Raw genomic sequence first — 228,477 nt, 5'->3', positions numbered from 1 at the left:
TGGATCACCGTCAAGACCGGACTCTTCGGCACCAAGGAAAGCTTCGTCCCGCTCTCCGGTGCCCACACCGACAAGGACGGCGTGCACGTGCGGGTCGACAAGGACGCCGTCTCCGATGCGCCGCGCATCGATGCCGACGGGCACCTCTCGCCCGAGGAAAGCGCTCAGCTCTACCAGCACTACGGCCTGCCCGTGCCGCGGACCTCGCCCGATGGCCGGATGGACGCCGGGAAGGGCGGCCGGCCCGGGGACCGCACGCAGCGGCGGGATCCCGCCATGGGGGGCACCGGGCGGGGCAAGTCCGAAATGGACGGCAAGTCCATGACCCGCTCCGAAGAACGGCTCGACGTCGGCACCGAGCAGGTCGAGAGCGGGCACGTCCGCCTGCGCAAGTACGTCGTCACCGAAGAGCAGCAGGTCACCGTACCCGTGCGGCACGAAGAAGTCCGCGTCGAGACCGAACCCATCACCCGCGGCGACGGCAAGGCCGAGATCGGCGAGGCCGAACAGGACGTCGTCCTGCACGCCGAGAAGCCCGTGGTGCGCAAGGAAACCGTGCCCGTCGAGCGGGCCCGGCTGCGGACCGAGACCGTCACCGACGAGCAGACCGTCTCCGGCAAGGTGCGCAAGGAGAAGTTCGAGGTCACCGACGACGAAGGCAAGCACCGCAAGTGAAAGCCACGGGGGTGGCCGGTTCCCCGACGCCGGCCACCCCCGTCTTTTCAGGCCACCGCGGCCTGGACGCGCGGCAAGCCCGCGATCAGCTTCAGGCCCTTCTTCCGCAACGACGGCGGGAACGGCGGCATCGACAGAGTCATCGCCTGGTCCCAGCCGTGGACGCAGAGCTCAGCACCGCGGTCGCGATGCTGAGCGCGAAGTGCTCGCCCAGAACCTTCCGCAGCGACCCCACCTTGGCCATGGCGACCACTTCGGGCGTTTCGCCCGGTTGCATCATCGGTGCGGCGGTTTCGAGCAAGCGTCTTTCGCGGCGTGCGCCCATCGCGGGTCCTTCGGGGAGTTCGGAGAAGCGGGACGCGCAAGGATAAGCGACCCCGCCCGATCCCCTACCGCAGCATCGGTGCCGCCAGGAACTGCTCCGGGATCGCGAACGCGTCCACCAGCGCCCGCGCGTGCGGGCGCAGCTGCGCGCACAGGCCGTTCACCGCCGCGGTGACGGCCTTCCCGCGCGACGCCGTCAAGCGCCCGTGGCCCAGGAACCACGCCAAGTCCTCTTCGATCGCCGACAACGCGTACAAGTCGCAGACGCGCTCGAGCAGCGTGCGGGCGTCCGGGTCCGCGCACCGCTCGATCGCCGCCGTGAACGCCGTCAGCACCAAGCGCTCCACGTGCACCCGGCCCGCGCGCAGCACGTGGTCCTGCGCCGCGTTGAACACCCCGAACGGGTCCGCCGCCGCCTTGCGCAGGCGCTTCGCCACGCCCTCGACCACGTGCTCTTCGCGATCCTCGAACAGGCGGAGCTGCCACTCGCGGCGGAAGAACACCTCCGCGTCGGAACCCTCGGTGAGCGCCTCGACGGCCTTGCGCGCCGACGTGCGTTCCAGGACCGCGCTGACCACCTGCTCGGCGAAGAACCGCGCTGTCGCCAGCGGGGAAAGGTCCTGGAAGTCCTGTTTGTAGCTGGTCAGGAGCCCCTTCGCGACCAGCTGCAGCAGCACCGTGTTGTCGCCCTCGAACGTGGTGAACACGTCCGTGTCGGCCTTCAGCCCGGGCAGGATGTTCTCCGCCAGGTACCCCGAGCCGCCGCAGGCCTCGCGCGCCGCCTGGATCGTCGCCGTCGCGTGCCACGTGTTCACCGCCTTCAGCCCGGCCGCGCGCGATTCCAGCTCGCGCTGCTCCTCTTCGGGCGCCGAGTCGTCGATGTCGTGCAGCTTCGACACCAGCTCCTCCTGCGCGAAGTGCAGCGCGTACGTCTTCGCCAGCGCCGGGAGCAGCTTCCGCTGGTGGGCCAGGTAGTCGAGGATGACGACCTCGTCGCCGTCCGGGGTCTGGAACTGCCTACGGTGCTCGCCGTAGCGGATCGCCAGTGCCAGTGCGCGTTTCGTCGCGCTGCCCGCGCTGCCGCCGACGCTCACCCGGCCGCGGATCAGCGTGCCGAGCATCGTGAAGAAGCGGCGGCCGTCGCTCTCGATCGGGCTCGAATACGTCCCGTCCTCGGCGACGTCGCCGAAGCGGTTCAGCAACGCCTCGCGCGGCACCCGGACGTTGTCGAAGCTCAACCGTCCATTGTCGACGCCGTTGAGGCCCGCCTTCGGCCCACAGTCCTCGATGGACACTCCGGGCATCGGCGCACCCGACTCGTCGCGGATCGGCACCATGAACGCGTGCACGCCACGGGATTCGCCGCCCGTCACCAGCTGGGCGAAGACCACCGCCATCCGGCCGTCGCGGGCCGCGTTGCCGATGTACTCCTTCTGCGCCATGTGATCCGGCGTGCTGACCACGAACCCGCCGTCCACATAGGTCGCTGTCGTGCGCAGGTGCTGGACGTCGGAGCCGTGGCCGTGCTCGGTCATCGCGAAGCAGCCCAGCAGGTCCAGGTTCATGATCGCGCGCAGGTAGCGCTCGTGGTGGCGCTCGGTCCCCAGCAGCTGGACGGCGCCGCCGAACAGTCCCCATTGGACACCGGCCTTCACCATCAGCGACAGGTCGCCGTAGCCCAGCATCTCGAACGACGTCACCGAGCCGCCGACGTCACCACCGCCACCGTACGCCGGGTCGAAACCCAGTCCGGGGCGGTCGGTTTCGGCGAGCGCGCGCAGCTGGTCGAGCACCTGGGCCCGGTGCGCCTCGGTGCCGAGGTCGATCGGGTCCCGGAACTCGGCGTCGGCCATCTGCGCCCGCACCCCGCGGCGCAGCTCGGCCCAACGACCGTCGAGGACGGCGGTGAGCGCGTCCGGGTCCACCTTCGACGGCACTTCGGGGACGTCCACGGCTACCTCCGGAAAAGACTGACCTACTCGTTGGTAGTAAGCCTGCCGCAGGGCGGGCGATCCCGCAGGGTCAGCTCGGGTGACCGTTGCGCGATCGCGGACCGGCTGTCATGATCGGGCCATGTCGATCCGAAAGGGCGTGCGCGCCCTCGCGCGTTGAGCGCCTCGCGGCGGCCGGACCGCCGTTCTCCCGATATTTCCCGGTGGCTGAGCCACGCCTTCCGCACGGACCCCGCTGACCGCGTCGCGGCCGAAGACGCCATCACCCGGCTCTACGCGTTGCTGGGCGAGCCGCCACCCACGTTCGTCTGGGTGCCCTCGCCGAACGCCGCCGTCGAGGTTTTGCTGCCCCCGCAAGCACTTTCGACGGGCGGGCCGCTCCCGGTGGAGGCGCGGATCGCGACCCGCGTGGCCGCGTTGCGGCAGCGCGGACCGCGGCTCCCGGCCGAACTGCGGCAGACCGTCAAGGAATCCGTCGCGGGCCTGGTGCGGGCGCGGATTCCCCAGCCGCTCGGCCTGCACTGGTACGGCCAGCAGGACGCCTACTGGGTCGCGCCGGACACCGGTGACCCCGAACTCGAGCTGTGGGCGACGCTCGTGCGTTCCTGCGGCTGGTGGTGGCCGCGCGACGGCGTCTGCGTCGTCGCCGAGCGACCGCTGGTGCTGCGAACCGAGCAGCACGGAAACGCCCACGAGCACCGGCTCCACAGCGCGACCGGGCCCGCGGTGGCCTATCCCGACGGCTGGACCGTGCACGCCTGGCACGGGACGCGCGTGCCGTCCTGGGTGATCGACGACCCCACCGCCGAGCGGATCAACACCGAGCTCAACGTCGAGGTGCGCCGCTGCGCGATCGAGCACCTCGGCTGGTCCGCCTATATCGACCAAGCCGGGCTGGACCTGCTGAGCCGGGCCCCCGATCCCGGCAACCCGGGCTGTGAGCTGCGGCTTTACACCCTGCCGCCGATGAAGTGGCAAGCACCGGCCCGGCTGCTGCTGGCCGTCAACGGCTCGCTGGAGCGCGACGGCACCCGCCGCCGCTACGGCCTGCGCGTGCCCGCCGGATTCGACCACCCGCTCGACGCCGCGGGCTGGTCGTACGGGCTCACCGGAGCCCAGTACGCCCAGCTGCGGCGCCGGACCTGAACCCCCTTGAGGTGATTCCCTTGTACCTGAACGAACTGCTCGACAAGACCGGACTCGACGTCCTGGACCACCTGGACCGCCAGGTCACCGTGCCGGTGGTCGACGGCCTGCAGGCCCAAGGCGACCTGCTCGTCCTGCCGCTGGCCCTGCTCGACTGGACGTCGGGGCGCGGCGACTGGTGGCCATTGCCCGCCGAAGGCCGCGAACTCGTCCGCGGCGAGGCGGGCAACAACCCGCACACGCTCGTCGCCGATCCCGGTACCTGCCGGTTCACCCTCTGGGTGCGCGATCCCGAGCGGCTGGCGGTCGCCGCCTTCGAGAACATCACGCCCGCGTACCTCGTCCACCCCGAGCACGGCGCCACCGGCATCGCGCCCGGAGCGTGGTTCGTGCGCCGTCAGCGCGAGCTGGGCGCCGGGTTCCGCAAGCCGGTGCTGATCGCGGACTGAACGTCTTGAATGACTCATTCAGGTCTTCGGAGGTCCTGAATGAGTCATTCCGGACGCCGTCAGGCGAGGTCGGGACCCTTCGAGCGCAGGTCGTCGACCTTGCTCATGGCCTCCCGCAGCTCGCCGAGCCAGCTGTCGGCGTGCTGGCCGACCAGGCGCACCGCCCAGGCCAGCGCGTCCGACCGCGACCGCGCGACCCCGGCGTCGACCAGCGTGTCGAGCACCAGCCGCTCCGGCTGGCGCAGGCGGGTCATCACCGGCGCCGAATGCGTCGTGAACAGCGCCTTCGTCCCGCCGAGCTTCGCGCCCCACGCGACTTTGCGCTGGTAGCGGTGCTCGGCCTGGCGCGCGATCTCGATGCGCTCGTCGCGCGTCTCCTCGCGGTACCGGCTGATCCGGCCCTCCTCGGCGGCGGCGCGGGCCGCGTCGTCGGCGTACTCCTCGGTGAGCGGCGGAGCTCGCCGACGACGATGATCTCCTCGCGGTCGACCGTGACCTCCGGCGCGCCGGTGAACCAGCCGTCGGGCAGCCGCCCGCCGAACCAGGCCGCCGCGTCGTCCGCCGGCGGCACCTCGGCCTGCTGCCAGCCGCGGCCGCCCTTCCAGCCTCGTCCCATGTCGCACCTCCGCGATTACATGATTACATCGCTACTCACGCTACGCGCGAAGCATGGAGATCGGGGACGGCGTTCACCCAGGGCGATCAGAGCTGGGCGGTCAGCTCCTCGGCCGAGGTGACCGGGCGGTCGCAGACGTAGCCGCGGCAGACGTAAGCCGTCGGGCCGCCGTCGACCAGGGGACGGTCCGCCAGCAGCGGCACACCGGGAGCGTCCGGCTCGCCCGCGAGCACGATGCCGCCGCCGTGGATCCCGCGAGCCGCGGCCAGCCGCAACGCCGGGTCCGCGCCGACGACCGCCACCTGCACCGGCCCGGCCTGCAGCGCTTCGGCGACCGACAGCCAATGCCCGGCGAACCGCGGCACCCGCCCGGCCAGCACCCCGGCACGGCGAAGCGCCTGCTCAGCGGCCTCGCGGTAGCGCGCGGCACGCTCGTACCCCGCCAGCGCGGACGCCGTGAGCAGTGCCCCGGCCAGCGCGGACGCCCCGGCCGGGCTCGCGTTGTCGCCCGGGTCGGCCGGGCGCTGGACCAGCGTCTCGGCGTCGTCCGCGGTGTCGAAGTACGCGCCCGGGACGTCGGGGGACGCGAAATGCGCGAGCGCGAGGTCGAGCAGCCGGGTCGCTTCGGTGAGCCACTTCGCCTCGCCCGTGGCCTGGTGCAGGGCCAGGAACCCGTCGGCGACGCAGGCGTAGTCCTCCAGCACCCCGGCCGACTCGCCGACGACGCCGTCGCGCGAACTGCGTCGCAGCCGCCCGTCGACGACGTGCAGGCGCAGCAGCAGCACGGCCGCCTCACGGGCCCATTCGATCCACTGTGGACGATCGAGGGCGACGCCCGCCTCGGCGAGAGCCGTGATCGCCAGGCCGTTCCAGGACGCGATCACCTTGTCGTCCCGGCCCGGCTGAGGCCGCTTCGCGCGCTCTTCCAGCAGCTTGACGCGCATCTCCTCCGGCAGGTCGCCGAACAGGCGCAGGGTCGACGTGCCGTGCTCGAACGTGCCTTCTTCGGTGACCCCGAACAGCTCGGCCGCGGAGTCGTCGCCGACCACCTCACGCAGCTGCGATGGCGTCCACACGTACGTCAGGCCCTCGACGCCTTCGGTGTCCGCGTCCAGCGAGGACGCGAAGCCGCCTTCGGGGGTCCGCAGATCGTCGGCGAGGAACTGCGCGGTGCCGGTCGCGACCCGCAATGCCGTCGCCGAGCCGGTGCGCCGCCAGAGGTGGGCGTAGAAGCGCAGAAGCAAAGCGTTGTCGTACAGCATCTTCTCGAAGTGCGGCACGATCCACTCGGCGTCGACGGAGTAGCGCGCGAAGCCGCCGCCGAGCTGGTCGTACAGGCCGCCGCGGGCCATCGCCTCCGCGGTCTTGTCCACAAGGGACAGCGCCACTTCGGAGCCGGTGCGTTCGTGGTGGCGCAGCAGGAACTCCAGCACCATCGACGGCGGGAACTTCGGCGCACGGCCGAACCCGCCGTTGACCGGGTCGGCTTCCTGCTGCAGCTGCCCGACCGCACCGGCGAGCACGGCTTCGTCCACAACGGACTCCTTGAGCGGCCCGGTCTGCTCGGCGATGTGCGCGACGAGCCGCTTCGCGCCGTCGAGGAGTTCGTCCGGCCGCTCCTGCCACGCTTCGGCGACGGCGGCGAGCAGCTGCCGGAAGGACGGCATGCCCGGCCGCGGCGACGGCGGGTAGTAGGTGCCGCAGTGGAACGGCTCGCCGTCGGGGGTGAGGAAGCAGGTCATCGGCCAGCCGCCCTGCCCGGTCATCGCCTGGGTGGCGGCCATGTAGACGGCGTCGATGTCCGGCCGTTCCTCGCGGTCGACCTTGATGTTGACGAAGTGCGCGTTCATCACGGCGGCGGTTTCGGCGTCCTCGAAGGACTCGTGCGCCATGACGTGGCACCAGTGGCAGGCGGCGTACCCGACGGAGAGCAGGATGGGCACGTTCCGCCGCCGCGCCTCGGCGAGCGCATCGGCGCCCCACTGCCACCACTCGACGGGGTTGTCGGCGTGCTGGAGCAGGTACGGGCTGGTCGCGCTGGCGAGGCGGTTCATGCCTCCAGGGTGGCACCCGGGAAAACCGGGCGCGCGGTCACCGGTCGCTCCGCCACACTGAGCCGGTGTTGCTGACGATCACGACGACCCGCACCCCCGCCACCGACCTGGGCTTTCTCCTGCACAAGCATCCGGAGAAGGCGCAGTCGGTCGCGCTCTCGGCCGGGACCGCGCACGTCTTCTACCCCGAAGCCGCGCCGGGGCGGTGCACCGCCGCGCTGTTCGTCGAGATCGATCCCGTCGGGCTCGTCCGCGGTGGTGGGACCTCGCTGACCCAGTACGTCAACGACCGGCCCTACGCCGGGGGCTCGTACCTCGCCGTCGCGTTGCGGGCCGCCTTCACGACCGCTCTCGCCGGGCGCTGCTCCGCGCGTCCCGAGCTCGTCGACGAGCCCTTCGACCTGGAGATCCACCTTCCCTCGCTGTCCGCGCGCGGGGGTGCCGAGGTCGTGCACAAGCTCTTCGCGCCGCTCGGCTGGCAGGTCAGCGCGACGCCGATCCCGCTCGACCCGCAGTTCCCGCAGTGGGGCGACAGCCGGTACGTCGACCTGCGGCTGACCGGCACCCAGCGCGTCGCCGACGCGCTGCGCCACCTCTACGTCCTGCTGCCCGCGCTCGACGGTGACAAGCACTACTGGGTCGGCCAGGACGAGGCCGACAAGCTGCTGCGCGCCGGCGACGGCTGGCTCGCCGCGCACCCCGAGCGGACGCTCATCACCAACCGGTACCTCGAGCGGCGCCGCCCGGTCGTGAACTACGCGCTTTCGCGGCTCGCCGAGGCCGACGACGTCCCGGCGGAGGCCGAGGCCGTCGTCACCGAGCTGCCCGACAAGCCGGAGAGCCTCGCCTCGCAGCGCCACGGCAGCGTGCTCGCCGTGCTGCGGGCCGCGGGTGCCCGGCGTGTCCTCGACCTCGGCTGCGGCAGCGGTGCGCTGCTGCGCGTCCTCGAGAAGGAGCGGTCCTTCACCGAGATCGTCGGCGTCGACGTCTCCAGCAGCGCGCTGAACGTCGCGGAGAAGCGGCTCAAGGACAACAGCCGCGTCACGCTGCGGCACTCCGCGCTGACCTACGCCGACCCGGCGCTGGCCGGCTACGACGCCGCCGTGCTGATGGAGGTCGTCGAACACGTCGACGAGGAGCGGCTGCCCGCGCTGGAGCACGCCGTCTTCGAGGTCGCCGCGCCGCGGACCGTCGTCGTCACGACGCCCAACGCGGAGTACAACCGGCTGTTCGAATTCCTGCCGATGGGGCATTTCCGGCACGCCGACCACCGGTTCGAATGGACCCGAGCCGAGTTCCGCGCCTGGGCGGACGGCGTCGCGACCCGGCGCGGCTACGACGTCCGGTACCTGCCGATCGGACCGGAGGACCAGGAATCGGGACCGCCGACCCAGCTGGCGGTCTTCACGACCAGCAAGGAGGTGGCCGCGTGAAGCTGACCGTCCCCGACATGTCGCTCGTCGTGCTCGTCGGCGCTTCCGGTTCCGGCAAGTCGACGTTCGCGCGCACGCACTTCGCGCCGACGCAGGTGCTCTCCAGCGACTTCTTCCGCGGCCTCGTCGCCGACGACGAGAACGACCAGTCCGCCTCCGCCGACGCCTTCGACGCCCTGCACTACGTCGCCGGGAAGCGGCTCGCGGCCGGCCGGATGACCGTCATCGACGCGACGAACGTCCAGCGCGCTTCGCGGGCGAGCCTGGTGAAGCTCGCGAAGGAGCACGACGTCCTGCCGACGGCGATCGTGCTCGACTTGCCGATCGCGGTCTGCGCGGCGCGCAACGCGGCCCGCCCGGACCGCGACTTCGGCGACCACGTCATCCGGCGGCAGCGCGGTGAGCTGCAGCGGTCGCTGAAGTCGTTGGAGCGCGAGGGTTTCCGGCGTGTGCACGTGCTGCGCGGCGAGGCCGAGGTGGCCGAGGCGGAGATCGTCGTCGAGCCGCTGCGCAACGACAAGCGCGAGCTGACCGGGCCGTTCGACGTCATCGGCGACGTCCACGGCTGCGCGGCCGAGCTCGAGGAGCTGCTGGCCGAGCTGGGCTACGTCGACGGCGTGCACCCGGCCGGGCGGACCGCGGTGTTCGTCGGCGACCTCGTCGACCGCGGGCCGGACACCCCGGGTGTGCTGCGGCGCGTGATGGGGATGGCCGCGGCCGGGAACGCGCTGGTCGTCTGCGGGAACCACGAGCAGAAGCTGGTGCGCGCGCTGCACGGCCGGAAGGTGAACGTCGCGCACGGGCTCGCCGAGTCGCTCGAGCAGCTCGGCGCGGAGAGCGAGGAGTTCCGGCGGCAGGTGCACGAGTTCTGCGACGGGCTCATCGCGCACTACGTCCTCGACGGCGGCAACCTCGTCGTCGCGCACGCCGGGCTGCCCGAGCGCTACCACGGGCGCGCGTCCGGGCGCGTGCGCAGCATGGCCCTCTACGGCGACACGACCGGCGAGACCGACGAGTACGGCCTGCCGGTGCGGCTGCCGTGGGCCCGCGACTACCGCGGGTCCGCGATGGTCCTCTACGGGCACACGCCGACGCTGGAGCCGGAGTGGGTCAACAACACCATGTGCCTCGACACGGGCGCGGTGTTCGGCGGCAAGCTGACCGCGTTGCGCTACCCCGAGCGCGAAGTCGTCTCGGTGAAGGCGCACCGCGTCTGGTACGAGCCGACCAAGCCGCTCGACGCGTCGCGGCCGTTGGGTGGGCGCGAGCCCGCGGTGCTGGAGCTGGCGGACGTCACCGGCAAGCGGATCGTGCAGACCGCGCACCACGGCCGGGTCGGCGTCTCGGCGGAGCAGTCGGCGGCGGCACTGGAGGTGATGAGCCGGTTCGCGGTCGACCCGCGGTGGCTGCTCTACCTGCCGCCGACGATGGCGCCGTGCTCGACGTCTTCGCGGGAGGACTACCTGGAGCACCCGGAGGAGGCGTTCGCCGAGTTCCGCGCGGCCGGCGTCCAGTCGGTCGTCTGCGAAGAGAAGCACATGGGCTCGCGGGCCGTCGTGCTGGTGTGCCGGGACGACGAAACCGGCTACCGGCGGTTCGGCATCCGCGGCGGCGGCGCGGTGTACACGCGCACCGGGCGGCCGTTCTTCTCGGCCGCGCAGAACCTCGAGCTGCTGGCGGACGTGCGGTCGGCGGCCGCCGACCTGTTCGACGAGCTGGACACGGGCTGGCTGCTGCTCGACGCCGAGCTGCTGCCGTGGAGCGCCAAGGCGGGGTCGCTGATCTCTTCGCAGTACGCGTCGGTGGGCGCGGCGGCCGAAGCCGTCCTGCCCGCCGCGGTCTCGGCGCTGTCGACGACGGCCGCACGCGGCATCGACGTCTCGGACCTGCTGGCGCGGACGGCCACCCGGTCGTCCACAGTGGACTCCTACCGGGCGGCGTACCGGCGCTACTGCTGGCCGACGTCGGGGCTCGACGGGGTGCGGCTGGCGCCGTTCCAGCTGCTGGCGTCCGAGGGTCGGGCGTACCACGACCGGCCGCACTCGTGGCACCTCGCGCGGCTGGAGAGCCTCGCGGGTCCGCGCTTCCAGCGGACCCGGACGCTGGCGGTCGACACGCTGGACGAGTCGTCGGTCGCCGCGGGCATCGCGTGGTGGGAGGAGCTGACCGCGTCCGGCGGCGAGGGCATGGTCGTCAAGCCCTCGGCGAACCTGACGCGGGGCGCGCGCGGGCTGGCGCAGCCCGGGGTGAAGGTGCGCGGGCGCGAGTACCTGCGGATCATCTACGGGCCCGACTACACGCTGCCGTCGAACCTGGAGCGGCTGCGCAAGCGCGGGCTCAACCGGAAGCGGATGCTCGCGCTGCGCGAGTACGCGCTCGGCCTCGAGGCGCTCGAGCGCGTGGCACGGGGCGAGCCGCTCTGGCGGGTCCACGAATGCGTGTTCGCGGTCCTCGCGCTGGAGTCGGACCCGGTCGACCCGCGGTTGTAGCTAGTCGGTCTTCGACGCGGCCGAGGAGTCCTTCGCGGGCTTCTCGGCCGCTTCGTCCTGCTTCTTCTCTTCGGCCTTCTCCGGCTCCGGCGCGGCCTCTTCGGCGGGCGGGTCGTCGAAGCTCGCCGGGACGCGCTTCAGGTGCTTCGTCATCGAGCGGACCAGGAAGGCCACCGCGATGAGGAACAGGATCAGCACCAGGAAGCCGACCGGGGACGACTTGCCGAAGTCCTCCCCCTGCCCGCCGTTGTCGCCGTTGCCCGGTTGCTGCGCCCACACCAGGGCCGACGCGGTCACCGGAAGCGCCACGCCGGCCGGCAGCGTCAGACTCATGTGTTCACCTTCTCCTTGATGCCGGCGAACAGGTCGTCCTCCGGCAAGGTGCTGTCCACCAGGGACTTGACCAGCTCGTACTCCTCGGTCGGCCAGACCTCGCGCTGCATCTCCAGTGGAACGGCGAACCAGCGGCTGGTCGGGTCGATCTGCGTGGCGTGCGCCTTCAGCGCCTCGTCCCGCAAGTCGAAGTATTCACCGCACTCGACGCGGGTCGTCACCCGCTCCATCACATCGGCCCGGTCCGGGTCCCAGTTGGCCAGCCACTCGGTGTACGGCGACTCGAGCCCGGCCTCCTTCAGCGCCCGGTCGAACAGCTCCATCCGGGCCCGCGAGAAGCCGTGCATGTAGTACAGCTTCAGCGGCTGCCACGGCTCGCCGGCGTCGGGGAAGCGGTCCGGGTCCGGCGCCGCGTCCCACGCCGCCATCGACACCTCGTGCGTGCGGATGTGGTCGGGGTGCGGGTAGCCGCCGTTCTCGTCGTACGTCGTGATCACGTGCGGGCGGAACTCGCGGATCACGCGCACCAGCGCCTCGGTCGACTCCTCCAGCGGCACCACGGCGAACGAGCCCTCCGGCACCGGCGGCAGCGGGTCGCCCTCCGGCAGGCCGGAGTCGACGAAGCCCAGCCAGCGGTGGCTCACGCCGAGGATCTTGGCCGCGCGAGCCATCTCCTCGCGGCGGATCTCGGCCATGTTCGCCAACACCTCGGGCCGGTCCATCGCCGGGTTCAGGATGCTGCCGGCTTCACCCCCGGTGCAGGTGACGACGAGCACCTCGTGACCTTCGGCGGCGTAGCGCGCCATCGTGGCGGCGCCCTTGCTCGATTCGTCGTCCGGGTGTGCGTGCACGGCCATCATGCGCAAGCGCGGCTTCGTCTGCTGGTCCACCATGCTGCGAACGACTCCTTCTCTACCCGTATTCCGCGACCCACCTGCGGGCCGCCCACCCAGCGGGCGGATACTCGAAGCCGTACCCGCACCCCCATTGTCCCCGCGGGTACGACAAGAACGAGCAGGAGGCCCCGCGTTGGCAGGCGGACCGGCGGAAACGGCAGCCCCCGTGCTGCCCGAAGGCCGGTACGGCACCAGCCGCGCCAAAGCGCCCCGGAAGTGGCGCCGGTGGGTCTTCCTGGCCGTCGCCCTGCTGGTCAGCGGCGTGATCGCGTGGATCGCGTACGTCAACCTCGGTTCCGCGCCGATCGACGCCGAGCGCATCGCGTTCAAGGCGAAACCGGGCAACGCGATGGAAATCACCATCAACGTGACCAGGGACGACGACAGCAGGCCGGGCGTGTGCGTCGTCCGCGTCCGCGACAAGACCGGCGCCGAGAGCGGCCGCAAAGAGCTCCTGGTCCCCGCCGGCGCGAAGTACAGCAGGATGAGCACGACGATCAAGAGCATCGGGGAACCGGTGACCGCCGACGTGTACGGCTGCTCGTACGACATACCACGCTATCTGTCAACCCCATAGCGGCCAACGGGGTGAACCGCGCGCCCAACGCCCGGGGCGTGCGGAATTAACGGGCGTCGACCAGTCGCGCCGTGATAGTCTGACCCCTCAGCACGGCCCACGACGGGCCGTGTTTTTCCTTTATCTCAGCCACGCGGGCAACTGCGCCCGCGTGGGCCGGCTTGAACACGCAAGCCTGGCAGGCCCGACGAGGAGATGGTGACCGTGAGCGACACCAAGGTGACCTGGCTCACCCAGGATGCCTACGACCGGCTCAAGCAGGAGCTCGACGAAATGATCGAGAACCGGCCGGTCATCGCCGCGCGCATCAACGACAGCCGCGAAGAAGGCGACCTCAAGGAGAACGGCGGCTACCACGCCGCCCGCGAAGAGCAGGGCCAGGCCGAAGCGCGCATCCGGCACCTCCAGGAGCTGCTGCGCTCGGCCAAGGTCGGCGAGGCTCCCGCGAACGACGGCACCGCCGGCCCCGGCAAGGTCCTCACCGTCCGGTACGAGGGCGACGACGAGGACGAGAAGTTCCTGCTCGCCACCCGCGAAGAGGGCGCCGAGGGCGAGCTCGACGTGTACTCCCCGGAGTCGCCGCTGGGCAAGGCCCTGCTCGGCGCCAAGGAGGGCGAGTCGCGCGAGTACGAGCTGCCCAACGGCAAGACCCAGAAGGTCACCCTCGTCAAGGCGGTTCCGTACACCGACGCCAAGTAGCCGCGGCTAGCGTGTCCTCCCAGGATCCACATTCTGGGAGGACATCGCCGTGACCACGTACCCGATCTGCCAGGCCTGCGGCATGCAGTACGCCGAGGCCCGCGACGACTGCCCGGTCTGCGAGGACGAACGCCAGTACGTCCCGCTGTCCGGGCAGCGCTGGACGAACCTGACCGCGCTCCGGGACAGCGGTGACTACACGCCGCGCGTCGAAGAGCAGGGGCCGGGCATCATCGGCGTCGGCTCGACGCCGGGGTTCGCGATCGGCGAACGCGCGCTGCTGGTCCAGGCGCGGTCGGGGAACTTCCTCTGGGACTGCGCGGCCTACCTCGACGACGCGCTGGTGAAGCAGGTCCGCGACCTCGGCGGCATCACCGGGATCGCGATCAGCCACCCGCACTACTACACGACGATGGTCGAGTGGGCGCACGCGTTCGACGTGCCGATCTACCTGCACGAAGGCGACCAGCAGTGGATCGGCAGGCCGGACCCGGCGGTCAAGCTGTGGTCGGGCACGACCCTGGACGTCGCCGACGACCTGCGGCTGATCAACCTGGGCGTGCACTTCACGGGCGGGACGGTCCTGCACTGGCCGGACGGCGAAAACGGGCAGGGCGCGCTGCTGTCCGGCGACATCGTGCAGGTCATCCCGGACCGGACGCACGTGGGCTTCATGTACAGCTACCCGAACCTGATCCCCGAGCGCCCGCGGGTCGTGCGCCGCGCGGCGGAGCTGCTGGCCGGGTACCGCTTCGAGGCGATCTACGGAGCTTGGTGGGACGCGATCGTCCGCACCGACGGCTTCGAGGTCGTCCAGCGCTCGGCCAAGCGCTACCTGGCCCACGTCGTCGACGAAGGCTGAGCGAGCAGTCTGCCGCGGCTTGTCGTGAGTGTTCAGGGCGGTTAGAACCGCCCTGAACACTCACGACCGGGCCGTGCGCTCCAGCAGGGGGCGGACCCGCGGGGGCACCGGGGTCGACAACGCGATCGACGTCGACGTCCGCAGCACGTCCGGCACGCCGACCACCTCGTCGATCACCCGCTGCAGGTCGTCGTTCCCCCGCGCCACCATCCGGACGAACAGGTCGCCCTGGCCCGTCGTCGCGTGGACTTCGCACACCTCGTCGATCGCCGAAAGCGCTTCCGCCACCTCCGCGCGGCGGCCCTGCGCGATCTCGAGCACCGCGAACGCCGTCAGGCCGTAGCCCATCGCCGCCAGGTCCAGCTCCGGCGGGAAGCCGCCGAGGATGCCGCGCTCGGTCAGGCGGTCCAGGCGCGCCTGGACCGTTCCGCGCGCGACGCCGAGCCGGCGCGCGCACTCCAGCACCCCCAGGCGCGGGGAGTCCGTGAGCAACAGCAGCAGTCGCGCGTCCAGCGCATCCAGGTTCTCCGGCATGCACAGATTGTCCACGATGACGACCGATACCGAGCAGTCACCGGTCAGATTGTCCAGTGAAAACTGAGACGATTGCGCATCTTGCCCCGAAGGGATGATCCTTCGGGGTATGACCCAGACTGCCGAACCCCAGGGTGCGCTCGACGACGTCAGCTACGACCAGCTGCGTCAGCTCGTCGGGCTCGTGGACCACGACGCCTCGACCGACCCGTTCCCGGTCAAGGCCATGGACGCGGTGGTGTTCATCGCCGGCAACGCCACCCAGACCGCCTGGTACTACCAGATCGCGTTCGGGATGCAGCTCGTCGCGTACTCCGGCCCCGAGACCGGGAACTTCGAGCGCAAGTCCTACGTGCTGAAGTCCGGCTCGGCCCGGTTCGTCATCACCGGCGGGGTGAAGCCGGACTCGCCGCTGCTGGACCACCACCGCAAGCACGGCGACGGCGTCATCGACCTGGCGCTGGAGACCACCGACGTCGACAAGTGCATCGAGCACGCCCGCGCGCAGGGCGCGACCATCCTCGAGGAGCCGCACGACGTCTCCGACGAGCACGGCACGGTCCGCGTGGCGGCCATCGCGACCTACGGCGAAACCCGCCACTCGCTGGTCGACCGCTCGCGCTACACCGGCGTCTACCTGCCCGGCTACGAGCCGCGCGAGAGCACGATCAAGCGGCCCGAAGGCGCACCGAAGCGGCTGTTCCAGGCCATCGACCACTGCGTCGGCAACGTCGAGCTCGGCAAGATGGACTACTGGGTCGACTGGTACCACCGCGTCATGGGCTTCGTGAACATGGCGGAGTTCGTCGGCGACGACATCGCGACCGAGTACTCGGCGCTGATGAGCAAGGTCGTCTCGAACGGCAACCACCGCGTCAAGTTCCCGCTGAACGAGCCCGCCGTCGCGAAGAAGAAGTCGCAGATCGACGAGTACCTCGAGTTCTACGACGGTGCCGGCTGCCAACACATCGCGCTGGCCACCAACGACATCATCGCCACGGTGACGGCGATGCGCGCCGCCGGCGTCGAGTTCCTCGACACGCCGGACTCCTACTACGACGACCCGGAGCTGCGCGCCCGGATCGGCAACGTCCGCGTGCCGATCGAGACGCTCAAGGAGCACAGCATCCTGGTCGACCGCGACGAGGACGGCTACCTGCTGCAGATCTTCACGAAGCCGATCGGCGACCGCCCGACCGTCTTCTACGAGCTGATCGAGCGCCACGGCTCGCTGGGCTTCGGCAAGGGCAACTTCAAGGCCCTGTTCGAGGCGATCGAGCGTGAGCAGGAGCGCCGCGGCAACCTGTAGCCCAACTGGCGTGAAGGCCACCATGAGGGAGTTGAACTCCCCTATGGTGGCCTTCACGGCGTTTGGAGGGGAACCGCGGGCGGCCCCCATCCGTCAGTGTGGAGACGCAGAGAGAAGGGGCCGGGATGCCGGACAGCATCGACGCCAGCGACGCGATGATCGACAACTGGACCAAGCGGCTCGAGGAGAACGCCGCCCGGTACCAGGCGCTGGCCGATCGCATGCAGGAACAGTCGGTCACCGAGCGGTCGAAGGACGGCACGGTCCAGGTGACCGTCGATTCGCGCGGGCTGCTGAAGAACCTCGTCATCTCGGAGTCCGCGGCAGGCAAGCGGATGGCCGAGGTGTCGGCGCAGGTGATGCAGCTGGTCCAGCGCGCCCAGGCGCGAATCCCGGAACTGCTGCAGCAGGCGATGACCGAGACCACCGGCACCGGCGACCAGGCCGCGGCGGAGATCGTCCGCGAGGCGCAGAGCACGTTCCCGGAGCCGCCGCCGGAGCCCGAGCCCGCGTTCCCGGAACCCGACCGCGTCCGGCGGTTCCTGCCGGAGGACACCGACGAGCAGCCGCCGTCGCCGCCGCGCACCCCGCCCGGCCCACCTGCCCCACCTGCCCCGCCGCAGCCGCCGCGCCGCCGTCGTCCGGTCGACAACGACGATGACGACGACTTCGGCGGACCGATCCTTTCCTGAGGGGGAAACCGATGACGGACGTGGAACTCAGCACAGACCTCACGGCGCACGCGAAGCAGCTCGACGCCATCGGGGACGGGCTGCAGCAGGCCGTCGACGCGGCGAACCAGGTCAGCATGCCGACCGACGCGTACGGCATTCTGTGCCAGCCGTTCCGGATGATGCTCGATCCGGTGGAGCAGTACGGGATCGACGCGCTGAAGGACGCCGTGCAGGCGATGACCGCGGTGTCCGGCAAGGTCCGTGAGGCGGCGTTGGCCTACCACCAGTACGAGTCCGGCGTCGCCGGTGATCTCAACAAGTCCGCGGGCGGTGCGTGATGCCGGAGGGGAACCCGCTCGTCGCGGAGTCGAAGCAGGACCCGGACGGGCCGGGCGCGTTCACCGCGGGCAACGGCGACTACGGCTGGGCGGGCGGCATCGGCATCGCCGAGTCGTCGATGGACGCGTTCAACGGCATCAAGGACGGCGACTGGGTTTCCGGCGGGCTGGGCATGCTCAGCCTGGCGGGCGAGATCGCCGGTGCGGCGGTCGACCCGTTCGGGTACCTGATGTCGTCGGTGGCGTCGTTCCTGATGGAGCACGTGCAGCCGCTGAAGGACATGCTGGATTCGGTGGCGGGCAACCCGCCGGTGATCCAGTCCTATGCGGACACTTGGGGCAACGTCTCCAAGGCGCTGGGCGAGCGCAAGACGGACTTCGACAACGCGGTCAAGAACGGAACGGCGGGCTGGCAAGGCCAGGGCGCGGACGCGTACCGCAAGTTCGCGGCCGAGCACAGTGAGGCATTGTCGGGCGCGGCGACGGTGGCCGGCGCGATCAGCACGGTCACGATGATCATGGGCCAGGTCGTGTCGTTCGTGCGCGAGACGGTGCGCCAGCTGATCGCGGACCTGGTCGGCAAGCTGATCGCGTGGGTGATGGAGGAGGTCTTCTCCCTCGGCTTCGGCACCCCGGTGGTCGTGGCCCAGGCGTCGGCGGCGATCGCCAAGTGGGGCAAGAAGATCGGGGAGCTGCTCAAGAAGCTCACGGACACCATCCGCAAGGTTTCGCCGCTGCTGTCCAAGCTGGTCGACGTCTTCGAGAAGATCGCCAAGGTGTTCGGCAAGGTGCTGGGCAAGGTCAGCGGCCTCGACGGCCTGAAGATCAAGGAAGGCGGCTTCGTCCGGAAGATCCCGAAGGGTGAAGGGGGCGGGGTTCACGCGCGAGCGCACGGCGGCGACGGCGACAGCTCCCCGGACGGGGACAGCTCCCACGGCGAGGGCGACGGCTCCCGCGGCGACCCGGGCGATTCCGGTGGCAGCCATGGGGATTCCGACTCGCCCAGCTCGGACCCGATGAACACGGACTCCGATCCGGGATCGCGGCGGAGTTCCGGCCGCGATGGCTCGGGTTCGCCGGATGGGGACTCCTCGCCTTCGGCTCGTGGGGAGGACGGTGCGCCGTCGCACGCCGGGGACGGCAGCTCCTCGGCGGACGGCAGCACTCCGCACGCCGGGGATTCCAGCCCGTCGGCGAGTCGCTCGCACGCGGGCGACTCCAGCCCCTCGCCCACGCGCGGGACCGACAGCACGCCAGCCCACGCCGGTGACTCCACACCCACCCACGCGGGCGACGGCACGCCATCCCACGCGGGCGACAGCAGCCCGTCGCCCACGCGCGGCAGCGACAGCACGCCGTCGCACGCTGGCGACTCGAGCCCCTCACCCACCCGTGGAACGGACGGCACGCCAACCCACGCAGGTGACTCCAGCCCGTCACCCACCCGCGGGACCGACAGCACGCCAACTCACGCAGGCGACTCCAGCCCGTCCCCCACCCGCGGCAGCGACAGCACCCCGTCCCATGCCGGGGACTCCAGCCCGTCGCCCACCCGTGGAACGGACGGCACGCCAACCCACGCAGGCGACTCCAGCCCCTCACCCACCCGCGGGACCGACAGCACACCAACCCACGCAGGCGACTCCAGCCCCTCACCCACCCGCGGCACCGACAGCCCCGCACCCACGCACTCCGGCTCCTCGCCCGCCGCGCGGTCGGATGCCCCCAGTTCGCACGCGGGCGGCGATACCCCGAGCAACGCCACCTCACCGCGGGCCGACGGCACCACCTCCGCCAGCGGCACCGCGCCGACCGCTCCGCGCACCGGTGACCCCGGCACCCAGCTCCCGTCGCCGCGCGGCGGGGACGGTGCCGCCTCCGGCATCCCGCCGCAGGGCGGTGCCCCGATGACGGGCGGCATGCCTCCCGGTGGCGCGCCCGGCGGCGGTGGTCTCAGTGGCGGTTCGCCGCGCACCGGCGGTCCCGGTGGCCCCGGCTGGACCGGCACCCCGGGCACCCCCGGCGCGCACGTCGACGCCCCCGGCCGCCCCCGCACCGGCGGCGACCTGCCCGATGGACGCCCGCGCGGCGACCTCCCCGAAGGACGCCCGCGCCCCAGCGGCGACACCCCGCGGCCACGCACGCCGGAACCGGCCGCCCGCGGCTTCGGGCCCGGCACGCACGGCCCGGACCCGCGGACCGGCGGGACGCACGGTCCCGACGGCGGCACCCACGGCCCGCACGAAAACGGCCCCAACCCTCACGAGAACGGCCCGCACGAAAACGGCCCCGACGGCGGCACCCCGCACCACGACGAGCCGCTCACCCCGGACGAGGTCAACGCGCGGCACTCCGAAAGCACCCCGTCCGGCAGCTCCTACCACGCCGGCGACCCGGACATGGGCGACCTGCCGCACCGCGTGCAGCCCGACCCGGACGGCCGCTACACCGTCGACGTCCACGTCACCCCGGACGGCCACGCCCGCATCGGCGACCGGCTCTACACCCCCGAGGAGTTCGCGGACATCCTGCGCCGCAACGGTGACTACGACGGCCGCCCGATCCGGCTGATCGGCTGCGACGCCAGCTCCAACGACTTCGCGCACCGGCTCTCGCGCGAGCTCGACACCGAGGTCATGGCCCCGACCAAGCCGGCCTGGACCGACTCGCACGGCCGCGTCTTCTCCTCCGACTACGAAATCGGCCCCGACGGGCGGATGCGGCCGCGCATCCCGCCGGACGGCGAATGGAACACCCACCACCCGGACGGCTCGACGCACCGGGCGGGCGAAGACGGCTTCGCGCCGGACAGCCACCACGGCGACGCGCACGACGTCGACGCCGACAGCGCGCTCGCCCGGGGCAAGGACCACCCGGACATGCACGACCTCGACAGTGGCTGGGAGGAGCCGGAGTTCAAGCACCACAAGCCGCTCACCCTCCAGCCGGGCGAACGGTTCTACGACCCGGCCAACCCGCGGCACCTCGAACCGAACACCCGCTACGAGGTCTCCGACTCCAACGGCCGGTTCACCCGCGTCTACACCAACGGGGACGAGCCGCCGCGGATCACGCACGTCGACGCCGACGTGCCGAACACCCGCGTCGGGAACGGGCCCGTCGAGGTCGGCAACCCGGACACCACCCACCTGCTCGGCGACGTCGACTACCGGGTGAACACCGGGGAAGGCCACTTCGAGTTCCACACCGACGCCGACGGCCGTCCCCAGCTGGACATCGACCACTTCGACCCGCCGATGACCCCGCCGCCCGTCGAACGCCGGATCACCGGCTACGACCCCAGCCACAACGGGGACGGCCCCTTCGGCGCCACGCCGCCGAAGAAGCTCGAGCCGAACAGCCGGTACGAGGTCTACACCACCGCGCCCGACGGCACCGAACAGTGGCACGGCACCTTCTACACCAGCGGCGACAAGCCGCCGGAGTTCACGCACATCAAGACGTGGCACGACAACGAGCGCGGCATGATCAACCCGGAGACGGGTGACAAGCACACGATGCACGACCAGCACGCGACCCGTCCCGAGGGCGTGCCGGTGCGCGGCGCCAAGTACGAGATCGGCGCCGAAAACATGCACTACCACGCCGACGCGCACGGGAACGCCGCGGTGTCCTGGGAGCCGGACTACTCCAGCCCGGCGACGAAGCGGGTCAACACCGACGTCCAGGACCGGGTCGGCAAGATCGGCCAGGCCGACGACAGCACCAGCACCGTCAACCGCGGCGGGCACACCGCCGACCACCGCTCCGGTGGCCTGCAGGGGCGGCTGGGCATGGTGCCGCAGGACTACTACCAGAACCACAGTGTGGGCAACCCGGACAACTGGCGGCAGATGGAGATCGACCGCCAGACCTTCGAACGCAACCACGGGGACAACGGCCTGGTGCGCGTCTACGCCGACGCCCCCTCGGTCGGGGAGACCCCGGACCGGCTGCACGTGATGTCCGAGAGAATCCACCCCGACGGCACTCGCACCTACAACTACAGGAGCTTCCCGAATGTCGCGAACCCAGCCCCCGTGGTACCCCCCACCCGGACCTGATCTCCGGGAGGCGGACGAGGACCAGGTGGTCCGCTGGATCGGTGGACAGCTGATGGCCGCCGCTCCCGAAGGGTGGCGGCGGATCGACATGACCGTCCGGCTGACCGCGGCCGTCGAGGAGATCGCGCTGGCCGTCGTGATGCCGGACGGCGCGGCCGCGCGCATGGAGCCGCCGCCCGACGTCAGCCCGCTGCTGTTCGAGCTGCGGAACAAGAAGTACATGCGCGACCGCGGCACCTGGCTGTCGCTGCGCCTGGTCATCGAGCCGGACGGCGACTACCGCGTCTCCTACAACTTCGACCTGGACCCGCTGTGGGACCCGCCGGTCGAGACGGCCGTGTACGACCAGGACTTCGAGGCGTTCCCCCGCGACGACGAGTGGATCCCCGCCTGGTACCGCGAGGGCGTCAAGGGCGAGACCGGCGGGAAGCGGACCGCCGACGAGCCCAACGCGCTGCTGAAGAACATCGCCGACTACCTGAAGTTCACCCTCCCCGCGGGCTGGGACTACCTGCAGCTGCAGTACCGGGCGGTCGGCGACCACGAGGAGTCCGGCGCGATCGTCCACTCGATCACCGGCACGGTGTACCCGTGGACGCCGCCGGCGCAGGTGCTCGACCTGCTGCGCCGCCACCGCGCGGCCTCGCTGTCCGACGGCCGGGGCACCTGGGTGAGCCTGAAGTACGAAATGAAGTTCCCCGACTCCGTCAAGGCGCGGTTCAACGCGACCGAGGACCCGGGCTTCCAGGAGCAGCCGCCCGCCGAGGCGTACGCCGAAGAGCTGCGCCGCTACCCGCGCTCGGAGCAGCGCACGCCGGACTGGCTGCGCCAAGGCGCCGAAGGGGCCTGACCATGACGCAACCGCCGGGGCCGCTGCGCCCGGACCAGCAGCAGGAGATCGTCCGCCAGCTCGGCGCCGTGCTGACGTCGCAGGTGCCGCCGGGGTGGCGGCAGCTGCGCGTCGAGTACCGCGCCGCCGGGCGGCACGTCGAAGCCGACCTGCTGGTGACCGGTCCGGACGGCGTGCCCCGGCCCGGCCAGCCCCACCCGGAGGCGCTGCGGCTGCTCGGCGTGCTGCGCTCGGGCATGTACCAGCCCGGGTTCGGGACCTGGCTCGGCGCGATCTTCGTGTTCGAGCCGGGGCAGGCGCCGGACGTCGACTTCGTGCGGCCGGACCTCGAGCCGCCGTTCCGGCAGCAGCCGCCGCCGATCGGCTTCCAGGACGAGCTGCGGTTCTTCCCGCGGGCCGAGGAGAACATCCCGGCGTGGCTGCGCAACCGCGCCGGGTTGCCCCCGGTGCCTGACGGCGAAGTGCGCACCCCGCGGATCTACGACGGCCTCGACGCGTCCGGCAAGCCGCTCGTCCGGCGCCAGCCGCTCATCCCGGCGGAGGCCGAACGGGTGCTGGCGTACCTCGACGCGGCGCCGGTCATCCTCGCCTCGCGCAGCAACGGCCCGGACGCGTTCGCCCCGGACCGCACGGACGCCGTGCCGATGAACTTCCGCACGGACGGCGCCTGGGCCTGGCCAGGCGCGGTCGCCTACTACCTGCGGGAACACGGCGTGCCGCCGGACCCGGACCTGGTCGCCCACATCCGGTCCCGGCGCTTCACCGCCCCGGCCGAGGTGCCCGAGCCCGCGAAGGACCTGGCACTGGCCGCGATCACCGGCGAACGCCCTCAGACGACAGTGTAACCCGCGTTCGCCAGCGCGATCTCGACCTCTTTGCAGTGCTCGGGGCCGCGCGTCTCCAGGGCCAGCTCGACGTCGGCCTCGCCGAGGTCGAGGGTGCCGGAGATCCGGCTGTGCTCGACGTCGAGGACGTTCGCGCCCAGCTCGCTGACGCACGACAGCACGCCGACCAGCGAGCCGGGACGGTCCGGGACGCGCAGCCGGAGCCGCAGGTACCGGCCGCCCGCCGTCATGCCGTGCTGGATGATCTGCAGCAGGAGCACCGGGTCGACGTTGCCACCGGACAGGATCGCCACCACCGGCGGCTCGAACGCGCCGGGGTGCTGCAGGAGCGCCGCGACCGTCGCCGCGCCCGCGGGTTCGACCACCAGCTTGCGCCGCTCCAGGCAGAGCAGCACCGCGCGGGACAGGGACTGCTCGGTCACCGTCACGACGTCGTCGACCAGGGACTCGACGTGCGCGAAGCTGACCAGGCCCGGCTCGCCGACCGCGATCCCGTCGGCCATCGTCGACGTCGAACCCAGCCGGACCGGCGCGCCCGCGGCCAGCGACGGCGGGTACGCCGCGGCTTCCTCGGCCTGCACGCCGACGACGCGGACGTCCGGGCGCAGCGCCTTCACCGCCGACGCGACCCCGCCGACCAGCCCGCCGCCGCCGGTGGCGACCAGGATCGTCTTGACGCCGGGCACCTGCTCGAGGATCTCGAGGCCGACGGTGCCTTGCCCGGCGATGACGTCCGGGTGGTCGAAGGGGTGGATGAAGACCGCGCCGGTCCGCTCGCCGAACTCGATCGCGGCTTTCAGGGTCTCTTCGAGCAGGGCGCCGTGGAGGTGGACGTCGGCGCCGTAACCGCGCGTGGCGGCCAGCTTCGGCAGCGGCGCGCGCAGCGGCATGAAGACGGTCGACTTGGCACCCAGCAGCGACGACGCCAGCGCGACGCCCTGCGCGTGGTTGCCGGCACTGGCCGCGACGACGCCGCGCTCGCGCTCGGCGGCGGTCAGACCGTGGATGCGCGTGTAGGCGCCGCGGATCTTGAACGACCCCGTCCGCTGCAGGTTTTCGCACTTCAGGTGCACCGGACCGCCGTGGAGCTTGCGCAGGTCGCGCGCGTGCTCCATCGGCGTCACCCGGGTCACTCCTTTTAGGAGCTCCCGGGCGGCCTGGATCCGCTCGAGGGTGACGAGTTCCATGGCCCGGACTATGCCACTCAGGAGATCCACAGGTTGACCGGACCGGGAGCCGGGTACCCTGGGACGCGTCAACACGCGGTAAACAGGGAGCAACGCATGGCACGGGGGAACGACGCTCGGCGGGCTCGCGCCACCCGGTCCGCCGGGCTGGTGCCGCTCGTGATCGGCTTGGCGTCGGCGGCCGCGCTCACCGGAGCCGCGTACATCACCGTGGACAGCGCCTCGTGCGGCTCCCCTGCCCAGTACATCCGCCACGACAGCCACGTCGAGCTGGTCGGCGGCTGCGTGGACGGCTCGACCCTGCCGGCCACGGGCACCCAGAAGGCCGGCGGCGCCGTCGTGCACGGCAACTACAACCCCTGACCTGCTGGGTTACCCCGCTGTGCCAGTGGCACAGGAAAGTGCCTTCTTCCGCGGGATCCGCGCGTCCCCGATGATCATCGGGTGACCACCGTTTACGAACCCGGCCGCGGCCCGGGCCCCGCCAAGCCCACCGAAGACGCGCTGATCGAGCTGCTCGGTTCGCGAAGCCTGGGCACGCTGGCGACCGTCAACCGCGCGGGCTTCCCGCACCTGTCGACCGTCGCCTACGCCTGGGACCCGGTCGAGCGCGTCGTGCGGATCGGGTCGACGCAGGGGCGCGCGAAGGTCCGCCAGCTCGCCCGCGACCCGCACGCGTCGCTCTACGTCAGCGGCGACGACCACCTGTCGTTCGCGGTGGCGGAGGGCGTGGCCGAGGTGTCGCCGGTGAGCGCGGTGCCGGGCGACGAGACCGGGCGGGCGCTGCTCGCGATGCAGGCGCCGTTCGCCGATCCCGCCGACGAAGCCGTGTTCCTGCGGAACATGGTCGAAGACCGCCGCGTGGTGATCACGCTCCGGGTGGAGCGCCTCTACGGCGGCGGCCTCGACGTCGGCGCGAACTGACCAATGCGCCCCAATGGGGTTGTTTCATCGTGAACGTGGCTGGTCAGGCCGTCGAGCTCCTGGTGTTTGCCTGTGACGGTAAGAAGTGGTGCCCGGACCAGCGCGGCGAGCCTGGACATAGGTGAAGCCCTCGGCAAGATCGAGATGTGAGTCAATCACCCGCCGAGGGCTTCGGTCCTCTTTCCTACCAGGTCACCCTTCCGCTCTCGCGGCAAACCCTGCAACTGGTCGCCGGGCTCATCCGCACCCGCCGATCCCGGCTGCGGTCACGATGGCGCAAAGCCACCCCCGCTGAGCAGGCACTAGCGGTACTGGCGGTGCTGCGCCACGACCCGCGCCTGGCCCACATCGGCGGCGGCCTGAGCGTATCCGCGTCCACGGTGCGCCGCTGGGTGCTGGAAGTCATCGGCCTGCTCGCCGCCCGCGCCACGCGACTGGACCGCGTCCTGCGGCGGCTGGTCGCGCGAGGCGGGTCGGTAGTGCTGGTGGACGGCACCCTGATCCGGACCCGGCGCCGCACCGGACGCGCCAACCGGGCCAACTACAGCGGCAAACACAAACAGCACGGCCTGGTCACGCTCGGGCTGACCGACGAGCAGGGCCGGCTGCTATGGGTCTCGGCAGCGCTGCCGGGCAGGACCGCCGACATCACCGCCGCCCGCCGGCTTCGCATCCGCCAGCACCTGCACGCCCACGGCCTGACCCCGGCCGGGGACAAAGGGTTCCACGGCTGGCACAAAGACGTCCGCGCCACCCGCGACTGCCCGGTCTGCGCAGGTCCCTGCGAGCAGGTCGTGCTCACCCCTTACAAAGCCGAAGCCCGCCGACCGCTGACCAAGGCCCAGAAACAGGCCAACGCCGCGTTCGCGGCGATGCGGTGCGCGGTGGAAGGCGGATTCGCCGCCCTCAAACACTGGCACATCCTCGACAAACTCCGTCTCGACACCCGCCACGCCACCACCCTGCTACGCGCTCTGCTCGTGCTCACCCAGCACGAGCAGAGCGTCCGAGACCCGCAGCCCTGAGCTGATACCACACCCGGTCCCCCCGCCGTGACCAGCCCAAACCACGATGAAACAACCCCAATGTGGCGTTGGTTGCGTCCAACGCACCCAATGTGGCGTTCGGTGCGTCCAACGCACCGAACGCCACATTGGGGCGCTTGAGACTCAGCCCAAGGCGGCCAGCAGGTCGGCCACCAGGTCGCGGCCGTCCTCGATGCCGACCGACAGGCGCAGCAGGTCCGCCGGGACCTGCAGCGTCGACCCCGCCGTGCTCGCGTGGGTCATCTTGCCCGGGTGCTCGATCAGCGACTCGATGCCGCCCAGCGACTCGGCCAGGATGAACAGCTTCGTGCGGGAGGCCACCTCCAGCGCCGCCTGCTCGCCGTCCGCGTGGCTGAACGACACCATCCCGCCGAACCGGCGCATCTGCTTCGCCGCCGTCTCGTGGCCGGGGTGCTCCGGCAGGCCCGGGTAGTAGACCTTCGCCACCTTCGGGTGCTTCACCAGCGCCTGGACGATCAGCTCGGCGTTGTCGCTGTGCCGCTCCATGCGCAGGGCGAGGGTCTTGATGCCGCGCAGGGTCAGCCACGCGTCGAACGGGCCGGGCACCGCGCCCGCCGCGTTGCGCAGGTAGAAGAACTGCTCGCGCAGCTCGTCCTCGTTCGTGACGATCGCGCCGCCGACGACGTCGGAGTGGCCGCCGAGGTACTTCGTCGTCGAGTGCAGGACGATGTCCGCGCCGAGCGACAGCGGGTTCTGCAAGTACGGCGTCGCGAAGGTGTTGTCGACGACCAAGCGGGCGCCGGCGTCGTGCGCGACCCCGGCCAGCGCCGCGATGTCGGCGACGCCGAGCATCGGGTTGGTCGGCGACTCGCACCAGATCAGCTTCGTCTCGGGCCGGATCGCGGCGCGCACCTCGTCGAGGTTCGCGAGGTCGGCGACGGTGTGCTCGACGCCCCACAGGCTGAGCACCTTGTCGATCAGGCGGAACGTGCCGCCATACGCGTCGTTGCCGAGCACGAGGTGGTCGCCGGGGCGCAGAGTGCTGCGCAGCACCACGTCGGAGGCCGCCATGCCGGAGGCGAAGGCCAGCGCGTGCCGGCCGCCTTCCAGGGAGGCCAGGGCCTCCTCCAGCGCCGAGCGGGTCGGGTTCGCGGTGCGCGAGTACTCGTAGTCGCCCTCGCGGGTCCCGCCCACGCCGTCCTGGGCGTAGGTCGAGGTCTGGTAGATCGGCACGATCACGGCGCCGGTGCGGGGGTCGGGCTTCTGACCGGCGTGGATCGCGCGGGTCTCGAATCCCAGTTCGGAGTAGTCGTCCACCATTGGTCAAGCGTACGGCCCGGCCCCGGCATTCCCGTCAGGTGGGATGGATCTCAGCCTCGCACCACCGCGCGACGGGCCCGGACACGGCGAGTACCAGCGTGACCACGGCCGGTGGCAGCACGACGCCCAGCGCGGCCAGCCCACCGGCGGCCAAATCGCCGGGACCGCCGAGGTCGACGAAGGCGAGCCCGGTGGCCGAGAGGACGAGCGAGGTCAGCGTGGCGAGGAGCGCGGTCGAGCTTCCGGCGATGCAGCCGATGCGGCCGATCGGGTGCCGCCGCAGCAGCAGGGTGCCGCCGGGGAGCAGGGCGGAGACGAGTACGGCGTTGACGACGGCGTGCACGAGCGCGCGGCCCGCATCGGCGGGGAAGCGCACGAGCGTGACGACGTCCAGGACGAGCCCGGCGAGGTAGAGCAGCCCGCCGAGCAGGGCGAGCACCGCGGCGGCGAGTGCGGTCCGGCCTTCGGTGGAGGTGGTCAAGCGGTCACCGGCCCGTGGTCGGCCGCCCTGCTGGCGGGGCGGGTACGGCTGCCGAGGATAGGGGCACGGGGTGGGCGCGGCGGGCCGGGCTCACCGGCGCGGCGGGAACGCCAGCACGTGCACGGCACCCACGGCCGGGCCCTGCGGTCGCCGCCCCGGTGGCGGGGTACGGCTCCCGCGCCGGGGCGGGCTCACCAGCGGCGCGGGGGCGGGGCAGCGGCGGTGCCCCTCCGGGCCGGTCTTACCGACGCGAGCGGGCGAATAGCGGCACAACGCCAGCACCCGCCCGAAGTCACCAGCTCCGTGGCGAATACGCGCCCTGGCTCGAGAAAACGGGCATCGTCGGCGTGCGATAACGCAGGTAGCGGAACGTCGGCGGCAGGAACGCCAGCACCAGCACCAACACCGACAACCCGGCCAGCGCGACGCGGTCCACCATCGCGAACCCGCCGTGGGTGAACATCGCGTCGGTGAACCGGGCGACCGGCACGCCCACCGACAGCGGCTCGGTCAGCAGAGCGCCGATGGCCAGCAATGCACCTAGGCCGAGCAGGACCGCGCCCGCCGTCGCGCGGAACAGCGTCGCCAGGGAACCGAGCAGCAGCACCAGTCCGGCGACCAGGTAGCCGGCCAAGTCGGCCAGCACCCAGCCCGGCAGGGCGCCGAGGCTGAATTCGGCCGGCATGTCGAGGAAGATGCGGACCGGTACGTATCCCGCGGCGGCCGCGGCCGGGAACCCGAGCAAACCGGCGAGTATCGCCGTTGCTCCGGATGGTCTAACCGGTGACGACGAATGCGAATACGTTACCGGGTATCCGGGCACAGCTCCCCCATCGGCGGTTAGCGCGAGACGACGGCGCTCACCATAGACCGGAATTGGCGGGGTGGTCCGAAAACGAGACGGAATTCGGCCGGACGGCGGAACCCAAGATCATTATTGTGCGGTAGCGGCAGAAATCCCGTCACAGATCGCCGCGGCACTCTTTGTCCTATTCGGACAATTGCGAATTCGGCTATAAATGCAGCGTGCCCCGGAACCGAATCGGCTCCGGGGCACGCTGATGTGTACTAGTTCACCACTGTTGCTGCTGCGGCGGCTGGCCGGGCTGGCCGAACCCGCCGCTCGGCGGGCCCTGCTGACCCGGCGGCTGGCCGTAGCCGTGCGGCGGCTGCTGCGGGTAGCCCTGCGGCGGCTGGCCCGGCTGCCCGAACCCGCCCTGCTGCGGCGGCTGACCCGGCTGCGGGAAGCCCCCGCTCGACGGCTGCGGGAACCCGCCGCTGGACGGGTTGGGGCCGCCCGGCTGGCCGTAGCCCGGCGGCGGGCCGTACCCCTGCTGCGGCTGGCCGAAGCCCTGCTGCGGCTGGCCGTACTGGCCCGGCTGCTGCTGCTGCGGACCACCGAAACCCTGCGGGCCGCCGAAGCCCTGCGGACCACCGAAGCCCTGCGGACCGGCCGGTGCCGCGCCGCCGCCACCGAGGCCGACGAACTGCTGCGTCGCCGGGATGAGCCCGAGCACGCCGATGATCAGGATCAGGATGCCGAAGATCATCGGCGGGATGCCGATGCCCGTGGCGTTCTCGATGTCCGCGCCGAGGCCCTTGAGCTGCTGCAGGAAGGCGTCGTTCGGGGTGGTCCCGACGACCAGCAGGATCGAGAACAGCGTGACCAGCGCGCCACCCGCGGCGACGGCGATCGGCACGATCTTCTTCAGCGACGCCGGCAGCTTCCCGGCGAGCGCCAGTCCGACGCCGGCCGCCAGCGCCACCAGGCTGAAGATCAGGAGCATGATCACGTAGAACCACAGCGTGCCCGACCCGGCCGTGCCCGCCTGCTCCAGGAACTTGTCGAGCGCTTCCTGGCTCGGCGCGCCCTCGAGCTCCTTCGAGTAGTCACTGACGTCGCCGATGTAGACGAACGTGTAGATCAACGCCACGAGCGCGAAGACCGCCGCGAGCCCACCGGCGATGTAGCCGAACAGGCCGTTGTTGCCGCCACCCTGCGCGGGCGCGCCGAACTGCGGCGGCTGACCGCCGAAGCCGGGCTGCTGGGGGCCGCCGAAGCCCTGCGGACCCCCGAAGCCCTGCTGCTGACCGGGCTGACCCGGCTGGCCAGGCTGACCCGGCTGGCCGAAGCCACCGGGCTGCTGGCCGAAACCACCCTGCTGGCCCGGCTGCTGGCCGAAGCCGCCCGGCTGCTGGCCGAACGCCGCGGCCGGGTTGTCGGCCGCGCTCGGCGGCGGGGTGTACGGGATCGCCGGCGGCTGGGAGCCCGGCGGGACCAGCTGCGTGGAGTCCGCGACCGGGGCGTCGCCGCCGCCGACCGGGTTCACCATCTGGGTCGCGTTCGCGTCGACCGGCGGGACCACCTGGGTCGCGCCCGCCCCGCCGTCACCCGGCTGGGCCGGCTGGACGACCTGGGTCGGCTCCGGCGTGTCCCCGAACGGGGACCCGCCCTGCTGCGGCTGGGCCGGCTGCACGACCTGCGTCGGTTCCGGGCTGCCGAACGGGTTGTCCTGCTGCGGCTGGGGGCCACTCGGCGGACCCTGAGGTGGCTGGCCGCCACCCCACGGCTGGTTCGGTGGCTGCGGTGCACTCATGTGGGTCTTGAACCCCCTTGACGATGACGCGAAAGTGTTCTACTCGCGCCCACGCTATCGGATCACCCGGCAGGGCGCTCGTAACGCCCCTGCCGGGTCCACCGATTAAGCCTCTTCTCAGGCCTTGTTCACCGGCCGGCCAGGAAGCCGAGCAGGTCGTGCCGGGTGACGACGCCGGCGGGCTTGCCGTCGACCAGCACGAGCGCGCCGTCGGCGCTCTCCAGCGCGGTCATCGCCGAGCTCACCTGCTCGCCGCCGCCGATGGTCGGCAGCGGCGGCGACATGTGCCGGTCGAGCCGGTCGGCCAGCTGCGCCTTGCCGGTGAACAGGGCGTCGAGCAGGTCGCGCTCGTTGACCGCGCCGACGACCTCGGCGGCCATCACCGGCGGCTCCGCGCTGACCACGGGCATCTGGCTGACGCCGAACTCGGAGAGGATCGCGATGGCCTCGGCGACCGTCTCGTTCGGGTGCGAGTGCACCAGGTTCGGCAGCGAGCCGCTCTTCTTGGTGAGCACGTCGGCGACCGTCGCGCCCGAGGAGTCGGGCGGCAGGAAGCCGTAGGAGGACATCCAGGTGTCGTTGAAGACCTTCGTCAGGTAGCCGCGGCCGCCGTCGGGCAGCAGCACGACCACGACGTCGTCCTCGGTGAGCCGCTCGGCGAGCTTCAGCGCGGCGGCGACGGCCATCCCGCAGGAGCCGCCGACCAGCAGGCCCTCCTCGAGCGCGAGCCGCCGGGTGATCTGGAACGAGTCGGCGTCGGAGATCGGGATGATCTCGTCGGCGATGTTCCGGTCGTAGGTGTCCGGCCAGAAGTCCTCGCCGACGCCTTCGACCAGGTACGGCCGCCCGCTGCCGCCGGAGTAGACCGAGCCCTCCGGATCCGCGCCGACGACCAGGACGCGGCCGTCGCTGACCTCCTTGAGGTACTTGCCGGTGCCGGAGATCGTGCCGCCGGTGCCGACGCCCGCGACGAAGTGGGTGATCTTCCCGTCGGTCTGCTTCCACAGCTCGGGGCCGGTCGAGTGGTAGTGGCTCTCCGGGTTCTGCGGGTTGGCGTACTGGTTGGGCTTCCAGGCGCCGTCGATCTCGCGGACCAGGCGGTCGGAGACGTTGTAGTAGGAGTCCGGGTGCTCCGGCGGCACCGCGGTCGGGCAGACCACGACGCGGGCGCCGTACGCCTTGAGCACGTTGCGCTTGTCCTCGCTGACCTTGTCCGGGCAGACGAACACGCACTGGTAGCCCTTGCGCTGGGCGACCATGGCCAGCCCGACGCCGGTGTTGCCGGACGTCGGCTCGACGATCGTGCCGCCCGGGCGCAGCTCGCCGGAGGCCTCGGCGGCCTCGATCATGCGCAGCGCGATGCGGTCCTTGACCGAGCCACCCGGGTTCAGGTACTCGACCTTGGCCAGCACGAGCGGCTTCAGCCCCTTGGTCAACGAGTTCAGCTTGACCAGCGGGGTGTTGCCCACGAGGTCTGCGATGTGCTCTGCGTACTCCACGACCACCAGCCTAAACGGCCGACCGGTGGCGTTGTCCACTCCGCTCGCGACCGGGCCCGGGCGGGCCCCCCGGGTGCGCGTCGGGCATGGCGGGCGGCGACCGCGAGGTCGGACCGCCCGGCGCGGACCGTCAGGCGGCCACCAAGCCGCGCGTCCGCACCGGTTGCGGCCCGAGGGCCGCGGCACGCTGAGCCGTCATCCCGTCCCGGAGGTTCCACCCGGCGCCGGTCGAGTTCCGGCACCCCGTCCGCAGGAGCAGGGACGCCCGGCAGGCGGCCCATCCGAATACCATCGCCAGTTCACCTCCCGATTCGTGGAATGGCGACTTGCCTTGATGGGACGATCCTAACGGCCTTCCGGTTGCCCCGGATCGTCCTTTCGTGTCAATTGCACGCGGTCCGTCCCGTCGTTCATCGGCTGTTCTTCCCAGCCGGGCGGCCAGGTCCGCGGTGATCCCGGCTTCGCCGTCGCCCCGGCGAGCCGGGCCGCCGACTTCCGGCCGAAATCCGCCGCGTCCGCGAAGAAGGCGCCGTTGAAGCTGTCGCGGTCGCCGCCGAAAACGGTGCCGCGGAAATCGACGCGACCTTCGAATCGGGCCCGGTTGAAGTCCGCTTTGGTGCGGAATTCGGTGCCGCGGAAGGACGCCAGTTCCTGGAACCGCGTGTTGTAGCAGACGATCGAGCGGATGACGCAGTGCGTGAGGTTCAGCCCGACCAGCGTCGCCTCGGAGAAGTCCAGGTCGGTGTCCACCCAGAAGTCGCCGCTCGGCGTCTCCGCGGAGCCGGGCCGCAGGTGCAGCATGAGGATGCGCTGCGCGGCCTTGCGGACCTGCAGTTCTTCTTCGTCCTTCTTGGGGTTGAAGGGCATCCGCAGGTACGCGCAGAAGACGTTGACGATGGTCTGCCGGTGTTCCGGGTGCCCGGCGGCGAGCCGTTCCAGCGCGTACAGCCCGGCGAGCCGCACCGGCGCCTTGTCGCTGCCGAGCTGGTCGGCGGCCTTGCCGTACATCTCGGTGATCCGGCGCTCGGTGGCGTCGTGGTCCTTCTGCGCGAGGTCCAGCTCGGCCGAACGCTGCCGCCGCGCGGCGAGCAGCAGCGCGGCGGCCCCGCCGGTCCCGACGACGATGCTGGCGGCGGTCCGCAGGGCGTCGAGCCGCGCGGAGTCCTCGGGACGGCCGCCGCCGAGCAGGCTCAGCAGCAGCGTCGCGGCGAGCGCGGCCACGACGAGGAGCCCGGCTCCCCACAGCAGGATCGTCCTGGTCCGCAGCACCCGCGCCGGCTCGTTCCCCACCCGGGTGATCCTGCCACGGGGCGTCCGTCACATGAGCTTGATCGCCAATTCGCCGGTCAGGTCGAAGGAGGAGTCCTCCCAGAACTGCCGGTTCGACTCGTACGGGCCGAGCCACAGCTCGTAGTTCGCGTGACGGAGGTAGTGGTCGGCGAGGTTGTAGGCGCGGATCGCCGTGTGGTAGAGCGAGCCCGCGCCGGGCGCGGCGCCGACCGACGGCACGAGTTCGAACGTGGCGTCTTCGGCGAACTGCCGGTCCCCGTCGGTGTACTTGTCCAGCTTCAGGCGGAAGTCCTGGTGCCGCAGGTAGAAGCCGGTGAAGTCGTAGCCGCTCCAGGTGACCGGCGTGAACGAGACCAGCCTGGTGTCGGCGAGGCCGGGGACCACCTTGAAGCTGGCGTCCTTCGCGGGCAGGCCCTCGCCCGACGAAACCTCGTCGAGGTAGACCAGGAAGTCGCGGTGGCGGACGTACCTCTTCGGGAAATTGGCCGACCGGATGGAAACGTTCCAGGTCATCGTGTTTTCCGGCATCGGACTCCCCTTTCCTCGACGTTCCGTTCACCCGGATTCTCTGGCGGCTGGGTCACCGGGAGAAGCGCTCGTCTCGCTCAACGAACCGCTCGGACACGGGCAGCCGCCGGGTGATCCGGCGGGACGCCCGCAGGACGAGCTCGCCGAGCCCGGCCGGGGCTGTCGGGGTGGCCACGACCGCGCTGATCGAACCGGCGAACGCGCCGTCCGCGTGCCAGACGGGGGCCGCGAGGCACCGCACGCCGTCCGGGTGCCGCCGGGCGAGCCACGGGCCGCCGACGCGGGCCACGACCTCGTCGTGCGTCCCCCGGGTGCCGGCGAGCAGCACCCGCCCAGCCGCCGTCGCCGCCGGGACGACGTCCTCCATGCGCATCCGCGGGAGGCCGGTGCCGCCGGACCGGGAGCCCGCCACCACCCGGACGCGGTCGTCGTGCAGGACGGTCACGGCGACCGTCGTGCGGGTGAGCGTCGCCAGTTCGCGCGCCGGCTCGAGCGCCGCCTGCCGCAGCCCCGGATCCGGCTGCCAGGCCCGGCCCAGCCGGGCGAGCGACGGCCCGACGTAGTACCGCTGGTCGTGGCGTTGCGCCGCGCCGAGCGCCACGAGCTGTTCGAGCAGCCGGTAGGCGGTGGGTTTCGGCAGGCCGGTCGCCCTGGCCACCTCGGACAGCCCGCTGCCGCCCGGCGCCCGCGAGAGCGCGTCGAGCAGGCGGAACGCCCCTTCCAGCACGCCGCGGCCGCGGTGTTCTCCGTCGTCCATCGGACTCCCCTCCCGGGGTACCGATGCGGCCGGGTGCGGTTTGCGTACCTCCCCGCCCGGGTGAACCTCACACCGGCTTCGGCTTTCTCCTCGCCGCCGGAAGCGGCAGTATGGTGAGCAACCGCTTAGCTCGCGATACGAGGATGTGTCACGCCATGCCTGAAGCTGTCATCGTCTCCACAGCTCGCTCGCCGATCGGCCGCGCCGGGAAGGGCTCGCTGGTCGGCATGCGGCCCGACGACCTCACCGTGCAGATGGTCCAGGCGGCCTTGGCCAAGGTGCCGCAGCTCGACCCCGCCGACATCGACGACCTGATGCTGGGCTGCGGCCTGCCCGGCGGCGAGTCCGGGTTCAACATGGGCCGCGCGGTGGCCGTCGAGCTCGGCTACGACCACCTGCCCGGCTGCACCATCACGCGCTACTGCTCGTCCAGCTTGCAGACGACCCGGATGGCGTTCCACGCGATCAAGGCCGGTGAGGGCGACGTCTTCATCTCGGCGGGCGTCGAGACGGTGTCGCGGTTCGCGAAGGGCAGCTCGGACTCCTGGCCCGACACGCACAACCCGCTGTTCGCCGAGGCGGAGAAGCGCACGGCGGCGACGGCCGAGTCGGGCACGGACACGTGGACCGACCCGCGCGAGTCCGGCGAGGTGCCGGACGTGTACATCGCGATGGGCCAGACGGCGGAGAACCTGGCGCGGCTCAAGGGCGTCACGCGCGAGGAGATGGACGAGTTCGGCGTCCGGTCGCAGAACCTGGCCGAGAAGGCCATCGCGGACGGCTTCTGGGCCAAGGACATCACGCCGGTGACGTTGCCGGACGGCACGGTCGTCTCGAAGGACGACGGCCCCCGGGCGGGCGTGACGATGGAGGGCGTCGCGGGGCTGAAGCCGGTGTTCCGCCCGGACGGCCGGGTGACGGCGGGCAACTGCTGCGCCCTGAACGACGGCGCGGCGGCACTGGTCGTCATGTCCGACACGAAGGCGCGCGAGCTGGGCCTGACGCCGCTGGCGCGGATCGTCTCGACGGGCGTGACGGGCCTTTCGCCGGAGATCATGGGTTACGGCCCGGTCGAGGCGTCCAAGCAGGCGCTGTCGCGGGCGGGCCTGTCGATCGGCGACATCGACCTGGTCGAGATCAACGAGGCGTTCGCGGCCCAGGTGATCCCGTCGTACCAGGACCTGGGCATCGACCTGGACCGCCTGAACGTCAACGGCGGCGCGATCGCGGTGGGCCACCCGTTCGGCATGACGGGCGCGCGCATCACGTCGACGCTGATCAACTCGCTGCAGCACCACGACAAGCAGTTCGGCCTGGAGACGATGTGCGTGGGCGGCGGCCAGGGCATGGCGATGATCCTGGAGCGCCTGTCCTGACGGGATGAGGTTTCGAAGGCCGCCGCCGGGTTCCGGTGGCGGCCTTCGTGCGTCGCGGGCGGCTTGGCGCAGACCTGCCGCGGCGAGCATTGGCCCGCGGCCAGGCTCGGCGCGGGTCGCGCGGCTCGATTCACGCGCGGCGAGGCAGGCTCCACGCCGGACCCGCACCCCGGCGCGGTCTCCGCGCGGCCTCGGTTGGAGCACCACGCGCGGGGCCCGGCTCGCCACCGCACCACGCCACTCGGCCGGGGCGCGGCCAGGCGAACCAGAGCTCACCTAGTGGACCATCACCGGCGGGGTCACCTCGTCGCCATCCTCGGAGGTGACCGCCGGCGCGGGTGGGCGGTTCTTCGGCAAGAACAACGCCGGGATCACGCACAACGCCACCAGCACCAGGCTCCACACGAACGTCGTCGAGAACGCGTCCGCCGCCAGGCCCGTCGCCGCGTCGTGGGAGGCCGGGTTCAAGATCGCCGCCGTCGCCGCCAGCTGGCCCTGGGCCGTCGGGACGCCGAACTTGCCCGCCAGCAGGGCCGCCAGGATCGTCGCCATCACCGCCGAACCGATCGCGCCCGCCGTCTGCTGGACTATGTTCGTCGCCGTCGAGGCTCGGGCCATGTCCTTCGGCTGCAGCGTCTGCAAGGCCGATGTCGTGATCGGCATCATCGTGCAGCCCATGCCGAGCCCCATCACGAACAGCGCTGCCAGCAGCACCGGGTACGGCGTCGTCGCCGAGACCTGCGTCAGCACCGCCATCGACCCGACCAGCAGCACCATGCCCGGCAGCACGATCCGGCGCGCGCCCACCTTGTCGGCCAGCCTGCCCGCGATCGGCATCGTCACCATCGCGCCCAAGCCCTGCGGGGCCAGCAACAGCCCCGCGTGCAACGTCGATTCTCCGCGCACCAGCAGGAAATACGTCGGCAGGAGCATCATCCCGCCGAGGAACGCCACGAAGAACAGCGACATCGTCACCATCGCCACAGTGAACGCGCGGTTCTTGAACAACCGCAGGTCCACCAGCGGGTTCGCCACCTTCAGCGCGCGCACCACGAACGCCACCAGCAGCGCCAGCCCGGCCAGCGCCGGCAGCCACACCTCGACGGCGCCGATCCCGCCCGCGGACGGGATCTTCGACACGCCGAAGATCAGCGCCGCCAGCCCCGGCGACACCATCAGCATGCCCGGGAAGTCGAACTTCTCGGCGGCCTCCGGCGCGTCCTCGGGCAGCAGCCGCCACGCCAGCAGCAGGGTGATCGCGCCGATCGGCACGTTGATGAAGAAGATCCAGCGCCAGCTCACGGCGTCGACCAGCCAGCCGCCGAGGATCGGGCCGCCGATCGGGCCCAGCAGCATCGGCACGCCGAGCACCGCCATCACCCGGCCGAGCCGCTGGGGGCCCGCCGTGCGGGTCAGGATCGTCATGCCGCAGGGCATCAGCATGCCGCCGCCGAAGCCCTGCAAAACCCGGAAGATGATCAGCGTCTCGATGTTCCACGCCGCGCCCGCCAGCATCGAGCCGGCCAGGAACAGCACGATCGCGACCATGTAGAGCCGCTTGGTGCCGAACCGGTCCGACGCCCAGCCGGTGATCGGGATGACCGTGGCGAGCGCGAGCAGGTACCCGGTGGCGACCCACTGGATGACGTCGAACGACGTCGAGAACTCGATCGTCAGCTTCTGCAGGGCGACGTTGACGACGGTGGTGTCGAGGATCGCCATGATGGCACCCAGGACGACCACCGAAGCCACTTTGAGCACCCCGGCGTCGAGCGCGTCACCGTTCGGCGCCGAGCCGGTTCTTTCCGTAGTCATAAGGAGATTCCCCCCGGTTTTCCGATTCGTCCGCGAGGCTACCGGGGGCCACCGACAAAAACGCCTCGGCAGGTGCTGTCCGCCGGCACCGGGTGAGGCGAAGCCGAGCGAGACGAAGGCCCCCTCGCACGGGGCGAGAGGGCCTTCGACGGGGTTCGCTGCCTACTTCTTGGCCTTGAAGCACATCGTCTGCGCGGGCTCCGGGTACGCGACGGCGATGACGTCTTCCTCGGTCCCGCAGGCGTTCTTGTCCGCCTGGCCGGCGACGACCTTGACCACCTCGGCCTCGCCGCTCGGGTCGGTGCACGGCACCTTCTTGTAGCCCTGCGTCTTCGAGGTCAGGTTCGCCAGGCAGTCGCCCTGCTTGGCGTTGACCATCAGGCACAGCTTGTACGAGCTGCGGCCGGTGACCGAGTACGTGTCGTACGGGGATTCCGCCCCGCCGGGGCACTCGTCGCTCGCGCTGTCGAGCTTGGCGCCGATCTTCACGTTCGCGTTGACGTCCGCGCAGTCGGCCTTCACCGGGTCGTCGCCACCGGTGGTGAACTCGGTGATGGTGAGGCAGTCACCGGCGCTGGAGCTGGCCGGCGACTTGGCGAACGACACGATCCCCACGATCACGGCGGCGATCACGACGACGCCGATGACCGCGAACTTGACGATGGTGCCGGTCTTGGACTTCTTCGGCACCGGCGGCACGGGCGCGTAGCCGGGCTGGCCGGGCGGCGGGAACTGGCCGGGCGGCGGGCCGTACTGGCCGGGCTGCCCGTACTGCTGCTGCGGCTGACCACCGGGCGGCGGTCCGTAGGGATCGGGCTGACCCACCGGCTGCTGGCCCCCGGGGGCCGGAGGGGGAACGCTCACTGTGAACCTCACACATGTGAAATGAAGAACCGACCGGCACATCCAACACGCAGGGTGAGCACAGCCCGCAGCGGGGTCCCCGAAAGGGTCATTAACCCACAGAAAAGGCGCCCCGTTGGTTACGGAGCGCCTTCACTGCGGGACGGTGAGCCAGGTTACTCGCGGAGGTACGACAGCAGCCGCAGGATCTCCAGGTACAGCCAGACGAGCGTCGTCATCAGGCCGAACGCCGCGTACCACGCCCACTTCGACGGCATGCCCTCGCGGATCATCCGGTCGGCCTGGTCGAAGTCGAGCAGGAAGCTGAACGCCGCGATGCCGATGCAGACGAGGCTGAACACGATCGCCAGCGGTCCGCCGTCGCGCAGCGGGTTGAAGCCGAAGATCAGCGCGCTGACCAGGTTGACCAGCATCAGGATCACGACACCGAAGATCGCGCCGACGATCCACTTGGTCAGCTTGGGCGTCACCTTGACCGCGCCGGTCTTGTAGACGACCAGCATGCCGATGAACACACCCGCGGTGCCGATGATCGCCTGCAGGGCGATGCCCGGGTAGACGACCTCGAAGACACCGCTCAGCGCGCCGAGGAAGACACCTTCGGCGGCCGAGTACGTCAGCGTCAGGGCGCCGCTGGGCTTCTGGCGGAAAATCATCACCAGCGAGATGACGAGCCCGACGACGAGGCCGCCGAGCATCGCGCCGAGGAGCGCGCCGGACAGCCTGCCGGTCTCCGCCAGCTGGGTCTGGGCCCAGATGGCCGTGATCACCCCGAGGAGCAGCGCGGTGCCGAGGGACAGACCCGTCTTGATGACGACGTCGTCGACGGTCATCGGCCGGTCGCCCTCACCGGAGGTGACCTGGCCCGGGCCGTACCCGGGCACGCCGCCCTGGGTCTGGTTGAAGCCCACCGGGGGCCCGTACTGCCCGTAGGTCGCGGTTCCGCCGTGGGGCAGGTTGCGGAACGCCGGGTTGCTACTGGAACGCACCTGATCCTCCTGGATCTGCTGCTTTGTGGATCGACGCTGCATCGGGTCAACGACCGCCGGGGGCGCGCGGTTCCCGTCGAGTAAAGACGACTTTACTCGACTGCGGGCCCCTGGCCACGGCGGACACGGTATGCGACGGAGATCACGACCGTTCGGCGACCGCCACCCGAAGGGCGGTAGACAGCCGAACCCCCTCCGAGTGACGCTCACCTGGCGTGTCCGGTCGTGCACCGTACGCGCGTCGGGGAGTTGATCAATCGCGTGACCTGCGGCGACGCACCGGCGTCGACGCACGTCCCGACGAAGGAGCCTGGACACCATGGGGTGGTCGACACACCCGCGCGCGGGACTTCGCGCGCTCACCGGCCTGCTCGCGACGGCGTTGCTCGGCACGCTCTCCGTGACGATCGGCGCGCCCGCCGCGTCGGCCGCGAGCCAGGAGGGCATCGGTTACGCCGTCACGCCGGGCCAGGACATGAGCCCGCGGCCGAGCCGCAACTGGCTCGGCTCCTACCTCGTCGGCGGGCAGCAGGTGTTCTGCGTGAGCTTCCAGCTCAAGGCCCCCGATACCGACGAGACTTACCAGCCCGGCGACGAACTGCTGACGAAGTGGGGCACGAAGCTGCCCGCCGACCAGGCGGCGAACATCTCCTACCTGCTCCTGCGCTACGGCGACACGAAGCAGCCCGCCGAAGCCGCCGCGCTCGCCCACCTGCTGCACTCCTGGACGGCGGCCCCGCGCACCCCCGCGGACCTCGACCCGGCCCTGAAGGCGGACAAGATCGGCTACGACGCCGCCTACCACCTCGACCGGCTGCCCGCGGACGCCAAGGCGGCCGTCGAACGCCTGCGGACCGAGGCCGCGGCCAACCGCGGGCCGTGGACCGCGTCGGTCACCACGCCCGAAGGCGACCAGCACCCCGGCGAGACCGCGGGCTGGACGGTCACCGTGAAGAACGCCAAGGGCAAGGGCGTCCCCGGAGTCCCGGTGAAGCTGACGGCCACCGACGCGACCCTCGGCGGGGAACCGGCGGCCGGGAACTCGAGCCCGCAGGGCGCGGCGAAGGACGTCACGCTCGAGACCGGCGCCGACGGCACCGTGCACGTGGAGCTGACGCCGACCGGCGACCGGCCGCAGCTCGCGGCCGCGCTGTCCGCCCCCGCCGACCGGCCGTACGTGCGGGTGCCGGTGAACACCGGCGTCCAGCGCGTCGTCTCCACCGGCGGTGAGAAGGAACTGACCGCGCACGGCGTCCTCGCGCTCGCGAAGCCCGGCAAGGTGCAGGTGACGAAGACCGACGCGAACACCGGCAAGGGCGTCGGCGGCGCCGTCCTGCGGATCACCGGCAAGGACAAGACGTCGGCCGCGCTCGGCCAGGACGGCAAGCCGCTCACCGGCGCCGACGGCAAGCCCGCCGTCGTCACCACCGACGGCGCGACCGGCGGGGTCGCGGTCGAGAACCTCCGCGCGCCGCAGGAGATCTGCGTCGTCGAGGCCAGCCCGCCGCCCGGCTACACGAACGCGTTCGACCCGCAGAATCCGCCGTCGGCCTGCGGCACGGTGAAGCCGGGCGAGACCCTCGCGCTGACCGTGACGAACAAGCCGAACGAAGTGCCGCGCGCGATCCCGGCCGGGGACCAGCCGGTCGCGCAGGCCCGCGGTGTCGTCGAGACGACCTACTCCGCGCCGGGCCTGGCCGGGCTCGGCCTGCTCGTGCTGCTCGGCGCCGGGCTCGTCGGGTTCGCCGCGCGGCGGGCCGCCCGGAGGTAACGGCGTGGCACGCAACGGACGGCTGCTCGCCGGGTTCGTCTTCGGCGCGGCGACGGTGCTCGCGGTGCAGTTCGGCACGGGCGTGGTCACCGCGCCGCCGGTCGCCGTCGTCGGCACCGCGCTGCCCGTCGCGGCCGTCGTTCCGCCGGCACCGGTCGCACCCGCGCCCGCGCCCACGCCCGCTCCCGCGAGCACGACGCCCGCGGCTCCGGCGGCGCAGACCACGGCCGCGCCGCCACCGCAGCCGCGGGGCACCGTCCGGCTGCCCGGCGGCGGCACGGCGGCGCTCGTGCGCAAGGACCTCGGCCCGAGCGGCGAGCTGCCGATCCCGGCGGACCTCGGCCAGGCGACGTGGTGGGGTGCCGCGCTGGACGCGGCGAGCGGGGCGAGCGTGTTCGCCGGCCACGTGAACTGGCGCGGGGCCACGGGCCCGTTCGCCGAGCTGTGGACCGACCGGATCGGCGCCGAGGTGACCATTGTGGACAGTGCCGGGAAGACGTGGCGCTACCGCGTCTCCCAGCTGGTCACCGTGCACAAGGACGACCTGCCCGCGCGGGCCGACGACCTGTTCGGCCAGTCCGGCCCGCACCGCGTGGTGCTGGTGACCTGCGGCGGCCGGTGGGTCGGCGGCTCGGACGGCTACGAGGAGAACCGCGTCGTCATCGCGGACCCGACATAAGTTACCCGTGAGTAACTTCACGTCCCGCCACGGTGGTCAGTGACGGCCATATGCAGCAGAATGCCCAGGGTCAGGGATGCGGGCGAGAGGTGTGAAGACGATGGCGACGTTCTTGGTGACCGGGGCGACCGGACTGATCGGGCGCCAGTTCACCCGGCTGCTGCTCTCCCGCCCCGACGACGACCGCGTCGCGCTGCTGGTCCGCGCGCCGAGCAAGGCCAAGCTGGCCGCGCTCGTCGACCAGTGGCCGCACTCCGACCGCGTCACGCTCGTCACCGGCGACCTCGGCGAGCCGCTGCTCGGCGTGTCCGAGGCGGACCGCGACAAGCTGCGCGGCCACGTCGACCACGTCGTCCACCTCGCCGCGCTCTACGACCTCACCGCCGACGACGAAGCCAGCATCAAGGCCAATGTGGACGGCACCCGCGCCGTCGTCGACCTCGCCGCCGACCTGCGCGCCGGCTGCCTGCACCACGTCTCCTCGGTGGCCGTCGCGGGCGACCACGAAGGCGTGTTCACCGAGGAGATGTTCGACGCCGGCCAGCGGCTGGTCACGCCGTACCACCGGACGAAGTTCGAGGCCGAGAAGATCGTCCGCGAGCAGGACCAGGTGCCGTGGCGGGTCTACCGGCCCGCCGTCGTCGTCGGGCACTCCGAGACCGGCGAGATGGACAAGATCGACGGCCCGTACTACCTCTTCCCCGCGATCAACCGGCTCGCCGGACTGCCGGACGTGCTGCCGATCGTCGGCCCGGACCTCGGCGACACCAACATCGTGCCGGTCGACTACGTCGCCAAGGCGCTGCTGGAGCTGGTGGTCAAGCCGGGGCTCGACGGCCACGCGTTCCACCTGGTCAACCCCGAGCCGCAGCCGGTCGTGTCGGTGTACAACGCGTTCGCGCGGGCCGCGGGCGCGCCGACGATCACCGCGCAGCTCGGCGAAGGTATCTCGAAGCGGATCGTCGGGCTGGTCAAGCTGACCGAGCACATCCCCGGCGTCACCATCGCGCGCGACGCCGTGATGGAGCGGTTCGGCATCCCGCCGGTGCTGCTGGAGACGATGGCGTTCCCGTCGGTGTTCTCCTCGGCCGAGACGCGCAAGGCGCTCGCGGGCACGGTCGACGTGCCGCGGCTGGAGGAGTACGCGCCGACGCTGTGGCGCTACTGGCGCGAGCACCTCGACCCGTTCCGCGCGCGCAAGCACGGCCCGCGCGGCGAGCTGGACGGCCGTCGCGTGATCATCACCGGCGCGTCGTCGGGCATCGGGCGCGCGACGGCGTTGAAGGTGGCGGCCGCGGGCGGGGTGCCCCTGCTCGTCGCGCGCCGCCAGCACGAGCTGGAAGAGGTCCGCGACGAGATCGTCGCCGCCGGCGGCACGGCGTCGGTGTACCCGGCCGACCTCACCGACGAGGACTCGGTGCACAAGGCCGTCGACGCGATGCTCGCCGAGCACGGCCGGATCGACATGCTGGTCAACAACGCCGGCCGGTCGATCCGCCGGTCGATCAAGCTGTCCTACGACCGGATGCACGACTACGAGCGCGCGATGGCGATCAACTACTTCGGCGCGGTCCGGCTGATCCTCGCGGTGCTGCCGCACATGTCGGAGCGGAAGTTCGGGCACATCGTGAACGTGTCGTCGATCGGCGTCCAGGGCATCGCGCCGCGCTTCTCGGCGTACGCGGCGTCGAAGGCGGCGCTGGACTACTTCTCGCGCATCGCGGCGACCGAAACGCACGGCGACGGGATCACGTTCACCACGATCCACATGCCGCTGGTGCGGACGCCGATGATCCGCCCGACGAAGATCTACGACGCGTTCCCGACGAAGTCGCCGGAGCAGGCCGCGGACATGGTGATGAAGGCGCTGGTCGAGCGGCCGAAGCACATCGGGACCCCGGCGGGGCAGGCGATCGGGCTGGCCTACACGCTCACGCCGGGCCTGACCGACGCGATCGCGTACCAGGGATTCCGGATCTTCCCGGACTCGACCGCCGCGGGTGGCTCGGGTGAGCTGAAGATCGGCCGTGGCGAGAAACACCTGTCGCGCGCGGCGATGGCGCTCGCTCGCCTTTCGCGCGGCTTCCACTGGTGACGCTGCGTTTCGGCGGTGCGGCCGTTCCGGCGACGCGCCGCCGGAAACGCGACACGTGTTGGTGATTTGTTAAGCCGACCGGCGTAAGCGGTGGGTGCCCGGGTACGGTCGGGCGCATGGTTCCTGAGCGCGACCCCGCCGCAACCGCCCTCAACGGCCTCCTCCCCCTTCGTCGTGAATACACCCAGGCCTGGCACGGCTTCGACCGCAACGAGGTGCGCCAGTACCTCGACCACGTCGAAGCCCAGCTGCGCCGGGTGCTCAGCGAGCGCGACACCGCCGTGGCGCAGGCCGCGACGGCGACGCGGGAACTGGAATCGGTCCGGCAGCAGGTGGCGTCGCTCGAGGCGCGCGTCGAGGAGCTGAAGAAGCCGCCGGAGCGGCTCGAGGACCTCGACGAGCGGATGCAGCGCACGGTGACGCTCGCGCAGGCCCGCGCGGACGAGATCATCAAGCGCGCCGAGGTGGCCGCGGAGAAGACGTGGGCGTCGTCGACCGAGGCGTCGAAGAAGCTGCGTGAGCGGTACACGAAGCTCGTCGCGGAGCTGGACAAGCAGGCCGACCTGCTGCACTCCGAGCACGAGGCCGCGCTGGCGGACACGCGCGCCGAGGTGCAGCGGCTGACCGTCGAGGCGGCCCAGCGGCGCGAGCTGCTCGACAACGAGGCGGAGCGCAAGCGGCGGAAGCTCGAGCGCGAGTTCGAGGCGTCCCAGTCGGCCCAGAAGGCGGCGCTGGAGAAGCACATCGCCGACCAGCGCACGGCGAGCAAGAACCAGGCGGAGCGCCGCATCGCGGAGGCGACGGCCGAGGCGAAGCGGCGCCTGGACGAGGCCACGGCGGAGGCCAAGCGCCGTCTCGACGAGGCGACGACCCAGGCGGCCCAGCGCACGACGGCGGCGAACCGCAAGGTCGAGCGGCTGGCGGAGATCCGCGAGCAGGCCCGCAAGAGCCTGGCGATGGCGGAGGACATCCTCAACCGCAGCGAGACGCAGCTGGCCCCGCTCCCGGAGGAAGCGGTGATCCCCCAGGCGTCCAAGCTGGTGGGCGGCGACACGCCGGAGTCCCCGACGACCCCGGCCGCACCGGTGGTCCCGGTGGTCCAGCCCCCGATCCCGGCGTCGGCGAAGCCCGCGGTGAAGGCGGCGGCGACGCCCGCCCCGAAGCCGGTCGCCAAGCCGGGCAACGCCCCGGCGAAGCCGAACGGCCCGGCGACGAAGCCCGCGAACAGCAACGGCAACGGCAACGGCGCCAAGCCGCTCTCCCCGACGGCCGGTAAGCCCAACTCCTGACCCAAGCGCCCCAATGTGGCCTTCGGTGCGTCAGACGCACCGAAGGCCACATTGGGTGCGTCAGACGCAACCAATGCCACATTGGGGTTGTTTCATCGTGGTTTGGGCTGGTCACGGCGGGGGGACCGGGTGTGGTATCAGCTCAGGGCTGCGGGTCTCGGACGCTCTGCTCGTGCTGGGTGAGCACGAGCAGAGCGCGTAGCAGGGTGGTGGCGTGGCGGGTGTCGAGACGGAGTTTGTCGAGGATGTGCCAGTGTTTGAGGGCGGCGAATCCGCCTTCCACCGCGCACCGCATCGCCGCGAACGCGGCGTTGGCCTGTTTCTGGGCCTTGGTCAGCGGTCGGCGGGCTTCGGCTTTGTAAGGGGTGAGCACGACCTGCTCGCAGGGACCTGCGCAGACCGGGCAGTCGCGGGTGGCGCGGACGTCTTTGTGCCAGCCGTGGAACCCTTTGTCCCCGGCCGGGGTCAGGCCGTGGGCGTGCAGGTGCTGGCGGATGCGAAGCCGGCGGGCGGCGGTGATGTCGGCGGTCCTGCCCGGCAGCGCTGCCGAGACCCATAGCAGCCGGCCCTGCTCGTCGGTCAGCCCGAGCGTGACCAGGCCGTGCTGTTTGTGTTTGCCGCTGTAGTTGGCCCGGTTGGCGCGTCCGGTGCGGCGCCGGGTCCGGATCAGGGTGCCGTCCACCAGCACTACCGACCCGCCTCGCGCGACCAGCCGCCGCAGGACGCGGTCCAGTCGCGTGGCGCGGGCGGCGAGCAGGCCGATGACTTCCAGCACCCAGCGGCGCACCGTGGACGCGGATACGCTCAGGCCGCCGCCGATGTGGGCCAGGCGCGGGTCGTGGCGCAGCACCGCCAGTACCGCTAGTGCCTGCTCAGCGGGGGTGGCTTTGCGCCATCGTGACCGCAGCCGGGATCGGCGGGTGCGGATGAGCCCGGCGACCAGTTGCAGGGTTTGCCGCGAGAGCGGAAGGGTGACCTGGTAGGAAAGAGGACCGAAGCCCTCGGCGGGTGATTGACTCACATCTCGATCTTGCCGAGGGCTTCACCTATGTCCAGGCTCGCCGCGCTGGTCCGGGCACCACTTCTTACCGTCACAGGCAAACACCAGGAGCTCGACGGCCTGACCAGCCACGTTCACGATGAAACAACCCCATTGGGGCGCTTACTTGCGGGCCGTGCGGGGCCAGGGGTTGGCCGACTCCAGCTGGGCCGCCAGCCCCAGCAGCAGCGACTCGCCGCCCGGCTTCGTGATCAGCTGCACCGACGTCGGCAACCCCGACACGGCCGACCGGCCCACCGGGACCGTGATCGCCGGGTAGCCCGCCAGGTTCCACTGGCCCGTGAAGCCCGCCAGGCGCGTCGACGGCAGCACGTTCGTCAGCCACCTGCGCTCGTGCCACCGGCCCGCGCGGACCGGCCAGTGCGACAGCGTCGGCGTCATCAGGACGTCGTGTTCCGCGAAGAACTCCTCCGCCCGTGACACCCAGCGGTCGCGCGTCCGGTCGCGGATCAGCCCGGCACGCTGGATGAGCCGTCCCGCGCGGACGTGCGCGCGGGTCCGGCGCTGGAACCGCGTGAAGTCGAAGTCCGCGGCCTGGACCGCCGGGCCCGCGCACCAGCGGGCCGTCATGCCCAGCACCATCGTCTTCGGGTAGCGCGGGGCCGCCGATGTCGTCGTGTGCCCGGCCGCCGTCAGGAGGTCCGCGGCCTTCGCGACCGCCGCCACCAGCTCGCGGGGCACCGGCGTGTGCAGCAGCGGCACCGTTGTCGACATGGCGATCCGGGACGGCGCGGGAGTGGGCACCGAGGCCAGGCTGGGCTTCGCGGCCAGCACCGAGAGCAGCGCCGCCGTGTCGGCGACCGTCGTCGCCATCGGGCCGTGGACCGACATGCCGAACCAGCCGCCCTCGGCCAGCAGGTCCGCGCCCGGCTTCAACCCCACCAGCCCGCACATCGCCGCCGGGAGGCGGATCGAGCCGAGGCCGTCCGAGCCGTGGGCCAGCGGGACCAAGCCCGCCGCCACCGCCGCCGCGCTGCCGCCCGACGAGCCGCCCGAGGCGTACGTCGGGTCCCACGGGTTGCGGGCGATGCCGTCCGGGGTGTCGCTCATCGGCCAGACGCACAGCTCCGGCACCCGGGTCAGGCCGACGAGCACCGCGCCCGCCGCCCGCAGCCGCGTCGCGATCACGCCGTCCGCCTCGGCGCGCGAAGTCGGCCCCGCCAGCGAACCGTGCGACGCGTACTCGCCCGCGATCTCCGTGACGTCCTTGACCGCGACGGGCACCCCGGCCAGCGGCAGCGACGCCAGGTCGGGCCGCGCGGCGACCTCCGCCGCCTCCTTCAACGCCTCTTCGGCACGCACCCGGCGGAACGCGCCGACGACGCCGTCCGCCGCGGCGATGCGGTCGAGGGCTTCCTTGGTCACCTGCACCGGATCGAGGTCGCCCGCGCGCACCGCGGCCGCGATCTCCACTGCGGTCAACACCATGATCGCGACCCTAGTCCCGCGAAAACGGCTCAGATAGCCCCGGCGCGCAGCGCGTAGGCGACGGCGTGGGCGCGGTTGTTGAGCCCGCAGCGCGTCATCAGCCCGTAGAGGACGTTCTTCACGGTCCGCTCGGAGTAGCACAGCTTCGCCGCGATCTCCTCGGTCCCGAAGCCCTCGGCGACCAGCCGCAGCACGTCGCACTCGCGGGCGGCGAGCCCGGACAACGTCAGCCCGTTCGGCTCCAGGACGTCCTTGCGCATCCGCTGGACCTGCGCGAGCAGCGCGCCCTGCAGCCGCGGCGGCAGGTTCGCCGTGCCGTCGCCCGCGGCGAGGACCGCCGTCACCAGCTCGGCGCCGCCCGTCTCGCGGCGCGGCAGGATCGCCACGACGCCGCTCTCCAGCACCGCCATCAGGTCGCTCTCGCGGAAGTGCTCGACGACCAGCACGACGTGCGACGCCTTGGCCGCGCGGATCTCGCCCAGCACGGCCTCGGTGACGTGCTCCTCCATCACCAGCAGCACGTCGGGCACGAGGTCGGTGACCCGGACGTCCGGGTGCGCCTCCAGCAGGCTCACCGCGCCGGCGTGCGTGATCGGGTCCGAGGCGAGGACGGCCACTTCGACGGGCTTCATGGCAGCAGTGTGGACGGCGCGTCTTCACGCCTTCCCTATTCCGTCTTCACGCGCGTGAAGACGTCACCAGCTCCCCGAACGCGGCCCGCGCCCGCTCCAGGCAATCGGGCATCCGCTCGGCCGCCCGGCCCCAGTCACGCTTGGCGCGCAGGTACTCCTCCCGCGCGTCGCCGGTCCACCCGGCCAGCTCCGGCTCGACGTCGGCTTCCAGCTCGGCGAGCAGTTCGCCCAGCTCCCCGGTGATGGCGCCCAGCCGGTCGAGCACGAGGTCGGCGAACCCGAAGTCGAGGGTCACGGCACCCGCCCGCCGGTCGTCTCGAGCAGCCCGGCCAGCCGCGACAGGATGACGTCGAACTCCTGCTCCCAGTCGCTCATCGCCTGGCCGAAGCGCACCGAAGCCTCGCCGCGCCACGACGCCTGGACCATCGCCATCTCGCTGTTGACGTCGCGCAGGTGCGACCGCGCCACCTCGACGGCGTGGGCGAACCGGGCCGCGGCCCGCTGCATGTCCTCGGTCGGCGCGGCTGTCGCCATGCGGAACTCCTCTCGCGCCTCCCGAGCGTGGCCCACCCCCTCGGCGGCGCGGAAGACCGCCGGAACGCCGTTGCCCGAATGTCCGCCATCCTTGCCTGCCGGTTCACGGCGGCCGCGTATGCTCACGGCAGGCATCCGGCGCGTGACAGTTCGTCGCGCACGAAGGGAGACCGATGTCGGTGGCGGGCGGCTCCGCACTGCATCGTTCTGGGGCCGAGCCCCAGACCCCAGCCGGGGGGCGAGCCCCCCTGGACCCCCCAAACGCGTCCGTGAGACTCCAACTGCTCGGCCCGGTGAAAGCCTGGCGTGGCGAAACGGAGCTCGATCTCGGCTCCGCGCACCGTCGGACGGTTCTCGCGGCACTGGCGATGAACCCGAACCGCACGGTCTCGCGCGAGGAGCTGATCGACGCCGTCTGGGGCGAGGCGCCGCCGCAGAGCGCCCAAGGTTCCATCTACACCTACATTTCCGGCTTGCGCCGCGCGCTGGAGCCCGGCCGCGCCAGGGGCGAGGGCCCGCAGCTGCTCGCGTCCATCGGGTCCGGGTATTCGCTGCGGCTGGACGACGCCGCGATCGACGTCCACCACTTCGAAGCCCTGCGCGAGCAGGCCCAGCGCCGTCAGGCCGACGGGGATCCCCGCGGCGCGCGCGACTGCCTCGACCAAGCGCTCGGCCTCTGGCACGGCGCTCCGCTGTCCGGCTTGCCCGGACCGTTCGCCGCCGCCCAGCGGGCCCGGCTCGAGGAGGTCCGGCTCGCGACGGTCGAGCGACGCGCGGAACTCGTGCTGGAGCTGGGCGGGCACGCCGAACTCGTCGCCGAGCTGACCGCGCTGACCCGCGAGCACCCGTTCCGCGAGACGCTGCGCGGGCTGCTCATGCGCGCACTGGCCCAAGCCGACCGGCGGACCGAGGCGCTCGCGGTTTACGCCGACGTCCGCGACCGGCTCGTCGAGGCGTCGGGCACCGAACCGGGGCCCGCGCTGCGGCGGCTTTACGACCAGCTGCGGGAAAAACCGGCTCCCCAGCCGTCGCCGCCGGTGCGCATCACGCGGGCACCCGTCGCGGCGATGCCGGAATGCGCCGACGTCTTCGTCGGGCGGGAAGCCGAGCTGGCGCGGCTGCGCGAGGCCGTCGCCGATCTCCGGGGCGGCGCCGGGCGTTCGCTGTGGCTGGACGGTGAGCCGGGCAGCGGCCGCACCGCCGTGCTGGCGGAGCTGCTCGCCGAGGCCGAGGACCTGCGCCCCGCCTTCGCTGTCGCGGACGCGCTGGACCAGCGGTTCGCCCTGCGCCCCCTGCTCGACGCGCTCGGCGTGCACCCGCGGGCGGCCGACGAGCGCCGCGCGGGCCTGGCCGTCCGGCTCGCCGAACAGCCCGGCGAGGACCCGGTCGACGGCGTGCTCGCGCTGGTCCGCGAGCTGTGCGCGGAGGCGCCGCTGCTGCTGGCCGTCGACGACCTGCAGTGGGCCGACGACACCACGCTGCGGGTCTGGCGGTACCTGAGCCGGGAGACGCGGCAGCTGCCGCTGCTGCTCGTCGGCGCCTGCCGCCCGGTCCCGCGCCCGGCCGCGCTCGACGACCTGCTTGACAACGATGACATCGACGTCGTGACCCTGCCGCCCCTGTCCGAAAGCGCCGCACTCGAGCTGGCCACCGAGCTGGTCGGCGCGCCACCCGGGCCCGGCCTGCGGCTGCTCGTCTCCTACGCGGCCGGAAACCCGCGCTACGTCCGGGAAATCGTCGAGACACTGCTGTCCCAGTCGATGATCGTGCTCGACGGCGTCCACGCGGACCTGGACGGGAACTCCTGCGAGAGCATCCCGGCGCCGCTCGGGTCGCGGATCACGCTGTACCTGAGCTTCCTCTCCAGCGGCGCGCGCGACACGTTGCGCTGGGCCGCGATGCTGGGCCGCGAGTTCTCGCCGTCGGACGTCGCCGTCGCCACCGAGCGGCCGCCCACGGCGCTGGTCGGCACGATCGACAAGGCGATCGCCTCCGGCGTGCTCGTCGAGTCGGGCGACCGGCTCGCGTTCCGGCACCCGCTGCTGCGGCGCGTGCTCTACGAGAAGACGCCCGCCGCGATGCGCGTCGCGCTGCACCGGCAGCTGGCCGAGGCGTTCGCCGCGGCGGGGGCGCCCGCGGTCCGCGTCGCCGAGCAGCTCGCCGCCGCGCCCGCGCAGGTCGACCCGTGGGTCACCGGGTGGCTGCTGGAGCACATCGGGACGGTCGCCGCCGAGACCCCGCGGACCGCCGTCGACCTGCTCCGCCACGCCGTCACCCAGGGCACGCTGCCGCCGGACGCGCGGGAGACGTTGACGACGACGTTGGCACGGCTGCTGTTCTGGCTCGGCCGCGAGCCCGAGGCCGAGGCGCGCTCGGTCGTCGCGCGGACGTCCGACAGCAAGCGCGCGGCCGAGATGCGCTGGATCCTCGCCTACATCTACTACCGGCGTGGCGACTTCGCCGAGGCGACGGCCGAGCTGAAGCGGACCCTCGACGACACCGAGGTCCCGGAGATGTGGCGCGGACGGCACGAGTCGCTGCTGTCCACTTTGGAGCGGCTCGGCGAAGAGACAGCGCTGGCGCCCGCCGGGCTGCACCCGCTGGACGACGCCGCGCTGTCCGTGCCGAACCTCGACAGCCTCGACGAAGCCGCGGAGCCGCTCGACGCCGCCCGCCGGATCGCCGCGACCCGCGCGGTGCCGGGCGAGATGCACCTGGCCGGCGCCGTGCACTACTACTGGCTGGGCCGCTGGAAGGCGGCGCTGGACGAGCTGGACGCGGTGATCCGCGACGGCGCCGAGACGGCGTCCTACGTGTTGCGCAGCCCGGGTTCGGCGTTGCTCGTGCACGGCGTCGGCGCGCTGATCGCCGGGCACCGCGGTGAGCCGCAGCGGGCCAGGACGCACCTCGACGCGGCCGACCGGCAGCAGTGGCCGCCGGGTCTCGAGCCCGACGGCGGCGACTTCCTGCTCGCGGCCCAGGCGTTGCTCGCCGAGCAGGAGGGCCGTCCCGAAGCGGCGTTGACGGCGCTCCTGCCGCTGCTGGAGGAGCACTACCCGCCCGCGGCGCGCCATTCGTGGCTGCCCGACCTGGTCCGGCTGGCCCTCCGGCTCGGCGACGGCGGGCGGGCCCGGGAGGCCCTGCGCCTGCTGGACGTCGAGGGGCCACCGGCGCACGCGGCGGCGGCCGCGCACTGCCGGGGACTGGTCACCGGCGACCCCGAGCCGGTGCTGACGGCGGCCGGGCACTACCGAACGGCGGGCCGTCTGCTCAAGCAGGCCAAGGCGACCGAGGACGCGGCGATCCTGCTGGCCGAGGCGGGCGAGCTGACGCGGGCGCGCACGGCGTTCCGGGGCGCGTTGACCGCGTACACGGGCATGGGCGCGGTCTGGGACGTCCGGCGCGCGGAGGAACGGATGCGGCCGTTCGGCATCCGGCGGGCCAACGCGGTGCGCACCCGAGCCGTCGCCGGGGAGTAGTTCCGTAGGTGGTCGTGAGTGTTTAGGGCGGTTAGAACCGCCCTAAACACTCACGACCCCTACGGGACTGGAGTTGAGCGCGCAACCTCGGGTGGGGTTGCCACGTCGGTAAGGTCATCGGGACAGTCCCTGGGGGATGGGGTCTGGGGCGCGGCCCCAGAGGGGACGGCAGCGACATGCGCGGCGATGCGGACAGCGGTCTGCGGGTGGGCGTGCTCGGCCCGCTGCGGGCCTGGCGCGGGACGGCCGAAATCGGCCTCGGTCCCGCGCGTCAGCGCGCGATCTTCGCCGTGCTCGCGGTCAACGCCGGGCGTCCGGTCCCCCGCGCCGAGCTGATCGCCGGGGTCTGGGGCGACTCCGCGCCCGCGAGCGTCGAGGGCAGTGTCCACACCTACGTCTCCGGCCTGCGCCGGGCGCTCGAGCCGGACCGTTCGCGCTGGTCGGCGGCCAGTCTCCTGGTGTCGGACCCGGCGGGCTACTCCCTGCTGCTCGGCGAAGACGCGCTCGACGCGGCCGTGTTCGAGCGGCACCGCGAACGCGCTCAGCGGCACCTCGACGAAGGCGACCCGCGGGCCGCCGTCACCGAGCTGGACGCCGCCCTCGCGCTCTGGCAGGGCGAAGCGCTTTCCGGTGTGCCGGGCGGGTTCGCCGAGCGGCACCGTGAACACCTCGCCGAGCTGCGGCTGAGCACGCTCGAACGGCGCGCCGAGGCCCTGCTCGCGCTCGGCGGGCACCTCGATCTCGCGCCGGAGCTGGCCGTGCTGGCCGGGGAACATCCGCTGCGGGAGCCGTTGCGCGAGGCGCTCATGCTCGCCCTCTACCGCAGCGGGCGGCACGCCGAGGCCCTCGACGTCTTCCGCGACGCCCGCGCCACCCTGGTCGAAGAGCTCGGCGTCGAGCCCGGCCCGAAGCTGCAACGGCTCCAGCAGCAGATCCTCGCCCAGGACCCGGCGCTCGACGCGCCCGCCGCCCCGGTCGTCGTCACCGGGCACCGGCTCTTCGGGCGGGAAGCCGAGACGAAACGGCTCGCCGAGCTGGTCGCCGACGTCCGGGCCGGGCGCGGGCGGGCCGTGTGGATCGAAGGCGAGGCCGGGATCGGCAAGTCCGAGCTGCTGGCCCGGTCGCTGCCGGACGGCCCGGGCTTCCAGCGGCTCCGGGCGGCGGCCGATGAGCTGAGCACCCGGTTCCCGTTGCAGGTGATGCTGGAGTGCCTGGCGATCGACGCGCATTCGCCCGACCCGCGGCGCGCGCGGCTGGCGAAGGAGCTCGCGGGCGAAGACCCGGTCCGCCGCGGCTGGGGCCCGGCCGACCCGGTGCTCGGCGCCGTCGACCGGCTGCTGGCCCTGGTCGACGACCTGTGCGCGCACTCGCCGCTCGTGCTGGTGCTCGACGACCTGCAGTGGGCGGACGAGGCGTCCGTGCTGGTCTGGCACCGGCTGTGCGCGGCGACCCGGCAGCTGCCGCTGCTGCTGGTGGCCGCGACCCGCCCGGCCCCCGATCGCGCCGAGCTGGCTCAGCTGCGGCGCGGCGTCCAGGCGCGGGACGGGGTGATCCTCGACCTCGCGCCGTTGACCGGCGACGACGTCGGCAGGCTGATCGAGGACCAGATCGGGGCGCGGCCCGGGCCGGGACTGCGCGAGCTGGCCGCCCGTGGCGCGGGAAACCCGTTGTACGTCAAGGAGATGGTCGACGTCCTGCTCCGCGACGGCGCCGTCGAGGTGGCGGGCGGCGAGGCCGACGTCGACGACCCCGCGGAGTTCGAGGCGCCGCGGTCGCTGGTCGCCGCGGTCGACCGGCGGCTGGACTTCCTGCCCGCGCGGACGCAGGAGGTGCTGCGCTGGGGTGCCCTGCTGGGCATGGAGTTCGCGGTGGGCGACATCGCCGCAGTGCTCGGCACCCGGCCGTCTGACCTGCTGGAGCCGCTGGAAGAAGCCGTCGCGGCGAACGTGCTCATCGACACCGGCATGCAGCTCGCGTTCCGTCATCCTCTGTTGCGGCAAGCACTTTACGACCGGTTGCTCGCCGGGACGCGGGCGGCCCTGCACCGGCAGGCGGCCGAGGCGCTCGACCGGATCGGCGCGCCCGTGAAGCGCGTCGCCGAGCAGCTGGTGGCCGCACCGGCCACTGTGGACGAATGGGTGCTGGACTGGCTGGCCGGGCACCACGCGGCCGTGTCCAACCGGGCGCCGCTGATCGCCGTCGAACTGCTGGAGCGGGCGCTGGCCGCGGGCGCGGGCCCGCGTCGCGAAGTGCTGCTCGTGGCCCTCGTCAAGGTGCTGTTCCGGCTGGAGCGCAACCCGGAAAGCCTGGCGCGGCAAGCGCTCGAGGTCGCCACCGACCCGGACGCCGTCGAAGAGATGCGGCACGTGCTCGCGGCCCTGCAGCACCGGCGGGGCGACACCGAAGCCGCGGTGGCGACGCTCGGCGCGTCGGCCGACGACCCGGCCGTGCCGGAGCTCTGGCGGGTCAAGCACCGGCAGCTCCTGGCGAACTTCCGCCGCGGCGATCTGTCCGATTTGGACGCCGCGGAGAAGGCGGCGCGCGAGACGAAGGAGCAGGCGGGCGGCGACCGGTACCTGACCGCGCACGCGCTGCAGTCGTTGTGGCTGGTCGATTCCGTGCGCCGCGAGCACGACTCCGCGCTCGCGCACATCGACGCGGCAATCGAGGCCGTCGGCGACGAGCACGAGCTGGCCGACCTGCACCTCGACCTGCTCGACAACCGCGTGTTCACGCTCCAGAACCTCGACCGGCTCGCCGAGGCGGACGCGGCCCTGCGCACCGCGGGCGAGGTCGCGGCGCGGCACGCGATGCCGGTCGGGCTGCAGGTGTCGGTCGCGGTGCACCGGTACTGGGAGGGCCGCTGGGACGAGGCACTGGTCGAGCTGGACACGGTCACCGAGGACGGCCCGGCGATCACGTTCTACGGCCTGCGCGAGCCCGGCCCGGCCGCGTTGCTGCTGCACGGCGTCGCGGCGTTGATCGCGGGCCGCCGCGACGACCGGGCGCAGGCCGCGGCCCACCTCGACGCGGCGGAGGAGTACGCCCCGGCGACCGGGTCCGAGCGGGAGAGCTTCGACTTCCTGCTGGTCGCCGACGCCCTCGCGGCGGAACAGCGCGGCGACCGGGTCCGCGCGCTGGCCGTGCTCGAGCCGATCCTGAACCCGACGTACGCGCAGATGATGCTGCGGCACCAGTGGCTGCCGACGTTCGTGCGGCTGGCGATGGAGCAGGACGACGTCGTCCGCGCGCGCCGGGCGTTGGCCGTCTGCGAAGAGGAAGCGGCGAAGGAACGGCGTCCGGCGCGGGCGCACGCGGCGGTGTCGTGGTGCCGCGGGCTGATCGAGGACGACCCCCGCGCGGTGCTGGCGACGGCCGAGCACTTCCGCGCGGTCGGCCGCCGCCCGGAGCTGGCGACGGCGCTGGAGGACGCGGCGGAGCTGCTGGCCAGGGCAGGACGGCTGGACGCGGCGCAGGCGGCGTTCGAGGAGGCGGCGGAGCTGTACACGGCGCTGGGCGCGCGCTGGGACCTGCGCCGGGCGGAGACCCGCCTGCGCAGGCTGGGCGTCCGCCGCGGCGCGCTGTTCTCACCGATCCGCCCGGGCCACGGCTGGGAGTCGTTGACGCCGATCGAGGTGCGGATCGCGAGCCTGGTCGCGGAAGGACGGTCCAATCCGGACATCGCTGCCGAGCTGTCCCTGCCCCGGCGCACGGTCCAGGCCCACGTGGCCCGCCTGCTCGGCAAGCTGGAGACGCCGTCACGCTCCGGCGTCGCCGAGGCCTTCCGGCGACGCCCCTAGCGCGTTGGCCTTCGCGACCCGGCCCAGGAACCGGCCGGAGTCCTTCACGGTCCGCGTCTGCGTCTCGAAGTCCACGTGCACCAGGCCGAACCGCTGCGTGTACCCCATCGCCCACTCGAAGTTGTCCAACAGGGACCAGGCGAAGTACCCGCGGACGTCGACGCCGTCGCCGATCGCGGCGTGGACCGCGCGCAGGTGCTCGTCGAAGTACCGGACGCGATCCACGTCGGCCACCCGGCCGTCGACCACCTCGTCCACAAAGGATGCTCCGTTCTCGGCCACCACCAGCGGCAACCCGCCGGAGCGCGCGGAGATCCAGCGCAGCAGGTCGGCCAGCGTGCCGGGCGCCTGCTCCCAGCCGAACGCCGTCACCGGCGGCGGTGCGGGCAGGACGTCGAGGCCGCGCAGGCCGGGCAGTGGGCAGTTGCCCGGCGCCAGCGGGTCCGCCAACGGCGTCACGCGCGCCGGGGCATAGTAGTTCACGCCCAGCCAGTCGATCGCCGCCGCGATGACGTCCGTGTCGCCGTCGCGCACCGACGCGGCGAAGCGGCCGCCGTGGTGCTCGACGTCCGCGACGACGTCCGGTGGGTATCCCTTGCCCAGCACCGGGTCCAGGAAGAACCGGTTGTGGATGCCGTCGAACTTCCGCGCCGCCTCGCGGTGCGCCGGGGTCGAGCCGTCGGCGATCGCCGGGGCGAAGTTGAGCGCCAGGGAGAATTCGTGGCCCGGCCGCGCCTGTTCGGTCAGCGCGCGGGTCGCCAAGCCGTGCCCGAGCAGGAGGTGGTGCGCCGCGACCAGCGCCGTGTCGTAGTCCTGGACGCCCGGCGCGTGCACCCCGCTGCCGTAGCCGAGGAAGGCCGCGCAGAACGGCTCGTTCACCGTCGTCCATTGGGCGACGCGGTCGCCGAGCGCGTCGTGCACCACCGCCGCGTACTCGGCGAACCGGTACGCCGTGTCGCGCGACGGCCAGCCGCCCGCGTCCTCCAGTGCCTGCGGCAGGTCCCAGTGGTAGAGCGTGAGCACCGGCGTGACGTCGCGGCGCAGCAGCTCGTCGACCAGCCGGTCGTAGAACGCGAGCCCGGCCGCGGACGGGGTCCGTCCGTCCGGCATGACCCGCGGCCACGCCACCGAAAAGCGGTACGCGCCGAGGCCGAGGTCCGCCAGCAGGCCGACGTCCTCGGGGTACCGGTGGTAGTGGTCGCAGGCGACCTCGCCGGTCGCGCCGCCGAGCACCGTCCCTTCGCGGGCCGCGAAGGTGTCCCAGATGGACGGTCCGCGACCGCCTTCCAGCACCGCGCCTTCGACCTGGTAGGACGCGGTCGCCGCGCCCCAGAGGAACCCGGACGGGAAGGTCATACTGGTGCCCCTTTCAGGATCCCCCGGACGAGGTGACGGCCCAGCAGCAGGAACAGCGCGACGACGGGCAGCACGCCCACGGTCGCGCCGGTCAGCATGAGCGCGTAGTCGGTGTAGTAGCCGCTGGCCAGCTGCGACAGCGCGACCTGCACGGTCGGCGTCTCGTTCGGGTCGAGGACGACCAGCGGCCAGAAGTAGTCGTTCCAGGTGGCCAGGAAGGTGAGCATCGCGAGCACCGCGGCCGCCGGGCGGAGCGCGGGCACGGCCACGTGCCAGTAGGTGCGCAGGATCGAGCAGCCGTCGACGGTCGCGGCGTCGACCAGGTCGGCGCTGATCGTGTTCTCGCAGGCCTGGCGCATCCAGAACACGCTGAACGCGCTCAGCAGCCCAGGCACGATCACCGCTTCGAGCCGCCCGTACCAGCCGAGGTCGCCGACCACCAGGTAGAGCGGGATGACGCCGAGCTGCGCCGGCACCATCGCCGAGCCGACGACCAGCAGGAACAGCGTGTCGCGGCCGGGGAACCGCAGCCGCGCGAAGGCGAACCCGGCGAGGCTCGCCAGCACGACGTTGGACACTGTCACGGTGCTCGCGACGATCAGCGAGTTGCCGATGGCGAGCCAGAAGTCGACGGTGTCGAAGACGCGCCGCACGTTCTCGACGAGGTGCCCGCCCGGCAGCAACAGCGGCGACGTCTCGCCGATCGCCGAGTTGTCCCTTGTGGACACCACGAACGACCAGTACAGCGGGAAGATCGACGCGCCGAGCACGCCGATCAACACCACGTAGACCCAGCCGCCGGGGCGTTTCACGCCGACCTCACGAACCGGCGCACGAGCCGGTAGTTGACCAGCGCGAAGCCCGCGCAGAGCACGAACATCACCCAGGTCAAGGCGGCCGCGTACCCGGCGTCGAAGTGCGTGAAGCCCTTCTCGTACAAGTACATGACGAGGGTCTGGAACTGGCGGTCGTTGCCGCCGGTCCCGCCGGAACCGCCGTCGAGCAGCTGCGGCTCGGCGAACAGCTGCAGGCCGTTGACGGTCCCGGCGATCGCGGTGAACGCCAGCGCGGGCCGGATGCCCGGCACGGTGACGGACCAGAACGTCCGCCACCGCGAGGCGCCGTCGAGCGCGGCGGCCTCGTACAACTGACCCGGCACGGCCTGCATGGCGGCCAGGTAGATCAGCGCGTTGTAGCCGGTCCAGCGCCAGAGCACCATCGACGCCACGGCGACGTGCGACGCCCAGGTCGTCGCCCGCCAGTTGACCGGCGCGATCCCGAACCAGCCGAGGACTTGGTTGACGACGCCGTAGTCGCGGCTGAACAGCTGCCCGAACACGAGCCCGACCGCGACGACGGACACGACGTTCGGCAGCAGCACCCCGGTGCGCCACCAGGTCGCGGCGCGCAGCGGCCGGTCGAGCAGTGCCGCGATGCCCAGCGCCAGCAGGAACTCCGGGACCGCGGCGAGCACGAAGATGCCGACCGTGTTGGCCAGCGCGTTGTAGAAGTGCGGGTCCGCGAGCAGAGCGCCGTAGTTGGCGAGCCCGAAGTGGCCCTGGTCGCCTTCCAGGAGGTTCCAGTCGTGCAGCGAAACCCACGCCGTGTACAGCAGCGGGAAGGCGCCGAAGACGACGAACAGCGCGAAAAAGGGCGCGACGAGCAGCAGCGGCGTGACTCTGCGATCGAAGTGCACTACTTCAGCAGGGCTCGGGCCTGCTGGACGGCTTCCGCCCAGGCCTGGTCGACGGTTTCGGTCTTGTCCTCGATACGCCCGAGCGCGCGGCCGAACTCCGGCCGGACGTCGGCGTCGCGCAGGCCGCGGTAGTTCGGGCGCAGCTTGTCCGCCGACGCGGCGAAGATCCGCCCGATCGGGGCGTCGCCGAAGTACGGGTCGGTGTGCGCGACGACCTGCGGGTCCGCGTACACCGACGGCTCGCTGGGCAGGATGCCGTCGGAGAGGAAGAGCTTCTTCTGCTGCTCCGGCGCGGTCAGCCAGCGCGCGAGCTCGTACGCCTCCTTCGGGTGCTCGCTCTGCTTCGGCACGGTCAGGAAGGACCCGCCCTGGTTGCCGCTGCTGCCGGGCACGGTCGTGACGTCCCACTTGCCCTTGTTCGCGTCGCCGCCCGCTTCCTTGATCTGGCTGAGCATCCAGGCCGGACACGCGACGGTGGCGAAGGAACCCTGCTTGATCGCGACGTTCCAGTCCTGCGTGAAGGTGGTCGCGGCCGCGGTCTGCCCCTTCGCGGCGATGCCGCCGGAGAGGTAGAAAGCCGTGCGGACGCTGGGGTTGCGGTCGGCGATGAAGGAGTCGTCGGCCGCGGCGAAGTAGTTTTCCGGCGACTGGTTGAGCATCGCGGTGTAGACGGTGCCCGCGGAGTCCGCGAACTTGACGCCGGGAGTCTTGCGGGTGAACGCTTCCGCCGTCGCGGCGTAGGAGTCCCAGTCGGGCATCAGCTTCGCGACGGCGTCACGGTCGGTCGGCAGGCCCGCGGCCGCGAACAGGTCGCGCCGGTAGCAGAGCGCGAGGCTGCCCATGTCGGTGCCGAGGCCGAGGACGAACGAGCCGTCGGTGCCCTGCGCCCACTTCCACGGCGCCCACTGCTTTTCGAGGTCACGGGCGCCGTACGCGGCGAGGTCGACGAACTTGTCCTTCGCCTTCCGGTACCGCGGGATGTACTGCTCTTCGATCGCGACGACGTCGGCGGCGCCGTGGCCGGTGGCGAGCTGCGTCGCGAGGCCCTTGTGGTGGGTGTCGAAGTCGGCGACGCGGTTCTGCACCGTGATGTCCGGGTGCAGCTTCTCGTACTCGGCGATCAGGGGCGCGTAGCCGAACTCGCCGAAGGTCGCGATGGTGAGCTTCGTCTTGTCACCGGCGTCGCTCGGACCGCACGCGGCGAGCGGGAGCAGAGCGGCGACCACGACGGCGGTCCGGCGGACGATCGTGCGCACGAGCTTCCTTCTAGATAACACCGGCCCGCACGGCGTAGGCGACCGCGTGCGGCCGGTTGCGCAGGTTGAGCCGGTTGGTCATGGCGTAGATGACGTTCTTCACGGTCCGCTCCGAGTAGCAGAGCTTGCCCGCGATCTCGGCAGTGTCCCAGCCCTCGGCCATCAGGCGAAGCACATCCACCTCGCGCGGCGTCAGCGCCGCGCCGTCCCCTTCGTTCGCCAGGGCCTCGACCTGGTCGCGCAGGGAGGTCGTGCGGCCCCGTGCGGCGGCGAGCACGCTGTCGGTGAGCCGGTCGAGCGCGGTCCGCGGCAGCACCGCGGAGACGTGGCAGTCGGCGAGCAGGCTCAGGTGCGCGGGGTCGACGTGCCCGGCGACCAGCACGATCGCGGCGGGCGACTCGGCGGCCGCGGCCCGCAGCGCGGCGACGGCGTCGCGGTCGACCTGCCCGACGGCGAACACGAGCACGGCCGCCTCCCCGCGGCGGGCCCGCGGCACGACCATCAGCTCCGGGCGCGCCTTGAGGTGGTTGATCAGCCCGGTGAGCGCGATCGGGTCCGACGCCCACGCCGCCACTCGCACCTGGTCCATCACGTACTCCCGCCCCTGTCCACTTCCGGTCCCGGCCAGTCTGCTGAGGGCGGCTTCACGAATTCTCTAACGGCGGGTGGACCATTCTTCACGCCGTGAAGTCGGGCGTCGACTACGGTGGACCCGCCGACGAGTGAAGGGACCGATGAACCGCCGACGTCTGGCCGCCCTCGGGGCGGCGTTGTGCATCTTGGCCGTCTGCCTGCTGGTCGTGGGCCTGAACCCGCGCACCGTGTCCGGGCTGGCGCTGCCCCGGCCTTCGGCTCAGCCCCCGTCATCGACCCCCGCACCGCCCACGTCGAAGCTGGCGCGGCCCGGCGACTGCGCGTCGCTGGTCGACGGGCTCGACGTCCGCGCGCAGGTCGCCCAGCTGGTCATCGTCGGGGTGTCCGGCGACAACCCGGCCACGACCGTGTCGCTGGTGCGCGACCACCAGGTCGGCGGCATCTTCATCGGCGGTAACGCAACAGCGTTGTTGAAAGATCACGCCCTCGACGCGGTCCAGGCCGCGGCCCGGCTGCCGGTGGCCGTGTCGGTCGACGAGGAAGGCGGGCGCGTCCAGCGCATCGACGACCTCGACGGCGACATCCCGTCGGCCAGGGTGCTGGCCGCGACGAAGTCGCCGGAGCAGGTCCGCGCGCTGGCCGCCGAACGAGGCCGCCAGCTGCGCGCCCGCGGCGTCACGGTCGACTTCGCCCCGGACACCGACGTCACCGACGCCCCGGACGACGACGTGATCGGCGACCGGTCCTTCAGCCCCGACCCGGCCCGCGTGAAGACGTACGCGACGGCGTTCGCGGCGGGCCTGCGCGACGCCGGTGTCCAGCCGGTGCTCAAGCACTTCCCCGGCCATGGCCACGGCTCGGGCGACTCCCACAAGGGCACGGTGGTGACACCGCCGCTCGCGCAGCTGCGGGCCGTCGACCTGGTGCCGTACCAGAACCTCGCCGGCTACGGCCCGGTCGCGGTGATGGTCGGCCACCTCGACGTCCCCGGCCTGACCGACGGCGTCCCGGCGACGCTCTCGCCCGCCGCGTACCGGTTGCTGCGGGGCGAGTTCCGCTTCACCGGCCCGGTGCTGACCGACGACCTCGGCGCGATGAAGGCGATCACGGCCCAGTACTCGCTTCCCGACGCCGTGCTGAAGGCCCTGCAGGCCGGGGCGGACGAGGCGCTGTGGTCGTCCGGCGGCCGCGTCGACGAGGTGCTGGACCGGCTGGAAAAGGCCGTCGCATCGGGCGAACTGCCCAAGGCGAAGGTTCAGGAGTCCGTCACGCGGGTACTGCGCGCGAAGGGCGCCTGCGGCTGAGCCCGACTGGGCTCGGCCGGGGAACGGAACTCGACCAAGGAGCGGAATGGCGAACCTCGGCGGCACCTTCAGCCTCGGCGGCGAACTCCCCGTGCACCGCGTGGGCTACGGCGCGATGCAGCTCGCCGGGCCCGGCGTGTGGGGCCCGCCGCGCGACCACGACACCGCCGTGGCCGTGCTGCGCGAAGCCGTCGAAAGCGGGGTCGACCACCTCGACACGAGCGACTACTACGGCCCCCACACGGTGAACGCGCTGATCAAGGAGGCCCTGCACCCGTACCCGGAGGCGCTCACGATCGTCACGAAGGTCGGCGCGCGCCGGACGCCCGACAAGGCGTGGCCGCCCGCGCTGTCGGCCGAGGACCTGACCCAGGCCGTGCACGACAACCTGCGCAACCTCGACGTCGACGCGCTCGACGTCGTCAACCTGCGGCTCAGCAACGCCGCCGGCGACTACCCCGTGCCCATGTCGCTCGCCGAGCCCTTCGGCGTGCTCGCCGACCTGCGGCAGCAGGGGCTGATCCGGCACCTCGGCGTCAGTCACGTCACCGCCGAGCAGCTCGACGAAGCGAAGGCGATCGCGCCCGTCGTGTGCGTCCAGAACCAGTACAACCTCGCGCACCGCGAGAACGACGACCTCGTCGACAAGTGCGCCGCCGAAGGCATCGCGTTCGTGCCGTACTTCCCGCTCGGCGGGTTCAGCCCGCTGCAGTCCGGACTGCTCGACGACTGCGCGGCCCGCCTCGGCGCGACGCCGATGCAGGTGGCGCTGGCCTGGCTGCTGCAGCGGTCGCCGTCGATGCTGCTCATCCCGGGCACGTCGTCCTTGGCGCACCTGCGCGAGAACCTGGCCGCCGCCTCCCTGGAGCTGCCCGCCGACGTCCTCGCCGACCTGGACCGGATCGGCACGGCCTGATCGCTACGCTGGGCGCTCGATCCGGTCCGAGAGCGGAGGAAGCGTGGCGGAGTGGGGCGACCTGGTCGCTTACATCAGGCAGGAGTACCGGGTGGTGCGCGATGACCCGGACGAGATCCGCATCCGGCTGATCTTCGGCGACGAGCCCGACACCGAGCAGCGGGCGCAGATCATGGTGATCGCCCGCGAGATCCTCGACCAGCGCGAGGACTGGGTGCAGATCGCGACGCCGTTCGCCCGCCACGACGAGGTCGACCTCCTCGACGTGCTGACCGAGGTCGGCCACTCGACGGTCGTCGGCGGGCTCGCGGTGATGGGTGACCACCTGGTGCTGCGGCACTCGCTGCCGTTGATCAACCTGGACATCAACGAGTTCATCGACCCCCTGGAACTGGTGGCGGGCGCGGCCGAGCTGCTGGAGCAGCAGTTCACCGGCCGCGACGACTACTGAGCCGGGCTGAAGGGGACTTTCCTGGCATGTGTGACGCGAGGAAAGTCCCCTTCAGCGCATCAGATGAGACGAACGTCCCCTTCAGCGCGCCCGGGCCCGGGCTCAGGCCGGTTTGCGTGCCAGCACCCTCCCCTGCGGCACCCGCGCCGCCGGGTCGCGGAGCACCTGGGTCAGCACCTCGAACCCCGCATCGGCCACCAGGCCGCCGACGCGCTCCACCGGCAGCCAGTAGACGTCCAGCGAGAGCCCCTCGTGCCCGTAGCCCTTGGTCGCGCGGTGCCGCCGGTCGCCGACGTGGAACGCGAGCTGCAGGTGACCGCCCGGGCGCACGACCCGGAAGAGCTCCGCGTACACCTTCGGCATCAGCTCCGGTGGCGTGTGGATGATCGAGTACCACGCCACCGCCCCGGCCAGCTCACCGTCGGGCAGATCGAGCTGCAGCAGGGAACTCTGCGAAAACCGCAGTTCCGGGTGCTCGCGACGGGCGATCTCGAGCATTTCCGGCGAAAGGTCGACGCCGGAGACGTCGAGGCCGGTGGTGGCCAGGAAGCTCGTCACGCGGCCCGTGCCGCAGCCGAGGTCGGCGACCGGGCCGCCGCCGTCGGCGTGGACGAGGTCCGCGAACGCCGTGAGCATCGCGCGGTCCTGCGGGTCTTCGGTCACGGGCGGGACGTACCGGTCGTAGTTCTCGGCGACGATCGCGTAAGTGGTCAGGAAGTCGGTCACGCGGGGGACCGTATCGGCGGGCACCGACAAAAACCGCGTGAGTCCTATGTGGACTCGGCTTTGCCCAGGTGGTCGAGCATCGTCCGGACGGTCTCGAACTCGCGGACCTCCCGGCGGCAGTCCGGGCACGCGGCGAGGTGCCGCTCCACCCGCGCCGCCTCGGCGGCGTCGAGCAGCCCGAGGCTGTAGGCACCGAGGTCGGTCCGGTCGTACCGGCCCATGGATCGCTTCTCCGTTTCCGCGTCCCGCAAGGGAACGCCCGCACTACCGGACGTCTCCAGAGTCCTGGCCGGTACGCGCGACCGGCACCCTTCCCCCGTTTTCCACCCGATCGGCCGACAACTTCGGGCGCGCTCGGCCCCATGTGAGTGACACGGCATGGTCACGGAATCCACCTGACCGGACACGGAAAGCGTTCCCCAGACGAATTTCCCCGATTCGGCGTCATGGGCGCGGGGCCGGCCCGTCGGACCTGCATCGGGACAGAAGACGATCCGAAAGAGGAGACCGATGACCGTACGGAGCCACCGGGCGGACGACATCGTCGACGAGGTCGGGGTGTGGCTGGCCGGGGAGTTCGCGGGACGGCTCCCCGCGACGGAGATCGACCGCGTAGTCCGGCTGACGCGCCTCGACCTCGAGGGGAGCATCGCACCGGAGGAGCTCGGGGAAATGCTCCACCGCCTGGGCCGCGCCCGCCTGCAGCGGCTCCTGCAGGTGACCCCGGTGCGCATCCCGCAGGCCCGCTGAGCCGAGGTCGAGCCGGGGCGACGCGGACAGCGCACCCCGGCTCGACCCTGCGACTCGCCCTGGCGCCAATCGCCGCGCTCGCCATCGCACTCCGCCGCGCGCCCCGCAGCGCCCTCACCGCCCCGCACGGCCACCTCGCCGCGCCGCGACATGCGCGGCGCCAACGCCCGCAGCAATCTGAGCCAGCCATCCGAGCAGACCCCACCCCCGAACCGATACGCAGCCGCCTCAGCGGTCCTGGCACCGGGTCAAGGCACGCTTTCCCGCCTTGACGCGGTGCCAGGACCGTTGAACAATCCGGCGTTCGGCTCGGGGAAACCGCCGACTCCCATGGCCGTTCGTGCACGACGCATGCCCAGAACGCCCGATTCCTTGACTGGACTAGACCAATCTGCTCTAGTGACCGGTGTCACCCTCGTCTCGGCCGGATGAGCACTCATCGTCGACACCGGGCGCCTGCCGCGTCCGGGTTCTGTCGTGGCCGAAGGAGCGATCTTGAGAAGACGTCTTGTCGCGGTTCTCGCAGCGTTCGCCGCCGCCGCCGGGCTGGTGCTCGGTGTCCCCGCCGTAAGTGGTTCCGCTCCGCAGGCGGCCGCCGCCGCGTGCAGTGCGCCGAACTGGGTTGCCGGTCAGTGGTACGACGTCGGGGCCGTCGTGCGCTACACCAACGGTGGCTACTACCGCGCCAAGAACGCGAACCCGGGCTACGACCCGGTGATCAGCACCTGGTACTGGGAACCGTACAGCTGTGACGGCGGGGGCGGTTCCACCTGCACGGCACCGAACTGGGTCGCGGGCCAGTGGTACGACGTCGGGGCCGTCGTGCGCTACACCAACGGGAGCTACTACCGCGCCAAGAACGCGAATCCGGGCTACGACCCGGTGATCAGCACCTGGTACTGGGAGCCCTACGACTGCGGCGGCGGCACCAACCCGGGCAACCCGGGCGCGTTCGTGGTCAGCGAAGCGCAGTTCAACCAGATGTTCCCGGGCCGGAACTCCTTCTACACCTACAGCGGCCTGACCGCCGCCCTGTCCGCGTACCCCGGCTTCGCGAACACCGGCAGCGACACGGTGAAGAAGCAGGAAGCCGCCGCGTTCCTCGCGAACGTCAGCCACGAAACCGGCGGCCTCGTCTACATCGTCGAGCAGAACACGGCCAACTACCCGCACTACTGCGACTGGAACCAGCCCTACGGCTGCCCGGCGGGCCAGGCCGCGTACTACGGCCGCGGCCCGATCCAGCTGAGCTGGAACTTCAACTACAAGGCAGCCGGCGACGCGCTGGGCATCGACCTGCTCGGCAACCCCTGGCAGGTCGAGCAGAACTCGGCGATCGCGTGGAAGACCGGCCTCTGGTACTGGAACACCCAGAGCGGTCCCGGCACGATGACCCCGCACAACGCGATGGTCAACAGCCGCGGATTCGGCGAGACCATCCGGAGCATCAACGGCTCCATCGAATGCAACGGCGGCAACCCCGCCCAGGTCGAGAGCCGCGTCTCGAAGTACCGCCAGTTCAGCTCGATCCTCGGCGTCGACCCCGGCGCCAACCTCTACTGCTGAGCTGACGCGGGCGGGGGCGCGCCGGGCCGCGGCGCACCCCCGCCCGCTTGCTCAGCGGGCGAACCGCGCCAGCCGGTCGCCGATCAGCGCGGTCACCGCCGCCGCGTGGTCGTTGAGGTAGAAGTGCCCGCCCGGGAACGCCGTCAGCTCGAAGCCGCCGGACGTGCGGTCCGCCCACCCGCGCGCCTCCACTTCGGTGACTTTCGGGTCGCGGTCGCCGATCAGCGCGACCACCGGGCAGCTCACGTCGGGACCGGGGCGGTAGTGGTAGAGCCTCCGCGGCCTTGTAGTCGCTGCGCAGCGAGGGCAGCACCATGCGGAGGAGCTCGTCGTCTTCGAGCAGCTGCGAGTCCGTGCCGCTGAGCCGCTTGACCTCGGCGAGCAGTCCTTCGTCGTCTTTCTCGTGGACGCGGTCGCCGTGCGGCGACGTCGGCGCGCGACGTCCCGAGACGAACAGCGCGCTCAGCCGCGTCCCCCGCTTCTCGAGCCGTCGCGCGACCTCGAAGGCGAGGCTCGCGCCCATGCTGTGGCCGAAGAACGCCACCGGCTCGGCGAGCTGGCCCTCGAGAATGTCGGCCAGCTTGTCGGCGAGCACGAAGAGGTCGTCCACCAGGGGTTCGGCACGCCGGTCCTGCCGTCCGGGGTACTGCACGGCCAGCACCTCGACCGCGGGCGACAGCGCCGCGGAAACCGGGTGGTAGTAGCTCGCCGATCCCCCGGCGTGCGGGAAGCACACGAGCCGCGTCGCGGCGGACGGCGCCGGGTGGAAGCGCCGGATCCACGCCGAGGCTTCGACGGAAACAGTCATACCCGCGAATGTGGCAGGCCCGCACCGCCCGCGTCGACCCCTATCGTGCGGAACTGGGGGGCGGGCCCCGGAGGTGCGGCTCCGGAGCCCGCCTTGATCACCCCGCTCGCCAGAGCGCGGGGACGGCCGGGGGTTCCCAGCCCGGCTGGGCGGTGTGCCCCTGCAAGCACACGTACCCCTGGCCGCCGTAGGTGACCCGGGCACCCGCCGCGTAAACGGTGCCCACCGCCCAGGTCGTGTCCCCGGGCGGCGTCGTGGGCGACGTCGACGGGGTCGACGTCGGCGTCTGCGGCACGTTGAGCACGAAGTCGAAGGCGGCTTCCTTCGCGGAGCCGTTGTCCCGCACGGTCATCAGCAGGCGCGCGTCGAAGATCGTGTCGGTGTTGTTGCGCGGCTCGTTCGGGAAGTAGAGCTGGGTGGTCAGGATCGGCCGTCCCGGCGCCTGCACCTTGACGTGGATGTGCCGGGTGCGGCCCGGGTAGAGGCCGGGCACGATCGTGGACAGCGTGAACGCGCCCTGGGCGTTGGTGTACTGGTGGCCGCGGAAGGTGTAGCCGACGTTGTCGTAGGCGCCGTTGACGTCGGCCTGCCAGAAGTCCAGCAGCGCGCGGTTCACCGGCTGGCACGCGAGCCCGAAGACGTATCCGGTCACGGTCAGCCGGGTGCCCTGGGTGCCGGGCGTGACGAGGTTGGTCCGCTCGGGCGAGTTCGGTTTGAAGTAGGGGCCTTCGGTCTGCTCGATCGTCGGCTCGTCGCCGTCGTGGCACTCCGGGGTCAGCTCCGGGACCGCGCCGGCGGCGACGCTGGTGCGCGCGAGCGCCGGGCCGCCGAACAGCGCGACCGGCGCGGCGACGCCGGCCGCGAGCGCGGCCTTCAGCACCGTTTTGCGGCTGAGCTGGGTTTCTTCGTCCATGCCTGCTCCTCGTGGGGGCGTCGGGGATCCCTTCGAACGTAGGCACGGCACGGGGTGCGCGACGATGGACTGGACCGGTCAGTCGTGGTGAATCTCCCCGCCGCGGCGGAAGTCGCCGGGGCTCAGCCCGGTTTCGCGGCGGAAGAACCGGCAGAAGTAGGCCGGGTCGGCGAACCCGACGCGGCTCGCGACCTGCCGCACGGTCAGGTCCGTCCGGAGCAGGAACCGCTGCGCCTCCCGGGTCCGCGCCTCACGCAGCAGCTGCGCGGCGGTGCGCCCGGTCGCGGCCTTCACCGCCTCGGTGAGGTAGCCGGGGGTGACGCCGATGCGGTCGGCGTGCGCGCGCACCGACCACAGCCCGAGGTCCGGGCGACCGGTGAGCCGGGCGAACTCGGCGGCCACGGCCCCGGCGGGCGCGGGCGGCGCTTCCGGCGTCCCGGGCAGCCGTCCGGCGCGCACGACGAGGACGTGCACCAGGGCCCGCAGCACGGAATCGGCGCCTTCGTCGCCGCGGCGGTACTCGTCGGTCAACTCGGCGATCAGCCGCGAGACGGCGTCGTCGGCACGGGCGTCCAGGGCGAGCCACGGGCGTTCGCTGAGCCGCCGCAGCCGCTCGCGGTCGGCCGGGTAGTCGAGCAGGAAGTCGTCGGTGAACAGCACGACGTGCCCGGTGAGGCCCCGCACGTCCGCCCACTGGTGCACCTGGCCCGGCGCGATGACGCCGAGGTGCGGCGGCCGCAGCGGCCAGCGCGCGGTGTCGACGACGTGCGCGCCGGTGCCGCCGGTGACGTGCAGCAGCTCGTGGAAGGTGTGCCGGTGCGGGAACTCCGCGCGCGACAGCGGCCCGATCTCGTCGAACGTGCCGATGGCGAAGGGCGGCGCCGGCGGTTCTGCCACTTCCAGCCGGTGCATGGGCAGCTCGCCCGCCCGCGGCGGCGGGCAGGGTGTCCCCGGCGGAACGGTCGTACCGCGCATGACCCAAAAGTCTAGACCAATGACCTAGGGTTCAACGCACGAAAACGGGGCCGGTCCACAGTGGACCGGCCCCGTCCGGGAGTGTTACGCGCGGCTGCGACGACGGTTCAGCAGCAGCACCAGCGCGCCGCCGCCGAGCAGCAGGCCGCCGATGGTGAACGGAACCGCGGCGTCGACACCGGTGTTGGCCAGGTCGCCACCGCCGGACTCGGCCCCACCCGGGGTGCTCGGCGCGGTGCTCGGCACGGCACCGGCCTCGGTCCAGCTCGCGGCCGCCTTCGCGGTGACCTGGGTCTTCTCCGAGTCGGCGACGATCAGCGACTGCGCCGGCTTCTGCGCGTAGTTCTCGGCGACGAACAGGCGCCCGGTGTCCAGGTGCCCGCTGACCTTCAGCGAGAACGTGCCCTTGCCCGGCTTGGCGTCGGCGGGGACGTCGACGTAGAGCTTGCTGCCGTCCTTGACCTCGGACGACTTGAGCTCCTTGCCGTCGGCGTCGGTGACCTTGACGCCCTCGGGCAGGTCGGTGGTGAGCGAGGTGATGTCACCGGTGGTGGCGACGTCGAACGGGCCGATCTTGGTGCCGGCGGCGCCCTCGGTCTTCTGCGCGGCGATGTTCAGCGTCGGCTTCGGCTGCGCGCCGATGCCCTTGTTGGCGTCCCCGGTGAGGTAGCCGTACAGGGCGGCGACGTCGGCGTTGTCCTCGGCCGAGGCGTCGTTGTCGGCCAGCGGCTTGTCGAGCTTGAGGTCCACGCCGTCGCTGAAGTGCCACACGGCGGCCTGCGTGGCGGAGATCGCCTCGCGCTCGGAGATGCCGTCGTGCGCCTTGGTGCCGGCCTTGTCGAGGGTCTTGCCGAGCGCGTCCAGCCCGGCGCCCGGGAAGCCGTTGTGCAGCACCCAGTTGATCTTGGCGCTGTTCTTCTCGAACGGCGACTTCTCGTCCGGGTACTTGTTCCAGGGCCGCTCGACCATGTCGACGTCGGTGCGCATGCCGACCTCGATCTGGACGCAGTACAGCTTGAGCGAGCTGCCGTCGGACAGCTTGAAGCCGAACAGCTTGGTGATCGCGCCACCGCCGCCGTCGAGGTTGATCTTGTAGCCGAGGGTGCCGGCGTTCTCGCTGACCCGGCCGCGCGCGGCGCCGTCGTCCGCGAGTGCCGAGGGGGCACCGACCATGACCGCGGCGGCCGCGGCGAGCACCGCGATCCCGCCACGCACAAGAGCTGACCTGACCTGCATAAATCTCCTATCCGAGCCCGAACCGCGACGTTAGGGCCGCGTGAGATCCCGAATCCCCGATCACGACGGCCACTGATTCGGGTGAGTGATCACCCGGTCAAGCGAGACCGAAGCTTACACAGACTCCACAAGTGCTACTGAGGGTGCCCCCCTAAACACGAATGGGGGCAAAAACGCCGAAGAATGCGGCCCGGAACTAGCACACCGGTGACAATTTGTCCGGGGTTCGCGCGCACGTTCGGCAGAAGTTCAGGAGACGCGCGGACCCAGCCCCGAAGCCATCCGGCCGATGACCGCCGCGTACTCCGCCTTCAGCCGCGGTTTGTCCACATCGGACGCTTCGGCGAGCGCCATGCCCGCGGTGCCGAGCATGCCGAACACCAGGCGTGTCGTGGTTTCCAGCGGCTGCGGCTCGATGTCACCACCGTCCATCATTGCCTTGATCAGCTGCTCGACCAGGCCGTACGCGAACTGCTCCTCGGCCGCCTGCCAGCGCAGCCAGCCCAAAGCGATCGGCGCTTCCTGCCAGACGATCCGGCCGTAAACGGGGTCGCAGCACCGGTCGAGGAACACGTCGAGCGCGGCGATCGCGGCGGGCCAGGGGGCTTCGGCCCGCGCCGCCGCGGCCGCGGACAGTTCCATCGCCTCGGTTTCGAGCTGCTGGAACACGGCTTCGAACAACGCGCTCTTGCCGGCGAAGTGGTGGTAGATCGCCCCGCGCGTGGCCTGGATGTCGGCGGCGATGTCTTCCAGCGCGGCGCCGGCGAAACCGTGCTCGGCGAACCGGCGGGTGGCCGCGGCCAGCAGGGCGGCGCGCGTGGCCTCGGAGTACTGCTCCCGCCGGCTCTTGACGGTCGACATGCGCCAAGCATAGGACATACACTGCGTATGTCACCAACGCGGTGCATGTCTGGGGGTAGGCCATGACCAACGTCGAAGAGCGGCTGTTCAACCCGTTCACGCCCGGGTTCTTCGAAGACCCGTACCCGCACTACAAGATGCTGCGCGACGAGGACCCGGTGCAGGAGCACCCGCTGGGGTTCTGGTTCGTGTCCCGGTTCGAGGACGTCTCGAAGGTGCTGAAGGCGGGGTTGTCGGTCGAGGTGGGCAACCTGGCACCGGGGCCGTTCAGCCAGCAGGTCGAGTACTTCGGCGAGGAGGGCAACGCGGGGGCGTTGAACTTGTCGATGCTCGACCGCGACCCGCCCGACCACACGCGCCTGCGGTCATTGGTGACGAAGGTGTTCACGCGCCGCGCGGTGGCGGCGCTGGAGCCGAAGATCGTCCGGCTGGTGGACGAGGCACTGGACCGGATGGCGGACAAGGGGCCGTCGGACCTGGTGGAGGAGCTGGCGTTCCCGCTGCCGTTCGCGGTGATCTCGGAGATGCTGGGCATGCCCCCGACCGACCACACGCGAATCCGCGAGCTGAGCGGAACCCTGGTGAGGTCACTGGAGATCGTGGCGGACGAGGAAACGGCCCGAGCGATCATGGCGGCGGACGCGGAGCTGACGTCGATCACCCGCGAGGTGATCGAGTGGAAGCGCAAGAACCCGGCCGAGGACCTGCTGACGGCCCTGATCGAGGCAGAGCACGAGGGCCAAGTCCTGGACGGCGACGAGCTGGTGGCCCAGGTGGTGTTGTTGTACGTGGCCGGCCACGAGACGACGGTGAACCTGATCGCCAACGGGGTGAACGCGTTGTTGCGCAACCCCTCGCAGTGGCAGCTGCTGCGCGCGCAGCCGGACCTGGCGGCGAACGCGGTGGAGGAGTTCTTGAGGTACGACTCCCCGGTCCAGCAGACCCGCCGGATCACGACGTCGCCGTATGAGCTGGCGGGCAAGGAGATCCCCGCGGGGACGTTCGTGCTGGCGTGTTTGGCGTCGGCCAACCGTGATGAGAGGTTCTTCGGCCCGGACGCGGATGCGTTGCGCTTGGACCGCCCGGAGGCGCGGAGCCAGGTGTCGTTCGGGGCGGGGCCGCACCATTGTCTGGGGGCGGCTTTGGCGCGGCTGGAGGGTCAGGTCGCGGTGAGCCGGTTGGTCCAGCGGTTCCCGAAGCTGGGTTTTGCGGGAGATCTGGAGTGGAACGGCCGGATCAACCTGCGGGGCCCGTCGAAGTTCCCGGTGACGGTCCACGGCTAGCGAGCCGCGAACTCGTGGCGGGTGCGCGCACCCGCCACGAGTTCGCCGGTTGTCACGCCGGAATCGAGATGAGCCGGTACGCGCGGGCCGCCGTGCTCGCGACCTCGCCGGAGACGACGCCCAGCGAGGTCGCGCACTGGGTGTCGGAGAACAGTTCGAGGACCTTGCTGTCGCCGTAGCCGCGTGCCGCCGACCGCGCCACGGCGAAGCCGAGGCCCGTCACCGGCGCGCACCCCGAACCGGACGGCACGGCGACCTTCGTTCCGGTGAAGCTCGTACCCGAGAACAGGCAATAGCCATCCTGCTGGCAGTGAGAACCGACGTCGGCCGACGCCGGTGCCACCGTCAGCGCGATCGCGGAAGTCGACGTCGCGGCGAGCACCATGAACTTGAACATGACAACCCTCCAGTGGCACGAATTCGAGATACGGATCAGCCCGGCGCCCCAGCCGGGCTGGCTTCCCGGCTGCGGGTGCCCAGCGGCGCGATCGCGAGGGCCGCGACCAGGAACACCGCCGCCAGCACGCCCCACCCGACCATGCTCCGGTCGGCGACCAGCCCTGCGAACAGGGCGGGTCCGAGCATCATGCTGAGGTCGAAGCCGGTGTTGAAGAACCCCTGGTACTGCCCCAGGGACTCCTCGGGCGCGATTTCGTAGACGAGTCCCCACGACCCCGCCGTGTAGAACACCTCGCCCGCCACCACGGCGAGGGCCAGGAGCACGACCGCCCCCAACGCCAGCGGCAGCCCGGAAGGCAACGCCGCCAACGGGAACATCAAGGCCGCGGCGGCGAAGAGGAGCCCACCGCGACGACCGGCGCGGACCGACGTCCGCACGTCCTTCACCCCGCGCGAGGCGGGCACCTGCAGGACCACGATGCCGACGGTGTACACGACCATCGCGACCGACACGAGCCAGAGCGGCGCGTGCATGCGCGCGGAGACCCACAACGGCAAGGCGATGGTGAGCATCGACTCGGACAGGGTCAGGACGCCGTTCACCACGGTCAGCGCCGCGAACCTGCCGTCCTTGAGCACCTCGAACCGGGACCGGCGGACCGGTTCATCCCGCTTTTCCCGACCGGGCACAGCGGTTCCCCGGGGAATCGCCAGCCAGACGAGCGCCCCCGCCACGACGAACGTCAACGCTTCGGCGGCGAACCCGAACCGGAACGCCTCCCTCGATCCCTGGGCCAGCACGAGCGCACCGAGCCCCAGGCCGAGCAGCATCGTCGAGTTGCTCAACGACTTGACCACGGCCCGGTAGCCGATCCGCCGGTCCTTGGGCACCGTGCGCCCGATCAACGCCCCGATCACGGCGGCACTCCCGCGTCCGCAGACCGTCAGCACGCTCAACAGGACCAGCGCCAACCAGCCGGGCGCGACGATGATCGCCGCGGTGGCCACGCACATGATCCACACGAGGAGGGCGTACAGCCGATGCCCGTCGTACCGGTCCGCCAGCGAACCCATCACGGGCCCGGACGCGATCCCGAGCACCGCGGCGACGCTCATCCCGGCCCCGTACGCCACGGGACTCAGGCCGAGGTGCCGGATGCAGTACAGGGCGAGCAGCGAGTACGAAATCCCCGTCCCGAGGTAGAGCACCGCCATCGCCGTCGCCAGAAATTTCTCCGACCGCCCGTGCAGCGCACCGCGCAGGCGACTCCTCACCCCTTCAGAGAACCCCAAGAGCTTCCGCCATCCTTTCTCGTGCGCTGGGCGCGTTCGGGTCACGGACGTCTTGCGAAACGAAACCCGTGAGCGTGCACCGCAGCGCGTCACCCGCGGTCTCGTCGACGCGGTGGATCTGGTGGACCGTCTCCGCCTTCACCAAGACCAGCCGGTTCGGCTTCGGCGCGATCGCGACCGGGCTGACCGGGCAGGCGTCGAGGAACGCCTCCATCCGCGCCACCGGCGTCCCGCTCCCGGCTTCGACACCGGTCAGTTCCTCCGGGTCGACGTCGAGCAGCATCAGCTCGCCACCCCACGACGGACGCCAGGACTCGTGCAGAAACAGGATGAACTCGCCGCGCCTGCCGAGGCCGGCGTCGTTGTGCCAGCCGAGGCGGCTGCCTGCCGGGTACTTCCAGCAGGTGAACGCGATCCGGTTCCAGTCGGCCCTCCACTCGCCGTAGAACTCGCGCTCGCGGTGCACGATCCGCACCAGCTCCTCGTAGTGTCCGGGCCGTCCCCCCACCCCGGCGGCGCTGCAGCTCGTCCCGGAACTGGATGCCTTTCGCCCGGAAGGCGACGCCGTCCTCCTCCGGCGAAATGACGCTCTCCACCTCGGCGAAGCCGGGGCGGGCGAGCATGTCCCGCGCCGCGGCCAGCTTGGCCTCGTCGAGGAAGTCGTCGATGACGACGAACCGCTTGCCACGCTGGGAGACTCTCATTCCGACCTCCTGGGTTCACTGTCGACGAGCGTGGTCGGGAGCACCGAAGCCAGCGCCGCGGCCCACCCGCTCACGCTCCGGTGTTCCGGTTCGAGCAGGACGTGGTCCGGCAGCTCCGCACCGGTCGCCGCCTCGACCTTCACGGCGATGGCGAGCCAGTCCAGGGAGCCCAGCCCGAACTGCGCGTAGTCCTGGTGGCACCAATCGCGGTTGCGGACGATCTCTTCGGCCGTGCCGGCCGGGATTCCCCGCTCCGCCAAGGTTTCCGCGAGCTGCGTCGCGACGAGGAGTTCATGGTCGGGCAACGGCGTCGTCCTTCCTCACCAGTTCGATCATCGCCTCCCGGTCCGGTTTGCCGATCGCGGTCGAGGGCAGCCGGTCGCACCGGATCAGCCGGGGGACGGGTACTCCGGCCGCGACGAGCTCCACGCGGTCCGCCAGGTCCGCTCCGGCGGCACCGGGCCCGGCGACCACGACGAAGAAGTCCTCGCTCTCGGGGGCCGACCGCCGGGGCACCGCGAGAAAATGGACGTCGTCGACGCCCGGCTGCGCACGCAGGTCCGCGTCCATCGCCGAGACGTCGACGAACCGGCCGTTGAGGCGCAGCGGTCCGCGGATCCGCTCGACGAACCGCACGATGCCGCCGGGTTCACGCCGGACGACGTCGCCCGTCCACCACTCGTGCGTCGGGGGTTCCCCGCTGTCCAGGTAACCCTGCACCGGCGCCGCCAGGCGCAGGACGAGCTCACCGGTCTCCCCGGCCTGGGGCCGGAGCACCTCGACCCCCGGCAGCGCCCGCCCGATCCCCTCCGTCCCGCAGAACGTGCCGCCCGTCTCGGACGACCCGTACCCGCGCAGCGGGGAGACACCGAACCGCGTGCGGAACGCGTCGGCGAGTTCGCCGGAAACCGGGCCCGCGCCGACCACGGCGGTGCGCAACCCGCCGTCGCCCCGCCGCTGGGTCGCGACGAGAAGCCGGGCCAGGGGCGGGGTCATCGCCACCACGGAGACAGCACCCGAGTCGATCCGCCGCGCCACCGAACCGGCACCGGCCAACGGCGTCACCTCGACGCCGCTGCCGTTGACGAGCGCGCTCATCGCGACGCCCCAGCCCAAGGAGTGGACCAGGGGAATCGGGACCGCCACGCGGTCCTCGGGGGTCAGCGCCAGTCCGACGCGGTACCCCTCGGCCTCGACGACCAGGCTGCCCACTTCGCGTCTGACCACCTTGGGCCGTCCGGCACTGCCCGAGGCTCAGGTGGAGCACCGCCGTGCCGGACAGGTCGGGGACCGGTGCGCCCGCCTGCTTCGGCGCGACCGCCAGGTCCGCCCCCACCCGGCAGGCGCCTTCCAACGCGGCCGGTGCGCCCGAGGTCGTCGGCACCGGCGCCGGGACCGCGTCCAGCCGCCACGCCGCGACGGCCGCCAGCAGCAGGTCGCGGCCCCGCAAGCCCGCGAGCACGACCGGATCGCCGGGCCGGACACCCGCCCCGGCCAGCCCGCGGCCGACCGCCTCGAGGCGGGATTCGCCCTCCACGAGCGGCACGCCGTCGATCCCCGCACCCTGCGCGAGGAGCAACGCCGCCAGCTCTTGGCGTTCACCGGTCATCGCGACACCACCGGTGCCTCCTCGTCCAGGAACACCGACCCGCGGACACGCAGGTCCGCCGCGCGGACGAGTTCCTCGACGTGCCGCATCTTCACCACGAACCGGTCCTTGCCGTAGATCAGGTAGCGGTGCCGGTCGGAGTCGCCGGTGAAGTTCACCGTCATGACGTTGGCGCCGGCCGCGAGCCCGCGTGACTGCCCGCCCGCGCTGGTCTTCTCGAGTGCGCTCACCGAAGGGATGAGCAGTCCGGGGTAGCTGATCCGCAGGCAGGCCAGCACGTTGAGCGCCAGGTCGACGGAGCCCGGCGCCCCGAGCTGCAGCGGGGTGTCCGGGGCGGGCACGAACGGGCTCACGCTGCACATGTGGACGCCGATCTCGCCCGCCAGCTCGATGTCGTCCACCACGCTCTCGAGGCTCTGCCCGGGAAGGTCGGAGATGAGCCCGGTCCCGACCTTGTAGCCGAGGTCGAGGAGGTCGCGCATGCACCGCAGCCGCTCTTCGAGGCTTTCGTGCCGCAGCTTCCGGTGCAGCGCGGGATCGCTCGTCTCGTGCTTGAGGATGTAGCTGGTCGCCCCGGTCTCGCGCAGCCGCGCGTACTGCGCTTTCCGCATGTTGCCCAGGTTCAGCAGGATCTCGACGCGGTCGTCGAAGAGCTCCCTGATCCGCGGGATGGCTTCTTCGACCGCCGACAGCTCCCGCGGTGTCTCCCCGCCTTGCAGGAGGATGACGTCGATGCCCGCGTCCTTGATCCGCGTGGCTCGGCTCACGATCTCCTCGGCGCTCATGAAGTACCGGTCGTTGCCGCGCGTGTTGTCCCGGCGCATCGGGCAGTAGTCGCAGTTCACGCGGCACACGTTCGTGACCTCGACGACGCCGCGGAGCACGACCGTGGACCCGAAGCACTCTTCACGGGCCTGCCGTGCCCGCGCGAAGATCTCCTCCTGTTCGGTGCCCCTGGCGAGCAGCATCTCGCGGATCTCGGATCGGGTGAGCGGCATCGTCCCTCGTTTCTGTGTCGGGTGGCACCTCGAAGGAGGCCACCTGCTCGGCCGTCGAATCCGGGTCCGCCGTTTCGCGGAACGAGGCGACGGTGGTCTCGAGATCCGGCTCGAACCGGACCGCCGACGTCTCGCCGTTGACGGAAACCCGCAAGGTCTCGCCCGGGGAAACCCACGCGCTGCTCAGGTGCAGCGTCACGCTCGTGGCGTGCTCGACGTCAATGACGACGTGGCCGGGCCCCTTCCGATGGGCCCGGACCTCCGCGGCCGCCCGCGGGCTGATCCCGCTCGCCTGGACCCAGTGCGCCCGGCCGTGGCGGTCCTCGTCCGCCCGGTGCCGGATCGCGACTGGGCAGGTGGCACGCCGTCGCGCCGCCAGCCACTGCGCCAGCCGCCGGTGCAGCGGGGTGCCGGGGCCCATCCCCAGCGTCTCCAGGCCGTGCTGGCCGTCGGCGACCTCGACGTACTCGACGTCGTGGTGGCCCAGTTCGCGAAGCGTGGCCACGGACTGGCGGTCGAACCGCGCCGGGATCTGCTCGTCCTCGCTCCCGTGGACGGCGAACACGGGCAGCGCGCGCAGGTTGGGCAGCAGCGTGCGGCTGCGCCGGTCGGTCCCGAACACCTCCCACATCGACAGGGCGCCGTTCAGCGGAACCGCGCCGGCGAACCGCGGCCAGAACCGCATGCCGAGGTTCCACGTCGCCAAGCCGCCCATCGACACGCCGGCGACGAAGCAGCGATCGGGATCGACGTCCAGGACGGACCGGGCCCAGCGCAACGCGGCCAGCGGCAGGTCTCCGCCGCGGAGGTCCCAGCTCGGCCGGGCGAACCGCTTGCCGAAGGGGCCTGCCAGGTCCAGGCCGTTCGCGGGGCGCGGTGGCACCTGGGCCGTCGGGCAGATCACGGCAGCTCCGACGCGGTCCCCGAGCGCCGTGAAGTGTGGCAGCACCTGGGGACCGGAGCCGCCGGCGCCGTGCAGGACCACCAGGGCTCCGAGGCGTCCGCGCGGCACCCCGGCCGGGACGTGGACCGCCGCCTCACTGGTCCGGCCGTGCTCGTCGACCAGTTCGGCCACGGTCGGCCGTGGCCCTTCGCCGTCGTCTTCGCGCTGGGCCAAGAGCTTCCTCAGCGCCCCGGCGTCGATGTGTTCCCGGCGGAGGACGCGCAAGGTCGATTCGACATCGGTGCCGGAGCACAGCGCCCGGGCTTCGCGGGGACTCAACACGGGACCGGCCTCCTCACCGGGAAATCGCACCGGCCGAGCCGGATCGGCGTCCGGCTCAGCCGCCGGGCCCCGGTCCCCGTCAGCACCAGCGCGGCCGCCAGATCACCGGCGGGCAAGGGGAACTCCACGGCGTCGACGTCCCCTACCTGGTCCCGCACGGCGGAAACCACCCGGTCGAGCAGGCCGACCGTCCATACAGGACACCCGCTCAACACGGCACGCCGTCCGTCGATCACCCAGTGGGCCACGATCCCGCCCGCCCCGTCGGTGCGGAGCAGGTCGCCCACCAGAGGCGCGCCCGGAGCGGCCCCCACGGCCTGCCGGGTGAGCACGCCGGAGTTCCGCGGGGATCCGGCACCGGCACCACGTCCGCCGTCGTCGGCGAACCGGACCTCGAACCGGTGCAGCAGCGAGCCCTCCGCGCGCAACCGCAGCACGCGCGCCAACGCGGCCTCCGGTTTGGACGGTTCGATCCACGCGGCGATCCCGGCGCACCCCGCGTCGCGAGCCAGCTCGCGCAAGGCGAAGGCCAGTCGCAACACGGCGCCAGACCCGCGGACGGACTTCTCGACGAACACCCCCTTCAGCATCAGGTGGCTGCCCCACCGCAGGCTCCGGTGGACACCGCGCAACCGTCCGGCCGGGTCGACCAGACCCACCCAGTGGTAGTCGTCGCCGGCGGCGAGTTCCGCCGCCAGCCGCGCCGCGCTCAAGCCGTCGAACGTGATGAGCTCGTAGATCTCGTCGGTGTCGTCCGGGGTCAGCCGGCGCACCGTGCAACCGTCGTCCGCGTTCACCCCGCGACCTGACCGATCCGCTCGGCGCCGGGGCGCGACCGGGTCAACGCGAGGTACGGGAAGTTCGCGGCCACGGCGTCCGGTGCCTGCGCGTGCAGCGGAACCTTCGTCATCCGGCGGCTCGAGCCCGCGCGGCCATGAGGTTGAGCAGCACGCGAGTGCTCATGAACCGGGTGTCGAGCTCCTCGATGACCCAGGAGAACAAATCCGGGTCGAACGGGTAGAACGTCGGGTCGAGCAGGTCGTCGTCCGCCAGCGAAAGCTGCCGGGCGAGCGCGGTCTCGGGCAGCACCCGGTAGCCCAGGTTCATCACGAGCTCTTCGGTGGCCAGGTTCGCGTTCACGTACCGGGCCGTGGCGCGCACGCTCTCCCGGCTCTCGCCCGGCCCGCCGAACACGATATTCATGCGGATGCCCAGCTCGTGCCGCTGGCACCGCTCGATGAACCGGGTCACGTGCCGCGTGTCGAAGCTCTTGCCGAGTACCTTCATCATTCGGTCGTCCAGGCTGTCCGGGGAGACCACGACGAATTCGACGTCGCTCCGGCGCAGCAGTGCGGCGAACTCGTCGTCGAACGGTTTCGGCGTGAAATAGGCGGACCAGGTGAGCCCGGGGAGGTCCTGGCCGATGATCGTCCGGACGACTTCCTTGGCGTACTTGAGTTCGCTGTTGAAGATGCCGTCGGTGAAGAAGACCCGGCGGATGCCCGACCGGTGGATGGTGTGCAACTCGGCGGCGATGAGGTCGACCGGCTTGAGGTCGCCCTGGTTCTGACCGCTGATGTAGGCGTACGGGCAGTAGACGCAGCCCTGGTAGCAGGTCTTGCGACGCGTTTCGACGCCGATCATGGTGCCTTCGACCTGGCCTTGGCGGTCGACGTAGGCCGACATCAGCGAGCGCGGGTGCGTCAGCACGTTGCCGAGGAAGTCCGGGTAGCGCTTTCCGTCGACGTTGCGGCCGGAGCCGCGGTGCGCGTCCGGGTCCGCGACGATTTCGAGCATCGACTGCTCGCCGGGGCCGACGACGCCGACGTCGAACCCGAGCCGGCGCAGCAGCGCGTCCGCGAAGAGGCTGTAGCCCGGCCCGCCGCCCACCAGCAGCGGCGCGGCCGCGCCGACGGTGTGCCTGATCCGGTCGAGGAACGCCTGGTAGTGCTCGACGTGCCCGTCGCAGGCGAGGTCGAGCGGGTCGATGTTGCGGATCGTGAAACCGATGACGTCCCAGCCTTCGGCCGCCCACGAAAGGTCGTCCAGCGCCGCGGGACTCTCGACGAAGTCGACGAGGCGGGTCTGGTGCCCGGCCCGGTCCAGGGCGTCCTGCACGCAGCGCAAGCCAATCGGGAAGATCGGGTCGTTGCCGGGCATGGGGAGGCTGGCCAGGTTGACCAGCGCGACGCGAGCCATCTGCATCCCCCGCCTACGACCGGGCCATCTCGGCGGACCAGAAACTGCGGGCCAGCAGCTTGCGCCACACGCCCATCATGTGCGCGAGCGCTCGCACCTCCACGTCGGTCAGATCCGGGTGCCACAGGTCGAACAGCAGCACGGCCCGCCCCGACTCGGCGTCGTTCCAGGCTTCGTGCTCGAAGGAATCGTCGAAGACGAAAGCCTTGCCCTGTTCCCACTCCCGGACTTCGCCCCCGACCCGGAGCCGGCACTCGCCGGGGACCACGAGCCCGAGGTGGCACCGCAGGTGCGCGTTGGTGTAGCCCGTGTGCGCCGAAACGTGCGTCCGGGGCTCCATGATCGAGAAGTAGCACATGCCGCCGTCGGCCGCGGTGACGCCGGGAACGGCGCCGAGCGCCCGCGTCGTCGCCGGGCACAGGTCAAGGTTGCGGGAGTAGGCCTTCCCGATGCAGTACAGGTACAGCGCCGTCCACCGGCCCTGATCGGTGAGCTCACTCGGCTGGGAGACCACCCCGCCGCCCCCGAAGCCGCCCGCGGCGAGGAATTCGCGGGTGATGTCGGCGGTCGAGGCTTCCAGCTCCGCGAGCCACGGGAACCGCCCGCTGTCCCACCACGCCGACGCGGTCAGGCCCGGGATGAAGATCTCGGGTTCCTGACCGTCCGGCAGGGCCGGGACCTCGCGCCGTGCGCTGACGTCGACGCCTTCGACGACCCGGGCCACTTCGCGTCGATCGACGCCGTTCCGCTCGATCCACTGCCGGAGGTATTCCGAACTCTTTTCGATCAACGGCTGCATCACGCACCACTCCCCAAAGCCTGCAGTTCGAACACCGACGGGCGGGCTCCCCGTCGGGAAGCCGGAGAGCCCGCCTCGTCGTTTCCATCGGTTGTTCACCCGCCACCGCGGTGGGTGGCCGCCACTCGTCAGGCCACGTCGTACTGGTGCTCGGGCACCAGGTTCGGGTTGCACGACGGCATCACGAGCTTGTGCAGGAAGTCCGAGTCGACGAGGTCGAACAGCGCCTCGCAGGACCGGTCGAAGCGCTCGGGGTCGGTCGCCATGAGGACCTCGACGGCTTCCTTCTCCATGCGCAGGCCAGCGTTGGCGAGGGCTTCACCCGGGTTGTTCGCCAGTGCCGCCGCGAAGTCCTTGTCGTAGGTCAGGCGCCCGACGACCGCGTCCATGATCTGGGCGACCTTGGCGGCCTCCGCGAGCTGCGCCGCGGTGTATTCACGGGTGGAATTGGACATGATTTCTCCCTTTTCCCCTTGCCGAATGATTTCCTGGACAACTCCCGCCCAGGACTTCGACACTGCCAGGAGCGATCACCGTCGTCAACCATTCGAGTGTCGCCCGATTTTCTATTCGTCACGAAGCCGCACCGCGATCGGACCGGCTTTCGAGGCGATCGGCGAAACCGAGCCACGCCGACGCGCATTCCCGGGCCAACTGCACGACCGTTTCCCGCTGGTGCACGGGCACCCCGTGCAGCATTTCCTCCCATTGCTCGTCACCGACCGCGGCACAGCCGATGAACCGGAGCAGAACGCGGCCGGATTCGCTGAACCGCAACGACGGATCGCGGGCGAGGGACGCGACGAACCCGGCGGCCGTGTCCCGCACCGGCGGTGGGGCATCGTCCCGTTTCCGCTGCCGGGGTGTCACCGGCGATTCGCCCCTCGAGAGCCGGGCCCGCACGTCCTTGGCGGTCGACGGCGAGATCCGCACGGCTTTCGCGACCTCGCGCAGCGAGGCCGACGGGTTGGCCGTCATCAGCTCGGCGGCGCGCATGCGTGCCTCGGTGCCGTCGACCGGCCGCACCCGGCCGTCCTTGCCGACCCGGACGTTCGACTGCCTGATCCGTTCGCTCGAACACCTCCGGACCGTCGCGACGGTGCTGGCCGCCAGGCCGGTGACCGCCGAGATCCGGCGGTCCGACCACGTCGGGTGCGAATCGACGATGCGAGCGGCCGCGACCTTGCGGTCGGCGGTCGAGAGCGGCAGGCCATGCGCGTGGTTGAGCTCGACGGCGAGCACGAAGGCGTCCGCGTCCGCACCGGTGAAGAACAGCACGTCGAGGGCTTCTTCGCCGCGCAGCACGGCCGCCCGGAGGCGGTGCATCCCGTCGATGACCTTCATCGTCGACCGGTGGACGACGATCGGCGGCAGTGGCGTGTCCATCGCGGCGAGCGCCTTGACATGGTCGGCGTGCTCGCCGTGCAGGCGCGGGGAATCCGCGGCCACCAGCCGGGCGATCGGGACCTTCTCCGGCACCGCCGACAGTCCGGTTCGTTCGGCGACCTGGCCCTTCACCCTGTGTCCCTCCCTCTGCCCTGGTCAGGGGCCGGGCAGGACAGCCTCCGGTCCCGGCCGCAGCCGGGTCGACCGCGCGGCGGCCGTCCTCCTTCCCCTCGGACACCGCGAGCCTCGCGGACGCCTCAGACGTTTCGCAGACGCCGGATTTCTGCGCAGGTCAGAGGCGTCTCAGGGAATGGCGACGGTCATCGGGCTTTCGAAGACCTCGAAGCCGTGCCGCTCGTAGAGGCGGCGCGCCGGGTTGCCGTCCGTGACGACCAGGCCGACCACGCCGAGACCCACCGCGGCCGCGCGGGCCAGGGTCCAGCGGAGCAGGAGCGTCCCCGCCTGCGGGTACGCCGGGTGCCGGAACAGGTCGGTGATCAGGAATCCGCCCCAGGGCACCTCACCGGGGAACTCGTTGAGCAGCAGCCCGGCCACCACCACGCCGTCGTGGCTGACGACCCCACTGAGCGGCGACAGCGGCCCGAACGACGTTCCGGCGGCCAGTGCCTCGAAGCGATCCCGCACCGCGACGACGTCCTCGTATTCGGGCCGGTAGTCCGGGTGACCGGGCGCGTACGCGGCCCGCCAGGCCGGGATCAGGTCGTCGACCGGCCGATCGAACGGTTCACACCGCAGCGGCGGCGCCGTGGCGTTCTCCCAGGCACCCGGTGGCCGTCGCACGGACAGGTCGAGGGTCATGCGGTGGGTCGCCCGGAGCTCCCGCGCGCCGCGGGCGACCAGTTCTCCGGCGAAGGACCTCGGAGCCGTCGCCGCCCAGCCGGACATTTCGCGAAGGGCGACTTCCGCGGCGCCGTCGCCGAGGACTTCGACCCGGTCGGCCCACGGCCGTCCCGCGTTCTCCCGCCGAAGATAGGAAAGCACCGGAACACCGTCGGCGTCGACACGAATCTCCCGCACCCTTGCTCCCTGCCTCAGCCCCCGATCCGGAGGTTAACATGGTCACGATGGCAGAAATCGGCTCCAGCGACACGAACACCGCGGAACGGGAGATCGTCGATTCGCTGCTGGCGAAACTCGGCCTCGGCGCACTCGGCTCGGTGCGGACATATCGCGGTCGACACCGGAATTGGGCCGGCACCACCGTTTCCGGAACCGAAGTCTTCGTCAAGCGAATCGCACCCGGCTCCCCGGGTGGCGCCCGCACGCTCGGCAGACTGATCGCGCTGGAGTCGTCGGACTGGGCGCCGGTGCCGAGGCCGCGGTGCCTCGGCTGGGACGCGGATACCGGGGTACTGGCCTACGAACTGGTCGCTCCCGTGCGCGACGGACGGCGACTCGCCGACGACGGCGATTTCGACGAGGCGACGGCCGGCAGGCTGGGGCGGCTCGTGGCGAGGCTGCACGACGCGCCCTGCCCACCGTGGCTCGACTCGTCGTGCCCGCCGCTTCCCCCGCTGGAGGAGCTCGAGTCGCTGCCGGTGGAGGTCTACCGCAACGCGTGCGCCGCCGAACTCGAGCTGTGGCGGCTGCTGCAGGGGGACGAGGCGCTGACCGCGGCGATCCGGCCGTTGTGCACCCCGCCGGAGGCCGCGCTCACCCCGGTGCACGGCGACCTCCGGCTCGACCAGTTCGTGATCGGCGGGAGCGAAGTCCGGCTGACCGACTGGGACGAGCTCAGGCGCGGTGACCCGGCGCGGGACGTCGGCGCCTTCGTCGGTGAATGGCTGTTCCGCAGCACGCTGGGCATCGCCGCCGCCGGGGGCACGCCCGGCCACGAGGAGACCGTCGCCCGCGGCGCGGCCCGGTTCGGGCAAGTGCGCCCGCTGATCGCCGCGTTCTGGCGCGCCTACCGGAAAGAGCGCCGGGAGCCGGACGCCGATCTCGTCCGGCGTTCGGCCGCTTTCGCCGGGTGGCACCAGTTCGACCGCCTGCTCGCCGGAGCCGAGAAGCAGTCCCGGCTGCTCCCGGTCGAACGCGCGGCCGCCGGGATCGGCCGGGCCGTGCTGCTGGCTCCCGACCGGTTCGCCACCACCTTGGGACTGGCGGCATGACGCGGCTCTTTCCCGCCGCGAGCGGATCGATCAGGACGGTGCTCGACACTCTGCGCACCGTTGAAGTCGACCACCGGGAGAACCGCGCGGTCGTCGGCGGCCGGCTCCTGCGGGCCGCCGACCCGGCCGCACTGCGAGCCCGGCTGGCGACCGCCCTGTACGACCACCTCCACGCCGGGGAAAGCGAGAGCGAAGCGGAACTCCCCGGTTTCCGCGACCGGCTCGCCGCCGCGGTGCCGCACCGGCTGACCCGCATGCGCGGCCGCGTGCGCTCGGCCGACGTCGTCGAGGTCGACGGTGTCCGGGTCCGCGTACCGGCCGGCGCCGCGGCGGTCGGTGCCCGCACGACGTTCGACATCGACTGCCGCCGCCCGCACCTCGCGCCGGGCTTCTTCCTCGTCGACGGCTCTCCGGGGCACGGCCTGACGTCCGGCGACCACACTCTGCGCCTCTACCTGCACCTCGTCGCGCCTGACACGGCGACGGCCGCGTGGCACGAGGTCCTCGTCCTGCTCGAAGACCTCGGCGTCCCCTACCGGGCCAAGGTCGGCCTCCACCTTCCGCGCCGGGACGCGCTGGTCCTCTACCTGGGCCGCGACGCGTGGCCCGCCGCGCCCGAGATCGTGAAGGGGCTGTCCGGGATCCGAGGCTTGGGCGCGGCGGTGTCGGCCTACGCGCACCGCGTCGCGGACGGCGTGGCGGCGGCGTGGGATCCCGCCGACTCCCGGCCGGGGCACCGCGGCCTCAGCTTCGGGGAGCACCGCTCCCGGGTGATCGCCGACGCGTTGCTGGCGCCGGGAGTGCGAGAAGACGAGCTGGCGCGCTCGTTCGCGGCGGGGAACGTCGACGCGGCGAGGATCTTCCGGAACACCACCTCGCCCAATTTGTGAACTACACCACACTCGTCGATCGCTTGCCACGACGTCCGGCCGCATGCAGGGTGAAGATCGCCAACAGGCAACCGACCTTCTTCGAAAGGTATCCCCATGCACTCCGAAGAACTGTTCGCGGCATACGCCGAATTCACCACGCCGGCCGACCTCGCCGCGCCGTCGGCGGACGCCCACCTCGTCTCGCGCAACACCACGACCCCCGGCTTCCTGTCCTACGCCGAACCCCGTCAGGAGCCGGCGGGCGAGTAGTCGCGGGACGGGAGGAGAGGTGACCACGTTCCGGGAAGTCTTCGCCGATTCCGAATTCCGGGCCATCTTCTGCGGGTTCGGCCTGTCGACGGCGGGCGACTTCCTGGCCAGGGGTGCGGTGACGATCGGCGTGTACGCGTCGAGCCAGTCCCCCGTGCTCGCGGCGGTCACCTACGCCCTGACCTTCCTGCCCGACCTCGCCGGCGGCGCGCTGCTGTCCGGCCTCGCGGACCGGTTCAGCCGCAAGACCGTGATGATCACGGCCGACCTCGTCCGGGCCGGGCTGGTCGCCGTGATGGCGACATCCGGGCTGCCGCTGGCGGTGGTGTGGTTGCTGCTGCTCGCGGTGCGGTTGCTGGATTCGCCGTTCCGCAGCGCGCAAACGGCGACGTTGTCGCTGGTGCTCACCGGCGACCGCTACGTGGTCGGCACGTCGGCCAACACCATGCTGGCCAACCTCGCGGTCGGCGTGGGGTTCGCCGGCGCGGGCGCCGTCGCCCAGCAACTCGGCATGAGCACGGCCCTCTACATCAACGCGGGCACCTTCGCGAGTTCCGCGCTGCTGATCTGGACCGGTGTCCGGTCCCGGCCGGTGACGGGGCCGGGCACCGCGACGACCGGTCGCTGGTGGGGCTCCCTGTCGGCGAGCTCGCGGCTGGTCCGCACCGACCGGCGGCTCCGCACGTTGATGGCGTTCGCCGTCATCCCCGGCATCTGCATGGTCGCGACGGCATTGGCGGCACCCTACGCGGTGGAGTCGGGCAACGGTGAAGCCGCCGCCGGAGCGTTGATGGGCATCGGCTCGGCGGGCATGGTCGTCGGCGTGTGGGCAGTGGCCAGATGGCTGCGGCCGGAAACCCGGATGCGCCTGCTCGGCGTGCTGGCGGCGGCGTCGGCCGCCCCGTTCGTGGTGTGCGCGTGGCAGCCGGGCTTCATCGCCGACGCGGTCATCTGGTTCGTGAACGGCGCCGCGACGTGCTTCTGGGTCCCAGTCACCACCGGTGTGGTGCAGTCCACCCCGGAGGCCATGCGCGGGCAGATGAGCGGGCTGGTTTTCGCCCTGCTGCGGCTCGTCCAGGGGATCGCGATCCTCGGCTACGGGCTCCTCGCCGAGGTCTTCGCGCCTTCGACGGTCATCGCGGCGGCCGGGTCGCTCGGCGTGGTGGTCTCCGTCGTGATCGGGCTCGCCTGGCGGCGCGTGGACGGCCCGGTGCGCTCACCCGCCGCAAGCGTCGGCCAATGACCGGCGCAGCCCGGCGGTGGCGGGCAGCCCGGCCCCGCTGAGGCATTCGAGGGCGAGCCGGCAGTACTTGTCCGCGACGGCCGGGTCCCCGACGGCTCGCCGCGCCAACGCCAGCACTCGCAACGCCCTTGCCTGTTCGAGCTGCGCCCCGAACCGCTGTGCCTCGGCGTAGGACGACTCGGCGAGCACGGCCGCGGTGTGCACGTCGCCGTCGTCGAGTTCCGCCTGTGCCAGCACGATTTTCGCCCGCATGCCCAGGATGTGCAGCCCGGCTTCCGCGCACAGCGCGACCGCTTTCCGGGCGCGGGAAACGGCCGTCGGGATGTTCCCGGTCAGCCGGCTGACCTCGGCGTACCCGGCGAGGGCGGAGATTTCCCCGCGGCGGTACCCGATCTGCTGGCACACGCCCAGTGCCGAGCGGTAAAGCCGGCGGGCTTCATCCAAGTCACCACTGAGCTCGTGCACTCCGGCGAGCGCGGTCAGGGCCTCCGCCTCGTCTTCCCTGGCGGCGCTGCCACGCGCGATCCGCAGGGCCAGCCGGGCGTTCCGCCCAGCCGCCTCCAGATCTCCGACCTCGAGGTGAGCCCGGGCGAGGTGGCCGAGCACATCGGCCTCGAAGTGGCCGACCGAGCCTCGGCGGAGCAGGTCCAAGGACCGGGTGAACTGCTCGACAGCGTCGTGACAGCGACCGCGCAGCAACAGGATCTCGCCGAGAATGCCGCGCGCGTTGCCTTCGGTGGCCCGCTCGCCCGAGCTGTCGCAGAGGGCGATCACCTGCCGCGCGGCGTTTTCGGCTTCGTCGAGCTCCCCGCGCAGCAGTTCGGCATAGCTCAGCCCGAGCCAGCCGAAGCGTTCCAGGAGCCGGTTCGCCGATGCCGCGGCCAAGGCCAGCCCCTCGCGGATCCGCGCCGCGGCGTCGTCGACCCGTCCGACGTCCCGGTCCAGGTTGCCCAGCGCGATCAGCGCGCGGGCTTGCCCCTCCCGGTGGCCCGCCTCCCGGTAGGCAGCGAGCTCTTCCGCGAAGTGGTGTGCGGCGGCCTGGTTGTCCCCGTGGCGGAAGGTGAGCGAGCCCAGGCACGAATGGATCGACGCGATGGCGGGAAGGTCGCCGCGGGCCACGGCCGCGCGCAATGCCGCGGTGAAGGCGCCTATTCCTTCTTCGCGGTAGCGGCCGCTCGCCACCAGGTACGGGCGCACGGCTTCGACCAGGAGCCAGACCAGCCGTTCGTGCGTCCCCTCCGCGGCGCGGACCACGGCTGCCAGTACGTTGAGGCACTCGGTGTCCATCCACGTCGTCGCCTCGCCGGGGTCGGCGAAGAAACCCGGCTCCGGTGGTGCCAGCCCGTCCGGCCACGGGAGCCGCACATACGTCGGGTACAACAGGCTCCCCGCGGACTCCGTGTGCCGCAGGTAGAACTCGAGAAGGCCGGCCACGGCCGAATCCAGAGCCTGCTCGGGGTCGTCCTCCAGGCACCGTTCCGCGGCGAAGACGCGCAGCAGGTCGTGCAGCTGGTGCCTCGAGCCGTTCTTCCGCACGACGAGGTTCGCCACGGTCAGCTGGTCGAGCCGCGCCCGGACGGCGTCGCCGGGCAAGCTCGTCAACGCGGCGACGGCCTCGGTCGAGAAGTCCGGCCCGGCCACGAGCCCGAGCAGCCGGAACACCCGTGCGGTCATCGGGTCCAGCGCCACGTAGGACAGCCGGAACGCAGTTCGGACCGTGGCTTCCTCGTCACCTTCGATCTCCAGTGACGTCAGCCGGTTGCCGCGTCGCAGCTGTTCGACGTACTCGGCCAGCGAACCGCTCGGCCCGCTGACCACGTTCGCCGCGGCGATCCGCAGGGCCAGCGGAAGAAACCCGCAGAGACTCGCCAGTTCCCGCGCGGCGGCCGGTTCGGCCGCGATCCGCTCGGCGCCGATCATGGTGGTCAGCAACGCTCCCGCGTGCTCCTCGGACAGCACGTCGACCGGGAACAGAGCGGCCCCTTGCAGTGCGACCAGCCCCCGCAGGTCGTTCCGGCTGGTGATCACCACGCCGCAGCCCGGCGCACTCGGCAGCAACGGCCGGACCTGGCTCGGGCTGACCGCGTTGTCGAGCACGAACAGGATCTTCCGGCCGCGCAGCAGAGTGCGGTAGAGCGCGACGAGCTCTTCCCGACCGGACGGCAGGCGGGTCGTCGTCGCGCCCAGCGCGATGACGAAACGGGCCAGCACCTCGGTCGGGGTCAACGCCGGAGTCGCGGCGTGCCCGCGCAGATCTACGTACAACCGGCCGTCGGGGAAACGGTTCTGCAGACCGTGGGCAACTTTCACGGCCAACGCCGTCTTCCCGGCACCCGGCAGCCCGGTGACCACCACGACCGGAACTCCCGCCGACGACGTCAAGGCGTGCTCGATGCGGCCGACGAGGTCATCGCGGCCGACGAAGTCCGGCACGTCCGCGGGCAGTTCGTGCGGCACCAGCTCGCCGGGCACCGCCTCCCCGTGGCTCGCGAGAGGCGGCGCCGAAACCGGGTCTCGCGTCAGGATGTGCTCGTAGACCTGCCGAAGTTCGACATCGGGATCGACGCCGAGCTCGGTGGCGAGGGCTTCCTTGATCCGGTTGTACACCGCGAAGGCTTCGGCCTGCTGGCCGGACCGGGACAAGGCCAGCATGAGCTGGGCGTGCAGCTTTTCCCGCAGTGGTGCGGCATCGGCGGCCGCCTGCAGTTCACCGACCAGCTCGCGGTGCCGTCCCAGCCGCAACCCGGCGTCGAACAAGGCCTCTTGCGCGGCGATCCGCTCGCGCTCGAGCCGGGGCGCGTGGACCGTGCGCAGCAAATCCGACGGCGTGTCGGCGAGCGCTCCACCGCGCCAGCAGTTCAGAGCCTCACGCAGGATCTCACTGCGTTCCGCGAGGTCGCCGACCTGCAGGGCGCGGTCGACGGCCTCCCGGAACCGCTGGAGGTCGAGTTCGCCCGGTTCGACCCGCATCCGGTACCCGCCGGTCATCGCGGTGATCCGGTCGGCCTCGCCGATCACCCGGCGCAGGCGTTGCACGTAGGTTTGCAGCGTCGCACGAGCCCCTCGCGGCGGGTCCTGGTCCCACAGCTGGTCGACCAGGTCGTCGGCGGTGACCATGCTGTTGGCGGACAACAGCAACATCGCCAGCAGGATGCGCTGCTTGGTCGCGTTGACCGGGACGACGTTGCCGTCGACGACCACTTCGAGCGGTCCCAGCACGCGAAATCGCACATCGTTCCGCACCGCGCCCCCTCCCTGGCGCCGACAGCTGCGAACGACGATCATACTCCGTTTCGTGGGTGATTTTCCGGCTCGCCCGCCACCGGCCGAAGTGGTTCCGGCAACCGCCGTCCGCCCGATGTGGACGTTCGGCGCCGCGACGTCACGGAGGTGGTGCGAACAACCGAGCGGTGTCACAGGGACGTCCGTCGCGTTCACCCGATCGCGCCCGACGACCCCCGTTTCGAAGGGCGAGAGAGGTGGCGTTGAGCTCCGCCTTGGAGCGTTCGCGCGACGATGCCGCGCTCCTCGTAGTAACGCAGCATCCGCTCGGAGGCCCCTGTCAGCCGCACCATCCGCGCGGTCCGGAACCGGGCCTCCGTGTGCTGCTCACCCGCGGCTGCCATGCCCCCGATCGGATGGCCCACCACGGCGGCACAACTGAGGAATCTCCTCGCACGACGCTCGAGGGGAACGGCCAGCTCGTCCCCCGGGAATGGCTACCGGATTCGGCGGGCTTGTCCAGCTGCTGAAAGGAACTCCACCGTCCACGTGCCAAGTGGTCTCCTCGATGCCGCGGTCGAGCCGGCGAACACGGGTGTCACACGACGTGCGGCAACGACTCACCACAGGGCTGTCCTCCCTCAGCGCGGCTAGCTCCTTCCCTCGATGGCGACGGCAAGCCTCGTCCGGACCTCGCCCGGGTCGAGGTCATCCGCGAACCCGACGACCTCGTCCATCGAGGCGACCTGGATCGAAGGCATCTTCACGCCGGCGAACCTCCACCTGCCGGCGGGGGCGAACTCCGGCGCGATTTCGCCCGTGCGGCCATGGCCGTCCCGGTCCCGCAGGATCGCTTCCCACGCCTCGTCCATCTTGTGCAGGCCGTTCGCCTGCAGCCGGCTCACCGCGGTGCGCAGCGCGTACGTGGCTTCGGTGTGCGCGGTGATCTTCGCGGTCGCCGACTCGATCGCCTGCCGCTCGCGGGCCGCGACTGTTGCCAGCGTCGCTTCGGCCAGTTTCTTGGTCTCCGCGTACGGGTTGTACTGCAGGACCTTCAAGCCGACGCACGTCAGGTTGAAGACCAGGAGCAGCAGTGTGAAGGCCAGCCTGACCGGAGGATCGACATGGCTGAAGTCCCGCGCCCGGATCAGTGCCCAGATGGCGACCGTGATCAGCAGCAACGCCAGGAACACCAGCGGTGGTCGCCAGTCCGGCCACGGCAGGTCGTCCGCGCTCCGGCGTCGATCCGGGTCCTTGCGCTGGTACTGCGTTTTGCGTTCCCACTGGGCGCGAGATCGCGCGAACGCCTGCGCGACTCCGTGACCGCAGAGCAGCAGACCGGCGGCGATGAGCGGGCCGGGCAGCAGCGCCGCGTAGCTCACGGGGTCGGACCACGACCACGGACGATCGATCATCTTCAGGAACATCTTCAGGAAGAAGGCCGTGTCGTAACAGGCAGCGGCGATCGTCGCGGCCCACGTCACCACGCTCACCCATCGTCGCTTGACCAGCCGGCTTTCCGCGCCGTCCCAGCGATGGCGATCCTGAACCGAGTTCACCCGTGCTTGGGCGACCTCGGCTTCGGCCACGACACGCTCGACGTCCCGGACCGCCGTGTGCGCCTCGATCTCGGTCCGGCGGGCCAGCGCGACCGCGTCGGCCAGCTCGCCTGCTCCTCGTTCGATGTCGTCTTCGGCCACGCGGACCGCCGCGGTCAGCAACCGGGCCTCGTCGTTGTTCAGCTGATGCGCTTCGTACGGCGCGCGCTCGCGAGGCTCGGCCGGCGCACCGCACGACACGGATGCCGCGCAGCGGCCGGACTCGTGGAACGGCACGGTGTGCAGGTGCAGCGTCCGCGACGCGCCGTTTTCCGTCATGGGCTCGGGTCCTTTTCAGACTGTTCACGAGTACGACTCATCCGTCGGCGACCTTGATGTCCACCCGGCGGTTGCACTGCCGGGCCTGGTCGTCGGCGCCGCCCGGGCAGTGCGGGGCGGTGGTGGCGAAGCCCACCGCCGTGACGTCCTTGGCGCCGAGTGCGATCAGCGCCTGCCGCACCGCGTCGGCGCGCTGCTGAGCCAGGTGCTGGTTGTAGGCCGCGGTGGACTGGGCCTCCGTGTAGCCGTCGACCTCGATCTTCGCGTTCAGGTGTCCGCCTAGCCCGGCCTTCAGCATCGCCCGACCGGTGTCCGAGATCGCCCAGGAGTTGTTCGTGAACAACACGTCGGCGGATACGTGCAGCACCTCCGAGCCCCGGGCCAGACCGTCCTCCGGTGGGAAGGTGACGGTGGGGTCCGCCGCACCGGGCGCCACGACGCGCGTACCCGCGGCGCGCGTGGTCACCGGCGCGGTCGAGACGCGGCAGGAATCGGCGCGCATCCGGCCGCACAACGTGCTCCACAACGAGTTCAGCCAGGCGAGTGAGCCGGATCCGGGCAGCGGTTGTCCCGCAGCGGGGTGCCCGACGCCGAGCAGGGTCAGGGTGTAACCACGCAGGTCGGGCTCCCGCGCCGCGCACCCGGCCGTCACGCGGTCGACCTCGCTGTCCTTGCCGATGGCCAGGTTGCGCAGGTCCGCGCAGCCGACCGTGGCCAAGCCGTCGGTCACCAGCACGATGTTCTTCTTCCCCGACTGCTGCGCGAAGGCTCCTTTCGCGGCTTCGACGGCACCGAGGACATCCGACCCCGGTTGTCCCGGCGGTCCCTCGGCGACTCCGCGGACCGCGTCGGCCAGGCACTGCTTCGCGGAATCGCGGTCCTCCTTCTGGTTGTCCGGGTTCTGCGCTCCGCTGTCTGTCGTCAGTGTCTGCCGCACCTGCACGGAGGCGCTCGTGCCGTCGAACGTGCCGAGCCGCACCGAGTCGCCGTTGTCCACGGCATTCGCGAGCACGTCCTTGAGCACGGCGTCCTCGTCGACGACCTGATCCGCGGCGCTTCCAGCCCGCGTGGAGTTCGACTGGTCGAACAGGACGAGCGTGCCGTTCTTACTGACGTTCTGGGATGCCCGCATCCAGGCACAGCTGTCCTCGCCGCCGGAACCGTCGCCGGTCACCAACGTGTCGAACCCGCACGAGCCCAGGACCGCAAGGGCGCCGGCGGCCGCGACGACCGCCAGCAGGTACCGGGCCTCACGCAGTCGTTTCAACTTCTTCTCCGTCCAGGTTCGTGCCCAGCGCGAACTTCTCCAAGCCGGCCTGCCGTTCGAAGGACCGCAACGCCTTGTCGTAGGCGTTGGCGAACTCGAAGAGCCCGACGTGCCGGTGCGCGTGGGCCGCGCCGCCAAGGACGCCGACGAGGTGTTCGGCGGTCGTCCGGCGCTGCTGGGAGAGGCTCGCGAGAACCTTCGCCAGGTCCTCATCGACCAACCGAGCCGCCTGCACCGCGGCCGGGTCGCCGTCGAACCGGTCCAGCAGGTCACGCCATCGGGGCAGTAGATCGCCCACGATGTCCAGCCGTAGCAGGGAAACCTTGTGTTCGGCGTCCATCTCGGCCATGCGCTGCCACGCGGGCAGCCACCGCTCGACGATCCGCGGATCGCACCGCACGAACACCTGCGCCCGGCAGGAGACCGTGTTGCCCTGGCCATAACACCAGTTCGGTGCCAGTTCCCGCAGTGCCTCGTTCATCGTTCGCTCGGCCTCGTCGGGCCGGAACGGCGACTTCCGGCGCCCCACCGGCCAGATCGCGGTCCGGAGCTTGTGTTCGGCACTGTCCGCGAACTCGTCCACCATCGAGGTCAGCTTGGCCTGTGTCGGCACGCTCGCCGACCAGATCAGCTCGTAGTCGACGGAGAACTCGAACAACCCCCCTTCCGCCGGTGCCACCAGCGACGTGGTGGAGTACCGGCGCTCGAGCAAGGTCGGGTACTCGACCGGCACGGTCGGCGCCGCGGTCTCGGGAATCGGCTTGTCCTTCTTCTGCCCGAAGAAGAACCGCCAGACCTTCCGGAAGGCTCCCGGCCGCTCCGCGGCCTCCTGCTCACTCATGCGCCGGCCTTTCCGAGGCACCGCCGCAAGGCAGCGAGGATTTCCTCATCGTCGTCTTCCTTCCACTGTCGAAAGTAGAAAAGCGCGCGCGGACGCAACGGCCGCACGTCGAGCACCTCACCGAAGAACTCCACCGTCCACGGCCGCAGCACGTCGTCGGACGTGACCGCGGACAACCAGGCCCGCGACGCGGGCCACGCCTGCCGGGCGACCAGTGGGTTCGACAGGGCGTGCCGCCACAAGGTGACCAGCCGCCCGCGGATCACGTCGTCCTTGTGGGCCTGGCACAACAGCGCGGGCAGCGCCGGCCGCACGTCATCGGCCAGCCGGGTGAGCAGCAACGCTGTGCGCGCCGCCTGCACTTCGACGCTGCGCCGGCCCTGGGAACTCCAGTCCACCAGGGTCTCCAGCACCATCCCGCTGTCGTCGGCCTGCTCCGCGATCCTGGCCATCGCCAGGGGCACCGCGAAACTGGCCGTGTGCTCGGTGCGATCCGCGAGCCGACGCAGGTCGGCGATCGCGGATTCGGCCGGGATGTCCCAGGAAGCCGCCGCGTACGCGCGTGCCGCGGTGTCGTTCATGCACGGGTTCGAGCTTCGGGTCCAGTCGCCGATCTGGTTGCGGACCCGGACCGGCTCGAACTCCGCGAGCAGGTCCATGGCGTAGGCGGCGGTCCAGCGCGCGCGGGTCCGTTCGTTCACTGCCCACGGCCGGATGAGCTCGCGATAGACCTCGAGCAGGTCGTATCGGGCGAAGTGCACGGCCGCGGTCGCCGCGCACCGGCGGGCTTCCTCGGCCGGATGCCCGCCAAGGAACAGCACCCAGTTGATCATCGGCTCACGAGTTTGGTCGAAGTCGTTCCAGAGCACGTCGAGCATGGCCTGCCCCAGCCGCGGCTCGGCCAGTTCGGCCCGGCGGTCCAGGTCGGCCACCATCGAGCCGGGTTGATCGGCCTTGCCGTGGGTCATACCCTCGCCGAGCAGGGCACCGATGTTCCCGTCGAGCACCGCACCTGTCAGGGGCGTGCGGTGCGGTGCGCCCGCCAGCGACAGCGCCTGGAACAACGGCTTCGTTACGTCGAAGACCGTGCTCAGCTGATAGCCGTTGAACAGCGAGTAGGCGATGCGGAATGCGGATTCGTGCAGCAGTCGGCGCGACCTGGTTTCCGAGCGGCGCTCGGTCTCCTTCTCCTTCGGCGCGATCAGCTCGACCGCCAGGTCGCGGAGTCGGCCGTAGAGGCGTCCCAGCGCGTCCGCCGGCGGCCTGCCCTCCCGGCGCGTTTCGAGCAACCGTCCGGCGAGATCGGCCACCTCGCCCGGCGGTGGGTCCGACGCGAGGTACGCCGCGATTTTCGGATCGTCCTGGACGGCGGTGACGAACTCGGCGCGACACGACCTGTCGCACGACTCGCAGTGGCCGACGCAGACCTCGCCCTCCGCCAGCAGTTCGAAGAGCGTGTTCCTGAGCACGCCGTCCGCCGGCGGATTTACGTGCCACAGAGCGTACGGTTCGAGGGAGACGTCGATCTTCGACGCGGGCGGGCCGATGACCACGACGTACGCCTGCCGTTCCCGGGCGGCGGCGGCCAGCCGACCGAGACCGACCCGGGTCACCACCGTGTCCCCACCGACTTCGAGGACGTGGCCACAGCTCGGCCGGAGGACGTCGTCCGCACTCGCCTGCGCGAGTTCGGCGCCTGGAGCGAGGTCGATCTCGCGGATGTTCCCGGCGCCGCACAACTTCGCGAGGACCGCGTACGCGGTTGTCGGCAGGCCACCCTGGCGCGGCCCGCACAGGAGGACCACCGACTCCGTCGCCAGGACGTTCTCCATGGGACCTTGGCTCGGCGACGGCGCGTAGGTGTTGATCCGCCGGTCGACGACGCTCTGGGACAGCTCCGCTCCGTACGCCGCCCGCGCCGGCCGTCCGTTCTGGACCGTCACGGACATGATGCTGCTGAGGTTGCCATCGCCCGTGGCGCGGATCGATGACCGAGTTTCCCCGCCGGGGTTCAGCCCCGTCCGGCTGAAGTCATCGGCTTTGCGCTTGCGCCGGTCCGCGACCGTACGGCGGCCGTAGCCGTTCGCGTCGAGATCCCCGTCTTCGCCGTCGTCCTCCTCGGCCTCGCGCTCGTCGTCGGGCTCTTCGGTGGATTCGGTCTCGCCGCTCGGCTCGGCGAGTTCGGCCTCCGGCACGTCGGACGCGCCGACGACCGGGTCCCCGGGTGGTTCCTGCTCGGCTGCTTCCATCTGATTCCCCGGTCAGTACTGGATGTTGAGGTTGTTGATCACGTTCTTGTTGCGGTTGCCCTTGCTCTTGATCCGATTCGACTGTGCAGGCCTTGCGGCGGGCTCGGCCGGAGGCCGTTTCGCACCGGCGGACGGAACCTGAGCGGCACCGTCCACGAGGTGAACCCACGCCTTGCCTCGGAACAACTTCACCTCGACGTCGACCTCGGTGAACTCCGCGGGCTTGAGGCCCCGCTCGCCTTCAACGACGACGTCGCGGTAGAAGCCCTCGGACACGATCAGGCCCAGTTGCACGCCGGGATTCGCGCGCATGGCCTCGCGCAGGGCGTCGCAGTCGCACAGGCGCGCCGCAGTGGTGACCGGACGTCCGCCGAGATGCTGCCCGTCCTGCTCGACTTCACCGTGGTCAATGGCCGCGCGCAGCCGCAGCTGGCTGTCCGCGCCGGCGTGGCGGTTGTACCGGCTCAGCGCGATGCTCAGGTTGCGCACCAGATCGGCGCCGATCCACGCCCTGGGCACGGTCGGCGGGATCACCCAGGTGGAGCTATCGCCGTCGAACCGGCGGTGCCAGGATTCGGGGTCGAACTGGACGCACGCCGCCGCGGTCTCGTCGAGCACCTGCTTCAGGGCCCGGTCGAGGTGGATCTGCCGAGTCCGTAGGCCGCTACTTGTGTCGCAGGCATCGGTTCTGACAACGGTACGTGACAGGGCGAGCGGCACTGAACACCTCACTTGGCTTGTCGGATTGCTCTGTTCGGAAGATCGGATACTCACCCTTGGTGGTCATGGCGATGTCCACCACATCCCGAGATGGCTTGCTCGTTCTTTCGTGTTGCTGACGCCGCGACCTCGGCGCTCAGGCAGGGCAGACACGGAACGACCTGTCGGCCATAGCCCGTCACGACCAGGCCGCACCTGCGCAGCGAGCGGAAGCAGCGCTGCACGGAGACCTCCGTGACACTGAGGAGTTCCGCGACGTCCTTCTGGGTCAGCGGGATGGCCACCGGGTTCCCGTTCCCCGGGCCGCCGAAGAACACCGCCACGTCGTAAACGGCACGCACGAGCGCCGGGTAGACGTTCCGGCGCGGGCCATGCAGCCGGCGGTGGTTCACCCGGTACAACCGCGCCCGCAGGATGTCGACGAAGTGCAACGCCAGGTCGGGCCGCTCCCGGAGGAACGCCACCATACGGGCGCGCGGGATCCTGCTCACGCAAGCTCGGTTCAGCGCAACCACCGTTGCCGTCTCCTTCGGGTCGGCCTCGGTGGTGAGTTCGCCGACGAGGTCGCCGGGCCCGTAGATGCCGAGGAGATGATCACGTCCTTGCTGGTCACCGGCCCGGACCTTGACATGTCCCTGATGCATGAAGAGAACCGAGTGGGTCGGCTCGCCTTCACGCATCAGGACCGTCCCGGCGCCGACGTAAGACGCCCGACCGAGCGCCACCAGCGCGGCGAATTCCAGCGAATCGAGCCTGCCGCCGAAGCTGGCCGACGGCCACCATTCCCTGGGCGGCCGAGGAGCCCGGCCGGCGTGCTCGTTCATTCCACGAATCCCAACGTCGACTCGAAACGCGATCTTTTCGGCAGTGCCGCGCGCCGGAAACGGCGCTGATCGTCCCGGCGTCACCTCTCCAGCACATTGCGCCGGGAGTGTGGTTTTCTGCATCGACCGGCCACCCGGTCCGTGATCTTCTGGCGCGATGAGGATGAGAAAAAACCGGGCGCACCACTTGTCCCCGATCGATGATCTGCACCTCGCCGTCCACTTGATCGGCGAACTGAACCGGGCGATCGTCGCCGCCGACACAAAAGCCGGGCTGATGCTCGGCACGACCGGCTTCGTGCTCGCCGGCCTCGTCGCGGTCAGCCGCACCACCGGCCAGCACTCCGGGCTGGCAACCCTCGGCGCGGTGCCCGTGCTGCTGGCTCTGCTGGTGTGCGCGGGTTTTCTCCTCGCCACGTTGCGGCCGAGGTTGCCGGGTGCCGGGAGAGCGAACTGGTTCTCGTTCCCCGACTTCCCGCGCGGCACGTCGTGCCGTCCCGACCTGCGGGAACTCGCCGATCAAGCGTGGCAGCAGGTGGCCCTGCTCACGGCGATCGCCCGGCGCAAGCACCGCACGTTCAGGGTCGCGCTCGGCTGGGGTGGCGCCTGCCTCGCCACGTTCGTGTTCTGGTTCGGCGTCGTGTTGCTGATCCCGGCGCCGTGAACCGTACTGCCGGTCGCCGTCGCCGCTCGTCCATCGGCTCCTCCGAAGTTCGTGTTGGAGCGACTGTCTACTCCGCCGGCGGCTGCCCGTCTGCGTCCGAATACACACTCGGCGAACCGTCGGCGATCCGGGCGAGGAGATCCGGGCGCAGGACGACGATCTGCTTGCGGGCGGTGCTGATAGCGCCGAGTTCCCGGAGCCGGCGCAGCGCCTTGGCGACTGCCTCGCGGGACGCACCGGCCGCCTCAGCGAGCTCACTCTGCGTCAGCGGCAGCATGATCACCGTGCCGCGCTGCCCCTGCGCGGCCCGCCCATAGGTCGTCGCGTACTCCGTCAGCAATCGCGCGACCCGCAGGTGGACCGGGTAGGCCCCGTACTCCAGCCGCTGGAGATCGGCCTCGCGAAGGCGCCCGACGACGATCTCGAGCAACCGGAACGCGGCCGCGCCGTCGGCGATCAGCAGGGAACGGAACCTCGCGCCGTCCAGGGTGATCGCGGTGACCGCAGACAGGGCGGTGACCTGCGCCGAACGTGGGCGGCCGTCGATGACGGACAGCTCACCGAGCAGGTCACCCGGGCCGCGCACTGCCAGAACGACCTGCTTCCCCGTCGGCGCCGAAGACGAAACCTTGACCTGTCCAGATTTGACCAGAATAACCTGATCAGTGCGGTCGCCGTACCGGACCAAGATCTGCCCGGCCGCCCACTTCCGCGTCTTTCCGGCGGAATCGAACGCGGTTCTCGCCAAACCGAAGAACTTGTCGGTCAAGAACTTTTCCGTGTTCAGGTCGTCCCTCCTCAGCCTCCCGAATTTGCCTCCTTAATAGGACCTCACCCGGCAGTTGTTACGCCGGTCATCCTTTTGGACCAGCAAGGAAGCCTCCTTGACGAACTCGTTGGCGCGATCAGATCGACCCGGACGGCGCCGCGGCTCGCTGCCCACCTGCGTCGGCGCGAGCTCACGGATTCCCGGCTATTCGTCTTCGAGCTCGGCGAGCACCTCAGCCGAGGTCCGGCCGCCCCCGGCGGCGAGGCGGCGCAGCTCGTCGTGATCTTCTCGCTCGGTAGCGAGCTCGACGAGCAGGTCGACGGCGTCGGAGTGCCCCGCGGCCGCACACTTCCGCAGTTCCCCGGTGTCCCCACACTCGGCGGCCGGTTCGATGGCTTCCTCGGGATTGGTCACGGCGACTCCTCCGCGCTGAAGCGGTACCCGACGCCGGATTCGGTACCACGGCGGGACGGGGCCGACCCTACGTGGCCTTTGCCGGAACCGTGACGGCGACTTCCTGCATCGCGCGGCGCGGCGTAGGCGGGTCGGTCTCGGCGGAATACCCCAGGCGCAGCAAGGCTTGAGGGAACCCGGCCAGGCCGAGGTCCGCGCACAGGGCGCCCGGACCGGCTCCCGGTGCAGCGGCTGGGTCAGCATCGCCGCCACCAGCCCGAGGTCCACTGCCGCCAGCCAAGCGCGCCAGCGCATAGCCCGCGCCGACGGGGTCAGGGCGGGCGTCTTCCACCGTGATGAAGACCAGCACCGTCTCATTCGCCAACCGCGCCGCCAGCTCGGCCGGCTCTGCGATTTCGGTGGCTCGCCGGACCAAACCCGCCCACGGCACCGAGCCCGCCGGGCCCCGGCTGGCCGGCAGGCCGACGCCGTGCCGGTGGGCGCGCTCGTCCCGGATCGTCCACAGCGACAGCTCCCGCTGGTATCCCCCGTCCTGCCGGACGTCCTCCGCGGCGTACCGCAGCAGCCAGGAAGCGACGACGATGTCCCGGCCAGAACGCAGCGGCCGCGCCTCGACGCCCGAAATGGCCACCGCGGCGGTGATCGCGTGGACCACCCGACGGTACCGCCAATCCTCGAACGGCGCCCGGTGGCTGATCCGGTGTTCGACCGCGCCGAACAGCCTCCGTTCCGCCTCCCCGGGGCCGCCCGAGTACCAACGGCGACCCTGGCGACCGGATCTTCCTCACCAGCCGGGAACGTGACCTCGGCCGCGCGACCCAGCGCGCGGGCCGCCAGTTCGAGGTTGGCCACCGCCGCCCCACAGGACGCCGCCCGGTCGCGGCCGCACGGATCGTGGTGCGGCAGTGCCGGTTCGGCGCTCGCGCACTCGCAGCTCGGTGGGGGTGATTTCCAGCAGCCAGGGTTGGGTGTTGTGCACCGAGGGTGCGCGCATCATCGCGCGAGCGAGCACCTCGGCATCGGCCGCGGTCCGGTCCATAGTGGACATCTCGCGCGGGCGTTGACGAGGGAAGAGCGCCGAACGTGGCACGCGCAACTCGAACTCGACCCGAAGGCCGTGCGGCACGACCTGCCGGACCTCACGCGGTTCATGCTGGCGACCGGCGTCCGGATTGGTGAGGCGCTCGCCCTGTACTGGGAAGACGTCACGCTGCCCGATGAGGACGGCGACGGCCTGGGCCTGGCTCGGTCGAATGGACCGTCGTCCGGCTCAAGGGCGTCGGACTCGTCCGCACGGACCCGAAGACCCCGGCGTCCGAGCGGACGATCCCGCTGACCTCCTGGGCAGTGGACTTGCTTCGCCGACGTCGTCTGGCCGCGTTCGCTGAAGGGCGCCTCCCGGCAAGCCCGGTCTTCCCGGACTCGTTGGGGGCCTGCGGGCCCCGTCGAACACACGCCACTCGCTGCGGGAGTGCCGTCGTTCGGAAGGGTTCTCGTGGGTGAAGTCGCACGTCTACCGGAAGACGGCCGGGACCGTGCTCGACGAGGCGGGCTACTCGCCGCGCCAGATCGCCGACTTCCTCGGGCACGCCCGCCCGTCGGTTACCCTCGATCGGTACGTCGGCCGGGGGGCCGTCGCACCCACGATCGCGGACGCGATGGAAGACCTGTTGTGACCGTCAGGTTGTGACCGTCAGGCGAAAGTGGGGCTAAGTGGGGCACTTGATCTTCACTGCGCTCCACTGAGAGCCATTGACCAGCGCGTATGGTGCCCCCGACGGGGTTCGAACCCGCACTTTGTCGATTTTAAGTCGACTGCCTCTGCCAGTTGGGCTACGGGGGCACCGCACACTCTAGGTGATAGGGCTCAGTTCAGTGTCCACGACTGGTTCGCCCCGCCGGTGCACGTCCAGATCTGCAACGGCGTGCCGTCCGCTGAACTCACGCCCGTTGCGTCCAGGCACTTGCCCGATGCCGGGTTGACCAGCTGGTTCGACGCTGTGTGCGTCCACTGCTGCGCGCCCGTTCCGTTGCAGTCGTACAGCTGGACCTTCGTTCCGCTCGCCGTTCCCGCCGCGGCCACGTCCAGGCACTTGCCCAACGCCCGCAACGTTCCCGATGACGACGTCCACTGCTGCGCGTTCGTCCCGTTGCACGTGTACAGGTCGATTGTCGTTCCGTTCGCCGTTGATGCTCCCGCCACGTCGACGCACTTGCCGCCGTAGCCCGTTATCGTGCCGCTCGTCGATGGTGGTGGGGTGCTTCCCGAGATCGCGTTGAAGATCCGCGAATACGCGTAACCCGTCGCCCGGTCGTAGTCGTGGACCTCCCAGAACGACAACTCCGCCACGCCGTTCGACGCGGCGAAGCTCTCCAGTTGCTGCGCGTCCGACTGGCTGAACTGGGCGCCGTCGTCGTTGCGGCCCGCTATCGGCGTCAAGCCCATCATCGCGTACGCCGCCGATGTCGAAATCCCGTACAGGCTTGCCAGCTGGGATGCCGATGCCCGCGCCGCCGACAGGGCGTCGCCCAGGACCGGCTGGCCGTCGTAGAAGTCCATCACCATCAGGTTCACCACGCTGACCTTCACGCCCTTGCTCTTCGCGTCGCGCAAGAGGTCCAGCTCCTTCGACGGCAGCCCCGTCGGGTCGACCGCCAGCGTGTAGTCCACCTGGACCGCCGGGTTCTGCTGCTGCAACGCCGCCAGTGCCGAATTGCGGCGCTGGTTCGACGTCGTGTCGTCGAGGACGCCGCCCTCGATGTCGAAGTCGAGGCGCGGCGTGCCGTACGTGTTGACCACGTTCGCGTACGCCGCCGTCAGGTTGGCCGGGTTCGTGCACGTCTGGGCCAGCTCGCCGCCTTCGGCGCCGCCGAACGACGGGATCACGTTGCCGCCCGCCGCCTGCAGGGCGCTGATCTGCGACTTGAACGAGCCGACGCCCGTGCCGTTCGCCTCCCACACCGGCGTGCAGCCCGACTGCGGCGTCAGGAAGGCGAGCGTGAAGAACTTCGTGCCGGTGGCGCTCATGTCGGCGGCCATGTCACCGGCGTCGGCGTCACTGATCTGCAGGTACGGCGCGGCGTAGTGGGCGGGGAAGGCGGGACCGGCGGCCGCCGCGGTGGACGGTACGCCGATGACGGCGGCGCCGAGCACCGCCGCCGTGAGGGTTGCTCGGGCAAGGGAAACGGGCATGGGAGCTCCAAAGTGGGGAGCCGGAGCGGACTTATTCCGCGTTGTGAAGAAAGGGTTTACCCGCTCTGCGGCCCAGTTGTCCAGACCATGTCGCTCACCGGCACACAGCCGGTCATTTCCCTGCAATAGCCCCGAAAACGGCGAAAGCCCCCGCGCACCGAGGTGCACGGGGGCTTTCCGAAGAGACTTGTCAGGACTTCGAGACGCGCGCGAACTCGTCCTTCGGGTTGTTGATCTGCCCGAGCGAAATGACCTCACGCCGGAACAGCCCACCGAGGATCCAGTCGAACAGGATCCGGATCCGGCGGTTCCACGTCGGCATCGCCTTGAGGTGGTACGCGCGGTGGAAGAGCCACGCCGGGAAGCCCTTGATCTTCAGGTTCAGCGCGTCCGCCACGCCCTTGTGCAGGCCGAGGCTGGCCACCGCGCCGAGGTTCTTGTGGTAGTAGTCCTTCGGCTTGCCGCCGCGCAGGACCTTGATGATGTTCTTCGCCAGCAGCGTTGCCTGGCGCACCGCGTGCTGCGCGTTCGGGGGGCACGTCGCCGTCGGGTCCTCTTCCGTGCGCGACAAGTCCGGGATCGCCGCGTTGTCGCCCGCCGTCCACACCTCCGGGTGACCCACGACCTGCATCGCCGCCGTCGCTTCGAGGCGGCCTCGCTTGTCCAGCGGGAGGTCCGAGTTGGCCAGCACCGGGTTGGCCTTCACCCCCGCCGTCCAGATGATCGTGTCCGTGTCGAACTCCGTGCCGTCCGAGAGCACCACGTGGCCGTTCTCGAACGACTTCGCCGCCGTCGACAGGTACACCTCGATGCCGCGCTTCTCCAGCTGCTCGACCGTGTACACGCCCAGCGTCTCGCGGACCTCGGGCAGGATGCGGCCCGCCGCCTCGACGAGCACCCAGCGGATGTCCGACACCTTGATGTTCGGGTAGTAGTTCTCCACCGCGAACCGGGTCATGTCCTCGAGCTCGGCCAGCGCCTCGATGCCGGCGAACCCGCCGCCGACCACCGTAAACGTCAGGAGGCGCTTGCGCAGCTCGGGGTCGAGCGTGCTGGCCGCCTCGTCGAGCTTCGTCATGATGTGGTTGCGCAGGTAGATCGCCTCGCCGATGGTCTTGAAGGCGATGCCCTGCTCGACCAGGCCCGGGATCGGCAGGATGCGCGCGACGGCGCCCAGCGCGACGACCAGGACGTCGTAGCCCAGCTGCTCGATGTGGCCGTCGGCCGCCTCGACCGTGACGGACTTCTTGTCGTTCTCGATCTTGGTGACGCGCGCGGTCAGCACGTGGCAGCGCTTCAGCACCCGCCGCAGCGGCACGACCACGTGCCGGGGCTCGATCGCGCCGGCCGCGGCCTCCGGGAGGAACGGCGCGTAGGTCATGTGGGGCTGCGGGTCAACGACGGTCACGGACGCCTCGTTGGCCCGGAGCATCTTCTGGAGGCCGTACGCCGTGTAGAGCCCGACGTACCCACCACCGAGGACGAGGATCCGAGTCGGTTCCGACTTCGACTTCGCAGCAGCCATGTCCTCATGGTGACACCTTCCCGGACGGTCCGCTCGGGGACCCCATCCGGCTGTGACCAGCGTCGCGGCTGTTTCCGTAACGATTCAGTCCGACCCTGTCACCGAGGTCGCGGCGCGGAAGACGGCCGCCACCATGGCGTGGGTCACGCGCCGAGTCTGGACATTGCGCGGCGACACGTGGTAACAGCCGAAAAGCCGCAGGTCGCCCAGCTCCACGACGGCGCCGTGCCCGAACACCGGACGCGGCCGCGGCACCGGCCAGCCCGCCGCTTCGAGCACGGGCAGTAACGCCTGCCAGCCGAACGCCCCGAGCACCACGATCGCGCGCAGTGTCGGACGTAACAGTGTCAGCTCCTCCGCCAGCCACGGACGGCAGGTGTCGCGCTCGGCGGGCGTCGGCTTGTTGTCCGGCGGGGCGCAGCGCACCGGCGAGACGAGCCGGGTGCCGTACAGCTCGAGGCCGTCGCCGATCGCGGTCGACGTCGGCTGCGACGCGAGCCCGACCTCGTGCAGCACCCGGAAGAGGAAGTCGCCCGACGGGTCGCCGGTGAACATCCGGCCGGTGCGGTTCGCGCCGTGCGCCGAGGGCGCCAGGCCGACCACGGCGATCGACGCGTCCGGCGGCCCGAAGCCCGGAACCGGGCGCGCCCAGTACTCCTCACCGCGGAACGCCGCCTTCGTCCCCGCGACGCCTTCGCGCCACTTCACCAGCCGGGGGCAGGCGCGGCACCCGGCGACGGCGACGTCCAACTCGGCCAGCGACTTCATCGCAGCGCCGCCCGGGAGAGCCGGTCGGCCTGCCGCGTGGTCTCGGGCAGCCGGTAGCGCGGCGTCAGCGCCAGGGTGAGGCGGCAGGCGTGGGCCAGGTCGATGCGGTGCCCCGCCGAGACGTACACCGGCTTGACGCCGTCCTGGGTCCGCAGCGCCGCGCCGACGACCTCACCGGCGTCGACCAGCGGTTCCGCCGACCCGCGGGCGGGCGCCGGGTCGGCGTGGGTGCCGACGAACCGCGTCTTGCCGACGCCGAACGCGGGCCACCCGGTCAGCACGCCCAGGTGGCAGGCCAGGCCGAAGCGCCGCGGGTGGGCGAGGCCGTGGCCGTCGCAGACCAGGACGTCGGGCTCGCGGTCGAGGCGCTCGAGCGCGGCCAGCAGCGGCGGGAGCTCGCGGAAGGCGAACAGGCCCGGCTCGTACGGGAAGACGGCCTCCGCGCGGTGGGTGCGCGCCTCGACCACGGTGAGCCCGGCCGTCTCGAGGGTGACGACGGCCGCGGCGAAGCCGTCCCGCTCGTCGTAGGCGACGTCGAGGCCGGTCACCGTCGGCGGCAGCTCGGGGCCGTCGTCGGTCAGGTCGACGCGCTCGCGCAGGCGTTCCTGGACGGCTAGCGCCTCCTCGACCGTCGACGGCCAGTCCCCGGTGTGCACCAAGTCACCCTGCCACAACTAAGTTGGGGCCATGGCGGACACGACCCCCGAAGAGGCTCCCGAGACGAAGGCTCCGGAAACGACGGAGATCCCAGCCGAGCCGACCGACGACATCGTCACGACCCAGCACACCCTGACCGTGAAGCGGAAGAAGCTCGCGTACACGGCGAAGGCGGGTCGGATCGTCCTCCGCAAGGAGATCGTGAAGGACGGCAAGTCCGAGGGCTTCAAGGCGAAGGCGGAGGTGTTCATCACCTCCTACACCCTCGACGACACCGACCCGGGGACGCGGCCGGTGACGTTCGCCTTCAACGGCGGGCCCGGTTCCTCCAGCATCTGGCTCCACATGGGCCTGATGGGGCCGCGGCGGGTGCTCTCGGGCGACGTCGACGATCTCGTGCCGCCGCCGTACGGGCTGGCCGACAACCCCGAGACGCTGCTCGCGCACAGCGACCTGGTGTTCATCGACCCGGTGTCGACGGGCTACTCGCGCGTCGCGGGCGGCGAGGAGACCAAGGACTTCCACGGGTTCCAGGGCGACATCGAGTCGGTCGGCGAGATCATCCGGCTGTGGGTGTCGCGCCACCAGCGCTGGCTGTCGCCGAAGTTCCTGGCCGGCGAGTCGTACGGCACGCTGCGCGCCGCCGGGCTGGCCGCGCACCTGCAGGAGCGGCACGGGCTGTACGTCAACGGCCTGCTGCTCATCTCGTCGGTGCTCGACCTCGGCACGCTGCGGTTCACCGAGGGCAACGACCTGCCGTACTCGCTGTACGTGCCGACGTACGCGGCGATCGCGCACTACCACGGCCTGCACGGCGAGCGCCCGCTCGACGACGTGCTCGCCGACGCCGAGGACTTCGCGGCGAAGGAGCTGCCGTGGGCGCTGTCCCGCGGCGCCCGGCTGTCCACACAGGACCGGACGGAGGCGGTGGCGACGCTGGCGTCGCTGACCGGGCTCAGCGAGTCCTATGTGGACCGGGTGAACCTGCGGATCGAGCACGTCCGGTTCTTCACCGAGCTGCTGCGCGACCGCGGCCTGACGGTCGGCCGGATGGACGGCCGGTTCACGACGTGGGAGGTCGACGGCGGCCGCGAGCACATGAGCGACGACCCGTCGATTTCCCGCGTGGTCGGCGCCTACGCGGCGGGGTTCAACCACTACGTCCGGGCCGAGCTGGGGTACGAGAACGACCTGCCGTACGAGATCATCCACGAGGACACGTTCAAAGCCTGGTCGTACAAGGAGTTCGAGGGCCGCTCGGTGTCGGTGGTGGACTCGCTGAGCGCGGCGATGCGGGCGAACCCGCACCTGAAGGTGCACGTGGCGTTCGGCCACTACGACGGCGCGACGGCGTACTTCGCGGCCGAGCACGTGCTGGCCCACCTGCGGATCCCGGAGGAGCTGAGGGACAACATCGACACGGCGTACTACCCGGCCGGGCACATGATGTACGTCCACGAGCCGACCCGGGTGCAGCAGTCGAAGGACCTGGCGAAGTTCGTCAAGAAGGCCTCGAACCGCTGACGCGGCCGAAGGTCACCTGGCGTCGCCGTCGCGGAACGGCGGCCGAACGGTTTACCGGCTGTAGTGACCGCTCCCCGACCCGTTGTGTGAGCACCGCGGTCGGCAGGTGGCCGCCGAGGCTGCGCCCGCCCACGCGGAACGCCCCGGACAGGTGTCCTGCCCGGGGCGTTCCGTTTCACGTGTTCGTCACTTCAGGAACTGCGCGCCCCTGGTCACCGCGGCGTAGGCGTCGACCGCGCCGTTGCCGTAGAAACCGTTGAACGACGGGTCGCCTTCGCAGGTCGCCGTGAACGACGCGTCGCGGCCTTCCTTCAGGTAGTCCACCGTGCGCGGGACCGGGCAGGCGATGTCCGCCGCCGTGCCCTCGAGGACGCGCTGGACCTTGTCCGGGTCCATGCCGAACTCGCCGTGGGCCTTCTTGCCGTACTGCGAGATGATCAGCGCCGACACACCGGTCGCGTGCGGGGTCGCCATCGACGTGCCCTGCAGCCACTGGTAGTAGCCGACGCGGCCGTCCGCGGCGGTCGCCTTCTTGACGCCCGCGGCCAGGCCGGCCTCGGTGATGTTGCCGTCCGCGTCGATGTTGCCCTCGGCGACGCCGACGTTCTTCGGGTACGTCGAGAGGATCTCGTTCTCGACCGTGCGGTACCACGGCGTGCCGAAGCCGTCGCGGAAGAAGCCGCCCGGCGCCGACACCGAGATCTGCTCGAGGCCGTAGTTCGAGTAGTCCGCCTTCTTCTGCGACGGGCCGAACGCGCTCACGCCGATCGTGTGGTTGCCCTCGACCGGCAGGTTGAGGCAGCTGGCGTTGTCGATCGTGCGCGGGTGCGTCGTGTTCGCCGGGTAGTCCGGGCTCGTCGTGTCCGGCTGCGGCGCACCGAGGTCGGTGTGCTGGTTGCCCAGCGCGACCACCATCGTGACGCCCTTGCGGTGCGCGTAGTTCAGCGCGCGCTGCGTGGCCTCGATGATCGTGCGCTGCTCGGCCTGCTCGGCGGCCGAGTCGGCCGGGTTCGCCGTGCAGTTGTAGAGCCACGGGTCGGTGTAGAACGACATGTTGACCACGTCGATGCCCGCGTCACCGGCGTAGGTCAGCGCGTCGACGGTCGGCTGCAGGAAGAAGTAGCCCGAGTCCTGGCCGGCGCGGATGTTCACCAGCGTCACGTTCGGCGCGACGCCGGAGACTCCGAAGCCGTTCGCGGCCGCCGCGATGGTGCCGGCGACGTGCGTGCCGTGGCCGCCGTCGTCGTGGTTGGCCGGGTCGACGCAGCCGCGGAACTCGCACGGCCCGTCCACCTCGACGCCGTTGACGTCGGTCGGGATGTCGCGGGTGAAGTTGCGCGAGTCGGCCAGGTCGAAGTTCGGCGCGATGTCGGGGTGCGTGCCGTCGATGCCGGTGTCGATGACGCCGACCTTGACCTGCTTGCTGCCCGGCTGCTTGGTGCGCGAGAGGTCCGAGCGGACGGACTTGAGGCCCCAGAGCTGGTCGTCCAGCGGGTCCATCCCGGCCGCGGCGTTCGCGGCGGCCTTGTTCGCGGCGGCGCCGCGGCCCTCCTTCTCGACGTTCGCGTCGCTCTTGACCTTCTTGCCGTTCTTCGGCACCGAGCCGATGACCTGGGCCTTGGCGGCGCCGAACACGGCGCGGTTCGTCGTGACGCGCTCGGTGAAGCCCGTCGCCGGGGCGCTGGCCTTGATGAGGCCGACCGCGGTGTTGGTCTCCAGGACCGTGCCGCCCGCGGCCTTGATCGCCTGCTGGGCGCCGCCGATGCTCTGGACGTCCTTGGCGAGCACGGTGAACTCGGTCGCCGGCCCGGACAGCGCGGGCTGCGCCGACGCGGCCGGGACCGCGACCGCGGAAACCGCGCCGAACAGCGGCACGGCCAGCACCGCGGCCAGAAGCCTGGGTCTCTTCACGATTCTCCTCCTCGGGAAAGCGGTTCCTGCACCGTATAGACCGGACAATGCGCAAACAACGGCCAAACGTACGTTATGGAACAACCGACTTCTGCTCCGCGAAGTGACAAGCTGACGGATGCCCGTCCGTCCTGGGCACCAGCTCCGGCACTTCCTCGGCGCACTTGTCCTGCGCTTTCCAGCACCGCGTGCGGAACCGGCACCCGGACGGGGGATCCAGGGGACTCGGCACGTCGCCGGTCAGCCGGATCACCTGCCGCTGCCCGCGCACGGCCGGGTCCGCCACCGGCACCGCCGACAGCAGCGCCTGGGTGTACGGGTGGGACGGTCGCTCGTAGATCTCCTCGTCGGTACCGGTCTCGACGATCTTGCCGAGGTACATCACGGCGACCCGGTTGGACAGGTGCCGAACCACCGAAAGGTCGTGCGCGATGAAGACGTACGAGAGCCCGAACTCGCCCTGGAGGTCGCCGAGCAGGTTCATCACCTGCGCCTGGATCGAGACGTCCAATGCGGACACCGGCTCGTCGCAGATGATCACCTTGGGCCGCAGCGCCAGTGCCCGCGCGATGCCGATGCGCTGGCGCTGCCCGCCGGAGAACTGGTGCGGGTAGCGGTTGATGTGCTCGGGGTTGAGCCCGACGACGTCGAGCAGCTCCCGCACCTTGGCCGCCCGCGAGCCCTTCGGGGCGACTTCGGGGTGGATTTCGAACGGCTCGCCGACGATGTCACCGACCGTCATCCGCGGGTTCAACGACGTGTACGGGTCCTGCAGCACGATCTGGATCTCGCGCCGCAGCTTGCGCAGTTCGTTGCCGCGCAGGCCGAAGATGTCCCGGCCCTCGAACGTCGCCGACCCGCTCGTCGGTTCCTCGAGGCGCATGAGGACCTGGGCGAGTGTCGACTTTCCGCAGCCGGATTCGCCGACGACGCCGAGCGTCTCGCCGGGCATCAGGTCGAACGAGACGCCGTCGACCGCCTTGACCTGGCCGATCGTGCGCTTGAACAGGATGCCGGTGCGGACCGGGAAGTACTTCTTCAGGTCGGTGACCGAGAGAATGGGGTCAGGCACGGGAGTTCACCACCTCTTCGGCGAAGTGGCACGCGCTGGTCCGGCCGAAGCCGATCCCCAGCGGTGGCGGGACTTCCTCGGAACAGCGGGCCTCGGCGCGCTTGCACCGCGGGTGGAACGCGCAGCCGGGCGGGATGTCGAGCAGGCTGGGCGGCAGGCCCTTGATGGTTTCCAGGGTCTGTCCTTTGAGGTCCAGCCGCGGCAGCGAGTCCATCAGGGCCGCGGTGTAGGGGTGGGCGGGCGCGCGGAACAGCTCGACGACGTCGGCCTGCTCGACGATCCGGCCCGCATACATCACGGCGATCCGGTCGGCGACTTCGGCGACCACGCCGAGGTCGTGCGTGATGAGGACGAGCCCCATCTTGCGCTCGGCCTGGATTTCCGCGAGCAGGTCCATGATCTGGGCCTGCACGGTGACATCGAGCGCGGTGGTCGGCTCGTCGGCGATGAGCAGGTCCGGGTCGAGGGCGAGTGACATCGCGATCATCGCGCGCTGGCGCATGCCGCCGGAGAACTGGTGCGGATAGTCCTTGATCCGCCGCTCGGCCGCCGGAATCCGCACCGTGTCGAGGAGCTCGATCGCCCGCTTCCGGGCGTCCTTTTTGGACATGCCGAGCCGGACGCGCAGCTGTTCCTCGATCTGGAAGCCCACGGTGAACACCGGGTTCAGCGCGGAGAGGGCGTCCTGGAAGATCATCGCGATCTCGCTGCCGCGCACCTCGCGGCGGCGTTCGTCGGACGCGGTCAGCAGGTCCTCGCCGCGCCAGCGCACGGCGCCGCCGGTGATCACGCCGGGCGGGGTGTCGAGGATGCCCATCACCGTCTGCGCGGTGACGCTCTTGCCGGACCCGGATTCGCCGAGCACGGCCAGGGTTTCGCCCGCGTGGACCGAGTAGCCGACGCCGTTGAGCACGTTCGCCACGCCGTCGGACGTGCGGAACTCGACGTGCAGGTCTTCGACTTCGAGGAGGAGTTCGTTGTCGGACAAGGAGATCTACCTCGACTTCGGATCGAGCGCGTCGCGGATGCCGTCACCCAGCATCACGAAGGCCAGCACGGTCAGGGTGACGAAGGCGCCGGGGAACAGCAGCATGTGCGGGTCGACGCGGAAGTAGTCGCGCGAGTCGCTGATCATCACGCCCCACGAGATCACCGGCGGGCGCACGCCGATGCCGAGGTAGGCCAGCGTCGCCTCGGCGCCGATGAACGCGCCGAGCGCGATGGTCGCGTACACCAGCACCGGGGCGAGGGTGTTCGGCAGCAGGTGCCGGAAGATGATCCGCGGGGTGCTCGCGCCGAGGCCGCGCGCGGCCTTGACGTAGTCGAGCTGCTTGGCCACCAGCGTCGCCGAGCGCATGATCCGCATGGCCACCGGCCAGCTCAGCACCGCGATCGAGCAGACCACCTGGACGATGATCGTGACGCCGCCGGGGTTCGAGCCGGGCGCGTTGAACGTCGTCAGGATGACGATCGCGCCGAGCACGAACGGCAGGCCGGCGAAGATGTCGCCGAAGCGCGACAGGATGCTGTCGACGATCCGGCCGTAGTAGCCGGCCAGGATGCCGACGATCGAGCCGATGAGGACGGTCAGCAGCGTCGAGAACACCCCGACCAGCAGCGACGCGCGGGCGCCGTAGATCGTGCGCGCGTAGACGTCGTAACCCTGGTTGTCGTAGCCGAACCAGGCGTCGGCGGACGGGCCTTCGTTGGCGTGCGCGAGATCGCTGAAGCCCGCTTCGCGCGAGCTGAACAGGCCGGGCGCGATCGCGATCAGCACGACCAGTGCGATGATCACGGCGGAGGCGACGAACGCCGGCTTGCGCCGCAGCTGGCGCCAGGCGTCGCTCCACAGGCTGCGGGGCTTGTGCGGGCCGGTGGCGGAGTCGTCGACGCGGGACAGCTCGGCCGCGTCGGCCCCGCCGCCGCCCACCAGGTTCGGGTCAGTCATAGCGGATCCTCGGGTCGAGAACGGCGTAGAGCAGGTCCACGATCAGGCTCATCAGCAGGTACACCAGCACCAGCAGGACGACGACGCCGACGACGGTCGCGCTCTCCCGGTTCTGGATGCCGCGGAAGATGAGCCCGCCCAGTCCGTTGATGTTGAACACGCCTTCGGTGACGATCGCGCCGCCCATCAGCGCGCCGAGGTCGGTGCCGAGGAACGTGAGCACCGGGATCACCGAGTTGCGGAGCAGGTGGACGCCGACGACGCGGCTCTGCGGCTGTCCTTTCGCGATCGCCGTCCGCACGTAGTCGGCGCGGCGGTTTTCGGCGATGCTCGTTCTCGACAACCGAGCGACGTAGGCCATGGACAGGCTGCCGAGCGCGATGCCCGGCACGATCAGCTCGCCGATGCTGGGGTTGTCCGAGACGCTCGCCTCGATCAGGCCGAGCCCGTTGCTGCCCAGGGCGAGCTGCAGCACGATCGCCGTCACGAACACCGGCAGCGAGATCAGGAAGGTGGTCGAGACCAGCACGAGGTTGTCGAGGAAACCCTTGCCCCGCAAGCCGGTCAGCACCCCGGCGGTGAGGCCGATGAGCGCTTCGATGATCACCGCGACGACCGCGAGGCGCAGCGTGATCGGGTACGAGGTGGCGATCAGCTCGCCGACCGAGGTGCCGTTGAACGTCTCGCCCCAGTCGCCGGTGAACAGGCTGCCGAGGTACTTGAAGTACTGGACGAAGACGTTGTCGTTCAGGTTGAACTTCTCGGTCATCTGGGCGATGTAGGCCGGCGGGCAGGCGGTCTGGCCGCACTTGCCGGAGAACGGGTCGCCGGGCACGGCCCAGACGAGGACGTAGATCAGGAACGTGGTGCCGAAGAAGACCGGGATCAGCTGGAGCAGCCGTCGCAGGACATAGCGGATCATGACGAGTTCCTAGTGCGCGCCGGCCGTCGTGAGTGTTCAGGGCGGTTCTAACCGCCCTGAACACTCACGACGGCGTGGTGGTGGGTGCGATCGGTCAGCGCGTCACTTCTTCAGGACCTCGATGGACGGGTAGTCCGGCATGCGGCGGAAGTCCAGCGCCGCCGACTTGAGGTTCTTCGACTTCGCCGCGACGCCCTTCTCGTCCCACACCGGGATCGTCGGCAGGTCCTTGGCGATCAGGTCCTCGGCCTGCTGGTACAGCCGCACCGCGGCGTCCTTGTCGGCCGTGGCGTCGGCCTGCGCGAGGATCGCGTCGACCTGCGGGTTCGAGTACGTCGAGTCGTTCGAGGAGCCGCCGGTCTTGTAGAGCGGGTTGAGGAAGTCCTCGATGGACGGGTAGTCCGCCGACCAGTCCGAACGGCCCATGCCGGTCAGCTTGTGGCCGGTGACGATGCTGCGCCACTGGCCGAAGTCGGTGGCCGGCACGAAGTCGCACTCGACGCCGAGGGTGTTCTTGATGCTGTTGCACGCCGCGACCAGCGGTTCCTTGCGGCCACCGTCCGCGTTGGACGCGATGGTCAGCTTGCCCTTGAAGCCGGACTTCGCGAAGGCCTCCTTGGCCGCCGCCGGGTCGTACTTGCAGAACTGGCAGACCCCCGGCCGGTAGCCCGGGAGGCCCTGCGAGATGTAGCCGTCCGCGGGCACGTAGGTGTCGTTCATGACGGTCTTGGTGATCTGCGCGCGGTCGATCGACATCGAGATGGCCTTGCGCAGCTCGAGGTTGTTGTAGCCCGGCACGTAGTACGGCAGCGCGATGGTGCTGATCCCGAGCAGGTGGCCGGTGACGAGCCGGTCGCCGAGGTCCGCCTTGTACTTCCCGCCGGCGACGGCCGACGGCGGCAGCGCCTCCATGAAGTCGAGCCGCCCGCTCAGCAGGTCCTGGTAGGCGGTCTCCTGGCTGGCGTAGATCTTGATGTCGAGGTCCTTGAAGTGGACCTTGTCGTCACCCTTGTAGTCGTCGTTGCGGGTGAGCTTGATGTCCTGGTTCGGCGTCCGCGAGACGAACTTCATCGGGCCGTTGCCGATCGGGTGCTGCTCGAAGGCCTTGGGGTCCTTGAAGAACGAGTCCGGCAGCGGCGCGAAGGCCTGGTAGCCGACCTTGATGTCGAAGACGGAAAACGGCGCGTCCAGCGTCACCTGGAACTCGTAGTCGTTCTTCTGCACCAGGCCGGACATCTTGTCCGTGGTGGGCTTGGCGTTCTCGTCCTCGGGGTGGACGTCCTTGTAGCCCTGGATGTTCGAGAAGAAGTCGGTGTTGAGCTGCCCGTTCGGGGCGTAGGCGCCGTAGTTCCAGGCGTCGATGAAGTTGTGCGCCTTCACCTCGGTGCCGTCGTGGAACTTCCAGCCCTGCTTGATCTTGATGTCGTAGACCTTGGAGTCGGTCGTCGTGATCGAGTCGGCCATCAGGTTGAACGGCTTGGCGTCCGCGCCCTTGAAGCCGACCAGCGTGGCGAACATGACCTGGATGGCCTTGGTGCCGCCGAGGTCGTTGATGTTGGTCGGGACCAGCGCGTTCTGCGGTTCGGTGCCGTAGACGCTGACCGTGCCGTCCGGGTCCGTCTCGCCGGCACCCGCGGAGCTTCCCGACCCGCCACCGCACGCGGCGAGCACGAGTGCCAGCGAAGTCATCACCACCGTGGGTCCCCAGAGCCTGCGCGAACGACGCATGATCCCCTCCATCTCCGTGACGTCCGAAAGGTGAGACGCACGCTATCGGGGGCGATGAAGCCGATCACAGGACTGCGGTGTTGCAAATCAGTGACGACCGTCAGGACCACCTGGTTGGAGCACAACGAAGGGAGGAATTCGGATACTCCGGACGGCCCAGCGCGGACTGCTGGTCATCGGGTGCTCACGGTTAGTTTTTCTTGCGCCACAAGCCCTTTCGGCTGTCCGAAAGGGCTTGTGCGGGGGTTGTCAAGGGGGTGGCCGGGTGGCGGGGGTCTGGACCACGGCGTCGGGGCGGGTCAGGCCAGCGACAACGCGATGCCGTCCAGGATGTCGTGCTCGCTGACCACCAGCTCGGTCGGCCCGCCGCGCGCCGCCAGCTGCTCCGCGAGGGTCTGGACCACCACCGCGCCGCCGCCGATCACGTCCACCCGGCCCGGGTGGATCACCGGGTTGGCCGCGCGCGTCGCGTGGTCCTCCGACAGCAGGCGCGCCGCGAGGCGGTCGATGTCCGCCGCGCTCAGCTTCGACAGGTGGACCCGGTCGCGGTCGTACTCCGGCAGCTCCTGGGCGATCGCCGACAGCGTGGTCACCGTGCCCGCGACCCCCACCCACGTCCGGGCCTGCCCGACGTCGACGACGTCGAACGCCTCGGTGAGGACCTTGCCCGCCAGGTCGCGGGCGGCGGCGATCTCGGCCGCGGTCGGCGGGTCGCTCTTCAGCGCGCGCTCGGTGATGCGGACGCAGCCGATGTCGACGGACTTCGCCGTCAGCACTTCGGCCTTGCGCCCGTCCCACGTGCCGAGGACCAGTTCGGTCGAACCACCGCCGACGTCGGCCACGACGAACGGGCCGTCGTCCGGGTCCTGCTCCCCGACCGCGCCGGTGAAGCTCAGCCGCGCTTCCTCGTCGCCGCTGATCACCTCGGCCTCGACACCGAGGGTCTCGCGTGTCATGCGGAAGAAGTCGTCGCGGTTCTTCGCGTCGCGGGTCGCGGACGTCGCCACCATCCGCACCTTCTCGACGCCCTTGCGCCGCGCGGCGATCGTGTAGTCGGCGAGCGCGACGCGCGTGCGTTCGAGCGCCTCCGGGGCGAGCTCGCCGGTGGCGTCGACGCCTTGGCCGAGCCGGACGATCCGCATCTCGCGGTGCAGGTCGCGCAGGTCGACCGTGCCGTCGTGGCGCGGCGTCAGCTCGGCGACGAGCAGGCGGATGGAGTTGGTCCCACAGTCGATCGCGGCAACACGAGGCATGCGATCACCCTAACCGGCGGCCGACGTCTCCACGGTCGTGGTGGTGGTCGTGGTCGTCGTGGTGACCGAGGTGACCGTCGCTCCGCAAGTCGGCGTCGGGGGCGGGCTCGTCGGGTTGTCCGACGTCCCCGGCGCGGTCGAGGTCGGCGACGGCTCGGTCGTCACGCTCGTCTCGGTCGTCGTGGTGACCGTCGTGGTCGGCGACGCGCACGGCGCCTTCGTCGTCATGGGCGGCGACGTCGTGGTGCCCGGTGTGGTGGACGGCGGCGCCGAAACCGTCGTCGACGGGACCGGCGGTGGCGGGATCGCCGGGGGTGGCGGGGCCGCGGCCGCGTTCGGGGCGCCGACCGGGACCGTGCTGTCCGGCACCTGCATGATCCCGTTCCGGTACGCCTCGGCCCACAGGATCACGGTGTTCACGTACGTGTCGGAGTTGTTGTACCGGTAGATCGCGCCGCGCAGCTGGTCCGGGTTCGCCAGGTCGAACCCGCCGGAGCAGAGGTAGCGGCCGGTGGCCAGCGCCGCGTCGAAGATGTTGTTGGGGTCGGACCTGCCGTCGCCGTTGCCGTCGGAGGCGTAGCCCTTCCACGTCGCCGGGATGAACTGGGTCGGGCCGACCGCGCGGTCCCAGACCGGGTCCGTGTCGAGCACGCCCTGGTCGGTGTCCGGGATCGCGGCGAACCCGCCCTGGCCGTTGAGCTGCGGGCCGAGGATCGGCTCGCGGGTGGTGCCCGCCGCGTCGACGTAGCCGCCGCGCGCGTGGTTGGACTCGATGCGGCCGATGCTGGCGATCAGTGCCCAGTCGATGTGGCACGCGGGCAGCTCGCGGCCGAGGATGTCGGCGGCGTTCTTGTACGCGGCGAGCGCGGTGGCCGGGATGCCGAGGGGACCGTCGGGGAGCTCGTACGCCGGGAGCGGCAGCGGGGTGGGCGCGCCGGGGAGGGTGCCGTCGACGGCGATCTGCTGGAGGGCCGCGTGGCCGGGGTCGTACCCCTGGGCGAGCGCGGCGTCGCGGGTGTGCTCACCGCTGCCGCCGAGCCAGCCGAGCGTGCCGCCGCCGGCGACCAGCGCCGGGACCACCGCGAAGATGCCGGTGATCAGCGGGTACGCGGTGCGGTGGCGGAGCCCGAATCTTCGGGCGTGGCTTCCGGCCGCGTCGAGCAGCCGCCGCACGCGCATGACTCGAAGCCCTCCTGGCTGGATCGGTCAACCTCCGCCGTCGGGTCACAGCCTGCCGTACCCGCGGCGTGGTTTCACCCCTTCGATAGTCCCGAATGGGGTTTTCGCTCACCCAGACCAGTTATCTGTTCACGGCGCGCGAGTGTTACGCGGCGCAGTCGCCCGCGGGCCACCCGTTCGCCTTAAGCCACGCGAGGGTCTCGTCACCGAACGGGTTGACCCCGGGACCGACCGCGAGCGTGTGCGCGAGGTGGACGTGCAGGCACTTGACGCGCCCGGGCATGCCGCCCGCGGTGACCTGGTGGCCGAGCGGCTCGATCGCGTCGCGCTCGGCGAGGTACTGCTCGTGGCACCGCTGGTACTGCGCCGCCAGCTCCGGATCGGTGCCCAGCCGGTCGGTCATCTCCTTCATGATCCCGGACGCCTCGAGCGTGCCGACCAGGGAGGTGAGCTTCGGGCAGGTCAAGTAGTAGAGCGTCGGGAACGGCGTGCCGTTCTCCAGCCGCGGACTGGTCTGCACCACGGACGGGTGCCCGCTCGGGCACCGGGCGGCGACGGCCCGCAGCGCCCGCGGCGGCCGTCCGAGCTGCTCCGCGATGACCTCGCGATCGGCGTCGGTGACGGGCTCGAACCGGTGCTGCTGCGTGCTGTTCACGCGCTCCAGGTTAATGCGTGGGCTGAAGGGGACGTTCGTCGCATCTGATGAGACGAAAGCGCCCTTCAGCGCGCGAGATGCACTGAAAGTCCCCTTCAGCCGCCCGAGACCTGGTTCCACAGGTTCTCGTACCAGGAGCCGCCCGCCACCTGCTGCTGTCCTTGCTGCGGGGCCGCGTCCGGCGCCTTGTCCTCCGGCAGCTGGACGATGTACGGCGTCTCGCCCGGCTTGACGTACCGCAGCCGCCGCCGGGCTTCGGCCTCGATCTGCGCGGGGTCGCTCAGCTCCGCCTTGCGGCCCTGGAGCTGGGCGACCTCCTGCTGCAGCTGGGCTTGCTGCGCCTGCTGTTCGCGGACCTCGGTCCGCTGGGAGAGGTACGTGCGCAGGGGCACGGCGATGGTGAACGCCAGCGCGCACACCACGATCGCCACCACCGCCGCGCGGCGGGTGGTGGACATGCCGAGCACCTTCGCCGCGCCGGACGCGCGCTTCGCCGCCAAGCCCCGGCGCAGCCGGTCCCTGGTGGTCTCCGCGTCGCCGGTGCGGCGCCGCGCCGCCTCGGGACGCCGGGCCCGCGCGGACCCGCCGGTCCGGGAAGCCCCGGCCCGGCGGTTGCGCGTCGTCCTCCCCCGGTCCGCCATGGCAGGCTCAGCCCTCGGCGCTGAACCGCGGGAAGGCCAGCTCGCCGGCGTACCGGGCGGCGTCACCGAGGGTCTCCTCGATGCGCAGCAGCTGGTTGTACTTGGCGATCCGCTCGCCGCGGGCCGGGGCACCGGTCTTGATCTGGCCGACGCCGGTGGCGACCGCCAGGTCCGCGATGAACGTGTCCTCGGTCTCGCCGGAGCGGTGGCTCATCATCGACTTGTAGCCGAACGACGTCGCCAGCGAGATCGCGTCGAGCGTCTCCGACAGCGTGCCGATCTGGTTGACTTTCACCAGCAGCGCGTTGGCGGCGCGGCGGGTGATGCCCTCCTCGAGGCGGTCCGGGTTGGTGACGAACAGGTCGTCGCCGACGATCTGGACCTTGTCGCCGACCTCGGCGGTCAGGGTGACCCAGCCGTCCCAGTCGTCCTCGCTCAGCGGGTCCTCGATGGACACCAGCGGGTAGTTCGCGAGCAGCTCGCCGTAGTAGGCGGACATCTGCTCGGCGCTCTTCTTCGCGCCTTCGAAGGTGTACGCGCCGTCGCCGAAGAACTCGGTCGCGGCGACGTCGAGCGCCAGCGCGACGTCGCGGCCCGGGGTGTAGCCGGCCTTCTCGATGGCCTGGACGATCAGGTCGAGGGCCTCGCGGTTGTTGCCGAGGTTCGGCGCGAAGCCGCCCTCGTCGCCGAGGCCGGTGGCCAGGCCGCGGCCCTTCAGCACCGACTTCAGCGAGTGGTAGACCTCGGTGCCCCAGCGCAGGGCCTCGCGGAAGGTCTCCGCGCCGATCGGCGCGATCATGAACTCCTGGATGTCGACGTTGCTGTCGGCGTGCGAACCGCCGTTGAGGATGTTCAGCATCGGCACCGGCAGCACGTGCGCGTTCGGCCCGCCGAGGTAGCGGAACAGCTCCAGCTCGGACGACTCGGCGGCGGCCTTCGCGACGGCCAGCGAGACACCGAGGATGGCGTTCGCGCCGAGGCGGGACTTCGCGGGCGTGCCGTCGAGGTCGACCAGCTTCTGGTCGACGATCCGCTGGTCGACGGCTTCGATGCCGACCATCTCCGGACCGATCTCGTCGAGCACCGCGGCGACCGCGCGCTCGACGCCCTTGCCGTTGTAGCGGCCGGTGTCGCCGTCGCGGAGCTCGACCGCTTCGTGTTCGCCGGTGGACGCGCCCGACGGGACCGCGGCGCGCGCCAGCGTGCCGTCGTCGAGGGCGACCTCCACCTCGACCGTCGGGTTGCCGCGCGAGTCCAGAATCTCGCGCGCGCCTACCTGCTCGATGAGAGCCACGCCATGCTCCTCGGTGCGTCGTGCCTGCGGTGACGCGCCCAGCCTAGCCGTCGCCGCAGTTCACCCGTTGGAGGACTCACCGCCCGCGCGGACCGCCTGCCAGCCGGGCGGCAGCTCGACGGTCTCGGAAGTCTGCTGCCAGAAGGTCCAGCTGTTGCCCCCGAGATCGGCGACGGTGAAGACCCGGGCGCCGTAGGGCTGGTCCTGCGGCGGATCGAGCTTCGGCCTCGTCCCCCAGCGCGGCGGCGATGCTTTCGTAGGCATCGTCGACGTCGTCGACGTAGAGGATGTTGAGCTGCCCGACGGGACCGTCGACGCCCTTGGCCTGCCAGTAGTCCGGCCCGACGCCGGCGATCTGGATCCGCGCGTCACCCGCGCGCAGCGTCGCCTGGAACACCTCGCCGGCGCCGTCGCAGAACCGGACCTCCTCGGTGAACCCGAAGACCCTGGTCAGCCAGGCGAGCGCCTCGGTGGCATCGGCGTAGTAAAGGTAGGGCGCCAGGCCCCGGTACGGGCTGCTCATGGCGGCACAGTCCATCACGTCCCGATCGGCGGCGTGTGCAACCCCCTCTCCCGAGGTAACGTGGGAGTGACCATGACGGATGCCGCAGCTGCTTCGCAGCCTCCCGAAGAGTCGGGGTTCCATGCCTTCCGTCAGGCCGAAGACCTGGTCGGCCGCCGCCGTCCGCTGGACGCGTTGAAGGCGTTGCAGCCACTGCTGGAATCGGAAGCGGACAAGCCATCGGTGCACCTGCTGGCCGGCCGCGCGTACTTCCACTCCGCACAGTTGCGACGAGCCGAAGCGGCGTTCACCCGGGTGCTCGAACTGGACCCGACGGACCACTACGCACGGTTCATCCTGGGCCGCACGTTGCAGCGCCTCGGCCGGTTCGTGGAGGCACTGGCCCAGATGCGGATGGCGTCGGCGATGAACCCGGTGCCGGAGTACCTCGAGGCGATCAGCGAGGTCAAGGCGCACATCGCACTCCGCGAGCCGTGACGTCCAGGGCCGAACGGCCTCGGTGGTATTGGCCTTTCGGCCGATCTGTGCGGGCCCCTCGGCCGATCCGCCGGACCCCTTACGCGGGCGAAGCTGGTTCCAGACCTGATCAGGGAGGAACTGAGATGTCGATCTTCACCACGCTGGGTGCCTATGCCGGGGTTCTGCTTCTCGTGCTGATGGCCGTTACGCCGTTCTTCGCCGACCGGGAGCTGTGACGCCGCCGGGCAGCCGCCCGGAGACAGCCACGGGGACGCGGGGACGCCCCGCCCTTCCCTTGGGGGGCCGGTCCCGCTTCCAGCGTATCGGCCGCCACCGACAAAACCGCCGAGCGCGGGCGATCCCGGCGGAGTTCTCCACAATCCGGAGGGGCTGTGGACAAGCGCCGGGTTCACGACCGGCGGGACCCGCTCAGCTCGCCGAGGCGGGGACCGGGACCGGGTGCGTCAGCCAGCAGCGACGAGGACGCGACCACCCGGCGGCGAAGGTCGCGAATGACTCATTCGCGACCTCAGATGTCCCCAATGACCCATTCGCGACACCACTAGCGGCTCACCACCCAGCCCAATCAGAACGCGACACCCGGCCCCCGCTGAGACCCGCGGACTTCACGACCCGGACCCGGCCGAACAGCCGCGCGGGCCCGCAAAGGTCGCCAATGACCCATTCGCGACACCACAAAGCGCGTCAGGGCGCGACACTGGCCTCCGCATAGGCGTCCGCGGCGCTGAACACATCCTGCCCATACGCCACCCCGGGGTTGTAGAACAAGATCGCCCGCCACCACCCGGCAGGCGTGCCCAGATCATCCCCGCCCGAGCACAAATACCGAGCCGCGGTAAAAGCCGCGTCGTCGATGTTCTGCGGGTCCGGTGCGCCGCCGTCGCCGTTGGCTCGCTCCTGGTACTTCGTCCACGTCGACGGCAGGAACTGCATCGGGCCGATCGCGTGGTCCCACGCCTTGTCGCCGTCGAGCTTTCCCGCGTCCGTGTCGTGGACCGCCGGGACTCCCGGGGAACCGTCCAGCGGGGGCCCGACCACCGGCTTCGCCACCCGGCCGTTCGCCGCGATCGCCGACAGGTCGAACTCGCCCCTCTCCGTCTCCACCCGGCCGATGCCCGCCAGCGTCGCCCACGACAAGTGGCACGTCGGCTTCTGGCGCTGCATCCACATCTCCGCGCGGCCGTACGCCGCCAGCACGCGGGGCGGCACGTGCGTCTTGTCCGCGACGCGCGTCGCCCACGCGTCCAGTTCCACCTGGTCCGACACCTGCGGGCGGTCGACCGGGGCCGCCAGCCCCGCTCGCGGGGACTCCGCTCCCGGCTGCGGGCGCTGCTCCGGGATCGCCAGCGCCGGCTGGACCGGCGGGGCTACCGGCGCGTCCGGGTTCCGGATGCCGATCGTCAGCACGAGGACGACACCCGTGACCACCAGCCCCAGCGCGAGCGCCACCCGGCCGAGGTACCTCCGGGGTGGGCCGCCAGGGGGCGACGACGGGGGCGTGACGGTCGGCTGAGCGGTATCGGCCACCCGATCAGGTTACGGAGGCACTCAAGGGGGTCCCCTGACAGCCTGACCAGGCAAGCGCAGGGTAAAAACCATGCCACTGCCAGGGACATCACAGTTTTCGTTATCGAGTCGACGCGTAGCCCGCTGACCTGCGGTTATCCTAACCTAACTTGGCGAAAGACGTCCCTTTTGCCCGATTTGATCGTTTCGAGCCGTCGGCCGCCCTCTGGACTTACAGGTGAGCCTTACCTAAAACCATCTCGGACCCGGAATAAATTCAGGAGGCGGACCGGTGTTGTTCTCGAGCGCGCTGATCGGGCTGCGCGAAGGCCTGGAAGCCGCGCTGGTCGTCAGCATCCTGGTGGCCTTCCTCGTCAAGACCGACCGGCGGCACGCCCTGCGCTGGGTCTGGCCCGGCGTCGGCGCCGCGGTGCTGCTGTCGGTCGCCGTCGGCGCCGTCCTCACCTTCACGACCGCGCAGCTGTCCTTCGAGCACCAGGAGCTGCTCGGCGGCAGCCTGTCGATCGTCGCCGTCGTGTTCGTCACCGCGATGATCTTCTGGATGCGCAAGGCGGCCAAGAGCATCGCCGCCGAGCTGCGCGGGAAGATGGACGACGCGCTGGACGTCGGCCCGGCGGCCGTGCTGCTGCTGTCGTTCCTGGCGGTCGGGCGCGAAGGGCTCGAGACCGCCGTGTTCTTCTACTCGACCGTGCAGGCGGCGCAATCGGACACCGTGCAGCCGCTGATCGGGTTCACCGTCGGCATCGCCGCCGCCGTCGTGCTGGCCTGGCTGCTCTACAAGGGCGCCGTCCGGTTCAACCTGTCGAAGTTCTTCACGATCACCGGCGTGCTGCTGGTGTTCGTCGCCGCGGGCGTGCTCGGCTACGGCCTGCACGACCTGCAGGAAGCCGCCTTCCTGCCCGGCCTGACCACGCTGGCCTTCGACGCCTCGGCGACGCTCCCCGAGACGTCCTGGTACGGCGCCCTGCTCAAGGGCATCTTCAACTACTCGCAGCAGACGACCGTGCTGCAGGCCGTCGCCTGGGTCGCCTACGTCGCCATCGTGCTGCCCCTGTTCCTGAAGCCCAGCAAGAAGACCGCGCCGGCGCCCGCCGCCGCGGCCGCCTCGAAGGAGTGACCGTGCGCAAGACCCCCTCGCTGGCCGTGCTGGCCGGCGCCGCCATGCTGGTGACGCTGACCGCGTGCGACAGCAAGAGCGACACCGCGGGCGCCCCCGCCGACGGCGGCCCGATCAAGGTCGAGGCGTCCGACACGGCCTGCAACGTTTCCGCCACCACGGCGAACGCGGGCAACGTGACCTTCGAGATCACCAACAAGGGCACCAAGGTCACCGAGTTCTACCTCTACGCCGAGGGCGACCGGATCATGGGCGAGGTCGAGAACATCGCGCCCGGGCTGAACCGGCGGCTGATCGTCGAGGTCGCCAACGCGGGCAAGTACCAGACCGCGTGCAAGCCGGGCATGGCCGGCGACGGCATCCGCGGCGACTTCACCGTCACCGGCGGCGTCGCGAAGCAGAACGACACCAACGCCCAGAAGGCCGAGGCGACCAAGAGCTACGCGAGCTACGTCGCCAACAACACCGCGGCCCTGCAGGACGAGACGGTGAAGTTCGCCGACCTCGTCAAGGCGGGCAAGGTCGACGAGGCGAAGGCCGCGTACGCGCGCACCCGCGTCTACTACGAGCGCATCGAGCCGGTGGCCGAGAAGTTCGGCGACCTCGACCCGGCGATCGACGTCCGCGAGGCCGACCTCGAGCCGGGCCAGCAGTTCACCGGGTTCCACCGGCTGGAGAAGGACCTGTTCAAGACCGGCCTGCAGGCCGACAGCGCGCAGATCGCCGACAAGCTGGTGACCGACGTCAAGGACCTGGTCGCCAAGTCCAAGACGCTCGAACTGTCCGCTTTGGACCTCGCGAACGGCGCGAAGGGCCTGCTCGACGAGGTCGCCACCGGCAAGATCACCGGCGAGGAGGAGACCTTCTCGCACACCGACCTCTGGGACTTCCAGGCCAACCTCGACGGCTCGAAGGGCGCGATCACCTCGCTGCGCCCGATCCTGCAGGCGAAGGACGCCGCACTCGTGTCCACTTTGGACAATGAGTTCGCGAACGTGCAGGGGCTGCTGGACAAGCAGCGCGCCGGTGACGGCTTCAAGCTGTACACCGAGCTGTCCCAGGACCAGGTCAAGGAGTTCGCTTCGGCCGTCGACGCGCTGAGCGAGCCGCTGAGCAAGGTTGCGGAGGTCGTCTCCCAGTGACGTCGACAGAGGGCACGCGCGTCTCGCGGCGGAAGCTCTTCGGCCTGGCGGGCGCGGGGGTCGCGCTCGCCGGGGCCGGGGCCGCCGCCGGGGTCGGGATCGACAAGGCGACCAGCGGCAGCGCCGAAGCGTCGGTGAACACCGTCGACTTCCACGGCGAGCACCAGGCCGGGATCGTCACGCCGACGCAGGCGAACCTGCACTTCGCGGCCCTCGACGTCACCACCAAGGACCGCGAGAAGCTGCGGCAGCTGCTCAAGACGTGGACCGACGCCGCTCGCCGGATGACGGCCGGGCAGGAGGGCGTGGCCGGCGGCGCCGTCGACGGCGGCCAGTACGCCCCGCCCGGCGACACCGGCGAGGCGCTCGACCTGCCCGCGTCGCAGCTGACGCTGACGATCGGCTTCGGGCCGTCGCTGTTCGACGGCCGGTTCGGCCTGGCGGGCAAGCGGCCGCCGCAGCTGATCGACCTGCCGCTGTTCCCGAAGGACAAGCTCGACCCGGCCCGCAGCGGCGGCGACCTGTGCATCCAGGCGTGCGCGAACGACCCGCAGGTGGCGGTGCACGCGGTCCGCAACCTGGTGCGGCTCGGCTTCGGCGTCACCGAGGTCCGCTGGTCGCAGCTGGGCTTCGGCCGCAGCTCGTCGACCTCGCGCGACCAGCAGACGCCGCGGAACCTGTTCGGCTTCAAGGACGGCACGAACAACATCAAGGCCGAGGACACGGACCTGCTGCGCGACCAGGTGTGGGCGCAGGCCGGCGACGGCCAGGCGTGGATGGCGGGCGGCACCTACCTGGTGGCGCGCCGGATCCGGATGCACATCGAGACGTGGGACCGCGAATCGCTGGACGGCCAGCAGCAGATCATCGGCCGCACGAAGGGCGTCGGGGCGGCGCTGGGCCAGAAAGCCGAGTTCGACGAGCTCGACCTGGAGGTCGGCGGCGCGGACGGCGAGCCCTTGATCGCCAAGGACGCGCACGTCCGGCTGGCCTCGCACCAGGCCCTCAACGGCGCCCGGATCCTGCGCCGCGGCTACAACTTCGTCGACGGGTCCGACGGCGTCGGCCACCTCGAGGCGGGGCTGTTCTTCCTGGCGTTCAACCGCGACACCCGCAAGCAGTACGTGCCGATGCAGCAGGCGCTGTCGTCGAAGGACGCGATGATGGAGTACGTCCAGCACACCGGCTCGGCGCACTTCGCGGTCCCGCCGGGCGTGACGAAGGACTCGAGCTGGGCGGACGCGCTGTTCAGCTGACCTGCTCGGCCGGGTAGTGGTCGCGGATCCGGGTGTTGAAGAACCGGCCGTGGCTCGAAGACGCCATGAGCTCGCGGTGCACGGACGGCGCCACCATGCGGTACCGGTAGACGCTGCCCGAGGCGAACTCGATCTCCAGGACGTGCTGGTCCCGGTCGTAGCCGATGGACGCGATGGTCGAGGAGCTGACGGCTTGTCGGCGCATACCACCCATCTTCGCATTTGCCTAAACCCTTTAGGTCGATCTAGAGTGGCTTTAGGCAAAGGAGGATGTGGTGATGGCACGCGCCGGGTTGACGACCGAGCGGGTGGTCCGCGCGGGCGCGGACCTCGCCGACGAGGTCGGGTTCGAGCAGGCGACGGTCTCGGAGCTGGCGCGGCGGTTCGATGTCAAGGTCGCCAGCCTGTATTCGCACGTCAAGAACTCCCAGGACCTGCGGACGAAGATCGCCCTGCTGGCCCTCGACGAGCTCGCCGACCGGGCCGCCGCCGCGCTCGCGGGACGCGCCGGACGGAACGCGCTCGTCGCGTTCGCCGACGTCTACCGCGACTACGCCCGCGAGCACCCGGGCCGGTACGCCGCCGCGCGCCTGCGGCTCGACCCGGAGACGGCGGCCGCGAGCGGCGGTGTCCGGCACTCGGAGATGATGCGCGCGATCCTGCGTGGCTACGACGTCCCGGAGGCGGACCACACGCACGCCGTCCGGCTGCTGGGCAGCGTCTTCCACGGGTTCGTCAGCCTCGAAGGCCACGGCGGGTTCGACCACAGCTCGCCGCCGTCGGCGGAGAGCTGGGTCCGCATCCTCGACGTCCTCGACTCCCTTCTCGACGATTGGCCCCGACCGTGATCACCACCCCGTTGACCGCCGAACTGATCCGCGGCGCCCTCGAACTCGAAGCCACCGACCGCGGCCTGGTGCCGCACCGGCTGCCCGCCGCCGCCCGGGCACAGAATTCCGACCCGCGGCTGACGATGGCCGAAGCCCAGCCGTCGGGCGTCCGCCTGCAGTTCCGCACGACGGCTCGGTCGATCGAACTCGAGACGCTGGCCACGAAGGTCGAGTACCCGGGCGCGCCACCGCGGCCGGACGGCGTCTACGACCTGGTCGTGGACGGCAAGCTCGCCGCACAGGCGACCGCGCCCCAGGGCGTGCGGTTCGCGGACCTGCCCGGGCACGACAAGGACGTCGAGATCTGGTTGCCGCACAACGAGCTGACGACGTTGGTCGCGTTGCGGACGGACGCCCCGGTGTCGCCCGCTTCCCGCGCGGATCGCGTGTGGCTGCACCACGGGAGTTCGATCAGCCAGGGTTCGAACGCGGCGAGCCCGTCGACGACGTGGACCGCGCTGGCCGCGCGTTCGGCCGGGGTCGAACTGATCAACCTGGGGTTCAGCGGCAACGCGCTGCTGGACCCGTTCACCGCCCGCGCGATGCGGGACACGCCCGCCGACTTCGTGAGCGTGAAGCTCGGCATCAACGTCGTGAACGCGGACCTGATGCGCCTGCGTGCGTTCGGCCCGGCGGTGCACGGGTTCCTGGACACGATCCGCGACGGTCATCCGACGACGCCGTTGCTCGTGGTGTCGCCGCTGTACTGCCCGATCCACGAGCGGACGCCCGGCCCCGGCGACTTCGACCACGAGGCCCTGGCGCGCGGCGAGGTGCGGTTCCGCGCCACCGGCGACCCGGCCGAGGTCGAGGCGGGGAAGCTGACGCTGGAGGTCGTCCGTGCCGAGCTGGCACGCATCGTGGCCGAGCGCGCGGACCCGCGGCTGCACTACCTCGATGGCCGCGCGCTGTACGGCGAGGCGGACTTCGCCGAGCTGCCGTTGCCGGACCAGCTGCACCCGGACGGGGCGGCACACGAGCGGATCGCGTCGCGCTTCGCGGAGCTGGTGCTTGACTTCAAGCTCCCTTGAAGTTGAACACTTCGGGGCATGTTCACCGAAGCAGAGCTCGCGTACTTGGCCGACCAGCCGCTGGGGCGGCTGGCGACCCGGCAGCCCAACGGAACCCTGCAGGTCAACCCGGTCGGGTTCCGGTACAACCCGGACGAGAAGACCATCGACGTCACCGGGCACAACCTGCGCGACAGCAAGAAGTTCCGCAACCTGGCGACGGACGACCACGTCGCCTTCGTCGTCGACGACCTGCCCTCGACGAACCCGTGGCGGGTGCGCTGCCTGGAGATCCGCGGCCGCGCGGAGGCGCTGACCGGGGTGAACCTCCCGGACAACCACTTCGACGACGCCGTGATCCGGATCCGGCCCGAGCGGATCCTCGCCTTCGGCGTCGAGGACTGGGACCGGGAGCCGCTCGAGCTGGAGACGAACATCCGCACCGTGTGACGCCGGTGGGGCGCCGGACCATCGGCGCCCCACCGGGCTACCGGCGCCCACCCGCCACCGTGTACGCCGCCGTCCCCGTCACCGCCAGGACCACCGACGTCCACGCCGCCGCGGACGTCGCCGCCGGTTGCACCATCCACGCCACGATGTGGCTCGTCGTCGTGCCGTCGTCCGGGACGAACGGCGTGATGGCCGCCCACACCAGCGGGAGCGTCCAGCCGAACTGGCCGCCCGCGACCGTCGCCGCCAGGCCGGTCAACCCGAGCAGGCCCGCCGCGTCGCGCAGGATGATCGACATGTCGACAGTCGTCGCCCCCAGCTGCTGGACCGCCAGGACCGCGCCCGCGGCCGCCACGCCGATCAGGGCCAGGTGCGCGAACCGGCGGACCGGCCACGGCAGCGCCGCGGTGCGGTCGAGGTCCGGGTCCTGGCCGCTGAGCGCGATCGCCGCCAGGGCCGTCGCCGCCGTCAGCGTCAGCATGACCGGCGTCGGCGACCACGAGTCGCGCGCCAAGAACCACACGCCCGCCGTGGCCAGCAGCAGGCCCGCGAACGCCGCCGGGACCTGCCGGGAACGCGCGTAGAGCGTCGCCCACCTCATTCCAGCGCCCCCGGCACCAGCGTCTCGAGCGGGTCGCCCTGGCAAGTCAGCAGTACCTGCCGCAGCGCCACGACCCGCGCGAACTGAACCTCCGGCGGCAGCGCGCGGAACTTCGCCCACGCTCGCTCGACCGGTTCGGAGTTCCGGCCGTACCAGGTCCGGGTGTACTCGGGCAGCGACCGCAGCTCACCGGTGAAGTAGGCCGCCGCGATCATCCGGCCGCCCAGGTCGCTCAGGCTGGCCGCGCTCGGCCGTTCGCACGACGGCAGCCCGGCCCCGGACAGCACCGCCTGCCGCAGGTCCCGCGCGTCCGCTGTGAGCAGGGGGGTGTGGCGCTGGAAGTCCAGGTAGACGACACCGGGATCGCGGGCGGGCGGGACGCTGAAGGTGTTCGGCGCCAGCTGTTCTTCGATCCGCGTCGGCGCCCCCGGCAGCTTCGCCAGCAAGGCCAGCGCTTCCCGGCCGGGCCCGGCCAACGCGGCCAGCCTGTCCTCGTGCGCCCGGCTGACGCAGATCGGCCCGTCGCAGACCTTCTCCGCGGCAACCGGGTCGAGGGCCAGGAGCCCGTCCGCCGAAGCCGGGAACACCGGCAACGCGATCGCGGCCCCGGCCACCAGCGGCAGCAGCCCGAGCAGCCGGGCCCGCACGGAGTCGGCCGCCAGCACGAGGAATCCGGTCACGGCCAGCCCGGCGAACCACACCACCTGCCCGAGGTCCACGGAAGCCGCCGTCGTCACCAACGAGCCTTCCGGCTGGCCGATGGGCGGCGCCAGCAACGCGAACCGGCTGTACGGCATCTCCAGCACGGCCGCTTCGAGCGACGTCCAGGCCAGGATCGACACCGCCAGCGCCAGCACGGCCACCGCGGGCGCGGTCAGCGGGTGCGGCAGCAGCCGCCCGGCCGCCAGGCCCGCCCAGCTGCCCGCCACGATGGCGAGCAGGCCGACGAAGACGACCGGCACGAAGCTCGCGGACACGAACCCGCCGTGCCCGAGCACCTCCACCAAGCCGACGCCGAACACCAGCAGGAACCCGAGCGCGCTCAGCAGGCCCACCGCGCCGGCCAGCCGGATCGCCCGCTGCCGTCCCGGCCGCGACGTCGTGGCCAGCAGCTCGACCATGCCGGAACGGCTGTCGCGCATGCCCTGGATCGCGCCGGCGCCGACGACGATCGGCCACAGGAACTCCAGCAGGAACCGCAGCCACAGCGCGGTCGTCGTCGTGTTCGCCGTCCACGGCGCCGGCACCTTCCACCACGGCCCGGACAGGAGGAACAGGAAGCCGAGCGCCACCACGACCAGCGCCAGCCCGGCCCAGGGCGCGATCGAGCGCCGCAGTTCGATGCGGAAGATCATCACCACGCCCCCTTGCCCGGCTCGTGGTTCAGCAGCGCCGAGTAGCCGCGCTCGATCGGGCTGTCCCCCACGTGCTCCGGGGTGCCCGCCGCGGCCAGCTCGTCCGGCGTCCCCTGGAACACCAGCTTGCCCTCGGCGAACAGGACGACGTCCGTGCACGCCGTCCCGACGTCCTCCACCAGGTGCGTCGAGATCAGCACGCACGAGTCCTGGCCGAGCTCCTGCACCAGCTCGCGGAACCGCACCCGCTGGGCCGGGTCGAGCCCGGCCGTCGGCTCGTCGAGCAGCAGGATGTCGGGGTCGTTGACGATCGCCTGCGCGATCCCGACCCGCCGGACCATGCCGCCCGACAGCGTCTTCATCCGGGAGTCCGCGCGGTCGGCGAGCCCCACCCGCTCGATCGCGCGCTGCACCGCACCGGGGATGTCCGGTTTGGACACTTCCTTGAGCCACGCCATGTACTCGACGAACTCCCGGACGGTGAACCGCTTGTAGAACCCGAAGTTCTGCGGCAGGTACCCGATCCGGCGGCGCAGGGCGCGCTGCCCGGTGGCCACCCCGGCCGCGGTCCCGAGCAGCGTCAAGCTCCCCGAAGCGGGGCGGAGCACCGTGGCCAGCGCCCTGATCAGCGTCGTCTTGCCCGCGCCGTTGGGCCCGAGCAGGCCGTGCACCCCCTTGCCGAGCGACAGGTCCACCCCGTCCACGGCCAGCTTCCTGCGGCCGACCCGCACCTTCAGCCCTTCGGCCTGGATTTCCCAGGCGTAGGCCGTAGGCGCGACCTCGGCGGCTTCGACAGCACGCATGGTCTTCCTCCCTAGTTTCGCGCGCCGAGCCGGGTGAACGCGCCCTTGTGCAGGGCGACGACCACCGTCGTCAACGCGAAGATCCCCGCCCACACCGGCAGCGCGCCGGTGGTGAGCGCAAACGTCGGCTGGTGGGCCGCCAGTGTGGGCAGCACCAGCCCCGCGACCCACACCGCGACCAGCGCGTACGCCGCCCGGGCGACGCCGATCAGGCCGCCCAGCGCGAGCGTCCCCGTGGTGAAGGCCAGGCTGGGCAGCAGCCAGAGCGCGAGGGCCGTGCCGGTCAGCCAGCCGGCGATCCCGAGCACCGGCAGGACGACGAGGAGCACGGCCAGCGTCCGCCGCGCGATCAGGTACAGCCCGGCCCGCGGCGTCGCGACGACGACCTCGTACGCCGGATCCAGCCCCCGCGCCCACGACGCGGCGACGCCGAGCACCGGCAGCATCGGCGCGAAGAGCTGCACCGCCGTCACGTCCAGCACCGAGCCCGCGATCTGGTCGAACACCAGCGCGAGCAGCGTGACCAGCACGATCATCCCCAGCCACGGCAGCATCACCGGGGTGGCCCAGGTGGCCCACCACGGCAGCTTGCGCCGCGCTCGCACCGGCACCGGGTGGGCCGGGCCGGACGGCAGCCGGATGTCGATCTGGAGGCGGTTCCACACGACGTCGACCACCGGCTGGACGGACGCCACCTCCGCGAGCCGCGCCCGGCACGGCGCGCACGTCTCGAGGTGGGCTTCGAGGCCCCACAGCCGGTCGCCCGGGAGGTCGTCGCCCGCCGCGTACTCGGCGATGAGCCGATCCGACGCATGGTTCATGACAACGCCTCCCGCATCGCGATCCGCGCCCGGCGGGCGCGGGTCTTGACGGTTCCTTCCGGCAGTCCCAGCAGCACGGCTGTCTCGCGGACGGTCAGCCCGTCGAGCACCATCGCCTGCAGCACCTGCCGCAGCTCCGGGGCGAGGTCGCGCAGCGCGTCGCCGACGTCGTCCCCCATCGTCGCGGCCAGCGCGACGTCTTCCGCCGCCGGCACCGGCGCGACGTCGAGCGCCACCTCCGCCGGTACTTCGGCGTGGTGCGCCCGGCGGCGGAACGCGTCGACCAGCCGCCGCGCGGCGATCGTCCACACCCACCCGACGGCCGTGCCGCCGGTCGCGGTGCCCGCGAACGAGCCCGCCGCGCGCCAGACCGCGAGGTACGTCTCCTGCATGACTTCGGCGACGACCTGCTCGTCGGCGCACCGGCGGCGCAGGCGCACGGCCAGCCACGGCGACGTGCGGCGGTAGAGCCTCCTCGAACGCCGCGCGGTCGCCCTTGGCCGTGCGCCGGACGAGGTGTTCCTCGTCGGCGTCCTCCAGTGGCTTCTGTCTCACACCAGGCAAGACGCCGGAAGATCGGAAACGGTTCTCACCCGATTGTGTGCTGGATCACATTCAGCGGGACGGCCAGAACTTCCGCCAGCCGTCGGCCTCCAGCGTCGTCGGCTGCAGCCCGGCGTCGCGCGCGGCCTGCTCGGCGGCCCGGACGTCCTTCGCGAACTGCTTCGCCAGCGTCCGCAGCTCGCCCTCGGGGTCGACGCCCGCGCGCCGGGCCGTGGCCGCGATGCGGAACAGCTGGGCGGCGGCGCCGGAGCCCGCCGGGAAGAGGTCGAGCGGGATGCCCGCGCGCCCGGAGCGCTGCCCGAGCTTGCCCGCCAGCGCCACCGCGGGCTGGCCGAGCGCGACGCCGTCCACAATGGACAAGCGGCGCTTTTCCTGCTGCTTCAGCTCTTCCCACTTCACGTTCTGGTGCTCGACGGTGTGCACGGCGTCGGCGTCGGCGAACACGTGCGGGTGCCGCCCGACCAGCTTCGCGACGAGCGCGGTGGCGACGTCGTCGATGCCGAAGGGTTCCTCGGGGTCCTCGGCGGCGATGCGCGCGTGGAAGAGGACCTGCAGCAGGACGTCGCCGAGCTCCTCGCGCAGCGCCTCCCGGTCGCCTTCCTCGATGGCGTCGAGCAGCTCGTAGGTCTCTTCGACGAGGTACTGGCGCAGCGAGTCGTGCGTCTGGGCCGCGTCCCACGGGCAGCCGCCCGGCGAGCGGAGGCGGTCCATCACGTCGGCGGCCTCGACCAGGGGCGGCACCGGCGTGTCGATGACCTCCGCGCCGGTCGCGATGAGCAGCGCCGCCGCGGGCTCGTCGCGTGACCCGGCGAGCAGCACGACGTCCACCAGCGAAGGCGCCTCGGTGACGGCCGGGACGCCGAAGACGGCCGGGTCGACGTCAGTCGCCGCGTACACCGCGTCGGAGTCGCGAAGGACCTTCAGGGCCGCGGCGGGCAGGGTCGCCCCGCGGACGACTACGACGACGCCCGTGCTCACTGCTGCCGCGGGGCGGAACCCCCGGAGGGCAGCACGAGGCCCTCGGCGGCGTCCTGGTTCGGCACGACGTTCATGCCCACGAAATCCCACACGCCGTACCGCTTGTTGACGCGCACGCCGAGCTCGTCGAACAGCGGCTGCAGCTGCCGCATGCCGATGGCGGTCTTGGTGGCGGCGTCGAGCGACGGCGTCCGCTCGGTGGCCACCGGCTTGCCGTCGGCACGCTGCCGGACCACGCCGACGAACCAGGTGCCCTCGCGGTTCGGGTACGGGAAGACGGTCACGGAGCCGACCGGCGAGCCGTACAGCGGCGTGGCGGCGAGCATGCCGGCCTGCGCCGCGGGCAGGACCTCACCGAGGCCGGTGAGCGGCGGGATGGAGTCGACGTTCTGGCCGGCCTGGGCAGCCTGCTGGCGCAGCGCCGCCTCGAACTGGACGTCGGTGGTGATGCGCTTGGTCGCGGCCGCCGGGTCGGCGGCGAACTGGCGGGCGAGGTCCTCGGCCGCCTTCTTGGCGGCGGGGCCCTGGGGCGCGTCGCTGCCGTCGGAGTTCGGCATCGAGCCGATCGACGTGTAGTCGAACGTGACCGACAGGTCCGGGGAGCCCTTCTCGGCCAGCATCTGCGCGAGGTTGTTGTCGGTCAGCTCCTCGCGGTGGTCACGCGTGCGGGTGACGACCTCGCTGACGGCCCGGGTCTCGTCGCTCGCGTCGGCGGGGACCTGGCCGTTGAGGGGGTCCTTCGCCAGCTGGGCGTCGATCTCGCCGTAGTTGGGCGTGATGCCGGCCTTGTCGGCGGCCTTGGTGAGCAGCTCGTGCAGGACGAGCTGGCTGACGACGGCCCGGCCGATCAGGTCGAGCTTGTGCTCACGGGCGAGCTTCTGCGCATACGGGTGCTCGCGGACGGCCTTGTCGATCAGCGTCTGCACCTGGTCGATGGAGACAGTGCGGTCCCCGACGATCGCGGCGGCGCCGACCTGACTGGGACCAGAGCCGCACCCGGCGAGCAGAAGTGCACCGGCAACGACCGCGACCAGCGCGCGAGGGCGCCCCATGATCCGCATCACAGCGCATACCCTCTCACACCATCGGTGCCGGATCGCAACACCCATCGGGTGTCACCGGTCGTAGTGTCGGGTCATGGACCACTGGCTGACGATCGAGGTGTTCGACGGCGAGCTCTCGGCCTCGCGGTGGCGCCTGGCTTACGGTGACGCGCTCACCGAAGCGGCGTTGACGAACGGTGCCGAGCAGTGGAAGTGGCACGAGCACCGGTGGGGTGTGGTGCTGGAGATCGAGTTCGGGTCGGCGGAGCGGCGCGACGGGTTCCGGAGGTTGCCGGTCGTGACGGCGGCCCTGGACGCGGTCCCGGACCCGGTCCGCGGGTTGCTCGTGTACCCGGGACGCGGTGGGGGCGCGGGATCGAGGATGCCGCGGACGCCCCGGCCGCTGCCGATGGCCGGCGCGGGGGCGGTTCCGGTGCCGGTCGAAGAGGTGAAGATGGGTTTGGCCGAGCCTCGGCCGCCGATGTTCAGCGAAGTCGGCTGAGGAACTCGCGCCAAGGGCCGGCGGGGACGGCAATGGCGCCGCCCTCGCGGTCTTTCGTGTCCCGGACCAGGACTTGCGGACGACCGAGGGCGACCTCGACGCACTCGCCACCGTTGGTGCTGTAGCTGCTCTTACGCCAAGTCATCCCGTCGCGCTCCCGTCGAGTAGAGGTCGGCGATGCACCTCCTCGATTCTGCCCGATCGAGCGCGACCCGATCCAGACCCTCGAGCACGCGCCGGTAAGCCGCGACATCGGTCGGTTCCTCGAGGAACAGCGAGGAAACCTCGCTGTCGATGTAGACCACCGGCGTGAAGCTCGCCGACTCGATCAGCTGGAAATGCCCGGCCAGCGCGGGGTGCCCGCCGCTTCGCGCGGGCACCACCCGGATCGAAATGTGGCTCCGTTCGGCCAGCCGCACCAAGTGGGCCAGCTGGCCGCGCATGACATCGGGCGCTCCGCGCCCGATGGGCAGCCGGAGCACGAACTCGTGCAGAAAGAAGGCGAAGGCCACGCTGGGCCGCTTGTCGAGGATCACCTGCCGGGACATGCGGGCGAACACCAGCTCGTCGATGTGGTCCGGCTCGGTCGCGGTGCCGATTTCGGCGATCAGGCTCCGGGCGTAGTCGGCGGTCTGCAGCAGCCCCGGCACCAAACAGCCGTGGAACTGGGAGATCGCGGTGGCCCGTTCTTCGTGCCAGATCAACGTGCGCAGTTGCAGCGGCTTCTCGAGCAGGCCGGGCTTGCGCATTTCGTCACCCAACGCCATCAGCTCGCGGTATTCCGCTCCCCGGATCCCCAGCACGGTCAGGAACCTCGCCAGGTGCACCGGGTCCGGCCGGTGCAAGCCGCGCGTTACCGAGGAAACCCACTGCGCGCTCATCTCGAGCTTGCGGGACATCTCGCGGACACCCCAGTCCTGCTCCGCCATGCGCTGGAGCAGCCGTTCGCCGAGCTGTCTGCTGCGGATGTTCATGCCGCGAACGTAGGGCCACCGCCACGGCGAACCCAGGCGCCACAACGGGAGTTCCCCCGAAGTGGCGCCCGGTGTCCGCCGCGTTTTACACCGTGCCTTCTACACCGTGGCGGGCTTCTTCGTCAGCTGCGTCAGCAACTTCGTGCACCAGTCCAGCAGCTCTTCGTCCCGCAGCGTCGGCGCGCCGATGCGGCCGCCCGCCGGGCCCTCCGTGGGCTTCGGCACCGACACCGTGTTCGTCACCGCCTTGAACATCGCCTTCGGGTACAGCCGCTTCAACCGCACCATCTGCGAATCAGCCAGCGGCAACGGCGCGAAGCGGATCGTGTTGCCCTGGACCGCCACCTCCGTCACGCCCGCCTCGCGGCACGTGTGGCGGAACCGGGCCACCGCCAGCAGCCGGTTCACCGGTGCCGGGGGCTGGCCGTAGCGGTCGATCAGCTCTTCGCGGACCGCGTCCAGTCCTTCCGTGTCCGGGGCCGCCGCGATCTTGCGGTACGCCTCCAGCCGCAGCCTCTCCCCCGGCACGTAGTCGTGCGGGATGTGGGCGTCGATCGGGAGGTCGACGCGGACCTCCGCCAGCTCCTCTTCCTCCGTCGGCTCGGCTCCCGCGTGCCGCCGGAACGCGTCGACCGCCTCGCCCACCAACCGCACATACAGATCGAAGCCGACGCCCGCGATGTGCCCGGACTGCTCCGCTCCGAGAATGTTGCCCGCGCCGCGGATTTCCAGGTCCTTCATCGCGACCGCCATGCCCGCGCCCAGCTCGGTGTTCTGGGCGATCGTCGCCAGGCGGTCGTGCGCGGTCTCCGTCAGCGGGGCCTCCGGCGGGTACAGGAAGTACGCGTACCCGCGCTCACGCCCACGTCCGACGCGGCCGCGCAGCTGGTGCAGCTGAGCCAACCCCAGCAGGTCGCCGCGTTCGACCAGGAGCGTGTTCGCGTTCGAGATGTCCAGGCCGGTCTCGACGATCGTCGTGCAGACGAGGACGTCGTATTCGTTCTCCCAGAAGCCCTGGATGATCTTCTCGAGCTTCTCCTCGTTCATCTGGCCGTGCGCCGTCACGACCCGCGCCTCCGGCACCAGCTCGCGGATCCGCCGCGCCGCCTTCTCGATCGACGACACGCGGTTGTGGACGTAGAAGACCTGGCCGTCACGCAGCAGCTCGCGCCGGATGGCCGCGCCGACCTGCTTGTCGTCGTACGCGCCGACGTACGTCAGGATCGGGTGGCGGTCCTCCGGCGGGGTCAGGATCGTCGACATCTCGCGGATGCCCGCCAGCGACATCTCCAGCGTGCGCGGGATCGGCGTCGCCGACATCGTGAGCACGTCGACGTGCGTGCGCAGCGCCTTGATGTGCTCCTTGTGCTCGACGCCGAACCGCTGCTCCTCGTCGACGATCACGAGGCCGAGGTCCTTGTAGCGGATGCCCGTCTGCAGCAGCCGGTGCGTGCCGATGACGATGTCGACGTCGCCGCTCGCGAGCTGCTCGAGGATCGCGTCCGACTCCGCCTTGTTCGTGAACCGGCTGAGACCCTTGATCTTCACCGGGAACGAGCGCATCCGCTCGTGGAAGGTGTTCAGGTGCTGCTGGGCCAGCAGCGTCGTCGGGACGAGGACCGCGACCTGCTTGCCGTCCTGCACCGCCTTGAACGCCGCGCGGACGGCGATCTCCGTCTTGCCGTAACCGACGTCGCCGCAGATGACGCGGTCCATCGGGACGCCGCGCTCCATGTCCGCCTTGACCTCGTCGATGGCGGCGAGCTGGTCGTTGGTCTCGGTGAACGGGAACGCGTCTTCCAGCTCGTGCTGCCACGGCGTGTCCGGGCCGAACGCGTGGCCGGGCGCGGCCTGGCGTGCCGCGTACAGCTGGACCAGCTCGGCCGCGATCTCCTTGACCGCCTTCTTGGCCTTGGCCTTGGTGTTCTTCCAGTCGGAGCCGCCGAGCTTGTTGAGCGTGGGCAGCTCACCGCCGACGTAGCGGGAGACCTCGTCGAGCTGGTCGGTGGGGACGAACAGCCGGTCGCCCGGGTGGCCGCGCTTCGACGACGCGTACTCCAGCAGGAGGTACTCGCGCGTCGCGCCGGCGACCGTCCGCTGGACCATCTCGACGAACCGGCCGATGCCGTGCTGGTCGTGCACGACGTAGTCGCCCGCCTTCAACGCGAGCGGGTCGACCGCGTTGCGCCGCCGGGACGGCATCTTGGTGTTCAAGTCCTTTGTGGACGTTCCGGCGCCCGCGCCGCGACCGGTGAGGTCCGCCTCGCTCAGCACGACCAGGGCACGCTCCGGCGAGACGAAGCCGTCGGTGAGGCCGCCGCAGGTGACCGTGACCATGCCCGGGGCCGGTGCGTTCGCCAGGCCGTCGGGGGCCTGGGTGGCCGGGACGTCGGCGCCGGTGAGCTGCTCGACCGCGCGCGCCGCGGTGCCCTGACCGGCGACGACGAGCACCGCCGTGCCGCCCGCCGCCGTGTGCGCGCGCAGGTCCGTCATCGCACGCTCGAGCTCGCCGCGGTAGCCGGGCGCGGCCTCGACCGAGACGCGGTAGACGTCCGGGTCTTCGCTGGTCAGCTGGGTGAGCGTCCACCAGGCGCGCTTGGTGTCCTGCGCGTGGGAGGCGATCTCGTCGAGGCCGCGGTAGGCGGACGCGCCGAGGTCGATCGGGGCCTGGCCGCCCGCCGCGGCCGTCGTCCAGGACGCTTCGAGGAACTCCTGGCCGGTGCGGACGAGGTCGGCGGCGCGGGCGCGAATCTTCTCCGGGTCGGTGAGCAGGACGTGCGTGCCGACCGGCATCGCGTCGGTGAGCAGCTCCAGCTCGCCTTCGCAGAGCACCGGGATAAGGGCTTCCATGCCCTCGACGGGGATGCCGTCGGCGAGCTTGGTGAGCATCTCGGCCAGGTGGGCGTCGGCCTCGTAGGTCTTCGCCAGCTCCGCGGCCTTCTCCTTGACCGGCGCGGTGAGCAGCAGCTCCCGGCACGGCGGCGCCGTGACGCGCGGAATCTCGCCGGGGATCGACCGCTGGTCGGAGACGGCGAACGCGCGGATCTCGCTGACCTCGTCGCCCCAGAACTCGACGCGGACGGGGTGCTGCGCGGTCGGGCCGAAGAGGTCGAGGATGCCGCCGCGGACGGCGAACTCGCCGCGCTTCTCGACCATGTCGACGCGGGTGTAGGCCAGCTCGACGAGCCGTTCGAGGAGGCCTTCGAAGCTCTGCTCTTCGCCGACGACGAGGTCGACCGGGGCGAGCGACCCGAGCCCGGGCGCCATGGGCTGGATGAGGCTGCGGACGGTGGCGACGACCACGCGCAGGTCGTCGTCCCCGGTCTTGAGCCGGTGCAGCACCTCCAGGCGGCGCCCGACGGTGTCGGCGCGCGGCGAGAGGCGCTCGTGCGGCAGGGTCTCCCAGCTCGGGAAGTCGGCGACTCTCTGCTTGCCCAGCAGGGCGCTGAGCGACGCGGTCAGCTCGTCGGCCTCCCGGCCGGTGGCGGTGACAGCGAGGACGGGCTTGGCCGCGCCCGCATCGGCGGCGAGGGCGGCCGCGACGAGCTGCCGAGCGGCGATCGGGCCCTGCAGCTCGAGCAGCGGCGCGCCGGCGCGCTCGACCACGCCGCGCAGGGCCGGGTCGGGAAGGATGGCGGTGAGGAGTCCGGACAGTGGAGCGTCGGTCACGGTCCCAGCCTACGTGCCACCCCCGACAGGTTTCCGATCACCGCTGGTGGCGGCCCGAGCGCCCCAATGTGGCCTTCGGTGCGTGAGACGCAACGAAGGCGGCCTTGGGTGCGTCAGACGCAACCAAGGCCGCCTTGGGGTGTTGGCAACCCGTCAAGAGCGGAGCAGGTTCGCCACCTCGGCCAAGCGGGGTAGCTGCTCGTCGAAGACCTTCGGCTCCGTGCTCGCGATTCGCAGCAGGATGTGCTCCGCTCCTTCGTATCGGCGCAGCTGGGCCGCCACCTCCTCGGCCGAGCCCGTCACCTGCATCTGGATCCCCTGGACGAAGTCCGCGGGCATCCCGTAGTTGCGCTGGCAGTACTCCTCGAGCAGCTCTCGTCCGCGCACGGCGTCGTCCTCCACCAGGACCGTCGCGAACAACGCCGGGGTCACCGGACGCGACGCCGTCGCACGGATCTGAGCCAGACCCGACACGTAGTCCGCGGGGTCCGGCGGGTACGGCAGCCAGCCGTCGTACAACCGTCCGATTCGCGCGAGCGCACCCGGCGTGTAAGCCGCCAGCCACACCGGCGGCCCGCCCGGCTGGGAAGGCGCGAGGAAGGAAGGCAGCGAGTCGTAGTGCAGCACCGAACCGTGGAAGGAATCAGCGCCACTCCACGCCGCCCGCCACAGGCCCACGATGTCGTCCAGCCGCGCCCGGCGCCGCTCCCACGGCACGCCCACGAACGCGAACTCCGGCTCACTCCGCCCGGCGAACCCGGCCCCGACGGCCACCGTGAGACGCCCGCCGCTCAGCAGGTCGATCGACAGCAGCTGGTTCGCGGACAACACCGGGTCCCGCAACGCCGGGAGCAGCGCGGACGTCCCCAACGTCACCCGCGACGTCCGGGCCGCGAACGCCGAGAGGACCGCGAACGCGTCCAGTGGGGCGCGCGCGAGGGTGTCGCCCACCCAGACCGAGTCGAGGCCGAGCTCTTCGGCCGTGACGGCGACGTCGACCAGCTCGGGCGCGGTCCGCCCGGCGTCGAGGATGGGCTGGTAGGTCGGCACGACCAAGCCGTATTTCGTCATGCCCGCAGCCTCGCCGGAACCGGGAATGCCCTCAATTCCCCGGAGGGAATCGCCCGGCGGAGCAAGATGAACGGGTGGACTTCGGCACGGCGCTCAAGGACTGGCGCACCCGGCGGCGGCTCAGCCAGCTCGACCTGGCCCTGCGCGCGGGGACGACGCAGCGGCACGTCAGCTTCATGGAAAGCGGGCGCTCGGTGCCCGGCCGCGGCATGGTGCTGCGCGTCGCCGAGTCCCTCGAACTGCCGCTGCGCGAGCGCAACGGCCTGCTCCACGCCGCCGGGTACGCGCCGACCTACCCCGAAACGAAGCTCGACGACCCGGCGATCCGGCCGGTTCTCGACGGGCTGCGGCGGCTGCTCGACGGCCACCGGCCCTACCCCGCCATCGTCGTCGACCGCTACGGCGTGCTGGTCGCCGCGAACGACGCCTTCGGCCTGCTCACCGAAGGCGTCGCGGCCGACCTGCTGGCGGAACCCGTCGACACGCTGCGGCTCGCGCTGCACCCGCGCGGGATGGCGTCGCGCGTGCGCAACCTCGACGACTGGGCGCGGCACATCCTCGAGCGCATCCGCAACGACCTCGCCCGCACCCCGGACGACCGGCTCGCGCGGCAGCTCGCCGAGCTGGAGAGCTACCTCCCGCCGGAGCGGCCGCCGAGCCCCGACCACCTCGGGTTCGCGGTGCCGGTCCGACTGTCCACTTCGGTCGGTGAGCTGCGGCTGATCACGGCGATCACGACGTTCGCGACAGCCGCCGATGTGACCGTCTCCGAGCTGAAGCTGGAGACGTTCCTGCCCGCCGACGCCGAAACCGCCGAACGCCTTCAGACGGCCAACGCCGTCAAGTGACCCACCAGCAGCTCCGCGCTCGCCCACACCACCGCCGCCGCCACACTGCCCGCCGCGAACCGCCGGTACGGCATCGCCGCTGAACCCGCCACGCGCGGCACCAGCGTCCGCAGCCCGACCAGGCAGCGGCCCGCGACCACCGCCGGGACGCCGTAGCGCGCGACCACCGCCTCCGCGCGGTCCCAGCGGTCGCGGCCGACGCGGCGGGCCACGCGCGGCCCCCAGTAGCGCCCTTCGAGATAAGCCAGCTGGTCACCGAGGACGGCCGCGAGCACGGCCACCACCAACGCGAGTCCGAGGTGGAGCGTGCCGCGCTCGGCGAGGAAACCCATCAGCAGCAACGTCGACAACGTCGGCAGCACGATCCCCGGCAGCACCGCCGTCTCCGCCGTGATCACCAGCGCGCAGACCAGGTAGACGACCGCCGCCGGCGCGTCAAGCAGGGGCCGCAGCAGGCTGTCCACGCCGCGCCCTCCCCACCGCCACCGGCAGTGCCGCCCGGTAGACGAACGCGGGCGGCAGGTTCCCCCAGACCACCGGAGTCCGTTCCACGACCGCGAAACGGCTTCGCAGCGAAGCGGCGAAGCGACGCGCGGGTGGCGTCCAGGCCGCGTGGGCGTACGCGAACGTCGTGAACCGGCCGTTCGGGGCCAGCGCCGCGACGATCGCGTCGAGGATGCGCTGCTGCCGTCCCGCGGTCATGGCCGTCCACGGCAGACCGGAGACGACGACGTCGACGTCGTCCGGCGCGAGGTGCTCCGCCGAGCCGGTGACGACGTCCACCTGCGGAAACCGCGCGCGAAGCGAAACGGCGAAACGCGGGTTGATCTCGTACGCGGTCAGGCGCGCTTCGGGGCGTAGCAGCGCGAGGACGGCTTCGGTGAACACGCCCGTGCCCGGGCCGAGTTCGGCGACGCGGGCCGCGCGCTCCAGGCCGAGGCCCGCCGTCATCTCTTCGGCCAGCCGCGGCGAGCTCGGCGCGATCGCGCCCGTCAGCAGCGGGTGCCGGAAGAACTCCCTGGTGATCGACATGCCGCCGACGGTAGGAACGCCGCGGGTGGCCGCGAATCCGCCGGATCGACCGGTCTCGTCCTCCCGCGGGAGGACCCGATCGGTACCGCGGAAGGACGCCGCCGACCCGGCCGCCGCGTTACGTTCGGTCCGTGGAACGGCTCGTGGTGTGGGTGCGCAGGCACCAGTGGACGAAGGACCTGCCGCTGTACGCGGTGTTCGTCTTCCTCGCGCCCAGCTGGTCGAACGAACAGCCGTGGGTCATCCGCGCGATCCCGATGCTGTTCCTGCTCCCGCTCCTGGTCCGCCGCCGGTTCCCGCGCACGGCCGCGGTGCTCGTCATCGCCGGGGCCGTGGCGGTGTACACCAACGAGATCTGGGCCTACGACCGCGGCCGCACCGAGCTGGCGATGGCCGTCGTGCTGTTCACCCTGGTCAAGCTCGGGCAGCGGGGGTTCGCCGCGCTGATCACCGTCGCGATCTTCGTCCTCGGCTGGCAGTGGGGGTTCGTCTGGGGCACCTACACCGAGAACCCGACCTTCACGGTCGTCGGGGTCTGGCCGCTGCACATCGCCGCGTGGACACTCGGCGAGTTCTTCCGCAAGAAAGCCCAGCTCACCGCGGAAGAGGAGAAACGGGCGGACGCCCAGGCGCGCGCCGCCGTCGCCGAAGAACGCACCCGGATCGCCCGCGAACTGCACGACGTCCTCGCGCACAGCATGAGCGTGATCGTGCTCAACGCCGAAGGCGCGAAGCTCGCCCGGCACCGCGACCCCGCGGCCGTCGACCGCACACTCGACACGATCGGCCGCACCGGCCGGGACGCGCTCGCCGAGCTGCGGCGGCTGCTCGAAGTCCTGCACGCGGGCCAGGACGGCCGCAGCCCGCAGCCGACCGTCGCCGAGCTGCGGGAACTCGTCGAGCAGTCCGGGCGCGACGTCGCGCTCGACGTCACCGGCGACCCGGGCGGCCTGCCCGCGAGCGCCGCGCTGCAGGCGTACCGGATCGTCCAGGAGGCACTGACCAACATGATCAAGCACGCCCCGGCGGACGCGACCGGCCGCGTCGCCGTCGCCTTCGAGCCGCGCGAGATCCGGATCGAGGTGACGAACACCGGTGGCCGCGCGCCCGCGCCCGCCCCGGCCCTGCCGTCGTCGGGGCGCGGGCTGCCGGGGATGCGCCAGCGCGTCGAGATGTTCCACGGCGAGCTGACGGCCGGCCCGCGCCCGGACGGCGGCTACCGCGTGCACGCCAGCCTGGTGGTCGAGCCGTGACCACGCGGGTGCTGCTGTGCGACGACCAGGAGCTGGTGCGCGTCGGGCTGCGGATGATCGTCGAGAGCCAGGACGACCTGGTCGTCGCCGGGGAAGCCGCCAACGGCGAGGAAGCCGTCGAGCTGGCCCGGGAGCTGCGGCCCGACCTGGTGCTGATGGACGTCCGGATGCCGGTGCTCGACGGCGTCGCGGCGACCGAGCGGATCTGCGCCGAGCTGCCCGGCGTGCGCGTCCTGATCATCACGACGTTCGACCTCGACGAGTACGCGTACGCCGCGTTGCGCGCCGGGGCCAGCGGGTTCCTGGTGAAGGACGCGCCGTCGGAGGAGATGCTCGTCGCGGTGCGGGGAGTGCTGCGCGGCGACTCGATGGTCTCGCCGTCGGTCACGCGGCGGCTGCTCGACCGCTACCTCGCCGACGACCGCGACCCGGCGGACGCCGCGAAGCTCGACGCGCTGACCGAACGCGAGAAGGACGTGCTCGGGCTCATCGCGCGCGGGCTGTCCAACGGCGAGATCGCCGCGAAGCTGTACATCGGCGAGACGACGGTGAAGACGCACGTCGGGCGCATTCTCGGCAAGCTGCGGCTGCGCGACCGCGTGCACGCGGTGGTCTTCGCCTACGAGTCCGGACTTGTCCGACCTGGCAGCTAACCTTCCCTGTTTATCCGCTTGATAGGGAACGTTAGAGTAGTTTGCATGACGATCTATAAATCCGAAGCTGGTGCTCGCCTGCTGCGGGAGCGCTACCTCGACGTCCTGAAGGCGTGGCCCGGCCCCCACGAGCAGCTGCGCGTGCCGACGCCCGAAGGCGAGACGTTCGTCGTCGCGGGTGGCCCGGCCGACGCCCCGCCGCTGGTGCTGCTGCACGGCTCCGGCAGCAACTCCGGCGAGTGGGCGGAGCGGTTCGCGACGCTGACCGAGCGGTTCCGGGTCTACGCCGTCGACATCATCGGCGAGCCGGGACTGAGCGCCGAGACGCGGCCGCCGCTGGCCACCGACCGGTACGCGACCTGGCTGGACGCGGTGCTCGACCACGTCGGCGCGGCGCGGGCGGCCTTCCTGACCTCGTCGTTCGGGGGCTGGCTCGCCCTCGACTACGCGACCCGTCGACCGGAGCGCGTCGCGGCGCTGGCGCTGCGCTGCCCGATCGGCCTCGGCCCGATGAAGAAGGGGTTCGTCGTCAAGGCCGTCCTGCTGGCGCTGCTCGGCCAGAAGGGGCGGCGGAAAGCCGTGGCCGGCGTGCTCGGCGCGGACGCGGAGCCGCGGATCGTGGACCACCAGCTGCTGGTGTCGGCGAACTACCGCTACCGCACCGGGCCGTTCCCGGTCTTCGACGACACCGCGCTGGCGAAGCTGACCATGCCCGTCTACGCGGTCGCCGGGGCGGAGGACGCCATGGTCGACTCGGCGACGACGAAACGCCGTCTCGAAGCCGCCGGGGCCACGGTCGACCTCGTGCCCGGCACCGGCCACTACATCCCGGGCTCGCGCGATCTGGAGTTCCTCGTCGCGGCGAACGGTGATTTCACCGGTTGATGGCAGGATGAGCCGTATGCGGTGTGTGCTGGGTCTCATCGGTGTGGTGTCCCTGCTGGTCGCGGGCTGCTCGGGGGCGGCGAGCGAGCCGATCCAGAGCGTCCCGCCCGCCGCGACGCCGACGGCGTCGACCGGGAAGTTCAAGGTCGAGACGGTGACCGCCGGGCTCGAGCACGGCTGGGACGTCGGCTTCCTGCCCGACGGCGGCATCCTCGTGCCGCAGCGGCCCGGCAAGCTCGCGCTGGTCCGCGGCGGACAGGCGACCGAGGTGCGCGCCGACTTCTCCGACGTCCTCGTCAAGGGCGAGGGCGGGCTGCTCGGCATGGTCGTCAGCCCGGACTTCTCGACCAGCCGCGAGTTCATCACCTGCCAGGACCACCAGGAGGGCGGCAAGGCCGTCGACATCCGGCTGGTGACGTGGAAGCTGGCCGAAGACGGCGCCTCCGCGACCCGGGTCCGCGATCTCCTGACCGGCTTGCCGGTGAACCCGAGCGGGCGGCACTCCGGCTGCCGCCCGACGTTCGCCCCGGACGGCGCGCTGCTGGTCGGCACCGGCGACACGGCGCGCGCGTCGATCGCCCAGGACCGGCACTCCCTCGGCGGCAAGGTGCTGCGGATGGACGCGAAGACCGGGAAGCCGTTGCCGGACAACCCGTTCATCACGTCGGCGGACCCGCGGGAGCGGCTGATCTACACCTATGGGCACCGCAACGTCCAGGGCGTGGCGATCCGGCCGGGCAGCGGCCAGGTGATCACGGCCGAGCACGGTCCGACGTTCGACGACGAGGTCAACCTGCTGAAGCCGGGCGCGAACTACGGCTGGGACCCGTCGAAGGGCGGCACGGACACGAGCTACGACGAGAGCGTGCCGATGACCGACCTCAAGCGCTTCCCGGACGCGGTGAGTCCACTGTGGACGTCGGGGAAGATCACCGAGGCGATCAGCGGCGATGCGTTCCTGACCGGCGCGCAGTGGGGTTCGAACGACGGCGCGCTGGTCGTGGTGGCGCTCAAGGGCCAGAAGCTGCTGATGTACCACCTGGACGCGGCGGGCAAGGTCCTGGACGTGACGCTGCCCCCGGAGTTCGACGACAAGTTCGGCAGGCTGCGCGCGGTCCGCAGCGGCCCGGACGGCGCCCTGTACGTGACGACGTCGGACGGAACGGACGACAAGCTCCTGAAGGTCACGCCCGCCTGATCATGGGAAAGTCACACCGAGCCGGTGCCCTCGGCACTGTCGCCCGGGGGTCCGATCGCGGAACATATTCGGTACCAAGAGTTTTCGCCCGCCACCGACGAGTGTTGGACGCGGTCCGAAGAGCGTTTTCCCGCGGCAGCACCGCGCTGGTCCCCGAGCGCCACCGCCGACCTGGCGCTCGGGGACCGGCTTCCACTACTTCCCGAGGTGGGCGCCCCCGTTGACGTGCACGACCTGCCCGGTGACGTGCCCGGCGGCGGGGCTCGCCAGGAAGGCCACGACGGCGGCGACGTCTTCCGGCGTGCCGGGCCGCTTGTTCATGGTGTTCCCGACCAGCCATTCCCGACGGCGATCGCTGAGCTTGCCGTGGAAGAACTCGGTGTCCCCGACCAGCCCGGGCGCGACGACGTTCGCGGTGATCCCGCGCGGGCCGAACTCCCTGGCGACGCTGACGTTCCAGCCTTCGACGGCGGCTTTGGCGGCACCATAGGACCCGGCGCCGGTGTGCGCGGCGATCGAGCCGATGGTGACGATCCGCGCGCCGTCGGCGAACCGCTCGCGCAGCGCGTGGGTCACCAGCGCGGCACTGACCACATTGGACCGCAGGTTCCGTTCGAAGGCGGCCGCGAACCCGGCCAAGCCGTCACCCTCGCCGTCGAGGAAGTCGGTGTTGCCCCCGGCGTTGTTGACGAGGACGTCAACGCGGCCGGGCAACTCCCCGAGTGCGGCTTCGACGGCGCCCGGATCGGCGGCATCGAAGACGACGGGCCGCGCGCCCAGCAGCGTCGCGGCTTCGGTGAGCACGTTCTCGCGGCGCCCGGTGATTGTGACGCGGTCACCCGCTTCGGCGAAGGCCGCCGCGACGGCGTACCCGATGCCGGTGCCGCCGCCGGTCACCACCACTTCCCGGTTGGTCCCCATGTGCTCGAGGGTAGTGCTTAGGATCGGGACATGACGAAGATCGATCCGGCCACGTCCGGCGTGATCGACAAGATCGCCTGGATCCACGTGGTGGACGGCCGGGTCCTGGCGGCACGCTCGCGGGGCAAGGACAAGTTCTACCTGCCCGGCGGCAAGCGCGAGCCGGGCGAGACGGACGCCGAGACGCTCGTGCGGGAGATCCGCGAAGAACTGGGCGTGGAGATCACGCCGTCGACGATCTCCCCGGCAGGCACCTTCGAAGGGCAGGCGCACGGGCACGCGGAGGGCGTTCACGTCCGCACGACCGCCTACTCGGCCGACTACCAAGGAAATCTCCGGGCCTGCAGCGAGATCGAGGAAATCGCCTGGCTCGGCTACGCGGACCGGCCGAGGGTGTCGCTGGTGGCGCAAATGATCTTCGACCACCTGCACGAAACCGGCCGGCTGCCGTGATCGACAAGATCGCCTGGCTGCACCTCGTGGACGGCCGGGTCCTCAGCACGCGCTCACGCGGCAAAGACGTCTACTACCTGCCCGGCGGCAAGCGCGAGCCCGGTGAGACGGACGCCGAGACGCTCGTGCGGGAGGTCCGCGAGGAACTGGACGTGGCGATCGCCGAGCCGACCATCGAACCGGCCGGGGTGTTCGAAGCGGAGGCACACGGCCACGCGGCGGGCGTCCTGGTGCGGATGACCTGCTACACCGCGGAGTACACCGGCACCCCGCGCGCCAGCAGCGAGATCGAAGAGATCGTCTGGCTCGAGTACGCGGACCGGGACCGGGTCTCGGCGGTGGACAAGCTGATCTTCGACCACCTGCACGAAACCGGACGGCTCCACTAGCGTCGTCGGGCAGAATCGGACGATGACCGTCGACGGTGGCGAGCAGTACTTCGACCTGAACATCGAACGAGTGCTGGAGCACTGGCCCGTCGCCTTCGCGATCCGCGAGGTCATCGCGAACGCTCTCGACGAACACGCCCTCACCGGGACCGCCGAACCCGTGATCGCCGAGGACGCCGCGGGTGCGTGGCACGTCGCCGACTTCGGCCGCGGACTTCGCTACACGCACCTCACGCAGAACGAGAACGACGAGAAGCGCCGGTCCGGTGCCGTCATCGGCCAGTTCGGGATGGGCCTGAAGGACGCGCTCGCCGTCTTCGACCGGCACGACGTCCGCGTGGAGATCCGGTCCGCGCACGGCGACATCACCACCCGGCAGCGGGCCAAGGAAACCTTCTCCGACGTGCGGACCCTGCACGCCGTGATCCGCCCGCCCGCCGATCCCCACCGGGCCGGTACCGACGTCGTGCTGCACGGCGTCACCGCGGACGACGTCGCCGCGGCCCAGAACTTCTTCCTGCACTACAGCGGCGACCACCTGCTGGAGACCACCTCCGTCGGCCAGGTCCTGAAGCGGGTTTCCCCCGCCGCGCCCGGCCGGATCTACGTCAAGGGGCTCCTCGTCGCCGAAGAGCCGAACTTCCTGTTCTCCTACAACATCACCGACATCAACGCGCCGTTGCGCCGGGCCCTCAACCGCGAGCGCAGCAACGTCGGCCGGTCCGCCTACACCGACCGGGTCAAGGCGATCCTCAAGCAGTGCCGCGTGAGCGGCGTCGTGTCGCCGCTGGCCGAAGACCTCGCCGAGTTCGCAACCGGGCAGCTGCACGACGAACTGAGCTGGCGTGAGATCGCCGTGCACGCCTGCACGGTGCTGGCGAGCCAGGAGAAGGTCGTCTTCGTGACGCCGGCGGAGCTTCCAGGAAGGCACTCCCCAGCTCCGCTACGCCGAGGACGACGGGTACCGGCTGGTCACCGTTCCGCTGGACGTGTCGGCGAAGCTCGCCCAGCAGGTCGACCTGACCGGCCGCCCGTTGCTCAACCTGAGCCGCTACGGCGAGGCTTGGAACGACAGCTTCGTCTTCACCCTCGTGAGCACCGCGGACCTGACGCCGCCGGAGCGTTCCGTCTACGAACTGACCGACGCGGTCCTGCGCCTCGCGGAAATCGACCGGCGCCCCGGCGTCGTGATCTCGGAGACCATGCGCCTTGACGAAACCGGGCACTCCACCGTCGGCTTGTGGGAACCGGCCGAGAACCGGATCGTGATCCACCGCGGTCAGCTCGCCGGAGCCGCCGAGTACTGCGCGACGCTGCTGCACGAACTCACGCACGCCATGTCCGGGGAACCCGACAACTCGCTGGAGTTCGAGGCCGCGCTGACCGCGATGCTGGGAAAGCTCGCCCTCCGCGCGCTGCCCCGCGGCTAACCCAGGCGGAGCTTCGGCTTGTGCTCCAAGTGCGACAGCCCGTTCCAAGCGAGATTCACCAGATGAGCCGCGACTTCGTCCCGCTTCGGCTTCCGGGCGTCCAGCCACCACTGCCCGGTCAAGGCGACCATCCCGACCAAGGCCTGGGCATACAACGCGGCCAGCTTCTCGTCATACCCCCGAGCCGCGAACTGCTGGGCGAGGATGTGCTCCACCTGGCTGGCGATGTCGTTCAGGACAGTCGAAAACGTCCCGGTGGAACTGGCCACCGGCGAGTCACGCACGAGAATCCGGAAGCCGTCGTGGGAATCCTCGACGTACGACAGCAAAGCCGTCGCCGCCTGCTCCAGCATCGCCCGCGGGTGACCGCCGTGCAGCGTCGAGACCATCCGGTCCAGCAACAGCTGCGTCTCGCGGTCGACGACCACCGCGTAGATGCCCTCTTTGCCGCCGAAGTGCTCGTACACCACCGGTTTCGACACGTTGGCGCGGTGCGCGATCTCCTCGATCGACGTCCCGTCGAAGCCCTTCTCGGCGAACAACGCCCTCGCCACGTTGAGCAGCTGCTGGCGCCGCTCGGTGCCGGTCATCCGGACGCGGGTCACCGGGGCGGCCGGACGCGCCCCGGTGACCTGCTCACGCTTCGAACGTCGTCTCCCCGCCACCGGGGCAGCCTAGTTGACTAGTGCTTCTCGGTGGCGATTCGGGCCAGGCGCTGGGGCGTCGGCCAGCGGACGTCGTGCACCCAGCCGAACTTCTCGAAGATCCAGATCAGCCGCGCGGAGATGTCGATCTGGCCGCGCTTCACGCCGTGGCGGGCCGACGTCGGGTCCGCGTGGTGCAGGTTGTGCCAGGACTCGCCGAAGCTGAAGATCGCCAGCGGCCAGAAGTTCGCCGACTTGTCGCGGGCGGCGAACGGGCGCTCGCCGATCATGTGGCAGATCGAGTTGACCGACCACGTCACGTGGTGCAGCACGCAGATGCGCACCAGACCGGCCCAGAAGAACGCCGTCACCGCGCCCCACAGCGACCACGAAATCAAGCCGCCGAGCAGCGCCGGGAGCGTCAGGCTGACCAGGGCCCACAGCCAGAACAGGTCGTCGACCTTCTTGATCGCCGGGTCCTTCACCAGGTCCGGCGCGAACCGCTCGGCGTTCGTCTGGTCGCGCTCGAACAGCCAGCCCATGTGGGCGTGCCAGAAGCCCTTCGCGATGGCCCACGGCGAGGTGCCGAACGCCCAGGGCGAGTGCGGGTCGCCGTCGCGGTCGGAGAACGCGTGGTGGCGGCGGTGGTCGGCGACCCAGGTGATCACCGGGCCCTGCAGGGCGATGCTGCCCGCGATCGCCATCAGCACGCGCAGCCACTGCTTGGCCTTGAACGAGCCGTGCGTGAAGTAGCGGTGGTACGACACCGTGATGCCGAGCCCGCTGATCGCGTAGAACACCACGAAGATGCCGACGTCGACCCAGCTCAGTCCCCAGCCCCAGGCGAACGGCACGGCGACCAGCAAGGCCACCAGCGGCGCGATCACGCCGAAGTAGACCGACAGCTGCACGCCGATGCCGCGCTGGCCGTCGACGACGGGTTTGGGGCCCTTCGGAGCCGGCGGCTCCCCGGTGGGCTGTGAACGGTCGAGCGTGGCCGTCATACGCTTCACTTCTTCCTGCACGGTGCCCTGCGAAGGGTGACCTAACCTACGATGCCGTAAGTTACGGTACAGGAGGTTCCGGCGGCTGGGGAGTGCCTGAACCCACACCCTTCTCCGGGCGGGGGGTACCCGGGGACGCGCCGCCTAACGCATCCCCCGCGCGGACGACACCCGATCGTCGCTATCCTGACCAGGATCGATCCGCCGTAGTGTAATCGGCAGCACTTCAGATTTTGGTTCTGACAGTTCAGGTTCGAATCCTGGCGGCGGAGCAGACGACCCGACCCACGACACCGGGAGGATGGCGCTGACCGAAGAGGCGACCGACCCGGTGGCGGCCAGGCGGCCCGCGCTGATCGAGATGTCCGACGCCTGGCTCGTCGGACGAGCGCGCGAGCTGAGCGCCGCGGTCCAGCGGGCCGAGTACACCCAGCAGCTCGAGATCGTCGCGAGCCTGGACGAGCTGCTCGACGAGACCCAGCGACGCGGTGAACCCCTGCTCGTGGCCCAGCTGCTGCGCGCGTCCGCGCTGGCCCGGCTGATCACCAAGGGCCTGGCCGCCGAGGCGGAGCCCCGGCTCGACGAGATGCTCGCGCACACCCGGCGCCACGGCATCGCCCTGCTGCGGGCCGACGCGCACGCCCTGCGCGGGCGCCGCCTGGTCATCGCCGCGCAGGAGGACGCCGCGCTCACCGAGATCGCCAGGGCGCTGGCCATCCTGGACGACTCCACCATCCCGGACCGGCAGGTCGGCGTCCGCAACTGGAACCGGCTGCTGTCCTCCACCCTGATCGACTGCTGGCTCGTGCTCAACCAGCTCGGCGTCTACGAGGCCGCCGAAGAGGTGATCGGGCGGGCCGCCGCGGCGATCCGCGAGAGCGCGAGCCCGCACGACATCGCGCTGCAGCTGATGAACCGCATCAAGATGCTGCTCGGCTGGGGTCTGCGCCTGGAGCGCATCGAGGAGTACGACGAGAGCGCGGAGAAGTTCCGGACCGCGGCCTCCATGGGCGCCGCCGCCGAGGGCCCGTTCGCCGAGTCGCTGTTCCCGCGCAAGGCGAACGTGCCGGCGATCGACCAGGTCGGCGTCCTGGCCGCGGCACCGGCGCTGCACGAGCCGGGCGCCGAGCACATCGCGCGGCTCGAGAACATCTACACCGAACGCGCCTTCGGGCACGACCGGGAGATCGTCGCGATCGCGCTGGCGCGCTGCCTGGACCGGGACGGCCGCCGCGACGAGGCGCTCGAGGTGCTGCGCGACGCCCGCCAGTCCATCCAGGACGACACCTCGCAGCCGTCGATGCGGCTCAACATCGCCCGCGAGCTGGCCCGGCTCGACACCAGCCCGGACTACGCGTCCGGCGCGAGCCAGTCGCTGATCGACTACGCGACCCGCCTCGAGTCCGAGATGTGGAGCCTGCGCGAGTCGCAGATCGCCACGCTGAACGCGCGTCGCGAGCACGAGCGGCTGTCGGCCGAGCACGGCGCGATCACCCAGCAGGCCCTGCAGGACCCGCTCACCGGCCTGCCGAACCGCCGCGCGCTCGACGAGAAGCTGCGTCAGCTGGCTTCTTCGGCCGACGCGCAGCCGCTGGCGGTCGCGCTGGTCGACCTCGACGGCTTCAAGGGCGTCAACGACAAGCAGTCACACGCCGAAGGCGACAACGTCCTGCGTGTCGTCGCGAGCACGCTTCGTGACGCCCTGCGCGGTGACGACCTGGTGGCGCGCTACGGCGGCGACGAGTTCATCGTGCTGCTCCCCGGCACGCCGGCGTCCGCGGCGAAGATGGCGCTCGGCCGCGCAGTGAAATCCGTCGCAGGCCTGCCGCACCACCTCTCGCACGGCGTCACGCTCTCGATCGGGCTGGTCTCGCTGCGGCCGCAGGAACGCGGCGAGCAGGTCCTCGCGCGCGCGGACGCGGCCATGTACCAGGCGAAACGCGGTGGCGGCAACCAGGTGGCGTCGGCGAACTCGATGGCCGCGGACCCGGCCGCCGCGTGGGCGAGCGAGGCCCCTCCGACCGACCCCGCGTGGGACGCCGAAGAGCACAGTTAGGATCGGAGCCCGACAGAAGCCACCTGCTGGTAACCGTTGGGAGCGCCGTTGACCGGCCCGCTGAGCACGTTGATCCTCGCCGCGGGTGAGGGCACCCGCATGCGATCCGCGACCGCGAAGGTGCTGCACCCGATCGCCGGGCGCCCCCTCGTCGAGCACGCCGTCCGGGCCGCGGCCGGACTGGACCCCGAACACCTCGTGGTGGTCGTCGGCCACGGCCGCGAACTGGTCGGCGAGCGCCTCGCCCAGGTCGGCGCCGCGCTCGGGCGCGCCGTCGGCACCGCGGTCCAGGACCAGCAGAAGGGCACCGGCCACGCCGTGTCCTGCGCGCTCGCCACCCTCCCCGCGGACCTCACCGGCACCGTGCTCGTCAGCTACGGCGACGTCCCCCTGCTCGACACCGCGACCCTCGGCGCGCTGCTCGCCGAGCACACCGAAGCCAAGAACGCCGTCACGGTGCTGACCGCGGTGGTCGCCGACCCGACCGGCTACGGCCGGATCGTGCGCGACGCGGCGGGCAAGGTCACCGGGATCGTCGAGCACAAGGACGCCACCCCCGAGCAGGCCGAGATCACCGAGATCAACTCGGGCGTGTACGCGTTCGACGCCGCCGTGCTGCGCGACGGCCTTTCGCGGCTCTCGACCGACAACGCGCAGGGCGAGCTGTACCTGACCGACGTGCTCGGCATCGCGAACGGCGACGGCCTGCACGTCGGCGCGCTGGTCGTCGACGACCCGTGGCTCACCGAGGGCGTCAACGACCGCGTCCAGCTGTCGGTGCTCGGCGCCGAGCTGAACCGCCGGATCGTGCAGCGCTGGCAGCGCGAAGGCGTCACGGTCGTCGACCCGGCTTCGACGTGGATCGACGCCGGCGTGACCCTGTCGCGTGACGTCGTCATCGAGCCCGGCGTGCAGCTCAAGGGCACGACAACGGTCGGCGAAGGCACCACGATCGGGCCCGACAGCACCCTGACGAACATGACCATCGGCGCCCGCGCCTCCGTGGTGCGCGTGCACGGTTCGGACTCCGAGCTGGGCGACGGCGTCAACGTCGGCCCGTTCACCTACCTGCGGCCGGGCACGAAGCTGGGCGAGAAGGGCAAGCTCGGCGCGTTCGTCGAGACGAAGTCCGCCGACATCGGCGCCGGCACGAAGGTGCCGCACCTGACCTACGTCGGCGACGCCACGATCGGCGAGCACAGCAACATCGGCTGCTCCAGCGTGTTCGTGAACTACGACGGCGTCCACAAGCACCGGACCGTTATCGGGTCGTATGTCCGGTTGGGCGCGGACAACACGTTCGTCGCCCCGGTGCACGTCGGCGACGGCGCTTACAGTGGAGCGGGCGCGGTGATCCGGGAGGACGTCCCGCCGGGCGCACTCGCGGTGTCCGCGCCGCCGCAGCGCACCATCGAAGGCTGGGCGGTCCGGCGCAGGCCGGGCACGCCCGCGGCGGAGGCGGCCGAGGCCGCCCTCGCCAAGCAGGACACCACCGCCGTGTCCGAAGCCGCAGCAGGGAACGACGGGGAGTCGCCAGCATGAGTCCGAAGCAAGGCACGCCGAAGAAGAACTTGATGCTCTTCTCCGGGCGCGCACACCGGGAAGCTCGCCGAAGAGGTCGCCCAGCACCTCAACGTGACGATCACCCCGCAGACGGCGCACACGTTCGCCAACGGCGAGCTGTTCGTCCGCTTCGAGGAGTCCGTCCGCGGCACCGACGCCTTCGTCATCCAGGCGCACACCACGCCCATCAACGAGTACGTGATGGAGCAGCTGATCATGGTGGACGCGCTCAAGCGGGCGAGCGCGAAGCGGATCACGGTCGTGATGCCGTTCTACCCGTACGCGCGCCAGGACAAGAAGCACAAGGGCCGCGAGCCGATCTCGGCCCGGCTGATCGCGGACCTGTTCAAGACCGCGGGCGCCGACCGGATCATGACGGTCGACCTGCACACCGCGCAGATCCAGGGCTTCTTCGACGGCCCGGTCGACCACCTGATGGCCCAGACGGTGCTGGCCGACCACATCAAGGACACCTACGGCGACGCCGACATCACGGTCGTCTCGCCGGACTCGGGCCGCGTGCGGCTGGCCGAGAAGTGGGCCGCCCAGCTGGGCGACCGCCCGATCGCGTTCATCCACAAGACGCGCGACCCGGACAAGCCCAACCAGGCGGTGGCCAACCGCGTGGTCGGCAAGGTCGAGGGCAAGCTGTGCGTCCTGATCGACGACATGATCGACACGGGCGGCACGATCGTGAAGGCGACGGAAGCGCTGATCGACGAGGGCGCGGCGGACGTGGTCATCGCGACGACGCACGGAATCCTGTCGGACCCGGCGACCCAGCGGCTCTCGGCGTGCAAGGCGCGCGAGGTCATCGTGACGAACTCGCTGCCGATCCCGGAGGAGAAGCGCTTCCCGGGTCTGACGGTGCTGTCGATCGCCCCGATGCTGGCGGAGGCCATCCAGCAGGTCTTCGAGGACGGCTCGGTCACGTCCCTCTTCGACGGCAACGCCTGAGTCCCGTACCCGTCGTGAGTGTTTAGGGCGGTTAGAACCGCCCTAAACACTCACGACCGGTTGCGGCACCGTGCTTTCCGCCGGGCGCGAAATCCCGTCGCCGGTGCGGGTTTCGGGGCTAGCGTCCCCGGCATGGGGAAGTTCAAGTTCGGCGTCAGCCTTCGTGAAATCGGCAGCCGGGACGCCTGGGTCGCCAAGTGCCGCCGGGTCGAGGCGCTCGGCTACGACGCCATCACCGTGCCCGACCACCTCGGCACCGGACGCTTCGCGCCCTTCCCGGTGCTCGCCACGGCCGCCGCCGTCACGGAACGGGTGCGGCTCGGCACCCTCGTCTCCAACGTGCCCTTCTACAACCTCGCCCTCTTCGCCCGCGAAGCCTCTTCGACGGCCGCGCTGCTCGACGGGCGTCTCGACCTCGGCCTCGGCGCCGGGCACATGAAGAGCGAGTTCGACGCCGCCGGGCTGCCGTGGCAGGGCGCCGAGCAGCGGATCGCCTGTCTCGAAGAAAGCGTCGGCTACCTGCGGAAACACTTCGAAGACGAAGACCTGGACATGCCCCCGCTGCTCATCGCGGGCAACAGCGACGGCGTCCTGTCGCTGGCCGCCGAGCATGCCGACATCGTGGGCTTCGCCGGACTCCGGCAGCAGCCGGGCAAACCGCCGGGCACCTTCAAGCTCGACAACGCCGAGGCCATGGACGAGCGGGTGCGGTACTTCCGCGCGAAGACCGGCCGCGACGTCGAGTACAACATGCTCGTCCAGCACGTCCAGGTCACCGAAGATCGTGCGAAGGCCGCTGAGGCGTGGCACGAGAAGACCGAGCGCAGCGCCGTCCCCGACACCCGCGAACTCCTCGACGCGCCGCAGCTCCTGCTGGGCACCGTCGAGGAGATCGCGGAGCAGCTCGAAAACCGGGGCGAGCGCTACGGCTTCACCTACATCACGGTCTTCGAGCCGTTCTTCGAAACCTTCGCCCCGGTGCTCAACGAACTTCAGTAAGCGACGGTGAAGCGGGCGCGGCGGTGCTTCGGCTGCTCGATCTCGTCGACGTACGCGATCGCGTAGTCGTCGCCGCCGATGAACGATTTGCCGTTCTCGTCCGTCAGCAGGATGTCGCCGCCGAGGCGGAACTCGCCCGTGCGCTCGCCCGGGACCCACGCGCCGAACTCGGCCGCCGGGCTGACGTAGAACCAGTCCAAGTCCGCCGGCTGCTCGCGCAGCAGGTCGAGCACCGCGGCGTGGCTGCCCGCCTCGTCCTTGTACTCCGCCGGGAACTCCGGGGTGTCGAACAGCCGCGGCCCGCCCTCGGCGACCAGCAGGCTCGACGCACCGCCCACAAAGGACAGCCGGACGCCGTTCTCGCGCGCGATCCTGGCCAGCGCGGGGACCGCGTCGATCAGCTTCTTGCCGTCGATCGCGCGGGCCGGGGTGGCGACCACGATGACGTCCGCGTCCTTGGCGACCTGGGCGACGAACTCCTCGTCGTGCAGGGAACCCTGGACCGCGTCGGCGCCCTCGGGCACCGAACCGGGGTGGCGCGCGACGCCGACGACCTCGTGCCCGCGCCGCAACGCCTCCGCGGCGATCTTGCCGCCCGCGTACCCCGTCGCCCCGAAAACCACCAGCTTGGCCATGACTCTTCTCCGTTCGCTCCGGCTGTTCGCAGCCGATGCTAAGAACGGAAGATCACCTACTTCAACGGAAGCAACGCACCCCCGGGTAGGTGTCCAGGTCAGCCGCCCAGGCCCGCGAACTCCGTGGCGACCTTCTGCTTCACGGCGTTGACGTCGATGGCCGCGCGGACCTCCGCGGTCGCGTTCGGCTTGGACAGCACCTGGTAGCTGGCCGTGCGGTTGGGCAGCTTGAACTTGACCGTGCAGGACATCTTCACCGTCGCGTACGGCTCCGCGTCGGCCGCCGTCGTGCACGTCTGCGCGCCGAGCGACTCGGCGCTGACCTCGACCGAGAGGTTGATGTGCACGACGCTCTTCTCCCCCGACGCCGGTGAGCCGACGACGCTGGTCGAGACGTCGACCGTCGTCGTGCACGAGCCGACGAAGTCCTTGCAGTCGAGGCTGTCGTTCGTGACCACGGCACTGGCCTGCACCAGGCCCTCGAACGGCTGGCCGAGCCCGCCGACCGCGGCGTCGACGTCGGTGTGGAACGCCTTCAGCGCGTCGCCGGAAAGCGCGTCGACGCGGAACTCGGCGCCATACTTCGGCCCGGCCTGCGGGTCGAGCAGCACCGGGGCGAAGCTGACGACTCGGTGCGGCTTGGCCGCCGTGACGCGCAGGACGCTCGGTGCGCCGCCGAGCTGGTAGACCTCGGTGCCGTCCGGGAGCTTGGCCTTCACCGGCTCGCTCAGCCGGTCCAGCCCGGGTAGCGCCTTGCGGAGCGCGTCGGCGAGCGCGGCGGGCGCGAACCGGGCCGCCGGGTCGAACGGCAGCTCGGAGCCGAGCGAACGCACCCAGCTGGTGCCGAACTGGGTGCCCTCGTCGATCGCGTGGGCCTTCCAGTAGTCGGCGTCGGCCCGCAGGTAGAACCCGCCGCCCGCGGCCGTCACCTGGACGACGCGGCCTTCGAGCGGCAGCGCGCCGACGGCGGTGCCACCGCGGGTGACCCGGAACTGCTGCTCGGCCGGGTTGCCGGAGGCGTCCTTGACCGTGGACTTCAGCGCCAGCGCGGGGGCCTTGCCCAGCGCGTCGAGGGCCGCGTCGACCGCGGCGCGCTGCTCGGCGCGCCGGTCGGCGGTCTGCTGGTCGGCGGCGGACACGCCGGCGGTGCCGGGCACCGCCACCTGGCAGCCCGCGAGCAGCCCGCCCAGCAGCAGCACCGCCGCCGCCACGCCCCGTCGAGCCCGCATCTGCGCCCCCTGCTCTCCCGCTACGCCGAGCACACCTCGGCCGGTGAAGTCTCGCCACCGGAATTGTGTCGTCACGTACCGGGGTCCAGGAGGGTTCTAGCCTGGGGCGGGCACCCGCCGCAACCCACCGTGATGAGGTTGGTTTACACTCTTGAGGTTGTCTCGGCGAGGCGGGGCCCGTCCAGGGTGCCCGGCGTGATCGACGCGGCGGCTCGAGTAGCCCCCGTCGTCGTGCACGCCCGGAAACTCGCCGCCGAACGCAACCGCCTGAGCAAAACAAAGACCGGCTTTCCCCCGCCGCCTGCTGTCTTGATTTGAAGGAGTGCCACACCGTGTCCGAGGTACGTCTGTCCGTCGAGCCGCGCACCGAGTTCGGCAAGGGCGCCGCGCGCCGCACGCGTCGCGCCGGCAAGATCCCCGCCGTTCTGTACGGCCACGGCTCGGACCCGCGGCACTTCGCGCTGCCGGCCATCGAGTTCGCCCGCGTCGTCCGCGAGAACGGCTCGAACGCCGTCATCACCCTCGCCATCGAGGGCTCCGACGAGCTCGCGCTGACGAAGACGATCGTCGTGCACCCGCTGAAGAACTACATCGAGCACGTCGACCTGCTGGTCGTGAAGCGCGGCGAGAAGATCGTCGTCGACGTCCCGGTCGTCGTCTCCGGCACCCCCGGCCCCGGCGGCCTGGTCAACCAGGACGTCGACACCCTCCAGGTCGAGGTCGAGGCGCTGCACATCCCGGAGCAGTTCGAGGTCTCGATCGAGGGCCTCGAGGTCGGCACCCAGATCCTCGCCGGCCAGGTCGAGCTGCCCAAGGGCGCGACCCTGGTCACCGACCCCGAGTCGCTGGTCGTGGCCGTCAACGAGCCGCAGCGTGAAGAGGCCGACGACGAGGCCGCCGAGGCGGGCGAAGAGTCGGCCGAAGCCGCCGAATAACCTTTCCGCATGACCGAAGACCTGCCCGGGGCCGGCGAGCTGATCCTGCTCGCCGGCCTCGGCAATCCCGGGCCCCAGTACGCCGGAAACCGGCACAACGTCGGTTTCATGGTGCTGGACGAGCTCGCCGCCCGCATCGGCGGCAAGTTCAAGGCGCACAAGACCGGCGGCGAAGTGCTCGAAGGCCGCCTGGCCGGCCGCCGCGTCGTGCTGGTGAAGCCGCGGTCGTACATGAACCTCTCGGGCGGGCCCGTCGTCGGCGCGGCCCGGTTCTACAAGGTGCCGCCGTCCGGGGTCGTCGTGGTGCACGACGAGCTGGACGTCGACTTCGGCGCCCTGAAGCTCAAGTTCGGCGGCGGCGACAACGGCCACAACGGGCTCCGCTCGATCACGAAGTCGCTCGGTACCCGCGACTACTACCGGGTGCGGTTCGGCATCGGCCGCCCGCCCGGCCGCCAGGACCCGGCGGACTTCGTGCTGAAGGACTTCTCGACGGTCGAGCGCAAGGAGCTTCCCGTTCGAGGTGGACCGGTGCGCGGACGCGACCGAGGCGCTGGTCGGCACCGGTCTCGCGGCCGCGCAGAACGCCTTCCATGCGGGCTGACCCCGGTGGCAAGGTGACCCCATGACCCCCGACGAAGTCCGGGCGATCGCGTTCGGCAAGCCCCGGTTCGGCCGTCGCGGCTACAACGAGGACGAGGTCGACGCCTTCCTCGACCTGATCGCCGAGGCGCTCGCGGGGCGGAACATCCTCACCCCCGACGACATCCACTACGTCGAGTTCACCATCATGCCGATCGGCATGCGCAGCTACGACCAGGCCCAGGTCGACCTGTTCCTCGACGAGGCCGAGGCGGCGCTCGTCGAGCTGCGCAACCCCCGGCCGGTGGTCGAGGAGCAGCCGCCGCCGGGCCGCCGGAAGTGGTTCGGCCGCTGACCACGCTGTGAACCCGGCCACAACGCGCTGGGTAGCGTCTTCTCACTCGATGGCGGCCGCGGGACCGCCCTTCGGGGTGAGCTTCCGGGCTGCCCCTTCCGGGGGAGCCTGTTCACGGGTTAGGACGGTGTACGGGAGTTCGCACCGCTCAATCCCGGAATCGGAGAGTTCCATGTCGTTCACCGCCGAAGACCTCGCCGAGGTCACCTTCGGTAACGCCCCGATCGGCCGCCGTGGCTACGCGAAGCACGAGGTCGACGAGTTCGTCCGGCGTATCGCCAAGACGATCGCCGAGGAGGACGACCTGACCGCCGCCGAAGTGCACCACGTGGTGTTCTCGAAGCCGCTGATCGGCAAGCGCGGCTACGACGAACGCGAAGTCGACGACTTCCTGGACAAGGTCGAAGACCAGCTCGCGGCCCGCACGGGCCACGCCCCGGACCTCCCGGGCGCCCGCACCCCCGACGAAGCCACCGCCGACCGAGCCACCCCACCCACTCTCCGAGCCGAGCGCCTCCAGCAGCGCTAAAGCGGAACTTTCCCTATGAAAGTGCCGCCCTCCGGGCCGTGCACTTTCATAGGGAAAGTGACGCGTCAGGCGTCGGCGTTGCGGGTGATCTTGTCCGCGAACTGCTGTGCCGTCGCCGCGCGCTTGACCTTGCCTGATGGGGTCTTCGGCAGGCTGCCCGCCGGGAGCACCACCACCGCGTACGGCCGCATGTCGACCGCGTCGCGGACCCGGGCCGAGACCTGCTTCATCAGGTTCTTCTCGGCCTCGGCGTCGCCCGCCAGCTTCGACTCGACGACCACCGCGAACCGCTCGCGGCGGCTGCCCGCGTCGAGCCGGACCGCCACCGCGTTGCCCGCCCGGACTCCCTCGACCGACGTCGCCGCGCGCTCGATGTCCGTCGGGTACAGGTTGCGGCCGCCCATGATGATGACGTCCTTGCGGCGGCCGCAGATGACGATCTGCCCGTCGACCAGGTAGCCGAGGTCGCCGGTGTTCAGCCAGCCCTCGGCGTCCTGCGTACCGACCGGGCCTTCCATGGTCAGGTAGCCGGGCGTCACGGCCTCGCCGCGCAGCCGGATCTCGCCGACCTCGCGCTCGCCCAGACGCGAACCCGACTCGTTGACGATCTCCGCCTCGAGCCCGTCGAGCGGACGGCCGAGCAGCGCGAACGACCGGACGCTGTCGGTCCCGCGCCGCGGGTCGCCTTCCGGCACCGGAACCGCGCGGTTGTCGGCCTCCAGCGCGTCGGCCTCGACGACATCGAGCGTGAGCCCGGTGAACAGCGGCGCGAACGACACCGCGAGCGTCGCTTCGGCCATGCCGTAGGCCGGGAACACGCATTCGGCGGGCATCTTGAACCGGGCCCCGGCGTCCACGAAGGTCTGGACGGCGGTCTCGTCGATGGGCTCGGCGCCGTTCAGCGCGATGCGCAGCTTCGAGAGGTCGTAGGCGTTGTCGTCGTCGACGCGAGCCATCCGGCGCCCGACGATCGCGTACGCGAAGTTCGGCGCCGCCGTCGTCGTGCCGCCGTACTTGGTGATCAGCTCCGGCCAGATCAACGGACCCGAAAGGAACTCGACCGGCGTGATCTTGACGAGCTCGACGCCGAAGGTCATCGGCACGGTCAGGAACCCGACCATGCCCATGTCGTGGAACGTCGGCAGCCAGGACACCATGACGTCGACGTCGAAGTCGAACTCCGCGCGGTCGACCATGGCCTTGACGTTGGAGTACAGGTTCCCGTAGGTGATCCGCACGGCCTTGGGGTCGGCGGTCGAGCCGCTCGTCAGCTGCAGCAGCGCGGTGTCGCCCTCGTCGGTCTCGACGACGCTCTCGAGCGGCGACGCGGCGGCGAGGTCGGTGATGAGCTTGAAGCCGATGCCCTTCTGCTCCAGCACCGGGGCGAGCTGGTCGAACGGCTCGCCCAGCAGCACGAGGTCCGAGCCGATCATCCCGAGCACGCGCACGGTGTCCTCGGCCCACTCGGCGAGGTCGGTGCGCGGGGTCGGCTGGTGCAGCATGGTGACGCTGCCCCCGGCGAGCCAGACGGCCTGCACGGTCGGCGCGATCAGCACCGGCGCGGCGGCGAGCACCGCCACGGCACCCCCGCGCTCGAACCCGCCCGCGACCAGCCCGCCGGCGATCCGCCGGGCTTCCTCGTGCACCTCGGCCCAGGTCCGCCGGACCGGCTCCTTCGGCTCCCCGGTGACCATGCCCCGCTGCTGACCCCGCCCCGTCGCGGTGGCGACAAGCGTGTCCACGAACCTGCTCATGGCGGAGACATTACTGTCTGGGTGTCAACGTCCGCGTGCCAACTCGGCACCCGGGTGCGTTCCACGGCGTTGCGCGCCCCGCCGCCGCTGTTCACAGCCCTGACCTGCGCCACCGTTGCGCCTTTTCCGGCCGTTGCGCGCGCGTCCGGCGGTCCCGCAACAGCGGGCGCGGACGAAGTCGCAACGGCTTCCGCCTTCCCGGCGCCCGCATCCGGCCCGCACGATCGCAGCACGACGCCGGCCGCGGAGCCGGCGCGAAACCGGGGAGGTCCTCATGTCCGTGTTCCCGCCCGTCCGCCGCCGCCTCTCGGCTCTGTGCTTCGTCCCCGCCGACCGGATCGTCCTGCTCGTGTTCGGCTTCGCGGCGGCACTCCTGCTCGCCGGTCACTCGCCGGACGCCGTCGTCGCGTTCGTGGGCTCGCTCGCCCAAATCACCGCGACACTCACCAGCCGACGCCGTAACACCGGACCCGCCCCGGACGTTGTCCAGCCGTGACGACCGACGAAACCACGGCGCGCGAAAGCGTCTCGCCGGGTGAGGCCGAGGAAGCGCTGACCCGCGAGCTGAAGCGGCTGGTCGACGGGAGCGGCCGGTCGTTGCGGTCCCTCGGGCACGACCTCAACGTCTCCCCCTCGACGCTTTCGCGCGCGACGAGCGGGAAGGCGTTGCCGTCGCTGGCGATCGCGCTCGCCGTCGCCCGGGCCACCGGTGGCGACCCGGACCAGGTCGGGCGGCTCTGGTCGGCCGCCGACGAGGAACGCCGGACCGGCCTGGCCACGCCCGTCGAAGGGGACGAACGCGAACTGCTGCGCATGACCGCGGCCGCGCTCAACGCCGAGCGGCAGCGCCGCGGCCTTTCGCTCGACAAGCTGGCGAAGACCTCCGGCTGGAGCAAGACCACGCTCTCCACGCTGCTGCGCGGCGAGCGCGTGCCGGACATGTCCCTGCTCCAGGACGTCCTGCAGGCGATGGACCTGACCGACGCCGAGGCGGGCAACTGGGCGACGAGGTTCGCGCGAGCCGCCGAAAACGCCCGGCTGGGCGCGCTCGCGCGGCCGGAGGTCGCCGTCGAGACCGCGCTGGTTCCGCTGCGCGCCCAGCTGCGGCGGTGGAAGCTGGCCGTCGTCGCGGTCGCCGCGCTCGCGCTGGCCGGGCTCGTCGTCGGGGCGCTCGGGCTCTATTCGGCGACGAACCTGCCGGAGTCGGTGTTCGACACCGGCCCCACCACGACCGTCACCGTCGGGACGCCGGTGCCGCCGGGACCGAAGACGGCCCAGGTCGACGTCGGGCTGGCCGCCGAGCTGATGTCGGTGTTCGAGCAGCCGAGCGCGAGCGCCAAGGTCACCTCGACGGTCCGGTCGAAGACGTGGGTGGAGGTCACCTGCGCGCAGGTCACCGACCGGGAGTTCACCGACACCGGCCTCATCGGCGGGAACCGGGCGCAGACCACGAAGACCTGGCTGAAGATCGCCGTCAACGGCCACGACCTCGGGTACGCGCCGAGCATCTACCTCAAGCTGTACGACTACGAGCGGCCGGTCCGGCAGCCACCCGCCTGCTGACTCACTCCAGCAGTTCGGACGTCTCCAGCCAGCGCGCTTCGACGTCCTCGATCTCGCCCTGGACGCCCTTCAGCTCGGCGTTGAGCTCCATCAGCTTCGCCGGGTCCGTCGCCGCCTCCAGCAGGGACGCGTGGAGCTTCTCCTCCTTGGCGTGCAGCTGGTCGAGCTTGCGCTCCAGCCGCCCCAGCTCCTTCTGGGCCGCCCGCAGGTCCGCCGCCGACTTCTTCGCCTCGACCTTCGCCGCCGAAGGCGCCGCACCCGAAACCGGAGCGGCCGCCGCGCGGCGGTTCAGGTACTCCTCGATGCCGCCCGGCAGGTGCGTGATCCGGCCGTCGCCGAAGAGCGCGACGATCGTGTCGCACACGCGCTCCACCAGGTAGCGGTCGTGCGAGACGACGACCATCGTGCCCGGCCAGCCGTCGAGGAGGTCCTCCAGCTGCTGCAGCGTGTCGATGTCCAGGTCGTTCGTCGGCTCGTCGAGCAGCAGCACGTTCGGCTCGGCCATCAGCAGCCGGCACAGCTGCAGCCGGCGCCGCTCGCCGCCGGAGAGGTCCGCGACCGGCGTCCACTGGCGGGCCGCCGGGAAGCCCAGCTTTTCGCCCAGCTGCGACGCCGTCATCTCCTGCTTGCCGAACACCACGCGCCCGGCCACCTGCTCGATCGCCTGCAGCACGCGCAGGTCGCCGGGCAGGTCGTCGAGCTCCTGGCGCAGGTGCGCGAGCGCGACCGTCTTGCCCTCGATCCGGCGGCCGGTCGACGCCTCGACGTCACCGCCGAGCAGCTTCAGCAGCGACGTCTTGCCGGAGCCGTTCACCCCGACCAGGCCGATCCGGTCGCCCGGGCCGATCCGCCAGGTGACGTGGTCGAGCAGCTTCCGGTCGCCCACCTGGTAGGTGGTGTCCTCCAGCTCCAGGACGGTCTTGCCGAGCCGTCGCTTGGCGAAGGCCTGCAGCTCGACGGAGTCACGCGGCGGCGGGACGTCGGCGATCAGCGCCTCGGCCGCCTCGACGCGGTAACGCGGCTTCGACGACCGCGCCTGCGGGCCGCGGCGCAGCCACGCCAGCTCCTTGCGGGCCAGGTTCTGCCGCTTCTCCTCGGCCGTCGCGGCCAGCCGCGCGCGTTCCGCACGGGCGAAGATCCAGTCGGCGTAACCGCCTTCGTACTGCTCGACGCGGCCGTTCGCGACCTCCCACGTCAGCGTCGCGACGGTGTCGAGGAACCACCGGTCGTGGGTCACGACCACGACCGCGATCTTGCGCGCCAGCAGGTGGTCGGCGAGCCAGCGGACACCTTCGACGTCCAGGTGGTTGGTCGGCTCGTCGAGCACGACCAGGTCGAGCTCGCCGGTCAGCGCGGCGGCCAGGGAAACCCGGCGCCGCTCGCCGCCGGAGAGGTTCGCGGTCGGCGTCTCCAGCCCGATCGCGGTGATCCCCAATCCGTCCACAATGGACCGGACGCGGGCGTCGGCCGCCCACTCGTGCTCGGCCCCGTAGCGTTCGAGCACGACGTCGCCGACCGTGCTGCCGTCCGGCAGCTCCGTGCGCTGGGTGACCACCGCCATCCGCAGGTCGCGCACGTGGCTCACCCGGCCGGAGTCCGGTTCGGACAGTCCGGAAAGGACTTCCAGCAGGGTGGTCTTGCCACCGCCGTTGAGGCCGACGACGCCGATGCGCTGCCCGGCCGCGACCCCCAGCGACACGCCGTCCAGGAGCGGCTTCACCCCGTAGGACTTGCTCACCGCCTCCAGGTTGACCAGGTTGGGCATCCGCTCAGCCGATCCTTTCCACGATCACGAACCGCGTCGCCACGACCATCGTCGTGTCGTCCACGGTGAATTCCGGATCTTCCATGGCCGCGCGCATTTCGGCGCTCTGCCAGTAGTCCGTGTGGTCGGCGCGCCATTCGGCGACGCTCGTGAAGCCCTCGCCCTCGTCGAGCGCGTGCTGCAGGTCCACTTCGGACAACGGGATGACGCGCACCTCGGTGGTTTCGAGCACCGCGAGCCCTTCGCCGGCCGAGTCGATCATCAGCTCGCGCTCGCCGACGCGGGGCAGCTCTTCGCCGTACTTCTCGTATTCGGCGACCAGGCCGGTGGTCGACGTCTTCTCGCCGCGCAGGATGGCCGCGACCAGCTTGTCCCGCAACGGCCCCGGGAACGCGAACTCCGCCTTCTTCATGCGTGCACCCGCGGCGGTGCCGGGCGCGGCGCGTCGTCGCCGCCGACCACCCTCGCACCGGGGACCGGGCCGTGCGCGACCCGGACCGTCCGGCACACACCCGCGCCCGAGAGCTCCGCGGCGACCTCCACCGCGGACTGCGCGTCTTCGCAGAGGAACGCACACGTCGGGCCGGAGCCGGAGACCGTGCCCGCGAGCGCGCCCGCGTTGACGCCGGCCCGCAGCGTCCGGCGCAGCCCCGGCCGCAGCGAGACCGCCGCCGCCTGGAGGTCGTTGCCCAGCAGGAGCGCCAGCTGCCGCGGGTCACCCGAGGCCAGCGCCTCGGCCACCGGCGTGTGCGAGCCGATGCGCGGCGGGTTGCCCTCCGCGCGCAGCCGGTCGAGCTCGCCGAACACCTTCGGCGTCGACAGGCCGCGCTGGTCGAAGGCCAGCACCCAGTGGAAGGTGTGCCGCGACAGCACCGGGACGAGCTGTTCGCCCCGCCCGGTGCCCAGCGCGGTGCCGCCGTAAAGGGCGAACGGGACGTCGCTGCCCAGGCCGGCGGCGATCTCGGCCAGCTCGTCGCGGGTGATGTCGAGGTTCCACAGCGACGCGAGCCCGACCAGCGTCGCCGCCGCGTCGGCGCTGCCGCCCGCCATGCCGCCCGCGACCGGGATGCCCTTGCGCAGCACGATCCGGACCTTCGGCTCCCCCGTGCGGCCGACGTGCGCGGCCAGGGCTTCGACCGCGCGCCAGGCCAGGTTGGTGCCGTCGGCGGGCACCGAGCCCTCGCCCTCGCCGTAGATCTCCAGGCCGGGCTCTTCGGTGACCGCGACGGTCACCTCGTCGGTCAGCGACAGCGCCTGGAACACGGTGACCAGCTCGTGGTAACCGTCTTCGCGGAGGTCGTCGACCGCGAGGTGCAGGTTGACCTTGGCCGGGACCCGGACGGTGACTGGGGGCGGAACTACGGCGAGCACCCGACCAGCCTACGTGCCCGCGAAAACGCCCCAATGAGGTTTTCTCAGTAGCGTCCGTGGTGTTCGTGGTGGGTGAGGACGAGTGCTGCTTGGACGATGTGGCCGATGCGGTGGGGGCAGAGGCTGATGTGGTGGAGTGCGCGCCAGCGGGTTTTGAGCAGGGCGATGGCGCGTTCGCCGAGGGCTCGTGCTCGTGATTGCAGCAGGTTGTAGACCCGCTGACGAGGGCCTAAAGGTGGTTGACCTGCGGCTTTCTTGATCGGGGTGTGGATGCCGATACCGGCTGAGTGGTAGGCCTTGTCGGCCAGGGTCGGCAGGCCCTGCCCGGCGGCGGCGGTCAGGGCGCCGACGATGTCCAGGTCGCGGGCGGCGGAGAGGTCGTTGCGGGAGCCGGGCAGCACCGCCGAGACCCACAGCGGGAACCCGTCGGGGGTGGCCAGGAACTGGATGTTGCCGCCGAAGGCGCGGTGCTTGCCGGAGTACCACAGATGCACCGTGGCCCCCCGATTGCGGCCTTTGGTTTTGATCGTGGTCGCCGCGACCCGGTCACAGGGGATCAGCGTGCCGTCGAGGATGACGTGGGTGTCGCCGGCGGCGCGGCGTTCGCGCAGGACCTGGTGCAGGTCCGGGGCGTGGGCGGCCAGGGCGGTGATCGCTTCGTGCAGGTAGCGATAGGCGGTAGCCACGCTGATCCGGTGGTCGGTGGCCAGGCGGTGGATCGGGGTGGCGTCGCGGAACCACCGCAGCACCAGCACCGCCTGCCGGTACGGGGTCAGGGCCCGCCGGCCCCGGCGTGTGCCACGACGCCGGCGTTCGGTGCGCAACACATCGGAGACGAACCAGACCAGCTCGCGCGCCACATCGAGCGTGGCACCATAATCGATCACGTGGGGCCTCTGGAACCTCGGACTTGATCTTCGCAAATCCAGTCCTACCAGGGGCCCCACGCCCACATCTCAAGGCACGCGCACCCACTACTGAGAAAACCTCAATGTGGCCTTCGGTGCGTCTGACGCAACCAAGGCGGCCTTCGGTGCGTCAGACGCAACCAAGGCCGCCTTGGGGCGCTTGGGTCCGGGTCAGGCCGCGACGCCCTGCGGGCCACGCGCGGTGTGCGTGACGTGACCGCCGCGCTCGGCGACCCACGCCAGGGCCGCGTCGGCGCGCTCGCCGCGGACGCCGAGGCGGAACCGGCCGACCGGGGTGTCGCCGATCCGGGTCAGGCCGCCGCCGATGGTGGCGAACTCGACGTCGAAGCGGCCCGCGGCCTCGGGCAGCAGCGCGCCGACCGACGCGAAGCCGACCAGCACGACGTCGGCCGAGCGGTCGTAGCGGGCGGTCTGGGCGCGGGTGGTCTCGATGGCGGGCAGCAGCGCCTGCGCGGTGCGGCTGGCCGGGTCGGAGATCAGGTCGAGCACCGTGCCGCGCTCGACGACCGTGCCGTCCTCGAGCACCGCGATGTCGTCGCAGACCCGGCGGACCACGCCGGCGTCCGGCGTCGTGACGACGACCGTGGTGCCCAGCTCGGAGCGGGCGCGGTCGAGCACGGTCAGCACCGCGCCGGCCTCCTCCGGGTCGATCCCGGCGGTCGGGTCGTCGGCGAGCAGCACCGCGGGGGCAGCGGCCAGCGCCTTGGCGACCGCGACGCGGCGGAGCTGACCGGCGGACAGTTCGCCGGGCCGCTGCGCGGCGCGCTGCGTCAGGCCGACGAGGTCGAGCAGGGAACCGACGCGGCTGCGGCGCTGCGGGCCGTCGACGCCGAGCTGCTCCAGCGGGGACGCGATGTTGCCGGCGATCGTGCGCTCGGCGATCAGCTCCGGTTTCGTCGAAACGACACCGAGCTGACGGCGGATCTCGCGGAGGCGGCGGCCGTCGAGGGTGCCGGTGTTGAGGCCGTCGAGCCGGACGACACCGCGGTCGGGCCGCTCCTGCAGCGCGATGCAGCGGGCGAGGACGGACTTGCCGGACCCGGCGGGACCGACCACGCCGAACAGCGAGCCGGCCTGGACGTCGACACTCACGTCGCGCAGGGCGACGACCGGATTTCCGTTGAGGGCAAAGGTTTTGGACAGGTTTTCGACGGTGATCACGAAGGCTCCAGAAAACGGGGTGCACGCACGGCGCAGCACCCGGCCGCTAGCGAAATCCGTCCTCAATGGACGGTGCAGGAAGAAGAGGTGGACCGGCTCGTCAGCTCAGCGGGAGCGACGACATGCGGTCACGGAGCGGCGGCCTTCGTCGACAACACGACGCTTGGTCAGCAGCAGGGGGCGGGCTACCCTCTTCATCGAAAACGGCCTCCATCGGTCCTGGCGGTAGCACCTGCCCTGTGGAGGGTGGTTGCTGCGACTTCGGCGAGCCAGGTCTCTCAGTCGCTCGGGATGGACGTACTGAGTCTGACCGATCCCGCGGACCGAAAGCAAGCTCGTTGGCCCAGATCACACGAGTGGAGGTGTCCGAATGGCGGGATCACCCGGGAAGAGGGCGTATTTTCACCCCCTTCCACTGTGGATTCATCCCGCGGCGGCGATCCGGGCGAAGTCGTGGACGTCGAGCTGCTCACCACGGGTCTTCGGATCGATCCCGGCGGCGGTCAGCAGCTCACCGGCGCGTTCGGCCGAGCCGGCCCAGCCCGCGAGCGCGGCGCGGAGAGTCTTCCTGCGTTGTGAGAAGGCGGCGTCGACGAGCTTGAAGAGCCGGTCGCGGTCATCGGACGCCGGAGCGTCGCCGCGTTCGAAGGCGACGAGCGCGGAGTCGACGTTCGGCACCGGCCAGAACACCGAGCGCGGCACCGGCGCGACCTTCCGCGCCGGGCCGTAGTAGGCGAGCTTGACGCTGGGCACGCCGTAGATCCGGCTGCCGGGGCCGGCCGCCATCCGGTCGGCGACCTCGGTCTGCACCATGACCAACCCGGACTTCAGGGACGGCACCTCGGCGAGCAGGTGCAGCACAACCGGCACGGCGACGTTGTAGGGCAGGTTGGCGACGAGCGAGGTCGGCGAGCCGGGCAGATCGGCGTTGGCGACGCGCAGCGCGTCGGCCCCGACGACGGTGAGCCGGTCCGCGGCCTCGGGCCCCCGCTCGGCGACGGTCTTCGGCAGACGATCGGCGAGCTTGGGGTCGATTTCGACGGCGACCACGCGGGCACCGGTGGCGAGCAGGCCGAGGGTCAGCGACCCGAGCCCGGGCCCGACCTCGAGGACGACGTCGTCCGGCCCGACCCCGGCCAGCTCGACGATCCGCCGCACGGTGTTCGGGTCGTGCACGAAGTTCTGCCCGAGCTTCTTGGTCGGCCGCACGTCGAGCTCGGCCGCCAGCCCGCGGATCTCGGCAGGGCCCAGCAGTTCAACCACCGGACGAGCTTACCCAGCGTGCTCCGCCCAGCCCCGCTCGGTGCAAGCTGTCGTGAGTGTTTAGGGCGGTTAGAACCGCCCTAAACACTCACGACAGGGCGACCACACACGCGAAGCGGCCCCCACCTCGTCGAGGTGAGGGCCGCTTCGGAAAACGTCAGGCCTTCTTGCCGCAAACCGGCCAGGCGCTGTAGCCGCCACGCGCGTCGCGGACCTTCTCGGCGATCGCGATCTGCTGGGCCTTGCTCGCCTGGTTCGGGTAGGCCGCGTACGCGTCGCCGCCGTAGGCGTCCCACGTGCGCTTGTCGAACTGGAGGCCGCCGTAGTAGCCGTTGCCGCTGTTGATCGACCAGTTGCCGCCCGACTCGCACTGCGCGATGCGGTCCCACGCGGACGCGTCGCCGATCGGCGGGTCCGCCGGCTTCTTCGTGCCGACGTGGATGATCTTCGGCTTGGCCGGCGTGATGATCTGCTCGGAGATGCTCTCCCGCGAGACCTCTTTGCCGTTCTTCTGCGTGACCTTGTAGGTCACCATCTTCTCGCCGGGCGTGCCGGGGTCCTCGACGCTGGTCTTGCCCTTTTCCAGGTCCGGGTCGTCGACGCGCTGCTCGGGCGGGTCGATGGTCTCCTTCTGGACGACCGTCGAGACGCCGGTGCGACTGATGTGCACCTCGGCGCCGTCGGTCAGCTTGACGTCCAGACCACCCTCGGCCTGGTCCTCCGGGCCCAGGGTGAGCTTGTACTCGCCCAGGAACTCCTTCGTGGTGACCGCCGTCGTCTGCACCTTCTTCGGTGCGTTGGCGCCGTCGTACAGCGTGATGTTTTTCAGGGTCTTGATCTCGACGGTGGCGCCCTCCAGGGGCAGCTCGCCGTCCTTCGGCATCGACATCCACGTGCCGGGCTTGTCCACGCCGGCCATGCCGAGCTGGGACAGGGCGTCGCCCAGGTGCGTCGCGCGGACCCAGGAGGTGTGCTCCGAGCCGTCGACGATCATCTTCAGCTGGCGGCCGCGCTCGAGCTTGATGACGCCGCCGTCGCCGACCTCGGCCTGCGGGGAGGGCGAGAGCGAGTCGTGCGCGCCGACGGACAGGCCCGCGTCCTCGAGCACCTCGCCGACGGTGTCGCCGAACGTGTGCACGGTCTGCTGCTGGCCGTCGACGTCGACGGTGATGCTCTTGTTCATCGCCAGCGCGGCCGCGCCGCCGCCGGCGACGCTGATCATCACGCTGAGGACGGCGCCCTTGAGGAACCGGCGCTTCCAGATCTTGGTGGTCTCGCGGAGGCCTTCGTCCAGCGCGGCGCGGCGCGCCTGCGGGGAAGCCGTCCGGTCCTCCTCGGCCACGGTCGGGATGACCAGCGGCGGGAGGTAGGTCGTCTCGGCGTTGATGAGGCGGATCAGTTCGTCGACGTCGACGTCGATCTCGGCCATCATCGCGTCGGCGTCGGGGCCGAGCGCGGCGAGGATGTCCTGCTGCGTGATGTTCGGGTCGTCGGAGAAGTCCAGCTGGCCGTATGCGGTGTGCTCGAATTCGCGATCGAGTACGGCCGCGGAGCGCGCTCCAGCCTGTCTGCTACCTGTCACCGGGGATCGTTCCCTTTCACGAGACGACGGTCGGGGGCGCCGTCTCTACGACTGGGCGTGACGATCGGCAACTGCAGTGCGCAGTACCGAGCGGCACGATCACGGGACAGTAACGGGTCGCGGCGGGTTGCGCAAACACCCCCCGGAGTGTCGTGATCTGGGTCACTCCATCAGGTGGACGAGCCGGGAACCCTGATGTCGCAATGCGTTCAACCCGTTGTGACACTGGGGAGTCGGTACACGCGCTCGGCAGTGGTCCGGACCGATTCGGCGACTTCGTGGACGGCTTCGCCCCTGAGCGCCGCGAGGTGACGGACGGTGTACGCGGCGCCGAACGGCTCGTTCGGCCGCCCACGGAACGGGTGGGGGGTCAGAAACGGCGCGTCGGTCTCGACGAGGTACTGCCCGGCCGGGCAGAGCCGCGCCGCCTCGTGGAGGCCCTTCGCGTTCTTGAACGTCACCGTTCCCGCGAAGGAAAGGACGTATCCCGCGTCGACGCACTTGCGGGCCATTTCCGCGCCGCCGGAAAAACAATGGAAAATTACGGCATTCGGCGCACCCTCTTCGGCCAGGATGCGCAACACGTCGTCGTGGGCCTCGCGGTCGTGGATCATCAGCGGCTTGTCCAGCCGCTTGGCGAGGTCGATGTGCCAGCGGAACGCCTCCTGCTGGGCGTCGTGCGGCGAGTAGTCCCAGTAGTAGTCGAGGCCGGTCTCGCCGACCGCGACCACGCGGTCCTGTCCGGCCAGGCGCTCCACTTCGGACTTCTCGGCCTCGCCGAACTCCTTGGTCCGGGTCGGGTGGATCGCGACCGCGGCGAACACCCGGGGGTCCCAGGTCGCCGCCTCGGCGGCCCAGCGGGCGGCGGCGAGGTCGTCGGCGACCGTGACGACGCGGGCGACGCCGGCGCGCTCGGCGCGGTCGACCATGGCCGTGACATCGGCCGCGGTGACCGCGCCGCACGCGTCGAGGTGGGTGTGCGCGTCCACCACCGCCACCGGGAGCCGGTCCGGGACCGGCGGCAGTTCGCGCTTCTCGTCACCCATGCGTACCTCTTACTCCTTGATGATCGGCGCCCACTCCGGACCGGTCTCGCCCAGCGCCGGGTCGAGCTTGGTGAACAGCGGCGACGGCTTGGACAGCGGCCGCCCGACCTCGATCGGCTTCGACTCCCACTTCGCCTGCTCGGCCGCGTAGTCACCGGTCAGGATCGGGTTGACCCGGCCGGCGATGTCGAGGTCGTCGACCTCCTTGAGCTCCGGCTGGGCGGCCCAGACGCCGGTGCCGCCGAGGGCCTCGTGCACCTTCTGCGCCGAGTGCGGCAGGAACGGCGTCAGCAGCGTGTTGGCGTCGCTGACCACCTGCAGCGCGGTGTGCAGCACGGTGTCACGACGCGCCGGGTCGTCCTTGAGCTTCCACGGCTCCTGGTCGGAGATGTACTTGTTCGCCGCGGTGACGACCTTCATCGCCTCGCTCGCCGCCAGCTTGAACCGGGACCGGGCCAGGTGCGCGCCCGCGGTGTCGAACGCCTTGCGCGACAACGCCTTCAGCTCTTCGTCGGCCGCTGTCGGGGCCTCCGGGCGCGGGATGGCGCCGACGTTCTTGTGCGCCATCGAGATGGACCGGTTGACCAGGTTGCCCCACTCGTTGGCCAGCTCGAAGTTGGTCCGGCGGACGAACTCGTCCCAGGTGAAGTCGGTGTCCTGGGTCTCCGGGCCGGCGACGGTGATGAAGTACCGCAGCGTGTCCGGGCCGAAGTCGCGCAGGAAGTCCTCGACGTAGATGACGCGCCCGCGCGAGGTCGAGAACTTCGAGCCGCTCATGGTGAGGAACTCGCTGGAGACGATCTCGTCCGGCAGGTGCAGCTTCCCGTACTTGCCCGGCTCGCCGCCCTTGTCGCCCTCGCCGTTGTGCCCGAACAGTAGGGCAGGCCAGATCTGGGCGTGGAAGGTGATGTTGTCCTTGCCCATGAAGTAGTAGGACCGCGCGTCGGCGTTGTTCCACCACTCCTGCCACGCGTCCGGGTTGCCGGAGCGGCGGGCCCACTCGACGCTGGCCGAGAAGTACCCGATCACCGCGTCGAACCAGACGTAGAACCGCTTCAGCGGCTGGTCGCGCCAGCCGTCGAGGGGGATCTTGACGCCCCAGTCGAGGTCGCGCGTGATCGGCCGGGGCCGCATGTCGTCGATCAGGTTCTTGGTGAAGTTCAGGACGTTCGGGCGCCAGTCGGTCTTGGTGCCCAGCCAGTCACCCAGGGTCTTGGTGAACGCCGGGAGGTCCAGGAAGTAGTGCTCGGTCTCGACGAACTTCGGCGTCTCGCCGTTGATCCGCGACCGCGGGTTGATCAGCTCCGCGGCGTCGAGCTGGTTGCCGCAGTTGTCGCACTGGTCGCCGCGCGCGCCGTCGTACCCGCAGATCGGGCAGGTGCCCTCGACGTAGCGGTCGGGCAGCGTGCGGCCGGTGGACGGGCTGATCGCGCCCCGGGTCGTCTTGGGCACGACGTAGCCGTTGCGGTGCAGCGCGAGGAAGATCTGCTGCGTCACCTCGGCGTGGTTGCCGGTCGTGGTCCGGGTGAACAGGTCGTAGGAGAGGCCGAGGCCCTGCAGGTCGGTGCCGATCTGGCGGGTGTACTTGTCCGCCGTCTCCTGCGGGGTCGAGTTCTCCTTGTCCGCCTGGACGGTGATCGGGGTGCCGTGTTCGTCGGTGCCGGACACCATGAGCACCCGGTTGCCGGCCATTCGCTGGTAGCGGGAGAAGACGTCGGACGGGACGCCGAATCCGGACACGTGGCCGATGTGGCGGGGGCCGTTGGCGTAGGGCCAGGCCACCGCGGTCAACACAGGGGTGCTCATACCTTATTAGCCTACGGAGGGCGTCACGCGCTTTGTCGAGAGGGAGGCCCGGTTGTCGGCGACACGGTTGCTCGTGCTCGGGGTGGTGCGCATGTACGGCCGCGCGCACGGCTACCAGGTGCGTCGCGAGCTGCTGACCTGGTCGGCGGACAAGTGGGCGAACGTCCAGCCCGGGTCGATCTACCACGCGCTGAAGAAGATGACCGCCGAGGACCTCCTGGAGCAGGTCGACGTCGAGCCGGGCGACGGCGGCCCGGACCGCGTCGCCTACCGGCTCACCGGCGAGGGCGAGCAGGAGTACCAGGTCCTGCTCTCGAAGGCGCTGTCGGATCCCCAGCTCAACCACCCCGACCTGTCGGCCGCGATCTCGCTGATGACCACGCTGCCGCGCGCCCGCGTGATCAACCTGCTCCGCCACCGGCTGGTGCACCTGGAGGCCGAGCAGCGGCAGGCGGGGCTGATGCTCGAAGAGCTGAAAGTGAGCATGGAACAGGGCACGCCGGAACACGTCGGCGAGCTGTACCGGCTGTGGGGCGGGATCACCGACGCGAGCCGGTCGTGGCTGGCGGGCCTGATCGCCCGGCTGGAGGCGGGCGAGTACGTGATGGCCGACGACGCCGGGTCCCCCTTCGGCGAGCCGCCTCGGTAATCAAGTTTGACTAGCCGAGCTCGCTGCGGCACAGTGTGCCCCTCAGCTAGTCAACCTTGACTACTTTTCGAGAGGGGATCCCATGATCACGGCACGCGGTCTCGAGCGGCGGTTCCGCCGCAAGGGCCGCACTGGGGGCGAAGTGCACGCGGTGAAGGGCGTCGACCTCGACGTCGAAGCGGGCGAGCTGGTCGGCTTCCTCGGCCCGAACGGCGCCGGGAAGACCACCACGCTCCGCATGCTGACCACGCTGCTGAAGCCGACCGCGGGCACGGCCAACGTCGGCGGCTGCGACCTGCTGACCGACCCGCTCGGCGTGCGCAAGCGCATCGGCTACGTCGCCCAAGGCGGCGGCAGCGCACCGGAGAGCAAGGTCGCCGACGAGCTGGAACTGCAGGGCAGGCTCTACCGGATGAGCAAGGCCGACGCGATCGCGCGCGGCGCCGAGCTCGCCGACCAGCTCGACCTGACCGGGCTCGACCAGCGGCTCACCAAGACGTTGTCCGGCGGCCAGCGGCGGCGGCTCGACATCGCGCTCGGGCTGATCCACTCGCCCGGGCTGGTGTTCCTCGACGAGCCGTCGACCGGCCTCGACCCGCAGAGCCGCGCCAACCTGTGGGACCACATCCGCCGGCTGCGCGCCGAGCAGGGCGTCACGGTCTTCCTGACCACCCACTACCTCGACGAGGCCGACGCGCTGTCCGACCGGCTGATCGTCATCGACGACGGCCGGATCGTCGCCGAGGGCACGCCGGACGCGCTCAAGGCGCGGGTCAACGGCGACCGCGTCGAGGTCGGCGTCGACCCGGAGCAGGCGGCCGACGCCGCCGAGATCGCCGGGCGGCTCGGCGGCGCGCACGAGCTGTCCGTGGCCGACGGGGTGGTCCGGTTCCGGGTGCCGCGCGGCGACGTCGCGCTGCCGGAGCTGCTGCGGGCGTTGGACGCGAAGAGCATCCCGATGCTGTCGGTCCAGGTGCACCGGCCGACCCTCGACGACGTTTTCCTGACCCTGACCGGGCGCTCGCTGCGCGAAGCGGAGGAGGGCGGCCGTGCTGCGTGACACCTGGCTGATCTTCCGCCGAGACCTCACCGCGGCCCTGCGGAACCCGACCTGGGTGCTGATCGGGGTCATGCAGCCACTGCTCTACCTGTTCCTGTTCGGGCCGCTGATGGTCAAGGCGATGCGGGGGCAGGGCCTGTCCGAAGTGGACGGCTGGATGCTGCTCACCCCGGCGCTGATCGCGCAGCTGGCGTTGTTCGGCAGCTCGTTCGTCGGCTTCGGGCTGCTGGCCGAATACCGCTCCGGCGTCGTCGAGCGGTTCCGGGTCACGCCGGTCAGCCGCACGGCGCTGCTGCTCGGCAAGGTGCTGGCCAACGCGCTGCAGGCCGTCGTCCAGGCGGTGCTGATCATCGCGCTGGCGTACCTGGCGTTCGACCTGGACGCGCCGGTCGGCGGCGTGCTTCTGAGCCTGGTCATCGTGTTCCTGCTGGCCGTGTCGCTGGCGTCGTGCTCCTACGCGCTGGCACTCACGTTGAAGAGCGAGGAGACGTTCCCCGCGCTGCTCAACGCCGTGCTCATCCCGCTGTTGCTGCTGTCGGGGATCCTGCTGCCGATCACGGCCGGGGTCGCGCCGGACTGGCTGTACACCGTTTCGCAGATCAACCCCTTCCGGCACGTCGTCGACGTCGAGCGGAACACCTTCCGCGGCGACTTCTCGATGGACGCGCTGTTCACCGGCAGCGTCGTGGTGCTGGTGATGGCGGTGGTGTCGGTGTGGTGGGGCACCCGCACGTTCCAAAAGGAAAACGCCTGATCAACCGCGCGTTGGCCACTGCGAGTCCGCCCCCGGCGACGTATGGTGTGCTCTCCACCGACGTGCCGGGGGCGGACTGTGACGGAGCCGGAGAGCGAACGCGGGATCTCGCTGTCCCACCGCGAACGCGTGTCCGACTGGCACGCCGTCCGCGCGGCGGAGACCAAGTTCGTGTCGGTGACGATCAGCGAGAACGTCAACTGGACCAACCTGGCCGCCGAGCACAACCTGGCGGGCGCGCAGGAAGCCGGGCTGCACGTCGGCGGGCGGCACTACGCCCGGCCCGGCGCGGTGCACGACCAGGCGGACCACTTCGTGCGGACGGCGAGCAGGCTCGGCGCGTTCGCGCCCGGATCGCTGGCCCCGGCGCTGGAGGTGGCGGCGCCCAGCGTCGACGACCGGTTCATCAAGGCGTGGATCAAGCACGTCCGGCACGCGGCGCGCATCGAGCGAGTGCTGATCTACGCCGACCACGACTGCTGGGCGCACCGGCTGCACCCGGACCGCTGGGCCGACAGCGAGGTGGTGCTGTGGCTGGCCCGCCACAACGGCATCCCGGGGCGGCCGGGCTGGTTCCACTCGCGGCTCGGCGTGCACCAGCACGCGTGCGCGCCGGACGTGCCGGGCATCGACGGGCCGGTCGAGCAGAACGCCGTCGTGTACCCCTTCACATTGGGTGACTTGCTGCTCTGACGTGTGGTGATATGGCGCCATGCGCGTGACGAGCAGGGCACTTCGGACGAACGTGACGCCGGTGCGCGCTTTTTCGGTACTCGCTCACCACGCCGCGTCGCGCGGGCTGCCGCCGCCCGCGATGCTGTCGGGTGACTGGTTTTCCGCGCAGGCGGTGATCGCGCCGTCGCTCACCGTTTCCCCGCGCGCGCTGCCGTCGTTCCCCCCGGAGGTCGACGCGGCGCCGGGCGTGATCGGCGGCGGCTGGTTCGGCTACCTGTCCTACGACCTGGCCGATCCTTCGGGCCGTTCGGGCGCGTTGCCGGCGTCGGCGTGGGGCTGGGCGGACCACGTGCTGCGGTGGTCGTCGTCAGGCACCTGCTACCTGGAGTCGCTGGACGGCGGCGGGCCGTCGGTGTCCACCATGGAGTCGCTGCTGGCCGCTTCCGTGCCTGCTTCGTCTTGGTCCGCCGGGCCTTTGCGGCGTCCGCTGCCGTCGGACCACCGGGACGCGGTGAAGGCGTGCGTGCACGCGATCGAAGCCGGGGAGCTGTTCCAGGCGAACATCTGCTCGCGCTTCACGGGTCCTTTCTCGGGGTCCCCTTCGGCGTTGTTCGCGGCCGGGGTTTCATCGTTGTCTCCCCGCCGGGCCGCGTACTTGTCCGGCGCATGGGGCTCGGTGGTCTCGTTTTCGCCGGAGCTGTTCCTGGCGCGGCACGGCCGTGCGGTGCGCTCGACGCCGATCAAGGGGACGCTCCCCCGCCGTGGACCGGCTGACGACGGGAACGCGTTGCTGCTGCGGCAGTCGGTGAAGGACGTCGCGGAAAACGTGATGATCACGGACCTGGTGCGCAACGACCTGGGCCGGGTGTGCGAGGTGGGATCGGTGACGGTGCCGTCCCTGCTGCGGGTCCGGCCGGCGCCGGGGGTGTGGCACCTGGACTCGACGGTCACCGGCGTCCTGCGGCCGACGGTTTCGGACGCCTCGCTGCTTTCGGCCACGTTCCCGCCCGGCTCGGTGACGGGCGCGCCGAAGATCCGCGCGCTCGATCTGATCGCTGCTTTGGAGCCGTGCGGACGCGGGGTCTACACGGGAGCGATCGGACTGGTGTCACCGGTGGCCGGGCTGGAGCTGAACGTCGCGATCCGGACGTTCGAGATCGCCGCGGGCACGGTGTCGCTGGGCGTGGGCGGCGGGATCACGGCGGATTCGGACCCGGAGGCGGAGTGGCAGGAGTGCCTCCACAAGGCGGCACCCCTGGAACGCCTACTTGCCGGGGTCGAGGAGTAGCTTGCCGACGGTCTTGCGGGAGCGCAGGGCCTCGTGCGCGGCGCGGGCGTCGGACAGCGCGTACTCACCGCCCGGGATCGCCTTGAGCTTGCCTTCTTCGACGAGCGTGAACAGCTCGTTCAGCGCGGTCCCGAAGACGTTGCCCGGCAGGCGGAAGACGTGCGGCAGCCACATGCCGCTGACGGTGGTGCTGTGGCCGAGGAGGTTGCGCAGCTCGACGGGCTTGGGGTTCTCGCGCCCGGCCATGCCGTAGAAGGCGAGGCGGCCGAAGGGAGCGAGGGCGGCGATGCTCTGATCGGTGGTGGCCCCGCCGACCATGTCGAGAACGACGTCGACGAGGCGGCCGTTGTTGGCCTCGAGGATGGCCGCGGTCATGTCTTCGGCTTTGGAGTCGATGGCGACGTCGGCGCCGAGTTCGAGGGCGAGGGCGCGCTTCTCGTCGGAGCTGGCGGTGGCGATGACGCGCCCGGCACCCCAGGCTTTGGCGAGCTGAACGGCAACGGTCCCGACACCCCCGGCGGCCGCGTGCACGACGACCGATTCGCCCTTCTCGAGGTGGGCGTTCTTGCGGAGCAGGACCCAGGCGGTGGTGCCCTGGACGAGCATGGAGAGGGCGGCGAGGTCGTCGACGCCGTCGGGAACGGGGAAGGTGGTCGCCTCGGGGGCGACGGCCTTCTCGGCGTAGCCCCCACCGCCGTTGAGCAGCGCCACGACCCGCTTGCCCTGGGCTGTCCCGACCACCTCGCCACCGGGAACGAGCGGGAGCTTGGACGGCGCGAGGTAGGAGTTCTCGGCCTGGTGGGTGTCGGCGTAGTTGACACCGATGCGGTCGACGTCGATGAGGACTTCGCCAGGGCCGGGCTCCGGATCGGGCAGCTCGACCGGCTTGAGCACCTCGGGTCCGCCGAACTCCGTCACCTGCACTGCGCGCATGTCGTGTTCCCTCTCGCTCGTGGGTATGAGACATTCTGGCATATGTCTCAGGAGTTCGAACTGGCCCGTGACTGGTTCCTGGCGGGCCGCCGGGTCGACATGGGCGAGCTGGCGGAGGCGTTGTCGATCAGCCGGGCGACGTTGCACCGCCGGGTCGGCTCGCGAGACCGGCTGCTCGGGGAGATCTTGTGGTCGCTGTCCGCTGCGTCCATCGCCCGGCTGTGGCCTTCGTGCGTCGGGCGCGGGGCTGCTGGGGTGGCGGATTTCGTGAGCGGGTATGTCCGGTTCGCGAACGAGTCACCGCCTTTTCGAGACTTCCTGCGTCGCGAGCCAGAGCGGGCTTTGCGGCTGTTGACGACGCGCGCAAGCGTTTGCCAGCAGCGGACTACTGCTCGGCTTTCGGAGTTGCTGTCGTCCGAGGTCGCCGCGGGAAGGCTGGAGCCGCCGTTGCCGGTGCCGGATCTGGCTTATCTCTTGGTGCGGATCGGGGAGTCGTTCGTGTACACGGACGTCATCACCGGGGACGCGCCCGACGCGGAGAAGGCGCACGCCGCGGTGACGGCGTTGCTGAGCTGAGTGGGTTCACATCAGTCGGCTCGGTCATTCCTCAGGTGGGCCCGAATGCGCGCTGCCTGGGCCCGGGCTTCGGTCGCCTCATCCGCAGCTTGCCGTCGATCCTCGGGAAAGATCAACAGCTGCGCCAGGCGCTCGAGAGCCTCGGCCATCCGCTCCCGCCAGGCGGCGAACGCTTCGGTTTCGGATCCTCCCTCGGGCTTCTCCGAGCGCACTGTACGCAGAGCGCGCAACGCCGCACGCAGTTCGGGCGGGATCTGCCCAGAGGTCACCCACGTCCTCCGATCAGGGGCAGGAAGCGCTGACAGGACATGGCCCGATCAATTCGCCATGGCTTTCCATCGGGAACGAATTGCCTCGGCCGCCGCCACCGATCTTCACGGATTGGAATGTCGAGCCTTCCAACGGAATCCCGTCCCGTTCGAGTGCCGCCGCGCAGCCGACCTCACCACACCCGCCGTGGTGACCAGCGTCAGCCACAGCCCGGCTGGTCTGTGACGGCATCCCGCCCGCGCGAGTGTCCGTGGCATACGAGAACCTCACGTGTCGTCCATCCGCAGACGTGACCTTCGTGGCGACATTCGGACGGGCCGCCGCTGGCGTGCTCAAGGCCTCATCCGCGAAGTCCAGCAAGTCGTCGTCGGCCGTGCCGCAGTTGTGAACCAGAACCGAGACCGCGTCGGCGGCCACGTAATAGTCGTGGACTGCGTCCACCGTGAGGTCGTAAACCGGTGCCGCCTGCTCGAAGTGGCGAACCGACTTGACCTCGACCGACCGACCATCCGCCGAGTGTAGGTGCTCGCCGGCGGTCAGCGACCCGATCGCGACCCAGTCACCCGCTTCTTCCACCCACACGGGATGCCAGTCCGTCGCGACCAGCGCCCCGCCCGAGTCCAGCGTGATCTCGGTGCGCTGCTCCTCGTCGCTGTGGACGAGCGTCCCCACCACCTTGTGCTGCTCCACCGCACCCGTCGACGGATCCGTCGTCTCGACCACGTCACCATTCGCGACCTGCTCGATCGGTTTCGTCGAGCCGTCTGCCAGGAGGATCTGGGTCCCGGCCACGAAGCTGTGCAACGCACACGAAGCGCCGCTCTCGGCTCCCTTGGCCTCCTCGGCCCCGTGCGCCACTTCCGAGGCAGCCCGCTCGGCATCCGCCGCCGCGTCCGCGGCCCTCTCCGCGTCGACCAGCACCTTCTCCGTGTCGACGATGACCTTCTCGGCCTTCTCCACCTCCTTGCCGAACGTGATCAGCGCCTTCGCGCCGTTCCAGAAGTCCGCGATGATCTCGCCGGCCTTGAGGATCTTGCCCCACGGGATGAAGTTGATGACCGTCCGGACGCACGCGCCGAACGCATCGATCGGCCGGCTGTGGCCATCGTGCGTCGGCCGGGGGGCGTGGCGGGGGTGGCGGACTTCGTGAGCGGGAATGTCCGGTTCGCGAACGAGTCCCCACTCGTCTGCCGGTCATCGCCGAAAATCAATCGTCGTCAGTGTGCGTGTCGAGGACGATTCGCCCATTTACAGAAGCGAGAAGCGCGATCAACTCCGCGTCGAAGCCCACACTGTCCTGACCCCGCCGTGGAGTCCAGCTGATCATCAGGTTCACCTCGGTCCGCGCCCCCACCTCGACGAAGCCGGATCGATGGTCACGCAGCAAGCCGGCCAGGGCGTCCAACTGGTGGTCGATCGATTCGTCTCCGGTCTTGTAGAGATCGACCGACCACCAGTATTCACCCCGCACGACGCGGTGCTCGAGGTCACCTTGCAAGGCGATGGTGGCTTCCACCCAATCAGCCGGACACTCCTCGACCGACACCCTGAGTGACACCCGGGCCCATGCGTCTTCGTCCTCCATCAGACCCTCTCCTGCCGGACGCTAGCGGCGTCCTCTCGGCATACTCCGCCCACCGTAGTCGTCAGGATCAGGCAAGTGATCGAAGATGTTTCCGATCGAATCTTCACTCGGGCAGCCGCACGGCAACTTGGTGTGCACCTCGCCTGTTTCCAGGTCGACCATCACATCAGGGTTCGAGCGCGCCCCGCCAAGCTTCCCCTGTCTCTTCACACTGTGAATCGCATCCTTGATATCACGCACGCTGTGACCGGTGGCTCTGGCGATTCTGGATTCCTTGTCGACGAACTTCCCAGCCGGTCGCTCGTAACCTTCACCGCAGTTGTGGACAAGCAGTGAGACAGCGCCTGCCAGCACGTAGTAGCTGTGAACCGAGTCCACCGTGAGGTCGTAGACGGGCGCGTCGTGCCGGAAGTGGCGAACCGCCTTGACAGCGACCCCAGCACCCTTCGCGGAGCGCAGGTGATCACCGGGTTCGAGCGACCCGACCGGAACCCAGTCGCCGACCTCTTCCAGCCAGACGGGGTGCCAGTCCGTCGCTACGAGGGAGCCGCCCGACTCGAAGGTGATCTCAGTGCGCTCGTACTCGTCGGTGTGAACGAGTGTTCCCACGACCCTGTGCTGCTCGACCGTGCCCGTCGCCGGGTCAGTCGACTGGACCACGTCGCCGTCGTGGACCTGCTCGATCGGCTTCGACGTCCCGTCCGACAGAAGGATCCGCGTGCCCGCGACAAAACTGTGCTTCAGACAGCCTGGAGCTACGTCTTTCGCACTGCTTTCCGCAGCACCTGCGGCCTCAGCACCCTTGGCCTCTTGGGCCCCGTGGGCCACCTCCGAAGCCGCCCGCTCGGCATCCGCCGCAGCGTCGGCGGCCCTCTCCGCGTCGACCAGGACCTTCTCCGTGTCGACGATCACCTTCTCGGCCTTCTCCACCTCCTTGCCGAACGTGATCAGGGCCTTCGCGCCCTTCCAGAAGTCCGCGATGATCTCGCCGGCCTTCAGGATCTTGCCCCACGGGATGAAGTTGATCACCGTCCGGACACACGCGCCGAACGCTCCCAGCGTCACGCAGTCCTTGATGTCGTCCCAGCCGATCAGCCCCTTGATCAGCTCGCCCGCCGCGTCGACGAACACGTCCCACTTGGACTTCTTCACCACCGCCTGCGCGTCGCGGTACGCCGCCTGGTCGACGTTGTGCTCCGCCAGGTACCTGTCGCGGGCTCCCTTGCCGTTGTGGGCGTCGATCTCCGCGTCCGTGTGGTGGCCCACCACGTTGCAGCTCTTGTTCCACGAACAACCCACTGCCTGCGGCGTGCCCGGATTGCACAGCAACCCGTCCGACCCCATCGAATAACACGCCGACAGACCACTCGGGTCCGACTCCGTCGCCGGGGAGTTGTTCGCGTACGCGTACGCGTTCAACGTCTGCGGCAAATCCGGCGTCAACACCGGGTCCACCTTCGTGAACCGGCCCGTCACCGGGTCGTAGTCGCGCGCTCCCAGGTGCGTCAGGCCCGTTGTGTCCTGGTAGCCGCCGACGAACCCGTGCTTGTCCGGCCACGTCGACGTCTGCGCGCGCACGTTGCCGAACGGGTCCGTGTACCGCTGGTTCGGCTGCAGCGTCCCCTGCGTGATCGACAACCCGTTCGTGCCGTGCAAGTCCCCCAGCATCCAGCGCAGACCCGACGTCCCCACCCGCTCGGCCACCTGCGTGCCGCCGTGTGCGTAATAGCGGATCGCCGTCGACGCGTGCGTGCCCGCCGTCTGGAAGACCTCCAAGTCCCCGATCGTCAGCGTCACGCCCGTCGGGTCGCGGGTGATCAAGCGGTTGCCGTCCGCGTCGTACACGTACGAACTCGTGCCGGTCTTGTCCGACGCCGTCGCCGTGCGGCCCTCCGCGTCGTACGTGTACGTCTGCGTGTCGCCGCCGACGTTGCGGGTCTTCACCGAGCCCGTTTCGTCATACGTATAACCGGCTGTTGCCGTGCCGGTCGGGCCCGCCGTGTCCGTCTGCGTCAGCGCGTGCGGGCGCACCGCCGTCGCCCCCGAGGCCGGGTACGTGTACGTCGTCGTCACGTCGCCCGCCGTCTTGTGCTCGACCTGCGTTTTGCGGTTGCCCGTCTTGTCGAACGTGTACGACTTCCAGTACGGTGCCGCGCCGCCCAGTGCCGTCGCCGACTTCGCCGTCGAACAGTCCGCCGACGACGGCGTCCACGCCTCCGTCATCCGCTGCAGGTAGTCGTAGTCGAAGCACTGGACGTCGGCCGTCGCTCCCGACGGTGTGTCCGCGATCTTGCGGACGTTGCCCGCCGGGTCGTACGTGTACGTCCGCTTCGTCAGCTCCGCGCCGACCTGCGTCTCGCGGCTCACCGTCGTCGTCTGCGCCCGGCGCGTGACCTCGTCGTACGTCTGGGTCACGCCGACGTTCGCCGCCGACGTCGCGCTGTCCAGCTGCAACGTCGACATCTCGTTCAGCGACGTGTACCCCGTCGACGACACCAGGTCCGTGCGCGCGCCCGTCGTCGAGTCGAGCGCGTACGTCGTCGACGGCAGGCCGAGGTCCGTGTACGAGCGGACGATGTGCTCCTGGTGCAGGTTCCCCGCCGCCGGGCTCACCGTCTCCGCGACCGCGCCCGTCGCCGTGTACTTCGTCGAGAACTCGAACGTCCCCTTGAGCGCGTCCTGCGACGCCGGGACGTCGACCGCCGTCTTGGTCGGCCTGCTGAACGCGTCGTAGGTGACGACGCGGTTCGTGTACGCGTCGGTCCCGTCCCACCGGGTTGACGACGCGGGCAGCCCCAGCCCGTGCAGCACCGTGTCGTACGTCCACGCCGCCAAAACCGGTCCGGTGTCCGAATCCTTGTTCTCGCGGACCTTCCGGCCGAGCGTGTCGTAGGTGTAGACGAGGGTCTGGCTCCGGGCGTCCGTTGTGGACTTGAGCTGCCCGGCCTGGTCGTAGGCGAACGTCGAGCGCCCGGCGTCCGGGTCGTTCTGCTCGATCTTCCGCCCGCGCAGGTCGTACTTGGTCGACCAGACGTTGCCCGACGAGTCTTGCACGGACGTCATCGCGCCCGCCGCGTTGTAGGTGTAGTTCGTGACGTCGGCCGGGTTGGCCGCGCCCGGCGTGTAGCCGTTGGTGTACTGCAAGCGCTGCGCCGTCTGGCCCTGCGCATCGGTGACCACTGTGGATGGTGAACCGCCCGCGGGCGGGATCGTCGTCGTGCGCTCACCCTCGTAGCGGGTGGTCGTCCGCCACTGCTCGACACCCTTCGACATCAGGATCGACGCCGTGGGCCGCGCGCGCCGGTCGTACTCCGTCACCGTCTGCGACATCACCGTGTTGTCCGCGGCCGAGACCAGTGTCGCGTTCGGACCCGACGCGTCGTTGTAGTACGGCGCGTTCGTCTTGAACTGCAGGCCGCGCGAGTCGTACAGCGTGTCGGCGATGATCCGGCCGCCGCCCTGGGCCGGGACCTGGGTCTGCCGGGTCCGGCCGAGGCCGTCGTAGATCGTGTACGCGTCGGTGTACTTGCCCGTGTCCTGCAACGTCTTCGTGCGGACGAACGTCGGGGTCGTCTGGTTCCCGCCGTACTCGAACGTCGCCGACGCGGTCTGGCTGCGGAGCCGCCCCGGCTTCCAGACGGTGGTCTTGCGGCCGAGCGCGTCGTAGTCGATGTCCGTGCTGACGCCGTTCACGTCGACCGACGTCGTCGGGTTGCCGCGCGCGGGCTCGAGGGTCGTCGTCGACGTCCAGCCGAGCGGGTTGGTCGTCTTCGTCTGGGTGACCGGCCCGCCGGTCTCCGGGACGAACGCCGTCTTCGACACGTTGCCGAACACGTCGGTCGACTCGGTTTCGCGGCCGAGGTCGTCGTAGGAGTTCTTGGCGGTGGCGACGTAGTGCTTGCCGTCGGCGTCCCAGGTGTCGAGCGTGTCCTGCTCGGTGATGTCACCCTTCGTCGGCGGCTGCCCGACGGCCTGGTGGTCGTAGGCGACCTTGACGTCGGTGATGCTGTTCGCCGCGGTCTGGGTCCCGGCGCAGGTACCGCCGAACATGACGACCGAGCTCGACCGGTCGAACATCCCGGCCGTGTTGGCGACGTAGGTCGTGTTGGTGCAGGTGTCGTCCGACGGCGTCGACGTGTCGCCCTGGTCCTCGACCTGGGTCGTCATCCCGTTGTCGTCGAACTGCTTCTTCACCAGCGTCCGGCGGTAGGTCTTGCCGTCCGAGAGCAGCGTCCGGCCGCGGACCTCCTTCGTGTCCAGCATGTACGCCTTGAGGCGCCCGTCCGCGCTGGTCGCGGTCGGGCCGCGCTTCCACGGCTCGTTGACCGTCGCCGAGTCGACCGTCTTGCCGTCCTCGAGCTTCGTCCGCGACTCGCGCACGAAACCCTGCAGGAAGTCTTCGTCCACTATGGACCCGCCGTCGGAGTCCGTCACCGACACCTGCCGGGTGCCGGACGGCAGGTGGTCGCCGTCCATCCCGCGCAGGTACAGCGATTCCGTGACGGTCTGGGTCTTGCCCGGCGCGCCGATCGACGTGGTCACCACGTTGTAGCCGCGCCACTGGTTCCAGGTGCGGCGGTCGTCCGGGGTGAACTGGCTGTCGTCGTAGTGCCAGGCGGCGGTGTCGATCGGGTAGTCGTAGTGGGTCTCGACCGGCACCGAGCCGCCGGTGAGGTCCTCCTCCTTGACGTCGACGACGACGTACTTGTGGAACCAGTCCAGCACCGGGTCCTTAGACGCCGGCGGGCTCCAGTACGACGCGAAACACCGGTAGGTGTCGGTCTCCGGCGACGCGGGCATCTTCACGCCCGGCACGCAGTCCTGGGCCGAGTAGGCGACCGTGATCCGGCCGCCGGTCTCGGTGCGGATCTCCTTCAGGCGGCTGCGCGTGATAGCCGCGTACTGGTCGTTCAGCGTGTCGACGCGGTTGGCGAAGACGTACCGGTCGAACAGCGTCGGCGGCAGGGTGATCGGCGTGGCGCCCGCCTTGCCGGTGTGCGTGATCGAATTCAGCCACGGCGCGGGCGGCGCCGCGTCACCCGAGCCCGGGTACGACTGGACGAGGTCCCACTGGTCGATGTCGTGCGGCGTGGTGCCGGTGAGGTACTGGGTGCGGACCGCCGTGAGCCGCTTGCGCGTGAAGAACGCGGGTGCGCCGTAGTCGCAGGTCGCGCCCTCGGCGCAGATCTGGTCGAACGGGACGTCCGGCCAGTGCGCGGCGTTCGCGGCGGTGAGCTTGTCCGGCGCGCAGTCGAAGGACGCGTCCGGGATGCAGCGCTCGGCCGTGTCGAACACGACCTGGTTCGACGGGCTGGTGCCGTAGACGCTGCCGTTCACCAGGCGCAGGCCGTACTCGACGCGCAGCGGGTAGCCGCCCGCCACGTACGAGGTGCCCGCCGAGGTGACGTTCAGGTTCAGGCCGTAGGAGTTCTTTTCCGGCTGGTAGTAGTAGCTGCTGACGTTGCCGTGAGGGTCGACGGAGTAGTCGAGGTTCCACCGCCACGCCTGCTGGCACCACGAGTGCGCGAAGTCGTTGGCCTGGTAGCAGTCTTCGCCGTCGTTGTTGCCGAACACGGGCACGGTCCACGCCGACTGCGTCTCCGGCTTGCCGGTGGTCCAGCCGGGCAGGTGGTTGAGGCCGAAGTAGTACTGGGTGCCGTCACCGGTCGTGACGCGCCAGTGCTGGCCGTGGGAGACGCCGTTCTGCGCGCCGGTCAGCAGCTCGACCTTGGAGCCGTCGTCGCTCTTCGGGCGCCACAGCGTGTCGCTGACCTTGATCAGCTGGGTCGAGCGGCCGCCGAGCACGAGCGACGCGTTGTCCGGGCCCCAGCACTGGTCACCGGTCTTGGTCTGGCCGTTGTTGCCGCCCAGGTCTTCGCTGCAGCCCTTGTAGTGGCGCTCGATGAACCCGCCGGGCGTGAAGTCCCAGCCGTCGCCGATCCACGACGCCTGATTGTTCGTCGCCGACGTCAGGCCGTCGATGCTGCCCGAGGAGTAGCTCAGCGCCAGGTTCGGGGCCGCGCCGTTGGGCGCCTTCGGCGTCGCGAACGGGTAGCTGTAGGAGAAGTCGCCGCCCGAGCCGCCGGCGGACCAGTCGCCCGCGGCCGAGAGCGGCATCGCCGTCGTCGAGCCCGCGGAGCCGGACGACGCCGCCGCGGCCGCGAGCACCTGGGTCTGCTGCGCGCCGGTGGTGACGTCGGCGGTCACCTGGCGCGTCTTGGCGTCATTGGTGGAACCCGCGATGGGCGTGCGCTCGCGGCACTGCGGCTTGTCCGGTGTGGACAGTGCGCAGGCGGGCAGGGTGAACAGCCGCAGCCGGTCGCTCCAGCCGCCGCCGAACGCGTTCGCGAACCCGCTGTAGTCCAGCGCGACCTTGACCGGGCCGTCGGTGGCGCCGGTGACCGACAGGACGACGCCGTCGAGGCCGAGCGCCTCGGCCGCCTTGTGGTCGGCGACCTTGACGTGCACCTTGGCGGGCTTGGCCGCGACCCGGTCGAGCCGCACCGGCGAACCGGCGGCCCGCACCTGCCGGGCGGCGGGCGCGAGGTCGACGTCGGTGTCGGTCGCCGCGGGCCAGACGGGCGCCACGACCGGCGGCGTGCCGTTCGCGATCGCGGGCAGCTTCCGGGCGGCGACCGGGCTGACCGGGACGCTCTTCTCCTTCTGCCCCGGCGGGACCGACCAGTTGCTGCCGGGTGTCACGGGTGCGGCCAGTGCCGTGCCTCCGGAGCCGAGCATGACGACCGCGAGCACCGCCGCGGTGACTCTGGATGACCGGCCCAGCCGGGCAGTTCTGCGCATGACGAACCTGTCCAATCGTGCGAACGCGAGGAGGGAGCCGGCTGTTACGGGTGGTCGAGGACGACGTCGGCGTTGATGTGCTGCATGTCGAGCAGCCCGGTGTACAGGCGGACGCCGCGGAGGTCGCCGTACCAGTGCCCGCCGTGCTGCCCGGCCCACTCGGTGGCGCCCAGCAGCAGCCCTTCGAGGGGGTCGGCACCGTTCCAGCCGGTCACGTTCGGCTGGCAGTTCGGCGTGTACTGGTACTCGTCGGTCGCGGCGTAGAGGCACGCCGTTTTCGTCACCGCGTCGTAGGTACCCGTCAGGTGCGTCCACTCGTTGTTCACCACATCGGCGGGCGAGAGGACGAAGTACGCCTGCGGTGACGCCGGCGTCGCCGTCGACGTCGGCAACGTCCACTGCCAGCGCGGGTGGTAGACGCCGGAAGCGTCCTTCGTGTCCGCGTTGTAGCCGAGCATGTACGGCGAGAACGTCGCCGAGTCCACCGACACGGCCTGCCGTCCGGGCCGGTCAACGCCCCCGCTGGACGGGTCCGCCTGGGCCGCGGCCGCCGCGTCCTCGGCCGTCCACCGGTGCTTCACCCAGGCCTCGACGGTGAAGCTCCGGTCGCTGCGGAGGTTCTCCGGCCGGGCGCCGGTCAGCTGGCCGGTCCACGAGTTGTCGAACCGGGCGACGTTCGCCCCGGCGTCGTCGGTGGTCATCGTGACCCCGCCGGCCGGCGTCAGCGCCGAGCCGCTGACCCCGTCGGCCGTCGAACCGTCCAGCTGGACGTTCGCCCGCAGCACCGCGGTGTTCGCGAGCCCGGCGATCTCGGCGGCGGGCAGCGCCCGGTCCCAGACCTGGACCTGGTCGATCGATCCGTTGTAGACGCCCAGGTCCTGGTCGGCCACCTTGCCGACGGTGAACGGGCCGGTGGCGCGCCACACCGTTCCGGCGGCGATGTTCACTTCGCCGGCCAGCACCCCGTCGAGGTAGAACCGTTCCTTGCCGGTCACCGCGTCGTAGGTCCCGGTCACGTGCGTCCAGACGCCGACGTGGCCGGTGATCGGCCCGGTCGCCCACCGCCACCCGGCGGCGGTCGGGTCGGCGGTGTCGGTGGTGCTGACCCCCAGCCCGATGGTCGTGTCGGACATGCTGAGCTGGAAGGCGTTGCCCTTGGTGCCCATCTGCCCGGCCAGCGTGTAGTAGTTCGCGTCCTTCGGTTTCACCCACGCGGAAACGGTGAAGCTCTGCGAGCTGTCGACGACCGGCGCCGACGTCGTGGCGTAGCCGGGTCCCTGGTCGACCAGGCCCTGCCCGCTCCCGTGCCCGATGGCGTCCTCGGTGGCGGACTGGCCCGCCGAGTCCGAATACCCCGGCCCGTACGCGACGTTCTTCAGCGTCAGCGTGTTCTCGGTGCCGGTGGCGTCCTTCGGGTCACCGTCCAATGTGTACTCACGGATGGCGGGCAACCCCGTCGGGACGCCAGTGGCGCCGTAAAGCGTGCCGACCTCGGCCGCGGTCAGCGCCCGGCTGAACACGACGGCTTCGTCGAGGCCACCCTTGAAGAGGGAGCCGCGGGCCCCGGCAGACTTGGCGGCACCCAGGACCAGCGGGCCGGTCACGTTCGGCGCGGTGGCCGAAACCGTCTGCTGGAGCGCCCCGTCGACGTACAGCGACGCCGTGTGCGCCGCGGCGTCGTACACGCCGGTGAGGTGGGTCCACGTCGCGGCCGAACCCGCGGCCGACGACACGGCCGATGTCACCGTCGGACTGGCGACGTCGGCGCTGCTCAGGCTGAACGCCCACTTGCCGGTGTCCAGGTACTGCAGGGCGAACCCGCTGGTCTGGTCGCCGTCCTGGGACAGCACGGCCCGCTTGCCGGTCAGGTCGGCGGCGTTCACCCAGGCCGAGACGGCGAACGACTTCGTGGTGTCGACGATCCGGGTCGGCGTCGCGAAGTAGTCCCCGGCCTGGCCGGAGAGCGCGGCCGCCTGGCCGAGCTTGCCCGCGGCGAAGGCACCCGTGCCCGCACCCGCGTAACGCAGGCCGCTCACCTGCGACCGGCCGTCACCCTCGAACTGCCACGCCGCGACCGGAGCCGCGGCGTCCTTCACGGTGAACGCGTAGTCGACGCGCGTCGACGGCGTCTTCGCCCGGTTGCACGCCCACGCGCTGAGCACGTGCGGACCCGAAGTGCCCGGCGCGATCGCCGCGGTGCCGGGCCCGTTGAACGCCGGGGGTTTCACGGTGCCCGCCTCGGTGCCGTTGCAGCTCGGCGCGGCCGTGTTGTCCAGCTTCCAGACGTAGTGGTCCACCGTGGTCGGCGAGTTCGCCACCGTGAAGGTGAAGTCACCGGCGCGGCCGGGGCCACCGCCGTACGCACCCGCCGGGTACGTCTGCGAGGCCACGCCCGGCGCGGCTGGCGGAGTCAGTTCGACTTCGACCTCGCACGGCACCGCCCACGACGTCTCGCGGCCGTCCGTCGCGTGGACGTCCCACGAGTAGAAGCCGTCGGCGTTCATCTGGGTCTTCGGCAGGGTTGCGGCCGCGTTCCGGTTCGCCGTGTTCGGGTCGCTGACGATGTTGTCCGAACCCCACTCCGAGCCCGTCCAGGTGTAGCTGCCCGAGGAGACGAGTCCCTTGTAGACGCGGAAGCGGGCGTCCAGCGCGTAGCCGTCCGGGTCGGAGACGTTCGCGCGGGTGATGTACCCGGTGCTCGTCGGCCCGATGACCGGCCGCGAAGCGCCCATGACGCACGGGTAGGACTGGGTTCCGTTGAAGAGCGCGAGGTTCTTCGGCTGGTTGGGCGGCGAGTTGTAGGTGACCGAGAACCCGACCTGCGTCGAGTACCGCTTCCACGTCGCCTGGTTGTTCTCGTCCGGCGACACGATGCCGAACGTCCACGTCGGCGAGCTGATCGCGCTCCGGATCGTGCTGGTGATGTCGAACCCGACGTTGGTCGGGCAGCCCGCGACGGTCGCGACCGTCTGCCACCACGGCGGGCCGCTGTTGAACTTCAGCCCGGAACTGATTCCGCCGGCCCAGACGATGTTGTTGCTCGCCGAGCAGTTGCCGGGGTTGGTCAAGCTCAAGGTGAGCTGGGCCCCGTAGATGAGTTTCCCGGACAGCCCGCCGAGGTTCATCTCGACGAAGGAGCGCGCCGTGACGAGGTGTCCGCTGCAACTCGAGTTGGTGTCGTAGAAGTACCCCGCGCGGAGGTTGTCGTCGCTGTCCCAGACGGCGTCGCCGGGCGTCTTGCCCGAGCCGCAGGCGTACTGGACCAGGTAGTGGTTCCGGCCGCAGGCCGTGCAGTAGTTGTCGTGCCAGGTCGGGTCGATGTAGACGGGGTAGACGGTGTCGGCTCCGGTGAGCAGCGCCTGGTCCGGGGTCAGCGTCAGCTTCGCGCCGACGAGGTCTTCGCCGACCGCGGCCTTCCGCCCGCCCGGCGCCGGGCCGCGGACGAAGTCACGGCCGTCGGGGTCGAAGCCCGAGGAGTCCCACATGGTCGCGGGCGGCGCGCTGAACTTCTCGACGCCCTTCGCGTCGCGGACGCGCAGAGTGCCGTCGGCGTCCTTCGCGAGGGTGCCATTCGCTACCGGCACGCCGAAGCCGAGCTTCGCGACGCTCTTCGCGGCCGCGGGCGTCTTGACGACGACGACTTCGTGCACCGTGTCGACGTCGACCTGGACCCGCAGGTCGACGCCCGGCAGCACCTCGGGGTAGGTGGCCATCGAGCCGTCGACGACCGGCTCGGGAAGCACGCCGGGCCAGTCGAACCCGGCCGTCGTCCCGTCGCGGTCCAGGCGCAGGAGCGGCTGCGCGCCGACGGCCTTCGTCGTGCGCTGCTTGCCCGCGGACAGGGTGATCCCGGTCGTCGCCGCCTTCGGGGCGAGGACGCCGTCCTTCGCCGCGAGCGTCGAGTCCGGGGTGGTCCACCCGGTGCCCTGCTTGACGCGCACCGGGCGCAGGTGCTGGGTGCGGGTCAGCGTGCCGTCCGGGTTCGCGAACGTCTCGGTGGCCTCGGTGGTCTGGTCCATGACCTGGACGCGCTTGCGGCCCTGCCCGGCGTAGCGGGCCGCGGTCGCCTCGTCGGGCGCGGTGTCCGGCACCTGCGCGACGGTGTCGGCGGCGGCCGGCGCCGGACGTACGAAGGCCGTGGCGGGGATGATCCCGAACGCCACGGCCAGCACGAGGAAAAGCACAGCACGTCTGGATCTCAGCCGCGAAGAACGCACAACGGAAGCCACGCGAAGATTCCCCTCACTCCGCGACCGGTCCACCCCCGGTCGCGCCCAGCAAAACGATTGCTGATGATCGGGTCAGGTGGAAGCGGCCGAATGGCTTAATTCCGAGCTCACACGCGACCAACCGTCCAAACCGGACATTTCGCGAGGTTCAGTTCGCTTTCCGCGCGGCCAGCACCGCGTCGTAAAGCTCCTTTTTGGACACTCCGGTCGCCTCGGCGACCTCCGCCGCCGCGGACTTCAGGCGTTCGCCCGCCGCCACCCTGGCCGCCACCTCGGCCACCAGGTCCGGCACCGAGACCGCGCGCGGGGCCGCGCCTTCGAGGACCACCGTGATCTCGCCGCGGACGCCGTCGGCCGCCCACTCCGCCAACGACGCGAGCGAACCGCGCTTCACCTCTTCGTAGGTCTTCGTCAGCTCGCGGCACACCGCGGCCCGCCGGTCCCCGCCCAGCGCCGCGGCCGCGTCCGCCAGCAACGAGCCCAGCCGGTGCGGCGACTCGAAGAACACCGCCGTCCGCGGCTCGTCCCGCAACGCCGCCAGCCACTTCGCCCGCTCACCCGGCTTGCGCGGCGCGAACCCCTCGAAGCAGAACCGGTCGCACGGCAGGCCGGACAACGCGAGCGCCGTCGTCACCGCGGACGGGCCGGGCAGGCACGTCACCGGGATCTCGGCCTCGACGCACGCCGCGACCAGCCGGAAACCCGGGTCGGACACGCTGGGCATCCCGGCGTCCGTCACCAGCACCACCGACTCGCCCGCGCGCAGCGATTCGAGCAGCTTGGGCAGCCGCGCCGTCTCGACGTCTTCGTAGAAGCTCACCACCCGGCCGCGCGGGACGACCTCCAGCGCCGCGGCCAGCGACCGCAGGCGGCGCGTGTCCTCGGCGGCCACGACGTCGGCCTCGGCCAGCGCTTCGGCCAGCCGCGGCGACGCGTCGCGGACGTCGCCGAGCGGGGTGGCGGCGAGGATCAGACGGCCCTGGGTCACCGGGCCAGCCTAGGCTGATCAGCGGATCCCCACGACGCACGCCCCGCCTCGCCCGTAGGATCGCCCCCGTGACCGCCGTGCTGACCCGTCCCGACGACGAGAGCGTCCGGCCGGACCCGGTGGAGGCGCTCCGGCCGCCCACCGACCGCGAAGTGACCCTGCTCGGCCGCGGCATGCCGACCGACCGGCTGCGCGGCTGGGTCGTCACGATCGTGCTGACCGTCATCGGCGGCATCGTCCGCCTGCAGAACCTCGGCGTCCCGACCGACAAGGGCAGCCCGGTCTTCGACGAGAAGCACTACGTGCCGCAGGCCTGGCAGATGCTGCGCAACGGCGGTTACGAGGACAACTACGGCTACGAACTGGTCGTCCACCCGCCGCTGGCGAAGCAGCTGATCGCGATCGGCGAGTGGCTCTTCGGCTACAACGGCTGGGGCTGGCGGATCATGCCGGCGCTGGCGGGCACGTTGATCATCTTCCTGGTCGTGCGCGTCGCCCGGCGGCTCACGCGCTCGACGCTGCTCGGCGCCATCGCGGGCATCCTCGTCATCAGCGACGGCGTGCTGCACCTGCAGTCGCGGATGGGCATGCTCGACATCTTCATCGCGCTGTTCGTGTTCGCCGCGTTCGCCTGCCTGCTGGTCGACCGCGACCAGGTGCGCGAGCGGCTGGCGACGGCGGTGCGCGAGGGCTGGGTCAACGAGTCCGTGTGGGGCCCTAAGCTGGGATTCCGCTGGTGGCGGTTCGCGACCGGGCTGATGATCGGGCTCACCTTCGGCGTCAAGTGGTCGGCGCTGTACTACATCGTGGCGTTCGGCCTGCTGTGCGTGTTCTTCGACGTCGCGGCCCGCCGCGCGGCCGGCGTCGAGCGGCCGTGGCTGGGCACGATCCGCCGGGACGTGCTCCCGGCGCTGTGGGCGATCCTGCTCGTCCCGTTCCTGATGTACCTCGGCGCGTACTGGGCGTGGTTCGCCAGCGAGACGGCGACCGACCGGCACTACACGGAGATCAAGGACATCGCGCCGGGCATCTGGTCGTGGGTCCCGGCGTCGCTGCGGTCGCTCGCCGACTACACGGGCAACGTCCTGCACTTCCACGAAACGCTGGTCACGCCGAAGGACAACCCGCACCCGTGGGAGTCGAAGCCGTGGACGTGGCCGATGGGGCTGCGCCCGATGCTCTACAGCTACAACGGCGAGGCCACCGGCTGCGGCGAGGCCCGCTGCGTCAGCGCGACGATGCTGATCGGCACGCCGGCGATGTGGTGGCTGGCGATCCCGATGCTGGCGTGGTCGGCCTGGCGCTCGATCTTCCGCGCGGACTGGCGCTACGCGGCGGTCCTGGTCGGCTACCTCGGCGGGTACGTCTTCTGGTTCACCAACATCGACCGCCAGATGTACTTCTTCTACGCGACGCCGTTGGCCGCGTTCCTGGTGCTGGGGTTGACGTTGTGCCTCGGCCAGATCCTCGGCAGCGCGCGGCGCGGGTTCGAGAGACGCGGCACGGGGTTGCTGGTGGTGTCGTTGTACGTCGGGCTTGTGGTGGCGAACTTCGCCTGGCTGTGGCCGATCCTGAACGGCATCGCGATCACGAACGGCCAGTGGGAAGCCGAGCGCTGGCTCCCCTCCTGGCGCTGACCCAAGCGCCCCAATGTGGCCTTGGTTGCGTCTTGCGCACCGAAGGCCGCCTTGGTTGCGTCTCACGCACCGAAGGCCACATTGGGGCGCTTGAAGCGCAGCCGCGGTCAGCCCGCGAAGTACGCCCCCGGCGTCACGCCGACCGCGCGCCGGAAGGCCGCGACGAACGCGCTCGCCGAGCTGTACCCGACCCGGTACGCCACCGTCTCCAACGGCGTGCCCTCGGCCAGCAGCGGCAACGCCGCACGCAACCGCACCTGCGTGCGCCACGTCCCGAACGGCATCCGGCACTCCCGGACGAAGATCCGCGCCAACGTCCGTTCCGCCGCGCCCACGTCATGGCCGAACTCCGCCAGGCTTCGCGCGTCCGCCGGGTTCGCGAGCAACGCCGTCTCCACGTCGAGCGCCCGCGGGTCGGCCGGGGACGGCACCACGATCGGCACCACGTCGAGGGGCTCCAGCAGGTCGAACGCCACCGCCTCGGCGCGCAGGCGGGCCGCCGGGGCCACGCCGTCCCCGGTCAGGTACTCCAGCAGCTCCCGCAGCAGCGGCCGGACCACCACCATCCGCGGCGACGGCCACGACACCGGCGACAGCGCCGGGTCCGCGTAGATCCCGCGCAGCGCCGCCCGGCCGAGCGCGCCCGTGCGGTGGCAGACGCCCGCCGGGATCCAGAGCGCGCGCGTCGGCGGCAGGACCCAGCCCGCGTCGCCCGACTTGACCGCCACCACCCCGCGGGCCGACCAGACCAGCTGGTGCACCGGGTGTTCGTGCCACGGGAACCACGTGCCCGCCGGCAGGTCGAACTCGCCCAGCAGCATGGCGCCGATTTGACCGGTTCGCGACATCGGTTGTCAGGGTATCGGCTACCGGCCAGGATCAGGCCGAAATAGCGTCGGACGAATGCCGATGAACCTCATCCACCGCAAGATCTGCAGCTCCGCGAAGTGGGCGGACACGGTCGAGGAGCGCCTGACGCCATGGCTGGCCAAGCGCGACCTCGGCGACGACGTCCTCGAGATCGGCCCCGGCTTCGGCGCCACCACGAAGGTGCTGCTCGACGTCGTCCCGAAGCTGACGATCCTGGAGATCGACCCCGCGTCGACCGCGCTGCTGCGGGACGAGTTCGGCGGCCGCGCCGACGTCCACGAGGGCAGTGGCGCCGAGATGCCCTTCGCGGACGGCCGCTTCTCGGCGGTCGTCTGCTTCACGATGCTGCACCACGTCCCGACGACCGCGCTGCAGGACGCGATCTTCGCCGAGGCCGCCCGGGTGCTGCGGCCGGGCGGGACGTTCTGCGGCACGGACAGCCAGCTCAGCTTCCGGTTCCGCCTCCTGCACCTCGGCGACACCATGAACGTCCTCGACGCCGCCACCCTGCCGGGCCGTCTCGAGCGGGCCGGATTCGAGCAGGTCAAGGTGAAGACGCGGCCGAAGGAGCGGGTGGAGTTCGGGGCCGTCAAGCCGTCGTGAGTGTTTAGGGCGGTTAGAACCGCCCTAAACACTCACGACGCGGCTAGCGGCGGGGCAGCTGGCTCCCCGGCTGGCGGGGCACGACGCGCGTCACCGGGCCGTCCGCGGACTTGCCCGCCCGCGACAGCCAGCCCTCGACCTCGCGCCGCACCGAGTTCAACGTCGGACGCCGACGCGGCTCCGGGTCCAGCGACGCCGCCAGCAGCCGTGCGTGCGCACTCCGCTGCGGCAGCCGGGACACCGGCTCCGCGCGGGCCGCCGCCATCAGGGCCGCCATCGGCGTCTCGCGGGTGCCGCGCGGGGGCTGGCCGGACAGCGCGTAGCTGATCGTCGCCGCCAGCTGCCACGCGTCCGACGCCGGGGAGGCCACCGCGCCCATCGCCTGCTCCGGGGCGACGAAGTCGGGCGTGCCGATCATCATCCCGGTCGCCGTCATCTTCGAGTCGCCCTGGCTGCGGGCGATGCCGAAGTCGATGAGGTGGGCCAGGCCGCTCGGGTCGAGGACGATGTTCGACGGCTTGATGTCGCGGTGCAGGACGCCCTTCTCGTGCGCCGCCGCGAGTGCGCCCGCCATCGTCGCCCACAGACGGCCGGCGGCGACGTCGTCCAGTGGGCCCTGGCCGTCGACCAGCTCGGCCAGCGGACGGCCCTCGAGGTACTCCATCACCAGCGCGAGCCCGTCCGGCTCCTCGACCAGGTCGTACACCTTGACGCAGTTCGGGTGGCTGACCACGGCCAGCGCGCGGGCCTCGCGCTGCATGCGCTCGGCGGTGTCGCGGTCCGGCGCGTGCGCGATCTTCAGCGCGACCGTGCGATTGAGCTGGGTGTCGACGGCCTGCCAGACCGTGCCGAACCCACCCGCGCCGAGCTGCTTCATCCGCCGGTAGCGGCTGCCGCCGGCGTTGCGCGAGCCGGGCGGCGGCGGGATCGGGCCGGGTGCCGCGGCCAGCGCGCCCGCCATCGGCGGCGGCTCGGGCGCGGACGCCAGCGCCGTCTTCGGGTACGGCTTGTTGACCGGTGGCGGAGGCGGGGGCGGCGGGGTCGGCCGCGGCTGGACCTGCGACGGCGGCGGCCGGTGCGGCTCGGGCTCCCGCCGCGGCGGGGCGTCCGGCCGGTTGATCACCGACCACGGCGGCGGCCCGACCATCGCGACCGGGATCAGGCCCAGCACGCTGAACGGCAGGAACCCGAGCCAGAAGTGCAGCGCGGTGTTGGCCTCCATGCCGACGCTGAAGGCGACCATCGCGGCGAACGGGATCCAGAAGAACCGGGACGGCCACTTCGGGCCGCGGCGGAACGCCGTGCGGCCCTGCAGCATCACGAAGAGCAGCGAGCCCGCCCACAGCACGATGAAGCCGAGCAGGTACACGAAGAACGGGATGTCCTTGCCGTTCTGCGAGGACAGCACGTCGAAGACGGTCTGCCCGCCGCCGAGGTAGTCCTTCTGGCTGTCGACCCAGCAGGAGCCGCTGGCCAGCGTCGACGCCTCCGCGCCGAGCCCGGACGGCTGCCCGGCCCACGCCGCGCGGAAGACCCCCGAGACGCCGTTGGACAGCAGCCACGGCAGCACCAGCGTGCTGACCAGGCCGATCGCGCCGAAGACGCCCAGCGTGGTCGCGTCGTAGCGGTTGCCGGTGCCCTTCCGGATGATCGACACGGCCAGCGCGCCGATCGGCGGCAGCAGTGCGACGAGCGCGCCGGCCGCACTCGTGGCCCAGACCCAGTCGCCGGGGCAGAAGCCCGGGCCGAACAAGGAATGGGCTAGCGAGAGCAACGCGCTCGCGAGTCCGTTCACCGACGGGCTCCCCTCACTGTCCGTGTTCTCTTCGTACCGTCACGCGGTGTTTTCCCGCGGTCCAGCTTAGGACGCTCGCGGCCGCCGTGAGGTTGCCGGGTCTCCAGCCTGCCCGGAATCCGGCGGGCCCGCCGCTCCCGCGCCATGATGGGTCCCGGCGGGACATTCGACGCGAAGGAGCGGGGCATGGGCGCGTACTCCGAAGCCCATCGGCGGAGCCTGGCCGAACCGGACGCGTTCTGGCTGGAAGCGGCACGGAAAATCACCTGGACGAGGCCCCCGGAACGGGCCCTCGACGACGCGAACCCGCCCTTCTACCGGTGGTTCCCCGACGCCGAGCTGAACACGTCGTACAACGCGCTCGACCGGCACGTCGAGGCCGGGCGCGGCGGCCAGGCCGCGCTGATCTGGGACTCTCCCGTGACCGGGCGAGCTCGCACCTACACCTACGAGGAGCTGCGGGACACGGTCGCGCGCTTCGCCGGGGCGCTCACCTCACTGGGCGTCACGAAGGGTGACCGCGTGATCGTCTACCTGCCGATGGTGCCGGAGGCGGCGATCGCGATGCTGGCCTGCGCGCGGATCGGCGCGGTGCACTCCGTGGTCTTCGGCGGGTTCGCGCCGAAGGAGCTGGCCGCCCGGATCGAGGACGCGAAGCCGAAGGTGATCTTGGCCGCTTCCTGCGGCATCGAGCCGACCCGGGTCGTCGAGTACAAGCCGATCATCGAGGCCGCGCTCGGGATGACCGAGCACCAGCCCGACCACGTCGTCGTGCTGCAGCGCGAGCAGGCCCCGGCCCAGCTGACGTCGCGCGACCGCGACTGGCGTGAGCTGGCCGCGAGCGCGGACCCGGCCGACCCGGTGCCGGTCGCGGCCACCGACCCGCTCTACATCCTCTACACGTCCGGGACGACCGGGAAGCCGAAGGGCGTCGTCCGCGACACCGGCGGCCACGCCGTCGCGCTCGCCTACTCGATGGACGCCGTCTACGACATCCACGCGGGCGACATCTGGTGGACGGCGTCCGACGTCGGCTGGGTCGTCGGGCACTCCTACATCGTGTACGCGCCACTGCTGGTCGGGGCGACCACAGTCATGTACGAGGGCAAGCCGGTCGGCACGCCGGACGCGGGCGCGTTCTGGCGGGTCATCGCCGAGCACGGCGTCCAGGCGCTGTTCACCGCGCCGACCGCACTGCGGGCCGTCAAGAAGGTCGACCCGGACGCCCGCGAGCTGGCGAAGTACGACCTCAAGCAGTTCCGCACCCTGTTCATGGCGGGTGAGCGGCTCGACCCCGAGACCTACCACTGGGCGCACGAGAAGCTGGGCACGCCGGTGATCGACCACTGGTGGCAGACCGAGACCGGCTGGCCGATCGCGGCCAACCCGCGCGGCCTGGAGCCGATGGAGGTCAAGGCCGGGTCCGCGACCAAGCCCGTCCCCGGCTGGGACGTCCGGATCCTCGACCAGGCGGGCGAGGAGCTGCCCGCCGGGCGCGAAGGGGCGATCACGGTGAAGCTGCCGCTGCCGCCCGGCTCGCTGCCGACGCTGTGGGGTGACGACGAGCGCTTCCGCGAGGCCTACCTCTCGCGCTACGAGGGTTACTACCTCACCGGCGACTCGGGTTACCTCGACGAGGACGGCTACCTGTTCGTCATGGGCCGCACCGACGACGTCATCAACGTCGCCGGGCACCGGCTCTCCACCGGTTCGATGGAGGCCGTGCTGGCCTCGCACCCGGCCGTCGCCGAGTGCGCCGTGATCGGCGTCGCCGACCAGCTCAAGGGCCAGCTGCCGCGCGGGTTCGTCGTGCTGAAGGCGGGCGCGGACATCCCCGGGGCACAGCTGCGTGAAGAGCTGGTGGCCATGGTCCGCCGGGACATCGGCCCGGTCGCCGCGTTCCGTGACGTGTCCATTGTAGACGCGTTGCCGAAGACGCGGTCGGGCAAGATCCTGCGCAAGACGATGCGGGCGATCGCCGACGGCCGGGACGAGCCGGTGCCGTCCACGATCGAGGACCCGAACGTGCTCGAGGCGATCCGGCAGGCCCTTCGTTAAGTACTGTTCCAAATGCACCGGCTGGTCTGTACCTTTGAGAGGAGTCCCCGACCGGAGGTGCCCCGATGCGCTTGTCCAGAGCCGTCTTGACCGCGGTTGTCGTGAGTCTCGCGGCGGTCGCCATGCCCGCTTCCGCGACCGCGGCCCCGGCCGCCCCCGAACGCGGAGTGACCGACGTCGTCCCGGCGCCCGTCTCGGCGAAGGCCGACCCGAAGAGCGACTTCCGGCTCACGCCGTTCACCGTGATCGCCGCCGACCGCGGTGCCGGCCAGGTCGCGGACTACCTGCGCGGGCTGCTGCGTCCCGCCACCGGCTACCCGCTGCCGGTCGTGCCGCACGCCGTCGGCCTGCCCGCGATTTCCCTGCGGCTGGGCCACGACGCCCGGATCGGCACCGAGGGTTACGAACTGAAGGTCGCCCGCGACGGCGTCACCCTGACGGCCAACACGGCCGACGGGCTCTTCGAAGGCGTCCAGTCGCTGCGGCAGCTGCTGCCGTCGGCGATCGAGGCGAAGCGCGTGCAGCACCGGACGTGGACCGTCGCCGGCGGCACGATCCTCGACTACCCGCGCTTCGCCGATCGCGGCGCGATGCTCGACGTCGCCCGGCACTTCTTCAAGCCGGACCAGGTCAAGCTGTACATCGACCAGATCGCCCAGTACAAGGTCAACACGCTGCACCTGCACCTGGCCGACGACCAGGGCTGGCGCATCGAGATCAAGAGCTGGCCGAAGCTGGCGACGGTCGGCGGGCTGACCGCGGTCGACGGCGACCCGGGCGGCTACTACACGCAGGCGCAGTACAAGGACATCGTCGCGTACGCGGCTTCGCGGCACATCACGGTGATCCCGGAGATCGACATGCCGGGCCACACGAACGCGGCGCAGTCGACGTACGCGGAGCTGAACTGCGACGGCAAGGCCGTCCCGGTCCGCACCGACACCGAGGTCGGCTACAGCTCGCTGTGCATCTCCTCGCCGATCACGTACAAGTTCGTCGAGGACGTCGTCCGCGAGTTGGCGGCCATCACGCCCGGCCCGTTCCTGCACATCGGCGGCGACGAAGCGCACTCGACGCCGCCCGCGGACTACCTCGCGTTCGAACAGAAGGTGCAGCCGATCGTCGCCAAGTACGGCAAGCGGGTCACCGGCTGGCACGAGATCGCGAAGTCGAACCCGCCCGCTTCGGCCGTCCCGCAGTACTGGGACTTCGGTGGGGACAACGCATCGGTCGCGGCTGCGGCGGCGAGGGGCAGCAAGATCCTGATGTCCCCGGCGAACTACGCGTACCTGGACATGAAATACGACCCGTCGACCCCGCTGGGCCAGGACTGGGCGGCGCTGATCGAGGTCCGCAACGGCTACGACTGGGACCCCGCCTCCCTGGTCACCGGCGTCGGCGAAAACCAGGTCGCGGGCGTGGAAGCCCCGCTGTGGACGGAGACGATCCGCACCAGCGACGACATCGAGTACATGGCGTTCCCGCGCCTGCCAGGCATCGCCGAAATCGGCTGGTCCCCGCGAGCCACCCACAACTGGGACGCCTACCGCACCCGCCTGGCCAAACAGTCCCCCCGCTGGACGGCACAGGGAATCAACTTCTACCGCTCCCCGCAGGTGGACTGGCGCTGACGCTCGTGAGTGAATAACAGTGTTAGAACACTGTTATTCACTCGCGAGCCCCAGGCGAGCGTGGATGGCTCGGCGGGCCAATTGGTAGGCCGTGGGGTCGGCGTTCAGGACGGCGTCCGCGTTGGCCGCTCGGCCCAGTGCGTGCAGCTCGAACGCCAGGACCTCGGGATCCGTGTCCAGGTGGCCCAGGGCGACCGCGTCGCGGCAAGTCTGGCGGATGAACGCCGCGAACGAGCCGCTCGCCGACGCCACCGCGTCGTGGACCCGGCCGGGGCGCGCGTCGAACTCCGCGCCGACGTTGAAGAAGAAGCACCCGCCCGGGAAGACTCGCTTTTCCGAGTAGTCGAGCCACTTCTCGCAGATCGCCCGCAGCCTCGGCAGGCCCGGCGGGACCGCCCGAGCCGGGGTGGTCACGTGCGACGCGAAGATCTCCAGCGCCGCCTCGATCGTCGCGAGCTGCAGCTCTTCCTTCGAGCCGAACAGCGCGAACACGCCGCTCTTGCTCAGCTCCAGCTCGGTGGCGAGCCTGCCGAGCGACAGCCCCTCCAGGCCGTCCACCGAAGCGACGTCGACCGCGCGGCGCAGGACCAGCCGCCGGGTCGCGTCGCCGCGGGCGATGCGGCCGTCACCCGGCACGCCGCGCCCGCCAGCGGTCCACAGTGGACTGGACGCCGTCGCGGTAGGACGCCGAGAGCGCGGGGGCCGCCAGCACGCGGTCGGCGAGCTCCAGCGCCGCCTCGACCTTGTCCTCGGGCAGCTGCCCGTAGTTGGCGAACGAAATGAGGTACACCTCGGTGATCGTCGGGCCGTCCGAGCGCTCGGCCAGCTCGATCGGCCCGGACGTCGGCACCGTGCCCGGCCGCAGCACGCGCAGGTACCAGCCGCTGCGCCCGGAGTCGATCATCAACGGCGTGACGTCCTTGCGGCCGGTCTTCATCGCGAGCTTGAAGCACGGCTGCCGCGGCTGCGAGACCTGCACGAGCGCGTCACCCCAAGCCCAGACGTCCCCGATCCGGACGTCCTCCTCGGTGACCCCGCGCAGCGACACGTTCTCCCCGAAGTCGGCGACCGAAGCCTCGAAGCCGTCCGCCGCCCAGGCCGGGTAGTGCTCGGCGGGATAGACGTAAACGGCTTTGTCGACCCCGCCGTGCACGGTGAGGTCGGCCTGCCGGTCGCCGTCGAGGTTCAGCTCGGTCAGGGCCAGCTCGGGCGCCGTGACCCGCGTCTTGGTGATCGCGCTCAGCACCGGCCGCTCCCGGCGGTACCCCAGCACACTCGGCTCTCCCACGTACACGCCCGCAAGCTCCATGGGGAGAAGATAGCACGACCGTTCGTTTACTTTCCGGCATCTAGGCTGGCGGCATGGATCTGCTCGGCAAGGCCCGCGCCCACGTCGACTCCGGTGCTTTCTTCGCCGAACTGGCCACGCTCGTCAGCTACCCCACGGTGAGCGACGCGCCCGAGGGCCGTGTTGCCATCGAGGCCTACCTCGACGAGGTCCTGACACCCAGGCTCAAGGCCCTCGGCTGTGAGGTGACCACGCACCCGAACCCGGACCCGGCGGGCGGCCCGTTCCTCGTCGGCGTCCGCACCGAAGGGGATGACCTGCCGACGCTGCTCTGCTACGGCCACGCCGACGTCGTCGGCGAAGCCGGGCAGTGGCGCGACGGGCTCGACCCGTGGACGCTCACCGCGGACGGCGACCGCTGGTACGGCCGCGGCACGGCCGACAACAAGGGGCAGCACCTGATCAACCTCACGGCGTTGCGGCTGCTCCTCGAAGAGCGCGGCACGCTCGGCTTCAACCTGAAGTTCCTCTTCGAGACCGGCGAGGAGATCGGCTCGCCCGGGCTCACGGAGTTCGCGGCGCGGCACCGGAACCTGCTCGGCGCCGACGTCCTGATCGCCTCCGACGGCCCGCGCCTCGACGCGGCGACGCCGACGCTGTTCCTCGGCGCCCGCGGCGGCGTCCGGATCACCCTCGACGTCGACCTGCGCCCGGACGCCTACCACTCCGGCAACTGGGGCGGGGTCCTGCGCAACCCGGCCGCGACGCTCGCCGGGGCGATCGCGAGCCTGGTCGACGGCCACGGCCGCATCCAGATCCCGGAACTGCTGCCGCCGGAGCTGCCGGACACCGTGCGCGCGGCGCTGGCCGACGTGGTCGTCGACGCGTCTGACGAAACCTGGGGCGACCAACGGCTGACGCCCGCCGAACGGCTCTACGGCTGGAACACCCTCGAGGTGCTCGCGCTCGGCGCGGGCGACCCCGGCCGCCCGGTGAACGCGATCCCCGGCCGGGCGCGAGCGGTCCTGCAACTGCGGTACGTCGCGGGCACCGACGTCGGCGCCGTCGCGCCCGCGATCCGCGAACACCTGGCCACCCGCGGCTTTCCGATGGTCGGCGTCACCGCCGACGCCACCTTCCTCGCCAGCCGGACGCCGGTCGACGACCCGTGGGTGAGCTGGGCGCGACAGGCTCTCGACGGCGTCGCCGAGAAGCCCGTCACGCTGCTGCCGAACTTCGGCGGCGGCCTGCCGAACCACGTCTTCACCGACGTCCTCGGCCTGGCGACGCTGTGGCTGCCGCACTCCTACCCGGGGTGCCTGCAGCACGCGCCCGACGAGCACCTGCTCGCCCCGGTCGCCCGGGAGGGGCTGGCACTCGCCACGGCCTTGTTCGCCGCCGTCAGTTCAGCGCCGCCGATTCCTCGTCGGTGAGCAGGCGGGAGCGGATCAGGAAGCGCACACCTTCGGGCGCCTCCAGGGAAAACCCGCTCCCGCGCCCGGGCACGACGTCGATCGTCAGGTGCGTGTGCTTCCAGTACGCGAACTGCGGCCCCGACATCCACACCGGCACGTCGTCGATGCCCTCGACCTCGAGGTCACCCAACAGCACGTCCGACGCGCCGGTGCGGAACTCCCCGGCCGGGTAGCACATCGGGGCGCTGCCGTCGCAGCAGCCGCCGGACTGGTGGAACATCACCGGCCCGTGGAGCGACACCAACCGCCGCAGCAGGTCCGCGGCGGCCGGTGTCAGATCGACGCGCTCGGTCATCAGAAGAACCCGAGCGCCTGGTCGGAGTAGGAGACGAGCAGGTTCTTCGTCTGCTGGTAGTGGTCCAGCATCATCTTGTGCGTCTCCCGGCCGATGCCGGAGGCCTTGTAGCCGCCGAAGGCCGCGTGCGCCGGGTAGGCGTGGTAGTTGTTCACCCAGACGCGGCCCGCCTGGATGTCGCGGCCGGCGCGGTAGGCGACGTTGCCGTCCCGCGACCAGACACCGGCGCCCAGGCCGTACAGCGTGTCGTTGGCGATCTTGAGCGCGTCGGCGTAGTCGTCGAACTTCGTCACCGACACGACCGGGCCGAAGATCTCCTCCTGGAAGATCCGCATCTTGTTGTCGCCGGCGAACACCGTCGGCTCGACGTAGTAGCCGCCGGACAGCTCGCCGCCGAGGTCGCTGCGCGCGCCGCCGGTGAGGATCTCGGCGCCCTCCTGCTTGCCGATGTCGATGTAGGACAGGATCTTCTCGAGCTGGTCGTTCGAGGCCTGCGCGCCGATCATCGTCTCGGTGTCGAGCGGGTGGCCCTGCTTGATCTTGCGGACGCGCTCGACGGCGTCGCCGAGGAACTTGTCGTAGATGCCGGACTGGATCAGCACCCGCGACGGGCACGTGCAGACCTCGCCCTGGTTCAGCGCGAAGAGCGCGAAGCCTTCCTGCGCCTTGTCGTAGAAGGCGTCGTTGGCCGCGGCGACGTCGTCGAAGAAGATGTTCGGGCTCTTGCCACCGAGCTCGACGGTCACCGGGATGATGTTTTCGCTGGCGTACTGCAGGATCAGCCGCCCGGTCGTCGTCTCGCCGGTGAAAGCGATCTTGCGGACGCGGTTGCTGGAGGCGAGCGGCTTGCCCGCCTCGACGCCGAAGCCGTTGACGATGTTGACCACGCCGGGCGGGATGAGGTCGCCGATGAGCGACATCAGCACGTGGATCGACGCCGGGGTCTGCTCGGCCGGCTTGAGCACGACGGCGTTGCCCGCGGCCAGCGCGGGGGCGAGCTTCCAGACCGCCATCAGGATCGGGAAGTTCCACGGGATGATCTGGCCGACGACGCCGAGCGGCTCGTGGAAGTGGTAGGCGACGGTGTTCTCGTCGATCTGCGAGATGCCGCCCTCCTGGGCGCGCAGGGCACCGGCGAAGTAGCGGAAGTGGTCGATGGCCAGCGGGATGTCGGCGGCGAGGGTCTCTCGGACCGGCTTGCCGTTCTCCCACGACTCGGCGACCGCGATCGCTTCGAGGTTCTGCTCCATCCGGTCGGCGATCTTGAGCAGGGTGTTCGCGCGTTCTTCGATCGACGTCCGGCCCCACGCGGGCGCCGCGCCGTGGGCCGCGTCGAGCGCCTTCTCGACGTCGTCGGCGTTGCCGCGGGCGATCTCGCAGAACGTCTTCCCGGTGACGGGGGTCGGGTTCTCGAAGTACTGGCCGCTCGCGGGCGGCACGTACTCGCCGCCGATGTAGTGGTCGTAGCGCGGTGCGAAGCTGACGACACTGCCTTCGGTGTTCGGTGCGGCGTACTGGGCCATCTTCCCTGCCTCGTTGCTCGGAGTGACGGTTTTCCCGGGTGGCGGCGAAGGTAGGCGGGGCAACGTTGCACGCGCGTTGCAGCCCTGTGAGCTGGCTCTCTACGCTGGTGGACGTGGCAGAGGCGCCCGAACCGGAGCTGCTGCGCGACCCCGAGTCGTACGCGCGGCTGCTGGCGCACGTCCGTGAGGCGGTGCTGCTGGGCGTCCCCGGGCCGCGCCCGCCACGCTCCGTGGTCTCCGACTCGTGGAGCCGCTCGCTCGCCGCCCGTGTCGACCCCGATGACGGCGAAGCCCCGTTCGTGTACGACTCCGACGCGCTCACCGCGCTCCGCGAGGCGCACCCGCTCGCGCCGGTACTGCCGGTGCTGCGGCAGATGCTGGTGAGCATCGCCGACGACGCCGAGCACGTGATGATCGTGACCGACGCGGACGGCCTGATCCTCTGGCGCGAAGGTGCGGCGGGCCAGCTGCTGCGCGGCGACCGCGTCGGCCTCACCGAGGGCACGCAGTGGAGCGAGGCGGCGATCGGCACGAACGCCATGGGCACGGCGCTGGCCACCGGGGAGCCGGTGCAGATCTACTCGGCCGAGCACTTGGTCCGCCGCTACCACACGTGGACGTGCGCGGCGGCGCCGGTGCGCGACCCGGAAACCGGCGTCCTGCTCGGCTCGATCGACGTCAGCGGGCCGTTGCGGACGGTCCACCCGGCGATGTTGTCGCTGGTCACGGCGACGGCGCAGCTCGCGGAGGGGCAGCTGCGCGCCCAGCTCGCGGTCCGCGACGAGCGGCTGCGGCGGATCAACATGCCGCACCTGGAGGCCCTGCGCGGCCGCCCCGGCGCGCTGCTGTCGGCGGGCGGGCGCGTGCTGGCGTCCCAGGCGTGCCTGCTGCCGTCCACAGTGGACGTCCGGCGCGGCGGCGGGACGGTGGCCCTCCCGGACGGCCGCCTCGCGACGGTCGAACCCCTCGACGAGGGCTACCTGCTCCGGCTGTCGTCGTCACCCGGCGCGCACCGGGCGAGGCTGCGGCTCGAATACCTCTCCGACGGCGCCTGGTCGACCACTGTGGACGGTCGCGAGGTGCCGTTGACGTTGCGGCACGCGGAGATCCTGACCCTGCTCGCCCTGCACCCGAACGGGCTTTCGGCCGAGCGGCTGGCGTTGCAGCTCTACGGCGAGACCGGCAACCCGGTGACGGTCCGCGCCGAGATCCACCGCTTGCGGTCCCAGCTGGGCGCGTCGGTGGTGCAGACGCGCCCGTACCGGCTGGCGGCCGACGTCGACGCGGACTTCGCCCGCGCGAAGACGTCGTTGCGGACCGGCTCGCCCGCCGACGTCCTGCGCGTCTTCCGCGGCCCGCTGCTGCCGGAGTCCGAGGCCCCGGCGATCCGCGAGGAGCGGGAGACGCTCACCGCGCAGGTGCGTCAGGTGGCCCTGAACAGCGGCGACGCGGGCGTGCTGTGGTCGTTCTGGGAAACCGCCTGCGGCGTCGACGACCTCGCGGTGCTGGACGCGCTCCTCGAGACGCTCCCGGCGGCGGACCCGCGGCGGGCCGCCGTGACGGCCCACCGCGCCCGCCTCGCCTGACGCCGTCAGGGCTCCAGGTCGGTCACGCCCTTGCCGGTCGCGATGTCGAACGGCACCGACGCCTGGTCGTGCACGATCACCCAGCCGCCACCGGTGTTCCGGAAGACGAACGTGGCCCGGACCCACATGCCGTCGGTCACCACGCCGTTCTTCAACGTCCCGCTGACCCGGCCGAAGCCGTGTCCCACCGCGAGATCGCCGCTCACGGCGATGTCGAGGTCGCGCAGCTCGTAGTCGACCTTCTCGAAGATCTCGAACACCTTCGCCCAGTTCGCCAGCTTCGCGTCGGTCCCGACGTGCTGCAGCGGCGGTTCGACGTCGAAGGACACGACGTCCGGGGCGTAGTTGCGGCCCAGCGCCTCGAGGTCCTTGTTCCGCAGCCCGTCGATGACGGCGTCCAGCCGGCGCCGGATCGCGGCCTCCGCGTCACCCGGCCGCAGCGTCGCCATCGCCTTGCTCCACGCGACGACGTGGTCGAGCAGCAGGTCCAGCGCGGGCTCCTGGTACTCGCCCGGCTTGAAGACCGTGCGGTCCTCGAACTCCGTCGCCAGCGGCAGCGTCACCTGCGGGGCGACGTCGGCCAGCTGCAGCGCCCCGCAGACCAGCCGGAGCTGCTCGACCGAGCGGGCGCCGCCGACGCCGCCGTACGAGACGAACCCGGCCGCCTTGCCGTTCCACTCGACGTGGACGTGGTCCATGGCGTTCTTCAGCACGCCGGGCAGCGAGTGGTTGTACTCCGGCGTGACCAGCACGAACCCGTCGCAGGCGGCGACGGTCCGGGCCCACGCCCTGGTGCGCTCGTCGGCGTACTCGCCCGAGAAACCGGGCGGCTCCTCGAGGTGGGGCAGCGGGTGGTCGCGCAGGTCGATCAGCTCGAACGCGGCGTCGGTGCGCTTGGCCGCCCGCTCGTGGACCCACCGGGCCACCTGGTCCCCCACGCGGCCGGGACGGGTGCTGCCCAGCACGATTCCGATCTTGGTCATCTCTTCTCCCCTGTTCGGTCGGGTGCGACCACTACGACGAAACGGCCCCGCGGAACGTCAGGCCTGACGATCGGGAACGCTGTGTCGTCGGAGGAGTCATGACCACACCGGAGCCGGTCGTCGCCGAACGACCGCACCTGCTCAACCTCGCCTACCGGCTGCTCGGCTCGCTGGCCGAAGCCGAGGACGCCGTACAGGAGGCGTACGCGCGCTGGTACGCGTTGTCCCCTTCGCAGCGCGAAGCGATCTCCTCGCCCGGCGCGTGGCTGACGACGGTCGCCAGCCGCATCTGCCTCGACGTCCTCGGCTCGGCGCGGGCGCGACGCGAGCGGTACGTCGGCGAGTGGCTGCCCGAGCCGGTGCCCGACCAGCCCGACTCGGTCGCCGACCGGATCACCCTCGACGAGTCGGTCAGCATGGCCTTCCTCGTCGCCCTCGAAGCGATGACCCCGCCGCAGCGCGTCGCGCTCGTGCTGCACGACGTCTTCGGCTACTCCTTCGCCGAAGTCGCCGAAATCACCGGCCGCACCCCGGGCGCGTGCCGCGAGCTGGCTTCCTCGGCCCGCCGCCGCATCCGCACGGCCCGGCCCGTGCTCACCCCGGCCACCCGGCAGGCGGATCTGGTCCGGGACTTCAAGCAGGCCTGGGAAGCGGGAGACATCGCCACCCTGGTCGGCCTCCTCGACCCCGCGGCGACGTTGACCGCGGACGGCGGCGGCGTGGTCCGCGCCGCCCTGACGCCGGTCGAAGGCGGCGAGGTCGTCGCGCGGTACGTCGCCGCCCTCTCCGCCGGCGGGCTGACGCTGGTCGAGCGCACGGTCAACGGCCTGCCCGGCCTGCTGCTGCGGCGCGGGGACGAGCTGGTGGCCGTGTACGCCTTCGACGTCGCCGACGACCGGATCACGCACATCTGGGCGATCCGGAACCCGGCCAAGCTCCGGCCGTGGACCGCGGAGTAGACACCGTCTACAGAAGTTGATAGACAGTGTCTACAAGGTGAACCACGGGTTACGGAGATCGGGATGAGCTACCACCGTTTCGTCGTCCTCGGCGACAGCTGCGCCGAAGGCCTCGACGACCCGTACCCGGACCAGCGGGCCTACCGCGGCTGGGCGGACTTCGTCGCGGCCCGCCTCGCCGAAGACGAGCCCGGCTTCCGCTACGCCAACCTCGCGGTCCGCGGACGGCGGCTCGACCAGATCGTCCCCGAGCAGGTCCCGGCGGCGACGCGGTTGCGGCCCGACTTGATCGCGCTCTTCGGCGGCGGCAACGACGTCATGAGCCGCGGCTGGGACGCGCGGACCGTCGCCCGCCGGGTCGACGCCGCCATCCGCGCCTGCACCGAGATCGCGCCGGTCGTCGTGACGTTCACCCTCAGCGACGTCTCCCATCGGATGCCGCTCGGCCGCCGGATGCGGCCGCGGATCGTCGCGCTGAACGACGCGATCCGCGAAGCCGCGGTCAGCTACGGCGCACGGCTCGTCGACCTGTGGCCGGACCAGGCCGTGACGGACTCGCGGTACTTCGGCGCCGACCGGCTGCACCTGTCCGCCCACGGCCACCGGCGGCTCGCCGCGTACGTGCTCGACCGGCTCGGCCTGGCGCCCGACCCGGCGTGGCTCGCGCCCCTGCCCGGCGCCCCGGCCCCCGGGAGCTGGCGCGCGGACCTGCACTGGCTGCTGCACGAAGTCGTCCCGGTCGCCGTGACGCGCACGCGCAACCGGCTGATCGGCCGCCAGCCCGGCGACGGTTTCTTCCCGAAGCGCCCGGATCTGCTCCCCATGACCCGGGACGAGGCGTGGGCACCCGGCAACGCCTGATCACGACGGCGTCGGAGCTGCTCGCCGAAGAGGGCGTCGGCGCGGTGACGTTGCGCGGGATCGCGAAGGCGGCCGGGGTGTCGCACGGCGCGCCGTTGCGCCACTTCTCCGGCCGCGCCGAGCTGCTGTCCGCCGTCGCGACGCTGGGTTTCACCGAGCTGCTCGGCCACCGTGTGCACCTCCCGGACGGCAGCCCGCGCGAGCGGCTCACCGCGGCCTGCCACGCGTACGTCGACTTCGCGCTGCGGCGCCCGGCGATGTTCGAGCTGATGTTCCGCCGCGACTTGATCGACTCGGAGGACCCGGCACTGGCGGCGGCGAGCAGCGCGGTGTTCGACGAGTTCGCAGCCCTGGTCGCGGCGGTCGGCGGCCACGGCGGCACAGATCCCCGGCTGGTCGCGGCATCGCTGTGGGCGGCGTTGCACGGGTTGGCGCAGCTGTGGCTGTGGGGCGGCCTGGCCGGGGCGAGCTTCGCGCCGTCACCGGAGGCCGCGCTGGCCGTCACCCTCGACGCGTACCTCGACACGCCGACCCGATCCACGGGCCCGAACACCTGATCGAATACCCTCCCTCCATGACCGAGTCAGACCCTCAGCTCGAGCGCATCCGCAAGCTGCTGGCCAAGGCCGAGGATCCGGCGGTCACCGAGGCGGAGGCCGAGGCGTACAACCAGAAGGCCGCGGAGCTCGTCGCGCGGTACGGCATCGACCAGGCCATGCTGGCGGCGGCCGGGGCGAGCACCGACGAGATCGGCACGCTGAAGATCCCGATGAACGACCCGTACAGCCGCGACAAGGCGAGCCTGCTGACGTCGGTCGCGTACCCGATGCGCTGCCGGACGTTGCTGCACCGCTACGGCCAGAAGGTCGAGAGCGTCACGGTGTTCGGTTACCACTCGGACCTCGGCCGGGTGGAGCTGCTGTTCACCAGCCTCCTGCTGCAGGCGACCACGCAGCTGACGCGCGTCCGCCCGGGCGGCTTCTTCCCGGGCGAATCACTGGCGGCCTACCGGCGGACGTGGCTGCACGGTTTCGCGCGCGCGGTGTACGACAGGCTGTCGAACGCGGAGCAGGAAGCGGTCCGCACCGCGGTCCAGGGGTCGGCGGAGCTGGTGGTCCGCGACCGGGCACAGATGGTGCAGCACGCGTTCGACGCGGAGTTCGGCGACCTGCGCTCGGCGGCCCCGCGCAGGCTGTCGGGCAGCGGCTACCTCGACGGCCACGACGCGGGCACGAAGGCGAACCTGGACCCGTCCGCCCTGACCCGGCGCCAGAAGGCGCTGCGCTGACTTCACTGTAGAAACCCTTAACGGTCGCTCCAGAACTCTTCACTTGTCCTGACAGATCTTCTCGGCCACCGTGAAGAGGTGACTGGTGGACGGGGCGCCTCGACGCGCATAGCGGTACTGGCCTTGCTGTGGGGCTCGGGTTTCCTGTGGATCAAGCTGGCCCTGACCGGGCTGAGCCCGGTCCACCTCACGCTGGTCCGCTGCGCGCTGGGCGCGTTGACGTTGCTGGTGATGGCGTTCGCGACCGGCCAGCGTCTTCCGCGTAACCGCAAGACCTGGGGACGTCTGGTCGTCGCGGCCTTCTTCTGCAACGCCCTGCCGTTCGCGCTCTTCAGCATCGGCGAGCGCACGGTCGACTCCGGCATCGCGGGCGTCATGAACGCCACGACACCGTTGTGGTCACTGCTGATCGGCGTCGCGCTCGGCACCGAACGCCGTCTGAGCCCGGCGCGGCTGCTCGGCCTCGCCCTCGGTTTCGGCGGCGTCCTGGTGATCTTCGCGCCCTGGGAGCAGTCGGGTCTGCTGAGCACCGGCGCGCTGGCACTGCTCGGCGCTGGGCTGAGTTACGCGATCGCGTTCGCTTACATGGCACGGAAACTGCCGCCCGGCGGCGCCCCGCTCGCCCTCTCGGCCGCGCAGCTGATGACGGCCACCGCGTTGACGGCGCTCGCCCTGCCCGTCTCGTCCACGGCGCCGCGGCTGAACCTGACCGCCGTCGGCGCGGTCGTGGTCCTCGGCGTCTTCGGCACCGGCATCACGTTCTACCTGAACTACCGGCTGCTGACCGACGAAGGCCCGACTGCCGCCGCGACGGTCGGCTACCTGCTGCCCGTGGTGTCGGTCGGCCTGGGCGCGCTCGTCCTCGGCGAACCGCTGACCCCACGCATCGTCGGCGGCATGGTGATCGTGCTGGTCGCCGTCGGCCTCACGCGGTGGAAAACTCAAGCTCCAGCGAAGTGCCCGACGAGCTCACCCGCCGGACTGGCCGTCTCGAAGTAGTCGCCGGTGGCCAGCTCCGCGCCCGCCGTGCGCCACCAGTCCGCTTGGTCGCCGCTGTGGACGCCGTCGACCACAAGCGTCGCGCCGACCTGGCGCACCAGGGGCACGAGCGCGGCGAGGAACGTCGAGTCCGCCCACGCCTGCCACTCGGTGAGCCTGCGGTCGACGCGCACGATGTCCACCGGCAGGTCCTCGACCGCCCGCAGGTCGTCGGGTCCCAGCCCGAACTCGTCCAGCATCACGCGCACTCCGAGGTCGGCGAGCGCGGTCACGTTGTCGATGACACCGGACACCGGCAGCGCGCCGACCGGGACGCCGAGCGTCAGCTGCTCCGGCGGCAGGCCGGTGTCCGCCAGCAGCCGCGTGACGCGCGTGCCCAGTGCGTCGTCCGACACCTGGTGCCCGGTGAGCCCGGCGACCATCGGCAGGCCGAAGTCCGCACGCTGGCGCCACCATTCGGCCTGACGGCTCGCCGCGCGCAGCAGCCAGTCGCCGAGCGGCAGGATCAGCCCGGTCGCCTCGGCGAGCTCGGCACAGCGTTCGTGCGCCAGCGGCGGCTCATCCGGCCGGTCCCAGTGCAGGCGCGCCTCGACGCCCGCGACCTCGCCGTCTGCCAGCCGGGCCATCGGCCGGTACCGCACGCTGATCTCGCCGTTCTCCCACGCGCCGGCCATGCCGACGGCGAGCGCCTGCGTCCGCCGGTCCTGGGCGTCGGCGTCGCGGTCGAACATCTTCCACTGGCCGCGTCGCCGCGCTCTGGCCCGCCGCAGCGTCTGGTCGGCCTCGCGCAGCAGCTCCGCCGGGTCGATGCCCTTCGACGGCCGGTGCACCACGCCGGCGCTGGCCGAGAGCGCGAGGCCGTGGCCGTCGACGAAGAACGGCTCGGCGAGCTCGTCGTTGATCGCGCGGACGATCGTGGCGATGTCGGGCGTCGTCGCGGAGTTCTCGACGAGGATGCCGAACTCGTCGGCGTGGAACCGCGCGATCATGGCCTTCTCCTTGGCCATCACACTTTTCAGCCGCTGCGCGAAGTGCACCAGCAGCTGCTCGCCGATCCGGCGGCCGAGGCTGTTGCAGACCATGCCGAACGCGTCGAGGTCGACGTGGAACAGCGTGACGCCGTACTCCGGGTCCGCGCGCCGCAGCGCCGCCTCCAGGTGGGTGCCGAAGTACTGGCGGTTCGGCAGCCCGGTCAGCACGTCGTGCAGGGCCTGGCGGCTCAGTTCCCCTTGCAGCAGCATGAGTTCCGTGCCGTCCTCGACCACGACGACGAAGTGGGCGGGCCGGTCTTCGGCGTCGCGCAGCAGCGACGCGGTGAGCGAGATGCGCGTGACGTCGCCGTCGCGGCGCAGCAGCCGTTGCGACTGCCGGACCCGCTCCTTGCCGCCGTACACCAGCGACCCGAGCGCCTCCCGCAGCACGTCGACGGAATCCGGGTGGACGACGTCGTACAGCACGGTGCCGGTCAGCTCGCCCGCCGGGTGCCCGAGCATCTCGGCCAGCGCCGCGTTGGCCCGCACGACCCGGCCGTCGAGCGCGACCAGCGCGATGCCGCTCGCCGAAGACGTCACGACCTCGTCGAAGCGCGCTTCGCTCTGCTTGAGGTTCCACTGCGCGTCCCGCACCGCCTTGAGCAGCGACAGGTGCATGATCTCCTGCTGGTCGAGCACGCTGCGCTCGTGCGCGAGCAGGAACCCGCACGAGAGCGCGCCGAGCGTCAGCGCGATCCGCTCGGCCGCCACCGGCCGCAGCTCGGCCAAGGTGGGCAAGCCTTTGCCGAGGACGTCGAGGGTGCACCGCAGCCCGGGCTCACCGACGTAACCGAGGCCCACCAGCCGTTTGCCGATCGCCTCGGCGGACGCGGTGTCCGCGGACGTGCCGCGCAGGCATGCGCACAGCGTGTCGAGCATGCCGCGGAGCTCGAGGTCGAGATCTTCGCGGCTGAGGGAAACGACGGTCACGCCACTGAGCAGGTAAGCCCATTTCCGGGCGAGCACGGTCCGCCCGCGGTCCGGGTCGGGACCGGCGGGCTGCTCCGGGATGGGATCGATCTTCGGCATTTCGTGGTGCCATTCAGCTTTTGCGGCCGATTCCGGCGTAGACGAGCATGTTCATCGCGGTCGCGTCGGAGATGTCCGCCGGCCCGGACGGCCGCCACTCCCCGCAGCCGACGAGCCCGGGTTCGACGATTTCGAATCCGGCGAAAAGGGCGGAAACCTGGGCGTGCGTCCGCAGCGTCACCTGGTCGGGACTCTTGCTCTGTTTGATCACGTCGGTCGCTTCGTCGAGGTTTTCGCCTTGGTTGTCGCCGGTCACGTGCGTGATCGCGAGAAAACTGCCGGGCGCCAGCGCGGCGCGGTACCGCCCGACCAGATCGAGCGGATCCGACTCGTCCGGAATCCAGTGCAACATCAGCAGCATCAGCAGGCCGAGCGGTTCGTCGAGATCGAGCAGTCCGCGCACCTGCGGTGATTCGAGGATCTTTTCCGGATCACGCATGTCGGCCTGCACGACGGCGGCGTGGTCGTTGCCCGCCAGCATCAGCTCGCTGTGCGCGACGGCCACCGGATCGCGGTCGACGTACACCACGCGGCACTCCGGGTCGCGCGCCTGCGCGACCTCGTGGACGTTCGCCACGGTGGGGATTCCCGAGCCGATGTCGAGGAACTGGCGGATCCCGTGGTCGGCCATGAACCGGACCGCGCGCCCGAGGAACGCGCGATTCACGCGCGCGGCGTCGCGGAGCCCGGGCATCGCGCGTTCGATCTGTTCCCCGACCGCGCGATCGACGGCGAAGTTGTGCCCGCCGCCCAGCATGAAGTCGTAAGTGCGGGCGATGCTCGGCACGGAGATATCGACACCCGGTGGAACCCATTCCGGTGATCGGGTCACGAAGAACACCTTCTCAGTCTGTCGGACCGGAAAGAGCTTAGCGATTCCCGCCGGTTCGTCTACTGCGCCATCCGCGTGAGCGCACACCACCCGATCGGGCACTGTCCCGTTCGGCCGGACGCGCCTACCGTAGGCCCTCTTCTCGGGAAATCCACAGAATGGCGCAACGAGGAGTCCGCATGACCGTCCCGGTCGCACCGGGCCGGTGGCCTTTTCTCGGGCACACTCCGGCACTGCTGCGGCAACGCTTCGCATTCACCAGTTCATTGCACGAACACGGCGAGATCGTAAAACTTTATCTCGGCTCGGCACCCGCGTACCTCGTCACGAGCCCGCGGCTGACGCACGAAGTGCTGGTCACGGCGGGCCCGAAGTTCCGCAAGGGCGCCATGTTCGACAAGTTCCGGCCGTTCGTCGGAAACGGCTTGGTGCTTTCGAACGGCGACTTCCACCGGCACCAGCGCCGCTTGATGCAGCCGGCGTTCCACCGCGACCGCCTGGCCGCGTACGCCGAAATCATGCGTCGCGCGGCGGCCGAGCTGAGCGATTCGTGGCGACCCGGCGAAGTACGCATGATCGACGAGGACCTGCAGGGCCTCGCGGTGACGATCGTCGGCGAAGCGCTGTTCTCGACGGAGCTGGGGAATGAGGCGATCGAGGAGGCCCGCCGCTCCATTTACCTGATCATCCAGCAGGGAATGATTCGCGCGTTGTCGCCGAAGTTCGTCGAAAAGCTGCCGATTCCCGGGAACCGCCGGTTCGACGAGGCCATCGGCCGGATGCGGGCGATCGTGCTCGAGGTGATCCGCGAGTGGCGGGCGGAGGGCGTCGACCGCGGCGACCTGCTGTCGACGTTGCTGCTGGCCGGCATGACGGACGAGCAGGCGCGCGACGAGGTGCTCACGCTGCTCACGGCGGGCATCGAGACGACAGCGCTGGCGTTGGCGTGGACGTTTCATGAACTAGGACAGCACCCGGAGGTCGAGGCTCGGGTGCACGCGGAGATCGACGAGGTGCTGGGCGGCCGTCCGGTGACGGTCGAGAACCTCGGCGAGCTGACGTACGTCCGCCAGGTGGTCGACGAGGTGCTGCGCCGCTACCCGCTCTGGATGCTGATGCGCCGGACGCTGGAGGAGGTCGAAATCGGCGGCGTGCGCCTGCCGGAGGGTGCGGAGGTGATCGTGAGCCCGCACGCGCTGCACCACGACCCGGCGTCGTTCCCGGACCCGGACCGGTTCGACCCGGATCGCTGGTCCCCGGAGCGCGCGGCGGAGCTGCCGAAGGGCGCGTTCGTCCCGTTCGGGGCGGGCAACCGCCAGTGCATCGGAAACCGCTTCGCCCAGAACGAAATCGTGATCACGGTGGCCACGGTGGCCGCGCGCTGGCGGCTGGTCCCGGTCCCGGGCAGGCCGGTGCGCGTGAAGTTCACGTCGGCCGCCTACCCCGACAGCCTGCCGATGACGGCAGTTCCCCGTAGTTAGCCAGGAGGTCGTTCCCCCGTGCTCCGCGCCCGACTTTGTGCTGCGCTCTTGCTGTTGCTCCCGTTCCTGGTACCGGTCCCCGCGAGCGCGTCGGTGACGTGCTCGGACCTGGACGTCCCGATCTCGATGGGCTTGCTGCCCGAGACGATGCACGGCCGCCTGTGCGCCCCACCCCAGGCGACGACGGTGGTGGTCCTGATTCCCGGAGGGACGTACAACGAGTCCTATTGGGACATCGGGTACACGCCGGAGATCAGGTCGTTCCGCCTGGCGATGAACCAGGCGGGCATCGCGACGTTGGCGTTGGACCGCTTGGGAACGGGCGAGAGTTCGAAGCCGCTGAGCACGTTGCTGAGCGCGTCAACCCAGGCGACGGCGGCCCACCAGGTGATCAAGTCGATCCGCCCCCGTTTCGAGAAGGTGGTGGTGGGAGGCCATTCGATCGGAGCGGCGATGGCGATGATCGAGGCAGGCAACTACGGCGACGTGGACGGCGTGCTGGTGACGGGGATGACGCACCGGATGAACCTGATCACGGTGATCCCGGTGCTGGCGAACATGATCCCGGCCCCACTGGACCCGGCGGTCCCGGGCCGCGACCCGGGTTACCTGACAACGAGCCCGGGAACCCGCTACCAGGCGTTCCACACACCAGGGCCGTTGGACGAGGGAGCGATCGCGTACGACGAGTCCACAAAGGACGTGTTCGCGGCAACGGAGGCGGTGGACAGCCTGACGCTGACAACGGTGGTCACCCCGGCATCCCAGCGGATAAGGGTCCCGGTGCTGCTGGTGGTGGGCAACGACCCGCATTTCTGCGGAGTACTGGGAAGCGACTGCTCGTCCCCTGAAGCACTGCGAGCATCCGAGGTCTCGTTCTTCGGGGGCCCGCTGCAGACGTACATCCTGAACAGCTACGGCCATGCGATCAACTACGCCCCGAACGCACCGACGTACTTCGGCGTGGTGTCGAACTGGCTGAAGTCTACGGTGTCGTAGCCACCGATTAAACGACAGAAACTGGACAATAACCGCCAATAACGTGACACTCCGTCCACGGTTCTCACCGGGTCGGCCGTAGAAGTACGACAATGGGCCTAACCCGTAGAGCACGCAGCGTCGATGCGTCAATCAACCGGTTGCTTTCGGGATGGAGTTTCTGCGAAGGTCGTAGGCCGGACCGGCGAGCGGATCCGATCATCGTTCGCCGGCACCGACGAGCACGAGACCACCGGGGAGAAGCGCATGCGGGTCGTGGCGGTCATGAACTACAAGGGCGGGGTGGGTAAGACGACTCTCACCGCGAACCTCGGCGCGGTGGCCGCCAGCCGTGGCTTGCGTGTACTTCTCCTTGACCTCGATCCGCAGACGAATTTGACGTTCTCGTTCTTCTCGATCGATGACTGGCACCTCAAGCTCAAGGACAACAATCGCACGATCAAGCAGTGGTACGAAAGCGAATTGCCCGGAAGGGACACGTCACTGGCCGACCTCGTCGTCACGCCGGAGCGGGTCAACCAGGTTCTGAGCGGCACCGGCGGACGGCTCGACCTGATCTCTTCGCATCTGGGCCTCATCGACATCGATCTGGAGCTCGCCGCGCGACTCGGTGGGGCGACCACACTCGACGGATCGAAGCGGAAGTTCCTGGACCTCCACAGTTGCCTGCGGAATGCGCTGCGAGACAACCACTTCGCGGAGTACGACCTGGTGCTCATCGACTGTGCTCCGAACTTCGGCATCGTCACCAAGACGGCGATCGTCGCCAGTGAGCAGATCCTCGTTCCGGCCAAGGCGGACTACCTGTCCACGCTGGGATTGGACTACCTGGTGGGCAATTGCCGCGGCCTGGTGCAGCAGTTCAACGACTTCGTGAACCACAAAGGCGGCACCCGGGATCACCGTCCGATCGACCCCGGCATCCTTGGGGTCGTCTTCACCATGGTGCAGATCTACTCGCAGCAGGTGACCGCGGCGCAACAGGTCTACATCCAGGAAGTACTGGTGAACTCACGAGTACCGGTGCTGGAGAGCAGCATCCGCAACAGCCCTCGCCACTTCGGCGACGCTGGTGAAACCGGTGTACCGGCGATGCTGCGCGCCAACAGCCGAGATGAGGTCGTCCGGGAGTTCGACCAACTGGCCGACGAGGTGCTGAACGCGCTCGAGCTGGCGTCAGGTGATCAGCGGTGAGCGACCTGAAGAGTTTTGTGGCCCTGCAAGCCAAGTTGTACGAATTCCTGCTGCGCCAGGACGAGGCCACACTCCAGGCGTTGGCCAGCGGCGCCGCGCAATTGGCAGTGCTCGGCGCTGGCGAAACTCCACCCTCGCCGCCGGCCGGCCTGCGAGCCGAACCCTCCAGCGATCCATTGCAAGCGGCTCAGGACCTCCAAAGGCCGTCGTCAGTACAAGAGCGACGGGCCTACCTGCACGCCACTGGTTTCACTGTGATGGATTTGAAGAAGGTGGCCAAAGCATTGGGCTTGCGCAACTACAGCGGACTCAGGAAGGCCAACGTCATCGACCTGCTCGCCGGGCACGACCCGGGCCGCGCTGCCGCGCCCACCGCCGAGCCGAACCACCCAGCTCACCCGGCTCCTCCGCCGCCAGACGACGAACCGGATACCAGGCAGCACGTCGGCCGAGACGAGGTACAGCCGGCACGGGTGACGACCAGGCCGGAAATCGACGCGGCCGCTATCGCCTCGCGGCTGCGCGAGATCGACACCGAGGAAGAGGGGGGCGTATACCTCCAGGAGCAGCAGCTCGACCGGGAGGGCTTGCTCGCCGTCGCCGCCGAACTGCAGCTCACGCGCGTCGAACGCCTAAGTCAGAAGGAATTGAGGCGGCGGGTGCTCAAGCAAGCCATCGGTGCCCGGCGCAAGTTCGCCGGTCTGCGGAACTGGTGACCGCGGTGGGCGAGGAGACCGGAGGCCGCTCGATGTACCTGATCGACGGTCGCCGCGTCATGGTCTCTGATCTGCTGGCCGCGGGTCTGATCAAAGCCGGCGCGAAGCTCCGGTTCAAGCGAAAGCGCGTCGGTGCCACGTTCGACGCGACCGTGACCGACAACGGGCGGATCCGCCTCGAGCCCGCTGGGGAGGAGTTCCGCTCTCCGTCGCGCGCGGCCATGGTGGCCGCCGGGATGCGGGCGGTGGATGGCTGGCGAGCGTGGGTGGTGGTCGACGAGGGCCGTCTGCTGGACGCTGTCCGGCAGGAGTTCCTCGATCAGACGATCTCGACCGCGGCGGCCGCGACCGACCAGCCGACCGAGGACTCGACGCGTCACCGCATCCACGAGTATCTGCGGCAGGCGCGGAGACGCGCCGATCAGCAGGACCCCGAGCGCATCTCCGTCCGCGAACTCCTGAAGTTGTGGGGCGCGAAGGACCGCGGCGACCAGGTCAGTCAGATCGAAGCGGACCTGGCCAACCACGGGCTGGTGACCTCACCCGGTTTCCGCGCGGTCACTCTCGACACGGTGGTATCGCTGACCACGCCTCGCGACGACCCGGAGGAACCCACGACCGCGGAGTCCGTCGATATCGAAGATCTTCCGGCCACTGAGGGCGATGAGGAAGGCAGCGACCTGAACGTCCGCCTGACGGTCGGAAATCTGACGCCGCTCGATGAGGTCGCGTCGGTCAGCCCCAACAGCGGGCTTGAAGAAGCCATCACCACAATGCTTCTCAACGACTTCTCACAGCTCGCCGTACTCAGCGGACCACGCACCATGCGCGGGGCCGTGACATGGCGCTCGATCGCGCTGGCCATGCAACAGAGGCCCGATGCGAGAGTCGCGGACGCCCTCGTCCACGCAGAGGTCGTCACCTACGACCGCGACCTTTTCGAAGTCCTTCCCACGCTGCAGCAGCGCGAGTTCGTGTTCGTGATGGATGAGAGCAAGGCCGTCAAGGGTATCGTGACGACAGCTGATGTGGCGCAGCGCTACGGCGAGATGGCCACCCCGTACTTCCAAGTGGGTGAGCTGGACCAGACGCTTCGCTGGATCTTGAGCCACGCGTTGGACATTTCGACCGTGCAGAAGCACTGCAGCAGACCGGTGAAGAGCTTCAACGAACTCGGCTTCGGTGACTACCAGCGGGTACTGGAGAAGAAGGACATCTGGGAAAAGCTGGGCTGGCCGTTGGATCGTCAGAAGTTCATCGTCCGGCTGGACGAGATCCGCGAGATCCGCAACAAGGTCATGCACTTCCACCCTGACCCGGTCTCCGAAGAAGCCATTGACATGCTGCGGAACTTCAACAGCCTGCTGCACCGATACCGCGATCCGGCCTGACCGGCTGGCGGCACCCGCCACCGTCGCGGGACATGATTCTCGGCTGAGCGACACGCGAGCGCCGCTCAGCCGGTCTGTCGGCTCAGGACCGAGGCTTGGCGTAGTCGTCGTAGCCCTGCCAATCGATGAGAACGCAGGCTTCGTCCCCGACAACCCAGGCATCGTGCCCGGGAGCACAGATCATGAAGTCCCCGGGCCCGAACTCGGCTTCGTCCCCATCGTCCATCCGGACAGCGATCCGCCCGGAGATGACATAGCCCCGATGGGCGGCCTGACAGCTATCGGTCCCGGCGATGGGCTTGACGTGCTTGGACCACTGCCAGCCGGGCCGGAAGGTCGCCCGCCCGACGGCACCTTCCCCGAGGTTGACGAGTTCGAGCTGCCCGGAGCCATCTTCGAACGGCCGGACTTCTTCCGGCTCGTCGAGGCTCATCTTCTGAAGTCCCGCCATGACAACCTCCTTGTCGTCGCAGCCCGGATCGGTCGCCAATGGACACCCGAACCCATGATCGGCAGCCGCCGTCGACCACCACTAGGGCCGGAAGCCCCCATCGATTCTACGGCGGCTACCCGCGCCGGGCCCGGTACTCCGCGATCCCCGCGGCGATGACATCCGCGGGCGCGTGGTGAGCGTCGAGATCCATTCCACTCGCGACGGTCACGATTCGAGTCAGCCGGGCAGCGTGCGCGGCGTGCCGCCGCCAGAACTCGCCGGACAGCCCGAGCACGGCGACCAGCAGGTCGCCCGGGTAGTAGTCACCTTCGGCCAGCGGATTCGCCTCGAGAACGTCCAGCGCGTAGGGCACCAAGGCGTCGACGCCGGTCTGCTGGCCGAGCAGGAGGCGCAGGTCTTCGGCATCGAGCTGGCCCACCGGCTTCCGCCTAAGCTCATGAACGGTCTTCACCAACCGGGACGCGCCGTCCGGCGGATCGCCCCACACGTGGCCGTCGAGCTGCTCCAGGGTCCAGGACTCCACGTACACCCACAGACAAAACAACGCCCGGCACGCGTATCGCGGCCGGGCGGTGTGAACAAAGAACTTCCGGTGGGCCTAACGCTTCAGCATACGAACCGCGAAGTGTTGGTCGAAGGCCTTGAGATCACGATCCGCCCGGTGGGCACCCGTCGTCTGGTGGCGGGTGGTTCCCGATGAGCGGCGACACGATCATCGCCGGGCTGACGGCGTTGCAGGCCGACGGGCTGGCCTGCGTGGTGTGCGGAGCTGACTACCTCGACGTCAGGGTTCCACATCTTCCGGTGGGTCGGTCGGTGACCGGCTCGCAGGTATTCGCCTGCGTCGGCTGCGATCCGGACGCGCGACGCGCGGCGGGAGGTGTGCTGCGGTGAGCGCCACGGCAACCCCTCGGAGGGACCGCGCGCTGTGGGTGCAGTGCGCCTGTACCGCACTGGTGGCGCTTGGCGCGGCGTATGCCTCCTACCGGCACGGCCGCGAGTTCGCGTTGCGGTTCGGTGCCGACAAGGCCACGGCGGCGATCTGGCCGTTGATCGTGGACGGCATCCTGACCACGGCCACGGTCGAGCTGTGGAAAACCAGCCACGGCCGCCGTGCCGGTGGCCGGTGGGCGGCGTGGTTGTCCTTCGTGTTCGGCATCGTGCTGTCGCTGTGCGCGAACGTGGCGGCGGCCCCGGAGCTGAGCGTGTTCGCCGTGGCGGTCGCGGCCTGCCCGCCGCTGGCGCTGCTGCTGGCGGTCGAGTTGCTCAACCGCGCGCTCAAGCGACACCGCGCCGAGACCGCGAACGAGACCAGCACCGAGCCCACCGAGACGGGCGAGACCGGCGACGAGACCGGTTCGGTGGTGCGTCTCGCGGTGGTCCCGGACGAGGCTCGCCCGTCGGCCGAGCCGACCGCCGAGCAGCGGATGTGGGCCTACTACGTGACCGAGCGGGCCAAGGGCCGCACACCGACCGGCGCGGAGCTGGACCGGATCGCGGGGACGAACAACTACGGCCGGCGCCTGCTGCGGCGGTGGCGGCATCAGGGACGGATCATCGACAGTGGCAGGGCAGAGCGTCGGCTACCGGAGCTGGCCAGTGCTGCCGGCGTGTCACCGTGACGCCATGGCCGTGGTGTTAGCGCGGTACGGCCACAACACGGGGAGGAAACCCCTGCGGCAAACTGATCACGGTTCGACGCGACGAAGGCGGCAGCTTCGGCATCAACGTCTGAGGGCTTCGGCATGGCTCAGCTCAGCCTCAGCACTGGCCCGGTCGCGATCCAGAACTTCGCGCCCTCCCCGGCGCCGGTGCCCATCCACAGGCCCAGGACGTCCTTGTGGCCGTCCACGGTGACCCCGATGACCGCGTACACCGGCCGGTTGGCGACCTGGGCCGTCTCGCACCTTGGTTCTGGCGCTGATCTTGTGGTTGGGGTGCTCATCGTGGGGCGAGGAGGATGCGTTTGCGGAGGAGGTCGAGTTTGGCTCGGCCAAACATTTGGCGTTTCAGCATCTTGATGCGGTTGACAGCGCCTTCGACCGGGCCGGAGCTGTAAGGCAGCGAAAGTCCATTGTGGATCGCATCGAAGTCGCGGCGGAGGTTACGGGCGAAGGAAGCCAGCGCCGGCAGGCAGTCCTGTTCGACAGCAGTGATCCATGGTTTGAGCTGGTAGCCGCGGAGCTTGGTCATCATGGTCGCGAACTCGCGGACATAGGTTGCCAGCTGATCCAGTTCTGGTGATCGTGTGGTGATGGTGGCCAGGGCGGCGGTTTCGTCGGTGTCGAGGTGATCGGGGTGCGTCATGATCCAGCTGGTGACTTCCCGGACTGAGGGCGGTTTCGGACCGCGCTGTGCGATGAAGCCTCGTCCGTGGCGGAACCGCCGCAGATAGCGTTGCACGGCCAGTTCCCCACCGCGGTAACCGAGCTTGGTGATCTCTCGATAGAGCTTAGTGGCGTTGCGCTCGCCCTCGTGCCACCGGCGGTGTAGGTATTCGACGTAGTCGTCGACGATGTGAGCTCGCTGTTCGGTTTTGGCGATCAAGTCATCGACCGAACCTGCGGTGACGAGCTTACGCACCGTCGCCGGGTGCAGGCCGAGTTCCCGGCCGATGGCCGCTTTCGACCACCCTTCCGCGTACAGCTCGGACGCCTCGGCGTGCTGC

At 70.8% G+C, this 228,477-nt stretch carries 207 protein-coding genes, 2 tRNA genes, 8 pseudogenes and 1 riboswitch (2 of these 218 cut by a window edge); of the genes and pseudogenes, 91 read left to right on the top strand and 126 right to left on the bottom strand.

The window, feature by feature from the left end:
- Nucleotides 1-675 carry the 3' portion of a PRC and DUF2382 domain-containing protein gene (locus QP939_RS22160; protein WP_285458731.1) on the top strand. It extends 105 nt beyond the left edge of the window, so the window shows 675 of its 780 coding nt (coding positions 106-780); its start codon lies beyond the left edge, outside the window; its stop codon occupies nt 673-675.
- 139 nt (nt 676-814) lie between these two features.
- Here the strand turns inward: QP939_RS22160 and QP939_RS22155 are convergent, their stop codons facing one another.
- Nucleotides 815-1,000, bottom strand: a complete 186-nt coding sequence (locus QP939_RS22155; protein ID WP_285458730.1) for a hypothetical protein — start codon at nt 998-1,000, stop codon at nt 815-817.
- Between the two features lie 64 nt (nt 1,001-1,064).
- Nucleotides 1,065-2,951, bottom strand: a complete 1,887-nt coding sequence (locus QP939_RS22150; RefSeq protein WP_285458729.1) for an acyl-CoA dehydrogenase family protein — start codon at nt 2,949-2,951, stop codon at nt 1,065-1,067.
- 156 nt (nt 2,952-3,107) lie between these two features.
- On the opposite strand from QP939_RS22150, the gene QP939_RS22145 reads away from it, so the two are divergent.
- Nucleotides 3,108-4,097: a DUF6745 domain-containing protein gene (locus tag QP939_RS22145; protein ID WP_285458728.1), complete on the top strand. Its 990-nt coding sequence runs from the start codon at nt 3,108-3,110 to the stop codon at nt 4,095-4,097.
- A 20-nt stretch (nt 4,098-4,117) separates the two neighbouring features.
- Nucleotides 4,118-4,546, top strand: a complete 429-nt coding sequence (locus tag QP939_RS22140; protein ID WP_285458727.1) for a DUF8820 family protein — start codon at nt 4,118-4,120, stop codon at nt 4,544-4,546.
- Nucleotides 4,547-4,605: 59 nt separating this feature from the next.
- On the opposite strand, the pseudogene abmR reads toward QP939_RS22140, so the two are convergent.
- Both abmR and QP939_RS22130 read right to left on the bottom strand, forming a co-directional pair.
- Nucleotides 4,606-5,162 (bottom strand): annotated as a pseudogene (gene abmR, locus QP939_RS22135) (ATP-binding transcription factor AbmR).
- 86 nt (nt 5,163-5,248) lie between these two features.
- Nucleotides 5,249-7,216 carry a thioredoxin domain-containing protein gene (locus tag QP939_RS22130; RefSeq protein ID WP_285458726.1) on the bottom strand — a complete coding sequence of 656 codons (1,968 nt, stop codon included), beginning with the start codon at nt 7,214-7,216 and terminating at the stop codon, nt 5,249-5,251.
- A 65-nt stretch (nt 7,217-7,281) separates the two neighbouring features.
- Between QP939_RS22130 and QP939_RS22125 the strand changes: the two genes are divergently transcribed.
- Nucleotides 7,282-8,649 (top strand): 3' terminal RNA ribose 2'-O-methyltransferase Hen1, encoded by a 1,368-nt coding sequence (locus QP939_RS22125; protein WP_285458725.1) that lies wholly within the window; start codon nt 7,282-7,284, stop codon nt 8,647-8,649.
- The gene (locus QP939_RS22120) at nt 8,646-11,138 is read left to right on the top strand and encodes a polynucleotide kinase-phosphatase (RefSeq protein ID WP_285458724.1); all 2,493 of its coding nucleotides are present in this window, start codon (nt 8,646-8,648) and stop codon (nt 11,136-11,138) included. Before QP939_RS22125 ends, QP939_RS22120 begins: the two co-directional genes overlap by 4 nt.
- Here the strand turns inward: QP939_RS22120 and QP939_RS22115 are convergent, their stop codons facing one another.
- Complete coding sequence (locus QP939_RS22115; RefSeq protein ID WP_285458723.1) at nt 11,139-11,471, bottom strand: hypothetical protein; 333 nt, start codon at nt 11,469-11,471, stop codon at nt 11,139-11,141. It abuts the gene before it with no gap.
- Nucleotides 11,468-12,364: a mycothiol conjugate amidase Mca gene (gene mca / locus QP939_RS22110; RefSeq protein ID WP_285458721.1), complete on the bottom strand. Its 897-nt coding sequence runs from the start codon at nt 12,362-12,364 to the stop codon at nt 11,468-11,470. The genes QP939_RS22115 and mca overlap by 4 nt, the downstream gene beginning before the upstream one ends.
- A gap of 136 nt (nt 12,365-12,500) precedes the next feature.
- On the opposite strand from mca, the gene QP939_RS22105 reads away from it, so the two are divergent.
- The 3 genes from QP939_RS22105 (at nt 12,501) to QP939_RS22095 (ending at nt 14,505) form a co-directional block, all read left to right on the top strand.
- Nucleotides 12,501-12,944 (top strand): DUF4307 domain-containing protein, encoded by a 444-nt coding sequence (locus QP939_RS22105; RefSeq protein WP_285458720.1) that lies wholly within the window; start codon nt 12,501-12,503, stop codon nt 12,942-12,944.
- A gap of 195 nt (nt 12,945-13,139) precedes the next feature.
- The gene (greA, locus tag QP939_RS22100) at nt 13,140-13,643 is read left to right on the top strand and encodes a transcription elongation factor GreA (RefSeq protein WP_285458719.1); all 504 of its coding nucleotides are present in this window, start codon (nt 13,140-13,142) and stop codon (nt 13,641-13,643) included.
- Between the two features lie 49 nt (nt 13,644-13,692).
- Nucleotides 13,693-14,505: an MBL fold metallo-hydrolase gene (locus tag QP939_RS22095; protein WP_285458718.1), complete on the top strand. Its 813-nt coding sequence runs from the start codon at nt 13,693-13,695 to the stop codon at nt 14,503-14,505.
- Between the two features lie 60 nt (nt 14,506-14,565).
- Here the strand turns inward: QP939_RS22095 and QP939_RS22090 are convergent, their stop codons facing one another.
- Nucleotides 14,566-15,039, bottom strand: a complete 474-nt coding sequence (locus QP939_RS22090) for an Lrp/AsnC family transcriptional regulator (RefSeq protein WP_285458717.1) — start codon at nt 15,037-15,039, stop codon at nt 14,566-14,568.
- A 109-nt stretch (nt 15,040-15,148) separates the two neighbouring features.
- Here QP939_RS22090 and hppD point away from each other — a divergent pair, with 109 nt between their 5' ends.
- The 6 genes from hppD to QP939_RS22060 all read left to right on the top strand — a co-directional run bounded on the left by hppD (nt 15,149) and on the right by QP939_RS22060 (nt 23,119).
- Nucleotides 15,149-16,348 (top strand): 4-hydroxyphenylpyruvate dioxygenase, encoded by a 1,200-nt coding sequence (hppD, locus tag QP939_RS22085; RefSeq protein WP_285458715.1) that lies wholly within the window; start codon nt 15,149-15,151, stop codon nt 16,346-16,348.
- A gap of 125 nt (nt 16,349-16,473) precedes the next feature.
- Nucleotides 16,474-17,040 carry a YbaB/EbfC family nucleoid-associated protein gene (locus tag QP939_RS22080; RefSeq protein WP_285458714.1) on the top strand — a complete coding sequence of 189 codons (567 nt, stop codon included), beginning with the start codon at nt 16,474-16,476 and terminating at the stop codon, nt 17,038-17,040.
- 11 nt (nt 17,041-17,051) lie between these two features.
- Nucleotides 17,052-17,360: a type VII secretion target gene (locus QP939_RS22075; protein WP_285458713.1), complete on the top strand. Its 309-nt coding sequence runs from the start codon at nt 17,052-17,054 to the stop codon at nt 17,358-17,360.
- Nucleotides 17,360-21,424, top strand: coding sequence for a DUF8616 domain-containing protein (locus QP939_RS22070; RefSeq protein ID WP_285458712.1), 4,065 nt, complete (start codon nt 17,360-17,362; stop codon nt 21,422-21,424). Before QP939_RS22075 ends, QP939_RS22070 begins: the two co-directional genes overlap by 1 nt.
- Nucleotides 21,425-21,449: 25 nt before the next feature.
- Nucleotides 21,450-22,274 carry a hypothetical protein gene (locus QP939_RS22065; protein ID WP_285458711.1) on the top strand — a complete coding sequence of 275 codons (825 nt, stop codon included), beginning with the start codon at nt 21,450-21,452 and terminating at the stop codon, nt 22,272-22,274.
- A gap of 2 nt (nt 22,275-22,276) precedes the next feature.
- Complete coding sequence (locus QP939_RS22060) at nt 22,277-23,119, top strand: ferredoxin (protein WP_285458710.1); 843 nt, start codon at nt 22,277-22,279, stop codon at nt 23,117-23,119.
- On the opposite strand, the gene ilvA is transcribed toward QP939_RS22060, so the two are convergent.
- Nucleotides 23,104-24,306 (bottom strand): threonine ammonia-lyase, encoded by a 1,203-nt coding sequence (ilvA, locus tag QP939_RS22055; protein WP_285458709.1) that lies wholly within the window; start codon nt 24,304-24,306, stop codon nt 23,104-23,106. The genes QP939_RS22060 and ilvA overlap by 16 nt on opposite strands.
- A gap of 96 nt (nt 24,307-24,402) precedes the next feature.
- Here ilvA and QP939_RS22050 point away from each other — a divergent pair, with 96 nt between their 5' ends.
- The 3 genes from QP939_RS22050 to QP939_RS22040 all read left to right on the top strand — a co-directional run bounded on the left by QP939_RS22050 (nt 24,403) and on the right by QP939_RS22040 (nt 26,255).
- Entirely contained in the window at nt 24,403-24,669 is a 267-nt protein-coding gene (locus QP939_RS22050; protein WP_285458707.1) for a hypothetical protein, read from the top strand.
- An 81-nt stretch (nt 24,670-24,750) separates the two neighbouring features.
- Nucleotides 24,751-25,230, top strand: coding sequence for a TIGR03618 family F420-dependent PPOX class oxidoreductase (locus QP939_RS22045; RefSeq protein WP_285458706.1), 480 nt, complete (start codon nt 24,751-24,753; stop codon nt 25,228-25,230).
- A gap of 146 nt (nt 25,231-25,376) precedes the next feature.
- Entirely contained in the window at nt 25,377-26,255 is an 879-nt protein-coding gene (locus tag QP939_RS22040) for a transposase family protein (protein WP_285449446.1), read from the top strand.
- 144 nt (nt 26,256-26,399) lie between these two features.
- On the opposite strand, the gene QP939_RS22035 is transcribed toward QP939_RS22040, so the two are convergent.
- The 8 genes from QP939_RS22035 to QP939_RS22000 form a co-directional block, all read right to left on the bottom strand.
- Nucleotides 26,400-27,557 (bottom strand): cystathionine gamma-synthase, encoded by a 1,158-nt coding sequence (locus QP939_RS22035; RefSeq protein ID WP_285458705.1) that lies wholly within the window; start codon nt 27,555-27,557, stop codon nt 26,400-26,402.
- A 34-nt stretch (nt 27,558-27,591) separates the two neighbouring features.
- On the bottom strand, nt 27,592-28,038 hold the full coding sequence (locus QP939_RS22030; protein WP_285458704.1) for a hypothetical protein: 447 nt from the start codon (nt 28,036-28,038) through the stop codon (nt 27,592-27,594).
- A 292-nt stretch (nt 28,039-28,330) separates the two neighbouring features.
- Nucleotides 28,331-28,723, bottom strand: coding sequence for a hypothetical protein (locus tag QP939_RS22025; RefSeq protein WP_285458703.1), 393 nt, complete (start codon nt 28,721-28,723; stop codon nt 28,331-28,333).
- A gap of 388 nt (nt 28,724-29,111) precedes the next feature.
- The gene (locus QP939_RS22020; protein ID WP_285458702.1) at nt 29,112-30,635 is read right to left on the bottom strand and encodes a hypothetical protein; all 1,524 of its coding nucleotides are present in this window, start codon (nt 30,633-30,635) and stop codon (nt 29,112-29,114) included.
- Nucleotides 30,636-30,763: 128 nt separating this feature from the next.
- On the bottom strand, nt 30,764-32,134 hold the full coding sequence (locus QP939_RS22015) for a cystathionine beta-synthase (RefSeq protein ID WP_285458700.1): 1,371 nt from the start codon (nt 32,132-32,134) through the stop codon (nt 30,764-30,766).
- Between the two features lie 345 nt (nt 32,135-32,479).
- The gene (locus QP939_RS22010; RefSeq protein ID WP_285458699.1) at nt 32,480-33,424 is read right to left on the bottom strand and encodes a pentapeptide repeat-containing protein; all 945 of its coding nucleotides are present in this window, start codon (nt 33,422-33,424) and stop codon (nt 32,480-32,482) included.
- A 27-nt stretch (nt 33,425-33,451) separates the two neighbouring features.
- The gene (locus QP939_RS22005; RefSeq protein WP_285458698.1) at nt 33,452-33,952 is read right to left on the bottom strand and encodes an AbfB domain-containing protein; all 501 of its coding nucleotides are present in this window, start codon (nt 33,950-33,952) and stop codon (nt 33,452-33,454) included.
- A 52-nt stretch (nt 33,953-34,004) separates the two neighbouring features.
- Entirely contained in the window at nt 34,005-34,709 is a 705-nt protein-coding gene (locus QP939_RS22000; protein ID WP_285458697.1) for an IclR family transcriptional regulator, read from the bottom strand.
- 155 nt (nt 34,710-34,864) lie between these two features.
- Here QP939_RS22000 and QP939_RS21995 point away from each other — a divergent pair, with 155 nt between their 5' ends.
- Nucleotides 34,865-36,085, top strand: a complete 1,221-nt coding sequence (locus QP939_RS21995; protein WP_285458696.1) for an acetyl-CoA C-acetyltransferase — start codon at nt 34,865-34,867, stop codon at nt 36,083-36,085.
- Between the two features lie 276 nt (nt 36,086-36,361).
- On the opposite strand, the gene QP939_RS21990 is transcribed toward QP939_RS21995, so the two are convergent.
- The 3 genes from QP939_RS21990 to QP939_RS21980 form a co-directional block, all read right to left on the bottom strand.
- Entirely contained in the window at nt 36,362-37,900 is a 1,539-nt protein-coding gene (locus tag QP939_RS21990) for a DHA2 family efflux MFS transporter permease subunit (RefSeq protein WP_285458695.1), read from the bottom strand.
- A gap of 162 nt (nt 37,901-38,062) precedes the next feature.
- The gene (locus tag QP939_RS21985; RefSeq protein ID WP_285458694.1) at nt 38,063-38,764 is read right to left on the bottom strand and encodes an LppU/SCO3897 family protein; all 702 of its coding nucleotides are present in this window, start codon (nt 38,762-38,764) and stop codon (nt 38,063-38,065) included.
- A gap of 155 nt (nt 38,765-38,919) precedes the next feature.
- On the bottom strand, nt 38,920-39,753 hold the full coding sequence (locus QP939_RS21980; RefSeq protein WP_285458693.1) for a Bax inhibitor-1/YccA family protein: 834 nt from the start codon (nt 39,751-39,753) through the stop codon (nt 38,920-38,922).
- A gap of 319 nt (nt 39,754-40,072) precedes the next feature.
- On the opposite strand from QP939_RS21980, the gene QP939_RS21975 reads away from it, so the two are divergent.
- The 4 genes from QP939_RS21975 (at nt 40,073) to QP939_RS21960 (ending at nt 45,587) form a co-directional block, all read left to right on the top strand.
- A complete protein-coding gene (locus tag QP939_RS21975) occupies nt 40,073-41,524 on the top strand; it encodes a collagen binding domain-containing protein (protein WP_285458692.1) in 1,452 nt (483 codons plus the stop codon).
- A 4-nt stretch (nt 41,525-41,528) separates the two neighbouring features.
- Nucleotides 41,529-42,203 carry a class F sortase gene (locus QP939_RS21970; RefSeq protein ID WP_285458691.1) on the top strand — a complete coding sequence of 225 codons (675 nt, stop codon included), beginning with the start codon at nt 41,529-41,531 and terminating at the stop codon, nt 42,201-42,203.
- 100 nt (nt 42,204-42,303) lie between these two features.
- Nucleotides 42,304-44,298 carry an SDR family oxidoreductase gene (locus QP939_RS21965; protein WP_285458690.1) on the top strand — a complete coding sequence of 665 codons (1,995 nt, stop codon included), beginning with the start codon at nt 42,304-42,306 and terminating at the stop codon, nt 44,296-44,298.
- 116 nt (nt 44,299-44,414) lie between these two features.
- Nucleotides 44,415-45,587, top strand: a complete 1,173-nt coding sequence (locus QP939_RS21960; protein ID WP_285458688.1) for a coiled-coil domain-containing protein — start codon at nt 44,415-44,417, stop codon at nt 45,585-45,587.
- A gap of 142 nt (nt 45,588-45,729) precedes the next feature.
- Here QP939_RS21960 and QP939_RS21955 read toward each other — a convergent pair whose 3' ends face one another.
- The 5 genes from QP939_RS21955 to QP939_RS21935 form a co-directional block, all read right to left on the bottom strand.
- Complete coding sequence (locus QP939_RS21955) at nt 45,730-46,608, bottom strand: transposase family protein (protein ID WP_285449446.1); 879 nt, start codon at nt 46,606-46,608, stop codon at nt 45,730-45,732.
- Between the two features lie 141 nt (nt 46,609-46,749).
- The gene (locus QP939_RS21950; protein WP_285458687.1) at nt 46,750-48,075 is read right to left on the bottom strand and encodes an amidase; all 1,326 of its coding nucleotides are present in this window, start codon (nt 48,073-48,075) and stop codon (nt 46,750-46,752) included.
- A gap of 29 nt (nt 48,076-48,104) precedes the next feature.
- A complete protein-coding gene (locus QP939_RS21945) occupies nt 48,105-48,707 on the bottom strand; it encodes a helix-turn-helix transcriptional regulator (RefSeq protein ID WP_285458686.1) in 603 nt (200 codons plus the stop codon).
- A gap of 46 nt (nt 48,708-48,753) precedes the next feature.
- Entirely contained in the window at nt 48,754-49,002 is a 249-nt protein-coding gene (locus tag QP939_RS21940; RefSeq protein WP_285458685.1) for a hypothetical protein, read from the bottom strand.
- The gene (locus QP939_RS21935; protein ID WP_285458684.1) at nt 48,999-49,241 is read right to left on the bottom strand and encodes a WXG100 family type VII secretion target; all 243 of its coding nucleotides are present in this window, start codon (nt 49,239-49,241) and stop codon (nt 48,999-49,001) included. Before QP939_RS21935 ends, QP939_RS21940 begins: the two co-directional genes overlap by 4 nt.
- Nucleotides 49,242-49,510: 269 nt before the next feature.
- Here QP939_RS21935 and QP939_RS21930 point away from each other — a divergent pair, with 269 nt between their 5' ends.
- The gene (locus QP939_RS21930) at nt 49,511-52,720 is read left to right on the top strand and encodes an ATP-binding protein (RefSeq protein WP_285458683.1); all 3,210 of its coding nucleotides are present in this window, start codon (nt 49,511-49,513) and stop codon (nt 52,718-52,720) included.
- A gap of 176 nt (nt 52,721-52,896) precedes the next feature.
- On the top strand, nt 52,897-56,520 hold the full coding sequence (locus QP939_RS21925; RefSeq protein WP_285458682.1) for an ATP-binding protein: 3,624 nt from the start codon (nt 52,897-52,899) through the stop codon (nt 56,518-56,520).
- On the opposite strand, the gene QP939_RS21920 is transcribed toward QP939_RS21925, so the two are convergent.
- The 5 genes from QP939_RS21920 to QP939_RS21900 are packed head-to-tail and all read right to left on the bottom strand — an operon-like array spanning nt 56,479 to nt 61,417.
- Nucleotides 56,479-57,876 carry a GH1 family beta-glucosidase gene (locus tag QP939_RS21920; RefSeq protein WP_285458681.1) on the bottom strand — a complete coding sequence of 466 codons (1,398 nt, stop codon included), beginning with the start codon at nt 57,874-57,876 and terminating at the stop codon, nt 56,479-56,481. The two genes, QP939_RS21925 and QP939_RS21920, sit on opposite strands and share 42 nt — an antisense overlap.
- Nucleotides 57,873-58,688, bottom strand: coding sequence for a carbohydrate ABC transporter permease (locus QP939_RS21915; protein WP_285458680.1), 816 nt, complete (start codon nt 58,686-58,688; stop codon nt 57,873-57,875). Before QP939_RS21915 ends, QP939_RS21920 begins: the two co-directional genes overlap by 4 nt.
- Nucleotides 58,685-59,572, bottom strand: coding sequence for a carbohydrate ABC transporter permease (locus QP939_RS21910; RefSeq protein ID WP_285458679.1), 888 nt, complete (start codon nt 59,570-59,572; stop codon nt 58,685-58,687). The genes QP939_RS21915 and QP939_RS21910 overlap by 4 nt, the downstream gene beginning before the upstream one ends.
- The gene (locus tag QP939_RS21905; protein ID WP_285458677.1) at nt 59,572-60,828 is read right to left on the bottom strand and encodes an ABC transporter substrate-binding protein; all 1,257 of its coding nucleotides are present in this window, start codon (nt 60,826-60,828) and stop codon (nt 59,572-59,574) included. Before QP939_RS21905 ends, QP939_RS21910 begins: the two co-directional genes overlap by 1 nt.
- Before the next feature lie 10 nt (nt 60,829-60,838).
- A complete protein-coding gene (locus QP939_RS21900; RefSeq protein WP_285458676.1) occupies nt 60,839-61,417 on the bottom strand; it encodes a helix-turn-helix transcriptional regulator in 579 nt (192 codons plus the stop codon).
- A gap of 145 nt (nt 61,418-61,562) precedes the next feature.
- Here QP939_RS21900 and QP939_RS21895 point away from each other — a divergent pair, with 145 nt between their 5' ends.
- The 3 genes from QP939_RS21895 to QP939_RS21885 are packed head-to-tail and all read left to right on the top strand — an operon-like array spanning nt 61,563 to nt 64,093.
- Complete coding sequence (locus QP939_RS21895; RefSeq protein ID WP_285458675.1) at nt 61,563-62,726, top strand: glycoside hydrolase family 3 N-terminal domain-containing protein; 1,164 nt, start codon at nt 61,563-61,565, stop codon at nt 62,724-62,726.
- Nucleotides 62,727-62,772: 46 nt separating this feature from the next.
- On the top strand, nt 62,773-63,642 hold the full coding sequence (locus QP939_RS21890) for an oxidoreductase (protein ID WP_285458674.1): 870 nt from the start codon (nt 62,773-62,775) through the stop codon (nt 63,640-63,642).
- A 43-nt stretch (nt 63,643-63,685) separates the two neighbouring features.
- Nucleotides 63,686-64,093 carry a type III secretion system chaperone family protein gene (locus QP939_RS21885; RefSeq protein WP_285458673.1) on the top strand — a complete coding sequence of 136 codons (408 nt, stop codon included), beginning with the start codon at nt 63,686-63,688 and terminating at the stop codon, nt 64,091-64,093.
- Nucleotides 64,094-64,195: 102 nt separating this feature from the next.
- On the opposite strand, the gene QP939_RS21880 is transcribed toward QP939_RS21885, so the two are convergent.
- Both QP939_RS21880 and QP939_RS21875 read right to left on the bottom strand, forming a co-directional pair.
- Complete coding sequence (locus tag QP939_RS21880) at nt 64,196-64,819, bottom strand: class I SAM-dependent methyltransferase (RefSeq protein WP_285458672.1); 624 nt, start codon at nt 64,817-64,819, stop codon at nt 64,196-64,198.
- A gap of 44 nt (nt 64,820-64,863) precedes the next feature.
- Complete coding sequence (locus tag QP939_RS21875) at nt 64,864-65,040, bottom strand: zf-HC2 domain-containing protein (RefSeq protein WP_285458671.1); 177 nt, start codon at nt 65,038-65,040, stop codon at nt 64,864-64,866.
- Nucleotides 65,041-65,329: 289 nt separating this feature from the next.
- Here QP939_RS21875 and QP939_RS21870 point away from each other — a divergent pair, with 289 nt between their 5' ends.
- A complete protein-coding gene (locus QP939_RS21870; RefSeq protein WP_285458670.1) occupies nt 65,330-65,569 on the top strand; it encodes a hypothetical protein in 240 nt (79 codons plus the stop codon).
- A gap of 492 nt (nt 65,570-66,061) precedes the next feature.
- Nucleotides 66,062-67,135: a glycoside hydrolase family 19 protein gene (locus tag QP939_RS21865; protein WP_414641950.1), complete on the top strand. Its 1,074-nt coding sequence runs from the start codon at nt 66,062-66,064 to the stop codon at nt 67,133-67,135.
- A 51-nt stretch (nt 67,136-67,186) separates the two neighbouring features.
- Here QP939_RS21865 and QP939_RS21860 read toward each other — a convergent pair.
- The 5 genes and pseudogenes from QP939_RS21860 to QP939_RS21840 all read right to left on the bottom strand — a co-directional run bounded on the left by QP939_RS21860 (nt 67,187) and on the right by QP939_RS21840 (nt 71,928).
- Nucleotides 67,187-67,943: pseudogene (locus QP939_RS21860) on the bottom strand (thioesterase II family protein).
- A 97-nt stretch (nt 67,944-68,040) separates the two neighbouring features.
- A complete protein-coding gene (locus tag QP939_RS21855) occupies nt 68,041-68,856 on the bottom strand; it encodes a dioxygenase family protein (protein WP_285458668.1) in 816 nt (271 codons plus the stop codon).
- Nucleotides 68,857-68,934: 78 nt separating this feature from the next.
- Nucleotides 68,935-69,831 (bottom strand): helix-turn-helix transcriptional regulator, encoded by an 897-nt coding sequence (locus QP939_RS21850; RefSeq protein ID WP_285458667.1) that lies wholly within the window; start codon nt 69,829-69,831, stop codon nt 68,935-68,937.
- Between the two features lie 84 nt (nt 69,832-69,915).
- Nucleotides 69,916-71,067, bottom strand: coding sequence for a thioester domain-containing protein (locus QP939_RS21845; RefSeq protein WP_285458665.1), 1,152 nt, complete (start codon nt 71,065-71,067; stop codon nt 69,916-69,918).
- A 249-nt stretch (nt 71,068-71,316) separates the two neighbouring features.
- Complete coding sequence (locus QP939_RS21840; protein WP_285458664.1) at nt 71,317-71,928, bottom strand: TetR/AcrR family transcriptional regulator; 612 nt, start codon at nt 71,926-71,928, stop codon at nt 71,317-71,319.
- A gap of 62 nt (nt 71,929-71,990) precedes the next feature.
- On the opposite strand from QP939_RS21840, the gene QP939_RS21835 reads away from it, so the two are divergent.
- The gene (locus tag QP939_RS21835; RefSeq protein WP_285458663.1) at nt 71,991-73,211 is read left to right on the top strand and encodes a cytochrome P450; all 1,221 of its coding nucleotides are present in this window, start codon (nt 71,991-71,993) and stop codon (nt 73,209-73,211) included.
- 52 nt (nt 73,212-73,263) lie between these two features.
- On the opposite strand, the gene QP939_RS21830 is transcribed toward QP939_RS21835, so the two are convergent.
- From QP939_RS21830 to QP939_RS21770, 13 genes and pseudogenes are all read right to left on the bottom strand, one after another.
- Nucleotides 73,264-73,608: a hypothetical protein gene (locus tag QP939_RS21830; RefSeq protein ID WP_285458662.1), complete on the bottom strand. Its 345-nt coding sequence runs from the start codon at nt 73,606-73,608 to the stop codon at nt 73,264-73,266.
- Between the two features lie 35 nt (nt 73,609-73,643).
- Nucleotides 73,644-74,825, bottom strand: coding sequence for an MFS transporter (locus QP939_RS21825; protein WP_285458661.1), 1,182 nt, complete (start codon nt 74,823-74,825; stop codon nt 73,644-73,646).
- Between the two features lie 64 nt (nt 74,826-74,889).
- Nucleotides 74,890-75,378, bottom strand: coding sequence for a 2OG-Fe(II) oxygenase family protein (locus QP939_RS21820; protein WP_285458660.1), 489 nt, complete (start codon nt 75,376-75,378; stop codon nt 74,890-74,892).
- A 225-nt stretch (nt 75,379-75,603) separates the two neighbouring features.
- Complete coding sequence (locus QP939_RS21815) at nt 75,604-75,912, bottom strand: phosphopantetheine-binding protein (protein WP_285458659.1); 309 nt, start codon at nt 75,910-75,912, stop codon at nt 75,604-75,606.
- Nucleotides 75,899-76,846: pseudogene (locus QP939_RS21810) on the bottom strand (AMP-binding protein); the annotation flags it as partial. The gene QP939_RS21815 and the pseudogene QP939_RS21810, both read right to left, overlap by 14 nt.
- A gap of 366 nt (nt 76,847-77,212) precedes the next feature.
- Nucleotides 77,213-78,214, bottom strand: a complete 1,002-nt coding sequence (locus QP939_RS21805) for a biotin synthase BioB (protein WP_285458658.1) — start codon at nt 78,212-78,214, stop codon at nt 77,213-77,215.
- Complete coding sequence (locus tag QP939_RS21800) at nt 78,123-79,439, bottom strand: alpha/beta hydrolase (protein WP_285458657.1); 1,317 nt, start codon at nt 79,437-79,439, stop codon at nt 78,123-78,125. Before QP939_RS21800 ends, QP939_RS21805 begins: the two co-directional genes overlap by 92 nt.
- Nucleotides 79,433-80,236 carry a hypothetical protein gene (locus QP939_RS21795; RefSeq protein WP_285458656.1) on the bottom strand — a complete coding sequence of 268 codons (804 nt, stop codon included), beginning with the start codon at nt 80,234-80,236 and terminating at the stop codon, nt 79,433-79,435. The genes QP939_RS21800 and QP939_RS21795 overlap by 7 nt, the downstream gene beginning before the upstream one ends.
- Before the next feature lie 109 nt (nt 80,237-80,345).
- Nucleotides 80,346-81,638 carry a B12-binding domain-containing radical SAM protein gene (locus QP939_RS21790; protein ID WP_285458655.1) on the bottom strand — a complete coding sequence of 431 codons (1,293 nt, stop codon included), beginning with the start codon at nt 81,636-81,638 and terminating at the stop codon, nt 80,346-80,348.
- A 13-nt stretch (nt 81,639-81,651) separates the two neighbouring features.
- Entirely contained in the window at nt 81,652-82,437 is a 786-nt protein-coding gene (locus QP939_RS21785; protein WP_285459813.1) for an aspartyl/asparaginyl beta-hydroxylase domain-containing protein, read from the bottom strand.
- A 128-nt stretch (nt 82,438-82,565) separates the two neighbouring features.
- On the bottom strand, nt 82,566-82,892 hold the full coding sequence (locus tag QP939_RS21780) for an Os1348 family NHLP clan protein (RefSeq protein WP_285458653.1): 327 nt from the start codon (nt 82,890-82,892) through the stop codon (nt 82,566-82,568).
- Nucleotides 82,893-83,010: 118 nt separating this feature from the next.
- The gene (locus QP939_RS21775; RefSeq protein ID WP_285458652.1) at nt 83,011-83,955 is read right to left on the bottom strand and encodes a ParB/RepB/Spo0J family partition protein; all 945 of its coding nucleotides are present in this window, start codon (nt 83,953-83,955) and stop codon (nt 83,011-83,013) included.
- Nucleotides 83,956-84,126: 171 nt separating this feature from the next.
- Complete coding sequence (locus tag QP939_RS21770; RefSeq protein WP_285458651.1) at nt 84,127-84,861, bottom strand: GNAT family N-acetyltransferase; 735 nt, start codon at nt 84,859-84,861, stop codon at nt 84,127-84,129.
- A 47-nt stretch (nt 84,862-84,908) separates the two neighbouring features.
- Between QP939_RS21770 and lxmK the strand changes: the two genes are divergently transcribed.
- From lxmK to QP939_RS21750, 4 genes are all read left to right on the top strand, one after another.
- Nucleotides 84,909-85,955, top strand: a complete 1,047-nt coding sequence (lxmK, locus tag QP939_RS21765; RefSeq protein WP_285458650.1) for a class V lanthionine synthetase subunit LxmK — start codon at nt 84,909-84,911, stop codon at nt 85,953-85,955.
- Nucleotides 85,952-86,845, top strand: coding sequence for a T3SS effector HopA1 family protein (locus QP939_RS21760; protein ID WP_285458649.1), 894 nt, complete (start codon nt 85,952-85,954; stop codon nt 86,843-86,845). Before lxmK ends, QP939_RS21760 begins: the two co-directional genes overlap by 4 nt.
- A gap of 96 nt (nt 86,846-86,941) precedes the next feature.
- Nucleotides 86,942-87,097, top strand: a complete 156-nt coding sequence (locus tag QP939_RS21755; protein WP_285458648.1) for a hypothetical protein — start codon at nt 86,942-86,944, stop codon at nt 87,095-87,097.
- Nucleotides 87,098-87,116: 19 nt separating this feature from the next.
- Nucleotides 87,117-88,340 (top strand): MFS transporter, encoded by a 1,224-nt coding sequence (locus tag QP939_RS21750; protein WP_285458646.1) that lies wholly within the window; start codon nt 87,117-87,119, stop codon nt 88,338-88,340.
- Here QP939_RS21750 and QP939_RS21745 read toward each other — a convergent pair.
- The 7 genes from QP939_RS21745 to QP939_RS21715 all read right to left on the bottom strand — a co-directional run bounded on the left by QP939_RS21745 (nt 88,314) and on the right by QP939_RS21715 (nt 99,340).
- Nucleotides 88,314-91,583 carry an AfsR/SARP family transcriptional regulator gene (locus tag QP939_RS21745; RefSeq protein ID WP_285458645.1) on the bottom strand — a complete coding sequence of 1,090 codons (3,270 nt, stop codon included), beginning with the start codon at nt 91,581-91,583 and terminating at the stop codon, nt 88,314-88,316. The two genes, QP939_RS21750 and QP939_RS21745, sit on opposite strands and share 27 nt — an antisense overlap.
- Nucleotides 91,584-92,212: 629 nt before the next feature.
- Nucleotides 92,213-93,439 (bottom strand): hypothetical protein, encoded by a 1,227-nt coding sequence (locus QP939_RS21740; RefSeq protein ID WP_285458644.1) that lies wholly within the window; start codon nt 93,437-93,439, stop codon nt 92,213-92,215.
- Between the two features lie 37 nt (nt 93,440-93,476).
- On the bottom strand, nt 93,477-94,706 hold the full coding sequence (locus QP939_RS21735) for an OmpA family protein (protein ID WP_285458643.1): 1,230 nt from the start codon (nt 94,704-94,706) through the stop codon (nt 93,477-93,479).
- Complete coding sequence (locus QP939_RS21730; RefSeq protein ID WP_285458642.1) at nt 94,690-95,547, bottom strand: hypothetical protein; 858 nt, start codon at nt 95,545-95,547, stop codon at nt 94,690-94,692. Before QP939_RS21730 ends, QP939_RS21735 begins: the two co-directional genes overlap by 17 nt.
- Nucleotides 95,544-97,796 carry a hypothetical protein gene (locus tag QP939_RS21725; RefSeq protein ID WP_285458641.1) on the bottom strand — a complete coding sequence of 751 codons (2,253 nt, stop codon included), beginning with the start codon at nt 97,794-97,796 and terminating at the stop codon, nt 95,544-95,546. Before QP939_RS21725 ends, QP939_RS21730 begins: the two co-directional genes overlap by 4 nt.
- A gap of 12 nt (nt 97,797-97,808) precedes the next feature.
- Nucleotides 97,809-98,516, bottom strand: coding sequence for a nucleotidyl cyclase domain-containing protein (locus QP939_RS21720; RefSeq protein WP_285458640.1), 708 nt, complete (start codon nt 98,514-98,516; stop codon nt 97,809-97,811).
- A 50-nt stretch (nt 98,517-98,566) separates the two neighbouring features.
- Complete coding sequence (locus tag QP939_RS21715; protein WP_285458639.1) at nt 98,567-99,340, bottom strand: Crp/Fnr family transcriptional regulator; 774 nt, start codon at nt 99,338-99,340, stop codon at nt 98,567-98,569.
- A gap of 157 nt (nt 99,341-99,497) precedes the next feature.
- Between QP939_RS21715 and QP939_RS21710 the strand changes: the two genes are divergently transcribed.
- Nucleotides 99,498-100,004: a Pycsar system effector family protein gene (locus tag QP939_RS21710; protein ID WP_285458638.1), complete on the top strand. Its 507-nt coding sequence runs from the start codon at nt 99,498-99,500 to the stop codon at nt 100,002-100,004.
- Nucleotides 100,005-100,071: 67 nt separating this feature from the next.
- On the opposite strand, the gene QP939_RS21705 is transcribed toward QP939_RS21710, so the two are convergent.
- The 3 genes from QP939_RS21705 to QP939_RS21695 all read right to left on the bottom strand — a co-directional run bounded on the left by QP939_RS21705 (nt 100,072) and on the right by QP939_RS21695 (nt 101,842).
- Nucleotides 100,072-100,773 carry a Crp/Fnr family transcriptional regulator gene (locus tag QP939_RS21705; RefSeq protein ID WP_285458637.1) on the bottom strand — a complete coding sequence of 234 codons (702 nt, stop codon included), beginning with the start codon at nt 100,771-100,773 and terminating at the stop codon, nt 100,072-100,074.
- Between the two features lie 204 nt (nt 100,774-100,977).
- Complete coding sequence (locus tag QP939_RS21700) at nt 100,978-101,187, bottom strand: hypothetical protein (RefSeq protein WP_285458636.1); 210 nt, start codon at nt 101,185-101,187, stop codon at nt 100,978-100,980.
- Between the two features lie 67 nt (nt 101,188-101,254).
- Nucleotides 101,255-101,842, bottom strand: coding sequence for a hypothetical protein (locus QP939_RS21695; protein WP_285458635.1), 588 nt, complete (start codon nt 101,840-101,842; stop codon nt 101,255-101,257).
- Nucleotides 101,843-102,247: 405 nt separating this feature from the next.
- Between QP939_RS21695 and QP939_RS21690 the strand changes: the two genes are divergently transcribed.
- Complete coding sequence (locus tag QP939_RS21690) at nt 102,248-102,523, top strand: site-specific integrase (protein ID WP_285458634.1); 276 nt, start codon at nt 102,248-102,250, stop codon at nt 102,521-102,523.
- Between the two features lie 163 nt (nt 102,524-102,686).
- Nucleotides 102,687-102,863, top strand: a complete 177-nt coding sequence (locus QP939_RS21685; RefSeq protein WP_285458633.1) for a site-specific integrase — start codon at nt 102,687-102,689, stop codon at nt 102,861-102,863.
- 90 nt (nt 102,864-102,953) lie between these two features.
- On the opposite strand, the gene QP939_RS21680 is transcribed toward QP939_RS21685, so the two are convergent.
- The 5 genes from QP939_RS21680 to QP939_RS21660 all read right to left on the bottom strand — a co-directional run bounded on the left by QP939_RS21680 (nt 102,954) and on the right by QP939_RS21660 (nt 107,329).
- Nucleotides 102,954-103,030, bottom strand: a tRNA-Leu gene (locus tag QP939_RS21680).
- Nucleotides 103,031-103,054: 24 nt separating this feature from the next.
- Entirely contained in the window at nt 103,055-104,380 is a 1,326-nt protein-coding gene (locus QP939_RS21675) for an RICIN domain-containing protein (protein ID WP_285458627.1), read from the bottom strand.
- Nucleotides 104,381-104,570: 190 nt separating this feature from the next.
- On the bottom strand, nt 104,571-105,905 hold the full coding sequence (locus QP939_RS21670; protein WP_285458626.1) for an NAD(P)/FAD-dependent oxidoreductase: 1,335 nt from the start codon (nt 105,903-105,905) through the stop codon (nt 104,571-104,573).
- A gap of 84 nt (nt 105,906-105,989) precedes the next feature.
- Nucleotides 105,990-106,673 carry a uracil-DNA glycosylase gene (locus tag QP939_RS21665; protein ID WP_285458625.1) on the bottom strand — a complete coding sequence of 228 codons (684 nt, stop codon included), beginning with the start codon at nt 106,671-106,673 and terminating at the stop codon, nt 105,990-105,992.
- Entirely contained in the window at nt 106,670-107,329 is a 660-nt protein-coding gene (locus tag QP939_RS21660; RefSeq protein ID WP_285458624.1) for an endonuclease V, read from the bottom strand. The genes QP939_RS21665 and QP939_RS21660 overlap by 4 nt, the downstream gene beginning before the upstream one ends.
- Before the next feature lie 31 nt (nt 107,330-107,360).
- On the opposite strand from QP939_RS21660, the gene QP939_RS21655 reads away from it, so the two are divergent.
- The gene (locus tag QP939_RS21655) at nt 107,361-108,854 is read left to right on the top strand and encodes a S10 family peptidase (RefSeq protein WP_285458623.1); all 1,494 of its coding nucleotides are present in this window, start codon (nt 107,361-107,363) and stop codon (nt 108,852-108,854) included.
- A 186-nt stretch (nt 108,855-109,040) separates the two neighbouring features.
- Here QP939_RS21655 and QP939_RS21650 read toward each other — a convergent pair whose 3' ends face one another.
- The 12 genes and pseudogenes from QP939_RS21650 to QP939_RS21595 form a co-directional block, all read right to left on the bottom strand.
- On the bottom strand, nt 109,041-110,765 hold the full coding sequence (locus tag QP939_RS21650; RefSeq protein ID WP_285458622.1) for a S8 family serine peptidase: 1,725 nt from the start codon (nt 110,763-110,765) through the stop codon (nt 109,041-109,043).
- 73 nt (nt 110,766-110,838) lie between these two features.
- Complete coding sequence (locus QP939_RS21645) at nt 110,839-111,837, bottom strand: ABC transporter ATP-binding protein (protein ID WP_285458621.1); 999 nt, start codon at nt 111,835-111,837, stop codon at nt 110,839-110,841.
- Nucleotides 111,830-112,825 (bottom strand): ABC transporter ATP-binding protein, encoded by a 996-nt coding sequence (locus tag QP939_RS21640; RefSeq protein ID WP_285458620.1) that lies wholly within the window; start codon nt 112,823-112,825, stop codon nt 111,830-111,832. Before QP939_RS21640 ends, QP939_RS21645 begins: the two co-directional genes overlap by 8 nt.
- A gap of 6 nt (nt 112,826-112,831) precedes the next feature.
- Nucleotides 112,832-113,785 carry an ABC transporter permease gene (locus tag QP939_RS21635; protein ID WP_285458619.1) on the bottom strand — a complete coding sequence of 318 codons (954 nt, stop codon included), beginning with the start codon at nt 113,783-113,785 and terminating at the stop codon, nt 112,832-112,834.
- Entirely contained in the window at nt 113,778-114,707 is a 930-nt protein-coding gene (locus QP939_RS21630) for an ABC transporter permease (protein WP_285458618.1), read from the bottom strand. The genes QP939_RS21635 and QP939_RS21630 overlap by 8 nt, the downstream gene beginning before the upstream one ends.
- Before the next feature lie 102 nt (nt 114,708-114,809).
- A complete protein-coding gene (locus tag QP939_RS21625) occupies nt 114,810-116,396 on the bottom strand; it encodes a peptide ABC transporter substrate-binding protein (RefSeq protein ID WP_285458617.1) in 1,587 nt (528 codons plus the stop codon).
- Nucleotides 116,397-116,734: 338 nt separating this feature from the next.
- On the bottom strand, nt 116,735-117,688 hold the full coding sequence (locus tag QP939_RS21620; protein WP_285458616.1) for a Ppx/GppA phosphatase family protein: 954 nt from the start codon (nt 117,686-117,688) through the stop codon (nt 116,735-116,737).
- Nucleotides 117,689-117,697: 9 nt separating this feature from the next.
- The gene (locus tag QP939_RS21615; protein ID WP_285458615.1) at nt 117,698-118,867 is read right to left on the bottom strand and encodes a lytic transglycosylase domain-containing protein; all 1,170 of its coding nucleotides are present in this window, start codon (nt 118,865-118,867) and stop codon (nt 117,698-117,700) included.
- Nucleotides 118,868-119,012: 145 nt separating this feature from the next.
- Nucleotides 119,013-119,522 carry a DUF501 domain-containing protein gene (locus QP939_RS21610; RefSeq protein WP_285458614.1) on the bottom strand — a complete coding sequence of 170 codons (510 nt, stop codon included), beginning with the start codon at nt 119,520-119,522 and terminating at the stop codon, nt 119,013-119,015.
- A gap of 95 nt (nt 119,523-119,617) precedes the next feature.
- Nucleotides 119,618-120,163, bottom strand: coding sequence for an FtsB family cell division protein (locus QP939_RS21605; protein ID WP_285458613.1), 546 nt, complete (start codon nt 120,161-120,163; stop codon nt 119,618-119,620).
- Nucleotides 120,164-120,170: 7 nt separating this feature from the next.
- Nucleotides 120,171-121,457, bottom strand: a complete 1,287-nt coding sequence (gene eno / locus QP939_RS21600) for a phosphopyruvate hydratase (protein WP_285458612.1) — start codon at nt 121,455-121,457, stop codon at nt 120,171-120,173.
- Nucleotides 121,458-121,517: 60 nt separating this feature from the next.
- Nucleotides 121,518-121,980: pseudogene (locus tag QP939_RS21595) on the bottom strand (VOC family protein).
- A 72-nt stretch (nt 121,981-122,052) separates the two neighbouring features.
- Between QP939_RS21595 and QP939_RS21590 the strand changes: the two are divergent.
- Nucleotides 122,053-122,457: a tetratricopeptide repeat protein gene (locus QP939_RS21590; RefSeq protein ID WP_285458611.1), complete on the top strand. Its 405-nt coding sequence runs from the start codon at nt 122,053-122,055 to the stop codon at nt 122,455-122,457.
- 687 nt (nt 122,458-123,144) lie between these two features.
- On the opposite strand, the gene QP939_RS21585 is transcribed toward QP939_RS21590, so the two are convergent.
- Nucleotides 123,145-123,888, bottom strand: a complete 744-nt coding sequence (locus QP939_RS21585) for a lysozyme family protein (RefSeq protein WP_285459812.1) — start codon at nt 123,886-123,888, stop codon at nt 123,145-123,147.
- 370 nt (nt 123,889-124,258) lie between these two features.
- Here QP939_RS21585 and efeU point away from each other — a divergent pair, with 370 nt between their 5' ends.
- The 3 genes from efeU to efeB are packed head-to-tail and all read left to right on the top strand — an operon-like array spanning nt 124,259 to nt 127,502.
- Entirely contained in the window at nt 124,259-125,104 is an 846-nt protein-coding gene (efeU, locus tag QP939_RS21580; protein ID WP_285458610.1) for an iron uptake transporter permease EfeU, read from the top strand.
- The gene (gene efeO / locus QP939_RS21575; RefSeq protein ID WP_285458609.1) at nt 125,101-126,246 is read left to right on the top strand and encodes an iron uptake system protein EfeO; all 1,146 of its coding nucleotides are present in this window, start codon (nt 125,101-125,103) and stop codon (nt 126,244-126,246) included. Before efeU ends, efeO begins: the two co-directional genes overlap by 4 nt.
- Complete coding sequence (gene efeB / locus QP939_RS21570) at nt 126,243-127,502, top strand: iron uptake transporter deferrochelatase/peroxidase subunit (protein WP_285458608.1); 1,260 nt, start codon at nt 126,243-126,245, stop codon at nt 127,500-127,502. Before efeO ends, efeB begins: the two co-directional genes overlap by 4 nt.
- Here the strand turns inward: efeB and QP939_RS21565 are convergent.
- Nucleotides 127,495-127,707, bottom strand: coding sequence for a KTSC domain-containing protein (locus QP939_RS21565; RefSeq protein ID WP_285458606.1), 213 nt, complete (start codon nt 127,705-127,707; stop codon nt 127,495-127,497). The two genes, efeB and QP939_RS21565, sit on opposite strands and share 8 nt — an antisense overlap.
- Before the next feature lie 73 nt (nt 127,708-127,780).
- Between QP939_RS21565 and QP939_RS21560 the strand changes: the two genes are divergently transcribed.
- Genes QP939_RS21560 through QP939_RS21550 form a run of 3 tightly spaced genes read left to right on the top strand, consistent with a single transcriptional unit; the run spans nt 127,781 to nt 129,852 of the window.
- Nucleotides 127,781-128,350, top strand: coding sequence for a TetR/AcrR family transcriptional regulator (locus QP939_RS21560; protein ID WP_285459811.1), 570 nt, complete (start codon nt 127,781-127,783; stop codon nt 128,348-128,350).
- Entirely contained in the window at nt 128,347-129,423 is a 1,077-nt protein-coding gene (locus tag QP939_RS21555; protein ID WP_285458605.1) for an SGNH/GDSL hydrolase family protein, read from the top strand. The genes QP939_RS21560 and QP939_RS21555 overlap by 4 nt, the downstream gene beginning before the upstream one ends.
- A gap of 18 nt (nt 129,424-129,441) precedes the next feature.
- Nucleotides 129,442-129,852, top strand: a complete 411-nt coding sequence (locus tag QP939_RS21550) for a PPOX class F420-dependent oxidoreductase (RefSeq protein ID WP_285458604.1) — start codon at nt 129,442-129,444, stop codon at nt 129,850-129,852.
- Nucleotides 129,853-129,889: 37 nt separating this feature from the next.
- On the opposite strand, the gene QP939_RS21545 is transcribed toward QP939_RS21550, so the two are convergent.
- The 7 genes and pseudogenes from QP939_RS21545 to QP939_RS21515 all read right to left on the bottom strand — a co-directional run bounded on the left by QP939_RS21545 (nt 129,890) and on the right by QP939_RS21515 (nt 136,026).
- Entirely contained in the window at nt 129,890-130,453 is a 564-nt protein-coding gene (locus tag QP939_RS21545; protein ID WP_285458603.1) for a hypothetical protein, read from the bottom strand.
- Nucleotides 130,450-131,808: a hypothetical protein gene (locus QP939_RS21540; RefSeq protein ID WP_285458602.1), complete on the bottom strand. Its 1,359-nt coding sequence runs from the start codon at nt 131,806-131,808 to the stop codon at nt 130,450-130,452. Before QP939_RS21540 ends, QP939_RS21545 begins: the two co-directional genes overlap by 4 nt.
- On the bottom strand, nt 131,808-132,611 hold the full coding sequence (locus QP939_RS21535) for an ABC transporter ATP-binding protein (RefSeq protein ID WP_285458601.1): 804 nt from the start codon (nt 132,609-132,611) through the stop codon (nt 131,808-131,810). The genes QP939_RS21540 and QP939_RS21535 overlap by 1 nt, the downstream gene beginning before the upstream one ends.
- Before the next feature lie 11 nt (nt 132,612-132,622).
- Nucleotides 132,623-133,432 carry a zf-HC2 domain-containing protein gene (locus tag QP939_RS21530; protein WP_285458599.1) on the bottom strand — a complete coding sequence of 270 codons (810 nt, stop codon included), beginning with the start codon at nt 133,430-133,432 and terminating at the stop codon, nt 132,623-132,625.
- A pseudogene (locus QP939_RS21525) lies at nt 133,429-133,987 on the bottom strand (RNA polymerase sigma factor). Before QP939_RS21525 ends, QP939_RS21530 begins: the two are co-directional and overlap by 4 nt.
- 60 nt (nt 133,988-134,047) lie before the next feature.
- Nucleotides 134,048-134,974 (bottom strand): nucleoside triphosphate pyrophosphohydrolase, encoded by a 927-nt coding sequence (locus QP939_RS21520; RefSeq protein ID WP_285458598.1) that lies wholly within the window; start codon nt 134,972-134,974, stop codon nt 134,048-134,050.
- Nucleotides 134,971-136,026 carry a SurA N-terminal domain-containing protein gene (locus QP939_RS21515; RefSeq protein WP_285458596.1) on the bottom strand — a complete coding sequence of 352 codons (1,056 nt, stop codon included), beginning with the start codon at nt 136,024-136,026 and terminating at the stop codon, nt 134,971-134,973. The genes QP939_RS21520 and QP939_RS21515 overlap by 4 nt, the downstream gene beginning before the upstream one ends.
- A gap of 85 nt (nt 136,027-136,111) precedes the next feature.
- On the opposite strand from QP939_RS21515, the gene QP939_RS21510 reads away from it, so the two are divergent.
- Nucleotides 136,112-136,519: a hypothetical protein gene (locus tag QP939_RS21510; protein WP_285458595.1), complete on the top strand. Its 408-nt coding sequence runs from the start codon at nt 136,112-136,114 to the stop codon at nt 136,517-136,519.
- Here QP939_RS21510 and QP939_RS21505 read toward each other — a convergent pair.
- The 4 genes from QP939_RS21505 to QP939_RS21490 form a co-directional block, all read right to left on the bottom strand.
- Complete coding sequence (locus QP939_RS21505; RefSeq protein WP_285458593.1) at nt 136,503-136,664, bottom strand: DUF397 domain-containing protein; 162 nt, start codon at nt 136,662-136,664, stop codon at nt 136,503-136,505. The genes QP939_RS21510 and QP939_RS21505 overlap by 17 nt on opposite strands.
- Nucleotides 136,651-137,493 carry a helix-turn-helix domain-containing protein gene (locus QP939_RS21500; protein WP_285458592.1) on the bottom strand — a complete coding sequence of 281 codons (843 nt, stop codon included), beginning with the start codon at nt 137,491-137,493 and terminating at the stop codon, nt 136,651-136,653. The genes QP939_RS21505 and QP939_RS21500 overlap by 14 nt, the downstream gene beginning before the upstream one ends.
- A 99-nt stretch (nt 137,494-137,592) precedes the next feature.
- Nucleotides 137,593-141,147 (bottom strand): transcription-repair coupling factor, encoded by a 3,555-nt coding sequence (mfd, locus tag QP939_RS21495; protein WP_285459810.1) that lies wholly within the window; start codon nt 141,145-141,147, stop codon nt 137,593-137,595.
- 168 nt (nt 141,148-141,315) lie between these two features.
- Nucleotides 141,316-142,233, bottom strand: a complete 918-nt coding sequence (locus QP939_RS21490; protein WP_285458591.1) for an LLM class flavin-dependent oxidoreductase — start codon at nt 142,231-142,233, stop codon at nt 141,316-141,318.
- A gap of 74 nt (nt 142,234-142,307) precedes the next feature.
- On the opposite strand from QP939_RS21490, the gene QP939_RS21485 reads away from it, so the two are divergent.
- A complete protein-coding gene (locus tag QP939_RS21485; RefSeq protein ID WP_285458590.1) occupies nt 142,308-143,081 on the top strand; it encodes a helix-turn-helix transcriptional regulator in 774 nt (257 codons plus the stop codon).
- Here QP939_RS21485 and QP939_RS21480 read toward each other — a convergent pair.
- Together QP939_RS21480 and QP939_RS21475 are read right to left on the bottom strand one after the other, a co-directional pair.
- Nucleotides 143,057-143,545 carry a DedA family protein gene (locus tag QP939_RS21480; protein WP_285458589.1) on the bottom strand — a complete coding sequence of 163 codons (489 nt, stop codon included), beginning with the start codon at nt 143,543-143,545 and terminating at the stop codon, nt 143,057-143,059. The two genes, QP939_RS21485 and QP939_RS21480, sit on opposite strands and share 25 nt — an antisense overlap.
- Complete coding sequence (locus QP939_RS21475) at nt 143,517-144,113, bottom strand: class I SAM-dependent methyltransferase (protein ID WP_285458588.1); 597 nt, start codon at nt 144,111-144,113, stop codon at nt 143,517-143,519. Before QP939_RS21475 ends, QP939_RS21480 begins: the two co-directional genes overlap by 29 nt.
- A 131-nt stretch (nt 144,114-144,244) precedes the next feature.
- Here QP939_RS21475 and QP939_RS21470 point away from each other — a divergent pair, with 131 nt between their 5' ends.
- The 4 genes from QP939_RS21470 to QP939_RS21455 are packed head-to-tail and all read left to right on the top strand — an operon-like array spanning nt 144,245 to nt 148,102.
- The gene (locus tag QP939_RS21470; protein WP_285458587.1) at nt 144,245-145,366 is read left to right on the top strand and encodes a histidine kinase; all 1,122 of its coding nucleotides are present in this window, start codon (nt 144,245-144,247) and stop codon (nt 145,364-145,366) included.
- Nucleotides 145,363-146,019 (top strand): response regulator, encoded by a 657-nt coding sequence (locus tag QP939_RS21465; protein ID WP_285458586.1) that lies wholly within the window; start codon nt 145,363-145,365, stop codon nt 146,017-146,019. The genes QP939_RS21470 and QP939_RS21465 overlap by 4 nt, the downstream gene beginning before the upstream one ends.
- A 45-nt stretch (nt 146,020-146,064) precedes the next feature.
- Nucleotides 146,065-146,904: an alpha/beta fold hydrolase gene (locus QP939_RS21460; protein ID WP_285458585.1), complete on the top strand. Its 840-nt coding sequence runs from the start codon at nt 146,065-146,067 to the stop codon at nt 146,902-146,904.
- 16 nt (nt 146,905-146,920) lie between these two features.
- On the top strand, nt 146,921-148,102 hold the full coding sequence (locus QP939_RS21455) for a PQQ-dependent sugar dehydrogenase (protein ID WP_285458584.1): 1,182 nt from the start codon (nt 146,921-146,923) through the stop codon (nt 148,100-148,102).
- A 195-nt stretch (nt 148,103-148,297) separates the two neighbouring features.
- Here the strand turns inward: QP939_RS21455 and QP939_RS21450 are convergent, their stop codons facing one another.
- A complete protein-coding gene (locus QP939_RS21450) occupies nt 148,298-149,023 on the bottom strand; it encodes an SDR family NAD(P)-dependent oxidoreductase (RefSeq protein WP_285458583.1) in 726 nt (241 codons plus the stop codon).
- A 60-nt stretch (nt 149,024-149,083) separates the two neighbouring features.
- Here QP939_RS21450 and QP939_RS21445 point away from each other — a divergent pair, with 60 nt between their 5' ends.
- Genes QP939_RS21445 through QP939_RS21430 form a run of 4 tightly spaced genes read left to right on the top strand, consistent with a single transcriptional unit; the run spans nt 149,084 to nt 151,295 of the window.
- Complete coding sequence (locus QP939_RS21445) at nt 149,084-149,476, top strand: NUDIX hydrolase (protein WP_285459809.1); 393 nt, start codon at nt 149,084-149,086, stop codon at nt 149,474-149,476.
- The gene (locus QP939_RS21440) at nt 149,473-149,865 is read left to right on the top strand and encodes an NUDIX hydrolase (RefSeq protein WP_285458581.1); all 393 of its coding nucleotides are present in this window, start codon (nt 149,473-149,475) and stop codon (nt 149,863-149,865) included. The genes QP939_RS21445 and QP939_RS21440 overlap by 4 nt, the downstream gene beginning before the upstream one ends.
- A 22-nt stretch (nt 149,866-149,887) precedes the next feature.
- On the top strand, nt 149,888-151,078 hold the full coding sequence (locus QP939_RS21435; protein ID WP_285458580.1) for an ATP-binding protein: 1,191 nt from the start codon (nt 149,888-149,890) through the stop codon (nt 151,076-151,078).
- A complete protein-coding gene (locus tag QP939_RS21430; RefSeq protein WP_285458579.1) occupies nt 151,068-151,295 on the top strand; it encodes a hypothetical protein in 228 nt (75 codons plus the stop codon). Before QP939_RS21435 ends, QP939_RS21430 begins: the two co-directional genes overlap by 11 nt.
- Here the strand turns inward: QP939_RS21430 and QP939_RS21425 are convergent.
- Both QP939_RS21425 and QP939_RS21420 read right to left on the bottom strand, forming a co-directional pair.
- Complete coding sequence (locus QP939_RS21425) at nt 151,292-151,885, bottom strand: TetR/AcrR family transcriptional regulator (RefSeq protein WP_003062116.1); 594 nt, start codon at nt 151,883-151,885, stop codon at nt 151,292-151,294. The two genes, QP939_RS21430 and QP939_RS21425, sit on opposite strands and share 4 nt — an antisense overlap.
- A gap of 92 nt (nt 151,886-151,977) precedes the next feature.
- Nucleotides 151,978-152,943 carry an acyl-CoA desaturase gene (locus QP939_RS21420; protein WP_285458578.1) on the bottom strand — a complete coding sequence of 322 codons (966 nt, stop codon included), beginning with the start codon at nt 152,941-152,943 and terminating at the stop codon, nt 151,978-151,980.
- A gap of 200 nt (nt 152,944-153,143) precedes the next feature.
- Between QP939_RS21420 and QP939_RS21415 the strand changes: the two genes are divergently transcribed.
- From QP939_RS21415 to QP939_RS21395, 5 genes and pseudogenes are all read left to right on the top strand, one after another.
- A tRNA-Gln gene (locus QP939_RS21415) sits at nt 153,144-153,215 on the top strand.
- Nucleotides 153,216-153,244: 29 nt separating this feature from the next.
- Nucleotides 153,245-154,999, top strand: coding sequence for a GGDEF domain-containing protein (locus QP939_RS21410; protein WP_285458577.1), 1,755 nt, complete (start codon nt 153,245-153,247; stop codon nt 154,997-154,999).
- A 48-nt stretch (nt 155,000-155,047) separates the two neighbouring features.
- Nucleotides 155,048-156,541 (top strand): bifunctional UDP-N-acetylglucosamine diphosphorylase/glucosamine-1-phosphate N-acetyltransferase GlmU, encoded by a 1,494-nt coding sequence (glmU, locus tag QP939_RS21405; RefSeq protein WP_285458576.1) that lies wholly within the window; start codon nt 155,048-155,050, stop codon nt 156,539-156,541.
- Nucleotides 156,538-157,519, top strand: a pseudogene (locus tag QP939_RS21400) (ribose-phosphate diphosphokinase). Before glmU ends, QP939_RS21400 begins: the two are co-directional and overlap by 4 nt.
- 132 nt (nt 157,520-157,651) lie before the next feature.
- Nucleotides 157,652-158,518, top strand: a complete 867-nt coding sequence (locus tag QP939_RS21395; RefSeq protein WP_285458575.1) for a TIGR03621 family F420-dependent LLM class oxidoreductase — start codon at nt 157,652-157,654, stop codon at nt 158,516-158,518.
- Here QP939_RS21395 and QP939_RS21390 read toward each other — a convergent pair.
- Both QP939_RS21390 and QP939_RS21385 read right to left on the bottom strand, forming a co-directional pair.
- Nucleotides 158,512-159,153, bottom strand: a complete 642-nt coding sequence (locus QP939_RS21390) for an NAD(P)-dependent oxidoreductase (protein ID WP_285458574.1) — start codon at nt 159,151-159,153, stop codon at nt 158,512-158,514. The genes QP939_RS21395 and QP939_RS21390 overlap by 7 nt on opposite strands.
- 98 nt (nt 159,154-159,251) lie before the next feature.
- Nucleotides 159,252-160,382 carry a hypothetical protein gene (locus QP939_RS21385; protein ID WP_285458573.1) on the bottom strand — a complete coding sequence of 377 codons (1,131 nt, stop codon included), beginning with the start codon at nt 160,380-160,382 and terminating at the stop codon, nt 159,252-159,254.
- A 195-nt stretch (nt 160,383-160,577) separates the two neighbouring features.
- On the opposite strand from QP939_RS21385, the gene QP939_RS21380 reads away from it, so the two are divergent.
- The 5 genes and pseudogenes from QP939_RS21380 to QP939_RS21360 all read left to right on the top strand — a co-directional run bounded on the left by QP939_RS21380 (nt 160,578) and on the right by QP939_RS21360 (nt 162,783).
- Nucleotides 160,578-160,700, top strand: a complete 123-nt coding sequence (locus QP939_RS21380; RefSeq protein ID WP_285458572.1) for a hypothetical protein — start codon at nt 160,578-160,580, stop codon at nt 160,698-160,700.
- 14 nt (nt 160,701-160,714) lie between these two features.
- Entirely contained in the window at nt 160,715-161,317 is a 603-nt protein-coding gene (locus QP939_RS21375) for a 50S ribosomal protein L25/general stress protein Ctc (RefSeq protein WP_285458571.1), read from the top strand.
- Between the two features lie 9 nt (nt 161,318-161,326).
- A pseudogene (pth, locus tag QP939_RS21370) lies at nt 161,327-161,921 on the top strand (aminoacyl-tRNA hydrolase).
- A 21-nt stretch (nt 161,922-161,942) separates the two neighbouring features.
- Complete coding sequence (locus QP939_RS21365) at nt 161,943-162,254, top strand: DivIVA domain-containing protein (RefSeq protein WP_285458570.1); 312 nt, start codon at nt 161,943-161,945, stop codon at nt 162,252-162,254.
- Nucleotides 162,255-162,426: 172 nt separating this feature from the next.
- On the top strand, nt 162,427-162,783 hold the full coding sequence (locus QP939_RS21360) for a DivIVA domain-containing protein (RefSeq protein WP_285458569.1): 357 nt from the start codon (nt 162,427-162,429) through the stop codon (nt 162,781-162,783).
- A gap of 65 nt (nt 162,784-162,848) precedes the next feature.
- Here QP939_RS21360 and QP939_RS21355 read toward each other — a convergent pair whose 3' ends face one another.
- Nucleotides 162,849-164,537 (bottom strand): fatty acyl-AMP ligase, encoded by a 1,689-nt coding sequence (locus QP939_RS21355; protein WP_285458568.1) that lies wholly within the window; start codon nt 164,535-164,537, stop codon nt 162,849-162,851.
- Between the two features lie 274 nt (nt 164,538-164,811).
- Here QP939_RS21355 and QP939_RS21350 point away from each other — a divergent pair, with 274 nt between their 5' ends.
- Together QP939_RS21350 and QP939_RS21345 are read left to right on the top strand one after the other, a co-directional pair.
- On the top strand, nt 164,812-165,033 hold the full coding sequence (locus tag QP939_RS21350) for a hypothetical protein (protein ID WP_285458567.1): 222 nt from the start codon (nt 164,812-164,814) through the stop codon (nt 165,031-165,033).
- Nucleotides 165,030-166,100 carry a helix-turn-helix domain-containing protein gene (locus QP939_RS21345; RefSeq protein WP_285458566.1) on the top strand — a complete coding sequence of 357 codons (1,071 nt, stop codon included), beginning with the start codon at nt 165,030-165,032 and terminating at the stop codon, nt 166,098-166,100. Before QP939_RS21350 ends, QP939_RS21345 begins: the two co-directional genes overlap by 4 nt.
- A 1-nt stretch (nt 166,101) precedes the next feature.
- On the opposite strand, the gene QP939_RS21340 is transcribed toward QP939_RS21345, so the two are convergent.
- From QP939_RS21340 to metG, 9 genes are all read right to left on the bottom strand, one after another.
- On the bottom strand, nt 166,102-167,865 hold the full coding sequence (locus tag QP939_RS21340; RefSeq protein WP_285458565.1) for an ABC-F family ATP-binding cassette domain-containing protein: 1,764 nt from the start codon (nt 167,863-167,865) through the stop codon (nt 166,102-166,104).
- A 4-nt stretch (nt 167,866-167,869) separates the two neighbouring features.
- Complete coding sequence (locus tag QP939_RS21335; RefSeq protein WP_285458564.1) at nt 167,870-168,277, bottom strand: ASCH domain-containing protein; 408 nt, start codon at nt 168,275-168,277, stop codon at nt 167,870-167,872.
- Nucleotides 168,274-169,236 carry a 4-(cytidine 5'-diphospho)-2-C-methyl-D-erythritol kinase gene (locus QP939_RS21330; RefSeq protein WP_285458563.1) on the bottom strand — a complete coding sequence of 321 codons (963 nt, stop codon included), beginning with the start codon at nt 169,234-169,236 and terminating at the stop codon, nt 168,274-168,276. The genes QP939_RS21335 and QP939_RS21330 overlap by 4 nt, the downstream gene beginning before the upstream one ends.
- Before the next feature lie 44 nt (nt 169,237-169,280).
- Complete coding sequence (locus QP939_RS21325) at nt 169,281-170,123, bottom strand: transposase family protein (RefSeq protein WP_285454372.1); 843 nt, start codon at nt 170,121-170,123, stop codon at nt 169,281-169,283.
- Nucleotides 170,124-170,315: 192 nt separating this feature from the next.
- Nucleotides 170,316-171,326, bottom strand: coding sequence for a methionine ABC transporter ATP-binding protein (locus tag QP939_RS21320; RefSeq protein ID WP_285458562.1), 1,011 nt, complete (start codon nt 171,324-171,326; stop codon nt 170,316-170,318).
- Nucleotides 171,327-171,533: 207 nt separating this feature from the next.
- Nucleotides 171,534-171,624, bottom strand: a riboswitch (SAM riboswitch).
- A 125-nt stretch (nt 171,625-171,749) separates the two neighbouring features.
- The gene (gene rsmA, locus QP939_RS21315) at nt 171,750-172,589 is read right to left on the bottom strand and encodes a 16S rRNA (adenine(1518)-N(6)/adenine(1519)-N(6))-dimethyltransferase RsmA (protein ID WP_285458561.1); all 840 of its coding nucleotides are present in this window, start codon (nt 172,587-172,589) and stop codon (nt 171,750-171,752) included.
- Between the two features lie 157 nt (nt 172,590-172,746).
- On the bottom strand, nt 172,747-174,171 hold the full coding sequence (locus tag QP939_RS21310) for a resuscitation-promoting factor (RefSeq protein WP_285458560.1): 1,425 nt from the start codon (nt 174,169-174,171) through the stop codon (nt 172,747-172,749).
- Nucleotides 174,172-174,380: 209 nt separating this feature from the next.
- Nucleotides 174,381-175,217: a TatD family hydrolase gene (locus QP939_RS21305; RefSeq protein WP_285458559.1), complete on the bottom strand. Its 837-nt coding sequence runs from the start codon at nt 175,215-175,217 to the stop codon at nt 174,381-174,383.
- A 9-nt stretch (nt 175,218-175,226) separates the two neighbouring features.
- Nucleotides 175,227-177,023 carry a methionine--tRNA ligase gene (gene metG, locus QP939_RS21300; RefSeq protein WP_285458558.1) on the bottom strand — a complete coding sequence of 599 codons (1,797 nt, stop codon included), beginning with the start codon at nt 177,021-177,023 and terminating at the stop codon, nt 175,227-175,229.
- Between the two features lie 52 nt (nt 177,024-177,075).
- On the opposite strand from metG, the gene QP939_RS21295 reads away from it, so the two are divergent.
- The 5 genes from QP939_RS21295 to QP939_RS21275 all read left to right on the top strand — a co-directional run bounded on the left by QP939_RS21295 (nt 177,076) and on the right by QP939_RS21275 (nt 181,449).
- The gene (locus tag QP939_RS21295; protein WP_285458557.1) at nt 177,076-177,672 is read left to right on the top strand and encodes a PadR family transcriptional regulator; all 597 of its coding nucleotides are present in this window, start codon (nt 177,076-177,078) and stop codon (nt 177,670-177,672) included.
- 82 nt (nt 177,673-177,754) lie between these two features.
- A complete protein-coding gene (locus QP939_RS21290; protein WP_285458556.1) occupies nt 177,755-178,732 on the top strand; it encodes an ATP-binding cassette domain-containing protein in 978 nt (325 codons plus the stop codon).
- The gene (locus QP939_RS21285) at nt 178,722-179,486 is read left to right on the top strand and encodes an ABC transporter permease (protein WP_285458555.1); all 765 of its coding nucleotides are present in this window, start codon (nt 178,722-178,724) and stop codon (nt 179,484-179,486) included. The genes QP939_RS21290 and QP939_RS21285 overlap by 11 nt, the downstream gene beginning before the upstream one ends.
- A 78-nt stretch (nt 179,487-179,564) precedes the next feature.
- Complete coding sequence (locus tag QP939_RS21280) at nt 179,565-180,179, top strand: glycoside hydrolase family 25 protein (protein WP_285458554.1); 615 nt, start codon at nt 179,565-179,567, stop codon at nt 180,177-180,179.
- Nucleotides 180,180-180,198: 19 nt separating this feature from the next.
- On the top strand, nt 180,199-181,449 hold the full coding sequence (locus QP939_RS21275) for an aminodeoxychorismate synthase component I (RefSeq protein WP_285458553.1): 1,251 nt from the start codon (nt 180,199-180,201) through the stop codon (nt 181,447-181,449).
- Here the strand turns inward: QP939_RS21275 and QP939_RS21270 are convergent.
- Entirely contained in the window at nt 181,426-182,382 is a 957-nt protein-coding gene (locus QP939_RS21270; RefSeq protein ID WP_285458552.1) for a quinone oxidoreductase family protein, read from the bottom strand. The genes QP939_RS21275 and QP939_RS21270 overlap by 24 nt on opposite strands.
- 42 nt (nt 182,383-182,424) lie before the next feature.
- Here QP939_RS21270 and QP939_RS21265 point away from each other — a divergent pair, with 42 nt between their 5' ends.
- The gene (locus QP939_RS21265) at nt 182,425-182,958 is read left to right on the top strand and encodes a QsdR family transcriptional regulator (RefSeq protein WP_285458551.1); all 534 of its coding nucleotides are present in this window, start codon (nt 182,425-182,427) and stop codon (nt 182,956-182,958) included.
- 11 nt (nt 182,959-182,969) lie between these two features.
- Here QP939_RS21265 and QP939_RS21260 read toward each other — a convergent pair whose 3' ends face one another.
- The 6 genes from QP939_RS21260 to rsmI form a co-directional block, all read right to left on the bottom strand.
- On the bottom strand, nt 182,970-183,227 hold the full coding sequence (locus QP939_RS21260) for a hypothetical protein (protein ID WP_285458550.1): 258 nt from the start codon (nt 183,225-183,227) through the stop codon (nt 182,970-182,972).
- Between the two features lie 13 nt (nt 183,228-183,240).
- Complete coding sequence (locus tag QP939_RS21255; protein ID WP_285458549.1) at nt 183,241-184,188, bottom strand: Hint domain-containing protein; 948 nt, start codon at nt 184,186-184,188, stop codon at nt 183,241-183,243.
- A 247-nt stretch (nt 184,189-184,435) separates the two neighbouring features.
- On the bottom strand, nt 184,436-184,813 hold the full coding sequence (locus tag QP939_RS21250; protein ID WP_285458548.1) for a hypothetical protein: 378 nt from the start codon (nt 184,811-184,813) through the stop codon (nt 184,436-184,438).
- A gap of 21 nt (nt 184,814-184,834) precedes the next feature.
- Entirely contained in the window at nt 184,835-191,614 is a 6,780-nt protein-coding gene (locus QP939_RS21245; protein WP_285458546.1) for an RHS repeat-associated core domain-containing protein, read from the bottom strand.
- A 44-nt stretch (nt 191,615-191,658) separates the two neighbouring features.
- Entirely contained in the window at nt 191,659-195,798 is a 4,140-nt protein-coding gene (locus tag QP939_RS21240) for a LamG-like jellyroll fold domain-containing protein (protein WP_285458545.1), read from the bottom strand.
- 193 nt (nt 195,799-195,991) lie between these two features.
- Complete coding sequence (rsmI, locus tag QP939_RS21235) at nt 195,992-196,831, bottom strand: 16S rRNA (cytidine(1402)-2'-O)-methyltransferase (protein ID WP_285458544.1); 840 nt, start codon at nt 196,829-196,831, stop codon at nt 195,992-195,994.
- Nucleotides 196,832-196,899: 68 nt separating this feature from the next.
- On the opposite strand from rsmI, the gene QP939_RS21230 reads away from it, so the two are divergent.
- Nucleotides 196,900-198,468, top strand: a complete 1,569-nt coding sequence (locus QP939_RS21230; protein WP_285458543.1) for a dolichyl-phosphate-mannose--protein mannosyltransferase — start codon at nt 196,900-196,902, stop codon at nt 198,466-198,468.
- A 107-nt stretch (nt 198,469-198,575) separates the two neighbouring features.
- On the opposite strand, the gene QP939_RS21225 is transcribed toward QP939_RS21230, so the two are convergent.
- Entirely contained in the window at nt 198,576-199,289 is a 714-nt protein-coding gene (locus tag QP939_RS21225; protein WP_285459808.1) for an AraC family transcriptional regulator, read from the bottom strand.
- Nucleotides 199,290-199,371: 82 nt separating this feature from the next.
- Between QP939_RS21225 and QP939_RS21220 the strand changes: the two genes are divergently transcribed.
- Nucleotides 199,372-199,941, top strand: coding sequence for a class I SAM-dependent methyltransferase (locus QP939_RS21220; protein WP_285458542.1), 570 nt, complete (start codon nt 199,372-199,374; stop codon nt 199,939-199,941).
- Between the two features lie 43 nt (nt 199,942-199,984).
- On the opposite strand, the gene QP939_RS21215 is transcribed toward QP939_RS21220, so the two are convergent.
- On the bottom strand, nt 199,985-201,736 hold the full coding sequence (locus tag QP939_RS21215) for a serine/threonine-protein kinase (RefSeq protein WP_285458541.1): 1,752 nt from the start codon (nt 201,734-201,736) through the stop codon (nt 199,985-199,987).
- Between the two features lie 186 nt (nt 201,737-201,922).
- Between QP939_RS21215 and QP939_RS21210 the strand changes: the two genes are divergently transcribed.
- Nucleotides 201,923-203,794 carry a propionyl-CoA synthetase gene (locus tag QP939_RS21210; RefSeq protein WP_285458540.1) on the top strand — a complete coding sequence of 624 codons (1,872 nt, stop codon included), beginning with the start codon at nt 201,923-201,925 and terminating at the stop codon, nt 203,792-203,794.
- Nucleotides 203,795-203,859: 65 nt separating this feature from the next.
- Nucleotides 203,860-205,425: a beta-N-acetylhexosaminidase gene (locus QP939_RS21205; RefSeq protein ID WP_285458539.1), complete on the top strand. Its 1,566-nt coding sequence runs from the start codon at nt 203,860-203,862 to the stop codon at nt 205,423-205,425.
- A gap of 33 nt (nt 205,426-205,458) precedes the next feature.
- On the opposite strand, the gene QP939_RS21200 is transcribed toward QP939_RS21205, so the two are convergent.
- Both QP939_RS21200 and QP939_RS21195 read right to left on the bottom strand, forming a co-directional pair.
- On the bottom strand, nt 205,459-206,061 hold the full coding sequence (locus QP939_RS21200; protein WP_285458538.1) for a TetR/AcrR family transcriptional regulator: 603 nt from the start codon (nt 206,059-206,061) through the stop codon (nt 205,459-205,461).
- Nucleotides 206,051-206,734, bottom strand: coding sequence for an MOSC domain-containing protein (locus tag QP939_RS21195; protein ID WP_285458536.1), 684 nt, complete (start codon nt 206,732-206,734; stop codon nt 206,051-206,053). Before QP939_RS21195 ends, QP939_RS21200 begins: the two co-directional genes overlap by 11 nt.
- A gap of 53 nt (nt 206,735-206,787) precedes the next feature.
- Between QP939_RS21195 and QP939_RS21190 the strand changes: the two genes are divergently transcribed.
- Entirely contained in the window at nt 206,788-208,146 is a 1,359-nt protein-coding gene (locus tag QP939_RS21190; RefSeq protein WP_285458535.1) for a M20 family metallopeptidase, read from the top strand.
- On the opposite strand, the gene QP939_RS21185 is transcribed toward QP939_RS21190, so the two are convergent.
- Nucleotides 208,115-208,483, bottom strand: a complete 369-nt coding sequence (locus QP939_RS21185) for a DUF779 domain-containing protein (protein ID WP_285458534.1) — start codon at nt 208,481-208,483, stop codon at nt 208,115-208,117. The genes QP939_RS21190 and QP939_RS21185 overlap by 32 nt on opposite strands.
- Complete coding sequence (gene adh / locus QP939_RS21180) at nt 208,483-210,006, bottom strand: aldehyde dehydrogenase (protein ID WP_285458533.1); 1,524 nt, start codon at nt 210,004-210,006, stop codon at nt 208,483-208,485. The genes QP939_RS21185 and adh overlap by 1 nt, the downstream gene beginning before the upstream one ends.
- A gap of 113 nt (nt 210,007-210,119) precedes the next feature.
- Here adh and QP939_RS21175 point away from each other — a divergent pair, with 113 nt between their 5' ends.
- On the top strand, nt 210,120-211,592 hold the full coding sequence (locus QP939_RS21175) for a GAF domain-containing protein (protein ID WP_414641943.1): 1,473 nt from the start codon (nt 210,120-210,122) through the stop codon (nt 211,590-211,592).
- 5 nt (nt 211,593-211,597) lie between these two features.
- Here QP939_RS21175 and QP939_RS21170 read toward each other — a convergent pair whose 3' ends face one another.
- Nucleotides 211,598-212,575: an NAD(P)H-dependent oxidoreductase gene (locus tag QP939_RS21170; protein ID WP_285458531.1), complete on the bottom strand. Its 978-nt coding sequence runs from the start codon at nt 212,573-212,575 to the stop codon at nt 211,598-211,600.
- Between the two features lie 98 nt (nt 212,576-212,673).
- On the opposite strand from QP939_RS21170, the gene sigJ reads away from it, so the two are divergent.
- The 5 genes from sigJ (at nt 212,674) to QP939_RS21145 (ending at nt 216,682) form a co-directional block, all read left to right on the top strand.
- A complete protein-coding gene (gene sigJ, locus QP939_RS21165; protein ID WP_285458530.1) occupies nt 212,674-213,534 on the top strand; it encodes an RNA polymerase sigma factor SigJ in 861 nt (286 codons plus the stop codon).
- A 63-nt stretch (nt 213,535-213,597) separates the two neighbouring features.
- The gene (locus tag QP939_RS21160) at nt 213,598-214,395 is read left to right on the top strand and encodes an SGNH/GDSL hydrolase family protein (protein ID WP_285458529.1); all 798 of its coding nucleotides are present in this window, start codon (nt 213,598-213,600) and stop codon (nt 214,393-214,395) included.
- Nucleotides 214,374-214,952: a TetR/AcrR family transcriptional regulator gene (locus tag QP939_RS21155; protein ID WP_285458528.1), complete on the top strand. Its 579-nt coding sequence runs from the start codon at nt 214,374-214,376 to the stop codon at nt 214,950-214,952. The genes QP939_RS21160 and QP939_RS21155 overlap by 22 nt, the downstream gene beginning before the upstream one ends.
- Nucleotides 214,953-214,969: 17 nt before the next feature.
- Nucleotides 214,970-215,683: a DUF2786 domain-containing protein gene (locus QP939_RS21150; RefSeq protein WP_285458527.1), complete on the top strand. Its 714-nt coding sequence runs from the start codon at nt 214,970-214,972 to the stop codon at nt 215,681-215,683.
- A 78-nt stretch (nt 215,684-215,761) separates the two neighbouring features.
- Nucleotides 215,762-216,682, top strand: coding sequence for a DMT family transporter (locus QP939_RS21145; RefSeq protein ID WP_285458525.1), 921 nt, complete (start codon nt 215,762-215,764; stop codon nt 216,680-216,682).
- Here QP939_RS21145 and QP939_RS21140 read toward each other — a convergent pair.
- On the bottom strand, nt 216,625-218,742 hold the full coding sequence (locus tag QP939_RS21140) for a putative bifunctional diguanylate cyclase/phosphodiesterase (protein ID WP_285458524.1): 2,118 nt from the start codon (nt 218,740-218,742) through the stop codon (nt 216,625-216,627). The two genes, QP939_RS21145 and QP939_RS21140, sit on opposite strands and share 58 nt — an antisense overlap.
- 13 nt (nt 218,743-218,755) lie before the next feature.
- Complete coding sequence (locus tag QP939_RS21135; protein ID WP_414641944.1) at nt 218,756-219,574, bottom strand: SAM-dependent methyltransferase; 819 nt, start codon at nt 219,572-219,574, stop codon at nt 218,756-218,758.
- A 179-nt stretch (nt 219,575-219,753) separates the two neighbouring features.
- On the opposite strand from QP939_RS21135, the gene QP939_RS21130 reads away from it, so the two are divergent.
- The 5 genes from QP939_RS21130 (at nt 219,754) to QP939_RS21110 (ending at nt 225,355) form a co-directional block, all read left to right on the top strand.
- Entirely contained in the window at nt 219,754-221,055 is a 1,302-nt protein-coding gene (locus tag QP939_RS21130) for a cytochrome P450 (protein WP_285458523.1), read from the top strand.
- 126 nt (nt 221,056-221,181) lie between these two features.
- Nucleotides 221,182-222,054, top strand: a complete 873-nt coding sequence (locus QP939_RS21125) for an alpha/beta hydrolase (protein WP_285459806.1) — start codon at nt 221,182-221,184, stop codon at nt 222,052-222,054.
- A gap of 246 nt (nt 222,055-222,300) precedes the next feature.
- Nucleotides 222,301-223,248 carry a ParA family protein gene (locus tag QP939_RS21120; protein WP_285458522.1) on the top strand — a complete coding sequence of 316 codons (948 nt, stop codon included), beginning with the start codon at nt 222,301-222,303 and terminating at the stop codon, nt 223,246-223,248.
- A complete protein-coding gene (locus QP939_RS21115) occupies nt 223,245-223,964 on the top strand; it encodes a Rho termination factor N-terminal domain-containing protein (RefSeq protein ID WP_285458521.1) in 720 nt (239 codons plus the stop codon). The genes QP939_RS21120 and QP939_RS21115 overlap by 4 nt, the downstream gene beginning before the upstream one ends.
- A gap of 5 nt (nt 223,965-223,969) precedes the next feature.
- Nucleotides 223,970-225,355 (top strand): CBS domain-containing anti-phage protein, encoded by a 1,386-nt coding sequence (locus QP939_RS21110; protein WP_285458520.1) that lies wholly within the window; start codon nt 223,970-223,972, stop codon nt 225,353-225,355.
- Between the two features lie 82 nt (nt 225,356-225,437).
- On the opposite strand, the gene QP939_RS21105 is transcribed toward QP939_RS21110, so the two are convergent.
- Both QP939_RS21105 and QP939_RS21100 read right to left on the bottom strand, forming a co-directional pair.
- Nucleotides 225,438-225,806 carry a cupin domain-containing protein gene (locus tag QP939_RS21105; protein ID WP_285458519.1) on the bottom strand — a complete coding sequence of 123 codons (369 nt, stop codon included), beginning with the start codon at nt 225,804-225,806 and terminating at the stop codon, nt 225,438-225,440.
- A gap of 115 nt (nt 225,807-225,921) precedes the next feature.
- Nucleotides 225,922-226,338 (bottom strand): contact-dependent growth inhibition system immunity protein, encoded by a 417-nt coding sequence (locus tag QP939_RS21100; RefSeq protein WP_285458518.1) that lies wholly within the window; start codon nt 226,336-226,338, stop codon nt 225,922-225,924.
- A gap of 167 nt (nt 226,339-226,505) precedes the next feature.
- On the opposite strand from QP939_RS21100, the gene QP939_RS21095 reads away from it, so the two are divergent.
- Complete coding sequence (locus QP939_RS21095; protein WP_285458517.1) at nt 226,506-226,703, top strand: hypothetical protein; 198 nt, start codon at nt 226,506-226,508, stop codon at nt 226,701-226,703.
- Nucleotides 226,700-227,431, top strand: coding sequence for a DUF2637 domain-containing protein (locus QP939_RS21090; RefSeq protein WP_285458516.1), 732 nt, complete (start codon nt 226,700-226,702; stop codon nt 227,429-227,431). The genes QP939_RS21095 and QP939_RS21090 overlap by 4 nt, the downstream gene beginning before the upstream one ends.
- Before the next feature lie 155 nt (nt 227,432-227,586).
- Here the strand turns inward: QP939_RS21090 and QP939_RS21085 are convergent.
- Together QP939_RS21085 and QP939_RS21080 are read right to left on the bottom strand one after the other, a co-directional pair.
- Nucleotides 227,587-227,719, bottom strand: a pseudogene (locus tag QP939_RS21085) (transposase); the annotation flags it as partial.
- 31 nt (nt 227,720-227,750) lie between these two features.
- Nucleotides 227,751-228,477, bottom strand: partial view of an ISL3 family transposase gene (locus QP939_RS21080; RefSeq protein ID WP_285459805.1) — the 3' portion only. 758 nt of this gene lie beyond the right edge of the window; 727 of the gene's 1,485 nt are visible here — the last part of the coding sequence; its start codon lies off the right edge, out of view; it ends in the stop codon at nt 227,751-227,753.

Origin of the sequence: Amycolatopsis nalaikhensis (assembly GCF_030264295.1) — a bacterium.
Lineage (GTDB): Bacteria > Actinomycetota > Actinomycetes > Mycobacteriales > Pseudonocardiaceae > Amycolatopsis > Amycolatopsis nalaikhensis.
Note: the sequence above shows the minus strand (reverse complement) of the source record. Positions and strands in the feature narration are given on the sequence as shown.

What these genes read in the sequence shown, in the direction of transcription:
- QP939_RS22155 (WP_285458730.1), bottom strand. Translation starts at nt 1,000, where the DNA reads ATGGGCGCACGCCGCGAAAGACGCTTGCTCGAAACCGCCGCACCGATG.
- QP939_RS22130 (WP_285458726.1), bottom strand. Translation starts at nt 7,216, where the DNA reads ATGAACCGCCTCGCCAGCGCGACCAGCCCGTACCTGCTCCAGCACGCC.
- QP939_RS22115 (WP_285458723.1), bottom strand. Translation starts at nt 11,471, where the DNA reads ATGAGTCTGACGCTGCCGGCCGGCGTGGCGCTTCCGGTGACCGCGTCG.
- mca (WP_285458721.1), bottom strand. Translation starts at nt 12,364, where the DNA reads ATGGTGGACCAGCAGACGAAGCCGCGCTTGCGCATGATGGCCGTGCAC.
- greA (WP_285458719.1), top strand. Translation starts at nt 13,140, where the DNA reads ATGGTGACCGTGAGCGACACCAAGGTGACCTGGCTCACCCAGGATGCC.
- QP939_RS22090 (WP_285458717.1), bottom strand. Translation starts at nt 15,039, where the DNA reads ATGCCGGAGAACCTGGATGCGCTGGACGCGCGACTGCTGCTGTTGCTC.
- hppD (WP_285458715.1), top strand. Translation starts at nt 15,149, where the DNA reads ATGACCCAGACTGCCGAACCCCAGGGTGCGCTCGACGACGTCAGCTAC.
- QP939_RS22080 (WP_285458714.1), top strand. Translation starts at nt 16,474, where the DNA reads ATGCCGGACAGCATCGACGCCAGCGACGCGATGATCGACAACTGGACC.
- QP939_RS22075 (WP_285458713.1), top strand. Translation starts at nt 17,052, where the DNA reads ATGACGGACGTGGAACTCAGCACAGACCTCACGGCGCACGCGAAGCAG.
- QP939_RS22070 (WP_285458712.1), top strand. Translation starts at nt 17,360, where the DNA reads ATGCCGGAGGGGAACCCGCTCGTCGCGGAGTCGAAGCAGGACCCGGAC.
- QP939_RS22060 (WP_285458710.1), top strand. Translation starts at nt 22,277, where the DNA reads ATGACGCAACCGCCGGGGCCGCTGCGCCCGGACCAGCAGCAGGAGATC.
- ilvA (WP_285458709.1), bottom strand. Translation starts at nt 24,306, where the DNA reads ATGGAACTCGTCACCCTCGAGCGGATCCAGGCCGCCCGGGAGCTCCTA.
- QP939_RS22050 (WP_285458707.1), top strand. Translation starts at nt 24,403, where the DNA reads ATGGCACGGGGGAACGACGCTCGGCGGGCTCGCGCCACCCGGTCCGCC.
- QP939_RS22035 (WP_285458705.1), bottom strand. Translation starts at nt 27,557, where the DNA reads ATGGTGGACGACTACTCCGAACTGGGATTCGAGACCCGCGCGATCCAC.
- QP939_RS22025 (WP_285458703.1), bottom strand. Translation starts at nt 28,723, where the DNA reads ATGCCGGCCGAATTCAGCCTCGGCGCCCTGCCGGGCTGGGTGCTGGCC.
- QP939_RS22020 (WP_285458702.1), bottom strand. Translation starts at nt 30,635, where the DNA reads ATGAGTGCACCGCAGCCACCGAACCAGCCGTGGGGTGGCGGCCAGCCA.
- QP939_RS22005 (WP_285458698.1), bottom strand. Translation starts at nt 33,952, where the DNA reads ATGCCGGAAAACACGATGACCTGGAACGTTTCCATCCGGTCGGCCAAT.
- QP939_RS22000 (WP_285458697.1), bottom strand. Translation starts at nt 34,709, where the DNA reads ATGGACGACGGAGAACACCGCGGCCGCGGCGTGCTGGAAGGGGCGTTC.
- QP939_RS21995 (WP_285458696.1), top strand. Translation starts at nt 34,865, where the DNA reads ATGCCTGAAGCTGTCATCGTCTCCACAGCTCGCTCGCCGATCGGCCGC.
- QP939_RS21990 (WP_285458695.1), bottom strand. Translation starts at nt 37,900, where the DNA reads ATGACTACGGAAAGAACCGGCTCGGCGCCGAACGGTGACGCGCTCGAC.
- QP939_RS21975 (WP_285458692.1), top strand. Translation starts at nt 40,073, where the DNA reads ATGGGGTGGTCGACACACCCGCGCGCGGGACTTCGCGCGCTCACCGGC.
- QP939_RS21965 (WP_285458690.1), top strand. Translation starts at nt 42,304, where the DNA reads ATGGCGACGTTCTTGGTGACCGGGGCGACCGGACTGATCGGGCGCCAG.
- QP939_RS21960 (WP_285458688.1), top strand. Translation starts at nt 44,415, where the DNA reads ATGGTTCCTGAGCGCGACCCCGCCGCAACCGCCCTCAACGGCCTCCTC.
- QP939_RS21950 (WP_285458687.1), bottom strand. Translation starts at nt 48,075, where the DNA reads ATGGTGTTGACCGCAGTGGAGATCGCGGCCGCGGTGCGCGCGGGCGAC.
- QP939_RS21945 (WP_285458686.1), bottom strand. Translation starts at nt 48,707, where the DNA reads ATGAAGCCCGTCGAAGTGGCCGTCCTCGCCTCGGACCCGATCACGCAC.
- QP939_RS21935 (WP_285458684.1), bottom strand. Translation starts at nt 49,241, where the DNA reads ATGGCGACAGCCGCGCCGACCGAGGACATGCAGCGGGCCGCGGCCCGG.
- QP939_RS21925 (WP_285458682.1), top strand. Translation starts at nt 52,897, where the DNA reads ATGCGCGGCGATGCGGACAGCGGTCTGCGGGTGGGCGTGCTCGGCCCG.
- QP939_RS21920 (WP_285458681.1), bottom strand. Translation starts at nt 57,876, where the DNA reads ATGACCTTCCCGTCCGGGTTCCTCTGGGGCGCGGCGACCGCGTCCTAC.
- QP939_RS21900 (WP_285458676.1), bottom strand. Translation starts at nt 61,417, where the DNA reads ATGGACCAGGTGCGAGTGGCGGCGTGGGCGTCGGACCCGATCGCGCTC.
- QP939_RS21895 (WP_285458675.1), top strand. Translation starts at nt 61,563, where the DNA reads ATGAACCGCCGACGTCTGGCCGCCCTCGGGGCGGCGTTGTGCATCTTG.
- QP939_RS21890 (WP_285458674.1), top strand. Translation starts at nt 62,773, where the DNA reads ATGGCGAACCTCGGCGGCACCTTCAGCCTCGGCGGCGAACTCCCCGTG.
- QP939_RS21875 (WP_285458671.1), bottom strand. Translation starts at nt 65,040, where the DNA reads ATGGGCCGGTACGACCGGACCGACCTCGGTGCCTACAGCCTCGGGCTG.
- QP939_RS21870 (WP_285458670.1), top strand. Translation starts at nt 65,330, where the DNA reads ATGACCGTACGGAGCCACCGGGCGGACGACATCGTCGACGAGGTCGGG.
- QP939_RS21855 (WP_285458668.1), bottom strand. Translation starts at nt 68,856, where the DNA reads ATGGACGAAGAAACCCAGCTCAGCCGCAAAACGGTGCTGAAGGCCGCG.
- QP939_RS21850 (WP_285458667.1), bottom strand. Translation starts at nt 69,831, where the DNA reads ATGCGCGGTACGACCGTTCCGCCGGGGACACCCTGCCCGCCGCCGCGG.
- QP939_RS21845 (WP_285458665.1), bottom strand. Translation starts at nt 71,067, where the DNA reads ATGCAGGTCAGGTCAGCTCTTGTGCGTGGCGGGATCGCGGTGCTCGCC.
- QP939_RS21840 (WP_285458664.1), bottom strand. Translation starts at nt 71,928, where the DNA reads ATGTCGACCGTCAAGAGCCGGCGGGAGCAGTACTCCGAGGCCACGCGC.
- QP939_RS21835 (WP_285458663.1), top strand. Translation starts at nt 71,991, where the DNA reads ATGACCAACGTCGAAGAGCGGCTGTTCAACCCGTTCACGCCCGGGTTC.
- QP939_RS21830 (WP_285458662.1), bottom strand. Translation starts at nt 73,608, where the DNA reads ATGTTCAAGTTCATGGTGCTCGCCGCGACGTCGACTTCCGCGATCGCG.
- QP939_RS21825 (WP_285458661.1), bottom strand. Translation starts at nt 74,825, where the DNA reads ATGGCGGTGCTCTACCTCGGGACGGGGATTTCGTACTCGCTGCTCGCC.
- QP939_RS21805 (WP_285458658.1), bottom strand. Translation starts at nt 78,214, where the DNA reads ATGCCGCTCACCCGATCCGAGATCCGCGAGATGCTGCTCGCCAGGGGC.
- QP939_RS21790 (WP_285458655.1), bottom strand. Translation starts at nt 81,638, where the DNA reads ATGGCTCGCGTCGCGCTGGTCAACCTGGCCAGCCTCCCCATGCCCGGC.
- QP939_RS21785 (WP_285459813.1), bottom strand. Translation starts at nt 82,437, where the DNA reads ATGCAGCCGTTGATCGAAAAGAGTTCGGAATACCTCCGGCAGTGGATC.
- QP939_RS21780 (WP_285458653.1), bottom strand. Translation starts at nt 82,892, where the DNA reads ATGTCCAATTCCACCCGTGAATACACCGCGGCGCAGCTCGCGGAGGCC.
- lxmK (WP_285458650.1), top strand. Translation starts at nt 84,909, where the DNA reads ATGGCAGAAATCGGCTCCAGCGACACGAACACCGCGGAACGGGAGATC.
- QP939_RS21760 (WP_285458649.1), top strand. Translation starts at nt 85,952, where the DNA reads ATGACGCGGCTCTTTCCCGCCGCGAGCGGATCGATCAGGACGGTGCTC.
- QP939_RS21755 (WP_285458648.1), top strand. Translation starts at nt 86,942, where the DNA reads ATGCACTCCGAAGAACTGTTCGCGGCATACGCCGAATTCACCACGCCG.
- QP939_RS21740 (WP_285458644.1), bottom strand. Translation starts at nt 93,439, where the DNA reads ATGACGGAAAACGGCGCGTCGCGGACGCTGCACCTGCACACCGTGCCG.
- QP939_RS21730 (WP_285458642.1), bottom strand. Translation starts at nt 95,547, where the DNA reads ATGAGTGAGCAGGAGGCCGCGGAGCGGCCGGGAGCCTTCCGGAAGGTC.
- QP939_RS21725 (WP_285458641.1), bottom strand. Translation starts at nt 97,796, where the DNA reads ATGGAAGCAGCCGAGCAGGAACCACCCGGGGACCCGGTCGTCGGCGCG.
- QP939_RS21715 (WP_285458639.1), bottom strand. Translation starts at nt 99,340, where the DNA reads ATGAACGAGCACGCCGGCCGGGCTCCTCGGCCGCCCAGGGAATGGTGG.
- QP939_RS21710 (WP_285458638.1), top strand. Translation starts at nt 99,498, where the DNA reads ATGAGGATGAGAAAAAACCGGGCGCACCACTTGTCCCCGATCGATGAT.
- QP939_RS21675 (WP_285458627.1), bottom strand. Translation starts at nt 104,380, where the DNA reads ATGCCCGTTTCCCTTGCCCGAGCAACCCTCACGGCGGCGGTGCTCGGC.
- QP939_RS21670 (WP_285458626.1), bottom strand. Translation starts at nt 105,905, where the DNA reads ATGGCTGCTGCGAAGTCGAAGTCGGAACCGACTCGGATCCTCGTCCTC.
- QP939_RS21665 (WP_285458625.1), bottom strand. Translation starts at nt 106,673, where the DNA reads ATGAAGTCGCTGGCCGAGTTGGACGTCGCCGTCGCCGGGTGCCGCGCC.
- QP939_RS21655 (WP_285458623.1), top strand. Translation starts at nt 107,361, where the DNA reads ATGGCGGACACGACCCCCGAAGAGGCTCCCGAGACGAAGGCTCCGGAA.
- QP939_RS21635 (WP_285458619.1), bottom strand. Translation starts at nt 113,785, where the DNA reads ATGACTGACCCGAACCTGGTGGGCGGCGGCGGGGCCGACGCGGCCGAG.
- QP939_RS21630 (WP_285458618.1), bottom strand. Translation starts at nt 114,707, where the DNA reads ATGATCCGCTATGTCCTGCGACGGCTGCTCCAGCTGATCCCGGTCTTC.
- QP939_RS21625 (WP_285458617.1), bottom strand. Translation starts at nt 116,396, where the DNA reads ATGACTTCGCTGGCACTCGTGCTCGCCGCGTGCGGTGGCGGGTCGGGA.
- QP939_RS21620 (WP_285458616.1), bottom strand. Translation starts at nt 117,688, where the DNA reads ATGCCTCGTGTTGCCGCGATCGACTGTGGGACCAACTCCATCCGCCTG.
- QP939_RS21615 (WP_285458615.1), bottom strand. Translation starts at nt 118,867, where the DNA reads ATGCGCGTGCGGCGGCTGCTCGACGCGGCCGGAAGCCACGCCCGAAGA.
- QP939_RS21605 (WP_285458613.1), bottom strand. Translation starts at nt 120,163, where the DNA reads ATGGCGGACCGGGGGAGGACGACGCGCAACCGCCGGGCCGGGGCTTCC.
- QP939_RS21590 (WP_285458611.1), top strand. Translation starts at nt 122,053, where the DNA reads ATGACGGATGCCGCAGCTGCTTCGCAGCCTCCCGAAGAGTCGGGGTTC.
- QP939_RS21565 (WP_285458606.1), bottom strand. Translation starts at nt 127,707, where the DNA reads ATGCGCCGACAAGCCGTCAGCTCCTCGACCATCGCGTCCATCGGCTAC.
- QP939_RS21560 (WP_285459811.1), top strand. Translation starts at nt 127,781, where the DNA reads ATGGCACGCGCCGGGTTGACGACCGAGCGGGTGGTCCGCGCGGGCGCG.
- QP939_RS21550 (WP_285458604.1), top strand. Translation starts at nt 129,442, where the DNA reads ATGTTCACCGAAGCAGAGCTCGCGTACTTGGCCGACCAGCCGCTGGGG.
- QP939_RS21545 (WP_285458603.1), bottom strand. Translation starts at nt 130,453, where the DNA reads ATGAGGTGGGCGACGCTCTACGCGCGTTCCCGGCAGGTCCCGGCGGCG.
- QP939_RS21540 (WP_285458602.1), bottom strand. Translation starts at nt 131,808, where the DNA reads ATGATCTTCCGCATCGAACTGCGGCGCTCGATCGCGCCCTGGGCCGGG.
- QP939_RS21535 (WP_285458601.1), bottom strand. Translation starts at nt 132,611, where the DNA reads ATGCGTGCTGTCGAAGCCGCCGAGGTCGCGCCTACGGCCTACGCCTGG.
- QP939_RS21530 (WP_285458599.1), bottom strand. Translation starts at nt 133,432, where the DNA reads ATGAACCATGCGTCGGATCGGCTCATCGCCGAGTACGCGGCGGGCGAC.
- QP939_RS21515 (WP_285458596.1), bottom strand. Translation starts at nt 136,026, where the DNA reads ATGGGGCGCCCTCGCGCGCTGGTCGCGGTCGTTGCCGGTGCACTTCTG.
- QP939_RS21510 (WP_285458595.1), top strand. Translation starts at nt 136,112, where the DNA reads ATGGACCACTGGCTGACGATCGAGGTGTTCGACGGCGAGCTCTCGGCC.
- QP939_RS21505 (WP_285458593.1), bottom strand. Translation starts at nt 136,664, where the DNA reads ATGACTTGGCGTAAGAGCAGCTACAGCACCAACGGTGGCGAGTGCGTC.
- QP939_RS21500 (WP_285458592.1), bottom strand. Translation starts at nt 137,493, where the DNA reads ATGAACATCCGCAGCAGACAGCTCGGCGAACGGCTGCTCCAGCGCATG.
- QP939_RS21490 (WP_285458591.1), bottom strand. Translation starts at nt 142,233, where the DNA reads ATGACGAAATACGGCTTGGTCGTGCCGACCTACCAGCCCATCCTCGAC.
- QP939_RS21475 (WP_285458588.1), bottom strand. Translation starts at nt 144,113, where the DNA reads ATGTCGATCACCAGGGAGTTCTTCCGGCACCCGCTGCTGACGGGCGCG.
- QP939_RS21460 (WP_285458585.1), top strand. Translation starts at nt 146,065, where the DNA reads ATGACGATCTATAAATCCGAAGCTGGTGCTCGCCTGCTGCGGGAGCGC.
- QP939_RS21455 (WP_285458584.1), top strand. Translation starts at nt 146,921, where the DNA reads ATGCGGTGTGTGCTGGGTCTCATCGGTGTGGTGTCCCTGCTGGTCGCG.
- QP939_RS21450 (WP_285458583.1), bottom strand. Translation starts at nt 149,023, where the DNA reads ATGGGGACCAACCGGGAAGTGGTGGTGACCGGCGGCGGCACCGGCATC.
- QP939_RS21435 (WP_285458580.1), top strand. Translation starts at nt 149,888, where the DNA reads ATGACCGTCGACGGTGGCGAGCAGTACTTCGACCTGAACATCGAACGA.
- QP939_RS21430 (WP_285458579.1), top strand. Translation starts at nt 151,068, where the DNA reads ATGCGCCTTGACGAAACCGGGCACTCCACCGTCGGCTTGTGGGAACCG.
- QP939_RS21425 (WP_003062116.1), bottom strand. Translation starts at nt 151,885, where the DNA reads ATGACCGGCACCGAGCGGCGCCAGCAGCTGCTCAACGTGGCGAGGGCG.
- QP939_RS21420 (WP_285458578.1), bottom strand. Translation starts at nt 152,943, where the DNA reads ATGACGGCCACGCTCGACCGTTCACAGCCCACCGGGGAGCCGCCGGCT.
- QP939_RS21410 (WP_285458577.1), top strand. Translation starts at nt 153,245, where the DNA reads ATGGCGCTGACCGAAGAGGCGACCGACCCGGTGGCGGCCAGGCGGCCC.
- QP939_RS21395 (WP_285458575.1), top strand. Translation starts at nt 157,652, where the DNA reads ATGGGGAAGTTCAAGTTCGGCGTCAGCCTTCGTGAAATCGGCAGCCGG.
- QP939_RS21390 (WP_285458574.1), bottom strand. Translation starts at nt 159,153, where the DNA reads ATGGCCAAGCTGGTGGTTTTCGGGGCGACGGGGTACGCGGGCGGCAAG.
- QP939_RS21385 (WP_285458573.1), bottom strand. Translation starts at nt 160,382, where the DNA reads ATGCGGGCTCGACGGGGCGTGGCGGCGGCGGTGCTGCTGCTGGGCGGG.
- QP939_RS21365 (WP_285458570.1), top strand. Translation starts at nt 161,943, where the DNA reads ATGACCCCCGACGAAGTCCGGGCGATCGCGTTCGGCAAGCCCCGGTTC.
- QP939_RS21360 (WP_285458569.1), top strand. Translation starts at nt 162,427, where the DNA reads ATGTCGTTCACCGCCGAAGACCTCGCCGAGGTCACCTTCGGTAACGCC.
- QP939_RS21355 (WP_285458568.1), bottom strand. Translation starts at nt 164,537, where the DNA reads ATGAGCAGGTTCGTGGACACGCTTGTCGCCACCGCGACGGGGCGGGGT.
- QP939_RS21350 (WP_285458567.1), top strand. Translation starts at nt 164,812, where the DNA reads ATGTCCGTGTTCCCGCCCGTCCGCCGCCGCCTCTCGGCTCTGTGCTTC.
- QP939_RS21340 (WP_285458565.1), bottom strand. Translation starts at nt 167,865, where the DNA reads ATGCCCAACCTGGTCAACCTGGAGGCGGTGAGCAAGTCCTACGGGGTG.
- QP939_RS21335 (WP_285458564.1), bottom strand. Translation starts at nt 168,277, where the DNA reads ATGAAGAAGGCGGAGTTCGCGTTCCCGGGGCCGTTGCGGGACAAGCTG.
- QP939_RS21305 (WP_285458559.1), bottom strand. Translation starts at nt 175,217, where the DNA reads ATGGGTGACGAGAAGCGCGAACTGCCGCCGGTCCCGGACCGGCTCCCG.
- metG (WP_285458558.1), bottom strand. Translation starts at nt 177,023, where the DNA reads ATGAGCACCCCTGTGTTGACCGCGGTGGCCTGGCCCTACGCCAACGGC.
- QP939_RS21290 (WP_285458556.1), top strand. Translation starts at nt 177,755, where the DNA reads ATGATCACGGCACGCGGTCTCGAGCGGCGGTTCCGCCGCAAGGGCCGC.
- QP939_RS21275 (WP_285458553.1), top strand. Translation starts at nt 180,199, where the DNA reads ATGCGCGTGACGAGCAGGGCACTTCGGACGAACGTGACGCCGGTGCGC.
- QP939_RS21270 (WP_285458552.1), bottom strand. Translation starts at nt 182,382, where the DNA reads ATGCGCGCAGTGCAGGTGACGGAGTTCGGCGGACCCGAGGTGCTCAAG.
- QP939_RS21265 (WP_285458551.1), top strand. Translation starts at nt 182,425, where the DNA reads ATGTCTCAGGAGTTCGAACTGGCCCGTGACTGGTTCCTGGCGGGCCGC.
- QP939_RS21250 (WP_285458548.1), bottom strand. Translation starts at nt 184,813, where the DNA reads ATGGAGGACGAAGACGCATGGGCCCGGGTGTCACTCAGGGTGTCGGTC.
- QP939_RS21245 (WP_285458546.1), bottom strand. Translation starts at nt 191,614, where the DNA reads ATGCGCAGAACTGCCCGGCTGGGCCGGTCATCCAGAGTCACCGCGGCG.
- QP939_RS21225 (WP_285459808.1), bottom strand. Translation starts at nt 199,289, where the DNA reads ATGCTGCTGGGCGAGTTCGACCTGCCGGCGGGCACGTGGTTCCCGTGG.
- QP939_RS21220 (WP_285458542.1), top strand. Translation starts at nt 199,372, where the DNA reads ATGCCGATGAACCTCATCCACCGCAAGATCTGCAGCTCCGCGAAGTGG.
- QP939_RS21210 (WP_285458540.1), top strand. Translation starts at nt 201,923, where the DNA reads ATGGGCGCGTACTCCGAAGCCCATCGGCGGAGCCTGGCCGAACCGGAC.
- QP939_RS21205 (WP_285458539.1), top strand. Translation starts at nt 203,860, where the DNA reads ATGCGCTTGTCCAGAGCCGTCTTGACCGCGGTTGTCGTGAGTCTCGCG.
- QP939_RS21195 (WP_285458536.1), bottom strand. Translation starts at nt 206,734, where the DNA reads ATGGAGCTTGCGGGCGTGTACGTGGGAGAGCCGAGTGTGCTGGGGTAC.
- QP939_RS21190 (WP_285458535.1), top strand. Translation starts at nt 206,788, where the DNA reads ATGGATCTGCTCGGCAAGGCCCGCGCCCACGTCGACTCCGGTGCTTTC.
- QP939_RS21185 (WP_285458534.1), bottom strand. Translation starts at nt 208,483, where the DNA reads ATGACCGAGCGCGTCGATCTGACACCGGCCGCCGCGGACCTGCTGCGG.
- adh (WP_285458533.1), bottom strand. Translation starts at nt 210,006, where the DNA reads ATGGCCCAGTACGCCGCACCGAACACCGAAGGCAGTGTCGTCAGCTTC.
- QP939_RS21170 (WP_285458531.1), bottom strand. Translation starts at nt 212,575, where the DNA reads ATGACCAAGATCGGAATCGTGCTGGGCAGCACCCGTCCCGGCCGCGTG.
- sigJ (WP_285458530.1), top strand. Translation starts at nt 212,674, where the DNA reads ATGACCACACCGGAGCCGGTCGTCGCCGAACGACCGCACCTGCTCAAC.
- QP939_RS21160 (WP_285458529.1), top strand. Translation starts at nt 213,598, where the DNA reads ATGAGCTACCACCGTTTCGTCGTCCTCGGCGACAGCTGCGCCGAAGGC.
- QP939_RS21150 (WP_285458527.1), top strand. Translation starts at nt 214,970, where the DNA reads ATGACCGAGTCAGACCCTCAGCTCGAGCGCATCCGCAAGCTGCTGGCC.
- QP939_RS21140 (WP_285458524.1), bottom strand. Translation starts at nt 218,742, where the DNA reads ATGCCGAAGATCGATCCCATCCCGGAGCAGCCCGCCGGTCCCGACCCG.
- QP939_RS21130 (WP_285458523.1), top strand. Translation starts at nt 219,754, where the DNA reads ATGACCGTCCCGGTCGCACCGGGCCGGTGGCCTTTTCTCGGGCACACT.
- QP939_RS21125 (WP_285459806.1), top strand. Translation starts at nt 221,182, where the DNA reads ATGGGCTTGCTGCCCGAGACGATGCACGGCCGCCTGTGCGCCCCACCC.
- QP939_RS21120 (WP_285458522.1), top strand. Translation starts at nt 222,301, where the DNA reads ATGCGGGTCGTGGCGGTCATGAACTACAAGGGCGGGGTGGGTAAGACG.
- QP939_RS21105 (WP_285458519.1), bottom strand. Translation starts at nt 225,806, where the DNA reads ATGGCGGGACTTCAGAAGATGAGCCTCGACGAGCCGGAAGAAGTCCGG.
- QP939_RS21095 (WP_285458517.1), top strand. Translation starts at nt 226,506, where the DNA reads ATGAGCGGCGACACGATCATCGCCGGGCTGACGGCGTTGCAGGCCGAC.